The sequence below is a fragment of the Noviherbaspirillum saxi genome (assembly GCF_003591035.1).
Lineage (GTDB): Bacteria > Pseudomonadota > Gammaproteobacteria > Burkholderiales > Burkholderiaceae_D > Noviherbaspirillum > Noviherbaspirillum saxi.
Genome location: NZ_QYUO01000001.1, coordinates 2,973,405 through 3,204,090 on the forward strand (window position 1 = coordinate 2,973,405; position 230,686 = coordinate 3,204,090).

The 230,686-nt window shown below is 57.2% G+C and carries 218 protein-coding genes, 6 tRNA genes, 6 rRNA genes, 1 pseudogene and 1 riboswitch (1 of these 232 running past the window's edge); of the genes and pseudogenes, 83 read left to right on the forward strand and 148 right to left on the reverse strand.

From position 1 onward, the window contains the following. A protein-coding gene (locus tag D3871_RS14005) for an LPS-assembly protein LptD (protein WP_233575610.1) crosses the window boundary here: on the reverse strand, positions 1-706 show its beginning. It extends 1,430 nt beyond the left edge of the window; the window shows 706 of its 2,136 coding nt (coding positions 1-706); the start codon lies at positions 704-706; its stop codon lies off the left edge, out of view. Positions 707-864: 158 nt separating this feature from the next. On the opposite strand from D3871_RS14005, the gene D3871_RS14010 reads away from it, so the two are divergent. The 5 genes from D3871_RS14010 to D3871_RS14030 all read left to right on the forward strand — a co-directional run bounded on the left by D3871_RS14010 (position 865) and on the right by D3871_RS14030 (position 6,278). Further along, complete coding sequence (locus D3871_RS14010) at positions 865-1,890, forward strand: aminoglycoside phosphotransferase family protein (protein WP_119769451.1); 1,026 nt, start codon at positions 865-867, stop codon at positions 1,888-1,890. A gap of 8 nt (positions 1,891-1,898) precedes the next feature. Continuing rightward, positions 1,899-2,594 carry an N-acetylmuramate alpha-1-phosphate uridylyltransferase MurU gene (gene murU, locus D3871_RS14015; protein ID WP_119769452.1) on the forward strand — a complete coding sequence of 232 codons (696 nt, stop codon included), beginning with the start codon at positions 1,899-1,901 and terminating at the stop codon, positions 2,592-2,594. 35 nt (positions 2,595-2,629) lie between these two features. After that, positions 2,630-3,961, forward strand: a complete 1,332-nt coding sequence (locus D3871_RS14020) for an aminopeptidase P N-terminal domain-containing protein (RefSeq protein WP_119769453.1) — start codon at positions 2,630-2,632, stop codon at positions 3,959-3,961. Positions 3,962-3,974: 13 nt separating this feature from the next. Next, complete coding sequence (locus D3871_RS14025; RefSeq protein WP_119769454.1) at positions 3,975-5,114, forward strand: UbiH/UbiF/VisC/COQ6 family ubiquinone biosynthesis hydroxylase; 1,140 nt, start codon at positions 3,975-3,977, stop codon at positions 5,112-5,114. 78 nt (positions 5,115-5,192) lie between these two features. Beyond that, positions 5,193-6,278 (forward strand): IS630 family transposase, encoded by a 1,086-nt coding sequence (locus tag D3871_RS14030; RefSeq protein WP_119769455.1) that lies wholly within the window; start codon positions 5,193-5,195, stop codon positions 6,276-6,278. 605 nt (positions 6,279-6,883) lie between these two features. On the opposite strand, the gene pntB is transcribed toward D3871_RS14030, so the two are convergent. The 3 genes from pntB to D3871_RS14045 all read right to left on the reverse strand — a co-directional run bounded on the left by pntB (position 6,884) and on the right by D3871_RS14045 (position 10,351). Beyond that, complete coding sequence (gene pntB, locus D3871_RS14035; RefSeq protein WP_119769456.1) at positions 6,884-8,308, reverse strand: Re/Si-specific NAD(P)(+) transhydrogenase subunit beta; 1,425 nt, start codon at positions 8,306-8,308, stop codon at positions 6,884-6,886. A 12-nt stretch (positions 8,309-8,320) separates the two neighbouring features. Next, positions 8,321-9,913: a Re/Si-specific NAD(P)(+) transhydrogenase subunit alpha gene (locus tag D3871_RS14040; RefSeq protein WP_119769457.1), complete on the reverse strand. Its 1,593-nt coding sequence runs from the start codon at positions 9,911-9,913 to the stop codon at positions 8,321-8,323. Between the two features lie 177 nt (positions 9,914-10,090). Beyond that, a complete protein-coding gene (locus D3871_RS14045) occupies positions 10,091-10,351 on the reverse strand; it encodes a hypothetical protein (protein ID WP_119769458.1) in 261 nt (86 codons plus the stop codon). Between the two features lie 8 nt (positions 10,352-10,359). Here D3871_RS14045 and D3871_RS14050 point away from each other — a divergent pair, with 8 nt between their 5' ends. Continuing rightward, positions 10,360-10,845: an NUDIX hydrolase gene (locus tag D3871_RS14050; protein ID WP_119769459.1), complete on the forward strand. Its 486-nt coding sequence runs from the start codon at positions 10,360-10,362 to the stop codon at positions 10,843-10,845. After that, the gene (gene mnmA / locus D3871_RS14055) at positions 10,838-11,941 is read left to right on the forward strand and encodes a tRNA 2-thiouridine(34) synthase MnmA (protein WP_119769460.1); all 1,104 of its coding nucleotides are present in this window, start codon (positions 10,838-10,840) and stop codon (positions 11,939-11,941) included. The genes D3871_RS14050 and mnmA overlap by 8 nt, the downstream gene beginning before the upstream one ends. Positions 11,942-12,085: 144 nt before the next feature. Here the strand turns inward: mnmA and D3871_RS14065 are convergent, their stop codons facing one another. Beyond that, positions 12,086-12,523, reverse strand: a complete 438-nt coding sequence (locus D3871_RS14065; RefSeq protein ID WP_119769461.1) for a YciI family protein — start codon at positions 12,521-12,523, stop codon at positions 12,086-12,088. Between the two features lie 371 nt (positions 12,524-12,894). On the opposite strand from D3871_RS14065, the gene hemP reads away from it, so the two are divergent. From hemP to bfr, 4 genes are all read left to right on the forward strand, one after another. After that, entirely contained in the window at positions 12,895-13,086 is a 192-nt protein-coding gene (hemP, locus tag D3871_RS14070; RefSeq protein ID WP_199724774.1) for a hemin uptake protein HemP, read from the forward strand. A gap of 113 nt (positions 13,087-13,199) precedes the next feature. Further along, positions 13,200-13,514 (forward strand): hypothetical protein, encoded by a 315-nt coding sequence (locus D3871_RS14075; protein ID WP_119769463.1) that lies wholly within the window; start codon positions 13,200-13,202, stop codon positions 13,512-13,514. 45 nt (positions 13,515-13,559) lie between these two features. Continuing rightward, positions 13,560-13,775, forward strand: coding sequence for a (2Fe-2S)-binding protein (locus D3871_RS14080; RefSeq protein ID WP_119769464.1), 216 nt, complete (start codon positions 13,560-13,562; stop codon positions 13,773-13,775). Between the two features lie 455 nt (positions 13,776-14,230). After that, complete coding sequence (gene bfr / locus D3871_RS14085; RefSeq protein ID WP_119770078.1) at positions 14,231-14,701, forward strand: bacterioferritin; 471 nt, start codon at positions 14,231-14,233, stop codon at positions 14,699-14,701. A 174-nt stretch (positions 14,702-14,875) separates the two neighbouring features. On the opposite strand, the gene D3871_RS14090 is transcribed toward bfr, so the two are convergent. Further along, on the reverse strand, positions 14,876-15,484 hold the full coding sequence (locus D3871_RS14090; RefSeq protein WP_119769465.1) for a glutathione S-transferase family protein: 609 nt from the start codon (positions 15,482-15,484) through the stop codon (positions 14,876-14,878). Positions 15,485-15,682: 198 nt separating this feature from the next. On the opposite strand from D3871_RS14090, the gene purB reads away from it, so the two are divergent. The 7 genes from purB to D3871_RS14125 all read left to right on the forward strand — a co-directional run bounded on the left by purB (position 15,683) and on the right by D3871_RS14125 (position 20,937). Beyond that, positions 15,683-17,050 (forward strand): adenylosuccinate lyase, encoded by a 1,368-nt coding sequence (gene purB / locus D3871_RS14095; RefSeq protein ID WP_119770079.1) that lies wholly within the window; start codon positions 15,683-15,685, stop codon positions 17,048-17,050. A 261-nt stretch (positions 17,051-17,311) separates the two neighbouring features. Next, positions 17,312-17,836 (forward strand): cytochrome b, encoded by a 525-nt coding sequence (locus D3871_RS14100; protein ID WP_119769466.1) that lies wholly within the window; start codon positions 17,312-17,314, stop codon positions 17,834-17,836. Between the two features lie 35 nt (positions 17,837-17,871). Further along, a complete protein-coding gene (locus D3871_RS14105; RefSeq protein WP_119769467.1) occupies positions 17,872-18,435 on the forward strand; it encodes a YceI family protein in 564 nt (187 codons plus the stop codon). 28 nt (positions 18,436-18,463) lie between these two features. Beyond that, positions 18,464-19,030 carry a YceI family protein gene (locus tag D3871_RS14110; RefSeq protein WP_119769468.1) on the forward strand — a complete coding sequence of 189 codons (567 nt, stop codon included), beginning with the start codon at positions 18,464-18,466 and terminating at the stop codon, positions 19,028-19,030. Positions 19,031-19,104: 74 nt separating this feature from the next. Beyond that, positions 19,105-19,566, forward strand: coding sequence for a MarR family winged helix-turn-helix transcriptional regulator (locus D3871_RS14115; protein WP_119769469.1), 462 nt, complete (start codon positions 19,105-19,107; stop codon positions 19,564-19,566). A 58-nt stretch (positions 19,567-19,624) separates the two neighbouring features. Beyond that, complete coding sequence (locus D3871_RS14120) at positions 19,625-20,077, forward strand: c-type cytochrome (protein WP_119769470.1); 453 nt, start codon at positions 19,625-19,627, stop codon at positions 20,075-20,077. 203 nt (positions 20,078-20,280) lie between these two features. Continuing rightward, positions 20,281-20,937 (forward strand): lysozyme inhibitor LprI family protein, encoded by a 657-nt coding sequence (locus tag D3871_RS14125; protein WP_119769471.1) that lies wholly within the window; start codon positions 20,281-20,283, stop codon positions 20,935-20,937. 3 nt (positions 20,938-20,940) lie between these two features. Here D3871_RS14125 and D3871_RS14130 read toward each other — a convergent pair whose 3' ends face one another. The 6 genes from D3871_RS14130 to queA all read right to left on the reverse strand — a co-directional run bounded on the left by D3871_RS14130 (position 20,941) and on the right by queA (position 27,752). After that, positions 20,941-21,618, reverse strand: coding sequence for a cytochrome b/b6 domain-containing protein (locus D3871_RS14130; RefSeq protein WP_119769472.1), 678 nt, complete (start codon positions 21,616-21,618; stop codon positions 20,941-20,943). Positions 21,619-22,158: 540 nt separating this feature from the next. Then, on the reverse strand, positions 22,159-23,103 hold the full coding sequence (gene secF, locus D3871_RS14135) for a protein translocase subunit SecF (protein ID WP_119769473.1): 945 nt from the start codon (positions 23,101-23,103) through the stop codon (positions 22,159-22,161). A gap of 108 nt (positions 23,104-23,211) precedes the next feature. Further along, a complete protein-coding gene (secD, locus tag D3871_RS14140) occupies positions 23,212-25,071 on the reverse strand; it encodes a protein translocase subunit SecD (RefSeq protein WP_119769474.1) in 1,860 nt (619 codons plus the stop codon). A gap of 87 nt (positions 25,072-25,158) precedes the next feature. Further along, positions 25,159-25,425 carry a preprotein translocase subunit YajC gene (gene yajC, locus D3871_RS14145; protein ID WP_233575670.1) on the reverse strand — a complete coding sequence of 89 codons (267 nt, stop codon included), beginning with the start codon at positions 25,423-25,425 and terminating at the stop codon, positions 25,159-25,161. Between the two features lie 184 nt (positions 25,426-25,609). Beyond that, positions 25,610-26,734 (reverse strand): tRNA guanosine(34) transglycosylase Tgt, encoded by a 1,125-nt coding sequence (gene tgt / locus D3871_RS14150; RefSeq protein WP_119769476.1) that lies wholly within the window; start codon positions 26,732-26,734, stop codon positions 25,610-25,612. Between the two features lies 1 nt (position 26,735). Next, positions 26,736-27,752, reverse strand: a complete 1,017-nt coding sequence (gene queA / locus D3871_RS14155; protein ID WP_119769477.1) for a tRNA preQ1(34) S-adenosylmethionine ribosyltransferase-isomerase QueA — start codon at positions 27,750-27,752, stop codon at positions 26,736-26,738. A gap of 185 nt (positions 27,753-27,937) precedes the next feature. On the opposite strand from queA, the gene recG reads away from it, so the two are divergent. Both recG and D3871_RS14165 read left to right on the forward strand, forming a co-directional pair. Beyond that, positions 27,938-30,019: an ATP-dependent DNA helicase RecG gene (recG, locus tag D3871_RS14160; protein ID WP_119769478.1), complete on the forward strand. Its 2,082-nt coding sequence runs from the start codon at positions 27,938-27,940 to the stop codon at positions 30,017-30,019. A 132-nt stretch (positions 30,020-30,151) separates the two neighbouring features. After that, on the forward strand, positions 30,152-31,099 hold the full coding sequence (locus tag D3871_RS14165) for a hydrogen peroxide-inducible genes activator (RefSeq protein ID WP_119769479.1): 948 nt from the start codon (positions 30,152-30,154) through the stop codon (positions 31,097-31,099). Positions 31,100-31,291: 192 nt separating this feature from the next. Here D3871_RS14165 and D3871_RS14170 read toward each other — a convergent pair whose 3' ends face one another. From D3871_RS14170 to ugpB, 4 genes are all read right to left on the reverse strand, one after another. After that, positions 31,292-32,368 carry a sn-glycerol-3-phosphate import ATP-binding protein UgpC gene (locus D3871_RS14170; protein ID WP_119769480.1) on the reverse strand — a complete coding sequence of 359 codons (1,077 nt, stop codon included), beginning with the start codon at positions 32,366-32,368 and terminating at the stop codon, positions 31,292-31,294. A 65-nt stretch (positions 32,369-32,433) separates the two neighbouring features. Continuing rightward, entirely contained in the window at positions 32,434-33,285 is an 852-nt protein-coding gene (gene ugpE / locus D3871_RS14175; protein ID WP_119769481.1) for a sn-glycerol-3-phosphate ABC transporter permease UgpE, read from the reverse strand. A 93-nt stretch (positions 33,286-33,378) separates the two neighbouring features. Continuing rightward, complete coding sequence (ugpA, locus tag D3871_RS14180) at positions 33,379-34,263, reverse strand: sn-glycerol-3-phosphate ABC transporter permease UgpA (protein ID WP_119769482.1); 885 nt, start codon at positions 34,261-34,263, stop codon at positions 33,379-33,381. A gap of 176 nt (positions 34,264-34,439) precedes the next feature. Continuing rightward, complete coding sequence (gene ugpB, locus D3871_RS14185) at positions 34,440-35,750, reverse strand: sn-glycerol-3-phosphate ABC transporter substrate-binding protein UgpB (RefSeq protein WP_119769483.1); 1,311 nt, start codon at positions 35,748-35,750, stop codon at positions 34,440-34,442. A gap of 196 nt (positions 35,751-35,946) precedes the next feature. On the opposite strand from ugpB, the gene ubiA reads away from it, so the two are divergent. Together ubiA and D3871_RS14195 are read left to right on the forward strand one after the other, a co-directional pair. Next, on the forward strand, positions 35,947-36,801 hold the full coding sequence (gene ubiA / locus D3871_RS14190; RefSeq protein ID WP_119769484.1) for a 4-hydroxybenzoate octaprenyltransferase: 855 nt from the start codon (positions 35,947-35,949) through the stop codon (positions 36,799-36,801). Positions 36,802-36,892: 91 nt separating this feature from the next. Next, positions 36,893-37,210 (forward strand): ElaB/YgaM/YqjD family protein, encoded by a 318-nt coding sequence (locus D3871_RS14195; protein ID WP_119769485.1) that lies wholly within the window; start codon positions 36,893-36,895, stop codon positions 37,208-37,210. A gap of 134 nt (positions 37,211-37,344) precedes the next feature. Here D3871_RS14195 and proC read toward each other — a convergent pair whose 3' ends face one another. Together proC and D3871_RS14205 are read right to left on the reverse strand one after the other, a co-directional pair. Beyond that, entirely contained in the window at positions 37,345-38,169 is an 825-nt protein-coding gene (gene proC / locus D3871_RS14200; RefSeq protein ID WP_119769486.1) for a pyrroline-5-carboxylate reductase, read from the reverse strand. Further along, the gene (locus D3871_RS14205) at positions 38,159-38,863 is read right to left on the reverse strand and encodes a YggS family pyridoxal phosphate-dependent enzyme (protein WP_119770080.1); all 705 of its coding nucleotides are present in this window, start codon (positions 38,861-38,863) and stop codon (positions 38,159-38,161) included. Before D3871_RS14205 ends, proC begins: the two co-directional genes overlap by 11 nt. A 74-nt stretch (positions 38,864-38,937) precedes the next feature. On the opposite strand from D3871_RS14205, the gene D3871_RS14210 reads away from it, so the two are divergent. The 5 genes from D3871_RS14210 (at position 38,938) to D3871_RS14230 (ending at position 43,922) form a co-directional block, all read left to right on the forward strand. Further along, complete coding sequence (locus D3871_RS14210; protein ID WP_119769487.1) at positions 38,938-39,981, forward strand: type IV pilus twitching motility protein PilT; 1,044 nt, start codon at positions 38,938-38,940, stop codon at positions 39,979-39,981. Positions 39,982-40,006: 25 nt separating this feature from the next. Continuing rightward, positions 40,007-41,143 carry a PilT/PilU family type 4a pilus ATPase gene (locus D3871_RS14215; RefSeq protein ID WP_119769488.1) on the forward strand — a complete coding sequence of 379 codons (1,137 nt, stop codon included), beginning with the start codon at positions 40,007-40,009 and terminating at the stop codon, positions 41,141-41,143. Next, complete coding sequence (locus D3871_RS14220) at positions 41,143-41,625, forward strand: glutathione peroxidase (RefSeq protein ID WP_119769489.1); 483 nt, start codon at positions 41,143-41,145, stop codon at positions 41,623-41,625. The genes D3871_RS14215 and D3871_RS14220 overlap by 1 nt, the downstream gene beginning before the upstream one ends. Positions 41,626-42,011: 386 nt before the next feature. Then, positions 42,012-43,370, forward strand: coding sequence for an esterase/lipase family protein (locus D3871_RS14225; protein WP_233575611.1), 1,359 nt, complete (start codon positions 42,012-42,014; stop codon positions 43,368-43,370). Between the two features lie 15 nt (positions 43,371-43,385). Next, the gene (locus D3871_RS14230) at positions 43,386-43,922 is read left to right on the forward strand and encodes a lipase secretion chaperone (protein WP_233575612.1); all 537 of its coding nucleotides are present in this window, start codon (positions 43,386-43,388) and stop codon (positions 43,920-43,922) included. 50 nt (positions 43,923-43,972) lie between these two features. Here the strand turns inward: D3871_RS14230 and D3871_RS14235 are convergent, their stop codons facing one another. The 8 genes from D3871_RS14235 to D3871_RS14270 form a co-directional block, all read right to left on the reverse strand. Then, the gene (locus D3871_RS14235; RefSeq protein WP_119769491.1) at positions 43,973-44,698 is read right to left on the reverse strand and encodes an LrgB family protein; all 726 of its coding nucleotides are present in this window, start codon (positions 44,696-44,698) and stop codon (positions 43,973-43,975) included. Beyond that, positions 44,695-45,132 carry a CidA/LrgA family protein gene (locus tag D3871_RS14240; protein WP_338016840.1) on the reverse strand — a complete coding sequence of 146 codons (438 nt, stop codon included), beginning with the start codon at positions 45,130-45,132 and terminating at the stop codon, positions 44,695-44,697. The genes D3871_RS14235 and D3871_RS14240 overlap by 4 nt, the downstream gene beginning before the upstream one ends. 184 nt (positions 45,133-45,316) lie before the next feature. After that, the gene (locus tag D3871_RS14245; RefSeq protein WP_119769492.1) at positions 45,317-45,745 is read right to left on the reverse strand and encodes a VOC family protein; all 429 of its coding nucleotides are present in this window, start codon (positions 45,743-45,745) and stop codon (positions 45,317-45,319) included. 40 nt (positions 45,746-45,785) lie between these two features. Continuing rightward, complete coding sequence (glcF, locus tag D3871_RS14250) at positions 45,786-47,018, reverse strand: glycolate oxidase subunit GlcF (protein ID WP_119769493.1); 1,233 nt, start codon at positions 47,016-47,018, stop codon at positions 45,786-45,788. Between the two features lie 2 nt (positions 47,019-47,020). After that, on the reverse strand, positions 47,021-48,088 hold the full coding sequence (glcE, locus tag D3871_RS14255; protein WP_119769494.1) for a glycolate oxidase subunit GlcE: 1,068 nt from the start codon (positions 48,086-48,088) through the stop codon (positions 47,021-47,023). Positions 48,089-48,096: 8 nt separating this feature from the next. Beyond that, positions 48,097-49,584, reverse strand: coding sequence for an FAD-linked oxidase C-terminal domain-containing protein (locus D3871_RS14260; protein WP_119769495.1), 1,488 nt, complete (start codon positions 49,582-49,584; stop codon positions 48,097-48,099). A gap of 153 nt (positions 49,585-49,737) precedes the next feature. Next, entirely contained in the window at positions 49,738-50,628 is an 891-nt protein-coding gene (locus D3871_RS14265) for a LysR substrate-binding domain-containing protein (protein ID WP_119769496.1), read from the reverse strand. 40 nt (positions 50,629-50,668) lie between these two features. After that, positions 50,669-52,078: an FAD-binding oxidoreductase gene (locus D3871_RS14270; protein WP_119769497.1), complete on the reverse strand. Its 1,410-nt coding sequence runs from the start codon at positions 52,076-52,078 to the stop codon at positions 50,669-50,671. 133 nt (positions 52,079-52,211) lie between these two features. Here D3871_RS14270 and D3871_RS14275 point away from each other — a divergent pair, with 133 nt between their 5' ends. After that, a complete protein-coding gene (locus D3871_RS14275; protein WP_119770083.1) occupies positions 52,212-52,769 on the forward strand; it encodes a cob(I)yrinic acid a,c-diamide adenosyltransferase in 558 nt (185 codons plus the stop codon). Between the two features lie 399 nt (positions 52,770-53,168). Here D3871_RS14275 and dxs read toward each other — a convergent pair whose 3' ends face one another. Genes dxs through D3871_RS14290 form a run of 3 tightly spaced genes read right to left on the reverse strand, consistent with a single transcriptional unit; the run spans position 53,169 to position 56,204 of the window. Beyond that, positions 53,169-55,037, reverse strand: a complete 1,869-nt coding sequence (gene dxs, locus D3871_RS14280; protein ID WP_119769498.1) for a 1-deoxy-D-xylulose-5-phosphate synthase — start codon at positions 55,035-55,037, stop codon at positions 53,169-53,171. Between the two features lies 1 nt (position 55,038). Beyond that, entirely contained in the window at positions 55,039-55,914 is an 876-nt protein-coding gene (locus tag D3871_RS14285; protein WP_420799646.1) for a polyprenyl synthetase family protein, read from the reverse strand. A gap of 29 nt (positions 55,915-55,943) precedes the next feature. Further along, on the reverse strand, positions 55,944-56,204 hold the full coding sequence (locus D3871_RS14290; RefSeq protein ID WP_119769500.1) for an exodeoxyribonuclease VII small subunit: 261 nt from the start codon (positions 56,202-56,204) through the stop codon (positions 55,944-55,946). Between the two features lie 403 nt (positions 56,205-56,607). On the opposite strand from D3871_RS14290, the gene D3871_RS14295 reads away from it, so the two are divergent. From D3871_RS14295 to D3871_RS14305, 3 genes are all read left to right on the forward strand, one after another. Beyond that, entirely contained in the window at positions 56,608-57,717 is a 1,110-nt protein-coding gene (locus D3871_RS14295; RefSeq protein WP_119769501.1) for an aromatic ring-hydroxylating oxygenase subunit alpha, read from the forward strand. A 192-nt stretch (positions 57,718-57,909) separates the two neighbouring features. Then, positions 57,910-58,845, forward strand: coding sequence for a DMT family transporter (locus tag D3871_RS14300; protein ID WP_119769502.1), 936 nt, complete (start codon positions 57,910-57,912; stop codon positions 58,843-58,845). Positions 58,846-58,856: 11 nt separating this feature from the next. Continuing rightward, entirely contained in the window at positions 58,857-59,711 is an 855-nt protein-coding gene (locus D3871_RS14305) for a sulfurtransferase (protein WP_119769503.1), read from the forward strand. Positions 59,712-59,822: 111 nt separating this feature from the next. Here the strand turns inward: D3871_RS14305 and D3871_RS14310 are convergent, their stop codons facing one another. Continuing rightward, positions 59,823-60,506, reverse strand: coding sequence for a ZIP family metal transporter (locus tag D3871_RS14310; RefSeq protein ID WP_233575613.1), 684 nt, complete (start codon positions 60,504-60,506; stop codon positions 59,823-59,825). Here D3871_RS14310 and D3871_RS31365 point away from each other — a divergent pair. Beyond that, positions 60,493-60,621 carry a hypothetical protein gene (locus D3871_RS31365; RefSeq protein WP_274381750.1) on the forward strand — a complete coding sequence of 43 codons (129 nt, stop codon included), beginning with the start codon at positions 60,493-60,495 and terminating at the stop codon, positions 60,619-60,621. The genes D3871_RS14310 and D3871_RS31365 overlap by 14 nt on opposite strands. 153 nt (positions 60,622-60,774) lie before the next feature. On the opposite strand, the gene D3871_RS14315 is transcribed toward D3871_RS31365, so the two are convergent. Next, entirely contained in the window at positions 60,775-61,659 is an 885-nt protein-coding gene (locus tag D3871_RS14315) for a dienelactone hydrolase family protein (RefSeq protein WP_119769505.1), read from the reverse strand. Between the two features lie 131 nt (positions 61,660-61,790). Next, positions 61,791-64,544: a DNA polymerase I gene (polA, locus tag D3871_RS14320; RefSeq protein WP_119769506.1), complete on the reverse strand. Its 2,754-nt coding sequence runs from the start codon at positions 64,542-64,544 to the stop codon at positions 61,791-61,793. On the opposite strand from polA, the gene D3871_RS14325 reads away from it, so the two are divergent. The 5 genes from D3871_RS14325 (at position 64,545) to D3871_RS14345 (ending at position 68,068) form a co-directional block, all read left to right on the forward strand. After that, positions 64,545-65,282: an LOG family protein gene (locus tag D3871_RS14325; protein WP_119769507.1), complete on the forward strand. Its 738-nt coding sequence runs from the start codon at positions 64,545-64,547 to the stop codon at positions 65,280-65,282. It begins immediately after the preceding gene. 152 nt (positions 65,283-65,434) lie between these two features. Beyond that, a complete protein-coding gene (locus tag D3871_RS14330; RefSeq protein WP_158597940.1) occupies positions 65,435-65,821 on the forward strand; it encodes a DUF2782 domain-containing protein in 387 nt (128 codons plus the stop codon). A 41-nt stretch (positions 65,822-65,862) separates the two neighbouring features. Then, entirely contained in the window at positions 65,863-66,819 is a 957-nt protein-coding gene (locus tag D3871_RS14335; RefSeq protein WP_119769509.1) for a homoserine kinase, read from the forward strand. 2 nt (positions 66,820-66,821) lie between these two features. Next, positions 66,822-67,604, forward strand: coding sequence for a BPSS1780 family membrane protein (locus D3871_RS14340; RefSeq protein WP_119769510.1), 783 nt, complete (start codon positions 66,822-66,824; stop codon positions 67,602-67,604). A gap of 197 nt (positions 67,605-67,801) precedes the next feature. Further along, a complete protein-coding gene (locus tag D3871_RS14345) occupies positions 67,802-68,068 on the forward strand; it encodes a hypothetical protein (protein WP_338016841.1) in 267 nt (88 codons plus the stop codon). 17 nt (positions 68,069-68,085) lie between these two features. Here the strand turns inward: D3871_RS14345 and D3871_RS14350 are convergent, their stop codons facing one another. From D3871_RS14350 to thiC, 7 genes are all read right to left on the reverse strand, one after another. Beyond that, positions 68,086-70,359 (reverse strand): UvrD-helicase domain-containing protein, encoded by a 2,274-nt coding sequence (locus tag D3871_RS14350; protein ID WP_119769511.1) that lies wholly within the window; start codon positions 70,357-70,359, stop codon positions 68,086-68,088. A 107-nt stretch (positions 70,360-70,466) separates the two neighbouring features. Beyond that, the gene (thiE, locus tag D3871_RS14355; RefSeq protein WP_119769512.1) at positions 70,467-71,075 is read right to left on the reverse strand and encodes a thiamine phosphate synthase; all 609 of its coding nucleotides are present in this window, start codon (positions 71,073-71,075) and stop codon (positions 70,467-70,469) included. After that, a complete protein-coding gene (gene thiD / locus D3871_RS14360) occupies positions 71,072-71,860 on the reverse strand; it encodes a bifunctional hydroxymethylpyrimidine kinase/phosphomethylpyrimidine kinase (RefSeq protein WP_119769513.1) in 789 nt (262 codons plus the stop codon). The genes thiE and thiD overlap by 4 nt, the downstream gene beginning before the upstream one ends. Next, positions 71,860-72,666: a thiazole synthase gene (locus tag D3871_RS14365; protein WP_119769514.1), complete on the reverse strand. Its 807-nt coding sequence runs from the start codon at positions 72,664-72,666 to the stop codon at positions 71,860-71,862. The genes thiD and D3871_RS14365 overlap by 1 nt, the downstream gene beginning before the upstream one ends. Before the next feature lie 95 nt (positions 72,667-72,761). After that, positions 72,762-73,145, reverse strand: a complete 384-nt coding sequence (locus D3871_RS14370) for an endonuclease domain-containing protein (protein WP_119769515.1) — start codon at positions 73,143-73,145, stop codon at positions 72,762-72,764. A 100-nt stretch (positions 73,146-73,245) separates the two neighbouring features. Then, the gene (gene thiS, locus D3871_RS14375) at positions 73,246-73,446 is read right to left on the reverse strand and encodes a sulfur carrier protein ThiS (protein WP_119769516.1); all 201 of its coding nucleotides are present in this window, start codon (positions 73,444-73,446) and stop codon (positions 73,246-73,248) included. Between the two features lie 5 nt (positions 73,447-73,451). Continuing rightward, entirely contained in the window at positions 73,452-75,365 is a 1,914-nt protein-coding gene (gene thiC / locus D3871_RS14380; RefSeq protein ID WP_119769517.1) for a phosphomethylpyrimidine synthase ThiC, read from the reverse strand. Positions 75,366-75,414: 49 nt separating this feature from the next. Then, a riboswitch (TPP riboswitch) is annotated at positions 75,415-75,532 on the reverse strand. 97 nt (positions 75,533-75,629) lie between these two features. Between thiC and D3871_RS14385 the strand changes: the two genes are divergently transcribed. Together D3871_RS14385 and D3871_RS14390 are read left to right on the forward strand one after the other, a co-directional pair. Then, on the forward strand, positions 75,630-78,443 hold the full coding sequence (locus D3871_RS14385; protein ID WP_119769518.1) for a valine--tRNA ligase: 2,814 nt from the start codon (positions 75,630-75,632) through the stop codon (positions 78,441-78,443). Positions 78,444-78,523: 80 nt separating this feature from the next. Next, positions 78,524-78,973, forward strand: a complete 450-nt coding sequence (locus D3871_RS14390) for a DUF2147 domain-containing protein (RefSeq protein ID WP_233575615.1) — start codon at positions 78,524-78,526, stop codon at positions 78,971-78,973. A gap of 97 nt (positions 78,974-79,070) precedes the next feature. Here the strand turns inward: D3871_RS14390 and D3871_RS14395 are convergent, their stop codons facing one another. The 3 genes from D3871_RS14395 to ruvA form a co-directional block, all read right to left on the reverse strand. Continuing rightward, a complete protein-coding gene (locus tag D3871_RS14395; RefSeq protein ID WP_119769520.1) occupies positions 79,071-79,901 on the reverse strand; it encodes a 2-keto-4-pentenoate hydratase in 831 nt (276 codons plus the stop codon). Positions 79,902-80,185: 284 nt separating this feature from the next. Then, positions 80,186-81,250, reverse strand: a complete 1,065-nt coding sequence (ruvB, locus tag D3871_RS14400) for a Holliday junction branch migration DNA helicase RuvB (RefSeq protein WP_119769521.1) — start codon at positions 81,248-81,250, stop codon at positions 80,186-80,188. A 35-nt stretch (positions 81,251-81,285) separates the two neighbouring features. After that, positions 81,286-81,864 (reverse strand): Holliday junction branch migration protein RuvA, encoded by a 579-nt coding sequence (ruvA, locus tag D3871_RS14405; RefSeq protein WP_119769522.1) that lies wholly within the window; start codon positions 81,862-81,864, stop codon positions 81,286-81,288. 115 nt (positions 81,865-81,979) lie between these two features. Here ruvA and D3871_RS14410 point away from each other — a divergent pair, with 115 nt between their 5' ends. Continuing rightward, positions 81,980-82,546 carry a hypothetical protein gene (locus D3871_RS14410; RefSeq protein ID WP_147376821.1) on the forward strand — a complete coding sequence of 189 codons (567 nt, stop codon included), beginning with the start codon at positions 81,980-81,982 and terminating at the stop codon, positions 82,544-82,546. 9 nt (positions 82,547-82,555) lie between these two features. Here D3871_RS14410 and ruvC read toward each other — a convergent pair whose 3' ends face one another. The 9 genes from ruvC to tyrS all read right to left on the reverse strand — a co-directional run bounded on the left by ruvC (position 82,556) and on the right by tyrS (position 89,590). Then, entirely contained in the window at positions 82,556-83,098 is a 543-nt protein-coding gene (ruvC, locus tag D3871_RS14415) for a crossover junction endodeoxyribonuclease RuvC (RefSeq protein ID WP_119769524.1), read from the reverse strand. Positions 83,099-83,214: 116 nt separating this feature from the next. Continuing rightward, on the reverse strand, positions 83,215-83,394 hold the full coding sequence (locus tag D3871_RS29840) for a hypothetical protein (protein ID WP_147376822.1): 180 nt from the start codon (positions 83,392-83,394) through the stop codon (positions 83,215-83,217). 132 nt (positions 83,395-83,526) lie between these two features. Continuing rightward, positions 83,527-85,092: a bifunctional phosphoribosylaminoimidazolecarboxamide formyltransferase/IMP cyclohydrolase gene (gene purH, locus D3871_RS14420; protein WP_119770084.1), complete on the reverse strand. Its 1,566-nt coding sequence runs from the start codon at positions 85,090-85,092 to the stop codon at positions 83,527-83,529. 89 nt (positions 85,093-85,181) lie between these two features. Next, positions 85,182-85,415 carry a Fis family transcriptional regulator gene (locus D3871_RS14425; protein ID WP_119769525.1) on the reverse strand — a complete coding sequence of 78 codons (234 nt, stop codon included), beginning with the start codon at positions 85,413-85,415 and terminating at the stop codon, positions 85,182-85,184. Positions 85,416-85,444: 29 nt separating this feature from the next. Next, positions 85,445-86,461 (reverse strand): tRNA dihydrouridine synthase DusB, encoded by a 1,017-nt coding sequence (gene dusB / locus D3871_RS14430; protein WP_119770085.1) that lies wholly within the window; start codon positions 86,459-86,461, stop codon positions 85,445-85,447. A gap of 100 nt (positions 86,462-86,561) precedes the next feature. Beyond that, positions 86,562-87,215, reverse strand: a complete 654-nt coding sequence (locus D3871_RS14435; protein WP_119769526.1) for a histidine phosphatase family protein — start codon at positions 87,213-87,215, stop codon at positions 86,562-86,564. Positions 87,216-87,230: 15 nt separating this feature from the next. Beyond that, the gene (locus D3871_RS14440; RefSeq protein WP_119769527.1) at positions 87,231-87,872 is read right to left on the reverse strand and encodes a YbhB/YbcL family Raf kinase inhibitor-like protein; all 642 of its coding nucleotides are present in this window, start codon (positions 87,870-87,872) and stop codon (positions 87,231-87,233) included. 79 nt (positions 87,873-87,951) lie between these two features. Beyond that, entirely contained in the window at positions 87,952-88,407 is a 456-nt protein-coding gene (dtd, locus tag D3871_RS14445; RefSeq protein WP_119769528.1) for a D-aminoacyl-tRNA deacylase, read from the reverse strand. Between the two features lie 4 nt (positions 88,408-88,411). Then, positions 88,412-89,590 carry a tyrosine--tRNA ligase gene (gene tyrS / locus D3871_RS14450; RefSeq protein WP_420799647.1) on the reverse strand — a complete coding sequence of 393 codons (1,179 nt, stop codon included), beginning with the start codon at positions 89,588-89,590 and terminating at the stop codon, positions 88,412-88,414. A 326-nt stretch (positions 89,591-89,916) separates the two neighbouring features. On the opposite strand from tyrS, the gene D3871_RS14455 reads away from it, so the two are divergent. Together D3871_RS14455 and D3871_RS14460 are read left to right on the forward strand one after the other, a co-directional pair. Then, entirely contained in the window at positions 89,917-91,284 is a 1,368-nt protein-coding gene (locus D3871_RS14455; protein WP_119770086.1) for a M23 family metallopeptidase, read from the forward strand. Positions 91,285-91,353: 69 nt separating this feature from the next. Further along, complete coding sequence (locus D3871_RS14460; protein ID WP_119769530.1) at positions 91,354-92,484, forward strand: anhydro-N-acetylmuramic acid kinase; 1,131 nt, start codon at positions 91,354-91,356, stop codon at positions 92,482-92,484. Positions 92,485-92,665: 181 nt separating this feature from the next. Here the strand turns inward: D3871_RS14460 and rrf (D3871_RS14465) are convergent. The 11 genes from rrf (D3871_RS14465) to rplM all read right to left on the reverse strand — a co-directional run bounded on the left by rrf (D3871_RS14465) (position 92,666) and on the right by rplM (position 102,053). Further along, positions 92,666-92,778: ribosomal RNA gene (rrf, locus tag D3871_RS14465) — 5S ribosomal RNA — on the reverse strand. 156 nt (positions 92,779-92,934) lie between these two features. Beyond that, positions 92,935-95,812 (reverse strand): 23S ribosomal RNA (locus D3871_RS14470). 296 nt (positions 95,813-96,108) lie between these two features. Further along, a tRNA-Ala gene (locus D3871_RS14475) sits at positions 96,109-96,184 on the reverse strand. 10 nt (positions 96,185-96,194) lie between these two features. Continuing rightward, positions 96,195-96,271, reverse strand: a tRNA-Ile gene (locus D3871_RS14480). Positions 96,272-96,400: 129 nt separating this feature from the next. Continuing rightward, positions 96,401-97,931 (reverse strand): 16S ribosomal RNA (locus D3871_RS14485). Together the 16S, 23S and 5S rRNA genes with 2 tRNA genes alongside form the textbook arrangement of a ribosomal RNA operon. Before the next feature lie 489 nt (positions 97,932-98,420). Continuing rightward, a complete protein-coding gene (gene erpA / locus D3871_RS14490; protein ID WP_119769531.1) occupies positions 98,421-98,771 on the reverse strand; it encodes an iron-sulfur cluster insertion protein ErpA in 351 nt (116 codons plus the stop codon). A 56-nt stretch (positions 98,772-98,827) separates the two neighbouring features. Next, positions 98,828-99,217 carry a bactofilin family protein gene (locus tag D3871_RS14495; protein ID WP_119769532.1) on the reverse strand — a complete coding sequence of 130 codons (390 nt, stop codon included), beginning with the start codon at positions 99,215-99,217 and terminating at the stop codon, positions 98,828-98,830. Between the two features lie 13 nt (positions 99,218-99,230). Then, complete coding sequence (locus D3871_RS14500; RefSeq protein WP_119769533.1) at positions 99,231-99,932, reverse strand: DUF6776 family protein; 702 nt, start codon at positions 99,930-99,932, stop codon at positions 99,231-99,233. A 72-nt stretch (positions 99,933-100,004) separates the two neighbouring features. Then, a complete protein-coding gene (gene argC, locus D3871_RS14505) occupies positions 100,005-101,048 on the reverse strand; it encodes an N-acetyl-gamma-glutamyl-phosphate reductase (RefSeq protein ID WP_119769534.1) in 1,044 nt (347 codons plus the stop codon). A 174-nt stretch (positions 101,049-101,222) separates the two neighbouring features. After that, positions 101,223-101,615 carry a 30S ribosomal protein S9 gene (gene rpsI / locus D3871_RS14510; protein ID WP_119769535.1) on the reverse strand — a complete coding sequence of 131 codons (393 nt, stop codon included), beginning with the start codon at positions 101,613-101,615 and terminating at the stop codon, positions 101,223-101,225. Between the two features lie 9 nt (positions 101,616-101,624). Beyond that, positions 101,625-102,053 carry a 50S ribosomal protein L13 gene (gene rplM, locus D3871_RS14515; RefSeq protein ID WP_119769536.1) on the reverse strand — a complete coding sequence of 143 codons (429 nt, stop codon included), beginning with the start codon at positions 102,051-102,053 and terminating at the stop codon, positions 101,625-101,627. 499 nt (positions 102,054-102,552) lie between these two features. On the opposite strand from rplM, the gene D3871_RS14520 reads away from it, so the two are divergent. Then, entirely contained in the window at positions 102,553-102,996 is a 444-nt protein-coding gene (locus D3871_RS14520; protein WP_119769537.1) for an OsmC family protein, read from the forward strand. A gap of 91 nt (positions 102,997-103,087) precedes the next feature. On the opposite strand, the gene coq7 is transcribed toward D3871_RS14520, so the two are convergent. Then, a complete protein-coding gene (gene coq7, locus D3871_RS14525) occupies positions 103,088-103,714 on the reverse strand; it encodes a 2-polyprenyl-3-methyl-6-methoxy-1,4-benzoquinone monooxygenase (protein WP_119769538.1) in 627 nt (208 codons plus the stop codon). Positions 103,715-104,134: 420 nt separating this feature from the next. On the opposite strand from coq7, the gene D3871_RS14530 reads away from it, so the two are divergent. After that, positions 104,135-105,139, forward strand: coding sequence for a porin (locus D3871_RS14530; RefSeq protein WP_119769539.1), 1,005 nt, complete (start codon positions 104,135-104,137; stop codon positions 105,137-105,139). Between the two features lie 423 nt (positions 105,140-105,562). After that, positions 105,563-106,585: a porin gene (locus tag D3871_RS14535; RefSeq protein ID WP_119769540.1), complete on the forward strand. Its 1,023-nt coding sequence runs from the start codon at positions 105,563-105,565 to the stop codon at positions 106,583-106,585. A gap of 197 nt (positions 106,586-106,782) precedes the next feature. Here the strand turns inward: D3871_RS14535 and D3871_RS14540 are convergent, their stop codons facing one another. The 11 genes from D3871_RS14540 to D3871_RS14585 all read right to left on the reverse strand — a co-directional run bounded on the left by D3871_RS14540 (position 106,783) and on the right by D3871_RS14585 (position 117,853). Continuing rightward, complete coding sequence (locus D3871_RS14540) at positions 106,783-107,592, reverse strand: DUF3025 domain-containing protein (RefSeq protein WP_119769541.1); 810 nt, start codon at positions 107,590-107,592, stop codon at positions 106,783-106,785. A 60-nt stretch (positions 107,593-107,652) separates the two neighbouring features. Next, positions 107,653-108,711: a dihydroorotase gene (gene pyrC / locus D3871_RS14545; protein WP_119769542.1), complete on the reverse strand. Its 1,059-nt coding sequence runs from the start codon at positions 108,709-108,711 to the stop codon at positions 107,653-107,655. Between the two features lie 132 nt (positions 108,712-108,843). Next, positions 108,844-109,569 (reverse strand): amino acid ABC transporter ATP-binding protein, encoded by a 726-nt coding sequence (locus D3871_RS14550; RefSeq protein ID WP_119769543.1) that lies wholly within the window; start codon positions 109,567-109,569, stop codon positions 108,844-108,846. 85 nt (positions 109,570-109,654) lie between these two features. Beyond that, on the reverse strand, positions 109,655-110,344 hold the full coding sequence (locus tag D3871_RS14555; protein ID WP_119769544.1) for an amino acid ABC transporter permease: 690 nt from the start codon (positions 110,342-110,344) through the stop codon (positions 109,655-109,657). 2 nt (positions 110,345-110,346) lie between these two features. Beyond that, entirely contained in the window at positions 110,347-111,090 is a 744-nt protein-coding gene (locus tag D3871_RS14560; RefSeq protein WP_119769545.1) for an amino acid ABC transporter permease, read from the reverse strand. Positions 111,091-111,248: 158 nt separating this feature from the next. Then, positions 111,249-112,154, reverse strand: coding sequence for a transporter substrate-binding domain-containing protein (locus tag D3871_RS14565; RefSeq protein WP_119769546.1), 906 nt, complete (start codon positions 112,152-112,154; stop codon positions 111,249-111,251). Positions 112,155-112,409: 255 nt separating this feature from the next. After that, positions 112,410-113,051 (reverse strand): amino acid ABC transporter substrate-binding protein, encoded by a 642-nt coding sequence (locus tag D3871_RS14570; protein WP_233575616.1) that lies wholly within the window; start codon positions 113,049-113,051, stop codon positions 112,410-112,412. Positions 113,052-113,182: 131 nt separating this feature from the next. After that, on the reverse strand, positions 113,183-114,469 hold the full coding sequence (locus D3871_RS14575) for a Glu/Leu/Phe/Val family dehydrogenase (RefSeq protein ID WP_119769547.1): 1,287 nt from the start codon (positions 114,467-114,469) through the stop codon (positions 113,183-113,185). Between the two features lie 155 nt (positions 114,470-114,624). Next, positions 114,625-115,596 (reverse strand): LysR family transcriptional regulator, encoded by a 972-nt coding sequence (locus D3871_RS14580; protein ID WP_119769548.1) that lies wholly within the window; start codon positions 115,594-115,596, stop codon positions 114,625-114,627. A 9-nt stretch (positions 115,597-115,605) separates the two neighbouring features. Next, complete coding sequence (locus D3871_RS30235; RefSeq protein WP_158597941.1) at positions 115,606-115,746, reverse strand: hypothetical protein; 141 nt, start codon at positions 115,744-115,746, stop codon at positions 115,606-115,608. 247 nt (positions 115,747-115,993) lie between these two features. Then, on the reverse strand, positions 115,994-117,853 hold the full coding sequence (locus D3871_RS14585) for an ABCB family ABC transporter ATP-binding protein/permease (RefSeq protein WP_119769549.1): 1,860 nt from the start codon (positions 117,851-117,853) through the stop codon (positions 115,994-115,996). Between the two features lie 94 nt (positions 117,854-117,947). On the opposite strand from D3871_RS14585, the gene D3871_RS14590 reads away from it, so the two are divergent. Continuing rightward, a complete protein-coding gene (locus D3871_RS14590; protein ID WP_119769550.1) occupies positions 117,948-118,355 on the forward strand; it encodes an acyl-CoA thioesterase in 408 nt (135 codons plus the stop codon). An 82-nt stretch (positions 118,356-118,437) separates the two neighbouring features. Next, positions 118,438-120,024, forward strand: coding sequence for an alkaline phosphatase D family protein (locus D3871_RS14595; protein ID WP_119769551.1), 1,587 nt, complete (start codon positions 118,438-118,440; stop codon positions 120,022-120,024). A 61-nt stretch (positions 120,025-120,085) separates the two neighbouring features. Here D3871_RS14595 and D3871_RS14600 read toward each other — a convergent pair whose 3' ends face one another. From D3871_RS14600 to D3871_RS14610, 3 genes are all read right to left on the reverse strand, one after another. Beyond that, a complete protein-coding gene (locus tag D3871_RS14600) occupies positions 120,086-121,768 on the reverse strand; it encodes a long-chain fatty acid--CoA ligase (protein WP_119769552.1) in 1,683 nt (560 codons plus the stop codon). Positions 121,769-122,063: 295 nt separating this feature from the next. Further along, positions 122,064-123,155: an aminopeptidase gene (locus D3871_RS14605; RefSeq protein ID WP_420799648.1), complete on the reverse strand. Its 1,092-nt coding sequence runs from the start codon at positions 123,153-123,155 to the stop codon at positions 122,064-122,066. 2 nt (positions 123,156-123,157) lie between these two features. Further along, positions 123,158-125,230 (reverse strand): molybdopterin-containing oxidoreductase family protein, encoded by a 2,073-nt coding sequence (locus D3871_RS14610; RefSeq protein ID WP_119769553.1) that lies wholly within the window; start codon positions 125,228-125,230, stop codon positions 123,158-123,160. Between the two features lie 250 nt (positions 125,231-125,480). On the opposite strand from D3871_RS14610, the gene D3871_RS14615 reads away from it, so the two are divergent. Further along, a complete protein-coding gene (locus D3871_RS14615; RefSeq protein ID WP_119769554.1) occupies positions 125,481-126,680 on the forward strand; it encodes a M20 aminoacylase family protein in 1,200 nt (399 codons plus the stop codon). Continuing rightward, on the forward strand, positions 126,680-127,717 hold the full coding sequence (locus D3871_RS14620; protein ID WP_119769555.1) for a DUF2891 domain-containing protein: 1,038 nt from the start codon (positions 126,680-126,682) through the stop codon (positions 127,715-127,717). The genes D3871_RS14615 and D3871_RS14620 overlap by 1 nt, the downstream gene beginning before the upstream one ends. On the opposite strand, the gene D3871_RS14625 is transcribed toward D3871_RS14620, so the two are convergent. The 4 genes from D3871_RS14625 to D3871_RS14640 all read right to left on the reverse strand — a co-directional run bounded on the left by D3871_RS14625 (position 127,694) and on the right by D3871_RS14640 (position 132,404). Then, positions 127,694-128,521: a DUF3047 domain-containing protein gene (locus D3871_RS14625; protein ID WP_119769556.1), complete on the reverse strand. Its 828-nt coding sequence runs from the start codon at positions 128,519-128,521 to the stop codon at positions 127,694-127,696. The two genes, D3871_RS14620 and D3871_RS14625, sit on opposite strands and share 24 nt — an antisense overlap. Positions 128,522-128,574: 53 nt before the next feature. Then, positions 128,575-130,383: an ABC transporter ATP-binding protein/permease gene (locus tag D3871_RS14630; protein ID WP_119769557.1), complete on the reverse strand. Its 1,809-nt coding sequence runs from the start codon at positions 130,381-130,383 to the stop codon at positions 128,575-128,577. Positions 130,384-130,481: 98 nt separating this feature from the next. Then, positions 130,482-131,474, reverse strand: coding sequence for a tripartite tricarboxylate transporter substrate binding protein (locus tag D3871_RS14635; protein WP_119769558.1), 993 nt, complete (start codon positions 131,472-131,474; stop codon positions 130,482-130,484). Between the two features lie 18 nt (positions 131,475-131,492). After that, on the reverse strand, positions 131,493-132,404 hold the full coding sequence (locus D3871_RS14640; protein ID WP_274381737.1) for an NAD(P)-dependent oxidoreductase: 912 nt from the start codon (positions 132,402-132,404) through the stop codon (positions 131,493-131,495). Positions 132,405-132,472: 68 nt separating this feature from the next. Here D3871_RS14640 and D3871_RS14645 point away from each other — a divergent pair, with 68 nt between their 5' ends. Together D3871_RS14645 and D3871_RS14650 are read left to right on the forward strand one after the other, a co-directional pair. After that, complete coding sequence (locus D3871_RS14645; protein WP_119770089.1) at positions 132,473-133,363, forward strand: SMP-30/gluconolactonase/LRE family protein; 891 nt, start codon at positions 132,473-132,475, stop codon at positions 133,361-133,363. A 186-nt stretch (positions 133,364-133,549) separates the two neighbouring features. Then, positions 133,550-134,098 (forward strand): acyloxyacyl hydrolase, encoded by a 549-nt coding sequence (locus D3871_RS14650; RefSeq protein ID WP_338016842.1) that lies wholly within the window; start codon positions 133,550-133,552, stop codon positions 134,096-134,098. Positions 134,099-134,444: 346 nt separating this feature from the next. Here the strand turns inward: D3871_RS14650 and rrf (D3871_RS14655) are convergent. The 5 genes from rrf (D3871_RS14655) to D3871_RS14675 form a co-directional block, all read right to left on the reverse strand. Further along, positions 134,445-134,557, reverse strand: a 5S ribosomal RNA gene (rrf, locus tag D3871_RS14655). 156 nt (positions 134,558-134,713) lie between these two features. After that, positions 134,714-137,590 (reverse strand): 23S ribosomal RNA (locus D3871_RS14660). Between the two features lie 296 nt (positions 137,591-137,886). Then, positions 137,887-137,962, reverse strand: a tRNA-Ala gene (locus tag D3871_RS14665). Positions 137,963-137,972: 10 nt separating this feature from the next. Further along, positions 137,973-138,049: transfer RNA gene (locus D3871_RS14670), tRNA-Ile, on the reverse strand. Positions 138,050-138,178: 129 nt separating this feature from the next. Further along, a 16S ribosomal RNA gene (locus tag D3871_RS14675) occupies positions 138,179-139,709 on the reverse strand. Positions 139,710-140,478: 769 nt separating this feature from the next. On the opposite strand from D3871_RS14675, the gene D3871_RS29845 reads away from it, so the two are divergent. Next, the gene (locus D3871_RS29845) at positions 140,479-140,844 is read left to right on the forward strand and encodes a hemerythrin family protein (RefSeq protein WP_147376823.1); all 366 of its coding nucleotides are present in this window, start codon (positions 140,479-140,481) and stop codon (positions 140,842-140,844) included. 77 nt (positions 140,845-140,921) lie between these two features. Here D3871_RS29845 and mltA read toward each other — a convergent pair whose 3' ends face one another. Continuing rightward, positions 140,922-142,130: a murein transglycosylase A gene (gene mltA / locus D3871_RS14685; protein ID WP_119769561.1), complete on the reverse strand. Its 1,209-nt coding sequence runs from the start codon at positions 142,128-142,130 to the stop codon at positions 140,922-140,924. Positions 142,131-142,144: 14 nt separating this feature from the next. On the opposite strand from mltA, the gene D3871_RS30495 reads away from it, so the two are divergent. Further along, entirely contained in the window at positions 142,145-142,285 is a 141-nt protein-coding gene (locus D3871_RS30495) for a hypothetical protein (protein ID WP_199724775.1), read from the forward strand. Between the two features lies 1 nt (position 142,286). On the opposite strand, the gene apaG is transcribed toward D3871_RS30495, so the two are convergent. Beyond that, positions 142,287-142,661 carry a Co2+/Mg2+ efflux protein ApaG gene (gene apaG / locus D3871_RS14690; protein ID WP_119769562.1) on the reverse strand — a complete coding sequence of 125 codons (375 nt, stop codon included), beginning with the start codon at positions 142,659-142,661 and terminating at the stop codon, positions 142,287-142,289. 161 nt (positions 142,662-142,822) lie between these two features. On the opposite strand from apaG, the gene rpe reads away from it, so the two are divergent. The 6 genes from rpe (at position 142,823) to trpC (ending at position 148,386) form a co-directional block, all read left to right on the forward strand. After that, positions 142,823-143,488 (forward strand): ribulose-phosphate 3-epimerase, encoded by a 666-nt coding sequence (gene rpe, locus D3871_RS14695; RefSeq protein ID WP_119769563.1) that lies wholly within the window; start codon positions 142,823-142,825, stop codon positions 143,486-143,488. Next, positions 143,485-144,177, forward strand: coding sequence for a phosphoglycolate phosphatase (locus D3871_RS14700; protein ID WP_119769564.1), 693 nt, complete (start codon positions 143,485-143,487; stop codon positions 144,175-144,177). Before rpe ends, D3871_RS14700 begins: the two co-directional genes overlap by 4 nt. A gap of 211 nt (positions 144,178-144,388) precedes the next feature. Continuing rightward, complete coding sequence (trpE, locus tag D3871_RS14705) at positions 144,389-145,885, forward strand: anthranilate synthase component I (RefSeq protein ID WP_119769565.1); 1,497 nt, start codon at positions 144,389-144,391, stop codon at positions 145,883-145,885. 1 nt (position 145,886) lies between these two features. Continuing rightward, a complete protein-coding gene (locus D3871_RS14710; RefSeq protein WP_119769566.1) occupies positions 145,887-146,450 on the forward strand; it encodes an anthranilate synthase component II in 564 nt (187 codons plus the stop codon). Positions 146,451-146,514: 64 nt separating this feature from the next. Next, positions 146,515-147,549 (forward strand): anthranilate phosphoribosyltransferase, encoded by a 1,035-nt coding sequence (trpD, locus tag D3871_RS14715; RefSeq protein ID WP_119769567.1) that lies wholly within the window; start codon positions 146,515-146,517, stop codon positions 147,547-147,549. Between the two features lie 36 nt (positions 147,550-147,585). Next, positions 147,586-148,386 (forward strand): indole-3-glycerol phosphate synthase TrpC, encoded by an 801-nt coding sequence (trpC, locus tag D3871_RS14720; RefSeq protein WP_119769568.1) that lies wholly within the window; start codon positions 147,586-147,588, stop codon positions 148,384-148,386. 5 nt (positions 148,387-148,391) lie between these two features. Here trpC and D3871_RS14725 read toward each other — a convergent pair whose 3' ends face one another. From D3871_RS14725 to D3871_RS14755, 7 genes are all read right to left on the reverse strand, one after another. Then, positions 148,392-148,868: a hypothetical protein gene (locus D3871_RS14725; RefSeq protein WP_119769569.1), complete on the reverse strand. Its 477-nt coding sequence runs from the start codon at positions 148,866-148,868 to the stop codon at positions 148,392-148,394. A gap of 291 nt (positions 148,869-149,159) precedes the next feature. Further along, positions 149,160-150,953, reverse strand: a complete 1,794-nt coding sequence (locus D3871_RS14730; RefSeq protein WP_119769570.1) for a M61 family metallopeptidase — start codon at positions 150,951-150,953, stop codon at positions 149,160-149,162. An 18-nt stretch (positions 150,954-150,971) separates the two neighbouring features. Then, positions 150,972-151,430, reverse strand: coding sequence for a DUF3429 domain-containing protein (locus tag D3871_RS14735; RefSeq protein ID WP_119769571.1), 459 nt, complete (start codon positions 151,428-151,430; stop codon positions 150,972-150,974). 100 nt (positions 151,431-151,530) lie between these two features. Next, a complete protein-coding gene (locus tag D3871_RS14740) occupies positions 151,531-152,154 on the reverse strand; it encodes a nucleotidyltransferase family protein (RefSeq protein WP_233575617.1) in 624 nt (207 codons plus the stop codon). Further along, positions 152,141-153,130: an acrylyl-CoA reductase (NADPH) gene (gene acuI / locus D3871_RS14745; RefSeq protein WP_119769572.1), complete on the reverse strand. Its 990-nt coding sequence runs from the start codon at positions 153,128-153,130 to the stop codon at positions 152,141-152,143. The genes D3871_RS14740 and acuI overlap by 14 nt, the downstream gene beginning before the upstream one ends. A gap of 118 nt (positions 153,131-153,248) precedes the next feature. Beyond that, positions 153,249-153,971, reverse strand: coding sequence for a DsbC family protein (locus tag D3871_RS14750; protein ID WP_119769573.1), 723 nt, complete (start codon positions 153,969-153,971; stop codon positions 153,249-153,251). A gap of 49 nt (positions 153,972-154,020) precedes the next feature. Then, a complete protein-coding gene (locus tag D3871_RS14755) occupies positions 154,021-155,214 on the reverse strand; it encodes an FAD-dependent monooxygenase (RefSeq protein WP_119770091.1) in 1,194 nt (397 codons plus the stop codon). 133 nt (positions 155,215-155,347) lie between these two features. On the opposite strand from D3871_RS14755, the gene D3871_RS14760 reads away from it, so the two are divergent. The 11 genes from D3871_RS14760 to D3871_RS30240 all read left to right on the forward strand — a co-directional run bounded on the left by D3871_RS14760 (position 155,348) and on the right by D3871_RS30240 (position 166,152). Next, a tRNA-Phe gene (locus D3871_RS14760) sits at positions 155,348-155,423 on the forward strand. A 571-nt stretch (positions 155,424-155,994) separates the two neighbouring features. Beyond that, positions 155,995-157,383, forward strand: a complete 1,389-nt coding sequence (locus D3871_RS14770) for an amidase (RefSeq protein ID WP_233575671.1) — start codon at positions 155,995-155,997, stop codon at positions 157,381-157,383. 120 nt (positions 157,384-157,503) lie between these two features. Next, positions 157,504-158,202, forward strand: coding sequence for a response regulator transcription factor (locus D3871_RS14775; protein ID WP_119769576.1), 699 nt, complete (start codon positions 157,504-157,506; stop codon positions 158,200-158,202). 121 nt (positions 158,203-158,323) lie between these two features. Further along, positions 158,324-159,613: a glutamyl-tRNA reductase gene (gene hemA, locus D3871_RS14780; protein WP_119769577.1), complete on the forward strand. Its 1,290-nt coding sequence runs from the start codon at positions 158,324-158,326 to the stop codon at positions 159,611-159,613. Positions 159,614-159,706: 93 nt separating this feature from the next. Continuing rightward, complete coding sequence (gene prfA / locus D3871_RS14785; protein ID WP_119769578.1) at positions 159,707-160,789, forward strand: peptide chain release factor 1; 1,083 nt, start codon at positions 159,707-159,709, stop codon at positions 160,787-160,789. Between the two features lie 100 nt (positions 160,790-160,889). Further along, positions 160,890-161,366, forward strand: coding sequence for a disulfide bond formation protein B (locus D3871_RS14790; RefSeq protein ID WP_119769579.1), 477 nt, complete (start codon positions 160,890-160,892; stop codon positions 161,364-161,366). A gap of 26 nt (positions 161,367-161,392) precedes the next feature. Then, the gene (gene prmC, locus D3871_RS14795; protein ID WP_119769580.1) at positions 161,393-162,253 is read left to right on the forward strand and encodes a peptide chain release factor N(5)-glutamine methyltransferase; all 861 of its coding nucleotides are present in this window, start codon (positions 161,393-161,395) and stop codon (positions 162,251-162,253) included. A gap of 125 nt (positions 162,254-162,378) precedes the next feature. Beyond that, positions 162,379-164,724, forward strand: a complete 2,346-nt coding sequence (locus D3871_RS14800; protein WP_119769581.1) for a Tex family protein — start codon at positions 162,379-162,381, stop codon at positions 164,722-164,724. Positions 164,725-165,057: 333 nt separating this feature from the next. Then, positions 165,058-165,369, forward strand: a complete 312-nt coding sequence (grxD, locus tag D3871_RS14805; protein WP_119769582.1) for a Grx4 family monothiol glutaredoxin — start codon at positions 165,058-165,060, stop codon at positions 165,367-165,369. A 34-nt stretch (positions 165,370-165,403) separates the two neighbouring features. Then, positions 165,404-165,985 (forward strand): UbiX family flavin prenyltransferase, encoded by a 582-nt coding sequence (locus tag D3871_RS14810; protein WP_119769583.1) that lies wholly within the window; start codon positions 165,404-165,406, stop codon positions 165,983-165,985. Between the two features lie 2 nt (positions 165,986-165,987). Then, a complete protein-coding gene (locus tag D3871_RS30240; RefSeq protein ID WP_158597942.1) occupies positions 165,988-166,152 on the forward strand; it encodes a hypothetical protein in 165 nt (54 codons plus the stop codon). Here the strand turns inward: D3871_RS30240 and D3871_RS14815 are convergent. From D3871_RS14815 to petA, 6 genes are all read right to left on the reverse strand, one after another. After that, a tRNA-Thr gene (locus D3871_RS14815) sits at positions 166,118-166,193 on the reverse strand. The two genes, D3871_RS30240 and D3871_RS14815, sit on opposite strands and share 35 nt — an antisense overlap. A gap of 26 nt (positions 166,194-166,219) precedes the next feature. Then, a complete protein-coding gene (locus D3871_RS14820; protein ID WP_119769584.1) occupies positions 166,220-166,708 on the reverse strand; it encodes a ClpXP protease specificity-enhancing factor in 489 nt (162 codons plus the stop codon). A gap of 76 nt (positions 166,709-166,784) precedes the next feature. Further along, complete coding sequence (locus tag D3871_RS14825; RefSeq protein ID WP_119769585.1) at positions 166,785-167,396, reverse strand: glutathione S-transferase N-terminal domain-containing protein; 612 nt, start codon at positions 167,394-167,396, stop codon at positions 166,785-166,787. A gap of 89 nt (positions 167,397-167,485) precedes the next feature. Next, the gene (locus D3871_RS14830) at positions 167,486-168,250 is read right to left on the reverse strand and encodes a cytochrome c1 (RefSeq protein ID WP_119769586.1); all 765 of its coding nucleotides are present in this window, start codon (positions 168,248-168,250) and stop codon (positions 167,486-167,488) included. Between the two features lie 24 nt (positions 168,251-168,274). After that, a complete protein-coding gene (locus D3871_RS14835; RefSeq protein WP_119769587.1) occupies positions 168,275-169,678 on the reverse strand; it encodes a cytochrome b in 1,404 nt (467 codons plus the stop codon). Between the two features lie 2 nt (positions 169,679-169,680). Next, the gene (gene petA, locus D3871_RS14840) at positions 169,681-170,289 is read right to left on the reverse strand and encodes a ubiquinol-cytochrome c reductase iron-sulfur subunit (protein ID WP_119769588.1); all 609 of its coding nucleotides are present in this window, start codon (positions 170,287-170,289) and stop codon (positions 169,681-169,683) included. Positions 170,290-170,536: 247 nt separating this feature from the next. Here petA and mscL point away from each other — a divergent pair, with 247 nt between their 5' ends. Further along, positions 170,537-170,956: a large conductance mechanosensitive channel protein MscL gene (gene mscL / locus D3871_RS14845; RefSeq protein WP_119769589.1), complete on the forward strand. Its 420-nt coding sequence runs from the start codon at positions 170,537-170,539 to the stop codon at positions 170,954-170,956. A gap of 17 nt (positions 170,957-170,973) precedes the next feature. Here the strand turns inward: mscL and D3871_RS14850 are convergent, their stop codons facing one another. After that, the gene (locus D3871_RS14850; RefSeq protein ID WP_233575618.1) at positions 170,974-171,672 is read right to left on the reverse strand and encodes a response regulator; all 699 of its coding nucleotides are present in this window, start codon (positions 171,670-171,672) and stop codon (positions 170,974-170,976) included. 74 nt (positions 171,673-171,746) lie between these two features. Beyond that, positions 171,747-172,514 (reverse strand): Nif3-like dinuclear metal center hexameric protein, encoded by a 768-nt coding sequence (locus D3871_RS14855; RefSeq protein ID WP_119769591.1) that lies wholly within the window; start codon positions 172,512-172,514, stop codon positions 171,747-171,749. A gap of 12 nt (positions 172,515-172,526) precedes the next feature. On the opposite strand from D3871_RS14855, the gene D3871_RS14860 reads away from it, so the two are divergent. Both D3871_RS14860 and D3871_RS14865 read left to right on the forward strand, forming a co-directional pair. Further along, positions 172,527-173,693: a S1C family serine protease gene (locus tag D3871_RS14860; protein WP_119769592.1), complete on the forward strand. Its 1,167-nt coding sequence runs from the start codon at positions 172,527-172,529 to the stop codon at positions 173,691-173,693. Positions 173,694-173,720: 27 nt separating this feature from the next. Continuing rightward, positions 173,721-174,392 (forward strand): DUF2461 domain-containing protein, encoded by a 672-nt coding sequence (locus tag D3871_RS14865; protein WP_119769593.1) that lies wholly within the window; start codon positions 173,721-173,723, stop codon positions 174,390-174,392. Between the two features lie 45 nt (positions 174,393-174,437). On the opposite strand, the gene tatC is transcribed toward D3871_RS14865, so the two are convergent. From tatC to D3871_RS15030, 34 genes are all read right to left on the reverse strand, one after another. Further along, positions 174,438-175,196: a twin-arginine translocase subunit TatC gene (tatC, locus tag D3871_RS14870; protein WP_119769594.1), complete on the reverse strand. Its 759-nt coding sequence runs from the start codon at positions 175,194-175,196 to the stop codon at positions 174,438-174,440. 124 nt (positions 175,197-175,320) lie between these two features. Then, positions 175,321-175,803: a Sec-independent protein translocase protein TatB gene (gene tatB / locus D3871_RS14875; RefSeq protein WP_119769595.1), complete on the reverse strand. Its 483-nt coding sequence runs from the start codon at positions 175,801-175,803 to the stop codon at positions 175,321-175,323. 72 nt (positions 175,804-175,875) lie between these two features. Then, positions 175,876-176,082, reverse strand: a complete 207-nt coding sequence (gene tatA, locus D3871_RS14880) for a Sec-independent protein translocase subunit TatA (protein ID WP_119769596.1) — start codon at positions 176,080-176,082, stop codon at positions 175,876-175,878. 59 nt (positions 176,083-176,141) lie between these two features. Continuing rightward, the gene (locus D3871_RS14885) at positions 176,142-176,510 is read right to left on the reverse strand and encodes a histidine triad nucleotide-binding protein (protein ID WP_119769597.1); all 369 of its coding nucleotides are present in this window, start codon (positions 176,508-176,510) and stop codon (positions 176,142-176,144) included. 39 nt (positions 176,511-176,549) lie between these two features. Further along, positions 176,550-176,885 (reverse strand): phosphoribosyl-ATP diphosphatase, encoded by a 336-nt coding sequence (locus D3871_RS14890; protein WP_119770092.1) that lies wholly within the window; start codon positions 176,883-176,885, stop codon positions 176,550-176,552. Positions 176,886-176,978: 93 nt separating this feature from the next. Continuing rightward, on the reverse strand, positions 176,979-177,383 hold the full coding sequence (gene hisI / locus D3871_RS14895; RefSeq protein WP_119769598.1) for a phosphoribosyl-AMP cyclohydrolase: 405 nt from the start codon (positions 177,381-177,383) through the stop codon (positions 176,979-176,981). Beyond that, positions 177,380-178,144, reverse strand: coding sequence for an imidazole glycerol phosphate synthase subunit HisF (gene hisF / locus D3871_RS14900; RefSeq protein WP_119769599.1), 765 nt, complete (start codon positions 178,142-178,144; stop codon positions 177,380-177,382). The genes hisI and hisF overlap by 4 nt, the downstream gene beginning before the upstream one ends. 2 nt (positions 178,145-178,146) lie before the next feature. Beyond that, positions 178,147-178,935, reverse strand: coding sequence for a 1-(5-phosphoribosyl)-5-[(5-phosphoribosylamino)methylideneamino]imidazole-4-carboxamide isomerase (hisA, locus tag D3871_RS14905; protein ID WP_119769600.1), 789 nt, complete (start codon positions 178,933-178,935; stop codon positions 178,147-178,149). Positions 178,936-179,003: 68 nt separating this feature from the next. Then, positions 179,004-179,642: an imidazole glycerol phosphate synthase subunit HisH gene (gene hisH / locus D3871_RS14910; protein ID WP_119769601.1), complete on the reverse strand. Its 639-nt coding sequence runs from the start codon at positions 179,640-179,642 to the stop codon at positions 179,004-179,006. A gap of 30 nt (positions 179,643-179,672) precedes the next feature. Then, the gene (gene hisB, locus D3871_RS14915) at positions 179,673-180,269 is read right to left on the reverse strand and encodes an imidazoleglycerol-phosphate dehydratase HisB (RefSeq protein ID WP_119769602.1); all 597 of its coding nucleotides are present in this window, start codon (positions 180,267-180,269) and stop codon (positions 179,673-179,675) included. Between the two features lie 19 nt (positions 180,270-180,288). Beyond that, complete coding sequence (gene hisC / locus D3871_RS14920; protein ID WP_119769604.1) at positions 180,289-181,377, reverse strand: histidinol-phosphate transaminase; 1,089 nt, start codon at positions 181,375-181,377, stop codon at positions 180,289-180,291. Positions 181,378-181,386: 9 nt separating this feature from the next. Next, entirely contained in the window at positions 181,387-182,157 is a 771-nt protein-coding gene (locus D3871_RS14925) for a DNA-methyltransferase (protein ID WP_119769606.1), read from the reverse strand. Positions 182,158-182,203: 46 nt separating this feature from the next. Next, complete coding sequence (gene hisD, locus D3871_RS14930; RefSeq protein WP_119770093.1) at positions 182,204-183,517, reverse strand: histidinol dehydrogenase; 1,314 nt, start codon at positions 183,515-183,517, stop codon at positions 182,204-182,206. A gap of 5 nt (positions 183,518-183,522) precedes the next feature. Continuing rightward, entirely contained in the window at positions 183,523-184,173 is a 651-nt protein-coding gene (gene hisG / locus D3871_RS30500; protein WP_199724776.1) for an ATP phosphoribosyltransferase, read from the reverse strand. Then, positions 184,174-185,424: a UDP-N-acetylglucosamine 1-carboxyvinyltransferase gene (murA, locus tag D3871_RS14935; protein WP_199724777.1), complete on the reverse strand. Its 1,251-nt coding sequence runs from the start codon at positions 185,422-185,424 to the stop codon at positions 184,174-184,176. It abuts the gene before it with no gap. After that, positions 185,424-185,660 carry a BolA family protein gene (locus D3871_RS14940; RefSeq protein WP_119769607.1) on the reverse strand — a complete coding sequence of 79 codons (237 nt, stop codon included), beginning with the start codon at positions 185,658-185,660 and terminating at the stop codon, positions 185,424-185,426. Before D3871_RS14940 ends, murA begins: the two co-directional genes overlap by 1 nt. Positions 185,661-185,723: 63 nt before the next feature. Continuing rightward, on the reverse strand, positions 185,724-186,479 hold the full coding sequence (locus D3871_RS14945) for an ABC transporter permease (protein ID WP_119769609.1): 756 nt from the start codon (positions 186,477-186,479) through the stop codon (positions 185,724-185,726). Continuing rightward, positions 186,479-187,390: an ABC transporter ATP-binding protein gene (locus tag D3871_RS14950; RefSeq protein WP_119769610.1), complete on the reverse strand. Its 912-nt coding sequence runs from the start codon at positions 187,388-187,390 to the stop codon at positions 186,479-186,481. Before D3871_RS14950 ends, D3871_RS14945 begins: the two co-directional genes overlap by 1 nt. A gap of 128 nt (positions 187,391-187,518) precedes the next feature. Then, positions 187,519-187,815 (reverse strand): STAS domain-containing protein, encoded by a 297-nt coding sequence (locus D3871_RS14955; protein WP_119769611.1) that lies wholly within the window; start codon positions 187,813-187,815, stop codon positions 187,519-187,521. Positions 187,816-187,819: 4 nt separating this feature from the next. Then, the gene (locus D3871_RS14960) at positions 187,820-188,467 is read right to left on the reverse strand and encodes an MlaC/ttg2D family ABC transporter substrate-binding protein (RefSeq protein ID WP_119769613.1); all 648 of its coding nucleotides are present in this window, start codon (positions 188,465-188,467) and stop codon (positions 187,820-187,822) included. Positions 188,468-188,554: 87 nt separating this feature from the next. After that, positions 188,555-189,397, reverse strand: a complete 843-nt coding sequence (locus D3871_RS14965) for an MlaA family lipoprotein (RefSeq protein WP_119769614.1) — start codon at positions 189,395-189,397, stop codon at positions 188,555-188,557. Continuing rightward, positions 189,397-189,870, reverse strand: coding sequence for an outer membrane lipid asymmetry maintenance protein MlaD (mlaD, locus tag D3871_RS14970; RefSeq protein ID WP_119769615.1), 474 nt, complete (start codon positions 189,868-189,870; stop codon positions 189,397-189,399). The genes D3871_RS14965 and mlaD overlap by 1 nt, the downstream gene beginning before the upstream one ends. 113 nt (positions 189,871-189,983) lie before the next feature. Continuing rightward, positions 189,984-190,763 carry a lipid asymmetry maintenance ABC transporter permease subunit MlaE gene (gene mlaE, locus D3871_RS14975; RefSeq protein ID WP_119769616.1) on the reverse strand — a complete coding sequence of 260 codons (780 nt, stop codon included), beginning with the start codon at positions 190,761-190,763 and terminating at the stop codon, positions 189,984-189,986. Next, positions 190,760-191,563 carry an ABC transporter ATP-binding protein gene (locus D3871_RS14980; RefSeq protein WP_119769617.1) on the reverse strand — a complete coding sequence of 268 codons (804 nt, stop codon included), beginning with the start codon at positions 191,561-191,563 and terminating at the stop codon, positions 190,760-190,762. Before D3871_RS14980 ends, mlaE begins: the two co-directional genes overlap by 4 nt. 142 nt (positions 191,564-191,705) lie before the next feature. Further along, on the reverse strand, positions 191,706-193,169 hold the full coding sequence (locus D3871_RS14985; RefSeq protein ID WP_119769619.1) for a glutamate synthase subunit beta: 1,464 nt from the start codon (positions 193,167-193,169) through the stop codon (positions 191,706-191,708). 183 nt (positions 193,170-193,352) lie between these two features. Further along, positions 193,353-198,032, reverse strand: a complete 4,680-nt coding sequence (locus D3871_RS14990; RefSeq protein ID WP_119769620.1) for a glutamate synthase-related protein — start codon at positions 198,030-198,032, stop codon at positions 193,353-193,355. 371 nt (positions 198,033-198,403) lie between these two features. After that, positions 198,404-199,132: a transposase gene (locus D3871_RS14995; protein WP_119769622.1), complete on the reverse strand. Its 729-nt coding sequence runs from the start codon at positions 199,130-199,132 to the stop codon at positions 198,404-198,406. A gap of 44 nt (positions 199,133-199,176) precedes the next feature. Continuing rightward, positions 199,177-199,464 carry a hypothetical protein gene (locus D3871_RS15000; protein ID WP_147376824.1) on the reverse strand — a complete coding sequence of 96 codons (288 nt, stop codon included), beginning with the start codon at positions 199,462-199,464 and terminating at the stop codon, positions 199,177-199,179. Positions 199,465-199,527: 63 nt separating this feature from the next. Further along, a complete protein-coding gene (locus D3871_RS15005; RefSeq protein ID WP_119769625.1) occupies positions 199,528-200,361 on the reverse strand; it encodes a metallophosphoesterase family protein in 834 nt (277 codons plus the stop codon). After that, a complete protein-coding gene (locus D3871_RS15010; RefSeq protein WP_119769626.1) occupies positions 200,358-201,329 on the reverse strand; it encodes a diacylglycerol/lipid kinase family protein in 972 nt (323 codons plus the stop codon). Before D3871_RS15010 ends, D3871_RS15005 begins: the two co-directional genes overlap by 4 nt. A 121-nt stretch (positions 201,330-201,450) precedes the next feature. Further along, complete coding sequence (locus tag D3871_RS15015; protein ID WP_233575619.1) at positions 201,451-202,917, reverse strand: HDOD domain-containing protein; 1,467 nt, start codon at positions 202,915-202,917, stop codon at positions 201,451-201,453. Between the two features lie 65 nt (positions 202,918-202,982). Then, positions 202,983-204,701: a putative bifunctional diguanylate cyclase/phosphodiesterase gene (locus D3871_RS15020; protein ID WP_119769629.1), complete on the reverse strand. Its 1,719-nt coding sequence runs from the start codon at positions 204,699-204,701 to the stop codon at positions 202,983-202,985. A 236-nt stretch (positions 204,702-204,937) separates the two neighbouring features. Continuing rightward, the gene (gene ssb / locus D3871_RS15025) at positions 204,938-205,447 is read right to left on the reverse strand and encodes a single-stranded DNA-binding protein (RefSeq protein ID WP_119769631.1); all 510 of its coding nucleotides are present in this window, start codon (positions 205,445-205,447) and stop codon (positions 204,938-204,940) included. 72 nt (positions 205,448-205,519) lie between these two features. Continuing rightward, entirely contained in the window at positions 205,520-206,713 is a 1,194-nt protein-coding gene (locus D3871_RS15030) for an MFS transporter (RefSeq protein WP_119769632.1), read from the reverse strand. A gap of 146 nt (positions 206,714-206,859) precedes the next feature. On the opposite strand from D3871_RS15030, the gene uvrA reads away from it, so the two are divergent. Both uvrA and D3871_RS15040 read left to right on the forward strand, forming a co-directional pair. Continuing rightward, entirely contained in the window at positions 206,860-209,712 is a 2,853-nt protein-coding gene (gene uvrA, locus D3871_RS15035; RefSeq protein ID WP_119769633.1) for an excinuclease ABC subunit UvrA, read from the forward strand. Positions 209,713-209,734: 22 nt separating this feature from the next. After that, positions 209,735-210,013, forward strand: a complete 279-nt coding sequence (locus D3871_RS15040; protein ID WP_119769634.1) for an acylphosphatase — start codon at positions 209,735-209,737, stop codon at positions 210,011-210,013. A 19-nt stretch (positions 210,014-210,032) separates the two neighbouring features. Here the strand turns inward: D3871_RS15040 and D3871_RS15045 are convergent, their stop codons facing one another. The 3 genes from D3871_RS15045 to D3871_RS15055 all read right to left on the reverse strand — a co-directional run bounded on the left by D3871_RS15045 (position 210,033) and on the right by D3871_RS15055 (position 213,999). Continuing rightward, a complete protein-coding gene (locus D3871_RS15045; RefSeq protein ID WP_119769635.1) occupies positions 210,033-210,941 on the reverse strand; it encodes an AEC family transporter in 909 nt (302 codons plus the stop codon). Positions 210,942-211,041: 100 nt separating this feature from the next. Next, positions 211,042-211,929, reverse strand: a complete 888-nt coding sequence (locus D3871_RS15050) for an alpha/beta hydrolase (RefSeq protein WP_119769637.1) — start codon at positions 211,927-211,929, stop codon at positions 211,042-211,044. Positions 211,930-212,013: 84 nt separating this feature from the next. Next, positions 212,014-213,999 (reverse strand): monovalent cation:proton antiporter family protein, encoded by a 1,986-nt coding sequence (locus D3871_RS15055; RefSeq protein WP_119769639.1) that lies wholly within the window; start codon positions 213,997-213,999, stop codon positions 212,014-212,016. A gap of 236 nt (positions 214,000-214,235) precedes the next feature. Between D3871_RS15055 and D3871_RS15060 the strand changes: the two genes are divergently transcribed. The 8 genes from D3871_RS15060 to D3871_RS15095 all read left to right on the forward strand — a co-directional run bounded on the left by D3871_RS15060 (position 214,236) and on the right by D3871_RS15095 (position 220,880). Next, positions 214,236-215,264 (forward strand): KpsF/GutQ family sugar-phosphate isomerase, encoded by a 1,029-nt coding sequence (locus D3871_RS15060; RefSeq protein ID WP_119770094.1) that lies wholly within the window; start codon positions 214,236-214,238, stop codon positions 215,262-215,264. Beyond that, positions 215,264-215,791 carry a KdsC family phosphatase gene (locus D3871_RS15065; protein ID WP_119769641.1) on the forward strand — a complete coding sequence of 176 codons (528 nt, stop codon included), beginning with the start codon at positions 215,264-215,266 and terminating at the stop codon, positions 215,789-215,791. Before D3871_RS15060 ends, D3871_RS15065 begins: the two co-directional genes overlap by 1 nt. Then, positions 215,788-216,369 carry an LPS export ABC transporter periplasmic protein LptC gene (gene lptC / locus D3871_RS15070; protein ID WP_119769643.1) on the forward strand — a complete coding sequence of 194 codons (582 nt, stop codon included), beginning with the start codon at positions 215,788-215,790 and terminating at the stop codon, positions 216,367-216,369. The genes D3871_RS15065 and lptC overlap by 4 nt, the downstream gene beginning before the upstream one ends. Before the next feature lie 36 nt (positions 216,370-216,405). After that, positions 216,406-216,954 (forward strand): lipopolysaccharide transport periplasmic protein LptA, encoded by a 549-nt coding sequence (lptA, locus tag D3871_RS15075; RefSeq protein ID WP_119769645.1) that lies wholly within the window; start codon positions 216,406-216,408, stop codon positions 216,952-216,954. A gap of 1 nt (position 216,955) precedes the next feature. Further along, positions 216,956-217,696, forward strand: coding sequence for an LPS export ABC transporter ATP-binding protein (lptB, locus tag D3871_RS15080; protein ID WP_119769646.1), 741 nt, complete (start codon positions 216,956-216,958; stop codon positions 217,694-217,696). Positions 217,697-217,713: 17 nt separating this feature from the next. Beyond that, positions 217,714-219,195 carry an RNA polymerase factor sigma-54 gene (locus D3871_RS15085; RefSeq protein ID WP_119769648.1) on the forward strand — a complete coding sequence of 494 codons (1,482 nt, stop codon included), beginning with the start codon at positions 217,714-217,716 and terminating at the stop codon, positions 219,193-219,195. A gap of 99 nt (positions 219,196-219,294) precedes the next feature. After that, positions 219,295-219,642 (forward strand): ribosome hibernation-promoting factor, HPF/YfiA family, encoded by a 348-nt coding sequence (gene hpf / locus D3871_RS15090; protein ID WP_119769649.1) that lies wholly within the window; start codon positions 219,295-219,297, stop codon positions 219,640-219,642. A gap of 152 nt (positions 219,643-219,794) precedes the next feature. Further along, complete coding sequence (locus D3871_RS15095) at positions 219,795-220,880, forward strand: enoyl-CoA hydratase/isomerase family protein (protein ID WP_119769651.1); 1,086 nt, start codon at positions 219,795-219,797, stop codon at positions 220,878-220,880. A 48-nt stretch (positions 220,881-220,928) separates the two neighbouring features. Here D3871_RS15095 and D3871_RS15100 read toward each other — a convergent pair whose 3' ends face one another. From D3871_RS15100 to D3871_RS15135, 8 genes and pseudogenes are all read right to left on the reverse strand, one after another. Continuing rightward, complete coding sequence (locus D3871_RS15100; RefSeq protein ID WP_119769653.1) at positions 220,929-222,068, reverse strand: deoxyguanosinetriphosphate triphosphohydrolase; 1,140 nt, start codon at positions 222,066-222,068, stop codon at positions 220,929-220,931. Further along, positions 222,065-223,730, reverse strand: a pseudogene (gene aroKB / locus D3871_RS15105) (bifunctional shikimate kinase/3-dehydroquinate synthase AroKB). Before aroKB ends, D3871_RS15100 begins: the two are co-directional and overlap by 4 nt. 48 nt (positions 223,731-223,778) lie before the next feature. Next, complete coding sequence (locus tag D3871_RS15110) at positions 223,779-225,323, reverse strand: Ig-like domain-containing protein (RefSeq protein ID WP_119769655.1); 1,545 nt, start codon at positions 225,321-225,323, stop codon at positions 223,779-223,781. Positions 225,324-225,369: 46 nt separating this feature from the next. Beyond that, positions 225,370-227,538, reverse strand: a complete 2,169-nt coding sequence (locus D3871_RS15115) for a type IV pilus secretin PilQ (protein ID WP_119769657.1) — start codon at positions 227,536-227,538, stop codon at positions 225,370-225,372. Further along, positions 227,535-228,077 (reverse strand): pilus assembly protein PilP, encoded by a 543-nt coding sequence (locus tag D3871_RS15120; RefSeq protein WP_119769659.1) that lies wholly within the window; start codon positions 228,075-228,077, stop codon positions 227,535-227,537. Before D3871_RS15120 ends, D3871_RS15115 begins: the two co-directional genes overlap by 4 nt. Further along, positions 228,074-228,736 (reverse strand): type IV pilus inner membrane component PilO, encoded by a 663-nt coding sequence (locus D3871_RS15125; RefSeq protein ID WP_119769661.1) that lies wholly within the window; start codon positions 228,734-228,736, stop codon positions 228,074-228,076. Before D3871_RS15125 ends, D3871_RS15120 begins: the two co-directional genes overlap by 4 nt. A 15-nt stretch (positions 228,737-228,751) precedes the next feature. Then, positions 228,752-229,381: a PilN domain-containing protein gene (locus tag D3871_RS15130; protein WP_119769663.1), complete on the reverse strand. Its 630-nt coding sequence runs from the start codon at positions 229,379-229,381 to the stop codon at positions 228,752-228,754. Next, complete coding sequence (locus D3871_RS15135; RefSeq protein WP_119769664.1) at positions 229,381-230,460, reverse strand: pilus assembly protein PilM; 1,080 nt, start codon at positions 230,458-230,460, stop codon at positions 229,381-229,383. Before D3871_RS15135 ends, D3871_RS15130 begins: the two co-directional genes overlap by 1 nt. Positions 230,461-230,686: the final 226 nt, after the last annotated feature.

Below are 230,686 nucleotides of genomic sequence, written 5' to 3' on the forward strand. Positions count from 1 at the left end.
GTCCGCGCCGCGCATAGAGCTTCGGATACAGCGTCAGGTCGCGGTTGGGCGCGATATTAAAATAGTAAGGCACCGTGACTTCGAGGCCGCCCCTGTTGGTGGTGCCTATGGTCGGCGGCAATACGCCGGTCTTGCGCGCCTCCGACAGCGGGAACGACATCGCCGGTGCGGCCAGGATAGGCAGGCCCTTGAAGTAGACCACGGTCTTGTGCGCATAGCCTTCCTCGCGGCCGGCATCGAGATTGAGCTTGCTGGACTTGAGGTACCAGTCGGGGTCCGGTCCTTCGCAGGTACTGTAGGTACCGTCGGTCACGGTGGCGCGGTCTTCGCCCTCGAAATCGATGCGCTCGGCCGCACCCTGCGCATTGTTGCGCTCGAGCCGGTAGGTCGGATGCAGCACATAGCCTTCCTGGGCTTCCAGGCGCAGGCGCAATTCATCGCCGGTATAGGTATCGCCGAAACGGCGCATCCTGATATTGCCCGAGGCTTCGACCTCGTCTTCCACGATACGATAGGTCGCCTTGTCCGCATTCACCGTGGTTGGGCCGCGGATGATTTCAACATCACGCTCCAGAATCACTTCCCGGTCCGGGCGGCCGCTCATTTTTTCGGCACTGACCGTTGCCGGTCCGTCCTTGTCCTCGGCCTTCTGGCGCGGCGCGGACGCCTGCGCGCTCGCCAGCGAAGGCGCGATAGCGACCGTCATGGCGGCGGCCATCAAGCGGAGCAATAGTTGTGATGGAGGAAATGCGGAGAACCGGATCATGAAAAGAAGGGGTCGGCTGGCGCTTTTTTGGAATGAATCCCTTATTATATGGGAACTCCCATCCGTCAACGGATTGTCTCTACTCCCCAGGTTGTTTCATGTCTGTAAATATCGCGTCCGATCTCCGTCTCCAAGAAGCAAAACAATGGCTTGCAACACTGCCTGAAATCAAGGCCCAGCCCGAATCGATCAGGCCGGCATCGTCCGATGCCAGCTTCCGCCGCTATTTCCGCGTCGATGCGCCTGACAACGCGACCTATATCCTGATGGATGCCCCGCCGCAGCAGGAAGACGTGCGGCCCTTCATCCATGTGGCGGAACTGTTCGGCCAGTCCGGCGCTTCGGTGCCGCATATCGTTGCGCAAGATATCGAGCGCGGCTACCTGCTGCTGAGCGATCTGGGCTCGACCACTTACCTGCACCAGCTCAATCACGATACCGCGCACAAGCTTTACCTCGATGCGATCGATTCGCTGATCCTGATCCAGACGCAAAGCAAACCGGGCGAGTTGCCGGAATACGACCGCGCGTTGTTGCATCGCGAACTGATGCTATTTCCGGATTGGTATATCGGCAAGCATCTCGGCATCACGATGACGAGCCAGCAGACTGAAACCCTGAACAAGGTGTTCGACGTCCTGCTGGCCAATAATCTGGCTCAGCCCCAGGTATACGTGCACCGCGATTATCATTCGCGCAACCTGATGGTGACTTCGCAGGGCAATCCCGGCATCCTGGATTTTCAGGATGCGGTATACGGCCCCATTACCTACGACCTGGTGTCGCTGCTGCGCGACGCCTATATCCAGTGGGATGAAGAAATGGTGCTTGACTGGACGATCCGCTACTGGGAACGCGCCAGGCGCGCCGGTCTGCCGGTCACTCCCGACATCGACGCCTTTTATCGCGACTTCGAATTCATGGGCTTGCAGCGCCACCTGAAGGTACTGGGTATTTTTGCACGCCTCTATCACCGCGACGGCAAAGACGCCTACCTAAAGGATTTACCGCTGGTCATGGAATACACGCGCAAGGCGGCCGGCCGCTACAACAATCTGGCGCCGCTGATCAGGCTGCTCGACGAACTGGAAGAAAAAGGTCCGTCAGTGGGCTTCACGTTTTAAGGGATGCGATGAAAGCAATGATCTTTGCGGCAGGGCGCGGCGAACGGATGCGTCCGCTGACCGATACCTGTCCCAAACCGCTGCTGACGGTGCGTGGCCGCCCGCTTATCCTTTGGCACATCCTCAACCTGGTACGCGCCGATATCAAGGATATCGTGATCAACCATGCGCACCTCGGGGACATGATCGAAGAAGCGCTGGGCGACGGCAGCAAGTACGGCGCCCGCATCAGTTACTCGGCCGAAGGCACGGCGCTCGAAACCGCGGGCGGCGTCGCCAAGGCACGGCATCTGCTGGGCGAAGAACCTTTTGTCGCGGTTGCGGCCGATGTCTATTGTCCGCATTTCGATTTCGAGCAGGTCAAGGAAGCCTTGCAGGACAATGACATGTGGGGCAATCCACACCCAGCCGACAAGCGCGACGTCGCCTGGCTGTATCTGGTCAAGAATCCGGCCCACCATTTGAAGGGCGATTTCGCGCTGAACAGTTTTTCGATTGCCAATGAAGGCGATCCGCGTTTTACCTTCTCGGGTATCGGCGTCTATCGCACCGAAATCTTCGACTCGGTGCAGGCGGGACAGTCGGCTCCGATCGCACCGATCCTGCGCGAGTATGCGGCGCGCGGGCAGGTCGGCGGCGAAGTCTATCGCGGCGACTGGACCGATGTCGGCACACCGGAACGGCTTGCGCAGCTAAACGGCTAAACAAACACGGCAGTACACGGCAAAAGGAATCGCAGATGAAATCATACGCAGCACGGCGCGCCGCTCTGATGGCGCAGATGCAAGCCAAGGGCGGCGGCGTCGCCATCATCCCGACCGCGCATGAAGTCATGCGCAACCGCGACGCCGATTATCCGTACCGGCACGACAGCTACTTTTATTACCTGTCCGGATTCACCGAACCCGAAGCCGTGATTGTCCTGGTGGCGGGCAAGGTCAACCAAACCATCCTGTTTTGCCGTGAAAAGAACCTGGAGCGCGAAATCTGGGACGGTTACCGCTATGGCCCGGAAGCGGCACGCGAAGCATTCGGCTTCGACGCCGCCTATCCGGTTGCCGCGCTCGACAGCGAAATGCCGAAACTGATGGCCGATGCGCCGGCGCTGTTCTATGCCCTCGGCAGCGACAGCAAGCTCGATATGCAGATGCAGAACTGGCTGCAGACGGTGCGCATGCAAGGCCGTGCCGGCGTCGCGGCGCCGTCCGCCGTGCACGATGTGCATGTGCTGCTCGATGAAATGCGCCTGTTCAAGGATGCCGAGGAAATCGCCACCATGAAGCGCGCCGCCGCCATTTCGTCCGATGCGCATCGCCGCGCGATGCAGATGTCCCGGCCCGGTTTGCGTGAATACCATCTGGAAGCGGAATTGCTGCATGAATTCCGCCGCAACGGCTCGCAGTTTCCCGCCTACGGCTCGATCGTCGCCACTGGCGCCAATACCTGCGTGCTGCATTACCGTGCCAGCGATGCCGAACTCAAGGATGGCGACCTGGTATTGATCGACGCCGGCTGCGAACTCGACAGCTATGCGTCCGACATTACCCGCACATTCCCTGCCAACGGCAAATTCAGCGGGCCGCAAAAAGAGTTGTATGAAATCGTGGTTGCTTCGCAGGCCGCTGCCGTGGCGGAAACCCGTCCCGGCAAGCGCTTCGTCGACGGTCACGACGCGGCGGTGCGCGTGCTTGCGCAAGGCATGCTGGATACCGGGCTGCTCGACAAGAACAAGGTTGGCTCACTGGAAGACGTGATCGAGAAAGGCGCTTACCGCCAGTTCTACATGCACCGTACCGGCCACTGGCTGGGCATGGATGTACATGATGTGGGCGAATATCGCGAAGTTGCGGCCCTCGACGGCGAAAAGCCATGGCGCAAGCTGCAACCGGGCATGGTGCTCACAATAGAACCCGGCATTTACGTTCGCCCTGAACCCGGCGTCCCGGAGCAATACTGGAATATCGGCATCCGCATCGAGGACGATGCACTGGTAACCGAGAATGGTTGCGAACTCCTTACCGATGCCGCGCCGAAAACGGTCGCCGACATCGAAGCTGTCATGAAACGATGAAGCGGCGTCGGTGATGGCCACGACCGATTACGACATTGCAATCTGCGGCGCCGGTCCGGTCGGACTGGCGCTGGCCTTGCTGCTGGCGCAGCGCGGGATGGCTGCGGCAGGCATCGCGCTGATCGATGCCAAAACACCGGAGCAGGCCGCGCAAGACCCTCGTTCCATTGCTCTTTCGTATGGCAGCCGCCAGGTGCTGGAGCAGATCGGCAGCTGGCCCATCGCGGCCGATGAAATACATGACATTCATGTGTCGCGCCGGGGGCATTTCGGCCGCACGCTGATCCAGCGTGATGAATATCGGCTGCCGGCTCTCGGCTATGTCGCGCGCTACGGTGCGCTGGTGTCGGCACTCGCCGCAGAGGCGCGGCAGGCTGCCATTACCATGCTGCGCCCTGTGCAGATCGATAGCTTTACCGAACATGTGGACCGGGTTGAATTGCAGTTTGCCGACGACAAACGCATCAGCGCGCAAATCATGGTGCAGGCTGAAGGCGGCGTGTATTCCGAGCAGGCGGCCAAGGCCACGCGGCGTGATTATGAGCAGACGGCGATCATTGCCCATGTCACTGCAAGCGTTCCCGTTGCGCATCGCGCGTTCGAGCGTTTTACCGATCAGGGACCGCTTGCCTTGCTGCCGCAGGATGGCGGGTATGCGATGGTGTGGTGCATGCGGCCGGACACTGCCGTGCGTCTTTCCGAATTATCGGATGCCGGATTTCTCGGTGCATTGGGTGAGGCATTCGGCGGGCGAGTCGGAACGTTTACCGGGATCGGTGCACGTGCTACTTACCCGCTTGGGTTGAATGCGAATCCCTCCATCTCCGCGCGGACGATAGCGATTGGCAATGCTGCGCAGACCTTGCATCCGGTGGCGGGCCAGGGATTGAATCTGGGATTGCGGGATGCTGTCGTGCTCGCCAGGTTGCTGGCGGTGGAACTGACGGCATCGGCGCTGGAGCGGTTTGCTGCCGAGCGGCAGGCGGATCGCGGAGTGACGATACGGTTGACTGATGCGATGGCGCGGGTGTTTGCGAGTGCGCCGGAGGGGGCTGTGTCGCAGGCGCTGTTGGGGTTGGGGTTGGGGGTGATGGATACGGTGGGGCCGGTTAAGAGGGTGTTGGCGGAGCAGATGATGTTTGGAAGACGGTAGTGTCCTGAGTTAGAAGTTCGTTGAATTATTCTGCGTATCAGTTGTCCGACGCCTATTGGTTTTCATGGCGAGGACGGCATGGCAGGCAGACCGAAAGCGGAACTGGTGTTGAGCGCGGCGGAAAAAGAGCAATTGCATGCCTGGGCGAGACGGCGTAAGACGGCGCAAGCACTGGCTTTGCGTTCGCGCATCGTCCTGGAATGTGCCGGCGGAGCGGAAAACAAGGCGGTGGCGGTCAAGCTGGCGGTGACGCGCCAAACGGTATCGAAATGGCGCGCCCGCTTTGTTCACATGCGCCTGGATGGTTTGCTCGATGCCCCGCGCTCGGGAGCGCCGCGCACGATTGATGATGCGCGTGTTGATGTTGTGATCGCCAAGACGCTGGAGGAACAACCGTCGAATGCCACACACTGGAGCACGCGGGCTATGGCGCGCGAAGCGAAGCTGTCGCAAACGGCGGTCAGCCGCATCTGGCGCGCCTTCGGTTTGCAACCGCATCGTCAGGAAACGTTCAAGCTGTCCACCGACCCGCTGTTTGTCGAGAAGACCCGCGACATCGTCGGGCTTTATCTCGATCCGCCGCTCAAGGCCATGGTGCTGTGCGTTGACGAGAAGAGCCAGATTCAGGCGCTGGACCGGACCCAGCCTATCTTGCCGCTGGCACCCGGTGTTCCCGAACGGCGCACGCATGACTACCAGCGCCATGGCACGACGACCTTGTTTGCTGCACTCGACATTGCCACCGGTGAAGTCATTGGGCAACTGCATCGACGTCATCGCAGCAGCGAGTTTCTGAAATTCTTGCGTACGATCGAGGCGTCGGTGCCGAATGACCTGGACATTCATCTGGTGATGGATAACTATGGCACGCACAAGACCCCCACCATCCGCAATTGGTTCGCCCGCCACCCGCGTTTCCACGTGCATTTCACACCAACTTCGGCTTCGTGGCTCAACCAGGTCGAGCGCTGGTTCGCCACGCTGACTGAAAAACAAATTCGCCGTGGAACCCATCGTTCGACCCGTCAATTGGAGGACGCCATTCGGCATTACCTGAAACTCAATAACGCCGATCCCAAACCGTTTGTCTGGACCAAATCGGCCGACGACATCTTGGCCAGCATCGAACGCTTTTGTCTGCGAATTTCTAACTCAGGACAGTAGAGTGTGCTTGCTGGCTTTAGCTTGGTGCTTTCTTCGGTAATGCCGTGCCTTGGTTTCTCCGTAGATGCTTGCCGGGACTGGCCCCGGCGGGCCACTCACTTTTTTGCTTCGCCAAAAAAGTAAGCAAAAAAGGCGAACCCTGTATCGCCGCCCCTTCGGGGTTCCCAAAAGAGCGCAGGTTAAAACGGGAAGCGCAGAACTCGCCTTCGGCTCAGACAACTGCGCTTCTTTATCCGTTTTAACCTGCGCTCTTTTGGCGTCGCTACAAGGGAAACTGCCTGAAACCCATCCCCACCCTAGCCCTCCCCTTGAAGGGGAGGGGCAGGGTGGGGATGGTGTGGAAGCACTTCCCGCTGTGAGCAGCCGCTGGAATGCCTGTGCAATCGGATAAGAAGCGCAGTTGTCTGAGCCGCAGGCGAGTTCTGCGCTTCCCGATTGCACAGGCATTCCAGCGGGTACCCCGAAGGGGCTGCGAGCGCCGGTCGCCTTTCTTTGCTTACTTTCTTTGGCGAAGCAAAGAAAGTAAGTGGCCCGCCGGGGCCACTCCCGGCTAGCTCGTCCGAAGAACGAAAAGAACCGAATTACCGAAGAAAAGACTACAACCCTCAAGCCGCCTTCAAAGCAATCAACACCTCATCCAGCATCTTCTTCGCATCCCCAAACAACATCCGATTGTTCTCTTTATAGAACAAGGGATTATCAACCCCCGCATATCCCGAAGCCATACTCCGCTTCATCACAATCGAAGTCTTCGCCTTCCACACTTCCAGCACCGGCATACCCGCAATCGGGCTGCCCGGATCTTCCTGCGCCGCCGGGTTCACGATGTCGTTCGCACCGATCACCATCGCAACATCGGTATCGCCGAAATCATCGTTGAGTTCATCCATCTCCATCACGATGTCGTAAGGCACCTTGGCTTCGGCCAGCAGCACGTTCATATGACCAGGCATGCGCCCCGCTACCGGGTGAATACCGAAGCGCACGTTCACGCCCTTCTCGCGCAACAGCTTGGTGATTTCATACACGGTGTGCTGCGCCTGTGCGACCGCCATGCCGTAACCGGGAACGATGATCACATTCTTCGCTTCGCGCAGCAGTTCCGCCGTTTCGATGGCAACCACCGGCACCACTTCGCCCGCAGGTTGCGCCGCTTCGCCGCCAGCCGGCTTCGGTTTGCCGTTGTCGCTGCCGAAACCGCCGGCAATCACACTGATGAAATTGCGGTTCATCGCGCGGCACATGATGTACGACAGGATCGCACCGCTCGAACCGACCAGCGCGCCGGTCACGATCAGCAGGTCATTCGACAGCATGAAGCCGGTTGCCGCCGCCGCCCAGCCGGAATAGCTATTCAGCATCGAGACCACCACCGGCATGTCGGCGCCGCCGATGGCCATCACCATATGAATGCCGAACAGCAGCGCGATCACGGTCATGACGATCAGCGGCATCATCCCGGCTTCGATCGATTCGGCGCGCAGGAATTGCACACCGAACCAGATCACCAGCAGCAAGCCGGCCAGGTTGAGCAGATGGCGTCCGGGCAGCAGCAGGGGTTTGCCGCCGATACGGGCGGACAGCTTGCCGAACGCGATCAGGGAACCTGAGAACGTTATCGCGCCGATCAGGACGCCGATATAGATCTCGCCTTCATGAATCGCCTTTTCCGCACCGGAGAAATTGGCCGATGCCGCTGGATCGATGAAGCTGGCATAACCGACCAGGGTCGCAGCCAGGCCGACCAGGCTGTGCATCAGCGCGACCAGTTCCGGCATCTGTGTCATTTGCACGGTACGGGCCGCATACAGGCCGATGGCCGCGCCGATCACCATGGCGCCAATGATCCAGGGAATGCCGGCCGGTGTGACAAAAGGGCCGAAGACCGTGGCCAGCACCGCGAGCGCCATGCCGATGATGCCGTACAGATTGCCGCGTCGCGAGGATTCCGGGTTGGACAAGCCGCCCAGACTCAGGATGAACAGGATGGCCGCACCGAGATAGGCGACTGTTGTGAGACTTTCAGACATTTATCGCCCCTCTTATTTACGGAACATCGCCAGCATGCGGCGCGTGACGGCGAAGCCGCCGAACATGTTGATGGTGGTGAGCACGATGCCGATCACTGCCAGCCAGCGTATCCAGTCGCCCGGCCGCTCGGCGCCCATGGCCAGCGGCGGCGCGACCTGCACCAGCGCACCGATGGCGATGATGCTCGAAATTGCATTGGTGACGCTCATCAAGGGCGTATGCAACGCGGGTGTCACGTTCCAGACCACCATGTAGCCGACGAAGCATGCCAGCACGAACACGGTAAAGTGTCCGAGGAATGCCGCCGGCGCATAGGCGCCGATCAGCCAGAACAGCGCTGCGGCGACGCCGAACACGATGGCGATGCGGCTGCCGGAAGCGGGAGCGCCGCTGGCGCCGTGTCCATGTCCCTTCGGTGCCGGAGCGACTGCCGGCTTGGCCTGTGCGGCCTGGCCGGCGGGCGCGGCGGACAGCTTGGGCGGCGGTGGCGGCCAGGTGATATTGCCTTCCTTGATCACCGTAGTGCCGCGGATCACTTCATCGTCCATGTTGACATTGATCGTGCCGTCCTTGTTCTTGCACAGTTCTTCAGTCAGGCGCAGCAGATTGGTTGCATACAGGGTGCTCGACTGCTTGGACAGGCGGCTTGGCAGGTCGGCGTAGCCGATGATGGTCACGCCATGTCTGACCACGACGGTGCCCGGTTCGGTCAGTTCGCAATTGCCGCCCTGCTCCGATGCCAGATCGACGATCACGCTGCCCGGCTTCATGGATTGCACCATTTCGGTGGTAATCAGCTTGGGCGCCGGCTTGCCGGGAATCAGCGCGGTGGTGATGATGATGTCGACTTCCTTGGCTTGCTTGGCGAAGGTATCGCGCTGGGCTTTCTGGAAGCCTTCGCTCATGACCTTGGCGTAGCCGCCGACGCCGGAGCCTTCCTCGGTATAGTCGACAGCGACGAACTCGCCGCCCATCGACTTGACCTGATCGCCGACTTCCGGACGGGTATCGTTGGCGCGCACGATGGCGCCCAGGCCGGACGCGGCGCCGATGGCCGCCAGACCGGCCACGCCTGCGCCGATCACAAAGACTTTGGCCGGCGGTACCTTGCCCGCGGCGGTGATCTGGCCGGTGAAGAAGCGGCCGAAATGGTGAGCGGCTTCGATCACGGCGCGATAGCCGGCGATATTGGCCATGGAGCTCAATGCATCCATTTTTTGCGCGCGCGACATGCGCGGAACGCTATCCATTGCCAGCACGGTCACCTGTTTGGCGGCCAGTTGCTGCATCAGCTCAGGGTTTTGCGCCGGCCAGATGAAACTGATCAGCGTCGTGCCCGGGCGGATCAGCGCGACCTCTTCCGGACTCGGTGCGCGTACCTTGAACACGATGTTCGAGGTCGACCACAACTGGGCCGCGTCCGGTACGATGCTGGCGCCGGCGGCGGCATAGGTGTCGTCGCTGAAGTTGGCAGGATCGCCCGCACCGGACTCGACCGCAACCGAAAAGCCCAGTTTGATGAGCTTTTCGACAACGTCAGGTACGGTAGCGACGCGCTTTTCACCGGGAAAAATTTCCCGGGGTACTCCGATAATCAGAGACATGTGCTTCCCCAAGTGATGTGAATAAGTATTCTTAAGTATTCTGCGGTTCGGACAACCCGCCTTCGGCCGTCCGCCCATCCGGTACCCGCAAGCCGGCATGGGATATTTCGATTTAATAATTCTTACAGCGATCTTACACGGAATCCAAAAATTAGCACAACCGTTCTTTTTTCTCTTTTATTCGGCAATCAGCTTGTAGAGAACGATTTTTCGCAAAAAAAGGCGCATTGCTTCCGCTGTTTCGATCAGTTGAAAAAATTGAATGTACCAGCTTTTGCCACACCATTGATCACCCAATGGCAATAGTTGCGCAAAATCAAGATGGCTTCCTTTTGACGCACGATCATGCTTCACTTCAATGGCGAGATGAAACACCACGCCATGCCTCGTTGCGACGGCATGATTGGTAGCCGCAAGGTAAAATGTCGCCCTCTTCAAGGAATGTCATGTCTGAAGTCTGGAAACCCTCTGTCACTGTTGCTGCGATCGTCGAGCGCGCGGGACACTTTTTGCTGGTGGAAGAAGAAACCAGCGATGGCGTCCGTTTCAACCAGCCGGCGGGCCATCTCGATCCGAACGAATCGCTGATTCAGGCAGTCACGCGCGAGACGATGGAAGAAACCGCGCACGAATTCACGCCCACCGCCCTGGTCGGCATGTATATGTCGCGCTATGTTTCATCCCGCACGACCCAGCAGGTGACCTACTTGCGCTTTGCCTTTTGCGGCGAAGTCGGAAAAGAACATAAGCGTCCGCTGGATGTCGGCATCCTGCGCGCAGTCTGGATGACGCGCGAGGAAATGCTGGAATGCGAAAGCACCCACCGCAGTCCCCTGGTGATGCGTTGCGTCGAGGATTACCTGGCGGGCCAACGCGCTCCCTTGTCCGTCATCTATACGCATCCCAGCGTCATCGGGGAATTCCGTGGCTAAGAAACGCGTCGTCATCGGCATGTCGGGCGGCGTCGATTCGTCGGTATCGGCCTGGCTGCTGAAAGAACAAGGGTATGAAGTCATCGGCCTGTTCATGAAAAACTGGGAAGACGATGACGATTCCGAATACTGCTCGACGCGCGAGGACTGGATCGATGCCGCCAGCGTGGCCGACGTGGTCGGTGTCGATATCGAAGCGGTCAACTTTGCCGCCGAATACAAGGACCGCGTCTTTGCGGAATTCCTGCGCGAATACCAGGCTGGCCGCACGCCCAATCCGGACGTGCTGTGCAATGCGGAAATCAAGTTCAAAGCCTTCCTCGACCATGCGATGAAGCTGGGCGCGGACCTGATCGCGACCGGCCACTACGCACGCGTGCGGCAAGCGGCGAATGGCCGCTTCGAACTGCTCAAGGCGCTCGACGCCAGCAAGGACCAAAGCTATTTTCTGCACCGGCTCAATCAGGCGCAATTGTCGAAAACCCTGTTCCCGCTCGGAGAAATTCCGAAGACCGAAGTGCGCCAGATCGCGGAGCGCATCGGACTGCCGAATGCAAAGAAAAAGGATTCGACCGGTATCTGCTTCATCGGCGAACGGCCCTTCCGCGAATTTCTGAACCGCTATCTCTCGTACAAGCCGGGACCGATGATGACGCCGGACGGCACCGTCGTCGGCGAGCATGTCGGACTCAGCTTTTACACGCTGGGCCAACGTAAAGGTATAGGCCTGGGCGGCATCAAGTCGTACCAGAATGCGGAAGGCAGCAGCGATGCCTGGTATGTCGCCAAAAAGGATGTGGAGAACAATATCCTGTACGTGGTGCAAGGCCATGACCATCCGTGGCTGCTTTCGGGTGCGCTCGAATCCGCACAGGCGAGCTGGATCGCCGGCGAGCCGCCAGCTGCTGGCCAACTGGCGGCAAAGACGCGCTATCGCCAGGCCGATGTTCCCTGCATGATCGCTGCAGACAGTACGGATCGCTTTTCCCTGTCGTTCCCGACACCGCAATGGGCAGTCACGCCTGGGCAATCGGCCGTGCTGTATGACGGCCAAGTGTGCCTCGGCGGCGGCATCATCAATACGGCCGGAAATTAGCACTTCGTCGCCGGCTTTCCATGAATTTCCGGACCTGCTTCCGGATCGCGCGAAATAGTTACAATCCGCGAATTGGGAAAGATGTCGATATAAAACTGGGCCGGCTCGGAACCGCCCGAGTGAACAGGCCCGGCATCATTCGGCTTAGGGGTTCTCGGCCTCCTGCCTGGAAACCTGCATCCGCAACCGTTCTTCCTGCTCGCGTAACTCCGGCGTGAAGGCCTCGCCGAAGTCCTCTGGCTCGAAGATTTGCCGAATCTCAATGTCAGATTCCCCCAGCATCGGGTTGGGACAGCGCTTGACCCAGTCGATTGCCTCCTGCAGCGAGGCGCACTTCCAGATCCAGAATCCGGCGATCAACTCCTTGGTCTCGGCGAACGGCCCGTCGATCACCTTGCGGTCCTTTCCCGAAAAATGCACTCGTGCGCCTTTTGAACTGGGGTGCAAGCCTTCGCCAGCCTGCATGACGCCGGCGTTTACCAATTCTTCGTTGAACCGCCCCATATCGGCGAGCAGTTGTTCGCTGGGCATAACGCCCGCTTCACTGTTGCGGTCGGCCTTGACCAAAATCATGAATCGCATGTTGGACTCCTTAAGATGAGATAGCGGAACTTTCGTACTTCACCTCTACGACGATCGGGACGACGGGAAATCGACATATGCTTCGCAAAATTTGCTCCCTGATATCGCAGCCCGTCCAGTCGATTCTGCAACGTCGAGAGGCAAATAGACAATACCTTGAAAAGTTCAAAGGCCTGTTGAACCGTGGGTTCGCTTTTCCAGGAAAGCTTTGACCGTAAATCTTTGATTTTTGATGTTTTCTCGTCTCTCTTTGCCCTTACTCCTTACTTGCCTCAATAAATTATCGACAAGGCGACAAAACTGCTTGCAAACACTATGGAGTTAGTCAATAATCTAAATAAGAATTGTTCGCATTTACAAAAGGACATGAGATGGACCGACTTATGCAGCAAAAGGAAGCGACCCGTCCGGCCGCCGCGCTTGTTACCGGCGCCCATGCGCCTGTCATGCGAATCAAGAGCGAAGACCTGCTGCAGCAGCAGCGCGAAGTGGAAATCGACCACCACGGCCGGATTTACCGGTTGCGGCTGACCCAGTTGAACAAACTGATCCTGACCGCCTGACACGCGGCCGCCGCAACTTCTACCCGCCGCCAGAATGAAGCGCCAGCCATCCCACAGCGAAGACCACGCGATAGCCAGCAAGCAACGTCCCCACGTTACGAAAGGAATGTGCCATGGCTATTGACACCATCAACCCCGCCTTTTTCGAACCGGCCAGTGTGCCGTCTCAACCCGAGCTGCTGGTATCGGCAGTACTGCACCTGATGTCGCACTACACCGCGAACAATCAGGAAAGCAGTGCCTGCGCCAAGCTGGCTTCGGTCATCGAAAGGCATTTGAAGGCGCTGGCCGATCTGCCCGAGCTGGCGCCGGTATTGCGCGCCACCTGTCAGCAATTGTCGGAACAATGGGGCATGGTCGTGGAGCAAGCGATCGCGCCGCGCCAGAACCGTTTGTTCCGCCTGGTCGCGGGCAATCGTCCCAATTGATTAAATCTGTTTCCTTGTAATTCCAGTTATCACCAAGGTGCTTGAATGATTGTTTGTGTTTGCCACAATGTCTCGGAACGAAAGATTCGCCAGGCCGTCGACGAGGGCTTGACGACTATGCCGCAGCTGCGCGAAAAATTGGATGTGGGCACCTGCTGCGGCAAATGCCATTCCTGCGCCAAGACGGTGTTGCGCGAATGCCTGGAAGAGCGTGAAATGGAGGCGCAGCCGCTCGTATTCCAGGCAGCTATCGCAGCCTGAAGTTAGTGTTTGGGGCGGCGCAAGCACGGCGCCCCGTATTTCCCGCCGCAATATCGATTCCTCTTTGCACGATAAGCGGTTGTTCGACCCATGGGCCGAACAACCGCCGACTGCCTCACTGGCCGAATATGGGCCATGCGCTTCGCCCTCCAATGCGATCTGCCCTTCCTGCTTGCTGATTACAGCATCCGTTACGCTCTTGCGCCGCAATGTACCCAATCAGCAAGCAATTCCGATTCATCGTGTATGCCGGCATCGACGCGCTCCGGAATGGCTCCGGCACTAATACCAATCCCCAAGCCGCTCAGCAGTGCAGCCGCAAATCGTAGTGAAAACAATTCTCACTAACGAAATGCATGCAGGATGATGGAAAAGACAACATGGTGCGCTATCATGGATACATACCGCCGGACGACCAGACTAGTCCGTTTTACGACACTATTTCAGAGGGTTTTATGAAAGGCGATCCGAACATCATCAAGCTGCTCAATGCCCAGCTGACCAACGAACTGACAGCAGTAAACCAGTACTTCCTGCATGCGCGGATGTACCGGCATTGGGGCTTCGAAAAGATCGGCAAGAAGGAATACGAAGAGTCGATCGGCGAAATGAAGCATGCAGACAATCTGATCAACCGCATCCTGATGCTGGATGGTTTACCGAACCTGCAGGCATTGCACAAGCTGATGATCGGCGAGTCGACACCGGAAATGCTGGACTGTGACCTGAAGCTCGAACAGGCTTCTCAGAAGACCGTCAAGGATGGCATCAAGGCATGCGAAGCGGCCGGCGACTTCGTATCGCGCGAGATCCTGCGCGAGATCCTGGACGATACCGAGGAACACATCGAGTGGATAGAAACCCAGCTCGACCTGATCAACAAGGTAGGTCTGCAAAACTACCTGCAATCGCAGATGGAAGAATAAGACGCAACTATTTGACGCAACTTGCACCAAAAACAAAGGGCAGTCGAATCGATCGACTGCCCTTTTCACTTATTGCTTCGGATTTCCCAAGCTAGGGTCTTGCTTCCTAAATTCGTTGAATAAACGCGAATCGATCAATGCATGCGGCTCAATGCACCGATACGACACGTCAACTCATTGCGGAATCGTATCCTTGAACGACTGCCTTTCGGACAGCTTGTCGAACAGCTTGGCAAGATTGGGATAGTCGCCGCGCCAGTCGATCTCCGGAAAGCGGAATGCAATCCAGCCCAGCGAGCATCCAACCGCGACATCGGCCAGCGTATAGTGATTGCCGCTGCAGAATGCAGTGTCCTTGAGACCAGCCGACATCACCTTGAGGCCGGCGTGGACCTTGTCCATCTGACGCTTGATCCATTCCGGGCTTTGCTGCGCTTCCTGGCGCTGCGTGCGTTCTAGGCGCACCAGCACGGCCGCATCCAGCACGCCATCGGCCAGCGCTTCCCAGCATTTGACTTCGGCGCGTTCGCGCCCGTTGGGAGGAATCAGCTTGCAGACCGGAGTGAGCGTGTCGAGGTATTCGACGATGACGCGGGAATCGAACATCGCCCCGCCGTCTTCCATGATCAGGCAAGGCACCTTGCCGAGCGGGTTGGATTGCAGGATCTTGGTATCGGGAGCCCAGACGTTTTCGAGGATCAGCTCGTAGTCGAGCTTCTTTTCCGCCATGACAACGCGGACTTTTCTGACGTAAGGGCTGGCGGTGGAACCGATGAGTTTCATAGATGCGTATGGTATGAAGTGATGGCGATTATAACATTGAGGAAGCACACGTTATTCGCTGGCCGCGGCGTGCGGCCTGTGCCGGCGCCGCGTCTGCCGGCCTTGCGGGCGATGGTAAAATGGCGGATTGCACCCGATTGGCGCACCAGTTTCCGGCTTTTGCGCGCACTTTTACTTACCTCTTCCGTTTTTCACATCATGTCGCTTTCCGCCCTCTCCGCCCTTTCCCCGTTGGATGGCCGCTACGCCGCCAAGACCGACAAGCTGCGCCCGATCCTGTCCGAAGCAGGCTTCATGCACCATCGCGTCAAGGTAGAGATTGCATGGCTGCAGGCGCTGTCGGCCGCGGGTTTCGACGAAATCAAGCCGTTTTCGGCTGCTGCCACGGCATTGCTGGATAAACTGGCGAATGAATTCAGCGAAGCTGACGCGGAACGTATCAAGGCGATCGAGGCGGTCACCAATCATGACGTGAAGGCGGTCGAATACTGGCTCAAGGAAAAGGTCAAGGACGTGCCCGAACTGGTAGCTGCGTCGGAGTTCATCCATTTCGCCTGCACCTCGGAAGACATCAACAACACGTCGCACGGCATGATGCTGAAAGCGGCGCGCAATGACGTGCTGCTGCCTTCGCTGCGCTCGGTCATCGCGAAGCTGACCGACATCGCGCACGAGAATGCCGCATTGCCCATGCTGTCGCGCACCCACGGCCAGCCGGCCAGCCCGACTACGCTAGGCAAGGAAATCGCCAACGTGGTGGCACGCCTCAAACGCGCCGAGCAGCGCATCGCGGCGGTTGAACTGTTGGGCAAGATGAATGGCGCGGTCGGCAATTACAACGCCCACCTGTCGGCCTATCCCGCATTCGACTGGGAGTCGTTCTCCAGGAATGTGATCGAGCAGCGCCTGGGCCTCACCTACAATCCGTACACGATCCAGATTGAGCCGCACGATTACATGGCTGAATTGTTCGATGCCGTGGCGCGCGCCAATACCATTCTGCTCGACCTGAACCGCGACATCTGGGGCTATATCTCGCTGGGCTACTTCAAGCAGCGCACCAAGGCGGGCGAGATCGGTTCTTCGACCATGCCGCACAAAGTCAATCCCATCGACTTTGAAAATTCCGAGGGCAATCTCGGCCTGGCCAACGCGGTACTCAAGCACCTGTCGGAAAAACTGCCGGTCTCGCGCTGGCAGCGCGACCTGACCGACTCGACAGTGTTGCGCAATATAGGCGTGGCGTTCGGTTACACGCTGCTGGCATACGACAGCTGCCTGCGCGGGCTGAACAAGCTGGAAGTAAATCCGGCGCGCCTTGCCGACGACCTCGATGCGACTTGGGAAGTGCTGGCCGAGCCGGTGCAAACCGTGATGCGTCGCTTTGGCATCGAAAATCCCTATGAACAGTTGAAGGAACTGACCCGGGGCAAGGGCATTTCCAAGGAAGCGCTGCGCGACTTCATTACCGGTCTGGCGATACCTCAAGAAGCCAAGGATCAACTGCTGGCAATGACGCCGGCAAATTATCTTGGCATTGCGGAAAAGCTGGCCCGGGAAATTTAAACAACGCCGACCGAAAACGGCGGCCGACAGGCAAGCTCGCCAGCGATGCGAGGTGCCTGTTCACTGCGTTGCAAGACGACCGAAATCGCACCTCTTCAATTTGTCGGTCGTATCCATCCTGCCCCGTAACCGCTGCGTAAGCGTCCAGCATCGCATCTTGCCGGCATTCATTCCTTATCGACTTTATCCCTGCCGGCAAGAACTCCAATCGCTTTTATGCTACATTTAGTCCTAACTCGAACTAATTATCGTAACGCAACCATGCTCCGGTACACGCTGCCCGCCATTCTCTTGCACTGGCTGATTGCCCTTTTGATCATTTCCGCCTTTGCGCTTGGCGTCACCATGGTCGATATCCCGGGCATCACCCCGACCAAACTCAAGTATTTCTCCTGGCACAAGTGGCTGGGCATTACCGTGCTGGGCTTTGCCAGCCTGCGCCTGCTCTGGCGTCTGGGTCACAAGGCGCCGAAATACCCTGCCGTGATGCCGGACTGGCAGCGAAGCGCAGCGCATGGCTTGCATGCGCTGCTCTACGTGCTGATGTTTGCCATTCCAGTGTCTGGCTATCTATACAGCCTGGCGGCCGGCGTGCCGGTGGTTTATCTGGGCGTGCTGCCGCTGCCGGCCGTGATCGACGCCAATCCGGAATGGAAACCCATCTTCAAGCAAATCCACTACTGGTTCAACATGACGCTGCTCACCATGTTTGCGCTGCATGTGGCCGCCGCGCTCAAACATCATTTCATTGACCGGGACGGCGTGTTCAAACGCATGCTGCCCTGAACTCCCTGACCTATTCGCTCTAAAGGATATACACGATGTTCACTTCCGCGTTCCTGCGCCGCGCCGCAATGATCACTGCGATGGCATTGGCGATGCCGGCGTTAGCCGCCGCACTCAAGTCCGATCCTGCAAAAAGCAGTGTGTCGGCGGTGTTCAAACAAATGAACGTGCCGGTCGAGGCCAAGTTCAAGAAGTTCAATGCGCAGATCGATTACGACAGCGCCAAACCGGAAGCATCCAAGGCCAGCATCGATATTGACATTCCAAGCTTCGACCTTGGCGATGCGGAATTCAACAAGGAAGCGCAAAAGAAGGAATGGTTCAATGGCGCGCAATTTCCGAAAGCGAGCTTCGTTTCCAACGCGCTCAAACCTGCTGCCGGCGGCAAGCTGGATGTCGTCGGCAAACTGAGCATCAAGGGCAAGACAGCCGACGTCAGTTTTCCGATGATGATAAAGAAGGAAGGAAATACCCAGGTTTTCGAAGGTGCGCTGCCGATCAAGCGGCTCGCCTTCAACATCGGCGAAGGTGAATGGAAAGACACCAGCATGGTCGCCGATGAAGTCGTCATCAAGTTCCGTGTCGTCGCGACACAATAATCCGTCCTCATTCTCACAAGGAGCATGCATGCAACTGAAGCACATCGCGGCCGCGCTGCTGGCCATCTGCACGACCACGGCGTTTGCGCAAACCTACAATATCGAGCCGAACCATACTTACCCGAGCTTTGAAGCCGATCATCTGGGTATTTCGCTCTGGCGCGGCAAGTTTACGAAGACCAGCGGCACGGTCACGCTGGATCGTACATCCAAGAGCGGCAACGTCGATATCACGATCGATCCCAGCACCATCGACTTCGGTCATGCCAAGATGAACGAGCATGCCAAATCGAAAGACATGTTTAATGTCGCCGAACATCCGACAATCACTTACAAGGGAAAGCGCATCAAGTTCGAGGGCGACACACCGGTTGCCGTCGAAGGCGATTTGACCATGCTCGGCGTGACGAAGCCGGTTACGCTGGCGATCAACAAGTTCAAGTGCATTCCGCATCCTATGCTCAAGCGTGAAGTTTGCGGCGCCGATGCGACCGGGCAGTTCAATCGCAGCGATTTCGGCCTGAGCTATGGCGTTCCGAAGTTTGCGCCGGAAGTAAAGCTTGCGATTCAGGTCGAAGCACTCAAGGCCGACTAACTTAGACCGCATCTTTCCCAAAGCCGGCTGAGCATACGCCGGCTTTTTTATTGTGTTTTTCGAGCGGAGCCTTCATGAAAAAAGAGCGCTACCTGCGCAGCATTCGATTGCTTGCCGAATGCTTTCATGCATTCCAGCAGATATCGGATACCAATGTCCGCAGGCTGGGCCTCACGCCGCCGCAATTCGATATCATTGCCACGCTGGGCAACACGCCCGGCATGTCGTTCAAGGAATTGGGCGAAAAGACGTTGATCACCAAGGGCACCTTGACCGGGATTGTCGACCGCCTTGAAGAAAAAGGACTCGTCGTCCGCACCAGCTGCCTGGAAGACCGACGCAGCATGATTGTGCGGCTGACCGCACAGGGCGAAAACGATTTCCAGCGCTTGTTTGCCCCGCACATACAATTTTGCAAACAAGCTTTTTTAAGCTACAGTGACAACGACTTTGCCGCGCTCGACCATGAGCTGGCGAAGCTGAAACAACACCTGGATGAAGCCCTCGCCGGTATCACCCCTTGCAGCAATACGTAGCATACGCCGCCGGTTTTCCGGCGCAGCTGTCCCTGTTGACATTTCTAGAGGAGACTGTATGAAACTTGCGTTAGCCAGCATCGCCCTGACCACCCTGATTGCCGCGCCCCTGTCAGCACAAGCCCAATTCGCCAAACCGGAAGATGCCGTCAAATACCGGCAATCCGCATTTGCACTGATGGGCGCCCATACCGGGCGGGTCGGCGCAGTCGTCAAAGGTGAAAAACCATACAACAAGGCCGCGGTCGAAGCCGATGTCGCCGTCATGGAAATGATGTCCAAGCTGGCCTTTACCGCATTCCCCGCAGAGACTGATCTACCGAATTCAAAAGCGAAACCGGACATCTGGAAGGAACAGGACAAGTTCAAGGCTGCCGCCGAAAAAATGCAGGGAGAAATGGGCAAGCTCTCCGCTGCCGCAAAATCCGGTGACCTGAATGCGATCAAGACCGCATTCGGCGGCGTGGGCCAGTCGTGCAAGGCTTGCCATGACAATTACCGGAACAAGTAAGCAGCGGCTTTTACCTGCTTGATTGCTTGTAGAGTTAATGGGTGACATGCCCCTAAATTGACTCTTCACCCCAGTTGCCAATCAGTCCATTACAATCCCTTCCGAACCAAGCCTTCAGGAGGGATTATTCTTTAAAAGATGCCAATTCCGCCAAACGGCCGCCAGCAAATAAATTAAAACCAAATTCGGATCAAAGGGCAGGAATGAAAGCAGTACACCATGTCATCGGGATATCAGCGCTTTTGTTTGCAACGTCGATAGCCTGGGCGGCCAGCTTCGATTGTCATAAAGCGAGAACACCGTCAGAGAAATTGATTTGCTCCGACCCGAGCCTGTCGAAGCTGGATGAAGATTTGAACGCCGCATACAAACGGGCGCTCGAAAGCGGGCAAGACAAAACATTGATCAGACATTGGCAGCGCGAATGGCTGACCTCCTACAGTGTTACAAGCTGCACGACAGTGGTCTGTCTCAAGGAGGCTTTCAGCCTGCAGATCAAGCTTTTGAACCAGGTCGCGCTGCCTAACGCGGAGACGGCCACCTGGTCCGGCCGCTATGTCCGTTACTGGAACGGGAAGGAAGACCGTCATACCGCGTCGATTCTGCTGATCGGCTTGACGGGTGAACGTGTGTTTGCAACGGGGAGCGCCCTGTGGTTCGGGCCTAATGCGCATATCGGTCAAGTTCACACCGGTGAGATCGAAGGTGTCGGCAAGCTGCAAAACCAGCGTCTGTTAATGGACAGTATGGAAGACTGCAAAGCGAGCATGAAGAGAAAGGGAATTTTGCTCGTGGTGGACGAAGAGTCTGGCTGCGGCGGCTTGAACGTCACCTTTCTCGGCGAATACAGGAAAAAGTAATATTTAGGCACCGCGCGGCGGCAGACTGACCAGGTAGTACACGGCCAGCGCAGAGACGGCCACGATAAGTAATGCCAGCAAGCGCATGCCCCAGCCATCGTTGGCATGCGGCGCATCGAACTCGACGTGCTGATCCCCGGTCAGCATTGGTGTCACCAGATCCTGCTTCTTGCGGAAGTAATACACGGCGATGGCCAGCAAATGCATCGCAACCAGCAGGTAAAGCAGATTGGCGCTTACCTCCTTGTGGAACCAGGTAATCTGGTCCGACAAATCCTTGCTGATGAATTTGACCAGCGGCCCCTCGCTGGCAATATCGTCGTTCGCATACAGTCCGCTTATCGCCTGCGCCGCCACTACGCCGAGCATGGCAAACACCGACAGACTGCCGAGCGGATTATGGCCGATGTATTTCCCCTTCAGCGCGTCCTTTCCTCCGCGCAGGTAGCCGACAATGGTCGACGGCCCATGAAGGAAACTGACAAAGCGCGCATACCGGCTGCCGACCAGACCCCAGATAATGCGAAAGCCGACCAGGGCCAGCACTGCATAACCGGACCGAAAATGCCATTCCATTGCATTGCCACCGATCTGTTGGGTAATGATCGATACGAGAATCAGGATCGCCAGCATCCAGTGGAAAAGACGGACAGGCAAATCCCATACGCGTACTTTTTTCATGTGAGTCCTAAGCGGGTGTACAAAAATTTTTTGGCAAAGATGTAAGTCGCACGCGGGCTTGGCAGTGGAACGGGTGACTCCCTTTACCCGTCATTCGCGCGAAGGCGGGAATCCATACCGAAGTTGATTTAAGTGAGTCCCAAGTGACTCCCTATGGATTCCCGCCTTCGCGGGAATGACGATGGTTTGAGAGGAGAGGGTTCGATATTGTTCTTTCAAAAAATTTTCCCCATTTGCTTGGTTTAGAGCAGTTTCAGTCTGACTTGCCAGGCGAGGCCGAGGCGATTTGCCTGTGGAACAAGGCGCAAGTCGTGACATGCGCGACATGGCGAGCCACGGCAAGGAGGCCTCGGCGGCCCCTCGCAACGCCGTGCCGCGGGCAAAGCGTCCGGGGTCGACGGTACAGTCAGGCTGAAACTGCTCTAATAATGTGACGGATGTTCCGATGAATTGCCGGCGCAAACCCAAGCACTCTTAGCTTAGTTTAGCCGAAAAAAAAGCCGGCTTTCGAGCCGGCTTTTTTGAATTGCGGGGGGGCAGTTACACCACCGCGCCATCCGTTTCATCTTTTTCCTTGACCGGCTTGATCAAGTCTTCGCGTTTGACGCCGAGCCACATTGCCACCGCAGCGGCAACGAACACCGAGGAATAAATACCGAACAAGATGCCGATGGTCAGTGCGATTGCAAAATAATGCAGGGTCGCGCCGCCGAACAGCAGCATCGCCAACACCATCATCTGCGTCGATCCATGCGTGATGATGGTGCGGGAAATCGTGCTGGTGATCGCATGGTTCATCACATCGGCCGTCGTCATTTTTCCATAGCGGCGGTCACGGAAGGTTTCACGCACCCGGTCGAACACCACGACTGATTCATTGACCGAGTAACCCAGTACCGCCAGCACCGCCGCCAGCACGGTCAGCGAAAACTCCCACTGGAAGAATGCGAAGAAGCCAAGAATGATCACCACGTCATGCAAGTTCGCAATGATCGCCGCCACCGCGAATTTCCATTCGAAGCGGAATGCCAGATAGATCACGATGCCGATGATCACCATGCCCAGCGCCAGCAAGCCGTCATGCGTCAGTTCTTCGCCTACCTGCGGTCCGACGAATTCGACCCGGTGCAGATTGACGGCCGGGTCTTGCGCCTTCAGCGTCGCCATGACCCTTTCGCTTTGCTGGGCCGAGGTCACATCTTTGCGCGCCGGCAGGCGAATCATCACGTTTTGCGCGGTACCGAAGCTTTGTACCTGGGTATCGGTATAGCCAAGACCTTCGATCGATGTTCTGATTTTTTCCAGATCGGCCGGTTTGTTGTACACGACTTCAACCACCGTACCACCAGTAAATTCGATCGACAGATGCAATCCCTTGTACACCAGGAAAAATACCGCGGCGACAAAAGTGAGCGCCGAGATGACGTTGAAGATCAACGCATGGCGCATGAAGGGAATATCCTTGTGAATCCGGAACAACTCCATTACTTATCTTCCTTTCGCAGGTGTCCTGCTGACGGCGGCGGCTGGTTTGCCCCGCCCTCTTCAATGCATATGCCCGGGCCAACCGCCAGCGGCCGGCCCGGAGATGGATCAGGTATTCGGCTTCCAGACTTGGCCGATAGACACGCCCGACAGTTTCTTCTTGCGGCCATACCAGAGGTTGGCCACGCCGCGCGAGACGAACACCGCCGAGAAAATCGAGGTCAGGATGCCGATGCAATGCACGACCGCAAAGCCGCGGATCGCGCCCGAGCCAAAGATCAGCAGTGCCAAGCCGGCGATCATCGTGGTCACGTTGGAGTCGAGAATAGTGGCCCATGCGCGATCGAAACCGGCCGCAATCGCTGCCTGCGGCGAATTGCCGTTACGCAGTTCTTCCCGGATACGTTCATTGATCAGCACGTTGGCATCGATCGCCATACCAAGGGTAAAGGCAATCGCCGCCATGCCCGGCAAGGTCAGCGTGGCCTGCAGGGTCGACAGCACTGCGATCAGCAGCATCAGGTTAACCGCCAGCGCAAACACGCTGAAGAAGCCGAACAGGTGGTAATAGATCATCATGAAGATGGCGATCGCCGCGAAACCGTACAGGGTCGAGTTGAAACCCTTCTGGATGTTCTCGGCACCCAACTGCGGACCGATCGTGCTTTCTTCGATGATTTCCATTGGCGCTGCAAGCGAACCGGCGCGCAACAGCAGTGCCAGGTCATTGGCCGCGTCGGCGGAACCCATGCCGGTGATCTGGAAGCGGGAGCCGAGTTCATCGCGGATCGTCGCCACCGTCAGTACTTCACCCTTGTTCTTTTCAAACAGGACGATAGCCATGGACTTGCCGATCTTGCTGCGCGTCGCTTCGCGCATGCGTCGGCCGCCGTCGCCGTTCAAGTCGATACTGACAGCGGGCTGCTGGTTCTGGTCGAAGCTGGCGCCGGCGCTGGAAATGTAGTCGCCGGTGATGACAGGATCCTTGTACAGCACGACGGGTGCACCCTTGCCGATCTTGAACAGTTCGGAACCGAAAGGTATGGCAGCGGTTTCTTCAGTGCCGCGCATTACGCTTTCATCGACCATCCGCACTTCCAGCGTCGCGGTACGGCCGATGATGTCTTTTGCACGGGACACATCCTGCACGCCCGGCAATTGCACGACGATGCGGTCGGCGCCCTGGCGCTGGATCACCGGTTCCGCGACACCCAGCTCATTGACGCGCTTGGACAGCGTGCTGATATTTTGCTGGACTGCTTCTTCGGTGGTGCGCTTGAGCGCTTCGGGACGGAAAGTGCCGATCAGTTTCAGGTCGGCGCCATCGGCCGCATCCTGCAATGCCAGTTCCGACAATTGCGACACGAGCACTTCGCGCGCCCTGTCGCGGGTTTCGGCATCGCGGAACAGCACCACGATCTGGTCGCCGTTACGGCTGATGCCCGCATGCCGCACATTCTTGTCGCGCAACATGCTGCGCACGCTGGTTTGCAAACCTTGCAGGCGCTTGTTGATCACGGCCTTGGTATCGACCTGCATCAGGAAGTGCACACCGCCGCGTAAGTCGAGGCCGAGGTACATCGGCATCGCACGCAGGCTTTGCAGCCATTGCGGGGTATTGGGCAACAGGTTGAAAGCGACGATATAGGTCGGGTCGTTAGGATCGGTGTTGAGCTCCTTTTCCAGCAGGGACTTGGCGCGGAACTGCGTATCGGTATCGACGAAGCGCGCGCGCACCGAACCCTGGTTGCCGCTGAGGTCGAACAGCACGCTTTCGGGCGCCATGCCGGCCTTGCTCAATGCATCGGCTACCCGGGTCATCGTGGCCTGGTCGACCTTGACGGTGGCTTTCGCGCTGCTGACCTGGACGGCCGGCGATTCGCCGAAGAAGTTGGGCACCGAGTACAACACGCCGAACAACAGCGCGATCACGATGAGGATGTATTTCCAGAGGGGATAGCGATTCATAGCTTTCAACGTTACATGTTGAACGGGCCTGCGGACCCGTGGGAAGCGCCTGCTTGTCGAGCGAAAGAGGCGCTTGCCGGTCCGTTGTTACAGCGCCTTGATTGTGCCCTTGGGCAACAGCGTAGCAACAGCGGCTTTTTGCACGAGGATTTCGGTGCCGTTGGCGACTTCCAGCGTGACATAGGCATCGGTCACCTTGGAGACTTTGCCCAGCATGCCGCCGGCTGTGATGACTTCATCGCCCTTGGCTAGGGCTTCCATCATGGCTTTTTGCTCTTTCTGACGTTTCATTTGCGGACGAATCATCAGGAAGTACAGCACTACAAACATCAGAATGATGGGCAGGAAGCTCATCAGGCTGCTTTCGGCACCTGTGGTGGCGGCTTGTGCGTAGGCGTTGGATATGAACACGTTTTTGCTCCAGATTGTAATGGTGATCAACCCGGCATTCTAGCACCCGTCGCGGCGTTTCTTGGTGCCGCCGGAAAAGAGTCCGGGCAGCAGGAATGACAAGCGCTTGCAGCAATAACAGCAATAACTATACGCCGCGCGCCCGGTCTGCATGGAATTGCACCACGAAAGCCTGGAAGCGGTCGGCATCAATAGCGGCACGCATTTCCCGCATCAGTTGCAGGTAATAGTGCAGGTTGTGGATGGTATTGAGACGCGCGCCCAGAATCTCGCCGGCGCGATGCAAATGAAAAAGGTAGGCACGTGAAAAGTTGCGGCATGCATAACATTCGCAGCTTTCATCCAGCGGTTTTTCATCATCTTTATAGCGGGAATTCTTGATCTTCAAGTCGCCGAAACGCGTAAACAGCCAACCGTTGCGCGCATTGCGCGTCGGCATCACGCAGTCGAACATGTCGACGCCGTTGGCAACGCCGGCCACCAGGTCTTCCGGCGTGCCGACGCCCATCAGGTAATGCGGCTTGTCGGCCGGCAGGCGCGGACCCACATGTTCCAGCACGCGCATCATGTCTTCCTTGGGCTCGCCGACCGAGAGGCCGCCGATCGCAATGCCGTTGAAACCTACCTCTTCCAATCCGGCCAGCGATTCGTCGCGCAAATGTTCGAACATGCCGCCCTGGACGATGCCGAACAGCGCATTCGGGTTCTCGCCCTTGTCGAATTCATCACGCGAACGCTTGGCCCAGCGCAGCGACATGCGCATCGATGTCGCGGCTTCCTTTTCGGTGGCCGGGCGGCCATCGATTTCGTAGGGCGTGCATTCGTCAAACTGCATCACGATGTCGGAATTGAGGGCGCGCTGGATCTGCATCGAGATTTCCGGCGACAGGAACAGCCGGTCGCCATTGATCGGCGATGCGAACTTCACACCCTCTTCGGTGATCTTGCGCATCGCACCCAGCGAAAACACCTGAAAACCGCCGGAATCGGTCAGGATAGGCTTGGTCCAGCCGATGAAGCGATGCAGACCGTCGAACTTGTTGACCACATCCAGCCCAGGGCGCAGCCACAGGTGGAAGGTATTGCCGAGAATGATTTGCGCATCGATATCGTTCAGTTCCAGTGGCGACATCGCCTTGACCGAGCCATAGGTGCCGACCGGCATGAAAATCGGGGTTTCGACCACGCCATGATTGAGCGTCAGACGGCCGCGACGGGCCTTGCCGTCGGTTTTGATGAGTTTGAAGTTCATTTCAGAGTCTTGTCAGTAGCATGGCATCGCCATAGCTGAAAAAGCGGTAACGCTGCGCAATCGCATGCGCATAGGCGTCGCGAATGCGTTGGTAGCCGGCGAATGCGGACACCAGCATCAGCAACGTGGATTTGGGAAGATGGAAATTGGTCACCAGTCGATCCACGGTCTTGAACACGTAACCGGGTGTGATGAAAAGCGCGGTATCGGCGCTGCCGGCCTGCAGTTCGCCCGACTGCGACGCCGATTCCAGCGCGCGCATGCTGGTGGTGCCGACGGCCACGATGTCGCGTCCTGCCGCCTTCGTCGCGCGCACCGCCTCGACAGTCTCGGCGGGGATCGTGTACCACTCGCTATGCATTTTGTGTTCGGCCAGGTTTTCGGTGCGCACCGGCTGGAAAGTGCCGGCGCCCACATGCAGCGTCACGAACGCAAAGCGCACGCCCTTGTCGCGCAACCGGTCCAGCAAGCCCTGATCGAAATGCAAACCGGCGGTCGGCGCGGCGACCGCGCCCGGCTCCTTCGCATAGACCGTTTGATAACGCTGCTCGTCGAATTCATCGGCTGCATGCTCGATATACGGCGGCAGCGGCAGCCGGCCATGCGCTTCGATCAGGTCGAACACGTCGGCCGGGAAGGTCAGCGTGAAGAACTCGCCGGCCCGTTCGCCGACCGTGACATCGAAGGCATCGGCCAGGCGGATCCGGCTGCCGGCCTGCGGCGACTTGGACGCCCGCACCTGTGCATGCACGGTCCGGTTGTCGAGCACCCGCTCGACCAGTACCTCGACCTTGCCGCCGGTTTCCTTGATGCCGAAAAACCGCGCCTTCAGCACGCGGGTATTGTTAAACACCAGCAGGTCGCCCGGCGTGAGCAGGTCGACAATATCGGCGAAGGCGCGGTCGCGCAGCTGTTCGCCATCGACATGCAGCAGCCGCGATGCGCTACGCTCGGGCAGTGGCAATTGTGCAATCAATTCTTGCGGCAGGTCGAAATCAAAATCGGAAAGGGAATACATGCTTCAGGATCGCATAGAAAGTTGCCGCTGCGGGCGCTGCATGGCAATAGTGGCTATTGGAGCCGTCGGCCGGCGCCATTCTTAACAAGATTGCCATACAATGACAGGCGCGCTTTCAAGCGCGCGACCCGCCCGTTACGGCGAACAAAACCCGCTATTTTACCGCCTTGCCGCCCGATTTACGTATGCCCGTTTCCAAGAGCAAGCCCGCCACGACTGCCAAACCGAAAACCAAAGCCACGCTGGAAAGCAAGCTGGCCAAGCTCGGCTTGCGAAACGACATGGACCTGGTGCTGCATCTGCCGATGCGCTACGAAGACGAAACCCGGATCACGCCCATCCAGCAAGCCGGTTTCATGGGCGGCAATGTGGCCCAGGTGGAAGGCGTGGTCACCGAATGCGACATCCAGTATCGTCCGCGCCGCCAGCTGGTCGTGACGATCGCCGACGACAGCGGTCAGCTGGTGATGCGCTTTCTCAATTTTTATGGCAGCCAGGTCAAGCAGCTGGCCGTCGGCACCCGGGTACGCGCGCGCGGCGAAGTCCGGCACGGATTCTTCGGCGCGGAAGTGGTGCACCCGACCTACAAGGTCGTCGAGGAAGGCGCGCCGCTACCCACCGCGCTGACCCCGGTCTATCCGGCCGGGGAAGGCTTGTCGCAAGCCTATCTGCGCAAGGCGATCGGCAACGCGCTGACCCGTGTCGACTGGCGCGATACGCTGTCGCCGGAGCTGCTCGCCGCCCTCAAGCTGCAAGCATTCGAACCCTCGATCAAGTTGCTGCACAATCCGCCTTCCGACATCGATGAACATGCGCTGATGGAGCGCTCGCATCCGGCATGGATACGGATGAAATTCGATGAACTGCTGGCGCAGCAACTCTCGCTCAAGCGCGCGCAGGCGGCGCGGCGCGCCAAGGGCGCCAGCGCCTTGCCGGTGATCGGGGAATTGTCGAATGCCTTCCTCGCTACCCTGCCGTTCCAGCTGACCGGCGCACAGCAACGCGTGCTGGAAGAAATCCGGGCCGACCTGCGCGCATCCTATCCGATGCAGCGCTTGCTGCAAGGCGATGTCGGCAGTGGCAAGACCGTGGTCGCCGCGCTGGCCGCCGCACAGGCGATCGACAGCGGCTTTCAGGCTGCGCTGATGGCGCCGACCGAAATCCTGGCCGAGCAGCATTTCCGCAAGATCGCGATGTGGATGGAGCCTTTGGGCGTGCGCGTTGCGTGGCTGACCGGCAGCCTGAAGAAAAAGGAAAAGGAAGCTTCGCAAGCGATGATCGAGTCGGGCGAAGCGCATCTGATCATCGGCACTCATGCCTTGATCCAGGAGGGCGTCGAATTCGGCAAGCTCGGCCTGGTGATCGTCGACGAGCAGCATCGTTTCGGTGTCGGCCAGCGTCTCGCATTGCGCAACAAGGGACTGGACCCGACCACGGCCCAGACCGTGCCGCACCAGTTGATGATGTCGGCCACGCCGATTCCGCGCACGCTTGCGATGACCTATTACGCCGACCTCGAAGTCTCGGTGATCGACGAACTGCCGCCGGGCCGCACGCCCATCGTCACGCGCATCATCGATCAGAACCGACGCGATGAAGTGATCGAACGGGTGCATGCGGCCGCGCTGGAAGGACGGCAGGTCTACTGGGTATGCCCGTTGATCGAGGAGTCCGAAGCGCTGCAGCTGCAGACCGCGACCGATACCCATGCGACGCTGTCGGCTGCGCTGCCCGACCTGCGCGTGGGTCTGGTGCATGGGCGCATGAAGCCGGTTGACAAGCAGTTGGTGATGGATGCCTTCATTCGTGCCGAAGTCCATGTGCTGGTCGCCACCACCGTGATCGAAGTCGGCGTCGATGTGCCGAATGCCTCGCTGATGGTGATCGAGCATGCAGAACGCTTTGGCCTGTCGCAATTGCATCAGCTGCGCGGGCGGGTTGGCCGCGGGTCGGCTGCCAGTATTTGCCTGTTGCTGTACCAAAGCCCGCTCGGGCAAGTCGCCAAGCAGCGCCTGATGACCATGCGCGAAACCACCGATGGCTTTGAAATCGCGCGGCGCGACCTGGAAATCCGCGGGCCCGGAGAATTCCTGGGCGCCCGCCAATCCGGTCAGGCCATGCTGCGTTTCGCCGACCTGGAAACCGATCAATGGCTGGTGGAAAAAGCCCGCGATCTGGCGCAATCCCTGCTTCATCAGGATGCGGCAACAGTGGAAGCGCATCTTGCGCGCTGGTTGGGCGGCCGGGAAGAATTCCTCAAGGTATGACATAGCCGCCCGCACTTTAACGCGATGCTGCAGTTTTCTGCGTTCTCTCTATACTGATGCTATCGCAAGCACGATTGCGATTGGATTTATGACAAGGCACTTTTGTGCTGCCTTGCGCTCACGAGTACAGACATGACGCTTACCGAACTCAAATACATCGTCGCAGTCGCACGCGAAAAGCATTTCGGCCATGCGGCCGAAGCCTGCTTCGTGGCACAGCCTACCCTTTCCGTGGCCATCAAGAAACTTGAAGATGAGCTCGGCGTAACGATCTTCGAGCGCGGCGGCACCGAAATTTCCGTTACGCCGCTCGGCTCGCAAATCGTTGCCCAGGCCGAACGCGTGCTGGAACAGACCGCGGCGATCAAGGAAATCGCCAAGCAGAACAAGGATCCGCTGGCAGGTCCGCTACGGCTTGGCGTAATTTACACGATCGCACCCTATCTATTGCCTCCGCTGGTCAAGACCATGATCGAGACCGTGCCGCAAATGCCGCTGGTATTGCAGGAAAACTTTACCGCCAAGCTGATCGAATCGCTGCGGCAAGGCGAACTCGACGCCGCCATCATGGCACTGCCGTTTGCCGATCAAGGCTTGATGGTGCAAGCCCTGTATGACGAACCCTTCGTCGTCGCGCTGCCCAAGCATCATGCATGGGCGAATCGCAATGCGATCGATGCGCAGCAACTCAAAACCGAAACCATGCTGCTGCTTGGGAATGGACACTGCTTCCGCGATCAGGTGCTGGAAGTGTGTCCGGAAATGGCACGATTTTCGACCAGCGGCGACGGCATTGCGCGCACTTTCGAAGGTTCATCGCTGGAAACCATCCGCCATATGGTGGCTTCCGGCATCGGCATCACGGTATTGCCGCAAGCCTCGGTACCGGACATGCAATCGAAAGACGGCATGCTGCGCTACGTGCCCTTTTCCTCACCCGGCCCTTCGCGCCGCGTCGTGATCGCCTGGCGCAAGAGTTTTACGCGAGGAGCCGCGATTGAGGCGGTGCGGCAGGCGGTATTGTCGTGCGCATTGCACGGCGTGACGATGCTCAATGAGGCGGAAACGGCGGAAGCCTGATGTGTGGCGTGTAGCTTGTATTGCTACTTATTGCTGGTGAAACGCGCAAATGAATTTGAAATATGCGCTACGCGCTCCTTCCCCCTGCAAGGGGGAAGGAACTTTACAGTGAATCGCTTTCAGTATGTCGACTCACAGACTCATGTAATCCGTTGTTTTTCCCCTCCAAGTGGGGGGAAAACTCATAACACATTAGCCCTCAATGCGGCGCGTCGTCTCCGGATCGAACCAGTGCATCGCGCTCCCATCGAAGCCCGCTTCCACACGTTGACCGGCCTCGATCTGAACACCGGCCGGCGCGCGAATGACCAGCGTCTGGCCACCGGCCACGCCATGCACCAGCACATCGGCGCCCAGCGCCTCGACCATCTCCACCTGCATCGCAATTCCGGGCCTTCCCAGGATCAAATGCTCGGGCCGCACGCCAAGTATCGATTCGCGCGCGGACAAGCCGGACCGTGCAGCCGGCAACGCCAGCTGTATGCCATCGCCGATGGCAAGCGTCGCGCCGTCGCCGCTCACCATTCCGCGCATCAGGTTCATCGGCGGTGAACCGATGAAGCTCGCGACGAAGGTGGTGGCCGGCTTGCCGTAGACTTCCGCCGGCGTGCCGATCTGTTCGGCGCGGCCGGCATTCATCACGATCATGCGCTGGCCCAGGGTCATTGCCTCGACCTGGTCATGCGTCACGTACAGGCTGGTGGTGCCGATCGCGCGATGCATCTTTTGAATTTCCAGGCGCATCTGCACGCGCAGCTTGGCATCGAGATTGGACAGCGGTTCGTCGAACAAAAATACCGCCGGCTCGCGCACGATCGCGCGCCCCATCGCGACGCGCTGCCGCTGTCCGCCGGACAACTGGCGCGGCGTACGTTCCAGCAGCGCGCCCAGTTCGAGGATCCTGGCGGCTTTTTGCACCCGCAGATCGATATCGGCCTTGGAAAACTTCCGGATCTTCAATCCGTAGGCCATGTTTTCATACACGCTCATATGCGGGTACAGCGCATAGTTCTGGAACACCATCGCGATGTCGCGGTCCTTGGGTTCCAGGTTATTGACGACGCGGTCGCCGATCACAATATCGCCGCCGGTGATTTCTTCCAACCCGGCGACCATGCGCAACAGCGTCGATTTACCGCAACCGGAAGGACCGACCATAACGATGAATTCGCCATCGTCAATGTCGATTGAAATCCCATGGATGACGTCTATGCCCTTCGCGCCCTTGCCATAGGTCTTGGTGATTTTTTTTAAATGCACTTGTGCCATGTGTTCCCTGCTTTATCCGTCTTGTCTGTTGTATCGAGCCGGCTTCCCCACCTCGCCCGTGATTGTCATTTTTCCGAATCGACCAAGCCCTTGACGAACCATTTCTGCATCACGACCACCACCAGGCCCGGTGGCAGCATCGCGAGTATGAGCGTCGCCATCACCATGTTCCATTCGATGGCCGCATCGCCGCCGGCAATCATGGTCTTGATGCCTATGCCGATCGGATACATGCTTTGCTCGGTCGACACCAGCAACGGCCACAGGTACTGATTCCAGCCGTAGATGAACATGATGACGAACAAGGCAATCACATTAGTGCGCGACAGCGGCCACAGCACATCCTTGAAAAAACGCATCGGCCCTGCTCCGTCGATGCGCGCCGCCTCGGCCAGTTCATCCGGCACGGTAAGAAAGAATTGGCGGAACAGGAAGGTCGCGGTCGCCGACGCGATCAATGGAATCGTCAGCCCCGCATAGCTATTCAACATGCCGAAGTCGGAAATCACCTGATAGGTCGGCGTGATGCGCACTTCGACCGGCAGCATCAGCGTGACGAAAATCATCCAGAAGAATAGCGAGCGACCCGGAAAGCGGAAATACACGATCGCGAATGCAGACAGCATCGAGATTGTGATCTTGCCGATCGCGATGATCAGCGCCGACACCAGGCTTACCCACATCATGCGCGCCACCGGCGGTACCGACACATTGCCGGAAGCGCCGCTGACGATCACCGACGCATAGTTCTGGAAAAACTGGTCGCCCGGGATCAGCGATATCGGCGCCAATGCGGCCTGCTCCGGCGTCTGCGTGCTGGCGACAAAGGCAACGTAAATCGGAAAGGCGACGATGGCGACGCCAAGGATCAGCATCAGATGGCTGATCAGATCAAGGATAGGTCGACGTTCAATCATGTTTTTACGCAGTCATTTCTCACCTTCCCCTTCAAGGGGAAGGTCGGGATGGGGATGGGTTTCATGTTTTTACGCAGTCATAAAAATTCGCCATCATGAATACTGCACCTTGCGTTCCACATACTTGAACTGCAGGACCGTCAGCGTAATCACGATGACCATGAGCACCACCGATTGCGCGGCCGAGCTGCCAAGGTCCCCGCCCCTGAAACCGTCCTGAAAAACCTTGTACACCAGGATCTCGGTTTCCTTGCCGGGACCGCCGTGCGTGGTCGCCTCGATGATCGCAAAGGTGTCGAAGAAGGAATAAACGATATTGATCACCAGCAGGAAGAAGGTAGTCGGCGACAGCAGCGGAAACACGATGGTGAAAAAGCGCCTGACCGGTCCCGCGCCATCGATGGCGGCCGCTTCGATCAGCGACTTGGGAATCGCCTGCAAGCCAGCGAGGAAGAACAGGAAGTTATAGCTGATCTGCTTCCAGATCGCCGCCATCACGATCAGGATCATTGCATGCGTGCCATTGAGCAGGTTGTTCCACTCGACGCCGATATTGCGCAAGGCGTGCGCGATCACACCCAGCGTCGGGTTCATCAGGAACAGCCACAGCACACCGACCACCACCGGCGACACGGCATATGGCCAGATCAGGAAGGTCTTGTACACCGATGCGCCCTTGATGATGCGGTCGGCGAACACCGCAAGGATCAGCGACAGCGACAGGCCGAAGAACGCGACCATGATCGAAAACATCGCCGTGGTCTTGAACGACTCCAGATAATTCGCATCGTTGAACAAGTCACGGAAATTGTCGAACCAGACAAATTGCGATGTGGTGCCGAACGAGTCCTGGATCAACACGGACTGATACAGCGCCTGCGCCGCCGGCCAGAAGAAAAACAGCAGCGTGACCAGTATCTGCGGCGTGACCAGCGCATACGGCAGCCATGCCGATTTGAAGCGCGCGCGTTTTTCCATAAGTGTAGGTATTCAAGGCAAAGGAAAAGCTCCTTCCCTTTGATAGGGGAAGGCAGGAGTGAGGCGGCCCGCGTAGGGGTGGAAACGTCTTGCAATCAGAGACAGGATCGCGAACATGCTGCCCCCACCTTTTCCGCAAGCACAAAGGTGAGGGCAGCAGCGCGCGGCAACCCTGCTTACTTGTTCGCCCGCTCGAACCGCACCAGCAATTCATCGCCGCGACGCACTGCGGTATCCAGCGCTTCCTGCGCAGTCTTCTTGCCGTTCCAGACCGTTTCGAGTTCTTCATCGATGATGGTGCGGATCTGCACGAAGCTGCCGAGGCGGATGCCGCGCGACTTGGCGGTAGTCTTGACGATCATCTGCTGCACCGCGACTTCCGGGTCCGGGGATTTTTGATAGAAGCCGGATTTCTTGGTCAGCTCGTAGGCGGCATTGGTGATCGGCAGATAGCCGGTTTCCTGATGCCACTTCGCCTGCACTTCCGGCTGCGACAGGAACTTGAAGAACTTGGCGACTGCCTTGTATTCATCGGTCTTCTTGCCGCTCATGACCCACAGCGAAGCGCCGCCGATGATGGTGTTCTGCGGCGCGCCCTGCACATCGCTGTAGTAAGGCAGCGTCGACGCGGCAAATTTGAACTTGGCATTCTTGCTGATGTTGGCGTAGGCCGAGCTGGACGACGACAGCATTGCGCATTCGCCGGAATAGAACTTCGCTTCCGGCTCGTTCTTGCGACCGGCATAAGTGAAGTAGCCCTGCTTGGCCCAGTTCGCCAGGTTCTCGATATGCTTGACGTGCACCGGGCTGTTGAACTTCAAGCGCGCATCGAGGCCGCCAAAGCCATTGTTCTTAGAGGCGAACTCGATGTTATGCCAGGCGGAAAAACTTTCGAGATGCACCCAGGATTGCCAGCCGGTGGTGTAGGCGCATTTCTCGCCGTTGGCCTTGAGCTTGGCGGCGGCCGACACTACTTCCTGCCAGGTTGCGGGCGGCTTGTTCGGATCGAGGCCGGCCTTCGCGAACATGTCCTTGTTGTAGTAGAACACGGTGGTCGAGCTATTGAACGGGAAGGACACCATGTCGCCCTTGGGCGACGTGTAGTAGCCGGCGACCGCGGGCACATAGACGGAGGCGTCGAATTTTTCGCCGGCGCTCTTCATCACTTCGGTGACGGGCATGATCGCGCCTTTCGAGTACATCATCGTCGCGGTGCCGACTTCGAATACCTGCAGGATGTGCGGCGCATTGCCGGCGCGATACGCAGCGATCGCGGCAGCCATCGCTTCATCGTAGCTGCCCTTGAAGATCGGGTTGACCTTGTATTCGGACTGACTCTTGTTGAACTGATCGGCCAGGCCGGCGACACGGTCGCCCAGCGCACCGGTCATTGAATGCCACCAGGTGACTTCGGTGGCTGCATGGGCCGAAGCGGCCATCATTGCGCACAGGCTGGCGGCGGCCAGCGGCTTCCATTTAGATTGCATGTTGTCGTCTCCTAAATTTTCTATTTTATGCAGGGGATATGACCGTTGCATTACGATAACTGAAACCTTGCGTGTGGCGCTTATAATTCAATTTTGCAGTGCAATATCAGTAATAACAACGTGAATCAATGCCAAGTGTAGCCGTACGATGCGATATGCGTATTGCAATAATCAAACTCTTGCTTCTCTCTCCGTCATGAACCGCCTCGTCCTTTACGCCCGCCTGGTCCGCATCGATAAACCGATCGGTATCCTGCTTCTGCTCTGGCCTACGCTTTCGGCCTTGTGGCTGGCCTCTGGCGGCCGGCCGGACTGGACCATCGTGGTCATCTTCACGCTGGGTACTGCATTGATGCGTTCGGCCGGATGCGCGATCAATGACTATGCCGACCGCGATTTCGACAAGCATGTCAAACGCACTGCCGAGCGGCCCTTGACCAGCGGCCGGATCGCCGCATGGGAAGCGGTGATGGTCGCTGCCGTACTGGCGGTGATCTCGTTTGCGCTTATTCTGCCGCTCAATACGCTGACCAAGCAATTGTCGGTGGCGGCAGTAGTGATCGCGGCCAGCTATCCTTATTTCAAGCGCTTTTTTGCGATTCCTCAGGCCTATCTTGGCATCGCCTTCGGTTTCGGCATCCCGATGGCGTTTGCGGCAGTCCAGGAACAGGTGCCGCCCGCTGCATGGCTGCTGCTGCTGGCGAATATCTTCTGGGCAGTGGCTTACGATACCGAATACGCGATGGTGGACCGCGACGACGACCTGAAGATCGGCATCAAGACCTCGGCGATCACGTTCGGGCGATTCGATGTGGCGGCGGTCATGCTGTGCTATGCGATCAGCTTTGCGATCATCTTTGTCGTCGGCTGGCAATACGGCTTGCGCTTCTGGTTTGTCGGCGGACTGCTGGCGGCAGCCGGTTGCGCGCTCTATCACTACCAGTTGATCCGTGATCGCGATCGCATGCGCTGCTTTGCCGCGTTCCGCCACAATAACTGGCTGGGTGCGGCGATATTCGCCGGAATCGCGCTGGATTACGCCTTGCGTTAATGATCGGCGGTTTGACCCCGCGCAAAATGCGCACCTTTCCATCGCCGATACACTCCAAGCAAGACAATTCAATCATGACATGGAGGCATTTATGGAATCGAATGGACAATACGGCTCGACGCGGGACCGGCTGTTGGATGACCTGAAGCTGGTGTTGCGCGATGCCGAAGACTTGCTGCGCAGTACCGGCGAGCAAGCCGGAGAAGGCTATCAAGTGGCGCGCGCAAAGTTCGAGACCACGATGGGTATGGCAAAAGACAATCTGTCCGAAATGGAACAGCTGGTCGCGGAAAACGCACGCGCGGCGATGGAGTCCACCGATCGTTACGTGAAGGAAAATCCATGGCAGGCTGTGGGGGTCGGCGCGCTAGCCGGTTTTGTGGTCGGCCTGATTCTCGGCCGCCGCTAATCCGTACACACCCCCATCGCTAAATCGACGACCAGACTGGCCGGCTTTCACGTACCGTGCAGACTGGCGTCGTGTGTTCATATCATCTGCCTTGACGTGTACTGTCTCCAATCGCAGGCCACGTCGGCAAGAGCTTAGTCCCTCCCAAACTCTTCGCCCAATTCCTTGCCGCGTGCGGCGGCTGCCTTCAATGCCTTGCCGATTGCATCCTTGACGCCGCTGGCTTCCATGCTGGTCAGCGCCGCATAGGTGGTGCCGCCCTTTGAAGTCACGCGCTCGCGTAGCACCGAGACCGGATCGGTCGATTGTGCAGCCAGCTGTGACGCCCCCACGAAAGTTGCAATCGCCAGTTCATTGCCCTGTTCTGCCGACAGCCCCATTTCCTGCGCTGCCTGCTGCATCGCTTCGATGAAATAGAACACATAGGCGGGGCCGCTGCCGGATACCGCGGTCACCGGATCGATCAATGCCTCATCGCTCAGCCAGACTGTCGCACCGACCGCGCGCATGATCGCGTCGGCGGCTTCACGCTGCTCGGCGGACACACCGGCCAGGGCGACCATGCCGGTAATGCCTTGGCCGATCAGCGCCGGCGTATTGGGCATGGTGCGCACGATCGCGGTATGTCCGTTCATCCAGCGCGACAGGTCGACCGCACGGATGCCGGCGGCGATCGACAGGACTAGTTGCGTCGACACCTGCGGCTGCAGTTGCGCGACCACGTCCTTCATCTGTTGCGGCTTCACCGACAGCACGATGACGTCACATGCGGCAAGTTCAGGGCCGATCTGCTGCGCGCTGGTTACGCCGAACTGCTGTTGCAGGCGTTGCAGCGCATCGGCGTTCGGGTCGACCACATGAATGTTGGCGCCGTCCGTGAGCTTGCCGGCCAGGCCACCGATGAGCGCGGTGGCCATGTTGCCGCCGCCGATGAAACCGATTTTCAAGTTATTTTGCATAGTCGCGTTGTCCAAAGATTGCTGTTCCAATTCTAACGATGGTGGCGCCCTCCGCAATGGCGGCGTCGAGGTCGGATGACATGCCCATCGACAGGGTATCAAGATCCATTCCGCGCGCGCGCAAACTGTCGCGCAGTATGCGCAGCTGCCGATGCGGCTCCCGCTGCGCGTGGGAATCCGCCGCCGGTTCGGGAATTGCCATCAAGCCGCGCAGGCGAAGACGTGGAAGAGCGGCGATGCGCTGCGCGATATCGACGAGGTCGGAAGGAGACACGCCGCTCTTCGTGGCTTCGCCGCTGATATTGACTTGCAGGCAGATGTTGAGCGGGGGTAGATGCGCAGGACGCTGGTCCGATAACCGTTGCGCGATCTTTTCGCGGTCCACCGAGTGCACCCAATCGAAATGTTCGGCGATCGGTCTGGTCTTGTTGCTTTGGATAGGCCCGATGAAATGCCATTCAAGCAAGAGCTCGGGCCGCTTGGCCTTGACGGCATCCATCTTGTCCAGCGCTTCCTGCAGATAGTTTTCACCGAATGCATGCTGGCCGGCGTCGGCCGCTTCGATGACCGCATCGGCGCCGAAGGTCTTCGACACCGCCAGCAAGCGCACTTCGTCCGCATGGCGCGACACTGCACGCGCCATAGCGGCAATGCGTTCGTTGACGGCTTGCAAGTTGCGGGATATTGAGGACATAATCAGTTTGCCTGCAGCAACACCAGTATGGCGTTGCCTAATATTCATGGCTTTTCGCCAACCCAGGATTATAAATGGACATTTCCGAACTTCTCGCCTTCACCGTCAAGAATAACGCCTCCGACCTGCATCTGTCGGCCGGCCTGCCGCCGATGATCCGCGTGCATGGCGACGTACGGCGCATCAACCTGCCGCCGCTGGAGCATCGCGATGTGCATGGCATGATCTATGACATCATGAACGACGGCCAGCGCAAGGCTTACGAAGAAATTCTGGAATGCGACTTTTCGTTTGCGATTCCCGGCCTCGCGCGGTTCCGGGTCAATGCATTCAACCAGGATCGGGGCGCCGCCGCCGTGCTTCGAACGATTCCTTCCAAGGTGCTGACGCTGGAACAATTGCATGCGCCGAAGATCTTCGGCGATCTCGCGCTGAAGCCGCGCGGCCTGGTGCTGGTGACCGGCCCGACCGGTTCGGGCAAATCGACGACCCTGGCCGCGATGATCAACCACCTGAACGAAACCGAATACGCACACATCCTGACGGTCGAAGATCCTATTGAATTCGTGCACGAGTCAAAGAAATGCCTGATCAACCAGCGCGAAGTCGGGCCGCATACGATGTCGTTCAACAATGCGCTGCGTTCGGCCCTGCGCGAAGATCCGGATGCGATCCTGGTCGGCGAATTGCGCGACCTCGAAACCATACGTCTCGCACTGACCGCGGCCGAGACCGGCCACCTGGTGTTCGGCACGCTGCACACTTCATCGGCGGCAAAGACCATCGACCGTATCGTTGACGTATTCCCGGCGGAAGAAAAGGAAATGGTGCGCGCGATGCTGTCCGAATCGCTGCAGGCGGTGATTTCGCAAACCCTGCTCAAGACCAAGGATGGCAGCGGACGCGTCGCCGCGCATGAAATCATGCTGGGCACGCCGGCGATCCGCAACCTGATCCGTGAAGCGAAGATCGCGCAAATGTATTCGGCGATCCAGACCGGCAGCAACGTCGGTATGCAGACGCTGGACCAGAATCTGACCGACCTGGTGCGGCGCAATGTGATTTCCTCCGGCGCAGCCCGTGCCGCCGCGAAGATTCCGGAAAACTTCCCGGGCTAACCGATAACAATAGACAGGAAGCGACATGGAACGCGATCAGGCCACCAAATTCATGCACGACTTGCTGCGGCTCATGCTCAGCAAGAACGGCTCCGACCTTTTCATCACCGCCGAATTTCCGCCTGCGTTCAAGATCGACGGCAAGATGACACCGGTATCGAACCAGCCGCTGACGCCGACGCATACCGTCGAACTTGCGCGTGCGATCATGAACGACAAGCAGGCGGCGGAATTCGAAGCGACCAAGGAATGCAACTTCGCGATCAGCCCTGGCGGCCTTGGTCGGTTCCGGGTCTCCGCCTTCGTTCAGCAAGGCAGGGTCGGCATGGTGCTGCGTACCATCACCACCACGATTCCCAAGCTGGAAGACCTGGGTGTACCGGAAGTGTTGAAAGAAGTCGCGATGACCAAGCGCGGCCTGGTGATCATGGTGGGCGCGACCGGCTCCGGTAAATCGACCACGCTGGCCGGCATGGTGGGCTATCGCAATGAAAACAGCTATGGACACATCATCACGATCGAAGACCCGGTCGAGTATGTCCATCCGCACAAGAATTGCATCATCACCCAGCGTGAAGTCGGCGTCGATACCGCCGACTGGTTCGCGGCGCTGAAGAACACATTGCGGCAAGCGCCCGACGTGATCCTGATCGGCGAAATCCGCGACCGCGAAACCATGGATTACGCAGTGGCCTTCGCCGAAACTGGCCACCTGTGTCTGGCGACCATGCATGCCAACAGTTCGAACCAGGCGCTCGACCGTATCATCAACTTCTTCCCCGAAGAACGGCGCGCGCAATTGCTGATGGATTTGTCGCTCAACCTGAAAGCGATGGTTTCACAGCGCCTGGTACCGCTCAAGGATACCAAGGGCCGTTGCGCGGCCGTCGAAGTAATGCTGAATTCGCCATTGATATCGGACCTGATCTTCAAGGGCGATGTCCACGAGATCAAGGAAATCATGAAGAAGTCGCGCGAACTCGGCATGCAGACCTTCGACCAGGCATTGTTCGATCTTTACGAACATGGCAAGATCTCGTATGAAGACGCATTGCGCAACGCGGATTCGGTCAATGACCTGCGCCTGTCGATCAAGCTGCAGAGCAAGGATGCGAAGGGCCGCGACCTGAGCAAGGGTACCGAACATCTGGGAATTGTCTAATGACTATTTATGATTTCAGCGCAGACAGCATTGCCGGCACGCCGGTCAATCTTGGGACGTATCGCGGCAAGGTAGTGCTGATCGTCAACACGGCCAGCAAGTGCGGATTCACCCCGCAATACAAGGGACTGGAGGCGGTGTACCAGCAGTTCAAGGATAAAGGTGTCGAAGTGCTGGGCTTTCCCTGCAACCAGTTCGGCAAGCAGGAGCCAGGCTCGGCCGATGAAATCGGCGCGTTTTGCGAAAAGAATTACGGCGTGACGTTTCCGCTATTCGAGAAGATCGATGTGAATGGTGGTAACGCGCACCCGCTGTTCAAGCATTTAAAGCGTGAAGCGCCGGGCCTGTTGGGGACCGAGGTGATCAAGTGGAATTTCACCAAGTTTTTGGTGAAGAAAAATGGCACGGTGTATAAGCGCTACGCGCCGCGGACCGAGCCGAAAGAACTGATGAGCGATATCGAGAAGCTGTTGGCAGAATAGCGCAGTTTTTCCTCAACTTACAAAAGGGCGGTCATTGCACCGCCCTTTGTCTTTTTGTGCTTACTGACTAATGAAGCGACGTCTTGGTATAGCGCTTGGGCAGAACATGCCTTGCCCACAGGCAAACCAGAAATCGTCTCAAGGCGGCATCCTTCCGAGGAAAGAATGGTACGGTCCAATTCCGTTCAGTGAAATCAAATAAACCGACCAGAACCTCTTTCGCTATCAATAAGTCAATCAAAAACCTGGAATAACTGCTCTAGTTCCAATAGCTGCTTATTTCTTGCGTCGATGTTTTAATTTCTGCGTTGTTGATGTCATCAAACCAAAGGCTCCACAAGAAGAGCCTGCTACCCCACCCGCAGCACAATAAACATGGAGACAGCATGAAGAGAGCAGCTTCGATATTGCAGCGCGCAGCAAACTTCCTCAAACACGCGACCATCGCCGTATCCGCATTGGCGACCCTGCCGTCCGCATCGGCGGCAAACAACGATCCCGTAGTCCTGGTACATGGCTTCCTCGGATTCGGACCAAACGAATTGCAGGGAACAGGCATGCTCTACTGGGGCGGCTTCAACGATGTCGCGGCCCACATGCGCATCTACAACGGTTCTCATCAGGTGATGGCGGCGGCGGTGGGCCCGGTGAGCTCGAACTGGGACCGGGCGGTGGAACTCTACTACCAGATCAAGGGCGGCTGCGCCGACTATGGCGCGGCCCGCACTGCGAAATACGCGGCCTTCGGCAAAATCCAGAAACCCGCCGGCAAGTGCTGGGCGGCCGATCCGAATAACAATCCGAACAAGTATCCGCTCGCGCTATACCCGAAGTGGGATGCAAATAATCCGATCCACCTGGTCACGCACAGCCAGGGCGGCCAAACGGCGCGTACGCTGATCCAATTGCTGGAAAACGGATCGCCAGACGGCAATGAAGGCGACGGCGCGCTCTATACCGGCGGCAAGATCGGTTGGGTCAAGAGTACGACCACGATCTCGACGCCGCACGACGGTACGACCTTGGCCGATGTCATCGTCGACTATGTACCTCAGGTGTCCGAACTGATAGGCAGGTTCGTCGAGGTAGCAAACTTGGGCGGCAGTTCCAATCCGGTTTACAACTTCAAACTGGAGCAATACGGTCTGGCGCAAGGTCCGGCGGAGAATTTTCGCGACTTCCTTGATCGGGTCAAGGGCCATCCTTTCTTTTCGCTTTCCAACAAGGATGCGGCACAATGGGACCTCCGTCCCGACGGGGCACGGGAACTCAACGCCTGGGTGAAAACCTCGCCCAACGTGTACTACTACTCCATCGCCAACAAGGCGACGGAAACGGGCAGCTTCTGCTGCAATAACACTGACCGCATCATTGCGCCTTTCCAGAGCAGCCGCTATCAGTATGCGCGCAACGACATGATCTTCTTCGGAAAACCGACAGCCGGCGAGTGGGTAGTGCCTTCGATATTCAAGCGCGGCATGGGTTCATACACGCAAAGCGATCCCAGCCGCGTGATCATCGACAGCAAATGGTTCGCCAACGACGGCGTGGTTAATACGATCAGTATGAAGTCGCCCGCAGGACAACCTGTGCGCAACTATGACGGCAGTTCGGTGCGCGGCACCTGGAACTATCTTGGCCATTACGATCAGTACGACCACATGGACGTCGTCGGCTGGCTGCTGCCGAGTTGGTCTGTGTATCCGATTTACAACCACATTATGGGCATCCTGTACGACTTGTAACGGAACGCAATGACGATGAAAAAGTCTGTTGTCGCGCTCGGTGCCGCGGCCTTGTTCAGCCTCGCTTTGTTCGTCACGGCGTGGCCAGGGAAGAACGAGGATGCGACACCCAAGCTTGGCGCCGAGCCTGACATGTTTTCATTCGTAAAGCCGGGTATCGGTCCGGCACCGGATGCGAGCATGCAGGCTGCAGCGGCCCCCGCTGCGCCGCCGTCACCGCAAGCGGTCAGATCGCCCACCGTCACCGTGGAAGAATTGGTGCAGACCATGCGCACACAAGGTGCGAGCGAAGATGAAATCTACCGGATGCGTGCCGCTGCCTGGTCCCCGGAAGCGGCTGCCCGTCTCGCCGAAAGGGACCGCGCAGAAGCAACGTGGGACGCGCGCGTCGATGCCTATCGTGTCGAGAGAAACAGATTGATCAACGCCGGCGCGATTCAAACGACGTTGCAGCAGTTGCGCAACGCGCGCTTCAGCGCCGAAGAGCAAGTGCAGTTGGCAGCCTATGAATCGTCAGGCGTTCCACGGCTAATATCCCTGCCGGCGGACTGAAGCTAGATCATGTCAAAAGATGGCACGGTATACAACATGCTTCAAGGACCTTAAAACACGCCAAACAGCTTCAACATCAACGGCAATAACAATGCTGTCAACACGCCCGACAGCCCCATCGCCAAGCCGGAAAACGCTCCCATTTCTTCGCTGACCTGAAACGCACGCGCGGTACCAATGCCGTGCGAAGTCACGCCCAAGGCGAAACCGCGAATGCTGGACTCTTGAATTTTCAATAAATTGAAGACCGAGCGTGCGATCGTGGCACCCAAGATGCCGGTCAGCATGACCAGCACCGCCGTCAGCGATGGCAAGCCGCCTATTTTTTCCGACACGCCCATCGCAATCGGCATCGTCACCGCCTTGGGCGCCAGCGACAACACCGTTGCCGGCGACGCGCCCAGTGCCCATGCCACGCCCATCGCCGCAGCAATCGCAGCCGCGCCGCCGACCAATGCGCTGACGATCAGCGCAAACCAGTTACGCCTGAGCTTTTCCAGTTGCAGATAGAGCGGAATGGCCAACGCCACCGTTGCCGGCCCCAGCAGGAAATGCACGAATTGCGCGCCTTCAAAATACCTCGGATATTCGGTATCGGTGCCCACCAGCACCGCGACCAGCAGTGCCACCGCGATCGCGACCGGATTGACCAGCGGATTGAATTTCGCCCGCGCGTACAGTGCATAGGCAAGCTGGTACGCCAGCAAGGTCGCGGTCAGCCACAGCAAGGGTGAAGCGGACAGATAGACCCATACCTTGTTCAAGCCCGGCGTCATTTCTGCAATCCTTTCAACACCAGCGCGGTGACCACCAGCGATACGATTGCGCTGACGAGAAGCGCCGCCAAGATGGGCAGCCATTCCGAAGCGACCCGCTGCGCGTGCACCATGATGCCAACGCCTGCGGGAATGAACAGCAATGAAAGATGCTTGAGAAATTCGAGCGTAGTGGCAGCCAGTTTGTCGGCCATTGCAGGTCGCGCGATCAAAAAGCAGAACAGCAGCAGCATGCCAATGACAGGCCCGGGCACCGGCAGCGAAAACGCGTAGGCGAGCGTTTCGCCCACCGTTTGAAACAACAAAAGAATGGCAAAGGTATGAATCACGAGGGTCTTGGACGGATGAATAACATTCTTAGGAATGTGTACGGAATAAGTTACCGATTTGGACGCGTCCGACGGGATGCGCTGCATGGCGCGAGAAGGAGTCATAGCGAGCTATGGCGACGCCGAGCAACGCTGCAGCGCGCCCGTCAGACGTGAACCAAATCGGGAAATTATTTCGTGCACGTTCCTTAGCTTGCCTAACAAAATGCTATTGCGCAATCCTGTCTCGATCCACCACGCTGGTCGGTCGGCTAAAACGCCCCGTGAGCCGGACGGGAACTAGGGCGTGTCATGCTCCGTCTTCGGGTAACAGTTGCGGGTTATATACGACTTCCCAAAGATGCTGATCCGGGTCCTGGAAGTAACCTGCATAGCCGCCCCAGAATGTCTTACCGGCGGGCTTGACGATGGCAGCCCCAGCGGACTTGGCCTGCGCCATCACGGAATCGACTTCCGCTTCCGATGAAACATTGTGCCCGAGAGTGAACTCCGTCGCGCTGGGTGCTTGAATGGATAGCCCCGAATCATGCGCAATATTTTGACGTGAAAACAGTGCCAGCTTTAGTCCGGATTGCAGGTCAAAGAACGCTACCGCTCCATGCGCAAACTCCTGGCCGATAATGCCCTGGGTTTTCAATCCAAGGCCATCGCGGTAGAAGTGCAAGGATCGCTCAAGATCGTCAACACCGATCGTAATGACAGAAATTCTAGGTTTCATGGCGCTTTCTCCGCTGAGTATATTGCAACGCCATTGTCGCTCAGCGCCCGACCGCAAGAGCGCTGTCGATCAATTCGATCCAATGACTGACTTGCATGTCGGTGCCGGATTGCAGATGGGTCTGGCAGCCGATATTGGCGGACACGATCATGTCCGGCTTGGTGGCTTGCAGGTTTGCCAGTTTGTTATCGCGCAACTGGTAAGCCATTTCCGGCTGCAGCACCGAGTAGGTGCCGGCGGAACCGCAGCATAGATGACTATCTGCGCATAGCTGTACATCGACGCCGGCGGTGCGCAGCAATTGCTCGACCTTGCCGCGAATCTGTTGGCCATGCTGCAGGGTACAGGGCGGATGGAAAGCAACGCGCTTGCCTATCTTTCCATTCAACTTCTGTTGCAGTTCCTCCTCGAACGCCGGCAGGATTTCACTGAGGTCGCGCGTCAGGTCCGAGATGCGCTTGGCCTTTGCCGCGTATTTGTCATCATGCGCAAGCAGGTGACCATAATCCTTGACGGTCGCACCGCAGCCGGACGCGGTCATCACGATCGCTTCGGCCCCCGCTTCCACCAGCGGCCACCATGCATCGATGTTGTTGCGCATGTCATTCAAGCCGCCGTCATGATCGTTCAGGTGATAGCGGATCGCGCCGCAGCAGCCCGCCTTGGGCGCGACCAGCAATTGCACGCCGAACGCATCGAGCACGCGGGCAGTTGCCGCGTTGATATTCGGTGCCATCGCCGGTTGTACGCAGCCGTCGAGCAGCAGCATCTTGCGTGCATGCTGTGTTGTTGGCCAGACGCCAGCGTTTTGTTTCGCCGGCACCTTGTTGCGCAAGGCTTTCGGCAACAGCGGACGCACCATCTGCCCTGCCTTCATGGCCGGAGTGAACAACCATTTGCGTGGCAACGCTTCTTTCAAGGCATTGCGCATCAGACGCTGCGACAAGGGACGCGGCACTTGGTCCTCGACGATCTTGCGGCCGATGTCGACCAGCCGACCGTACTGCACGCCGGACGGACAGGTGGATTCGCAGTTGCGGCAGGTCAGGCAACGGTCCAGGTGGGTTTGCGTCTTTTGTGTTGCCGGTTTGCCTTCCAGCACCTGCTTCATCAGATAAATGCGGCCGCGCGGTCCGTCCAGCTCGTCGCCAAGCAGTTGATAGGTTGGACAAGTCGCGGTGCAAAATCCGCAATGCACGCACTTGCGCAGGATCGCGTCGGCTTCTTCGCCTTCGCGGGTGTTCTTGATGAAATCGGCTAGATTGGTCTGCATGCTTAAAACCCGGTGTACATCCGGCCCGGATTGAAAATCCCGGATGGATCGAAGGCGTTCTTGAGATGGCGATGAATCTTGGCGACAGCAGGCGCAAGCGGATGAAACACGCCTATGCCCTTGTCGCCGCCGCGAAACAGCGTTGCATGGCCACCGGCCTGTTCGGCGGCGGCGCGAATGCTATCCGCGTCGATTTCCGTGCGCAGCCAGCGCTGTGCGCCACCCCACTCGACCAGGTGCTCGCCATGCAGTGTCAGCGGCACGGCCGTCGATGGCAGCGACAGACGCCACAATGCGGTCGGACCTGTGATTGCTGCGAAATAGTCATTGTCCTGGTTACGCAAGCCTTCCCAGAACATGTCGGCCTGCGTCTCTTCCTCGCCGCCCATCTTTTGCACCGCCGACCGCAGCGCGGCTTCGGCACCGGACAGACGCACGATCAGCACGCCGCCATGCCAGGCGCTGGCTGACAATGGCAGCGGCTGGCCGCCCCAATTGTTCAGGCGCTCGATCGCCTCGGCCTTGTTCATGTCGAAGCGCAAGGTCGTTTCGGCAAACGGTTTCGGCAATACCTTGAGCGACACTTCCAGGATCAGCCCCAGCGTGCCGAGCGACCCGGCAAGCAGGCGCGACACGTCATAACCGGCGACGTTCTTCATCACTTGTCCGCCGAAGTGCAGCACTTCGCCCTTGGCATCCATCAGCACCGCGCCGAGCACGAAATCGCGCACCGCGCCGACCGCTTGCCGGCGCGGACCGGACAAGCCGGCGGCCACGATGCCGCCTATCGTCGAGGCGGCGCCATAGCGCGGCGGTTCGAACGCCAGCATCTGGTTATGCTGCGCGAGCGCGGCTTCAATTTCGGACAAGGGCGTGCCGGCCCGCGCCGTGATGACCAGTTCGGTCGGATCGTAGGCGACGATGCCCGCGTAAGCACGCGTATCGAGGATGTGACCATCAAGCGCCTGGCCGTACCAATCCTTGGTGCCGCCGCCGCGTATGCGCAAGGCGGTGCCGGCAGCCGTGGCCGAAGCAATGCTGTCGCGGAATTGCTGCAATACCTGTTCCATGAAATATCCTAAAAGCGTTCCAGCTCGGCGAACTTGAGCTGGCCACGCTTGACGTGCATCTTGCCGTATTCGGCGCAACGGTGAAGCGAGGGAATCGCCTTGTCCGGGTTGAGCAGGAAAGCGGTATCGAACGCGCGCTTGACCGAGAAAAAGGCTTCGCGCTCGGCCGGCGAAAATTGCACGCACATCGAATTGATCTTTTCAATGCCGACACCGTGTTCGCCGGTGATCGTGCCGCCAACTTCGACGCACAGTTCCAGAATGTCGGCGCCAAAGGCTTCGGCACGCTCGAATTCACCTGGCTGGTTGGCATCGAACAGGATCAGCGGATGCAGGTTGCCGTCGCCGGCATGGAATACGTTGGCGCAGCGCAGGCCATACTTGCTTTCCATTTCAGTAATGCGCACCAGCACCTGCGCCAAATGCTTGCGTGGAATCGTGCCATCCATGCAATAGTAATCGGGCGAAATGCGGCCGGCTGCGGGAAACGCATTCTTGCGACCCGACCAGAACTTGAGGCGCTCCGCCTCGTTCTGCGACACCGCGATCGCGGTCGCGCCGGACGCCTTCAAGACCTCGGTCATGCGCGCGATTTCTTCCTCGACTTCTTCCGGCATGCCATCCGATTCGCACAACAGGATGGCGGCGGCATCGGTGTCGTAACCGGCCTTGACGAAAGGCTCGACCATGCGCGACGAGGTCTTGTCCATCATTTCCAGCCCGGCCGGAATGATGCCGGCGGCAATCACGTTGGCGACCGCGTCGCCGCCTTTGACCACATCGTCGAACGAGGCCATGATCACGCGCGCCAGTTGCGGCTTCGGCACCAATTTGACCGTGACTTCGGTGACGATGCCCAGCATGCCTTCCGAGCCGATGAAGACCGCCAGCAAATCGAGGCCCGGTGCATCGAGCGCGCCGCCGCCGAGTTCGACCACGTCGCCGTCGATGGTGATCATGCGCACGCGCAGCACGTTATGCACGGTCAACCCGTATTTCAGGCAATGCACGCCGCCGGAATTTTCCGCGACGTTGCCGCCTATCGTGCACGCGATTTGCGATGACGGGTCCGGCGCGTAATACAGGCCGTGCGGCGCGGACGCTTCGGAGATCGCCAGATTGCGCACGCCGGGCTGCACGATGGCGGTCCGGGCGTAGGGATCGAGTTTGATGATCTTGTTGAATTTCGCGGTCGAGACCACTACGCCGTCGGCGATCGGCATGGCCCCGCCCGACAGGCCGGTGCCCGCGCCACGAGGCACGATGGGCACCTGGAGATCGCGGCACGTCTTGAGAATGTCGATCACCTGCGCCTCGTTCTGCGGCAGCGCCACGACCATCGGCAATTGCCGGTACGCCGACAGGCCGTCGCATTCGTAAGGCCGCGTGTCTTCTTCATTGAACAATACGCAACCGGCAGGCAGCAGCTTGTCGAGCGCGGCGACGATTTGGCGCTGGCGTTCCAGGGTAAATCGGGGTTGGGCGGGGGCGTTCATGACCGGCTCCAGAGAGTGATCCGAAAGTGTAGCGAAATATAAGATGGCTGCGTGCCGAATCCTGGCGGCGCGCCCTGAAAGCTTTGCACGCCAGCATGAATAATTTTCACCGGGCCGAGAGCGCCGCTATGCGAAGGTCCGGCGATCTGGCCTTTACAGTTTGCCGAAGGTATCCAGCAACCAGTCGATGAACACATTGACCTCCGGCCGTGCCCGCACTTGCGGCTCGTAGACGACGTAATAGGCATGCGGCGGCGTTTTCAACTGAATGTCCTTGAACAGGTGAACGACTTCGCCGCGCTCCAGCAAATCCTGTACGAAGTGCTGGCGCGTAAGCCCTACCCCATGTCCATGCCGCACCGCTTCGAGCAATAGGCCAAGGTCGTCCAGACGCAAGCCGTTCGAGGGTTCCGGCCAGTCGAGTCCGGCCACCTCGAACCACGGCTGCCAGGGCTCAAGCGCCGAGCGCAGCAGCGTCGCCTGCTTAAGGTCGGCCGGCGTGTCGAGCTTGCCGATCCGGGCAAGATAGGCGGGACTGGCGACCGCAAAGGTCGGCTCTTCGAATAATTTTTCGGTAACGGTTTCGGTGTATTTACCCGCACCGAAACGCACTTCCACATCGCTTTCCGACAGACTGAGATCGTACAGCGGGACCGACAGGAACAGTTCCAGCACGATATCAGGATGCAACGCTGCGAATTCCGACAGGCGCGGCACCAGCAGGCAGCGGGCGAACGTCGGCGGCACCGTCACCTTGATGCGCGGTTGCGCCGGTGCGGTCCGGTGCGGCAGCGGAAAATCGCTCAGCGTGCGCAGCGCCGCCTTGACCACATCGAGATAACGCCGCCCGAATTCCGACAGACTGACCGCCCTGCCATCGCGCAGGAACAGGCGCTCGCCGACAAACTCTTCCAGCAGGCGAATGCGATGCGACAGGGCCGACGGCGTGATGCATAGTTCTTCGGCGGCAAGCGCGAAGGACGCGTGGCGGGCCGCCGCCTCGAAGGCGGACAGGGCATGGACTGGAGGAAGGCGTGAGGCCATGGGCGAACTTAGCGTGTAAAAAAGGGATGGGGCGCCATGTCTACCAGCGGATGATCTTGCCCGGATTGAGGATGTTTTTCGGGTCGAAAGCGTGCTTGAGAATGCGCATGCTTTCGATCGCTTCTTCGCCGTGTTCCTGCACCAGGAAATCCATCTTGTGCAAGCCGACGCCGTGCTCGCCGGTACAGGTGCCGTCCATGGAAATGGCGCGCGCGACCATGCGTGCATTGACCGCTTCGGCTTTTGCGATATCGCCCGGGTCGTGCGGATCGACCATCATCAGCACATGGAAATTACCGTCGCCGACATGGCCGATGATGGAATAGATCATCGCGTTTTTTTCGCAGTCGGCCTTGGTATCGAGTATGCATTCGGCCAGGCGCGAGATCGGCACGCAGCAATCGGTGGAAATCGCCCGTCCGCCCGGACGCATTTGCAGCATTGCGAAATACGCATTGTGACGCGCAGTCCACAGGCGCGAGCGGTCTTCCGGGCGGGTTGCCCATTCGAAACCGATCGCACTGAATTCGGCGGCAATTTCCTGGACGATCTGCGCCTGCTCGGCCACGCCGTGTTCGCTGCCATGGAATTCGAACAGCAGCAGCGGTTTTTCCGGCAAGCCGAGCTTGTCATGCGCATTGATCGAACGCACGCTGTTTTCATCAAGGAATTCGACACGCGCGATCGGCACGCCCATCTGTATCGTGCGGATCACCGCATTGACCGCATCGGCGGTCGACGGGAACGAGCAAACTGCGGCCGACACCGCTTCCGGTTGCGGATAGATGCGTACGGTGACTTCGGTAATGATGCCGAGCGTTCCCTCGCTGCCGACAAAGATGCGCGTCAGGTCATAGCCGGCGGACGATTTCTTTGCCCGTGTGCCGGTCTTGATGATGCGGCCATCGGAAGTGACCACCGTCAACGCCAGCGTGTTTTCACGCATGGTGCCGTAGCGCACGGCATTGGTGCCCGATGCGCGCGTCGCCGCCATGCCGCCGAGCGAAGCGTCGGCGCCGGGATCGATGGGGAAAAACAGGCCGGTATCGCGGATTTCCTGATTCAGTTGCTTGCGGGTTACACCCGCCTGCACCGTGACGGTCTGGTCTTCGGCGTGTATCGCCAGCACCTGGTTCATTTGCGACAAGTCGATCGTGACGCCGCCGCTCAAGGCCAGGATATGCCCTTCGAGCGAGGTACCCGTGCCATACGGAATGACCGGCACTTCATGGCTGGCGCACAGCTTGACCGCCTGCGCGACTTCTTCGGTGGTTTGCGCAAACACGACCGCATCGGGCAGCATAGGGTCGTAGGACGATTCATCGCGGCCATGATGCTCGCGCATCGCCTGCGAGGTCGACAGACGGTCTTCGAAGATCGCTTCGAGTGCCGCCAGCAGTTCGGCCGGCAAGGGTTTCCTGAGCGCTGCCGCCTGTGCGGGATGGTTCATGCTTGTCTCCGAAGGTATGCAATTGTTTGCCTGATTTTACTCTGATGCACGCCACCCCGACATCGTCGCGCCGACGACTGCGTAACGGCCGGATTTGCCGTATGCTGGCTATTTTCAATCTACCAAGATCATCATGGGCAACCGACTTTCAAAAATCGCGACCCGCACCGGCGACAATGGCACTACGGGCCTGGGCGACGGCAGCCGTGTCGGCAAGGACAGCCTGCGCGTACACGCGATGGGCGACGTCGACGAACTCAATTCCCATATCGGCCTGCTGCTGTGCGAAGAATTACCGGCGGCGCTGCGTGAAGAGCTCGTCTCGATCCAGCACGACCTGTTCGACCTCGGCGGCGAGCTATGCATTCCCGGTTATACGCTGATCACCGAAGTGCATGTGGGACGACTGGATACGCTGCTGGAAAAATACAATGCGGACCTGCCGCCGCTGAAGGATTTCATCCTCCCCGCCGGCTCGCGCGCCGCTGCGCTGGCGCATGTCTGCCGCACCATCTGCCGACGAGCGGAACGGGCGATTGTCACGTTGGGGAATAGCGAAAAGCTCAATGACAATCCGAGGCAATACATGAATCGCTTGTCGGATTTGATGTTTGTGCTGTCGCGGGTGTTGAACCGGTTTGCTGGTGGCAGCGATGTGTTGTGGGAGAAGGAGAGGAAGCGGGAGGTGTGAGGGGGGGCAAATGTGACTCGACCGCAGCACCCCCATCCTAACCTTCCCCCTATAAGGGGGAAGGGACCGTTCAGCGGCAAGTATCAAGCAAGCACTTGGCTACCGCTGCACACAGAGGCTGTGGCATATCCCTTCTGCCGACGCCAAAAGAGTGATGCGCCAAGCGGATAAAGAAGCGCAGTTGTTTGAGCCGCAGGCGAGTTCTGCGCTTCCCGCTTGGCGCATCACTCTTTTGGGAACCCGAAGGGCGGCGGCAGTAGGGTCGCCTCGGCGGCCCCCCTTCTTTGCTTACTTTCTTTGGCGAAGCAAAGAAAGTAAGTGGCCCGCCGGGGCCAGTCCCGGCCAGCCCGTCCGAAGAACCAACAGTCCAGCATCACCGAAGAGACAAAGAACAAGGCCTCAGTTGTTCACCACCAACCGCGGCTCACCCTTACCCCCAAACCGCGTCCTCACCGAAGCCACAATCCCCTTCCCATCCAACCCGCACATCGCCAGCAACTGCCCCGCATCCCCATGATCGATAAACCGATCCGGCAATCCCAACTGCAAAATCGGCTTCACAATACCGGCCTCCGCCAGTGCCTCGGCCACCGCCGATCCGGCGCCACCCATGACAGCGCCTTCTTCAACCGTCACCAGCACCTCATGCGTCTGCGCCAACTGCTTCACCAATTCAATATCGAGCGGCTTCACGAAGCGCATATTGGCCACCGTTGCATCAAGCTCTTCGCCAGCGGCAAGACCGGGCGCGACCATCGTTCCAAACGCGAGAATCGCAATGTCCTTGCCCTGGCGCCGTATTTCACCCTTGCCCAGCGGCAGCACTGCAAGCGACTTCTCAATCGCGGCCCCGATACCAGCCCCGCGCGGATAGCGCACCGCAGCCGGTCCCGGATACTGATACGCGGTCGATAGCATCTGCCGGCATTCATTCTCGTCCGAAGCCGCCATCACCACCATGTTGGGAATGCAACGCAGATAAGCGATATCGTAGTTGCCCGCATGGGTCGCGCCATCGGCACCGACCAGTCCCGAGCGGTCGAGCGCAAATGTGACATCCAGGTTTTGCAATGCCACGTCATGAATCAACTGGTCGTAGGCGCGCTGCAGAAAGGTCGAATAGATCGCCACGACCGGCTTCAAGCCTTCGCAAGCCATGCCACCCGCGAATGTCACCGCATGCTGCTCGGCAATACCGACATCGTAATAGCGGCTGGGAAAGCGCTGTTCGAACTGCACCATGCCGGAACCTTCGCGCATGGCCGGCGTGATACCCACCAGTCGTTGATCATGCTCGGCCATGTCGCACAGCCAGTCGCCAAACACCTGGGTATAGGTCATCTTGCTCGCGGCCGCAGGCTTGATGCCTTCGTCCGGATTGAACTTGCCGGGCCCGTGATACAACACCGGATCGGCCTCGGCCAGCTTGTAACCCTGTCCTTTGCGGGTTACCACATGCAGGAATTGCGGGCCTTTCAGGTTCTTCAGGTTTTGCAGCGTCGGCACCAGCGACTCGAGGTCATGCCCATCGATAGGACCGATGTAGTTGAAACCGAATTCCTCGAACATGGTCGCAGGCACGACCATGCCTTTCGCATGTTCTTCCAACCGCTTGGCCAGTTCCAGCATGGGGCCGGGCAATACCGTCTTGCCCACGTTTTTCGCGGCGGCGTAAAACTTGCCGGACATCAGGCGGGCGAGGTAACGGTTGAGCGCGCCGACCGGTGGCGAGATCGACATGTCATTGTCGTTCAGGATGACGAGCAGATTGACGTCGTTGTAGACGCCTGCATTGTTGAGCGCCTCGAACGCCATGCCGGCCGTCATCGCGCCGTCGCCGATCACCGCGATCGCATGACGGTTTTCGCCCTTGGTCTTTGCTGCCAGGGCCATGCCCAGCGCCGCCGAGATCGAGGTTGATGAATGCGCGGTGCCGAAGGTGTCGTATTCGCTTTCGTCACGACGCGGAAAACCGGAGATGCCATTCATCTGGCGCAGCGTCTGCATGCGGTCGCGGCGGCCGGTCAGGATCTTGTGCGGATAGGTCTGGTGACCGACGTCCCAGACGATGCGATCTTCCGGCGTATTGAAAACGTAATGCAGCGCAATGGTCAGTTCGACGGTGCCGAGATTGGAAGACAGGTGTCCGCCGGTCTTTGACACCGAATCGAGCACGAAGCCGCGCAATTCGTCCGCGAGCGGCTTGAGCTGCGCGCGCGAGAGTTTTCTCAGATCTGCCGGTACGTCGATATTTTTGAGCAGGTTCATGCTAGGCTTTCCGTTGCACGATCAAGTCTGCGATTTCCCGCAAACGCCGTGCTTTTTCTCCAAACGGCATGAGCGCACGATGCGCATCATCCCGCAATTTATCTGCCAGGGCTTTCGACTCGGCGAGCCCAAGTATCGATACATACGTCGGCTTGTTATCCGCCGCATCCTTGCCGGCGGTCTTGCCAAGCGTTGCCGAATCGGCGGTGGCATCGAGCACGTCGTCCACGACCTGGAATGCAAGGCCGATCGCCACGGAATAAGCGTCGAGCGCAGCGATTTCGGCATCGGACAAGGTCTTTCCCGCCAACGCGCCAAGCAGCACCGAGGCGCGCAACAATGCTCCGGTCTTCAATTGATGCATGTGCTCCAGCTCGCCCAGCGACAATGCGAGTCCGATACTGGCAAGATCAATCGCCTGTCCGCCGCACATGCCGGCCGAACCCGACGCTTGTGCCAGCAGGCGCAGCATCGCGAGCCGGCGCGTTGCCTGGCCTTCGCCTTCTGCAACACCTTCACTCAGCACGACGAAGGCTTGCGACTGCAACGCATCCCCCACCAGCAAAGCGGTGGCCTCGTCGTATTTCACGTGCACGGTCGGCTTGCCGCGCCGCAATGCATCATCGTCCATGCACGGCATGTCGTCATGCACCAGCGAATACGCATGAATCATTTCCAGCGCCGCCGCCGCACGCTGCAAGCTTGCCGCATCGGCGTCAAACAGGTCGCCGGCGGCAAACACGAGCAGCGGGCGTACGCGCTTGCCGCCGTTGAGCACCGCGTAACGCATTGCCTCATGCAAGCGGGCCGGTACTGTCGCGTCCGATGGCAGCGATGCACCAAGCGCTTCTTCCATGGTCGACTGGACCTGTTTCATCCAATCAGCAAAACTTGCGATAGACGATGTCATTCCTCCGCCCCGGCGTCGCTGTCGGCATCAGTGACAAAGGGCTTGAGCATGTCGCCTTCGAGTACTTTTACCTGGCTATCCACCTTGTCGAGCTGGCCGCTGCAAAATTTGACCAGTTCCGACCCGCGCTTGTAGGCCGCCACAGACGCTTCCAACGGCAATTCGCCCGCTTCCATCTGGGCGACAAGCCGCTCCAGCTCGGCCATGGCATCTTCGAAGGAAGCCGGTTGTTCGGAGGGCACTGATTTCTTGGACATAGTGGATGAATCTGAAGTTTAACCCGGTATTTTAGAACAAACCACTTGATACAGTTGGATTCAAGCAATCAACATTCAGTTACTTTTGACTGCCAAAAGATGAGTTTTGTGACAAAAATCAACGACCGATAGAAATTATGCAACTTCTGCGGAGTACTGTGTTCGCATTCAAGCGGCAGTGGCTTATTCCTATCCGCTCATGAACACAGCGGAATTCTTATAAAAGACATGCAACTCCATCCTTTCATTCCCCTTCCACGTGACGGACCTCAATCAGTCGTTCAGGCAACACTCTGAGGTATAATCCTCGGTTCTGTCCAAAATTTCCGTTTCATCTTATTTGATACTGGTTTTTGCGGATTCTTTCTCTCTTAGGTTGGTGCAAATTAATTTGGGGGTGGGGATGTCCGATCTGGCTAATGTCGCCAATCTGGCGCGTTCCAACGCGCAACTTCCGGTCAACGTCTACTTCGACGACACACTGTTACAACACGAAATCACGCAGCTGTTTCAACACGGCCCGCGTTATGCCGGCCATGAATTGCAAGTCCCGAACGTCGGCGACTATGCAACGCTGGCATGGGAAAACGAAGGCCGCATGCTGGTGCGCAACGCGCATGGCATTGAATTGCTTTCCAATGTCTGCCGTCATCGGCAGGCAAAAATGTTTGATGGTCGCGGGAATGCAGCCAATATCGTCTGCCCCCTGCATCGCTGGACCTATGATCTCGAGGGCAAACTGATCGGTGCGCCGCATTTTGGCGAAACGCCGTGCCTGAACCTGTCTCGCACACCGCTGCAGAACTGGAACGGCCTGCTGTTCGAAGACAATGGCGTGAATGTCGCACAGATCATGTCCAAACTCGGCGTGACCAGGGATCTCGATTTCAGCGGCTACATGCTCGACCATGTCGAGGTGCATGACTGCGATTACAACTGGAAAACCTTCATCGAGGTGTATCTGGAGGATTACCATGTCGAGCCCTTCCATCCAGGGCTGGGCAGCTTCGTGACCTGCGACGACCTGCGCTGGGAATTTGGCGAGCACTACAGCGTGCAGACGGTGGGGGTCAATCATGCGCTATCGAAGTTCGGCACACCGAAGTACAAGAAATGGCAGGAGCAGGTGCTGCAATTCCGCAACGGTGAACCGCCGCCTTACGGCGCGATCTGGCTCACGCTGTATCCGAACATCATGGTCGAGTGGTATCCGCACGTGCTGGTGGTGTCGACCGTATGGCCGGACGGTCCGCAAAAAACCCGCAATGTCGTGGAGTTTTACTATCCGGAAGAAATCGTGCTGTTCGAGCGCGATTTCATCGCCGCCGAGCGCGACGCCTACATGGAAACCTGCATTGAAGACGATGAAATCGGCATGCGCATGGATGCCGGTCGCCGCATCCTGATGCAGCGCGGCACCAGCGAAGTGGGTCCGTACCAGTCGCCGATGGAAGACGGCATGCAGCATTTCCACGAGTGGTACCGCAGGCAGATTGCCTTGCAGGCGCGCTGACGGTCCGAGGAGCTTCTTCACGTTTCCTGCCGGTACCCAGGGCTATGCTCCGGGCACCGGCAGTACTTTGGACAGCTGCTGGATAGCTGCGAAAGGCCGCCATGGCGCCACGCCTGCTCGCCGGGAAGAATCCGCGTATCATCGAAGACCCCGCAACACCACCGCACCGGCACTTCTCTGGCGGCCTTTCCCATGCAATCACTCTGGATGCTGTTTGCCAGCTTCGTATTTTCCCTGATGGGCGTCTGCGTCAAGATGGCGTCCTCGATCTACTCCGTATCTGAAATCGTGATGTACCGCGGCTTGGTCGGGGTTTTGTTCCTCGGCTGCCTGATCGCCGTGCGCGGAGGCAGCTTCCGTACATCCCTGCCCTGGCACCATGTATGGCGCGGGATCATAGGCGTCGCGGCATTGTGGATGTGGTTCTGGTCTATCGGTCAGCTGCCGCTTGCTACCGGCATGACCTTGAACTACATGTCACCGATCTGGATCGCCGCTATTCTTTTTATCGCCGGCTGGTGGAGCGGGCAAACACGTTTCGAATGGGGGCTGGCGGCCGCCATCCTGCTTAGCTTCATCGGCGTGACCATGCTGTTGCGCCCTGCCTTCCATGCCGATCAATGGCTGGCGGGGCTGGTCGGTCTTGGCTCGGGTTTTATTTCCGCGATCGCCTATCTGCAGGTGCGTCGTCTGGGACAGCTTGGGGAGCCGGAATACCGGGTCGTGTTTTATTTTTCCCTGATGGGATTGCTGGCCGGCTTGGCAGGCGTCATCGCCAACACCATAGATGGCCGTCCCGCCGTGTGGAGTGCCCACAATGGCAAGGGAATTTTGCTGTTGCTCGCCATCGGCGTGACCGCCACGGTGGCACAAATGGCGATGACACGCGCATACCGGCTTGGCAAGACATTGGTCACGGCCAACCTGCAATACACCGGCATCGTGTTTTCAAGCGCCTGGGGCATTCTGATCTGGGGCGACGTGCCGGGCTGGCTGGGATGGTGTGGAATTGCCATCATTCTTGGCAGCGGACTGGCCGCGACCTATTACAATACGCGCAACACCGCGACTCCCGCCGCCAAGGCTACGGTCGCGCAAGCCAACGATCCGATAGCTACCGAAGTGTAGAGGAGATATGCATGCCGTATACCACGCTGATTTCTGCCAACGACCTCGCCCGGCATTACCAGGATCCGGCCTGGGTCGTTATCGATTGCCGGCATGATCTGACCAATCCGGCGGCGGGTGCCGAAGCCTACGCCGGCGGTCATATTCCCGGTGCGCGCTTTGCCAGCCTCGACACCGACCTGTCCGACAAGAGTCCGGGGTCCAACGGCAAATTCCGTGGCCGCCACCCGCTGCCTCAGCCGACGGCCTTCGTTGAAACCTTGCGGCGCTGGGGCGTCAATCATAGTTCGCAAGTTATTGCCTACGACGAGCATGGCGGCATGTTCGCAGCAAGGTTGTGGTGGATGTTGCGCTGGGTCGGCCACCAAGCGGTAGCCGTGCTCGACGGAGGTCTCCCAACATGGCTGGCACGCGGCCTGCCGCTATCGAAAGATGTCGTGACACCTGTGCGCGGCAACGTCGAACCGCATTCCTCGCTTGTCGCCACGGTGAACGTCGACGATGTGCTGGCCAACCTCAACACCCCAACCCGCATCGTAATCGACGCCCGCGCGCCTGACCGCTTCCGCGGCGAAAACGAAACCCTGGACCCGGTAGGCGGCCATATCCCCGGCGCGAAGAATCGTTTTTTTAAAGACAATTTGACGACTGACGGTCGATTCAAGTCAGCGGACGAATTGCGGTCCGATTTCTCCGCATTGCTGATATCGCCGGAAGCCAGCATCGTGCAGTGCGGATCAGGCGCGACTGCCTGCCATAATTTGCTGGCAATGGAAATTGCCGGACTTTCCGGCGCAGCGCTATATCCGGGATCCTGGAGCGAATGGTGTGCAGACCCGGGGAGACCGGTGGCCCGCGGAGAGTAATTTTTGGCGAAGCAAAAAAGAAAGTGGCCCGCCGGGGCCACTCCCGGCTAGTCGCTACGAAGAGCGGGCAGCACAGAGTCTCCGAAGAAACCTCGGAACGACGACACGCACTCAATGCGCATGATTCTGCCCCGTCAAAAACAACACAATCCCCACCCCCACCGCAATCAACACCACCTGCGGAATCGTCTCCCGCAACGTTGCCCGCCGCTGCATCTGCGGCATCAAATCGCTCACCGCGATATAGATAAATCCCGAAGAAGCAAACACCAGTACATACGGAATCCAGTCGCTCGCCCGCTCCAGCATGAAATACCCCAGCACGCCCCCCACCACCGACATCAGGCTGCACACAACGTTGTACACATAAGCACGCGTACGGGTAAATCCTGCATTGAGCAACACGATGAAGTCACCAATTTCCTGCGGAATTTCATGCGCAATGATCGCAACGCCGGTAATGATGCCCAGGCTCGGATCGGCCAGAAACGCAGCCGCGATCAGAATGCCATCGGTAAAGTTATGCAATCCATCGCCGACCAGAATCATCCATCCGGCCTTACCGGCTTCATGCGCATCATGCCCATGTTCATGCCCATGGCCATCGCCTTCGTAATGGTGCGAGTGCCGAAGAATCGCAAACTTTTCCAGCAAAAAGAAGCCAAGCAGACCGCCCAGCAGGGTTGCAAACAGCGCGTGCGTATCGGCATGCGATTCAAACGCTTCCGGCAATGCATGCAATAGCGAAGTCGCCAGCAGGATGCCGACCGAAAGGCTGACCATGCGCTCGACCATTTTCGACAGCAGCGCAAAGGAAAATATCGCCGCAGCGGTGATGCTGAGGACGCCAGCGACCGTGGTGGCCAGCAGAATGGAAAGCAGCGCGGAGTCGATGGTGTGCCTCGTTTAATATGCAACAAAGTTGCAAATTAAAGCATAGACCGGCCATTTCGGCAAACGGGAAAGTCAATTCGCTGCCTTTGGGATGCAAAAAGCCGGCATTCAGCCGGCTTTTCGATGGTTCGCTTAGCGGCGCGTGAACGCCACTTCCCGCCGACGACGCTTACGCCACGCCGTTCGCCTTGAACCAGGCAACGCAACGCTGCCAACCTTCCCTGGCATCGGCTTCCAAATAGCTTGGACGGTAATCCGCATGGAATGCGTGACCGGAATTCGGAAACACGACAAACTCCGACTTATTCTTGCCATCGGCCAGCGCGGTCTTCATCTTTTCCACTGTATCGAGCGGAATGCCGGCATCCTTGCCGCCGTATAGGCCGAGCACGGGCACCGTCAGGTTGGGCGCGATATCGACCGGGTGCGCAGGCGCCAAGGCGGTCTTGTCGCCGACCAGACGACCATACCAGGCAACGCCAGCCTTGACCTTGGGATTATGCGCGGAATACAGCCATGTAATCCGCCCGCCCCAGCAGAAACCGGTAATACCCAGCTTGTCGGTATTGCCGCCGTTTTCCTTCGCATAGGCGACGAGCGCATCGAGGTCGCCCATGACCTGTTCATCGGGCACCTTGGAGACGACTTCTTTCACGACTTCAGGGACGGTTGCATACGAAGCAGGATTGCCCTGGCGGACAAACAGGTCCGGTGCCAAAGCAAGATAACCCAGCTTGGCGAAGCGCCTTGCAACATCGGCGATATGCTCGTGCACGCCGAAAATTTCGGATACCACCAGCACCACCGGCAAGTTCGACTTGCCTTCCGGCTGTGCACGATAGACGGGAACCTTCTGGCCCTTGACCATGATGCTGACTTCGCCTGCGGTCAGGCCGGACGTGTCGGTCTTGAGCACGCTTTGCGCGGCAACCGGCATGACGGCTGCGGCAAAGCCGGTGCCTAGCGCGGTCTTGAGAAAATCGCGGCGATCGACGCCATCCGACAACGGCGTCTTGGTGACCAGGCTATCAAAATCGTCTATGAAATTTTGCACAGAACATCCTCCGGAATGATGGACTTGCTTAAGTAAGGCGCTCCCGCAAATGTTCAGGAGCGGACCATGTTTTGCTTCTTCGCTTCTTCTTTAACCGCTTGCCGGATGGCGTATCGACCGAATCGACACGGTCAGTGCGCTTCATCCCAGTTCTTGCCAACGCCGACTTCTGCGATCAGCGGCACCTTCAGCTGCGCGACGCCGCGCATCAGTTCCGGCAGCTTGTCACGAATATACGACAATTCCGCCTCGGGCACTTCGAGCACCAGTTCGTCATGCACCTGCATCACCATTTTGGCTTGCATCCGCTCGGCTTCCAGCCAGTCCTGCACCGCGATCATCGACAACTTGATCAGGTCGGCGGCAGTACCCTGCATCGGTGCATTGATCGCGGCCCGTTCCGCCGCTTGGCGGCGCGGTCCGTTTGGTGAATTGATTTCCGCCAGCCACAGCCTGCGACCGAACACGGTTTCGACAAAGCCATGCGCCTTGGCCTGGATACGCGTCTCGGCCATGTATTGCGCGACACCGGGATAGCGCTGAAAGTATTTATCGATATACATTTGCGCGGCCGAGCGCTCGATACCAAGGTTGCTCGCCAGTCCGAATGCGCTCATGCCGTAGATCAAACCGAAATTGATGACCTTGGCATAGCGGCGCTGTTCGCTGGTGACTTCGGCCGGCGTGCTGCCGAAGATTTCTGCAGCGGTCGCGCGGTGAATATCCTCGCCTTCCGAGAAGGCGCGCAGCAGGCTGGCATCGCCCGAGATATGCGCCATGATGCGCAGCTCGATCTGCGAATAATCGGCGGATACGATCACACTACCCGGCGGCGCGATGAAGGCTTCGCGGATACGCCGGCCTTCGGCGGTGCGCACCGGGATGTTCTGCAGATTCGGCTCATTCGACGCCAGACGCCCGGTAACAGCGACTGCCTGCGCATAATTGGTATGCACGCGGCCGCTGTTGGGGTCGACCATTTTCGGTAGCTTGTCGGTGTAGGTCGACTTCAGCTTGGACAGGCTGCGATAGTCGAGCAGGACCTTCGGCAATGGATAATTTTCGGCCAGCTTTTGCAATACTTCCTCGTCGGTCGACGGGGTACCCGATGGTGTTTTCTTCACTACCGGCAGTTGCAGCTTGTCGAAAAAGATTTCGCCTATCTGCTTCGGCGAATTCAGGTTGAAGGGCTGGCCGGCCAGTTCATAGGCCTGCTTTTCCATTTCCATCATGCGCGTGCCGAGTTCATGCGACTGCTTTGCCAGCAGTTCGGTGTCGATCAGCACGCCGTTGCGTTCGATCTTTTGCAAGACGATCGAAGTCGGCACTTCGATCTTTTCATAGACGAAGCGCAGTCCTTCGTGCTGCGCGACATGCGGCCACATCGCGTTATGCAATTGCAGCGTGATATCGGCATCTTCGGCTGCATATTCGGTGGCGCGCTCGATAGCGACCTGGTCAAAGCAGATTTGCGAAGCGCCCTTGCCGCACACTTCTTCGTAAGTGACAGTCTTGCGATTGAGATGGCGCAGCGCAAGACTGTCCATGTCATGGCTTTTGTGCGACTCGAATACATAGGATTGCAGCAGCGTATCGTGCGCGATCCCGCGCACGGTAATGCCGTAATTGCCGAAGATGTGGCAATCGTATTTCAGGTGCTGGCCGACCTTGGGTTTGGACGGGTCTTCCAGCCACGGCTTGAGTTTCTCAAGCACCAGCTCGCGCGACAATTGAGTGGGCGCATCCTGGTAGCGGTGCGCGAGCGGAATATATGCGGCAACGCCCGGCTGGCAGCACAGCGAAATGCCGACCAGTTGCGCCTGCATGGCGTTGAGCGAAGTGGTTTCCGTATCGAAGGAAGTCAGCGCCGCTTTATCGATCGTGTCGAGCCAGTGCGCAAGGCGCTCTTCGGTACGCACGGTTTCATAATCGCTCGTCGTGACCAGCGCCGCGGAATCGAACAATCCGCCTTGCGGATCGGCCGCTTGCGATGGCGGCGCGGTCGGCTTGCCACCGGCGGTAGGATCGCCGGTCAATTCGCGCAGCCAGGTCTTGAAACCGTAGCGCTTGAAGAATTCAATCATCGCCTCATCGTCCACCGGCATGGCGACCAGCGATTCGGGAATCGACACCATATGCTTGGCCAGGTCGCAGTCGTGCCGGATCGTGATGAGCTTGCGCCCCATCGGCAGCCAGTCGAGCGCGCGACGCAGGTTCTCGCCGACCGCGCCGCCGATATTGGCCGCCTGCGCGATGATTTCATCGAGCGAACCATGTTGCGTCAACCATTTGACCGCGGTTTTCGGACCGACCTTGTCGACGCCCGGCACGTTGTCGACGGTGTCGCCGACCAGGGTCAGGTAATCGATGATGCGCTCGGGCGGCACGCCGAATTTGGCGATCACGCCGGCACGGTCGAGCTTTTCATTGGTCATCGTATTGATTAGCGTGACATGCTCGTTGACCAGTTGCGCCATATCCTTGTCGCCGGTCGACACCACCGCTTCCAACCCATGTTCGACCGCTTGCGCGGCCAGTGTGCCGATCACGTCGTCGGCTTCCACACCGTCCACCATCAGGATGGGCCAGCCGAGTGCGCGCACCGCTTCATGGATGGGCTCGATCTGTTTTGCCAGGTCTTCGGGCATCGAGGGACGATGCGCCTTGTATTCCGGATACAAGTCGTCGCGGAAGGTCTTGCCTTTTGCATCGAATACGCAGGCCATGTATCCTGCAGCATAGTCATTGCGCAGCTTGCGCAGCATGTTGATCATGCCGTAGATCGCGCCGGTCGGCGCGCCTTCGGAATTGCGCAAGTCGGGCATGGCATGGAAGGCACGGTACAGGTAGCTAGAACCGTCCACTAACAACAGGGTTTTATTCATATGGTGTCTAAGGGAAAAAACGTGCCGCGATTGCGGCAGATCGCCGACATCAGCCGCGCCACGGAAAAGAAGGCGCGCGAGTCGTGGCATATGCTCACGATTATGGCAGAGTTTATCGAGTCGACCGAACGGCTCGCGGAGTTGCGGCCGGCAGTGTCGATCTTCGGATCGGCGCGTACCAAGACTGACGATCCGGCCTACCAGAAAGCCATCGATATCGCGCGCCGCTTGTCCGACGCGGGGCTGGCCGTCATTTCCGGCGGCGGACCGGGCATCATGGAAGCCGCCAACAAAGGAGCTTTCGAGGGCGCTTCGTCGTCGGTCGGGCTGAACATCCAGCTGCCGCGAGAACAGAAAGGGAATGAATGGCAGGATATCTCGATCAGCTTCCGTCATTTCTTCGCGCGCAAGGTCGCTTTCGTCAAATATGCGGATGCCTATGTCGTGCTGCCCGGCGGCTTCGGCACGCTTGATGAGCTGACCGAAGTGCTGACCCTGATCCAGACCGGCACCTCGCGTCGCATACCGGTGATACTGGTCGGTACCGCATTCTGGGGCGGCCTGCTGGACTGGTTTCGCACGACCCTGCTGGCCGATGGCATGATCGAAGCCAAGGACCTGGATCTGGTACAACTGATTGACGAACCGGCAAACGTGGTCGATGCCATCTTTGCATTTTATGAAGCGCGCGAAGATCTGCTCACGCCCGCCAGCAAGGAACCGGGCGCATATTTGTGACAAAGGCTGCCGAAGACCGGGGTGCGGTTTGTTAGAATGTTGCGTTGGGGCTTGAGTTTTTCGCTCTTCATCGTATTCACAACAAGATAAGCTTTGTTATGCGCACATTTTTGGTCCGGTCCCTCATGGTGGCATGCGTTGCAGCTTTTGCAATGTCGCTGACGGCAAGGGCTCAGCAACCCGTCGGCAATACGCCGCCCCCTCCCGCCCTGCAACCCCTGGACGAGGGCGAAGAGCCTGCGGTGACCATCCGCCAGCCGGACCGGCAAGGCAAGACGACGGAAAAACGTGCGCCGGGCGGCAAAGTCACCGAAATCAAGGTGACGAGCGGCGGCAGCACCTATTACCTCAAACCCAATGATTCCTCCGGCAGCGCCTTGCCCGGCGACGGCCAAGCCAGCAGCATGCGGGCTGCGCAATGGGAAGTGCTGGAATTCGACTTCAGCCGGCCACAAGAGGCAAAAGAAGTCGAAGCCGCGCAGTCCGGACAAGCCGATCTTGCGCCCGTGCCGCCCTCACCCACACCTGCGCGGAAGTAAGCGCCCAGTTTTCCCGAACCCTTTCTTTTTCGATTTCGCTCATGGCAGTCTTCACTCCGGTCAATCTGGATGACCTTACCGACTGGATGCACCAGTTCAAGCTTGGCAAGCCGCTCGCCATCAAAGGCATTGCCTCCGGCATTGAAAATTCCAACTTTTTCCTGACGACCGAGACCGGCGAATTCGTCCTGACGATTTTCGAACAACTGAGTTTTGCGCAACTGCCGTTCTATCTGCATTTGATGCGCCACCTTGCCGAGCGCGGCGTGCTGGTGCCGGTACCCATTGCCAACCAGCAGGGAGAAATCATCCATACGCTGCACGGCAAGCCGGCATCCATCGTGACCAAGCTGGAAGGCGCCTCCCAGCTTGATCCCAGGCCCGTACATTGCGCGGCAGTCGGTGCGATGCTGGCCAAAATGCATATGGCCGGCGAAGACTTCGGCATTCGCCAGCCGAATCTGCGCGGGCTGGACTGGTGGCAAGCCACCACACCGGTGGTACTGCCGTATCTGCCGGAAGACCAGCAACATCTGTTGCGCGCGGAAATCCATGCGCAGGAAGCCTTCGCCGCTTCCGCCATCTACCGGCAGTTGCCGCATGGCCCGGTCCATGCGGATCTGTTCCGCAACAATGTCATGTTTGACGGCGAACGTCTGACCGGTTTCTTCGATTTTTACTTTGCCGGCTGCGATACCTGGATCTTTGACGTGGCTGTGACGGTCAACGATTGGTGCATCGACCTTGAAACCGGTGCGCTCGACTTTGCCCGCGCACGTGCGATGCTGGATGCTTATCATGCGGTACGCCCGTTCAACGAAGCAGAAAAGCATGCCTGGAAACCGGTGCTGCAAGCCGGCGCACTGCGTTTCTGGTTGTCGCGGCTGTACGATTTCCATTTGCCGCGCGAAGCCGAAATGCTGACCCCACACGATCCGACGCATTTCGAACGCATCCTGCGCCAGCGTATCGAGAACCCGGTTCCCCAACTATATTAAGAATGGAAAAATTACCCGCAAATGCCGGTTGGCTCTGGGTGAAGGAAGGCTTTGCGCTATTCCGCAAGCAGCCCGCCGAGATGTCAACGCTGTTCCTTGCCTACATGTTCCTGATGCTTGCTTTAGGCATCGTGCCGCTGCTCGGCCAGATCCTGCCGATGGTCCTGATACCGGTGTTTTCGATGGCTTTCATGCAAGCCTGTACCCAGATCGAAAAAGGCAAGAAGGTCTATCCCAACCTGTTGCTGACCGGATTCCGCTCGCCCGCCTTTCCTTCGCTGCTCAAGCTGGGCGTACTGTATCTGGTCGCCGCCGTAGCTGCGGTCGCCGCTTCTGCATTGATCGACGGCGGCGTGTTCTGGCAAGTCATGAGCAGCGACCAGGCGCTGGACCGGGACACGATTCGCAATTCCAACATGTCATTGGCGATGCTGTTTTCAGCGGCGGTCTACACGCCGGCCGCCATGGCATTCTGGTATGCGGCGCCGTTGATTTTCTGGCAAAAAATGGGGGTCGGCAAGGCCGTGTTCTACAGCTTTTTTGCCGTCAAGCGCTCGGGCAAGGCATTTATCGTATATGGATTGTCGTGGCTGCTGATCGGCGTCCTGATGCCGGCCATGGTCAGCAGCCTGATCGCGATGCTGGTCGCCAAGGCCTTCGTTGTGATGCTGGTTCTGCTGCCCTTGTCCCTGATGCTCACGGTCATCATGTACTGCTCGTTTTACCCGACCTACACAAGCGTTTTCGGCCATCCGGAGACGACGGGAGCTGCCATACCGGAATAAGGCTTTGCGGTTAGTGTCGAGAGGCAACAAAGTAACTATACTTCCCTTGTCTCCCCGACCGGTTGCATCAGGCATCCATTCCGCAAAGGAATTCCGATGATCAAGAAGATCGGAATCCGCCGGCTCAAGCTGGGCCACGACTGGGCGGCTTCGAATGGTGCAAATTCCATTTCAATCCGCAGCATGTGCAAAGCTTCATGCGTTGCGTCGGCATTTATCCGGTGGGTACGCTGGTGCTGCTGGAATCGGGCCGTCTTGGTGTCGTGACTGAGCCGCATGAGACCAATCTGCTGGCGCCGAAGGTCAATGTGTTTTTCAGCACCAAGTCCAACACCTATATCAAGCCGATACAGGTGGATTTGTCCAAGCCGCTGGGCATGGGCGGCGGCGACAAGAGTGTCAGCCATCAGTCGCCGGAAAAGTGGCGTGTGGATCCGATGAAGTTTTTCAATCTTTCAGCGTAGCCACGATGCCGATTTCGCTATCCGCCCACCCGTTCCAGCTTCGCGATATTCAAATCCAGCAGCTTCATCCCGTGCCTGCCGAAATTGATATGCGCGCGTGAATTGGTGCCGCTGCCTTCGATATTGACGATCACGCCTTCGCCGAACTTCTGGTGCGCCACGGTTTCGCCGATGCGCCAGCCGACATCCTTGCGCACGAAGCTTTGCGCGATGGTGTTGACGCCGCTTTCGGGCGCATCATCCCATGCCGACTTCTTGTTGCCGAACCAGTGGTGCTGCAGCTTGGGCGACAGCCATTTCAGCGCGCCTTCCGGCAGTTCATCGAAAAAGCGCGACTTCATGTTGTAGCGCGTCTGGCCATGCAGCATGCGGGTCTGCGAAAAGCTCATATACAGCCGCTTCTTGGCGCGCGTGATCGCCACATACATCAGGCGCCGCTCTTCTTCCATGCCGCCTTCTTCCTTCGCGCTGTTCTCATGCGGGAACAAGCCTTCTTCCAGGCCGGTGATGAATACCGCATCGAATTCCAGGCCCTTGGCGGAATGCACGGTCATCAGCTGCAGCGCATCCTGGCCGGCCTGCGCCTGGTTGTCGCCGGCTTCCAGCGAAGCATGCGACAGGAAGGCCGACAGCGGTGACATTACCGTGGGCAGTGGCGCGTCAGCATCGATCACTTCATCGCCATTGGGCAGCGGCGTACCGGCGGTGGCCTGTGCCTTCGGCCCCAGGAAAGCCGGCGAATCGATACCGAAACCTTCTTCCGACACGAACAGCATCGCCGCACTGACCAACTGCTCCAGGTTTTCGATGCGGTCGGCGCCTTCCTTTTCGGTCTGGTAATGCGGAATCAACCCGCTCATGTCGAGCATGACCTTGACCATTTCCTGCAGCGGCAGGTTTTGCGTTTCAAAGCGCATCGCCTCGACCAGCTTGACGAAGGAACCGAGCGACGAACCCGCCTTGCCCGCAACATAAGGCACTGCCGCATACAGCGAAATGCCGTACTGGCGCGAGGCATCCTGCAGCTGCTCGATCGAGCGCGCACCGATACCGCGCGTCGGAAAATTCACCACGCGCAGGAAGGCCGAGTCGTTGTGCGGATTGTCCATCAACTGTAGGTAGGCAATCGCATGCTTGATTTCAGCACGTTCGAAAAAGCGCTGTCCGCCATACACGCGGTAGGGAATGCCGGCGGTGAACAAGGCGTGTTCGATCACGCGCGACTGCGCATTGGACCGGTACAGGATCGCAACCTCGCTGCGCAGCGCGCCCTCATTGATCAGGCTCTTGGCTTCCTCGATGATCCATTGCGCTTCCTGGATATCGCTGCTGGCTTCATAGATGCGGACCGGCTCGCCATGCCCCGCGTCGGTGCGCAGGTTTTTGCCGAGACGCTTGCTGTTGTTGGCGATCAGCGTATTGGCGGTATCGAGGATGTGGCCGTGCGAACGATAATTCTGTTCCAGCTTGATCAGGTTTTGCACGCGGAATTCGCGTTCAAAGGCAACCATGTTGCCGACATTGGCGCCGCGGAATGCATAGATGCTCTGGTCATCGTCGCCGACCGCGAATACGGCATTGTGTTCGCCGGCCATCAGCTTGAGCCAGTTGTATTGCAGGTTGTTCGTGTCCTGGAATTCGTCGACCAGGATATGGCGGAAGCGCGATTGATAATGCTCGCGCAACGGCTGGTTGCGGCTCAGCAGTTCATAACTACGCAACAAGAGTTCGGCAAAGTCGACCACACCTTCGCGCTGGCACTGATTGTCATATGCGTCGTAAAGTTCGACGAAGCGGCGATTGTATTCGTCATGCGCTTCGACATCCTTGGCGCGCAAGCCCTGGTCTTTTGCGCCATTGATGAAATACATCAGATTGCGCGGCGGGTATTTTTCATCGTCGACATTGAGCGCCTTGAGCAGGCGCTTGATCATCGATAGCTGATCGGCGGAATCGAGAATTTGAAACGTCTGGGGCAAGCCGGCGTCGCGATAGTGGGCGCGCAACAACCGATTGCACAAGCCGTGGAAGGTGCCGATCCACATGCCGCGTGTATTGATCGGCAACATTGCGGACAGGCGCGACAGCATTTCCTTCGCGGCCTTGTTGGTAAACGTCACCGCAAGAATGCCGGTTGGAGAAACCTGTCCGGTCTGCACCAGCCATGCGATACGTGTTGTCAGAACGCGGGTCTTTCCGGAGCCCGCACCGGCCAGGATCAGCGCCGGCTGCGCCGGCAAAGTGACTGCCGCAAGTTGCTCGGGATTGAGATTATGGAGAAGATTTTGCATCCACCGATTATAAGCCCGTGGCGCAACATGCTCGCGGCAATATCGGCTGCCACATGCCCGCATGGACCGGCATGTTGACAGTTTGCTTAGGCAAACTGTCAAGACTGCTATGCGAACAGACTGGCGAAACCACGCGCCGCAGTTTCGGGATCATCCACCATATATACACTGCTGATCGCAGCCACCATGTCGGTACCAAGCGCAACCAATGGAGTTGCATTTTCCCGGGTCATGCCACCAATGACGACGTTGGGCAAAGGCACTTCGGCCTTCGCCTCGGTGATGATTTCGGGCGACGTATGGAAGTCGTATTTCTTTACGCGCGAAGGATAAAAGCCGCCGAATGCCACATAGCTTGCGCCGGCGGCATGCGCCTCTTGCGCAAGCGACAGCGTGCCGTAGCATGACGCGCCGACAATCTTCGTCGGCCCGACCATCGCACGTGCCTGCGCCACTGACGCATCGGTGCCGCCGACATGAACGCCGTCGGCATCGATCTCTATGCACAGTTCCACATGGTCGTTGATGATGAAGGGGCGTGCATAACGGCGGCAGAGTTGCTGCAACGCTTGCGCCTGCTCGCGGCGCAACGCGGCCGCTGCGGTCTTGTGCCGGTATTGCACCAATGCGGCGCCGCCACGCAGCCCCGCTTCCGTTACCCGCACCAGTTCTTGTGTGTCATCCCAATCGGGTGTGACCAGATATAAACCTTTCATGCATTGTTCTCCAAAGTCGCACTGCGGTCCGGAATACGCTGACCGTCGGCGATCGCGTACGAAGATATCAGCGCATGCTGGCAATATGCCTGCGCCGATTCAAGTGCCTCGGACATCGGTTTGCCAAGCGCCAGCAAGGCCGCGATCGCCGACGCCAGCGTGCATCCGCTGCCGTGAAAATGTCCATTCAGCCTGGGCCAGGTCCAGGTGTGCTGACCGCCATGCGAATACCAGCGGTTGACGACATCGGGTTCCTGACCATGCCCGCCCTTGATCAATACGTTGGGGCACTGGAACAAAAGCTTGTCGGCCTGTGCTTCGATGCGGCGCTCTCCGCCGCACAGCACTTCGGCCTCGGGCAGGTTGGGCGTGATTATCGTCGCCAGCGGCAGTAGCATTGCCATCGCCTGCAAGGGATTGTCTTGCGACAAGGTATCGCCATGGCCGCTGGCCAGCACCGGATCAAGCACCACATGCAGATCCGGCTTGCGTTCCCTGAGCAATTTGATCGTTTCGGCGATTGCCTCGGCGTTGGCGCGGTTGCCAACGATGCCGATTTTCACCGCGGCCACGTCTATTTTTTCAATCAATACCTGTGCCTGCCGCTGCACCAGTTGCGCCGATACGGCTTGCACCTGATACACCCTGTCATTGTCCTGCACGGTAAGCGCAGTAATGACTGACAACGGGTGCGCACCCAGCGCGGCGATAGCCTGAATATCGGCCTGCACGCCGGCTCCGCTGCTGGGATCGGATCCGGCGAACACCAGCACGCTTGGTCGCATCACGTTGCCCGGCCTTCCATCGGCGACGATGGCGATGCGGCAAAACGCTTGGCGATGCGCCCGGCGAGATAGGCTTCGCGCCCCGCTTCAACCGCCAGCTTCATCGCGCGCGCCATGCGGATCGGGTCGCGCGCACCGGCGATCGCGGTATTCATCAATACGCCGTCGCAACCGAGTTCCATCGCAATCGCCGCATCGGAAGCGGTCCCGACACCGGCATCGACCAGCACCGGCACCTTGGCCTGCTCGATGATCAGCGACAGGTTCCATGGATTGAGGATGCCCATGCCGGAACCGATCAGCGACGCCAGCGGCATCACCGCGACGCAACCGATCTGTTCGAGCATCCTTGCCTGGATAGGATCGTCGCTGCAATAGACCATCACATCGAAGCCATCCTGCACCAGGGTCTCGGCAGCCTTCAGGGTTTCCGGCATGTTGGGAAACAGGGTCTTCTCGTCCCCCAAAACTTCCAGCTTGACCAGCTTGTGGCCGTTCAACAATTCCCGCGCCAGTTGCAAGGTGTAGACCGCATCCTTGGCGTTGTAGCAGCCTGCGGTATTCGGCAGGATGGTATAGCGCGAGGGCGGCACCACATCGAGCAGATTCGGCGCGCTTGGGTCTTGCCCAATGTTGACGCGCCGGATTGCCACAGTAATGATGTCGGCGCCGCTGGCTTCGGTCGCGGCACGGGTTTCTTCCAGGTCGCGGTATTTGCCGCTGCCGACCAGCAGGCGGGAGCCGTAGGTCTTGCCGGCGATGGTGAGCCCCTGATCGCTCTGAGTGATGCTGTTTTGATTGCTCATGAAATCTCCTTAATGCACTGAGTTTTTTTGCCAACTATTCAGAGAAGAATGTGATGGGCACAGTATCCTTGCCATAGCTACGCTCTCCCTCCCCTTCAAGGGCACCCGGCATAGGGGGAGGGCTGGGGTGGGGATGGGTTCAAAACATTCCAAATCATCTGAACCACTGCATCTGTTTCGGTCAACACTTCGTTATTCCAAAATCGCAAGACAGTGAATCCAGCGATAGACAACTTCGCCGAACGAATTTCGTCGTACTGATGGTTCTCCACGTGCTGAGACCCATCGACTTCAATAACAAGCTTCCGTTCCAGACAGACAAAATCCAATACGTAGGTATCGAATGGATGTTGGCGTCGAAATTTGCAGCCCAGTTGTTCTCGACGCAAACGCTGCCACAGCTTTTGTTCGGCGTCGGTCATTGTTTTTCTCAATGACTTTACGGCGGGTCTGACAAATGTGTTTGTTTGTCCTTGCATTACTTACCCCATCCCCACCCTACCCCTCCCCTTGAAAGGGAGGGAACTTCAAGGTCTTGCCAACTTGCAGTTAAAAATCGGCCTCTGAAAGTCTCACTATTCAACCACCACCAATCGCACGCACGATATCGACCCGATCGTTCGGACAAAGCAGCCGTTCAACCCACATCTGCCTCGGCACGACTTCGCGATTGATCGCCACTGCCAGCGACTTGCCAACCAAATCCAGCGAAGCAATTAATCCCTGCACGTTTTCATTGTCGGCAACCGCATGCGGCACACCGTTCAATTCAATCTCCATGGCCCTTACTGCTTGCGATAGATTTCGGCGCCGCTCTTGACGAATTCGACCGCCTTGACTTCCATGCCTTTCTTCAGCGCCTGCTCGTCCGAAATGCCCTGGCTGGCCGCATAGTCGCGCACATCCTGGGTGATCTTCATCGAGCAAAAATGCGGACCGCACATCGAACAGAAATGCGCGACTTTCGCCGAGTCCTTGGGCAAGGTCTCGTCATGGAATTCACGCGCCTTGTCCGGATCGAGACCGATGTTGAACTGGTCTTCCCAGCGGAATTCGAAACGCGCTTTCGACAACGCGTTGTCGCGGATCTGCGCGCCCGGATGCCCCTTCGCAAGATCAGCCGCATGCGCCGCCAGCTTGTAGGTGATGATGCCTTCCTTGACATCGTCCTTGTTGGGCAAGCCCAGGTGTTCCTTCGGTGTGACGTAGCACAGCATCGCGGTACCGTACCAGCCGATCATGGCCGCGCCGATGCCGGAGGTGATGTGGTCGTAGCCCGGTGCGATGTCGGTGGTCAATGGGCCGAGCGTATAGAACGGCGCTTCATGGCACTGCTCCAGCTGCAGGTCCATGTTTTCCTTGATCAGGTGCATCGGCACATGGCCGGGCCCTTCGATCATCACTTGCACATCATGCTTCCAGGCGATCTGCGTGAGTTCGCCCAGCGTCTTCAGTTCGCCCAGCTGCGCTTCGTCGTTGGCATCGTAAATCGAGCCCGGGCGCAAGCCGTCGCCCAGCGAGAACGACACGTCATAGGCTTTCATGATGGCGCAGATATCTTCGAAATGTTCGTACAGGAAGGATTCCTTGTGATGCGCGAGACACCATTTCGCCATGATCGAGCCGCCACGCGACACGATGCCGGTCATGCGCTTGGCCGTCAGCGGCACATATTGCAGCCGCACGCCGGCATGGATCGTGAAGTAGTCGACGCCCTGTTCGGCCTGCTCGATCAGCGTGTCGCGGAAGATTTCCCAGGTCAGGTCTTCGGCCTTGCCATTGACCTTTTCCAGCGCCTGGTAAATCGGCACGGTCCCGATCGGCACCGGCGAATTGCGGATGATCCATTCGCGGGTTTCATGGATGTGCTTGCCGGTCGACAGGTCCATCACGGTATCGCCGCCCCAACGGATGGCCCAGGTCATTTTTTCGACTTCTTCGCCGATCGACGAGGTGACGGCGGAGTTGCCGATATTGGCATTGATCTTGACCAGGAAATTGCGGCCGATGATCATCGGTTCGATTTCCGGGTGATTGATGTTGGCGGGAATGATGGCGCGGCCGCAGGCGATTTCGGAGCGCACGAATTCCGGCGTGATCTCGGCAGGAATCGCCGCGCCAAAGCTGTGGCCGGGATGCTGGCGCCCCATCAGGTCGGCCAGTTTCTGTCCCATCGGACCGGAGGCTTTCAGGCCCTCCAAGTACTCCTTGCGGCGCAGGTTTTCCCGGATCGCGATGTATTCCATTTCCGGCGTGATGATGCCCTGGCGCGCATAGTGCATCTGGGTCACATTCTTGCCAGCCAGCGCGCGGCGCGGCTTGCGGTGCAAATTGAAGCGCAGCTCGGCCAACTTGGGGTCGTTCAGGCGCTCGACGCCGTAGTGCGAGGTCGGGCCGGGCAATTCTTCGGTATCGTGGCGTTCGGCGATCCAGCCGGCACGCACTGCGGCCAGCCCGGAGCGGATGTCGATCTTGACCGCCGGGTCGCTGTAGGGACCGGAGGTGTCATAGACGGTGATCGGCGGGTTCTGTTCCGCGCCGAATGACGCCGGGGTATCGGACTGGCTGATTTCGCGCATCGGCACGCGGATATCGGGGCGCGAACCTTCGACATAAATCTTGCGGGAATTGGGCAGCGGCTGGATGGCGGCTTCGTCGACCGTGGCGGTGGCGGCGAGGAATGGCGGATGGGCGTTCATGTTGCTCCTTTGCTAAAACGATAAAGCGAAGGAGCGGCGGAAGAGTGGTGCGTGTTTCCGGTTGCTTCCCTTCGCTGGCATTATCCAGATCAGGTTCAAGGGTATTTCTCACCCGGCGTGCGCTTGATTCAACAATTTCAAGCGGGCCAGGACCCCTAGCATTGGTCATGTGGCATGACTTCGGCGAATTATACGCGGATCTGCGCGGATGTCAGCCATCGCGTCCTTTATAATGGTTAGTTTCGCAGAAACATAAGTTAAATCATGGAATTAGCCAAGTCTTTCGAGCCCGCCGAGATTGAGAAACACTGGCATACGGAATGGGAAAAGCGCGGATACTACACCGCGACCACCGATGCCGGTAAACCTGCATTCAGCATCCAGCTGCCGCCACCGAATGTCACCGGCACGCTGCATATGGGACATGCGTTCAACCAGACGATCATGGATGGCCTGACCCGTTACTACCGGATGCGCGACCACAATACCGCCTGGATTCCCGGTACCGACCACGCCGGCATCGCGACGCAGATCGTCGTCGAACGCCAACTCGATGCGCAAAAGATTTCACGCCACGACCTCGGCCGCGAGAAGTTCCTGGAAAAGGTGTGGGAGTGGAAAGAGCATTCCGGTTCGACCATCACCGGCCAGATGCGCCGCATGGGCGCATCCACCGACTGGAGCCGCGAATACTTCACGATGGACGAAAAAATGTCCAAGGCCGTGACCGAAGTCTTCGTACGCCTTCACCAGCAGGGGCTGATCTATCGCGGCAAGCGCCTGGTCAACTGGGACCCGAAGCTGCTCACCGCAGTGTCCGACCTCGAAGTGGTATCGGAAGAAGAAGACGGCCACATGTGGCATATCCACTATCCGCTGGCCGATGGCAACGGCCACATCACGGTCGCGACGACTCGTCCGGAAACCATGCTGGGCGACGTCGCGGTTGCGGTGGACCCGACCGACGAACGTTACACCGCGCTGGTCGGCAAGCTGCTGAAGCTGCCGCTGACCGGACGCGAAATTCCAATCATCGCCGACGAGTACGTCGACAAGGAATTCGGCACCGGCTGCGTCAAGATCACGCCGGCGCACGACTTCAACGACTATGCGGTCGGCCAGCGCCACAATCTTGAAAAGATCAGCATCCTCACGCTCGATGCGAAGATCAATGAAAACGGCCCGGCCAAATACCATGGCATGGACCGCTACGATGCGCGCAAGCAGATCGTGACCGACCTTGAGGCCGAAGGCTTGCTCGAACTGGTCAAGCCGCACAAGCTGATGGTCCCGCGCGGCGACCGCACCGGCGTCGTGATCGAGCCGATGCTGACCGACCAGTGGTTTGTCGCGATGAGCAAGCCGGCGCCGGAAGGCACGCACTTCCCCGGCAAGTCGATCGCCGAAGTCGCCCTCGAAAAGGTGTCCGGCGGCGAGATCAAGTTCGTGCCCGAGAACTGGGCCACGACCTACAATCAATGGCTCAACAATATCCAGGACTGGTGCATCTCGCGTCAGCTGTGGTGGGGCCATCAGATCCCGGCATGGTATGACGACGAAGGTAATATCTACGTCGCGCGCAACGAAGAGGAAGCGCAGGCGCAGGCTGGCGGCAAGACGCTGAAACGCGAAAGCGATGTGCTCGACACCTGGTTCTCGTCCGCGCTGGTGCCCTTCTCTTCGCTGGGCTGGCCGGAAGAAACGCCGGATTACAAAATGTTCCTGCCGTCGTCGGTGCTGGTCACCGGCTTCGACATCATCTTCTTCTGGGTTGCGCGCATGGTGATGATGACCACGCACTTCACCGGCAAGGTGCCATTCGATACCGTATACGTGCACGGCCTGGTGCGCGATGCGAGCGGCCAGAAGATGTCCAAGTCCAAGGGCAATACGCTGGACCCGATCGACCTGATCGACGGCATCGATGTCGAAGCGCTGGTTGCCAAGCGTACCACCGGCCTGATGAATCCCAAGCAGGCGGAAAGCATCGCCAAGGCGACGCGCAAGGAATTCCCGAACGGCGTTCCGGCCTTCGGTACCGATGCGCTGCGCTTCACGATGGCAAGCTATGCTTCGCTCGGCCGCAACATCAACTTCGATCTGAATCGCTGCGAAGGCTATCGCAACTTCTGCAACAAGCTGTGGAATGCAACGCGCTTTGTGCTGATGAATACCGAAGGCAAGGATTGCGGCTTCGATGGCGCATCCTGCGGCGAAGGCGGACGCGATTTTTCACAAGCCGATCGCTGGATCGTATCGCTGCTGCAGCGTACCGAAGCCGACGTGGAAAAAGGCTTTGCCGATTACCGCTTCGACAATATCGCTTCCGCGATCTACAAGTTCATCTGGGACGAATACTGCGACTGGTATCTCGAAGTCGCGAAGGTACAAATCCAGAATGGCAATGAAGCCCAGCAGCGCGCAACGCGCCGCACCTTGCTGCGTGTGCTCGAAACCGTGCTGCGCCTGTCGCATCCGGTCATTCCATTCATCACCGAACAGCTGTGGCAAAAGATTGCGCCAATGACCGACCGCCGGCTCGATGCAGCCGGCGAATCGATCATGCTGCAAGCCTACCCGCAGCCGAACGCGGAAAAGATCGATGACAAGGCGGAAACCTGGATGACGCAGCTCAAGGCCATGACGGATGCATGCCGTAATCTGCGCGGAGAAATGCAATTGTCGCCTGCACAGCGCGTCCCGCTGGTTATCGAGGCGAGCGGTGAAGAACAGGCGCATGTGCAATCCTTCGTGCCCTACCTGCAGGCATTGGCGAAGCTGTCCGATGTGCAGGTAGTCAGCACCTTGCCGGAATCGCCGGCGCCGGTCTCGGTAGTCGGTACTGCCAAGCTGATGCTGAAAGTGGAGATCGATGTCGCGGCCGAACGCGAACGCCTGTCGAAAGAGGTCGCGCGACTCGAAGGCGAGATCACCAAGGCCAACGCCAAGCTCGGCAATGAAAGCTTCGTCGCCCGTGCCCCTGCTCAAGTCGTAGCTCAGGAGAAAGAGCGTCTCGTGACCTTTGGAGCCACGCTGGAAAAACTGCGCGAGCAGTTTGAGAAACTGCAAAAAAGCTAAGAATCCCGTACGGGACACTTGGGTCTGTCGCGCTATACCAGCAGCGGCAGCCCCAACGGTACTTCAGGAGACAGGACACTATGATCAGAATAATGATTGGCTACGGCATCGCCATCGCGGCGCTTGCCGGATCTGCCGCGTGGGCGCAGGACGCGTCGCCGGTGGGCTTATGGAAAACCATTGATGACGAGACCGGCAAGCCGAAGTCGCTGGTGCGGATCACCGACAATGGCGGCGAATTGCGCGGCAGGATCGAGAAACTTTTCCCGGAAGCCGGCGCGGAACCCAATCCTAAATGCGACAAATGCGAAGATGCACGCAAAGACCAGCCGATCGTCGGCATGACCATCATCACCGGCATGAAAAAAGACGGCAACGAATACAATGGCGGCCAGATCCTCGATCCTGGCAACGGCAAGGTTTACAAAAGCAAGATGTCGCTCAACGATGGCGGCAAGAAGCTGGATGTGCGCGGCTATATCGGTGTGCCCATGCTGGGCCGGACCCAGACCTGGGTGCGCGCGGAGTAAGCAGAACCGGCAGAAACAAAACCCAAAGGGCGCCCGCATTGCAGGCGCCCTTTGGGTTTTGAACAGTTTGCTTTACGTCGTTGAATCAAATCCCGATTCAAACAAAGGAAATCGTCAATCCCGGCAGACTGACACCCGAAAACGCGGAGGTCCAGGTTTCACCCGGCTTGATCGGGCACACATCGGTCCAGGTACCGGTGGTAATGATTTCACCCGCCTCCATCGGTGCAAATTGCGGCTGCTCGCGCAGCAATTGATGCAGATGCCATAAGGCGTGCAAGGGGCTGCCGAGCACATCGCTGCCGAAGCCGGCCGATCGCAATTCGTCGCCACAGGACAGCGACAGGCTGGCATTGGCCAGTACATCGGCCAGATTGCGCCGGCTTGCCGCCGACAGCATTCTTGGCTCTCCCACGATCAGGGATCCATGCAGACCGAATGCGGCGATCGAATCGGCCATTTCAAATTTCCAGCCAGGGAAAGGGCAAATCACGATTTCGAATGCATGCGCCATCCATTCGATGCAATCGGCAAGCTCTTCCATCGTCGCGTCGGGAGCCGGTGTGGAACCAAGCTTGAATACCAGCTCCGGACCGATGCGGGGTTGCGTCGCGCCGAGCAGGCTCTGGATGCCGCGATTGTCTTCGGTAAAACGCACGGTGGCATCGAATACCGGAGTCCAGATCGGGGTGCGGATCGGCTCGCGCTCGCCATACTTGGACCATATCTTGCGATTGGTAAAGCCGATTTTTCGCCCGATTGGAGTTTCCCCTTGTGCAATACGAATGTCCATGGTGCAGCGGACGATGTCATAGCTGTCCGCAATGGAAAGGGATGATTCCGCGGACAACGGCGGCATGAGCTGCGCCCGCGCCCGCGCATCGAGCAGTTGATGCGCATAGCGGTTGGCTTGCGTGGACATGAGCATGGTGGAAAACTCGATCGGGGGATGGGGAACGGGTTGGACACCGCATCCTGTAGCTAGCCGTACAGCCTTTACGTGGCATTGCCGCAGGCATGCGCTTTTTCAAACAAAAAAGTGCGACCGTGCTTTAACAGGCCATTATAAGGTGATCTTTGCCGATTCTTTGCGCAAGACAAAAATTACCGTATTACTACGCATGTCAAAGTAGCAACCTAAGTATTAACGAGTTGATCAGACTAGCTTTGCGGCAGAAGGTTGCAGTCGGGTCGTCAGAGCCGGTACCCGGCTTAACCGGATTGCTGTTCCCACAAGTCACCGGTCGGACCTGTACGCGGGGCCGTGACACCGAAATGGGTATAGGCAGCCGGCGTAGCAATCCGCCCGCGCGGCGTACGCTGCAAGAAACCTTGCTGGATCAGGTAGGGTTCCAACACATCTTCAATGGTGTCGCGCTCTTCGCCGATCGCCGCCGCCAGGTTGTCCAGACCGACCGGGCCGCCGTTGAACTTGAACAGCACAGCTTCCAGCAGCTTGCGGTCCATGAGGTCGAAGCCGACCGCGTCCACGTCCAGCATCTTCAGCGCAGCATCGGCCATCACGCGGGTGATTTCGCCATTGCCCTTGACTTCTGCATAGTCGCGCACGCGCCGCAGCAGGCGGTTGGCAATTCGCGGCGTGCCGCGACTGCGCTTGGCGATTTCCAGCGCGCCGTCGGGGACAATGACTGCATGCAGCAGCGACGCGCTGCGGGTAACGATTTTGGCAAGTTCTTCCGGAGTATAAAACTCCAGCCGTGCGACGATGCCGAAGCGGTCGCGCAGCGGGTTGGTCAGCATGCCGGCCCGCGTGGTCGCGCCGACCAGCGTAAACGGCTGCAGGTCAAGGCGTACGGAACGTGCCGCCGGGCCTTCGCCGATCATGATATCGATCTGATAATCTTCCAGCGCCGGATACAGGATTTCTTCAACGACCGGTGAAAGCCGGTGAATTTCATCGATGAACAGGACGTCATTCGGTTCCAGGTTGGTCAGTAACGCCGCCAAGTCGCCGGCGCGCTCAAGCACCGGGCCGGATGTCTGACGCAGGTTGACCCCCATTTCTCGGGCGATGATATGGGCAAGCGTTGTCTTGCCCAAGCCGGGCGGTCCGAACAGCAGCGTGTGGTCTAGCGCTTCGCGGCGCTGGCGCGCAGCGGTGATGAAAATATCCAGCTGGGCATGAATTTTTTCCTGTCCGACATATTCGTCAAGATGCTTCGGCCGCAATGCGCGTTCGATGGCCTCTTCGTTGGAAGAAGCCGGTGTGGCGGCAATGATTCTTTGTTCGCCAAAGTTATCGGTCTGAATGCTCATCCTGGGCCTGTCGTCGGTTAGTCTTTACGGCTTCATTACGCTTTCGACAGCGCCTTCAACGCAAGCTTGATGCCTTCGGAAACGCCGGCACCCGCTGGCACCTGCTTCAAGGCCAGCATGGCTTCCTTGTCGGAATATCCCAGCGCCACAAGTGCATTGAGAATATCGGAAGTCGCATCGCTATGCGGCGCGCCACCGACCGCGCCAAGATCGGCGCCCAACTTGCCCTTGAGTTCGAGCAGCAGACGCTCGGCAGTCTTTTTGCCTATGCCCGGTATCTTGGTCAGACGTCCAGCTTCCTGCAGCGTAATTGCCTGCGACAAATCGCCCACCGACATGCCGGACAGAATGGACAGCGCGGTGCGCGCGCCAACTCCGGAAATCTTGATCAATTGCTTAAAGACATTGCGCTCTTCAACGCTGCCAAAACCATAGAGCAAATGAGCATCTTCACGTACTGCCATATGCGTGAGCAGCACGACCTTTTCGCCCATTGCGGGCAGGTTATAGAAGGTGCTCATGGGCACATCGACTTCATAGCCGACCCCGTTGCAATCGATCAGCAACTGGGGCGGATTTTTCTCAAGCAGGGTTCCGGAAAGGCGGCCTATCATAGATAACAAGTCGAAATAAAGTCAGTTGCATGATACAGGACAATTGGTCCCCATCCCAATGACGCAAAGGCGTGCTTCTTGCGTGGCAAAGCATTCCGGACAAGGATATTTCCCGATGAAAGAAACTCCAATACAGGACATGCAAGACGTAAATATTTTTCGCTTCACGCCTGAACGCAAGTCGGGGCAGTTTAGCCTGCGGCAATTATTTAAACGGCGAATGCTCCAGTTCATCCAACGTGTCGCGCATAGCAGTGTAGTGCGCACGCCTCTAGCTTGGGCGGGCACCCTGTTCGGCATCGCATGGGCATCGCCGCTCACTGCAGCCGGCTTGCTGCTGGCTTTGCCGATTGTGGTATCGCGCGGGCATGTGCAGCTGGTGCGCGGACATACGGTGGCCTTGCTGGTGCGCGGGCCGCTCGCCGATTTCATGCTGCGCCGACATCCGTTTGGCGTAATGAATGCCATGGCGATAGGCCACGTGGTGATTGCCTCGGACGAAGGTCTGTCTTCGCGCGTACTGATCCACGAACTGACCCATGTCAGGCAAGCCGCACTCTGGGGTCCGTTGTTTCCGTTTGCCTATCTTGCGTCCAGCGCCTGGGCCGCATTGCGCGGCAAGGATGCGTATTGGCATAACCGCTTTGAAGTCGCCGCGCGCAGGTCCGAGAAACGCTTCTAGGGCAAAATCCTAGCCGATCAGCCGGCCTCGCCGCACACGCAAGCCTTTCTTCGCAAGCGCCGGCGCGAGTCCGCCGAGAGTGGACAATACGTCCCCGCTGTGCGCATGGCAGATCGCGACACCCAGCGCATCAGCCGCGTCGGTACTCGGCATCCCTGACAGCAGCAGCAGGCGCTGCACCATATCCTGCACCTGCTGCTTCTGCGCCTTGCCGTGACCAACGACCGCCTGCTTGATTTGCAAGGCGGTGTATTCCGCCACCGTCAGGTCGGCATTCACCAATGCGCAAATCGCAGCGCCGCGCGCCTGGCCGAGCAGCAGTGTCGATTGCGGATTGACGTTGACGAAAACCTTTTCAATCGCGGCGCAATCGGGGGAATAGGTGCGAATGATTTCGGACACGCCGGCCAGAATAGTCTTCAGGCGTTGCGGCAGATCCGCGTCCGGGGTCTTGATGGTACCGGATGCGATATAACGGAGTTTGGTGCCCTGTTTGTCGATGACGCCAAAGCCGGTAGTACGCAAGCCTGGATCGATGCCGAGGATTTTCATTGTACCGATCGATGGCGGGCGCCACGCAAGAGGAAGTAAGACTGGGACGGTATGCTGGTCATGGTTGGTTCGCTCTAGCATTCGCGCCATAAGGTGAACGCGATTCACGTCTGATTCTAGAGCAGTTTCACCCTGACTGTACCGCCGATGCCGGACGCTTTGCCCGCGGCACGGCGTTGCGGTTCCTTGCCATGGCTCGCCATGTCGCGTCGCCGCGCCTTGTTCCACGGGCAAATCGCCTCGGCCTCGACTGGCAAGTCAGGGTGAAACTGCTCTAGCGAATCGGCAAGCGTCAACCAAACGAATTTACCTTGAACGGCAAGCGGCGCAGCGTAAGGGCAACAAAGGCGCGCGAACCTCGCACGCCTTTGTTCTCAAGACCGGACCGGGCTCGCGTTGCGAGCCGGTCCTGCATAGAGAGTTGCACATCAATGACGGAAGTGGCGCGTACCGGTGAACAGCATCACCACGCCACGCTCGTCGGCTGCATCGATCACTTCCTGGTCGCGCATGGAGCCGCCCGGATGAATCACGCATGTCGCGCCGGCATCGACCACGACATCGAGGCCGTCGCGAAATGGGAAGAAGGCGTCGGACGCGACCGCAGTGCCGGTCAGCGACAGGCCTGCATTCTGCGCTTTGATCGAGGCAATGCGCGCCGAATCGATGCGGCTCATCTGACCGGCACCGACGCCCATGGTCATGCCATTGGCGCAGAACACGATCGCATTCGATTTCACGAACTTGGCGACGCGCCAGGCAAACATCAGATCCTGCATCTGCTGCGGCGTCGGCTGTTTCTTGGTCACGACCTTGAGTTCGGCAACGGCAACGTTCTTTGCGTCAGGCGACTGCAGCAGCAGACCGCCGCCGACGCGCTTGAAGTCATAGGCATTGACGGCGTTGGCCAAGGGGATTTCCAGCAAGCGGACGTTTTGCTTGGCAGCGAATACCTGCTTTGCTTCCGCTGTAAATGCCGGCGCGATCAACACTTCGACGAATTGCTTGGCCACCGCTTCGGCTGCCTTGCCATCTAGCTCGCGGTTGAACGCAATGATGCCGCCGAACGCGGAAGTCGGGTCAGTCTGCAATGCCTTGCTGTAGGCCTCGAATGTCGACGTGCCGACCGCCACGCCGCATGGATTCGCATGCTTGATGATGACGCAGGCAGTCTCTTCGAAAGTCTTCACGCATTCCCAGGCGGCGTCGGCGTCGGCGATATTGTTGTAAGACAGTTCCTTGCCCTGCAGCTGGCGGTAATTGGCCAGCGAGCCGGTGACCGGTGCGAGGTCGCGATAGAACGCTGCCGACTGGTGCGGGTTTTCGCCGTAACGCATTTCCTGCACTTTTTCGAAATGCATGTTCAGTGTCTGCGGATAGGCACTGCGCGTCGCATGCTGCTTGTCTTCACCGAGCGCGGTCAGATAATTGGTGATCGCGCCATCGTATTGTGCGGTATGCGCAAACACTTTCTTGGCCAGCGCAAACTTGGTGTCGTAACCGACTTCGCCATTGTTCGCTTTCATTTCATCCAGCACGCGGCTGTAGTCGGCCGGGTCGCAGACCACCACCACGTCCTTGTGGTTCTTGGCCGAGGAACGCAGCATGGTAGGACCGCCGATGTCGATGTTTTCAATCGCGTCTTCCAGTGTGCACTGGTCCTTGGCCACGGTTTGCTGGAACGGATAGAGATTCACGACCACCATATCGATGGTTGGAATGCCATGCTGTTGAAGCGCGGCCACATGCTCGGGAAAATCCCGGCGCGCCAGAATGCCGCCATGGACTTTCGGGTGCAAGGTCTTGACACGACCATCAAGCATTTCCGGAAAGCCGGTGTAGTCAGCCACTTCGGTGACTTTCACGCCATTGTCGGCGAGCAGCTTTGCGGTGCCGCCAGTGGACAGGATATTGACGCCTTGTGCCGCAAGCGCCTTGGCGAAGTCGAGTACACCCGTCTTGTCGGAGACGGAAATCAATGCTTGTTTGATCATGATGGACATGCAGTAAGTGATGGATAACGTAAACGGTGGCGCTTAGGCGCCGCTTGCTTGGGCTCCTGCAAAACCGCTTACGTTATGAATCACAGCAAGCCGTGCTGTTGCAATTTCTTGCGCAGTGTATTGCGATTGATGCCGAGCATGTCGGCAGCCATGGACTGGTTGCCGTCGGCCCGCTCCATCACCACTTCCAGTATCGGCTTTTCCACCGTAAAGACCACCATTTCATAGACATTCGACGGTTGTTGCTCGCCGAGATCCTTGAAGTATTTTTCAAGGCTTTTCTTGACGACGTCCTGGATATTGTCTTTGCTCATGGGAATCTGTATTGGTGTTTTTATTCGGGTCAGGCGGCCAGCTTTTGCGCGGCAAGGCCGTATTGTAACCGTTCGCCGTATTGCAATTGCGATTCGAAAAAGCTGTCTACTGCCGCCAGCTGTTCGTCACATTCTTCCATCCGGTTCATGCGCTGGCGGAAGTCTTCACCGCCGGGCAGGTCGCGCACATACCAGCCGATATGCTTGCGTGCGGTGCGCAAACCCATGAAATCGCCATAGAACACATAGTGGGCGCGCAAATGTTCATTCATCAGCTTGCGCACTTCGGTCACCGCGGGCGCAGGCAAATACTGCCCGGTTTCCAGAAAATGGACGATCTCCCGAAAAATCCACGGCCGTCCCTGCGCGGCGCGGCCGACCATGATGGCATCGGCGCCGGTGATAGCAAGTACCTGCCTCGCCTTTTCTGGCGTAGTGATGTCGCCATTGGCAACAACCGGGATCGATACCGCAGCCTTGACGGCAGCAATAGTGTCGTATTCAGCGTTGCCGCTATAGCCATCGGCACGCGTGCGGCCATGCAGGGTAAGCATCGCGATGCCGGCTGCTTCCGCCATCCGTGCAATCGACAACGCATTCTTGTTTTGCCGATCCCAGCCGGTACGAAATTTCAGCGTGACGGGCACATCGACCGCTGCAACCACGGCGTCGAGAATGGTGCCCACGAGCTTTTCATTTTGCAGCAGCGCCGAACCGCACCAGCTATTGCAAACCTTCTTTACCGGGCAGCCCATGTTGATATCGATGATTTGCGCGCCACGATCGACATTGAATTTTGCGCTTGCGGCAAGCATGGCCGGGTCAGCGCCTGCGATCTGGACCGCCTTGGGTTCCATTTCACCGTCGTGATTGATCCGGCGCGAGGTTTTTTCGCTGGCCCACATACGCGGGTCGGACGCGGCCATTTCGGATACTGCATAGCCGGCGCCAAGCTGCTTGCATAGCTGACGGAAAGGCCGATCCGTTACTCCAGCCATGGGAGCAACGAAGACATTGTTACGGAGGAAATGAGGACCGATATTCACAGGATGGGTTTGCGCAAGCCAAACCGCTATTTTAGCCGGTTCGGCTAGTCCATCATATGCACAAAAATGCGGCAGTGCAGTTATCCGGCGCCGCCGCGCTTCATCGGGCAAGCTCGTCCAGGGCGGTGAGTTCCAGTGGCTCCAGATGGGTGACATCGCCCCAGTGTGCCAGTCCGAGTGAAATGCCGTCCCAGGTAAAGCGATTGACGCTGGCGTTGAAGATATCGAAAGTGCGCTCCTGCGCGAAATCCATCCCGTGCGCGGCACGATAGGCGCATTCAAGCACGCCGCCGTGAGATACCAAGGCAACTCTCCGATATTTGCCCGCGCTGACAATTCGTGTGATGGCGGCAATTGCACGCGTCGAGAATTCGCGCATTGTTTCGGCCACATGTACGCCCCTCGGAAAGCGGGCATCGATGTCCCGCGCCTTCCATGCCGCAAAAGCATCCGGATAGCGCTCGCTGATATCCGCGTAGAGCATGCCTTCGAACGCGCCGTAGCAGCGCTCGCGCAAGCCCGGCTCAATCTGCACACTCACGCCTCGAGGCGCGGCGATCGCCTCGGCGGTTTGCCGGGCGCGCAGCAAGTCGCTGGAAAACACAGCATCAAGCTGCTCGCCCGCCAGCGCCCGCCCGAGCGCTACCGCCTGCCTCTGCCCTTCCATGTTGAGCGGAATATCCAGATGGCCTTGCAAACGTTTTATAGCATTCCAAGCGGTCTCGCCGTGGCGGATCAAGAGAATTTCTGTCACAGGGTCTCCGTTTGCCTATCGCGCGCCGGCGACTTGCGGATTCAGGGTGTAGGTACCGACGATCTTTGCCTCGCCGAGGATATGGCCGCGCATGGCTTCACGTACTTGCTGTCCGGTGAACTTGCCGCTCGCATCCAAACGGTCGACATCAAGCGCGAACAAGGTGAATACATAGTGATGGACGATCGCATCATTCCATGGCGGGCATGGGCCGTCGTAACCGCAATAGTCGCCAGCCATATTGGGATCGCCGGCAAACCAGCCGGTATAGTCGTTGAGGCCATGACGGCCGGGACGACTCCCACCGATATCCGGACCGGGCTTGCCGCGAGCGGTGACTTCGCTGCTGTACTGCGCGGCTGCAATTGAGGCCATCGAGGGCGGCAAGTCGATCAGGGTCCAGTGAAAAAAGTCAACGCGCGGCAAATCCGCCGGCACAGTTTTTCCCTCTTGGTTGACATCGTCGCCGCGCGACGGCACATCGCGATCATGGCAGATCAGTACGAGCGATTTTGTGCCGCTTGGCAAGTCGCTCCATGCGAGATGCGGATTCCGGTTGGTCGACAGCGCGACATGCGCAGCCGGATCAATCACGCCAAAGGCAAATTCGCCGGGAATCGGTTCGCCATTCTTGAATGAATCGCTCCAGAGTTTCATATGCTCTCCTTTTGCTGGTTATAGGCAGTTGCGCGGTATCGCAGACTCAAAATCGCCTGCATCGACTGCGTATTGTCGTTCAAGTCTGCACTTGCGGTTTGACCTGCAACCAAAATGTTACCGGTCCATCGTTGGTCAAGGATACTTGCATGTGCGCACCAAAACGTCCTGTCTCCACGCATGCATGACTTTCTCTGGCACATGCAACAAAATGCTCAAACAGGCGACGCCCCTCGTCGGGTGAAGCGGCCGGCGTAAACGAAGGGCGCGTACCGGAACGGGTATCAGCGGCGAGTGTGAATTGCGGTACCAGCAGCAGGCCGCCTTGCACATCGGCGACGCTGCGATTCATCTTTCCGGCATCGTCAGCGAACACGCGATAAGCCAATAGCTTGGCCAGCAAAGCGTCGGCTTCCTTTTCGGAGTCATAGCGTTCGGCGCATACCAGTACCATCAAGCCGGCACCGATTTGACCAACCGTCGCACCATCAACCAGCACACGCGCTTCGAGCGCGCGCTGCAACAACGCAATCATCGGATCAGGAAAGCGTCACGCGCGCAAACTTGCGCTTGCCCACCTGCAAGACGAAGGTTCCTGCATCGACCTTCAAGCCTTTGTCACTCACGGCGTCGCCATCGATACGTACCCCCCCCTGCTCGACCATACGCAAGGCTTCGGACGAAGAAGGACAGAGATTGGCTTGCTTGAGCAGTTGGCCGATACCGAGCGGCGCTCCGGACAGGCTGAGCTCAGGAATATCGTCCGGGATGCCACCCTTGGCGCGGTTGTCAAAATCCAGCAACGCATCTTCCGCCGCTTTCTGTGAATGGAAGCGCGCAACGATTTCCTGCGCCAGCAGCACTTTGATATCGCGCGGATTGCGGCCTTCTTCGACTTCTTTACGGAACTGCGTGATTTCGGCAATCGAGCGGAAGGACAGCAACTCGTAGTATCGCCACATCATGGTGTCCGAAATGCTCATCAGTTTTCCGAACATGGTATTGCCGGGCTCCGTAATACCAACGTAGTTTCCCTTGGACTTGGACATTTTTTCGACGCCGTCCAGTCCTTCCAGCAAAGGCATGGTCAGGATGCACTGCGGCTCTTGTCCATAGTCCTTTTGCAGTTCGCGCCCGACCAGCAAGTTGAATTTCTGATCGGTGCCGCCAAGCTCGAGATCGGATTGCAAGGCGACTGAATCGTATCCCTGCATCAATGGATAGAGCAATTCATGCACGGAAATAGGCGTACCAGCTTTGAAACGTTTTGTAAAATCCTCACGTTCCAGGATGCGCGCCACAGTATATTTTGCGGAGAGCTGGATCATTCCGCGTGCACCCAACGGATCCGACCATTCGGAGTTGTAACGAATCTCGGTTTTTGCGGGGTCGAGCACCAGACTGGCTTGCGCGAAGTAGGTTTTCGCGTTTTCTTCGATCTGTTCGCGGGTAAGCGGCGGACGGGTGACATTGCGGCCGGATGGGTCGCCGATCATCGACGTGAAATCGCCGATGAGAAATATCACGTTGTGGCCCAAGTCTTGCAGTTGCCGCATCTTGTTCAGCACTACGGTATGCCCGAGGTGCAAATCGGGAGCAGTAGGATCAAGTCCAAGTTTGATGCGCAACGGTTTGCCGGTTTTTTCTGATCGCGCGAGCTTTTGTGCGAATTCGGATTCGATCAACAGTTCATCGACCCCGCGTTTGGCCACTGCCATGGCTTCCTGAACGGAATCCGATAAAGGCAGGGGCTGCGTTGATTTATTGTCGTTTTGCAATGTCTTGGAGGCGTCCATGTCTGAGAAAAAATAAGATTTAAGTGCGAATTAGCAATACCATGTGTTTGGTATAATCGCCGCTACTTTTCAGCCTTGTAAGTGACAATAGCAGCGGTGGAAAAAGCGGAGCTTGCAATACGATTCGTGTGGATTCGAATCAGGACAGGAAGTGCTGCCATTCGATGGAATGGCAGCAGTACGCATCCAGCTGGATTGCGCATCCCGGTGCAAGCTCTTTGGCTAAACAGCAAATTCTAACTTATTGCATGCTCCCTACAGACAAATTCCTGAGCCTGGGCTCGAGCAGCAAGCTACTTTTCGGCGCGTCGCGCAAAACCCGCATTCTATCCATGTCGGCGTTGTTCATGGCCGTCTGCGCTTTTGGTGCGGCTGGCGTAGCGCCGATGGCACCCGACGCCGCAAATCTTCCGGTTCGGTCAATCACCGAAGAACTCGCGGTCCCGAGCCTGTCCGAACAGATTGCACAGTTACAGGCTGCGGATCAAACCTTTCTGCGCGAAGAAAAAGTACGGCCAGGCGACACGTTGGCCACCCTGCTTGCCCGGCTTGGCGTACATGACGACGCCGCCGCCAACTTCATCAAATCCGACAAGATCGCATACAGCGTGCTGCAGTTGAAAGCGGGACGTCGCGTGCACGCACAAACGGACCGCGACGGACAACTGCAGCGCCTGATGACAACGCTCGTCGACAACACCGGCCAGCCTACGAAGAACATCGTGATATCGCGGGAAAGCAATGGATTTACGGCGGCCGAAGCATCGGCCAAGCTAGAACGCCGCGTCGATATGCATTCCGGGGAAATCCGCTCATCACTGTTTGCAGCAACCGACGCGGCGCAAATTCCGGACAGCGTCGCTAGCCAGATTGTGGACATGTTCTCCACCAACATCGATTTTGCTTCGGATCTGCGTAAGGGCGACCGCTTCAATGTGGTGTACGAAACCTTCTGGCAAAACGGCGAGTTTGTTCGCCCTGGCCGGGTACTCGCCGGCGAATTCGTCAACGGAAACAATAGATACCAGTCCGTATGGTTTGACGAACCGGCCAGTAAGCAGGGCGGCGGATATTATTCATTCGACGGCAAGGCCCTGAAAAAAGCGTTCCTCAAATCGCCGCTTGAATTTTCACGCGTGTCGTCCGGCTTCTCGATGCGGCAGCATCCGATCTCCGGACAATGGCGACAGCATCAAGGGGTGGATTTCGCTGCGCCGACCGGTACTCCGATCCGTGCTTCTGGCGACGGGGCCGTGGAATTCGCTGGCGTCCAAGGCGGTTACGGCAATATTGTCATTATCAAGCACTGGAATAACTATACGACCGCTTATGCACACATGAGTCGCTTTGCCAGCGGGATGCAAAAAGGCATGAAGGTGAACCAGGGTGACGTGATCGGCTACGTAGGTTCGACTGGCTGGTCGACGGGGCCACATCTACATTATGAATTCCGTGTCAACAACCAGCCACGTGATCCAATGTCGGTGGATGTCCCCAATGCTCAACCGCTGGCTGGCGCTGAATTGCAGCGCTTCCGGATGGTAGCAAGTGAAATGAGTCATCGGTTCGCATTGCTTGCTCCGAAAGACAGTGGCATCAAGCTGGCATCTAAATAATCCGGCGCTGCGACAACAACAAACCGTTCTGTGGCCTGTAGAATCGACAGGCTACTGAACGGTTTTTTTATGCCTGAATCCCAACTTATCATCGGCCTGATGTCCGGTACCAGCCTGGACGGCGTCGACGGCGTGCTCGCCGCCTTTTCATCTTCGGATAATGCGCCTGCGCACATTGATACGGTGGCGACCGCGTATCTTCCTTTCCCTCCCGTTTTGCGCAAAGAGCTAATGCGCTTGCAAGCCCCGGGAGACAATGAGATTCACCGCGAAGCGCTGGTGGCAAACCAGTTGGCGGAGCTGTATGCAGAATGCGTTGACAAGCTTTTAAGTGAGACAAGTGTCGATCCAACGCAAGTGCGCGCGGTGGGTGTTCATGGGCAAACAATACGACATCGGCCGGAACTAGGATATACACGACAAACCAATAATCCCGCGTTGATCGCTGAGCTGTGTGGTGTCGATGTGATTGCCGACTTTCGTAGTCGGGACATTGCGGCAGGGGGCCAAGGCGCTCCGCTGGTCCCGGCATTCCATCAGGCGGTTTTTGGCAACAGCGATACGGTGCGCGTGATTGCCAACATTGGCGGGATAAGCAACATTAGTGTATTAGGGTGCGACGGAGATATATTAGGCTTTGATACCGGCCCCGGAAATGTGCTGATGGATGCCTGGGTCGCAGAACATAGAGGTGTCGCCTATGATGCCAATGGTCTATGGGCATCAGGAGGCAACGTTGTATATGCCCTTCTCGCAGATATGCAGGCCGAACCCTACTTAGCCGTTGCGCCGCCAAAAAGCACCGGCCGCGACTTGTTTCATCGTGCCTGGTTGGCACAAAAGCTAGCCGGTTTTCCAAATCTCAATGCACAGGATGTGCAAGCGACCCTTGCTACGTTTACCGCGACGACTTTGGCCGACGCAATCGCACAAAACGCCCGCAATGCATTAGAGGTATATGTGTGTGGAGGCGGGGCCTATAACGCGCATTTGATGCAATTGTTACAGCAGGCACTGGGGGAGCGAAATCATCCCGGACTTGTACATTCAACCGACATATTGGGGGTTTCGCCGAACCATGTCGAGGCGTTGGCTTTTGCCTGGCTAGCCTACCGCCACATTAATCGGGAAGCAGGAAATCTCTCAGCGGTGACTGGAGCGAAGGGCTCACGCGTCCTTGGGGCGCTTTATCCGAAGTAATATGAATAATACTCTTGCGGTATAAGAGGATGGCGGCATTCTTTTCGGCCCTTTTTTGAACGCCGTTTTTCGCATTGCGTCGGGATGAGGCGAGCAGCGAGGGAGCGGTGGTGCTTGGTGCGTGGGCCGCACAAAGTAAAACGCCCCCGGCGGTTGGGCTGGAGGCGTTTTGGGGGTACGAGCCTGACGATGACCTACTTTCACACTGGTTGCAGCACTATCATCGGCGCGAAGTCGTTTCACGGTCCTGTTCGGGATGGGAAGGGGTGGGACCGACTCGCTATGGTCATCAGGCATAACTGGTAGTGTTGCTTGCAGGATCGTTATTGCTAATCCGTCAAACAACGCAATCTGGGAAGAAGTAGTGCGCAGGGGTTCTGCGCTTATTTTGGCGGGCGTGATGTCCAATCGGGCATACGCTTCATACTTGTGTATAACTACCAAGGTTATAGGGACAAGCCGCACGGGCAATTAGTACTGGTTAGCTTAACGCATTACTGCGCTTCCACACCCAGCCTATCAACGTCCTGGTCTCGAACGACCCTTTAGCAGGCTCAAGGCCTGGGGAAGTCTCATCTTGAGGCAAGTTTCCCGCTTAGATGCTTTCAGCGGTTATCTCTTCCGAACTTAGCTACCCGGCAATGCCACTGGCGTGACAACCGGTACACCAGAGGTTCGTCCACTCCGGTCCTCTCGTACTAGGAGCAGCCCCCCTCAAACTTCCAACGCCCACGGCAGATAGGGACCAAACTGTCTCACGACGTTTTAAACCCAGCTCACGTACCACTTTAAATGGCGAACAGCCATACCCTTGGGACCGGCTACAGCCCCAGGATGTGATGAGCCGACATCGAGGTGCCAAACTCCCCCGTCGATATGAACTCTTGGGAGGAATCAGCCTGTTATCCCCAGAGTACCTTTTATCCGTTGAGCGATGGCCCTTCCATACAGAACCACCGGATCACTATGTCCTACTTTCGTACCTGCTCGACTTGTCAGTCTCGCAGTTAAGCACGCTTATGCCATTGCACTATTAGCACGATGTCCGACCGTACCTAGCGTACCTTCGAACTCCTCCGTTACACTTTGGGAGGAGACCGCCCCAGTCAAACTGCCTACCATGCACTGTCCCCGATCCGGATAACGGACCAAGGTTAGAACCTCAAACAAACCAGGGTGGTATTTCAAGGTTGGCTCCACGGCAACTGGCGTCACCGCTTCATAGCCTCCCACCTATCCTACACAGATTGGTTCAAAGTCCAATGCAAAGCTACAGTAAAGGTTCATGGGGTCTTTCCGTCTAGCCGCGGGTAGATTGCATCATCACAAACATTTCAACTTCGCTGAGTCTCGGGAGGAGACAGTGTGGCCATCGTTACGCCATTCGTGCAGGTCGGAACTTACCCGACAAGGAATTTCGCTACCTTAGGACCGTTATAGTTACGGCCGCCGTTTACTGGGACTTCAATCAAGAGCTTGCACCCCATCATTTAATCTTCCAGCACCGGGCAGGCGTCACACCCTATACGTCCACTTTCGTGTTTGCAGAGTGCTGTGTTTTTATTAAACAGTCGCAGCCACCAGTTTATTGCAACCCCTTCATCCTCAGGCCGCAGGGCCTTCAAACTACCAGGGCGTACCTTATCCCGAAGTTACGGTACCAATTTGCCGAGTTCCTTCTCCCGAGTTCTCTCAAGCGCCTTAGAATACTCATCTCGCCCACCTGTGTCGGTTTGCGGTACGGTCTCGTTAGACTGAAGCTTAGAGGCTTTTCTTGGAACCACTTCCGATTGCTTCGCGGCACAAGGCCACTCGTCGCACACCCTTGAATTGCGCGCCCGGATTTGCCTAGGCGCCTTCTTCGATGCACAAACCGGGACATCCAACACCCGGACAACCTTCCGCGATCCGTCCCCCCATCGCATCTAACGACGGTGCAGGAATATTAACCTGCTTCCCATCAGCTACGCATCTCTGCCTCGCCTTAGGGGCCGACTCACCCTGCTCCGATGAACGTTGAACAGGAAACCTTGGGCTTACGGCGTGCGGGCCTTTCACCCGCATTATCGCTACTCATGTCAGCATTCGCACTTCTGATACCTCCAGCATCCTTTACAAGACACCTTCGCAGGCTTACAGAACGCTCTCCTACCATCTGCATTACTGCAGATCCGCAGCTTCGGTGACTGGCTTAGCCCCGTTACATCTTCCGCGCAGGACGACTCGATCAGTGAGCTATTACGCTTTCTTTAAAGGATGGCTGCTTCTAAGCCAACCTCCTGACTGTTTTAGCCTTCCCACTTCGTTTTCCACTTAGCCAATCTTGGGGACCTTAGCTGGCGGTCTGGGTTGTTTCCCTCTTGACGCCGGACGTTAGCACCCGACGTCTGTCTCCCAAGCTCGCACTCACCGGTATTCGGAGTTTGCAATGGTTTGGTAAGTCGCGATGACCCCCTAGCCATAACAGTGCTCTACCCCCGGTGGTGATACTTGAGGCACTACCTAAATAGTTTTCGGAGAGAACCAGCTATTTCCAAGTTTGTTTAGCCTTTCACCCCTACCCACAGCTCATCCCCTAACTTTTCAACGTTAGTGGGTTCGGACCTCCAGTACCTGTTACGGCACCTTCATCCTGGCCATGAGTAGATCACTTGGTTTCGGGTCTACACCCAGCGACTGAAATCGCCCTGTTCGGACTCGCTTTCGCTACGCCTTCCCTATTCGGTTAAGCTTGCCACTGAATGTAAGTCGCTGACCCATTATACAAAAGGTACGCAGTCACCCCTTGCGAGGCTCCTACTGTTTGTATGCACACGGTTTCAGGATCTATTTCACTCCCCTTCCGGGGTTCTTTTCGCCTTTCCCTCACGGTACTGGTTCACTATCGGTCGATATCGAGTATTTAGCCTTGGAGGATGGTCCCCCCATGTTCAGACAAGGTTTCACGTGCCCCGCCCTACTTGTCGCAAGCCTAGTTCCACAATACCGATTTCGCATACGGGGCTATCACCCTCTGTGGCCGGAGTTTCCAATCCGTTTTGCTATCGCTACTGCTAAATCTTGCAGGCTGTTCCCATTTCGCTCGCCACTACTTTGGGAATCTCGGTTGATTTCTTTTCCTGCAGCTACTTAGATGTTTCAGTTCGCCGCGTTCGCTTCACACACCTATGTATTCAGTGAGTGATGACCCAAAGGGCCGGGTTTCCCCATTCGGAAATCTGCGGATCAATGCGTGTTTGCTCGCTCCCCGCAGCTTATCGCAAGCTACTACGTCCTTCATCGCCTGATATCGCCAAGGCATCCACCATGTGCACTTATTCGCTTGTCCCTATAACGTTGGCTTCTGTCGCCAGAATCCCGTTATAAAGTATGAGTTTGAATATGCCGTAGTCCAGACTACTCGCGTGTTACCACGAGAACTCTTTCCTACCTATGATTGATACAATCACAACCCACCAGTATCTCCCAACGCGCTCATCACGAACGCATCAGTCCATACTGATAAATTCTTTACTACTTCTTCCAGATTGTTAAAGAACAAAAACAGCCAATGATCTCAAAAGATCAAACCTAAATCGCCCGCGCCCCACGGCGCCCCGACTTAGGTTTGATGTCTCAAAGAAGTGGTGGAGGTTGACGGGATCGAACCGACGACCCCCTGCTTGCAAAGCAGGTGCTCTCCCAGCTGAGCTAAACCCCCGAAACTTTGATGGTGGGTCTGGTTGGGCTCGAACCAACGACCCCCGCGTTATCAACACGGTGCTCTAACCAACTGAGCTACAGACCCGTTCGGATCAGTACCTAGCCAAACCCCCGGCAGACTGTATTGCGTGCCGACTGCCGACTTACACTGTTCTTGCTGTCTCTACCAACATACCGATAAGTGTGAACGCTTGACGCGATGGCTTTACTCTAGAAAGGAGGTGATCCAGCCGCACCTTCCGATACGGCTACCTTGTTACGACTTCACCCCAGTCACGAATCCTACCGTGGTAAGCGCCCTCCTTGCGGTTAGGCTACCTACTTCTGGTAAAACCCGCTCCCATGGTGTGACGGGCGGTGTGTACAAGACCCGGGAACGTATTCACCGCGACATGCTGATCCGCGATTACTAGCGATTCCAACTTCATGCAGTCGAGTTGCAGACTACAATCCGGACTACGATACACTTTCTGGGATTAGCTCCCCCTCGCGGGTTGGCAGCCCTCTGTATGTACCATTGTATGACGTGTGAAGCCCTACCCATAAGGGCCATGAGGACTTGACGTCATCCCCACCTTCCTCCGGTTTGTCACCGGCAGTCTCATTAGAGTGCCCTTTCGTAGCAACTAATGACAAGGGTTGCGCTCGTTGCGGGACTTAACCCAACATCTCACGACACGAGCTGACGACAGCCATGCAGCACCTGTGCGCCGGTTCTCTTTCGAGCACTCCCAGATCTCTCCAGGATTCCGACCATGTCAAGGGTAGGTAAGGTTTTTCGCGTTGCATCGAATTAATCCACATCATCCACCGCTTGTGCGGGTCCCCGTCAATTCCTTTGAGTTTTAATCTTGCGACCGTACTCCCCAGGCGGTCAACTTCACGCGTTAGCTGCGTTACCAAGGAAATTAATCCCCGACAACTAGTTGACATCGTTTAGGGCGTGGACTACCAGGGTATCTAATCCTGTTTGCTCCCCACGCTTTCGTGCATGAGCGTCAGTGTTATCCCAGGGGGCTGCCTTCGCCATCGGTATTCCTCCACATATCTACGCATTTCACTGCTACACGTGGAATTCTACCCCCCTCTGACACACTCTAGCCGTGCAGTCACAAATGCCATTCCCAGGTTAAGCCCGGGGATTTCACATCTGTCTTGCACAACCGCCTGCGCACGCTTTACGCCCAGTAATTCCGATTAACGCTCGCACCCTACGTATTACCGCGGCTGCTGGCACGTAGTTAGCCGGTGCTTATTCTTCAGGTACCGTCATTAGCCCAGGATATTCACCCAGACCGTTTCTTCCCTGACAAAAGAGCTTTACAACCCGAAGGCCTTCTTCACTCACGCGGCATTGCTGGATCAGGGTTGCCCCCATTGTCCAAAATTCCCCACTGCTGCCTCCCGTAGGAGTCTGGGCCGTGTCTCAGTCCCAGTGTGGCTGGTCGTCCTCTCAGACCAGCTACTGATCGTCGCCTTGGTAGGCTTTTACCCTACCAACTAGCTAATCAGATATCGGCCGCTCCACGAGCATGAGGCCTTGCGGTCCCCCACTTTCATCCTTAGATCGTATGCGGTATTAGCTAATCTTTCGACTAGTTATCCCCCACTCTAGGGCACGTTCCGATACATTACTCACCCGTTCGCCACTCGCCGCCAGGATTGCTCCCGCGCTGCCGTTCGACTTGCATGTGTAAGGCATGCCGCCAGCGTTCAATCTGAGCCAGGATCAAACTCTTCAGTTCAATCTCTGTTTGTGCCATTGCTGGCAACCTCCGAAGAGGCGTCGCCCACTCAAAATACTGACAAGTAACATCTTGCGATGCTTACCTATATTTCTTCGTGAGCACTTGATACTTGTGTAATGCCAATGGCCGAAACCATCAGCTCCACCCCACCAAGCGCCCACACTTATCGGCTGTTAGTTGTTAAAGATCACCTGCTCGCGCCAGATTCACATCTGTCGCAACGCCGTCAAATCGTTGTGTTTGTCAGCAGCAGAGAAACGAGATTATGCAGCATGCTCCGGAAATCGTCAACCACCTGACTCGATTTATCTGCAACGTTCTACTTGAGCAATAGCGCCGCTGGATGATTTAATTTGACCGCCTCGAAAAGCAATATGCTCCGGCACATGCAAGCTGAAAAAATTCAAGCAGGCTTATAGCCGGAGCATAAAGAGAAAAAGCGCAGGGCTGGCCTGCGCTTTTGCTTTTTGAATATGCTGCAAATGTTTATGCGGAGAACGAAGAGCCGCATCCGCAAGTCGTTGTCGCATTCGGGTTCTTGATTACGAACTGCGCCCCTTCCAGATCATCTTTATAATCAATTTCGGCGCCGACTAAATATTGGTAGCTCATCGAATCGATCAACAACTGGACGCCATTCTTTGCCATAGTTGTGTCGTCTTCGTTGACGATTTCATCAAAGGTAAATCCGTACTGAAAACCGGAGCAGCCGCCGCCCTGCACGAATACTCGGAGTTTAAGATCAGGATTACCCTCTTCCTCAATCAACTGAGCAACTTTCGCAGCTGCACTGTCGGTAAAAAGGATAGGGGCGGGCATTTCGGCAACGGCATTCATGTGAGGGCTCCTGCTAAAGCAAAGGTCAATGCTTGATTATAGACGCTTGAGAAAATTCACGTATTTGACAAAGCAAGCTTGAGGACGGGTTCGCTAACCTGATCATGTGTCAGCTTACCAGACACCAAGGCACCGCCATGCATTTCCAGAGCCTTGTAATACACATCTCCTGTTATGCGAGCACGAGGCTGTAATTCAAGCAGTTCCGAAGAATGCACCGGTCCTATGATTTCCCCGTTAACAACGAGATGCGCGACCCGAACCTCACCTTCGACTTTTGCATGTTCGGAAATGACCAGCATACTCGGCTCGTCACCATCTGCTATAACATTGCCCTTGACGTGACCATCAATGCGCAACCCGCCTTGAAAATGCACATCACCATGGATATTAGTTGAAATTCCGATCAGGCTGTCGATCGTGCCTTTTGTCTTGCGGCCTAACATGTTCAGTCTCCTTTTACAAACTTGCTGACTGTTGCGCCCGAATTTGACCTTTCTCGAGCACTCGCGCCTGGACCTGCTTGGTCGTAGCACCTTCTGGCAAAGTAAGGACGCCTTCCACACGCTGATAATACCGAAAGCTCAGCTTAAACTTTTCCTGTTCTGCCGGGCTGATATCCGGGAAAGTCATCATAACACTCTTGCCACTCTGCAAAATAGGCACAATCAATTGGAGATTCCCGGCAAACAACTGATCTCCCTTGCCGCCTTGCATGATGAGCAAACGATAACGCACCTGATTCGGCGCGACTTGATCAATCTTCAATCGACGAATGGTTATGCCTTGGGGACCGGTAGCATTTGGCAACAAACTCTCAAAAAACGCGAGGTCTTCTTTTAATCTGACGTTTTCTGACTCAACTATTTTTAGCTGCGCAGCAAGTTGTTTTTGTGCCGATCGCTCTATATTGAGCTGGCTTTCAGCAGCATTTGCAGTTGCCGAAAATTGATCGCGTTCAATAGTGAGCGCTTCCACACGCTCCTTGTACTTGGCTACCTGTGCGCGGGCGTTTTCCGGATCAAACCCGGGCAAGCCGCGTCCGGTATCATAAGTCCACATCGCTGCAGCACCTATGACGCCGACCACAATAACGAAGAGTGCGCGTAACGGCCACGGCAGTTCTCGCCGGATCGTCAGTTTGGGCGACGAGGTCAGCATACGCCGACGCCATAGTCGATATTTTGCAGCGCCGAATGGGGAACTGGTTTGGGTCATGCGACAGTTAATTACTTACGGCAATACGGGGATGTGCATCAATCCTGCACCTTCTTCAATGCCGAACATGATATTCATGCATTGCACTCCCTGACCTGCAGCCCCCTTAACCAAATTGTCTTCCACTACCAAGATCACGAGCAAGTCACCTCCGTCGGGCTGGTGAACGGCAATGCGAAGCTTGTTCGAAGCCCGCACCGACCGGGTTTCAGGATGACTACCCGGCGGCATTACGTCAACGAATCGTTCGCCTTTGAAGTGGTTTTCGTACAACGCTTGAAAGTCTGTATTTCGAGCCTCAGGCAAGATCGTTGCATATAAGGTGGAATGGATGCCACGAATCATCGGCACCAGATGCGGTACAAACGTCAGTCCAATCTTTCTACCTGCGATTGCCTGCAATCCTTGCGTTGTTTCGGGCAGATGACGATGCCCCTTTACACCGTATGCCTTGAAGTTGTCCGCAGCCTCCGCTAACAAAGTATGGACTTCAGCCTTGCGCCCAGCCCCGGAAACACCGGACTTGCAATCAGCAATCAGCATTGCCTCATTGACCAACGGTTTTTCCTTGGCAAGCAACGGCGCATAACCAAGCTGCATTGAAGTCGGGTAACAACCTGGCAATCCGATGATGCGAGCGTTTTTGATCGCTTCCCGGTTCACTTCTGGCAAACCATAGACGGCTTCTTCCAAGATATCCGGGCAGGAGTGTGGCATGCCGTACCACTTCTCAAAAACTGCGGTGTCCTTGATACGAAAGTCAGCGGCCAAATCGATTACCTTAACCCCTGCGGCAAGCAGCTCACGTGCCTGCGCCATTGCGACTCCGTGTGGCGTGGCAAAAAACACTACATCGCATTCGGTCAATTTCGCTTTGTCGGGCGAAGAAAATGCGAGGGAGACATGACCTCGCAATGAAGGATACATGTCTGCAACCAGCATCCCGTCTTCCTTGCGAGACGTTATCGCAGTGAGCTGCACTTCTGGATGGGCGGCCAGCAGGCGTAGCAGTTCAACGCCCGTATATCCTGTACCTCCGACGATGCCAACTTTGATCATGTTCTTTCCTTGCTGAAGAATTGAGTGCGATTTTGAAATTTTAACAGTGCATCGCCAAGTACTTACCTGCCCTGCCGTTAAGGCGTATTCAAAATACCCATATCGACTGCAGCACAAAAGCAAAAAGCCGCCAGGCGCATACCTGACGGCTTTTCGATACTCTGAAAACGCAGATTAGCGCTTGGAGAACTGTTTTGCGCGACGTGCTTTGCGCAGACCAACTTTCTTACGCTCGACTTCACGTGCATCACGAGTGACGAAACCGGCTTTTGCCAGATCGCTCTTCAGGCCCGCATCATAGTCAATCAGCGCACGAGTAATGCCATGACGAACAGCACCTGCCTGGCCGGATTCACCGCCGCCATGCACGTTGACCATGATGTCGAAACGCTCGACATTGCCAGTCAGTTCCAGCGGTTGACGGATGACCATCAGACCAGTTTCGCGCGAAAAGTATTCCGCTGCCGGCTTGCCGTTGACAACGATATTACCGCTGCCAGACTTGATAAAAACACGAGCCACTGCACTCTTGCGACGGCCGGTTCCGTAGTTGTAGTTACCGATCATGTCCGTTCCTTAGATTTCGAGTGCTTTTGGTTGCTGGGCAGCGTGCGGATGTGTGCCATTGGCATACACTTTCAGCTTCTTGATCATCGCGTAGCCAAGCGGGCCTTTAGGCAACATGCCCTTGACAGCCTTCTCCAGCGCACGACCCGGAAAACGCTGTTGCATTTTCAGGAAATTGGTTTCATAGATACCGCCCGGATATGTCGAGTGGCGATAATAGATCTTGTCGAGAGCCTTGTTGCCGGTCACGCGCAGTTTGTCTGCGTTGATGACAACAATGAAATCGCCCGTGTCGACGTGCGGGGTGAACTCAGGTTTGTGCTTGCCGCGCAGTCGGAGTGCCACTTCGCTGGCAACACGTCCGAGGACTTTGTCCGTTGCGTCAATCACGAACCACTCGCGCTTTACCTCATGGGCTTTAGCGGAAAAGGTCTTCATGATGATGTCCTAAATAAATTAACTCGCTCAAATGGTGGTTCCACACTTGCTTCATGCGGACTCTGCCTTGTTATCTTTTCCTGAGCGAACGGAAAGCCTGAAAGTATAGCCTTTTCAAAGACTTGGCGTCAAATCGATATTGAGCAGAATATGAAAAAAAGCCCGAAACAAATGTTTCGGGCTTAATCCACACCAAAGGAGGAGGTGGAGGAGACAATCGATCGGCCGCAGGGTAAATATATCTTAACGACCAGCAAGGAAAGTATAGCCAAATGCATTGTGCATTGCAAGAAAGCGTCCTTAAATTTCGGGTCTAGACGCCAAACATTAGAAAAAACCCTTATGAATCATAACCTTGGAAATTTCATATTGTGAGCACATGCGTCACATTGCGATGCCCTGACGGCCGCAAAATAGAAGGCGTCACCTTGCTCAGCTAATCCAATAAGTACTTTGAAAGAAGCTAAAATATTTGTTTTACTTTTTTGCGAGACGACGAATGGAATGCACGGTGCGTTGGATGGGACCCTCGGGGATGACTTTTCTAACAGAGACAGGATCCGGACACGTCATCGCGATGGATGGTGCCCCTGAAGGCGGCGGACGGAATCTTGCGCCTCGTCCAATGGAAGTAGTGCTTGCAGGGACCGGGGGGTGTACGGCCTATGATGTTGTGCTGATACTTCGCAAAAGCCAGCAAGACGTGCGAGGGTGCGACGTGACATTGAAGTCAGAACGAGCCGAAAAGGATCCCAAAGTATTCACCAAGATCCATTTCCACTTTACCGTTCGCGGCCGCAATCTGAAACCCAATATCGTCGAAAGAGCGATCAAGCTTTCACATGAAAAATACTGCTCAGCCTCCATCATGTTGGAAAAAACTGCCGAAATAACCCATTCCTTCGAAATCATCGACGATTTGGTCGACGCAGTAGCGCCATAACGAAAAGGTGAAACTGCGCTAACTTGTGAGAGGCGCGACGATACTGTGGCTGGAAGCCAATTTGCCAACACGCGTCCTCTTTGGTTATTGGTTATACATGGTAAGCAGTCGTTGTCATTACCTTTGCCATTGTTCGCATGGCGCCGCGCACAGGGGCTGGCATCACGGTAGCGCCCAGCTCTTGCGCCTTTGCCCCATGCGCCACTTCGTCAATCCGCATCTGATCGACGATTGCACGTGATTTCAAGTCCTGCTCTGGCAATGTGCGGAGATGTTCAACAAGGTGCGCCTCGACCTGCCGCTCTGTCTCGACAACGAATCCAAGGCTACGTGCGTCTCCTAGCTGAGCCGCAATGACTCCAATGGCATACGATCCGGCGTACCAGAGCGGGTTCAGAAGACTTGTTTGCGAACCCAATTCCCGCAAGCGCTCAGAGGTCCACGCTAGGTGGTCTTCTTCTTCGCGGCCAGCTTGCCTGAATTGTTCCCTAAGCGCTTCACTCTTGGCAAAGCGGCTTTGCGAATCATATAACGCCTGCGCGCACACTTCGCCCACATGATTAACCCTCATGAGCCCTGCACTATGGCGCCGCTCGGCGTTGTCAAGCAAATTGTCTTCGAGTCGTAATGCCGGATTTTGGCGTGATGAGGTAGCCACTCCGGCGACCGTCCTTAACATTTTGTCAAATCCAGTTATCCAATGATCGATATCTATCATCACCGCTCCATGTGCTTTTAAAAATTGTTACTGAAACAAATAAATGAAATCTCTAACTGGCGGAGCTCTCATCTAACTTTTTGTCGACTTGAATGGCTCGTTAAATTTTCACAAAGCACGTCAAAATTTACTTCTAAGCAAGTCCATGACCTTTCCCTGAAGATGACCAATTACCAAGTAATTGCCTATATGGAAACGGATCGGAAGTTTCTGTTGTTGAGAAGCCACATAAACCGTGGCTATTCCTCTCCGCGGCCAAATTGTCTTTGCTGAAACAGGCCACTTTTGATGAAATCACCATTAGCTTCTTGATCAGAAGGTCGGAGGTTTCGGCGGGGACGCTACCACTAGTGACCACGCTGAGGGAAATAAAAGGCAATTCAAAAAAATTTTAGCACGCCAACCCTTGGAGATTTATTAATGAAAAAGTCGCTTCTCGCACTGGCAGTTCTTGGTGCATTTGCAGGTGCAGCTCAAGCACAATCCGCTGTTACGATCTATGGCTCGTTCGATGGCGGCGTGCGCTATCGCACAAACGTGGACGCAGCTGGTAACAACAATGTGACCATGAGCTCCAATGGCACGTTTAACTCCAACCGTATTGGTTTTCGTGGCGTCGAAGATCTCGGCGGCGGTCTGAATGCCCACTTCACATTGGAAACAGGCTTCAACACTGGCACCGGCGCACTAAACAATACGGCAAACCGCCTCTTCGAGCGTACCGCTTCGGTCGGTCTGGGCGGCAGCTGGGGCAGTGTTGACCTTGGACGTCAGTACACCAACGCGTTCCAAACCATCGCTTCTTACGATCCGTTCAGCTACAAGTACCCAGGTATCGCGGATGCGGTCGCTGCAACGGCGGGCACTCGTTATGACAACGACATCAAATATGTTGGCAAATTTGGTCCGGTAACTGCACGTGCAGAATATGCTCTTGGCGAAGTAGCTGGCAACACCAGCGCAAGCTCCGCAAAGTCCATTGCGGGCACTTTCAGTTCTGGCGCATTCACTGCTGGCGCGGCTTATACCCTGCGCGAAGATGCAACCGGTACTTTTGACACAGACCACTGGACTGTTGGCGGCGCTGCTAAGTTTGGCCCTGCCCGTGTTGCAGTCGGCTACGCAAATCAAGAAGCTGACAACGCAACTCCAGTTGATGCAAAAACCCGCTGGATGTGGATTGGCGGCAACTTTGCTCTGACCCCTGCTTTTGAACTGACCGCTGCGTTCTACAAGACAAAGCTGAGCGGCTCAACTGTCGGTGACAAGGATAACTTGATGCTGGGCGCGACTTACGCACTGTCCAAGCGCACCAATCTGTACACACTGCTCGACACACAAAAGTATGATGGTGCAGCACGTGTTGCGGCGGCGGGTAACAGCCGTCAGCGTGGCATTGCAGTCGGCGTGAATCACCTGTTCTAAATATCTATTTGGAGCACTTCCGCGAACTAATCGCGGTTTATATGGAAAAGCCCACAACGTGGGCTTTTCTTTTATCTACACAATTCTTTATCGTCGGCACAGCATATTGAGGACATCCTAATACCGCGTTCTCTGCGAGAATTTGCAGTATTTGAAATGTCCCGCCTCAAAAAAACGCACCAATTCAGTGCAAATTCCTTTCTTTTTGATCATATATCGTTGTACCTCCACCACAAAAATGTGAAAACCGATGCCAAAACCGAAATTCCCTTTGTCCTGACGGCCGATATTTGATGAAATAACCATCGCGTTCTTGATTAAATAATTAAGAAGCAAAGCTTTCTGGCAGGGGCGTTTAACACTAGTGGCCTTGCCGAACGCACTACTAAAAATTTAGCTCGATAAACCTTTGGGGATTATTCAATGAAAAAATCGCTTCTCGCGCTGGCAGTCCTGGGTGCATTCGCAGGTGCAGCTTCTGCACAGACTAACGTCACCATCTACGGTGTTGCAGACGTCGGCATTCAGCGTATCGATACAGATACCACGTCCGCTCGTTGGGGCCTGGACAGCGGCATCCAGTCCGGCAGCCGTCTCGGCTTCAAGGGCAGCGAAGATCTCGGTGGCGGTCTGTCCGCAATCTTCACTCTGGAAAGCGGCTACAACATTGACACTGGTACAAGCGCACAAGGTGGCCGTCTGTTCGGTCGTCAGGCATTCGTTGGCCTGAGCGGTGGCTTCGGCGCCGTCAAGTTCGGTCGTCAATACACACCGATCTTTATCGCACACGACACGATCGACCCGTTCGGTACAGGCATCGTCGGTGATGCAAGCGGTATCTCCGCAACATTCAATCCATACGGCGTTCGTATGGACAACACCGTCAACTACTCGCTGACAGCTGGCCCGATCTCCGGTCAAGTCGCGTATGGTTTCGGTGAAGTTGCTGGTTCGACCTCCGCTAACCGTCAGATCGGCGCATCGCTTGGTTACGCAAATGGCCCGCTGACCGTTGTTGGTGCCTACCACGATCAAAACGGAGCTGGAACAACTGCGGCAAGTGTTGATGCGCGTACTGCTTTCATCGGTGGCGTATTTGACCTCCGCGCAGTGAAGTTGCATGCTGCATTTGCTGACAACCGTGCTGAAACAACCACTGGCGGCGCTACAACTCTGCGTAACCGTGACTACATGCTGGGCGTGAGCGCTCCGATCGGCGCTGGCAACGTCATGGCGTCGTATGCACGTAAGGACGATCGTCGCGCTGGCATTGCCAATGCGGATGCTGACTTCTGGGCAGTTGGTTACACCCACAACGTGTCCAAGCGTACCAACCTGTACACTTCCTACTCCATCATCAAGAACGACCCGGCTTCGACACTGGGTTCGGGCGTTGCTGGTTCGGACATCAGCTGGTTCAACGTTGGCGTTCGCCACAAGTTCTAATTGCTCGCGGACGTAAGTCTGCTGTGATTTAACTTTGCTGTATTGAAAAGGCACCTTCGGGTGCCTTTTCTGCTTTCCGACTATATGGAATGGGTTTCTCGGCAATATGCGGAAATAAAACTATAAGGGTCTCTGTTGATCTTCTAATCTTGTTATTCAGAAAGTTCAAACATGTCCATCAAGCTGCTGACCGACAATTACACAGAAGTCCGTTTCTTTGGTCGAAAAACTGCAGTGTCTGCATAAAAACCCCTGTCCTGCCCGCCCCACCATCCGGGAATGCCAAGCACTGGCAGCGGCATAAAATCAGCCGTTTTCAAATCGCCTTTGAGTGTAGCGACTGCCGCATCATCCAACCAGCGGCGGCGGTCTTCCATCGATGACGTGAAATAGGCCGGTTCGGCCACAAGAACTCGAGCATGGGCAGTAATTGCCTTGAAAGGTGTTACTAACTTTTCAATCAGCGCATGGCCGAATAACCAAGTGTCACAGTCGCTGGCAAATTGCTCCCGCCGCTCAATCCAGACTTCAGTCCAACGATGCGCTCGCAAATCCTCGACAAGACCAAGATCGCGCACAACTAACAACGCTGCATTTTCATCAAAAATAGTCGCCGCATCTCTAAGCGGCCCGCGTCGTGGCGGAGAAGTCGGCGCAACCCGTGGTAGCTCTTCCAGTGCCATTGCCTGCAGGGCATTGAGCCGAACTTTTGTCTTTGGGAAGTGAAGCCAGACTAAGGCATTGAAAAAATCGTGGAGATTGTCTCGAGTCGGCACCGCGCCGGTCTGACTGATAAACGCTTCATACGCGATATCTGGTGGCAAACTGGCTTGTGGCACAAAATGGATCGGCAAGCCGCGGTGGTTATACAGTCCAAGGTCAGCCGCCGCCGCATTTAGCGCATCACGCCAATTGTGTGCATGTATCAGCGGCTCTGCTATTGAACGCAGCGGCACAAGCCATGGACTGCCCCAGTCAATTGCCTCAAAAAGACGGACACCGGTCATGACTGTGTCCGCATGTGCGGTTCCAATTCCATTGCTTGCCTTGTTGCGATTACCAGCGCTTCAAACAAGCTTCCAGTGGATTTGCTCACCACCGTTCAGTGGAACAACAGTGGCCTCCCCCATAGGGACTTCTGCGGGCAAGGTCCAGGATTCCCGCTGCAAAGTTACGGTACCCGTATTGCGCGGAAGTTGGTAAAACGACGGGCCGTTGAAACTGGCGAACGCTTCCAGCTTATCCAATGCGCCAGCCTGCTCGAACGCTTGTGCATACAGTTCCATCGCATGCAAAGCGGTGTAGCAACCGGCACAGCCGCAGGCGTGCTCTTTCAGGCCTTTGGGATGGGGCGCGGAGTCGGTACCAAGAAAGAACTTGGTGTTTCCTGATGTCGCCGCCCGTACGAGTGCCTGACGATGCTCTTCGCGCTTAAGCACAGGCAAGCAGTAAAAATGGGGTCGGATACCGCCCTTGAAGATTTCATTGCGGTTGTACAGCAAATGATGGGCGGTAATGGTTGCGCCGATCGGTCCTTCCGCCTCGTCGACATATTGTGCCGCGTCGCGTGTCGTAATGTGTTCAAAAACGACTTTCAGCGCCGGCATGTCGTGTCGCAGCGGCTGCAGCACACGATCGATGAAAACTGCTTCGCGGTCGAACAGATCAATATCTGTATCGGTGACTTCGCCATGGACAAGAAATGGCATCCCGACCTCTTGTATGACTTCCAGCGTCTTGTAGCATTTTTTTAATGCGGTGACACCCGCGTCGGAATTAGTCGTCGCACCTGCCGGATAGAGCTTGACCGCATGGATGAACCCGCTATCTTTCGCACGGCGGATTTCGTCAGGCGGGGTATTGTCAGTCAGGTAAAGCGTCATTAGAGGCTCGAATTGCATGCCTTCTGGCAATGCCGCAAGAATTCGCTCGCGATAGGCGGCAGCCTGTGACGTAGTCGTGACCGGAGGCTTGAGATTCGGCATGACAATCGCACGCCTGAATTGGCGTGCGGTATGGGGCAGGACACTGGCCAGCGTTGCGCCATCGCGCAAGTGTAAATGCCAGTCGTCGGGGCGCGTCAGCGTGATGCTGGAAGGAGAAGAGTTAGCTTGAGAATTGGACATGTCGATTCTTTCGTGTAGGTCGCTATTTTACCTGCGGACGTCCATGAAAGAACCCGGCTCCACCAGCAAAAAGGCCGATTCCGCAGCTTGCAGAATCGGCCCATGGCGGTATTTCATGCCGGCAGGCAATAATCAGTGAATGATTTTTGCGAGGAAGTCGCGTGCGCGCTCCGAACGCGGCGCTCCGAAAAATTCTTCCTTGGTACAGTCTTCGACGATGAAGCCCTTGTCCATGAACACCACACGGTTCGCAACTTTTTTGGCGAAGCCCATTTCATGCGTCACAACCATCATGGTCATGCCTTCCTGCGCGAGACCAACCATGACATCGAGCACCTCATTGATCATCTCGGGATCGAGCGCCGACGTCGGTTCATCGAACAGCATAGCAATCGGGTCCATCGACAACGCACGCGCAATGGCCACACGCTGCTGCTGGCCGCCGGAAAGTTGGCCCGGAAACTTGTCCTTTTGTGCCAATAGGCCGACGCGATCCAGATACTTCAAGCCCTTCTGCGTTGCTTCCTCTTCGCTACGGCCAAGCACCTTTACCTGGCCGATTGTCAGATTCTGCCGGATCGAGAGATGAGGAAACAATTCAAAATTCTGGAACACCATCCCGATACGCGCACGCAGCTTGGACAGGTTTGTCTTCGGGTCGCCGACTGCAATTCCATCTACCTTGATCTGCCCCTTCTGAAACGGTTCCAGACCGTTCACCGTTTTGATCAGTGTCGACTTGCCCGAACCGGACGGACCGCAGACAACCACTACCTCTCCCTTGGACACGCTGGTCGTGCAGTCGGTAAGGACTTGAAAGCTGCCATACCATTTGCTGACATCGTTTAATTCAATCATGTTTTCTCCTGAATTCTGTTCTGAAGCATTCTGTTTTTAGCCGGCCAGCGCCCTACCCGTGATCACACGGGCAGCTCGCCAGCAGTTATCGAATAATCGCGACCTTCTGCTGCAGACGCTTGACCAACAGGGACAAGCTGAAACACAGCACAAAGTAGACAACCGCGACGAACAGGTACATCTCAACCAGACGTCCGTCGCGCTGGGCGACTTTCGAAGCAGCACCAACGAAATCGGTAATCGACAATACATACACCAGCGAGACATCCTGGAACAGGACGATCGTTTGTGTCAGCAATACCGGAATCATGTTACGGAAAGCCTGCGGCAAGACGATGTTGCCCATGGTTTGCCAGTAATTCATCCCGAGCGCTTGCCCCGCCCACACCTGTCCGCGCGGGATCGACTGGATACCCGCCCGCATGATTTCGCAGTAATAAGCAGCTTCAAACAAAATGAAGGTGATCAACGAGGACGTGAATGCGCCCACCTTGATCGGTTCATTGGCACCGATGATCCAGGCGCCGATATAAGGAACCAGAAAGTAAAACCAGAAAATGACGAGCACCAATGGAACCGAGCGGATCAGATTCACATAGGTGGTCGCCACCGTCGAAATAAGCTTGTTGCTCGACAAGCGCATCATCGCAAGCAGGGTACCGATGACAATGCCGCCAACCATTGCCAGCCCGGTCAATTCCAGCGTGAATGCCATCCCGGTCTGGAACAGGTAGACCCAGCTGCGTTCGATGACGTCGAAATCAAAGTTGATCATGCTTACTTTCCTCCCGTTCCGGAAGTAATGTAGCCAGGCACCGCCACCTTCTTTTCAATGAAGCGCATCAGGTTGACGACGACGATATTGACCAGAATGTAAATGATGGTGGCGGCAGTGAAGGCTTCGAATACCTGAAAGGAAAACTCCTGCATCGAGCGCGCTCTGGCAGTCAATTCCATCAAACCAATCGTGAGCGCCACTGCGCTGTTCTTGATGATATTTAGAAATTCACTGGTGAGCGGCGGGATAACAATGCGAAACGCCATCGGCAGCAACACATAGCGATACGTTTGCGGCAAGGTCAGACCAAGCGCAGTACCCGCCATTTTTTGGCCGCGCGGCAGAGCATTGATGCCCGCGGATACCTGCACCGCGACGCGCGATGAGGTAAAAAAGCCAAGGCAGATCACTGCAGTAACGAACGGTGCGTTCGGCAATTGTTTAAGCCAGTCGCCTATCGCTGTCGGCACCAGTTCCGGCATGACGAAAAACCACAGGAACATTTGCACCAGCAGAGGTATGTTGCGGAACAGCTCGACATAACCATTGGCCAGGCGCACTGCCCACTTGTGCGGCATCGTGCGGATGGTCCCGATGATGGCGCCAAGGATGAGCGCCATGACCCATGCGATCAGCGCGGTTGCCAGTGTCCAGTACAAACCCGCCAACAGCGTGTCCATGTAGGTGCCGATGGCGTCGGGAGATCGCTCCCAGAAAATGCCCCAGTTCCAGTTGTAATTCATATCATGCCCTCGTTTCTTGCTGAAGTCTGTTTGTTTGCCTGCATCCGAGAATGCCGCGGCGTGGCGCGTGACTGTCTAACGTCGCCGTTTCATTGAAATCAGTTCACTACAAAAAACGGGAGGCGCCTGCCCCCCGTTTTGTCCTATGCCGTTACCGCTTATTTGTAAGCGGCCGGGTCACCGGAATCAGTTGGACTCGCAATGACTTTTTTCAGCTGATCATTCATCGGCCAGTTCAGATTGACACCCTTGGGTGGGATCGGCGACTGGAACCATTTTGCATAGATGCGGTTGATGTCGCCGGACTTGAATACCGCGACAATCGCATCGTCCACCACTTTCTTGAATGCCGGATCGTCGCGACGCATCATGATGCCGTAGGGCTCGAGCTCAAGCGCGTCCTTGGTGATCGAGTAATCGGCGGGCGACTTGGAATTCGCCGCCAGCGATGCCAGCAGAATATCGTCCATCAGGAAGGCAACTGCACGGCCGGTCTCAACCATCAGGAAAGCCTCGGCATGATCCTTGGCCGACAAGATGTTCAAGCCCAGATTCCTTTCGGTATTGAGACCGGTGATCTGACGCATCGACGTTGTACCGGCAGTCGACACCAGGGTCTTGCCCTTCAGGTCGTTAAGCGAACTGACGTTCGCCGACTTCTTTGCCAGGAGACGGTTACCCGATACGAAGGTAGTCGGGGCAAATGCAACCTGCTTCTGACGCTCGATATTGTTGGTGGTCGAACCGCACTCAAGGTCAATGGTGCCGTTGGCCATCAGCGGGATACGCGTTGCCGAAGTAACCGGATTCAACTTGACGTTCAGCTGGGTCAGGCCAAGATGCTTTTGCAGCGCCGTGACGGCCTTCAGGCACAGGTCGATCGAATAGCCTTGGTACGACTGCTTGTCGTCGAGGTAGGAGAACGGAATCGAAGAGTCCCGAACACCCAGTGTAATGGAGCCCGAATCCTTGATCTTTTTCAGTGTGCCGCTCTCTTGAGCTTGCGCGGCTCCTGCGATGACCCCTGCGCCGATCAGGACAGCGATCAATTTTGCTAGTTTCATTTTATCTCCTGGAAAAAAAGTAGCAAGTTAGTGTACCAAAAGCTATCTTTATTAAGCATGATTTCTGTTCGATTTAAGGCGGATAGATAGCTCTATTTCCTTGTAATCGAACATGTTCTTGTTTTTGCTGTTGCGCAATACGTACTTTTACGGATCAGCTCCTTAGGAATAAGGCTTCATCAACCGTCCCTTAGTCGCCCACCTTGTCGGTCGGAAAACGGAAGGTATCCCTCAGTAAATGCCCCATAGGCATGTTCATGTTGATTCCTTTGGGCGGGATCGCGGTTTTAAACCATTTGCCATAGAGCTTAAGGATTTCGCCATCGTGGATGATTCGGCATGATCGCGACCTTCGATAAGCTTAAGACTGAGGGCGCGCACCTTGTCGCGCTCAATCAACAGCTTGACGATAGTCGTGCCCTTGGTCGTCACGACCTGTTTGTCGCGCAGATCCGAGCAGTTGGCGATCCCCGAATCAGTACGCACGACCATCCGTGCAGCCGCGAAAAAGTGGGGAATGGTGAAGGCTACCTGCTTGCGCCGTTCGGCATTATTGGTGGTGGATCCGCATTCGAGGTCGGCCTTGCCATCCATGATGGCCGGGATGCGGGTACTTGGTGTGACTGCGAGGTAATCGACGTTCAGCCGGTCCAGTTTCAGTTCGCGGCGAACCGCATCTGCGATTTTGACGCAGAGATCAACCGCATAGCCGATTAGCTTCTTGCCGGCGTCATAATAAGAAAACGGAACCGACGCTTCGCGGTGCGCGATGGTGATGGTGCGGCTATCCCGGATTTTTGCCAGAGTATCGGCAGCGGAGGCCGAAGTGGCGGGCAGACAGCATGAAGCCGCCAAGCAAACGCTGAGAATACGCTTAGCCGTAGTGGCGTGGTGCATAAGGTCTCCATCTCATGCTGCAGGGACAGCATAACGGCGGTAATCGGAATTGCAGATCTACCGCCGCGCCCTGTCTGTGCAGCCACCGGTACATTGCCGGCAGCTTGCCTGTGATCAGTGCATCCGATGTATCAGGGGTAAAGCCCTCGCATTTCCCGTGCCTGCAATACGCGGGTACAAGCAACGATGAACGCGGCGGTTCGCAAGGATACTTTCTTTTCGTCCGCGAGTTGCCATACTGACGTAAAAGCCTCACGCATGATGCGTGTCAGGCGCTGGTTGATTTCATCTTCGGTCCAGAAGAAACTGGAAAAATCCTGCACCCACTCGAAGTAGCTGACGGTCACGCCGCCGGCATTGGCGATGACATCCGGAACGATCAACACGCCTTTGTCATGCAAAATGTCGTCGGCTGCCGGTGTCGTGGGGCCATTGGCGCCTTCCAGAATGATTTTTGCGCGAATCTTTGCGGCATTGGCTTCGGTGATCTGTTGCTCGAGCGCGGCGGGAATCAGAATGTCGCAATCGACTTCCCAGAAACGGCTGCGGTCGCTCACGATATCGGCGCCGCCGAAGCCGGCGACACTGCCGTGCTGGGTAACATGCGCCTGCAGCGCCGTCACGTCAATTCCACTGTCTCGCACCACGGTGGTGACGTGGTCTTGCACCGCAACGATCTTAGCGCCGGCTTCGACAAAAAGCCGGGCAGCAATGCCGCCGACGTTACCGAACCCTTGTACGGCCACGCGCGCACCCTTGATCTCCAGTCCGCGTCGGGCGGCCGCTTCGCAGCCTACGACATAGACGCCACGCCCCGTCGCTTCATGCCGGCCCAGGCTGCCGCCGAGCGAGATGGGTTTGCCGGTCACCACGCCGGACGCGGTGCTCCCCTGGTTCATGGAATAGGTATCCATCATCCAGGCCATGATTTGCTCATTGGTGTTGACGTCGGGCGCCGGAATATCCTTGTTCGGGCCGATGATGATATTGATTTCGCTGGTATAGCGGCGGGTGAGCCGCTGCAGTTCGCCCATCGACAAGGTCTTCGGATCGACCCGGACGCCGCCCTTGGCACCGCCGTACGGCACATTGACCGCGGCATTCTTGACCGTCATCCAGGCCGACAGCGCCATCACCTCGGACAGCGTGACATCCTGGTGGAAGCGAACCCCGCCCTTGCCTGGGCCGCGCGAGGTATTGTGCTGCACGCGATAGCCTTCAAAGTGGGCGATGCTGCCGTCGTCGCGTTCGATCGGCACGTCGACGATGAGGATACGTTTCGGCCGTTTCAGGGTTTCGACCCAGCGGGCCAGCGTCCCGAGGTGCGGAGTAACGCGGTCGATCTGTTCGAGATAGACGCCCCAGGGGCCGATCTCGCGCTGTGTCAGATAGGAAGGGACTTCATGTTGAATGGACATGGTGCGGTTGCTCCTTGTAAGTTCAGTCGGCCGCCATCACGGTGGCACTCGATACAGGAAGGGATGCTAGTGCAACGCATTGCACCAAATCCAATGCTTTGTAAGCATGTAACTATGCATGAAATGCATAACTATGTCTTACCGCGAAAAATCAGTCACACGGCTTTTTTCGCTGCCTTGCCCGACTTGCGCGGTCGTCCGGCAACCTCGCCTCGTTCGACCAGATATTCCCAAAGCCGCGACACGATCGGCTTGCCCGGGCGCTGAGACGAAGGTCGTTCACGGTAGAGGCGAATCTCCATGCTGAGTTCCCAGTCAGCTTGTCCAGCATCGGCGCGCGCGAGCTGTTTTTGCTTCACTTCGCGCGGCACTGCCGACTCGGGCAGAAAAGCGATGCCATGGCCTTCGAGCGCCATCATCTTCAAACCTTCCGCCATATCGGTTTCGTAGCGCTTTTCCAGATGCAGCGGCCGCTTGGCATCGGCGAGTATCAGGTCGACCATGCGGCCAAGATAAGCATTGCTGGTATAGGACAGAAACGGTAGCGGCGCTTTTGCACTGCCTGGCAACAGCAATTCGGGCACACCTGCTTTGTTGCAACGGGCGTAAGCGCGCAATGCTTCATTGCCGAGCGTAAGCATGTCATAGCGGCTGGCATCGAGCTGGACCGGCTGACGCGGGTGGTGATAACACAGCAGCAGATCGCAGCCGCCTTCCACCATGGTCAACACCGCATCGTGTACGTTGAGGGCGATCAGGCGCGAGTTCAGCGTGCCAAATCCATCTTTCAGCTCCGTCATCCATTTCGGCATGAAGGTCAGCGACAAGGTGTGTGGCACCGCAAAATCGACTGTAGTGTGTGCTGTTGGGCGTTTTCCGCGCATTAGCGCACGCGCGCTATTGATCTGACCGAGCATTTCCAGCGCCTGCTCGTAAAACACTTCGCCCGCCGGGGTCAGTCGCGTCGGATAAGAAGTGCGGTCAATCAGGTCGGCGCCCAGCCATGCTTCCAGCGATTGAATGCGACGCGAGAACGCTGGCTGCGTCACATGGCGCAACTCAGCCGAGCGGCTGAAGCTGCGTGTTTCCGCCAACGAAATGAAATCTTCCAGCCATTTGGTTTCCATGGCGCTATGTTAGAGCAGTTTCACCCTGACTGTGCCGCCGATGCCGGACGCTTTGCCCGCGGCACGGCGTTGCGGCTCCTTGCCATGGCTCGCCATGTCGCGTCGCCGCGCCTTGTTCCACGAGCAAATCGCCTCGGCCTCGACTGGCAAGTCAGGGTGAAACTGCTCTAGGAGTCTGCGCGGCAGAAGGCGTCGAAGCGAAATGGGTGGGAAAAGATCCCAGTTTGATCCCGCTTTCGAGGACTGTAGCCGTAGCTACAGCCGGAGAAACGGGGTCGAAGTGGGACTTTTCTCCGCCCATTGCAGCCGACGCATTTCTGCCGCGCAGACTCCTAGTCGCCTTCCCGCCGCGAAGCAAAGTGCCGCCTCAGGCAGGCGCCAAGGCCGGTTTCTTCATCTACGCCACGATGGATTCTGCGTCGCGATCGTCGGCACGCGGGGAGGAAACAGGCACCTCTTGGCGCGCCTGCTGACGTTCCCACATCTGCGCGTATGCACCGTTTTGCGCCAACAGCTGCCCATGTGTACCGCGCTCGATGATGCGCCCATGGTCAAGCACCAGGATTTGCGAAGCATCGGCAATCGTCGATAAGCGATGCGCGATGACAAGGGTGGTGCGATCCTTGGCGATCTCTTTCAATTGCGCCTGGATCGCCTGTTCGGCACGAGAATCGAGCGCCGAAGTCGCTTCATCGAAAATCAGGATCGCGGGATTTTTCAGCAGGGTGCGCGCAATTGCGACACGCTGCTTTTCTCCGCCCGACAACTTGAGACCGCGTTCGCCCACCATGCTGCCGTAGCCGTCAGGCAGGCTTTCGATAAAGTCATGAATATAGGCCGCCTTCGCCGCCGCCACGATTTCTTCACGCGTAGCGTCCGGCTTGCCATAGGCGATGTTGTATTCGATCGTGTCATTGAACAGCACTGTGTCCTGCGGCACGATCCCGATCGACTTGCGCAGCGAAGTTTGCGTCACATTGCGTAAATCCTGTCCATCGATGGTGATGCTTCCGGCATTGATGTCATAGAAACGGAACAGCAGGCGCGACAGCGTCGACTTGCCGGAACCGCTATGACCGACGACCGCAGTCGTGGTACCGGCGGCGATCGTAAAGTCGACATCAAACAGGATCTGGCGTTTTGCCTCGTAGCTGAAGTCGACATGGGCGAACTTCACTTCCGCACCTTTCACTGCAAGTGGCTGTGCATTCGGGACGTCGGCCACTTCGCGATGCTGGTCGAGCAACTTGAACAAGCGCTCCATATCGGCCAGGCTTTGTTTGATCTCGCGATAGATGACGCCGAGAAAGTTAAGTGGAATATACAACTGGATCATGAATGCGTTGACCAGCACCAGATCACCCAGCGTCATGGTTCCGTCGATGACGCCCTGCGTTGCCCGCCAAAGAATCAGCGTGACCGCGGTCGCAATAATGAGGGATTGCCCGGTATTGAGGATAGAGAGCGATGTCTGCGATTTAACCGCGGCCGTTTCCCAGTTCTGCATGCTGTGGTCGTAGCGTCGCGCTTCATAATCTTCATTGCCGAAATACTTGACGGTCTCGTAATTGATCAGGGAATCGATTGCGCGCGTATTCGCCTTCGAATCCAGATCATTCATCGTACGGCGGAAATTGGTGCGCCACTCGGTAACCGCCACGGTGAAACCGATATAGACAAGCAAGGCCACGATCGTGATGCCGGCAAACCAGATGTCGTAATGCAGCACGAGATAACCGATCACCAAGGTAATTTCAACCAGCGTCGGCAGGATGCTGTACAGCGTGTACGACACCAGCGAAGAAATGCCGCGCGATCCGCGTTCGATGTCGCGCGTCATCCCGCCGGTCTGGCGGTTCAGATGGAAGCGCAGCGACAATGAGTGCAAATGACGGAATACCTGCAGCGCAATGGTACGGACTGCACTCTGGGTGACCTTGGCAAATACGAATTCGCGCAGTTCGGTGAACATCGTCGTGCACAGGCGCAAGGCGCCATAGGCGACCAGAATGCCCACAGGCAGCACCAGCAAGGCCTTCGGGTTGTCCGGGCTGATCGTCATGTGATCGATCAAGGCCTTCAGCACCAGCGGCACGCCGACATTGGCCACCTTGGCGCCGACCAGAAAAGTCAGCGCCAGCAACACCCGCCACTTGTAAGCCCACAAATACGGAAGCAGGGTCTTGAGCGTTGCCCAGTCGTTGCGTGTACCTTGATTGGCGGGAGGTTCGGAAGAAGAAACTGGGTGACGTCGCATGAAAATTGGTCTTTGGAATGGTTTATGCTGTGGCTTTAACGATTGTAGCCCAGCGCCTGTCGTCTAACAGGTGAGGTAAAAAAGGAGAACCGCAATGACAAACAAACACCAGACCACTCTTCCCGAAGGAAAAGTTCCACAATTGCGGGTGATGCCGATGCCGGCCGATGCCAATGTGCATGGCGACGTCTTCGGCGGCTGGATCATGGCACAGGTCGACATCGCCGGCTCGCTGCCGGCGGTACGGCGCTCCAACGGACGCGTGGCAACGATTGCTGTCAATTCCTTTGTCTTCAAGCAGCCGGTGTTCGTCGGCGATCTGTTGTCTTTCTACGCAGACATTGTCAAGGTCGGCACCACCTCGATCACCATCAATGTCGAAGTCTATGCCGAGCGCAATCGGCTGCAAGTCGAAACCGTCAAGGTGACCGAAGCGACACTGACGTACGTGGCAACAGATGAAAAGCGCCAACGACGCCAGATCCCGCCTGTCGCCGAATAAACCACATCCGGTCCTCGACGCCCACCCTGCGGAGAGTGCTTGCTGCAAGGGCTTGGGTGTCCGACCTTTCCGCTAATTCAACATGCGAACCGACCGCCGACTCTTCCTTGCCCGCTGTATGCGGCTGACCTATCTCGCCGCGCTCTCGGCATCCTTTCCCGGCTTGGCGCTGGGCCGCACGGCATCGTACCCATTTACGCTGGGCGTTGCTTCCGGTTCCCCGCGTTCCAGGAGTGTGGTGCTGTGGACACGTATCTTGCCCGACCCGCTCAATGCCTCGTCATCGGGTTCGCAACCGTTTGCGGTGCAGTGGGAAATAGCAGAAGACGAGGCATTCAAGCGAATTGCAGCGAAGGGTACGGCAATCGCTTTGCCCGAACTCGCACATAGCGTACACGTCGATGCAAGCGGTTTGCATCCTGGTCAATGGTATTGGTACCGTTTCATGCTGGGCGACGCCGTCAGCCCGACCGGCCGTACACGTACGGCGCCAGCCGCCGATGCAACGCCATCTTCGCTGCGGCTGGCGGTCGCTTCCTGCCAGCACTGGGAATTTGGCACCTATGCAGCACACCAGCACATCGCCACTGAGGCGCCGGATCTTGTCGCTTTTTTGGGCGATTACATTTACGAATGGGGCCAGTACGACCTGGTTCACCCTGCAGCGCCGCGCAAGCGCGTCAATGAAAGCCTGACCTTGGCGGATTACCGCGCGCGGTATGCGCAATACAAGTCCGACCCGCAGTTGCAGGCGTCACACCAGGCCGCGCCATGGCTCGTAACCTGGGACGATCATGAAGTAGCCAACGACTATGGCAAGGATCGTGACGAAAGACTGGATGCCAACTTCCTCGCGCGCCGCGCTGCAGCGTATCAGGCTTTCTATGAACACATGCCGGTGCGCCTGCCGGCTTTGCCCGACGGGCCGCAAGCGTTTGCCCATATGCGCATCTATGACCGGTTCGACTGGGGACGGCTCGCACGCTTTCATGTGCTTGATGACCGCCAGTACCGCTCGTATCAAGCCTGCCCACCACCAGGACGTGGCGGATCTACCTCGGTCTCGGCTGCCTGCAGTGAACGCAACGAGGCAACACGTACACTGCTCGGCGACGAGCAGGAAAAATGGTTATCGGAAGGCCTTGGATCGTCCCGTGCGCAATGGAACTTTATTGCGCAGCAGACGCTGATGGCGCAGTGTTCTCACGCACCCATTGGAAATGAAGGGGACGGCCGTTTCTGGAATGACGGTTGGGACGGCTATCCTGCGGCACGGTCGCGATTATTCCGCGAACTGATGAAGCATGATGTGGGCAATCCGGTCGTGCTGTCCGGTGACGTGCATACTTTTTATGCGGCCGAATTGCGGCCGGATTTCAACCGCCCTGTTTCCACGGACAATCCGGTCGTCGCGACTGAATTCTGCGGCACGTCCATCACATCGAATTCGCGCCCGCAATCTCGAGTCGACCAATACCTCGCACATAATCCGCATATCAAATACGGTCGTAGCGACATGCGCGGCTACATGTTGCTGGAACTGCAGCCCGGCCAGCTGTCGATGCGCTTCCAAGGCTTGGCAGACGTACGACAGGCAAGATCTCCGGTATCGACGATTGCCCGTTTCATCGTAGAGGATGGTAAGCCGGGACTGGTCAAAACAGGATAATGCTGACGAAAAAAAACCGCCTGCGAACCAGGCGGTTTTTTTGTTTGCGGAAGCTGATTGCTTACGCGGCTTTCTTTTCGTCGCGCAGTTCGCGGCGCAGAATCTTGCCGACATTGGTCTTCGGCAGTTCATCGCGGAACTCGATGTACTTCGGCTTCTTGTAGGCAGTGAACTGTTCCTTGCAGTAGTTCATCAATTCGTCGACGGTCAGCGATGGATCCTTGCGTACCACGAAGAGTTTGACCGCTTCGCCGGAATTCGCATCTGGCACGCCGACGCATGCACATTCCAGCACGCCCGGATGCGCAGCCACGACGCCTTCGATCTCATTCGGATAAACATTGAAGCCCGACACCAGAATCATGTCTTTCTTGCGATCGACGATCTTCACGAAACCGCGTTCGTCCATCACGCCGACGTCGCCCGACTTGAAGAAGCCATCCGGCGTCATGACCTTTGCCGTCTCATCCGGACGGTTCCAGTATCCAGCCATGACTTGCGGACCGCGAATCGATATTTCTCCAGGCTGGCCCAGCGGAACTGGCTGGCCGGCATCGTCAAGAATGGTGATTTCGGTACTCGGGATCGGCAGGCCGATGCTGCCCGAAAACTCGGTTGCAGTAGCCGGATTGCAAGTCGCCGTCGGCGCGGTTTCGGACAAACCATAACCTTCGACAATCGGGCAACCGGTGACTTTCAGCCATTTGTCGGCAACCGCCTGTTGCACGGCCATGCCGCCACCGTTGCAAATCTTCAGGCTGGAAAAATCGAGCTTGGCAAATTCGGGGTTGTTCAGCAAGCCGTTGTACAGCGTATTGACAGCCGGCAGCAGGTTGAACCGGTGCTTGCCCAGTTCCTTGATAAAGCCGGGAATGTCGCGCGGGTTGGGAATGAGAATATTCATCGCGCCCCAACGGGTTCCCATCAGCATGCAGGCCGTCAATGCAAAGATATGGTAAAGCGGCAACGCGCACACGATGGTCAGAGGATCGATCTTCGGTTCCTGGTTGAGCGCCGGCTGAGCCCATGCATCGTTTTGCAGGACATTCGCAATCACGCAACGGTGCGTGAGCGTCGCGCCTTTCGATACGCCAGTCGTGCCGCCTGTATACTGCAAGAAGGCCAGGTCATCGTGGTTGAGTTCGACTGGCTTGAGCGTCATGCGCGCACCATCCGAGAGGACTTGCTTGAAGCGGATGGCATTGGGCAAGGAGAACGCGGGCACCATTTTCTTTACGTTGCGTACAACGAAGTTGACCAGCATGCCTTTGGCGGCGCCCAGCATTTCGCCCATGCTTGCGACCACCACATGCTTGACCTTGGTCCTGCCGATGACCTGCTCGAGCGTGGTCGCGAAGTTTTCCAAAATGATGATCGCTTCGGCGCCGGAATCATTAAGCTGATGTTCGAGTTCGCGCGGTGTATAAAGCGGATTCACATTGACCACGCAATAGCCGGCGCGCAGCACGCCGGCAATCGCGACCGGATACTGCAAGACATTCGGCATCATGATGGCTACGCGCGCGCCCTTCTTCAAACCACGTGCCTGCAACCACGCGCCCACCATCTTCGACATCCCGTCGAGTTCGCCATAGGTCATGAACTTATCCATGCATACATAGGCATTGCGAGATGCGAATTTACGGAATGACTCCTCGAGCAGATGTACCAGCGAGCGATATTGGGTCGGATCGATTTCTGCGGGTACGCCCGGGGGATAGGATTTCAGCCAAAGCTTTTCCATTGTCTGCCTCTTACATTGGTGGGATTGGTTATGCGGCCATAAATAAAAGAACGACCGATTCTTTTTTTGTTAGCGTAGATGCTATCGGGCGGCGTCCACACTTGCAAGTCTTTTACGCGACATCAGAATAATCCTTCTAGCGAATTTATGTTTTTGCGGCGCAGCAATATCGCATAGGTGACAATTGCGGCACAGGGCTGCGACGCGCATAAAAAAAGCGGTCATCAAGACCGCTTTTTATTTTGTGATGAGACGTAGACCTGTCGTGTCGACCAAGCGATCTGAATCGTTCGCTTCAACGCATGTCGTTGCCCAGCGTATTCCCGGCGGTGACCGACGTCGATTCACCCAGGCCGGCAAGTTGACGATGACGTTCATCCTTATTCAGGGTAGACAGGGAACGCACGGCAGCATAAAACTTGCCAAGGTCCTTTTGCTTCGCAAGCATGGCGCGAAAGCCCGGTACGAAATCATGGTAAGTGGCAATCGCCGACAGATGCGCATTTGACAGCGGTTCCGCGAACCAGCGATCATAACCGCTGTAGCCGCCCCAGTTCTCTTTCAGCACCAGGTATTCATCCTTGAGCGCCTGAAAGATGGCAGCCTTTTCCTTGCGCTTGTCGTCATCGCTGACATCCCGTTCATAGTTGGCCGTTAACGCCTTGCGCTGCTTGAGCAGCAGCGCCAGAAAATCGCGCTTGCGTTCCTTGTACGCGCCATAGGCCTTGCGGGTCTTTTCGTCGCCATGCAGTTCCATCCAGCGTTCAACACCTGCTTCTTCGACCGCAACGGCAAAGGACTCGTTGAATTTGGAATCACCCGGCACGTACACCACTTGATGCGCCAGTTCGTGAAAGACCAGGCGCGCCAGCTCGCCGTCCGGATACTGGATGAAAGTCGACAGCACCGGATCCTTGAACCAGCCCAGCGTCGAATAAGCAGGCACGCCGGACACTTCGACGTCATACTTTTCCGCCCGCAGTTCGGCCGCATAGGCTTGCGCCTCACCCTTGCTGTAGTAGCCGCGATAATTGACGCAGCCAGCCACCGGGAAACACCATTGCAAGGGCTTGAGCGACAGCTCAGGGGTGGCGACCACATTCCACATCACATAAGGTCGCTTGAGGTCGGCGTAAGTGGTGTAGCTGTCATTGTCGGGCAAGCCAAGTTCGCGGGCAGCGAATGCACGGATTTCCTTTACCCGCGTCAAGCGACTCTTCAATTTTCCTTCAGTGCCGGGACTGGAAATCCATTCATCGATCGGTCGCGCCTCCGACAGCAGCGAGAATTGCCCGTGTGCCGCCTGCACGAAATATCCGATCTGCGCGCAACCGCCAACCAAGACTGCGATCCCGCAGCATACCAATGCCCGCCACTTCATCTTCATTTCTAAGCTTTCTCCACCTGCACCAGCACGTCATAAAACGTTGGCGCGTTACCCATGTCGGCAAGACGCTGGCTGGTCACCTCATTGGCATTCTTGCCATCGGTGGCAAACTTCTTCCACCAGATGGACAAACCAACCACCAGTCCCTTGCGCGCCTTGTCGGTCACGCGCGCCGTCGCGACGAACGATCCGCGGTCATTGAAGATCCGCACTTGATTACCTGCTTCGATCCCGCGCTCGGCGGCATCGACCGGATGAATATCAAGATGCGGCGTGCCTTCCGTGTCACGCAGACTCTTCACATTGACGAAAGTGCTGTTAAGAAAGTTCCGTGCCGGAGGAGAAATCATTCCAAGTGGATAGCGTTTCGCCAACTCGGGATTACTGGCAACAGATTCATAGGGAGGAATATATGTAGGCAAAGGATCAAGTCCATCAGCCTGCATGCGTGCGCAATAGAATTCGCATTTGCCGGATGGCGTAGGAAAACCGCCATGGGCAAACGGTGCATCCGGTGCGTTCAGCTTTTGCCAGCCGCGTTGCTTGAGCGCGTCCCAATCAAAGTGGATTGCGCGCACATCGTTTCGATTGAAGGCTTGGGCAGCGATTTCATCATCGCTTTCGCGGAAACATGGATCATTGAAATCCATGCGCGCTGCGAGCAAACGAAAGATTTCCGTATTCGGCTTTGCTTCGCCCAGCGGGGCAATCGCGGCATTGTTAGCCATCATGTACAAATGGCCATAGGTTGCATGGATGTCCACATGTTCCAGTTGCGTCGTTGCCGGCAGAACGATGTCGGCATAATCGGCGGTGTCGGTCTGAAAATGTTCGAGCACGACGGTAAACAAATCCTCGCGCGCGAAACCCTGTGCAACTTTAGGAGACTCGGGAGCGACTGCGACAGGATTGGAATTGTAGACGATGAGCGCTTCTATCTTCGGCCCGAATTGCTCCGACGCGTCGTGCAGCAATTCATCACCTATCGTGCTCATGTTGATGGTGCGCGTCGGCTTCTGCATCAAATCCGGCCGCTGCAGTGCGGCGTTGTTCTTGGGGAAGGTATCCGAACTGGATAATTGCACGCCGCCTGCCGCATGGCGCCACGCACCGACCAGCGCCGGCAGACAGCAGATGTTTCGTACCGCCATGCCGCCGCCACGCACGCGTTGCAGGCCGTAGTTAACACGAATGGCAACCGCATCGCCCTGCGTTGCGCACATGCCATAGTCGCGCGCCAGCTGTTCGACTTCTGCAACCGTGATGCCGCAGGTTTCGGCAGTGCGCTGCGGCGTCCATTCCTGCAAGCGCTCTTGTAACGCGTCGAAGCCCAGGGTGTACTGTGCGATATAGTCGTCATCGAGCAGATTGTCCCTGACCAAGACATGCATCATTCCGAGTGCCAGTGCGGCGTCGGTACCGGGCAACAATGCAATGTGCTGATGGCATTTCTCTGCGGTCAATGAGCGGTAGGGATCGATTGCAATCAGCTTGGCGCCGCGTCGCTTTGCTTCTTGTGCACGCATCCAGAAATGCAGGTTGGAAGCGATCGGATTGCCACCCCAGATCAGGATCAGTTTGGCATTTTGAAATTGTTCGATATCGGTACCGATACGCGCACCAAGCGTGTACTTATAGCCTGCGCCACCCGCCGAAGCGCAGATTGTGCGGTCGAGCAGAGAGGCGCCCAGCCTGTTGAAGAACCGTGCGGCCATCGATTCGCCTTGCACCAGACCCATGGTGCCGGCGTAGCTGTAAGGCACGATGGCTTGCGGATCGCGGCGCGCGATGTCTTTCAATTTTCCGGCAATGGTATCGAGCGCTTCATCCCAGCTGACACGCTCGAAACGGCCTTCTCCCTTGCGCCCAACGCGCTTCATCGGATGCAGCAAGCGGTCCTTGTGATAAGTACGTTCGGTATAGCGGGACACCTTGGTACAGAGCACCCCTGCCGTGGTCGGATGATCGGGATCACCGCGTACTTGTGTTGCTACGCCGTCGTCCACGGTCACCAGCATGGCACAGGTATCGGGGCAGTCATGGGGACAGGTGGCGCGTACTATTGATATCGTCATAATTCTTTCCATAGTCGATCGCCCGGTTCTTATGGAAGACCGGGCGCTTCGTCGGATATTTTCTGGGATGCAGAAAATATTCGGTTAAAAATAGCTGATTAAGCATTGCGCAAAAGGCAGCTAAGTTCCCGCAGTCGATTGCGTAATCGATAGAATAACCTGTAAGCGATAGGCGTAATATACCGAGATTGGGCCCTACCCGCATGCTGTGCGGCAACGCTGCCGGCAGTGGACATCAATGGAGAACACCATGAAGCTGATCGATCCGATCGTCGATTTTCAAGCTGAACTGCAACAAATCCGGCGGGATATCCACGCCCATCCGGAACTGTGTTTTGAAGAGCAACGAACAGCAGACCTCGTCGCGCAGAAATTGACGGACTGGGGCATACCTGTGATCCGCGGCCTGGGTATTACGGGCGTAGTTGGCATCATCAGGAACGGCTCAGGCAAGTGCGCGATCGGTTTGCGCGCGGACATGGATGCATTGCCGGTCCAGGAAATCAACACCTTTGCTCATGCCTCCAGGCATCAGGGCAAGATGCACGCATGCGGGCATGACGGACATGTCGCAATGCTGCTGGGGGCCGCGCATTATTTGTCCAAACACCGGAATTTCGATGGCACCGTCTATGTCATTTTCCAACCCGCCGAGGAAGGCGGTGGTGGCGCAAAGCGCATGATGGACGACGGCTTGTTTGAACAGTATCCGATGGACGCCGTATTCGGCATGCATAACTGGCCAGGCGTCCCGGTCGGCACCTTCGGCGTGACGGCCGGGCCGATGATGGCGTCCTCGAATGAATTCGAAGTCGTTATCAAAGGCAAGGGAGCACACGCCGCGCAACCGCACAAAGGCATCGATCCTATCATGGTCGCCGTCCAGATTGCGCAGAGCTGGCAAACCATCGTTACGCGCAACCGCAATCCGCTGGATGCCGGCGTCTTGTCCATTACGCAAATCCATGCAGGCAGCGCAACCAATATCATTCCGGATGAGGCGACGCTGATCGGGACGGTACGCACCTTCAGCACCGAAGTGCTCGACCTGATCGAAGAAAGGATGCGCAACATTGCTCAACACACCGCTGCCGCATTCGATGCAACAGTCGACTTCCGTTTTCATCGCAACTACCCGCCGCTAATCAATCACGCCAAGGAAACGGCTTTTGCCGTCGAGGTGATGAAATCCATCGTTGGCGAAGAGCGGATCGATGCGCAGGTAGAACCCACGATGGGTGCGGAAGATTTTGCCTTCATGTTGCAGGAAAAACCGGGCTGCTATGTATTTATCGGCAACGGTGAAGGCGAACATCGCAGCGCCGGCCACGGCTTGGGTCCGTGCAATCTGCACAATCCAAGCTATGACTTCAACGATGAGCTGCTTCCGTTAGGAGCGACATTCTGGGTACGCCTGGCGGAATCGTATTTGCCGGTGCCGCGCGACTGATGCAGTCAACCGGCGCACCGATAACAGGCAACGAAACGGTGGGCACGCATGCATCCGCCTTTGCGCGTATTGCGCTGGACAACATTGCACGGGAATATCCGCACAAGCTTGATCATCTGGTCAGCAAAGACGGCGACTTGCGGTTACCGCGCGCATTGCATCCGGTGTTTTACGGCAGTTATGACTGGCATTCGTCGGTACACATGCACTGGCTGCTGGCTTCATTGCTGCGGCGGGTGCCGGATATCGCGGAAGCGGAGCGCATCGCAGAATCCTTTGATCGCCATTTCACACGCGCAAATGTCGCCGCCGAAATCGACTATCTGCAGCACCCCGAACACCGTTCGTTTGAACGCACCTACGGTTGGGCATGGCTGTTGAAGCTGCAAGCCGAACTGAGGATGCTGGCGTTGCGCAATACGCGAGCCCAGGCCTGGTCCGATGCCTTGCAGCCGCTGGCCGACCTGCTCGTTGAGCGTTACCTGCATTATCTGCCCCTGGCCAATTATCCAATCCGTGCCGGCACGCATGCCAACAGTGCATTCGGGCTGCTGCTTGCGCTGGACTATGCGGAGCAAGTTCAGCACCTGGCGCTGCGCAAGCTGATTATCGGCAAGGCAAACAGCTGGTTCGGACGTGACCGACGCTATCCTGCCGGGTATGAACCGGGCGGCGAGGATTTTCTATCCGGCGGATTGCTGGAAGCCGCGTTGATGCGGCGTGTGGGGGACAGCTGCAGTTATGCGGATTGGTGGGAAGTGTTTTGTCCCTCGCAGCAGGATCTGCTGGTCTGGCTGACGCCGGTTGCGGTCAGCGACCGCAGCGATCCCCGTCTGGCCCATCTGGATGGACTGAACCTATCGCGCGCATGGTGCTGGAAAATGCTTGCCGGCGAATTACCGCAGCACCTGCGACAACCTGCAGCCGAGGCAGTCACCGCACATCTGCAGGCGTCGCTGCCACAAGCCATCGGCGGCCATTACGTTGGCACCCATTGGCTGGCAAGTTTTGCCTTACTCGCTCTGGCCGACGACTAGCGACTCTGTACCGGTACCATCGGCCGCGGCACGGATGGCGCGCTTGCGCAACAGGCGGATATCGCCATACCAGGCTTCCACTGTCTCGCCGGTATTGTCGGTGTCGGTCAGTACGCCGACACCGATCAGTTTTCCTGGTTTCTCGCCAAATGCCTTTTCATAATCCTCGACGATATTGCGCGCAAAGCTGCGCCATTCGCCAATGCCGCGTGTTCCCTGGGCTGCGACCATCATCTTGATGCGGCTGCTATGGGTACTGCGAATGACCGTGCCGATCGGCGCCTTGTTTTCCCAGATATACATCAGCGTTGCATAGGGAAAGTCATAGCCGGTGACGACCTTTGCCGTCTCGAACAAAATCTGGTCGGCGAATGGTAACGAGTCCTTGTCGCCATCAAAACCAAGGATGATGCGCACCGGCGAGTCTTCTGTAGCCCGTTGCGTGTTGTCGGCGGCCTGTACCAGGTCGGTTATTTTCCATTGCCATTCCAGCCATGGCTGCTGCATCGGATCGATGGCAACCTGCTGCATCAATCCAGAAGAAGCGCTTTCCGCGCGCGCATGCAGCACAGTACGGTTTTCCTTGCTCACCAGTTGATATTGCGTCTGTTTCTTGGTGCGCAGGATCACCAGCGGCTCCCACCCGGCAGGCAATGCGCCGGCGGGACTTGCGGAGAAAACGGATAAGCTTGTATCCCGAATTGGCTGCGTCGCTGTCGTCTCGGATGGCTTCACGGGCTGCTGCGCGCAGCCGGCAAGGCCAGCCAGCAACGTCACTGCAAGCGGTACAAAGAATCGGTTCATGGACTGGCTAGGTTTGACGTGCCTAAGCATGCTGCGGCAGCACAATGGTGTTTTCATGAATTGCCTGTTTTGGATGGCAGGATTGTATAGCGTTGCTGCTGCGTAGCGCGCGCTAACGCCGCTGCATCTTCGGCAGCATGAACAAACTGCCAACGTATCTGATGGTATTTCGCAACGGCCTCACGATGTGCAATGCTGACCACGCTGGCATTAGGCAAGTCTTTCAGCAGTAAGTCATACAGCTGTTCTTCGGTTTGCGGATCGAGCGCACTGGTGGCTTCATCCAAAAACAATATCTGCGGCTTCGCCAACAGCGCGCGCACGAAAGCGAGTCGCTGTTGCTCACCGGGCGACAAGCGCTGACTCCAGTTGTCGGGCTCATCGAGGCGCTCCAAAAGATGGGGCAGCTTGCACGCTTCAAGGTAATGCAGGATCGCGCGCTCCTTATACGCGTTTTCCGCCGCCGGATAGGCGATTGCGGCACGCAACGTACCGATCGGCAGGTATCCTTTCTGCGGCAGGAACAACAGGCGAGCATCGTTTGGCACTTCAATGCTGCCGCGACCATAAGGCCAGATACCGGCGATCGCGCGAAACAGCGTCGACTTGCCACAGCCTGAACGCCCAGTCACGAGAATGCGCTGACTGGGGCGGATCTCTGCGCTCAGCGGTTCTGTTAGTACTGTGCCGTCGGGCAGGTGCAGCGTGACGCGATCGAGCAGAATTGCACCGACGTTATTGCGCTCGACGGTGATGCCAGAAACATGGGTGCGGGCGGCCACGACTGCGGCGTGAAATCCGGCAAGCCGGTTCACGCTGGCTTTCCAGCTTGCCAGCGAGCTGAAGGCATTGATGAACCAGGACAGGGACTCCTGCACATGGCCGAATGCCGAACTGATCTGCATGAGGCCACCGAGCGTGATTGCGCCGGAAAAATAACGCGGTGCACCGACCAGGAATGGAAAGATCACCGCGAACTGGGCATAGAAAGTCGATGTGGCATTGAGCCGTTTGGTGGTACGCATAATAGTCCACCAGTTTTCCCAGATACGTTGGAAGCGGGTACCGAGTTGCTGCTTTTCCTGGATCTCGCCGCGATACAGCGCGACGGCTTCGGCATGCTCCCGAATCCGTATCAAACCAAAGCGAAAATCGGCTTCATACCGCTGCTGATTGAAATTCTGGTCCACCAATGGGCGCCCGATCCAGAATACGATCAGGGATCCGACACCTGCGTACGCGATGGCGAACCAGACCATGTAGCCGGGAATCGTCCATTGCTGTCCGCTCAACATGAATGAGAGTGGGCCGCTGACCGACCATAAGATGCCGACAAAAGAGGCAAGCGAAACGACACTGGATAACAGGCCGAGCGATAAGGTAAGGGAGCCGTTTGTCAGGAATTGCAGATCTTCTGCAATACGCTGGTCTGGATTGTCGGCCAAACGGGTTTGTTCAAGTCGGTAATACGCTTGATTTTCCAGCCACTCGTCCATGTATTGCCGTGTCATCCATGCGCGCCAGCGGATTTCCAGCGCTTGCATCAGGTAGATCCGGTAAATCGCGACCGCGATATAAATGAATGCGAGATAGGAAAAGCGCCACAATTGGGATCGAAACGCGGCAAAGTCCTTATTCTCGAGTGCATTGTAAAAATCTCGGTTCCATGCATTGAACTGCACATCGAGATACACCATGCCTAATGCCAGCGCGATCACAGTAAAAAGCAGGCCGCGCGCTTTCCACTTTTCATCCGAGCTCCAGTAAGGGCGAATGAATTGCCATACGGCGTGCCAGTTGGTGCGTGTGGTGTTAGTGATGGAGGTGGACGATGCGGACGGGATGGGAAGCGCTGCTGTCATGGGAGGCGGTCAAGGCCAATACGGCTGTTATGTCGAGCGGCGACACCTTACCGTGCCGCCGCTTCGCTTTGTTGTAAGTTGCTTGTCGTGCGGAAGCTTCAATCGACCTTGGCGCCGGAAACCTTGACTACTTTTGCCCATTTCTGGCTTTCAGCCTGCATGTGTGCGGCAAACTGTTCAGGCGTATTTCCGACCGGATCAGCGCCTTGGGACACCAGTTTTTCGTTGACTGCGGGAGCGGCCAGCGATTTCGCGATTTCCTGCTGCAGTTTCTTCACTATGTCAGGCGGCGTACCGGCGGGCGCCAGTATGCCGAACCAGGAACTGGCTTCGAAGCCGGCAAGATCGCCGCCCGTCTCGGCAATGGGCGGTACTTCCGGCAAGGCTGGAGACGGCTTGCTGCTCGTCAGCCCCAGCGCGCGCAGTCGTCCAGCCTTGATATAGGGCAGTGCGGAAGGCAAGTTATCGAACATAAGATCGGCTTGTCCGCCTAACAAGTCGGTAATTGCAGGCGCTGAGCCGCGATAGGGAATATGAACCATGAAGGTTTTGGTCTGTGTCTTGAACAGTTCACCGGCCAAGTGAATCGACGTACCGTTGCCGCTCGACGCCATGTTGAGCCTGCCGGGATTGGCTTTGACATAAGCGACAAAGCTTTTCACGTCGGTGATCTTGTTTTTGTCGGCCAGTGCCGCATTCAGCACAAGAACATTCGGAACCGAAGCAACGACGGTGACCGGCGCAAAATCTTTTACCGGATCGTAAGGCAGCTTGGTATACAACGATTGATTGATGCTGTGCGTGCCCACGGTGCCCATCAGTAGCGTATAGCCGTCGGCAGGTGATTTGGCGACGATTTCGGAACCGATGTTGCCGCCCGCCCCGGGGCGATTGTCGACAATGACTTGCTGGCCGAGTGCCTTGCTCAACTCCGCGCCGACGGCGCGCGCAAGGATATCGGTGGTACCTCCAGGTGGAAACGGAACAACCAGCTTGATTGATTTGGCAGGATAGCTTTGCGCGCTTGCACCGCCGGCGGCGGCAAGCGTGATGGAAGCAGCAACTAAGGCCAATAGGGCTTTCAACTTCATGACGTCTCCTCTTTGTTATCAGGGTAGTTGATCCGGCCCGTCGCCAACCCGCTTGCCCGGATTCATGCGTTCCAGCGCAATCAGGGCTGCCGACTGATCGGCGTTTGGTACGACATCGAGAATCGTGCGATACAACTCGGTAAGCAGTTCCGCCAGTGGTAGGCGCACGCCGCCGGAAGCGGCGGCGATCAAGACGTTTTCCAAGTCTTTGGTCTGGCTCTTTACCTGCCCACCGGGCAAGAAATTACGTTCCAGCATGCGCTGTCCATGCACATCGAGAATACGGCTTTCCGCAAACCCGCCGCGGATCGCGGTTCTTACCGCCGCCGGATCGGCTCCGCCTGCCTGCGCCAGCATGAGTGCTTCGGCCACGATGCCCAGCGTACCGCCGACAATCAGTTGATTACAAAGCTTGGCAATCTGCCCGCAGCCTGCAGGCCCTACGCGCGTGGGGCGGCCAAGAAGTTTGAGGATGGGCTCGGCCCGGGTGAAATCGCTTTCACTGCCACCGGCCATGATGGCCAAGGTACCGGCTTCGGCACCAAGAACGCCGCCTGAGACCGGCGCATCCATGAAATTGACATTACGTGCGGCCAGCCTTGCGTGGAATTCCTGCGCTTCGGATTGCCGGGTAGAACTCATGTCGATAACAAGGGTGCCCGGTCGCAGCGCCGCTTCCGCTTGCGCTATGACGTCACGCACGATGGCCCCAGCCTCCAGCATCGTGATGACGACGTGTGCGTCACGGACGGCGTCCGCGGGGGTATCTGCGATATGGGCATTGAGGGTAGCCAAAGGCGCGGCCTTTGCCCTTGTGCGATTCCATACGGTGACGGAAAGGCCTGCCTGCAGCAGGCGTGTGGCCATAGGTTTGCCCATCAAGCCTATGCCGAGAACGGCGATGTTTTGTGCGGGCGCGGAACTGCTCACGTTCGTCTCCTCTAGTGATTCCAAATCATTGCATAATGGTGCACCATCATCTCAAAAAAGCAACTTCCATGTCGACGAATGAAATACGTCCCGTGCTGGATACCCCGATGTTGCTGGGAGAAACACCTCTCTGGCATCCCGAGGAGTCGGCGTTGTTCTGGATCGATATTGCAGGGAAATCGGTACACCGTTTTCGTCCTGCAGATGGCACACATCAACACTGGAACCTGCCGGCAGAGCCTGGCTGCATTGCCTATATCGAAGTTGGGAAACTACTGGTGGCCATGCGGTCGGGTCTCGCGGAATTGGATACCACGACCGGTACGTTGATACATCTTTCGGATCCGCCTTACGACCCGTCGAAAGTGCGCTTCAACGACGGCCGCTGCGATGCGCGTGGTCGATTGTGGGCGGGGACGCTCTTCGATTCGCGTGAACGCCCAGGTGGCAGCTTGTTCTGCGTTGAGCAGGGAAACGTGCGTGATATTGGCAAGCCGGTTACCGTATCGAACGGCGTCGCATTTAGTTGCGATGGCCGTACGCTTTACCATACGGATACGACCGCTCACCGGATCATGGCATATGAGTTCAACGTGGAGACAGGGGAAGTTGGCGGCGCACGGCTGTTCAAGCAATTTTCGGCGGACAAAGGAGCGCAATATGGTGGCCGGCCGGACGGTGCCGCTGTGGATAGCGAAAATGCCTATTGGTGCGCAATGTATGAAGGCGGACGTGTATTACGCATTTCGCCCGACGGAGAAATACTTCGAGAAATAACCTTGCCGGTACGCTGTCCCACGATGGTAGCGTTCGGCGGTGAGGACATGAAGTCCTTGTACATTACGACGGTGCGGCATAACCGTTCGGCCGATGAACTCGTGCGCCATCCTTTATCCGGGCATGTTTTGACGATGCATGTAGACGTTCCCGGTCGGCTTGAATTTGCTTACCGGCTTTAACGGAAGTGAAGGCGTTTTCGACATGTCCGTAAATTGATGCCGGCAGATAAGAGCGCAAGCTGATACGGATTGCAGGAAGAAATTCGGTTAGTTCGAATCGTGACGAATCAACATCTGCGAGAATATTGTCGGCATTCGTTCTGATGAATTGCTAATACACCGGGCGTCCGTTATTGGAGATTAGAATTGATAAAGAATAAAAACGTCGTTAAAGCACTCGTTTTAGCAGCAGGCTTTTGGGGAATGCAATCAGCTACACATGCCGTCGACAGCGCTTCATTGGAAATTGGATCGGGTAATAAAACGCAACTGGCGCGCGTAGGCCTTCAATGGAAATGGGATAGCAAGTGGTGGCAATCGAACGGTACGCACATTGGCGGACATTGGGATTTGACGCTGTCGCAATGGCGCGCTGATAGATTTCACAATATTCCGGGAAACTCGCAGAACCTTATTGATATCGGATTTACTCCGGTTTTTCGCCTGCAGAACGACAACCTCAAAGGATGGTATCTGGAAGGTGGTATCGGTGCTCATTATCTCAGCAAAGTTTATGACAATAACGATCGTCAGTTTTCAACGAAATTTCAATTCGGCGATCACCTCGGGGTGGGATATGTATTTTTGAATAACTTGGACGTCGGCCTGAAAATACAGCACTTTTCAAACGGTAGTTTTAAACAGCCGAATGACGGTACAAATTTTGCGGTGCTTCGCGCCAGTTACGCATTCTGAGGTATTGGTCATGCAAGTAGGCATGCGAACAGCGCCAATCGTGTTCAACGTCAACGATGTCGTTGGCTGAGTAGCGAGAAGAAAAAGCAAGAATTGTGATTGTCATTACCGCAGTTCGTCGGAAGGTGCGTTAATTTTTCCGCATATTTGGCATTGGCTGGGTCGATAGCGCGGCCCGGTGGGGCGCTTTGCTGTCAGTGAAGGGACCGGAGTTGGCGCTACCGGATCGAGGTCCCTGCGGGGCGAAATGGGTAGGGCTGGGCCGAGGCTAACGCAATCGGACAAAGCGGCCGCGCAAAGTAAAACGCCCCCGGCGGTTAAGCTGGAGGCGTTTTGGGGGGTACGAGCCTGACGATGACCTACTTTCACACTGGTTGCAGCACTATCATCGGCGCGAAGTCGTTTCACGGTCCTGTTCGGGATGGGAAGGGGTGGGACCGACTCGCTATGGTCATCAGGCATAACTGGTAGTGTTGCTTGCAGGATCGTTATTGCTAATCCGTCAAACAACGCAATCTGGGAAGAAGTAGTGCGCAGGGGTTCTGCGCTTATTTTGGCGGGCGTGATGTCCAATCGGGCATACGCTTCATACTTGTGTATAACTACCAAGGTTATAGGGACAAGCCGCACGGGCAATTAGTACTGGTTAGCTTAACGCATTACTGCGCTTCCACACCCAGCCTATCAACGTCCTGGTCTCGAACGACCCTTTAGCAGGCTCAAGGCCTGGGGAAGTCTCATCTTGAGGCAAGTTTCCCGCTTAGATGCTTTCAGCGGTTATCTCTTCCGAACTTAGCTACCCGGCAATGCCACTGGCGTGACAACCGGTACACCAGAGGTTCGTCCACTCCGGTCCTCTCGTACTAGGAGCAGCCCCCCTCAAACTTCCAACGCCCACGGCAGATAGGGACCAAACTGTCTCACGACGTTTTAAACCCAGCTCACGTACCACTTTAAATGGCGAACAGCCATACCCTTGGGACCGGCTACAGCCCCAGGATGTGATGAGCCGACATCGAGGTGCCAAACTCCCCCGTCGATATGAACTCTTGGGAGGAATCAGCCTGTTATCCCCAGAGTACCTTTTATCCGTTGAGCGATGGCCCTTCCATACAGAACCACCGGATCACTATGTCCTACTTTCGTACCTGCTCGACTTGTCAGTCTCGCAGTTAAGCACGCTTATGCCATTGCACTATTAGCACGATGTCCGACCGTACCTAGCGTACCTTCGAACTCCTCCGTTACACTTTGGGAGGAGACCGCCCCAGTCAAACTGCCTACCATGCACTGTCCCCGATCCGGATAACGGACCAAGGTTAGAACCTCAAACAAACCAGGGTGGTATTTCAAGGTTGGCTCCACGGCAACTGGCGTCACCGCTTCATAGCCTCCCACCTATCCTACACAGATTGGTTCAAAGTCCAATGCAAAGCTACAGTAAAGGTTCATGGGGTCTTTCCGTCTAGCCGCGGGTAGATTGCATCATCACAAACATTTCAACTTCGCTGAGTCTCGGGAGGAGACAGTGTGGCCATCGTTACGCCATTCGTGCAGGTCGGAACTTACCCGACAAGGAATTTCGCTACCTTAGGACCGTTATAGTTACGGCCGCCGTTTACTGGGACTTCAATCAAGAGCTTGCACCCCATCATTTAATCTTCCAGCACCGGGCAGGCGTCACACCCTATACGTCCACTTTCGTGTTTGCAGAGTGCTGTGTTTTTATTAAACAGTCGCAGCCACCAGTTTATTGCAACCCCTTCATCCTCAGGCCGCAGGGCCTTCAAACTACCAGGGCGTACCTTATCCCGAAGTTACGGTACCAATTTGCCGAGTTCCTTCTCCCGAGTTCTCTCAAGCGCCTTAGAATACTCATCTCGCCCACCTGTGTCGGTTTGCGGTACGGTCTCGTTAGACTGAAGCTTAGAGGCTTTTCTTGGAACCACTTCCGATTGCTTCGCGGCACAAGGCCACTCGTCGCACACCCTTGAATTGCGCGCCCGGATTTGCCTAGGCGCCTTCTTCGATGCACAAACCGGGACATCCAACACCCGGACAACCTTCCGCGATCCGTCCCCCCATCGCATCTAACGACGGTGCAGGAATATTAACCTGCTTCCCATCAGCTACGCATCTCTGCCTCGCCTTAGGGGCCGACTCACCCTGCTCCGATGAACGTTGAACAGGAAACCTTGGGCTTACGGCGTGCGGGCCTTTCACCCGCATTATCGCTACTCATGTCAGCATTCGCACTTCTGATACCTCCAGCATCCTTTACAAGACACCTTCGCAGGCTTACAGAACGCTCTCCTACCATCTGCATTACTGCAGATCCGCAGCTTCGGTGACTGGCTTAGCCCCGTTACATCTTCCGCGCAGGACGACTCGATCAGTGAGCTATTACGCTTTCTTTAAAGGATGGCTGCTTCTAAGCCAACCTCCTGACTGTTTTAGCCTTCCCACTTCGTTTTCCACTTAGCCAATCTTGGGGACCTTAGCTGGCGGTCTGGGTTGTTTCCCTCTTGACGCCGGACGTTAGCACCCGACGTCTGTCTCCCAAGCTCGCACTCACCGGTATTCGGAGTTTGCAATGGTTTGGTAAGTCGCGATGACCCCCTAGCCATAACAGTGCTCTACCCCCGGTGGTGATACTTGAGGCACTACCTAAATAGTTTTCGGAGAGAACCAGCTATTTCCAAGTTTGTTTAGCCTTTCACCCCTACCCACAGCTCATCCCCTAACTTTTCAACGTTAGTGGGTTCGGACCTCCAGTACCTGTTACGGCACCTTCATCCTGGCCATGAGTAGATCACTTGGTTTCGGGTCTACACCCAGCGACTGAAACGCCCTGTTCGGACTCGCTTTCGCTACGCCTTCCCTATTCGGTTAAGCTTGCCACTGAATGTAAGTCGCTGACCCATTATACAAAAGGTACGCAGTCACCCCTTGCGAGGCTCCTACTGTTTGTATGCACACGGTTTCAGGATCTATTTCACTCCCCTTCCGGGGTTCTTTTCGCCTTTCCCTCACGGTACTGGTTCACTATCGGTCGATATCGAGTATTTAGCCTTGGAGGATGGTCCCCCCATGTTCAGACAAGGTTTCACGTGCCCCGCCCTACTTGTCGCAAGCCTAGTTCCACAATACCGATTTCGCATACGGGGCTATCACCCTCTGTGGCCGGAGTTTCCAATCCGTTTTGCTATCGCTACTGCTAAATCTTGCAGGCTGTTCCCATTTCGCTCGCCACTACTTTGGGAATCTCGGTTGATTTCTTTTCCTGCAGCTACTTAGATGTTTCAGTTCGCCGCGTTCGCTTCACACACCTATGTATTCAGTGAGTGATGACCCAAAGGGCCGGGTTTCCCCATTCGGAAATCTGCGGATCAATGCGTGTTTGCTCGCTCCCCGCAGCTTATCGCAAGCTACTACGTCCTTCATCGCCTGATATCGCCAAGGCATCCACCATGTGCACTTATTCGCTTGTCCCTATAACGTTGGCTTCTGTCGCCAGAATCCCGTTATAAAGTATGAGTTTGAATATGCCGTAGTCCAGACTACTCGCGTGTCACCACGAGAACTCTTTCCTACCTATGATTGATACAATCACAACCCACCAGTATCTCCCAACGCGCTCATCACAAACGCATCAGTCCATACTGATAAATTCTTTACTACTTCTTCCAGATTGTTAAAGAACAAAAACAGCCAATGATCTCAAAAGATCAAACCTAAATCGCCCGCGCCCCACGGCGCCCCGACTTAGGTTTGATGTCTCAAAGAAGTGGTGGAGGTTGACGGGATCGAACCGACGACCCCCTGCTTGCAAAGCAGGTGCTCTCCCAGCTGAGCTAAACCCCCGAAACTTTGATGGTGGGTCTGGTTGGGCTCGAACCAACGACCCCCGCGTTATCAACACGGTGCTCTAACCAACTGAGCTACAGACCCGTTCGGATCAGTACCTAGCCAAACCCCCGGCAGACTGTATTGCGTGCCGACTGCCGACTTACACTGTTCTTGCTGTCTCTACCAACATACCGATAAGTGTGAACGCTTGACGCGATGGCTTTACTCTAGAAAGGAGGTGATCCAGCCGCACCTTCCGATACGGCTACCTTGTTACGACTTCACCCCAGTCACGAATCCTACCGTGGTAAGCGCCCTCCTTGCGGTTAGGCTACCTACTTCTGGTAAAACCCGCTCCCATGGTGTGACGGGCGGTGTGTACAAGACCCGGGAACGTATTCACCGCGACATGCTGATCCGCGATTACTAGCGATTCCAACTTCATGCAGTCGAGTTGCAGACTACAATCCGGACTACGATACACTTTCTGGGATTAGCTCCCCCTCGCGGGTTGGCAGCCCTCTGTATGTACCATTGTATGACGTGTGAAGCCCTACCCATAAGGGCCATGAGGACTTGACGTCATCCCCACCTTCCTCCGGTTTGTCACCGGCAGTCTCATTAGAGTGCCCTTTCGTAGCAACTAATGACAAGGGTTGCGCTCGTTGCGGGACTTAACCCAACATCTCACGACACGAGCTGACGACAGCCATGCAGCACCTGTGCGCCGGTTCTCTTTCGAGCACTCCCAGATCTCTCCAGGATTCCGACCATGTCAAGGGTAGGTAAGGTTTTTCGCGTTGCATCGAATTAATCCACATCATCCACCGCTTGTGCGGGTCCCCGTCAATTCCTTTGAGTTTTAATCTTGCGACCGTACTCCCCAGGCGGTCAACTTCACGCGTTAGCTGCGTTACCAAGGAAATTAATCCCCGACAACTAGTTGACATCGTTTAGGGCGTGGACTACCAGGGTATCTAATCCTGTTTGCTCCCCACGCTTTCGTGCATGAGCGTCAGTGTTATCCCAGGGGGCTGCCTTCGCCATCGGTATTCCTCCACATATCTACGCATTTCACTGCTACACGTGGAATTCTACCCCCCTCTGACACACTCTAGCCGTGCAGTCACAAATGCCATTCCCAGGTTAAGCCCGGGGATTTCACATCTGTCTTGCACAACCGCCTGCGCACGCTTTACGCCCAGTAATTCCGATTAACGCTCGCACCCTACGTATTACCGCGGCTGCTGGCACGTAGTTAGCCGGTGCTTATTCTTCAGGTACCGTCATTAGCCCAGGATATTCACCCAGACCGTTTCTTCCCTGACAAAAGAGCTTTACAACCCGAAGGCCTTCTTCACTCACGCGGCATTGCTGGATCAGGGTTGCCCCCATTGTCCAAAATTCCCCACTGCTGCCTCCCGTAGGAGTCTGGGCCGTGTCTCAGTCCCAGTGTGGCTGGTCGTCCTCTCAGACCAGCTACTGATCGTCGCCTTGGTAGGCCTTTACCCTACCAACTAGCTAATCAGATATCGGCCGCTCCACGAGCATGAGGCCTTGCGGTCCCCCACTTTCATCCTTAGATCGTATGCGGTATTAGCTAATCTTTCGACTAGTTATCCCCCACTCTAGGGCACGTTCCGATACATTACTCACCCGTTCGCCACTCGCCGCCAGGGTTGCCCCCGCGCTGCCGTTCGACTTGCATGTGTAAGGCATGCCGCCAGCGTTCAATCTGAGCCAGGATCAAACTCTTCAGTTCAATCTCTGTTTGTGCCATTGCTGGCAACCTCCGAAGAGGCGTCGCCCACTCAAAATACTGACAAGTAACATCTTGCGATGCTTACCTATATTTCTTCGTGAGCACTTGATACTTGTGTAATGCCAATGGCCGAAACCATCAACCCCACCCCACCAAGCGCCCACACTTATCGGCTGTTAGTTGTTAAAGATCACCTGCTCGCCACAGATTCGCATCTGTCGCAACGCCGTCAAATCGTTGTGTTTGTCAGCAGCAGAGAAACGAGATTATGAAACACTTTCTGTTTTGCGTCAAGCCTTTTTACTTCCAACTTTTCGCATAACCGCTTCTTTTTACAAGGCTTTTCAGACTTCAAATCCGCTCGGAATCGTTTTGTTCGCGAGCAGCAAAGAGGCGAGATTATGGTTGATTTTGCTGGGCCGGTCAAGGAAATTCATTGCCCAATTTTTTAAGATAAGAGCAGAATGGGTTGAGCGAGATCAAAGTCCGTGAGGGGGCTGGAAGTATCATTTCAAAGATCGCCGGTCGCTAATATCCGCCGACCAAATCTAACTACGCGGGTGCTCGTATTATCTTGCCGACTTGGCCTTTGAAGATTACGGGCAAAAAGTTTAGCCGAGGCAATACTTGCTTCCTGATGCCGTCTTCGCAGCTCAAGCAGGATGATGCCACCCGCAATGTCTTCGGCCGATCTTGACGTTCACGTATCAAAGGCAGGGTTTTCTGCCTCCTCATATTCTCCCTGCCATGCATTTTCGGAGCGCCCGACATGGATTATTTGCATCACGATCTCTTTGAAGCCCTGGAACAGTTGAGCGCTGTAGAAGATAGCGAGTTTGTCAGTGAATACGCTCGGATTGTCCATCGACTTGAGCGTGTTTTTAGGGCGGAAGAAGATTGGATGGATGAAACAAATTGCGTCGCAGCGCTTGCGCATCAGGAACAGCATGCACGAGCGCTAAGCGTTTTGCATCAGGCTCATGCACGTATTATGGCGGGCGACATCACATTTGGCCGCGATCTCGTTATGAACGCCTTACCGCAGTGGCTGGCTTTTCATAGCGCAACCATGGACTTGGCTCTTTCTTTGTCAATTCAAGAAAAGAACAAGAAGGAAGCGGCTAGCCAACAATAACTCCTCACGTTGAGCGGACAGTGTGCGACGCGGCAAATATGACATCTCATGCGTTGTACATGATTGTATCCACTCCTTTATTTCGCTGCGAGCGGCCTCGCCAATTTCGGCAACAACACCCACATCGCTCCCCGCTGTTTCATTTTGCCGGCCTTGTTCCCAGCTTCAGTACCGAATCCCCAGAAAAAATCGGCACGCACGTTTCCTTTGATAGCTCCGCCGGTGTCCTGTGCAATTGTCAGCCGCTGCATGGAAATATCGGTGCTTGGTTGTGTCGTGGAAAGAAATACTGGGGCACCAAGCGGAACAATTTGCGGATCGACAGCAATCGAACGTTGTGGCGTTAGCGGGACACCTAGTGCACCCTTCGGACCTTTCGCCGCGTCAAGCAACTTTTCTTCGTTAAAGAAAACATAACTTGGATTTGCGTTCAACAGCTCCTGTTGGCGCGCAGGATTGGCGGCGTACCAAGCTTTAATGCTTTGTGCTGAGGCTTGATCCAGGGTCAACTCGCCCTTGTCGACGAGATAGCGTCCTATCGATTTGTAAGGATGTCCATTCTGGTCGGCATAAGCGACACGCACGATTTCCTTGCTATCGGCGAGCTGAACACGCCCCGAACCTTGCACTTGAAGAAAAAAAGCCTCGATCGGATCATCGACCCACAATAATTCCTTACCGTTCAACGTGCCGGACTGAAGCATTTCACCGCGCGACAAATAGGGAACGACTTTGTTGCCAACGACGCGTCCACGCAAGCGCATCCCTTTGAGTTCCGGATACACACCACTCATGTCGATTGTCAACATATCATCCGGACTACGATGCAACGGCGTCTGAAAAGGGCCGCCGCGCTTGCGGGCACCGCGCAACATTGGCTCGTAATAGCCGGTTACCAGGCCACTATCGGTGCCATCCGCGTTGAAGGCCTGATAAGGAACGAAGAAGGCTTCAAAGAATGTGCGGATCGCCGGCTCGCTTGCAGCATTCACATCGCGCGCGATCGTGCAAGGCTCCTTCCAGTCAGCGCGCTTTATCAGCACATCGCATGAAGCCATGAACGCTGGCCAAGCCTCGCGTAACTTGTCCTTGTCCCAGCCCGGCACGGCCGCAAACGTTGTCGGACGCAAAACTTCTTTGGGCGCGTCTACCTGTTTGGGAGGTGTTGCCGGCTGCGTTACCACCGGCGGTTTTGCAGTCTGCTGCGGGGGTACAGTAGTACATGCGGATATTGCAAGAGCAACTGCGATGGCAGATGCGAGTAAACTTGGGCGTATGACTGACATGAAGGAACAGAAAAATGTGGCTATTAATGCTTGAAGCGGGCGTTGCACTCTTCCTGCTTGTGTTTATTGTCTGGTGGACGATGTTCCATGGCCGCGAGCCGGACAAGGCTCCACCGCCCGAGCACACAGGTCGCAAAGACGATGTGCAACAGTAAATTAGTGCAGCGTGCGTGGCAATGACAAGATGAATTCAGGGATGGCCGTTTCAAATTTTTCGCCATCTTCTGCAACACAGAAATACGTACCTTTCATGGATCCCTGTGGCGTAGCGAGCGCTGTGCCGCTGGTGTATTCAAACTGCGCACCGGGTGCGAGCAGTGGTTGGTGACCGACGACGCCAAGCCCCTTCACTTCCTCGACCCGGTTGTTGCCATCGACAATGATCCAATGCCGCGAGATCAGCTGCGCAGGTAGCTCACCGGTATTCTTGATCGTGATCGTATAGGCAAAGACATAATTCGAGCGATCAGGATCGGATTGCTCGGCAAGATATTGCGTGCGTACGGACACGGTAAATTCATAGGCGGCCATGGAAGTCCTTGTTGTTCTTGTCAGTCAGTCAGCATGTCACTGCACGTGGCAGCATCCGGCTCATTGCACACCAATTCGGTCAACAATGCAACACGTCGGGTTCGGATGAGCAGGTAAAATAGCGCATTCTTTATAGCGCATCCTCTTGAAACCTGCTTGCCATGGCCAACTATCGCATCGCCCCCAGTATCCTGTCCGCCGATTTTGCCCGTCTGGGCGAAGAAGTCCGTAACGTCGTTACAGCTGGTGCCGACATCATTCATTTCGATGTAATGGACAACCATTACGTACCCAATCTGACAATCGGCCCACTGGTTTGCGAAGCGATCCGACCGCATGTCCAGGTGCCGATCGACGTGCATCTGATGGTCAAGCCGGTTGACCGCATCATTCCCGATTTTGCCAAAGCGGGCGCGAATATCATCACCTTCCATCCGGAAGCATCCGTGCACATCGACCGTTCATTGCAACTGATTCGCGATCATGGCTGCAAGGCCGGCCTGGTCTTCAATCCTGCAACACCGCTGCATTACCTCGACCACGTCATGGACAGGCTGGACATGATTCTCATCATGTCGGTCAATCCCGGATTCGGTGGCCAGTCATTCATTCCGGAAGCACTGTCAAAGATTGCTGCGGTTCGGCGACGCATCGATGACTCCGGCCGGGACATCATGCTCGAAGTGGATGGCGGGATCAAGATCGAGAATATTGCCGAGGCAGCGCGCGCCGGCGCGGACACCTTCGTGGCGGGTTCGGCAATCTTCGGCAAGCCGGATTACAAGACCGTGATCGACGCGATGCGTGGTCAGCTGGCGCAAGTATGAACGCACCGGAAAGGCTGTCCTGGCACGGCATTCGCGCCGCCATCATCGACCTCGACGGCACGATGATCCATACCGCGCCGGACTTTCATGTGGCGGTCAATCGCATGCGGGCCGATCTCGCGCTCGGTCCGCTCCACATCGACACGATCACGCATTTCGTCGGCAAAGGAACGGAAAACCTGATGCGGCGCGTGCTGGCTGTCGACTACGGACCAGAGGATGTAGAGCTGCATTTTCCGGTCGCGCTGGCATCGTATCAAAGGCATTATCTGTCTATCAACGGCGACTATTCGACCCTTTACCCGGGCGTGCGCGAAGGCTTGCAAGCGCTCCAGGCAAAAGGTTTGCGATTGGCATGCGTGACCAACAAGCCCATTGCTTTCGCCCTGCCATTGCTGGACAAAACAGGTTTGCGCCCGTTCTTTGAAATCGTCTATGGCGGGGATTCTCTGCCTCGCAAAAAACCGGATCCCCTTCCCTTGCTTACCGTATGCAGGGACTTCTCGCTGGCGCCCGGACAGGTGGTGGCGATCGGCGACTCGTCCAATGACGCGGAAGCGGCGCGCGCTGCCGGATGTCGGGTACTGAACGTGCCTTACGGGTACAACCATGGCGAATCTATACATCACGTCGATTCCGATGGTATAGTTCCAACGCTGCTGGACGCAGCACAACTTATTTCTGCATAAACAACGCATCCATAATGTTTCTCGGCAAAAAACGTAACGTAACCTCACCGGGCCTGTTTGAGGCCTGGCTGTGGCGACGCTGGCAATCCTGGTCCAACTGACCCCGATCGCCGCTGGCCGCTCATGTCTTGAGCTTGCAAGGCCGGCAACGTTTTTGCACTATCACCCCCGCTATAGGACTCTCGTTCTACAATAGCGCCCGGAGAGAAACATGACTGAACTCGAATTCAAATCGCTGGCCACGCAAGGCTACAACCGTATTCCGCTGATTGCCGAAGCTTTTGCGGACCTCGAAACTCCCCTGACCCTGTACCTGAAACTGGCGCAGCCTCAGAATGCCGGCCGCAATACCTTCCTGCTCGAATCGGTTGTCGGCGGCGAGCGGTTCGGACGCTATTCCTTCATCGGTCTGCCCGCATCCACATTGATGCGCAGCTATGGCACCAGGACGGAAGTGGTCAAGGATGGCAAGGTCATCGAAACCCACGAAGGCAATCCGCTCGAATTCATTACCGAGTTCCAGGCGCGCTACAAGGCTGCGATCCGTCCCGGCATGCCGCGCTTTTGTGGCGGCCTCGCTGGTTACTTCGGTTACGACACCGTACGCCATATCGAAAAGCGGCTCGCCAATTCGACGCCCAAAGACGACCTCGGGCTGCCGGACATCCAGTTGCTTGTCACGGAAGAACTGGCCGTCATCGACAACCTGTCGGGCAAACTCTACCTGATCGTGTATGCCGATCCGACCCAATCGGAAGCCTATTCGAAGGCGCGCCAGCGACTGAAGGATTTGCGCGCAATGCTGCGCCGCGCGGTCGATGCGCCGGTAACCTCTGCATCGGTGCGCACCGATACCGTGCGCGACTTCGACAAGGCCGATTACATCCGCGCAGTCGAACAGGCCAAGGAATACATCATGGCCGGCGATTTGATGCAGGTGCAGGTCGGTCAAAGACTCAAGAAATCCTACGTCGATTCGCCGCTATCGCTGTATCGCGCACTGCGTTCGCTGAATCCTTCGCCGTATATGTATTTCTACAATTTCGGCGACATGCAGATTGTCGGCGCGTCGCCGGAAATTCTGGTGCGTAACGAACAGACCAATGACAGCAAGCGCAAGGTGACGATACGCCCGCTCGCAGGCACCCGCCCGCGCGGCGCGACACCGGACAAGGATGCCCAGCTTGCCAAGGAATTGCTGGCCGACCCGAAAGAGATCGCCGAGCATGTCATGCTGATCGATCTCGCACGTAACGATATCGGCCGGATTGCCGAGACCGGCAGCGTGCAGGTGACCGACAAGCTGGTGATCGAAAAGTATTCGCATGTGCAGCACATCGTGTCGAATGTCGAAGGTATCCTGAAGCCCGACTTGTCCAATCTCGACGTGCTCAAGGCCACCTTCCCCGCCGGCACACTGTCCGGTGCGCCGAAGGTGCGCGCGATGGAAATCATCGATGAACTCGAGCCAACCAAGCGCGGCATCTACGGCGGCGCCTGCGGCTATCTGTCCTTTGGCGGAGAAATGGACTTGGCGATCGCGATTCGCACCGGTGTCATCAAGGACGGTACCCTGTATGTGCAAGCTGCTGCCGGCGTGGTCGCCGACTCGATTCCCGAGATGGAATGGCAGGAAACCGAAAACAAGGCGCGCGCCGTATTGCGCGCGGCCGAGCAGGTACAAGACGGACTGGATGGGGAGCTCTGACATGCTGCTGATGATCGATAACTACGACTCCTTCACCTTCAATCTGGTCCAGTACTTCGGCGAGCTTGGTGAAGACGTGCGCACTTTCCGCAACGATGAGATCACGCTGGATCAGATCGCAGCCATGAAGCCGGACCGTATCTGCATTTCTCCTGGCCCTTGCACGCCGAACGAAGCGGGAGTATCGGTAGCGGTCTTGAAGGAATTCGCGGGCAAGCTGCCTATCCTCGGCGTATGCCTGGGGCATCAGGGAATCGGCGCGGCCTTTGGCGGCAAGGTGATCCGCGCGAAACAAGTCATGCATGGCAAGACTTCGGTGATTCATCATACCGGCGTCGGCGTATTCAAGGATTTGCCCAATCCGTACACGGTGATCCGCTACCACTCGCTTGCGATCGAACGCGAATCGCTGCCCGACTGCCTCGAAGTCACCGCGTGGACCGACGATGGCGAGATCATGGGTGTGCGGCACAAGGAATTCGACATCGAAGGCGTGCAGTTTCATCCGGAATCCATTCTGTCCGAGCACGGTCATGCGTTGCTGAAGAACTTCCTGACCAGATAAATGCGATCAATCCCTGTTCCGGAAGGTAGAGGGATTAAGACAAACAATTCTTGAAGAGGCTGCCATGCCGATCACCCCGCAAGAAGCGCTATTACGCTGCATTGAGCATCGCGAAATATTCCATGATGAAATGCTGTCGCTATTCCGCAAGATCATGGGTGGCGAAATGTCGCCCGTGATGATTGCGGCGCTGACCATGGGATTGCGCGTCAAGAAGGAAACAATCGGTGAAATCGCCGCGGCGGCCCAGGTCATGCGTGAATTCGCCACCAAGGTCCCAACCAGGAATACCGAAAACCTGCTGGACATCGTCGGCACCGGTGGCGACGGTGCACATACCTTCAATATTTCCACTGCATCGATGTTTGTCGCTGCTGCTGCGGGCGCACGTGTTGCCAAACATGGCGGCCGCAGCGTGTCGTCCTCATCCGGCAGCGCGGACGTACTGGAAGCTTTGGGCGCCAACATCAATCTGAAACCCGAGCAGGTTGCGCAATGCATCGAGGAAACCGGCATCGGCTTCATGTTCGCGCCCAACCACCATGCGGCGATGAAGCATGCAGCACCGGTACGCAAGGAACTCGGCGTACGCACGATTTTTAATATTCTTGGACCGCTGACCAACCCGGCCGGCGCGCCCAATATCCTGATGGGCGTGTTCCATCCGGATCTGGTTGGCATCCAGGTGCGCGTGCTGCAGCGGCTGGGCGCACAGCATGCGCTAGTGGTCTGGGGTCGTGACAATATGGATGAAGTTTCGCTCGGTGCCGGCACGATGGTCGGCGAACTGGTCAATGGCGAAATTCGCGAATACGAAATCCATCCGGAAGACTTTGGCCTGCAGATGGTGGCAAGCCGCAACCTGAAAGTCTCGGGTGCGGACGAGTCCAAGCAAAAAATTCTCGAAGCGCTCGACAATACACCGGGCCCGGTACGCGACATTGTGGTGCTGAATGCGGGTACGGCGCTGTATGCTGCCGGCATCGTACCGGCGATCGGCGACGGCTTGATGAAAGCGCGCGAAGTCTTGGCGTCCGGCGCTGCCCGCAGCAAGCTGCAGCAATTCATTCAGGTTACGCAACAGCTCGGCGCGGCGTAAGCCCCCGATCGCGTCCACTACAGGCTCATCAAGAACATGTCCGATATCCTCAATAAAATCCTAGACGTCAAAGCGGATGAAGTCGCCGCCGCGAAGAAATACCGCGACTTGGCCAGTCTGCGGCGCGAGGTGGAAAACGATACCGAAGCAAGGCAAACCCTGCGCGGATTCGAAGCCAGTCTACGTGCGAAAGTCGCTGCAGGACATCCAGCCATCATCGCAGAAGTAAAGAAGGCTTCGCCTTCCAAAGGCGTCTTGCGCGCCAATTTTCGTCCAGCTGAAATTGCAGCAAGCTATGCCGACCATGGCGCCGCTTGTCTGTCCGTATTGACCGATGTGCAGTTCTTCCAGGGCGCGCCGGAGTATCTGAAACAGGCACGCGCCGCCTGCGCCATTCCGGTGCTGCGCAAGGATTTCATGATCGATCTGTACCAGGTGTATGAAGCACGCTCCTGGGGCGCGGACTGCATCTTGCTGATCGTTTCCGCGCTCGACCATGGGTTGATGGCGGAACTGGAAGCCTGTGCGCATGAACTCGGCATGAGCGTACTGGTTGAAGTGCATGACGGCGATGAATTGGATGCCGCGCTGCGCCTGAAAACCAGGCTGGTCGGTATTAACAACCGCAACCTGCGCACCTTCGAAACGTCTCTGCAGACGACCCTCAAGCTTCTACCGCGCATTCCGCCCGAAAAACTGGTCGTGACCGAATCCGGCATCCTCAAGCCGGACGATGTGAAACTGATGCGCGACGCCGACGTTCATACCTTCCTGGTCGGTGAGGCATTCATGCGCGCTGAAAATCCGGGCGTGGAATTGCAACGCCTGTTTTTCTGAGCGTACTAGCGCCGACGTTCGATCAGCGCCCGCGCGACTAGCCCCAATGCGAGCATTGCATAAATGCCTGTCAGCGAAGTATTCGATAGTCGCTTTTCATACCCAGGAGTAAAGCGTCTCGGCACCAGATAGTAATCGGTGACGTAGGCGCCCGCAGTGACCACTGCCGCCCCCACCAGTGGTCGCAACGGAGAACTGCTGCGATCTCCTGCCTGTGGGGCAAACCACTTTTCATAGATTGATGCCCAGAACACGGTTGCCGCGTGATTCAGCAAAAATCCGGTCACGGTGTATTTGAGCGAAGGCTTGTCTTGCCATGCCGCCTTTTCGCCCCAAACCACATGGCTGGTGGCATTCAGCGGAGCGGCATAGGAAGCTGTTTCCCGCTTGCCGGCAAGTGATGCCGCCAGCGCCGTAGTGACGCCGGCAACCGTGCCGGAAATCAGGGAGCGGCCAATTACGCTGTTGGTTTGCACATTCATGTTTTCTCCTCGCATCATCAATGCACTTTTACCTGGCTTGTCGCTTTGCACCAGATGGGAAGAATGCCGTTGCACTCTGCCACCTTTCCGAAACGCATCTGCGATTGCGCATCTCGTGTTCTCGTTCGCTGCCGGTAAAAACCTCACGCATTTGTACAGCGTACAAGAATAGAACACAGAAAAAGTCTATAAAGTGCTTTTCTAGGCCAAAGTCAGAAAGGGAATGGCAAATTGCATGCCATCGAAGACGCGCGTATGCCGTCTGGCAGCATGCGGAGCGCCAACAAACCGTCAGGCTATTGCTGTCGACAACCAGCGTGCACGCTTGCGTGCCAGCGATGCAGTCTTCTCCTGCACCTCTAATACAAACTGCGGTGCCTCACCTTGAGCCAATATGACATTGAAAGTCATCAACTCATCGCGCCGGAATGCATGAACTGCAACAGTGTCGCCCGCACGATAACGCGATAGCAAGGCATCAAGGTTGGTAGCGGATACGCGCAAACCATTGATCGCCACCAGCAAGTCACCAGCGGATAAACCGGCCTGATGTCCCGCCTCGCCCTCATAGACATTGGCCAGCTTGCAATCGTTACCGTCGCGGGTGGTGCGCACACCCAGGCCCGGCTTCGCAGCCTTTCGATTGTCCGTGACAGTGATGCCGTATGGCGCCATCAACTTTCCGAAGGGAATATCCTCGGTGCCGCGCACGTAGCGATCAAAGAATTTTTTCAGCTTCAGGCCGGTGACTTCCTCGAATAAGGACTCGGCTTCCGCCTCGGCGATACCCTGTCCCAGCGATGCGAAATCCCGTCCGTAACGCAGCCACAAGGCGCGCATCACATCGTCCAGGGATTTCCTGCCATTCGTCTGCTCGCGTATCGTCAGGTCGAGGGCCAATCCAACCAGCGAGCCTTTCTGGTAATAGCTGACGATGGCATTCGGCGCGTTTTCATCCTGGCGATAATATTTGACCCAGGCATCGAAACTCGATTCAGCCACGCTTTGCTTGGTGCGGCCGCTTCCGCGCAATACGCTATTGATGGTTTTCGCCAGCGTCTTGAAATACTGTTCTTCATCCATCAGGCCGCTACGCACCAGCATCAGGTCGTCGTAATAGCTGGTGAAACCTTCGAACAGCCAGAGCAGCGAAGTGTAGCCTTCGGTACGCAGATCGTAGGGCGCAAAGACCGCGGGCTTGATACGCTTGACGTTCCAGGTGTGGAAGTATTCATGGCTGCATAGCCCAAGGTAGGTGCGATAGCCGTCACTACTTTCGCGCTGCCCTTTTACCGGAAGGTCGGCGCGCGAACAGATCAGCGCCGTCGAAGCGCGATGTTCCAGACCGCCATATCCATCACCGACCGCCATCGTCATGAAGACGTAGCGCTCCATCGGCGCGCGTCGCGTCTTCGGTTCGAACAATGCGATTTGCGCTTCGCATACCTTCTTGAGGTCAGCGCACAGCCGTGCCATGTCGAGGTTGGGCACACGTCCCGTGACGACGATCTCGTGCGGCACGCCATGCGCCTTGAAGGTCGCACGCTCGAAGGTGCCAAGCTCGACCGGATGATCGATCAATTCGTCGTAATCGCCCGCTATGTACGTACCGAAACCATAGCGCCGCGCCTTCAGCTCGGGCAAGGCGGTCGCCACTCGCCATGACTTGTATTCATCGCCCTCCGGCCGCCGGATATCAACCACATGCGGCAGATTTTCCTGTCCTTGCACGCACAGGAATACGCTAGTGCCATTGAAGAAACCGTGCGTCTGGTCGAGATGCGCGGCACGCACCGACAAATCCCATGCATAGACTTCATAAGTCAATACGAGCCGCCCGACGCAAGGCGCGGCCAGCCAGCTATGCTTGTCGGTCTTCGTCAATGCAACCGGGCCCGCCTTCGATTCGGCGCGAATGCGCACGATGTTGCGTGCAAATTCGCGAATCATGTAACTGCCGGGAATCCATGCCGGCAGCCAGACCACCTGGCCTTCGGGTGCGGGGCGATCGACCGTCAAGCTCACTTCGAATAAATGCGCGGCCGGATCTTTGGGAGCGATGATGTAGTTGATGGCATTTTTCATTCGATTCTTATCCTTTGTTTAGCCCCGCACATTTGCGGCGATGACGGAAAGCATCAAGGCGGCTATCACAATGCAGGTTAGCTTCAGTCGCAAGGGCACAAACCAGTCGGGCATTCCGTACCAGACGGACAAGCGCTTATCGGCTTGATAGGCGGCGATAAACCCGAGCATCAGTACCGCAAAGCCGAAACCGCCCATCAAGGTCGACGACCAGGCAATCAGTGCCGGCGAAATACTCCAGACTAAGCCCTTGCGCGTTTGTTCCATGGTCAGGTCGGGCGATACCATCACCGCGCCCCAGTGAATACCGCCGAGGAAAGAGAGTATCGCGATGCCATAAGCCAGCTGTCCTCGGATGAAATCACCCAGCCAGTCCGGATGGGCAACCCAGCATCCCAGCATGAGCAGGACGAAAGGAATAAGACCGGCATAGCCAAGGAGATGGGCCACGCGCTTGTTGACGAAATGGGTGTTCATGCAGGGTCGGTGTTGGCCGTCGAATTGTCAGACTTGTAGTGTACCGGCAATGCAAGAGCGTGTTCCATCCGGCCGCCTTGCGCCATGGCGGCAATCGCGTTCAGACACCGTTCCGTATGGATGCATCGAGATCTTCCAAGGTATCGATATCGCGCACTATGCCGGGGTCGGACGTCTCGATCTCGATGACCGGATGCCTCTGCAGCAGGCGCCGTGCCCCTTCATCGCCGCGCAGGGAAAGCAGCTCATCCAAATGAATACGCGAGAACGCAACGGGATTGCCGCGCCTTCCGTTTTGAGTGGGTACCGCGATGCCGGCGCCGGCGTCGAGCGTAGCGGCCAGTGCCTGAATAGTTGCCGGCTGCACGAAGGGCATGTCGGCCAACGCAATTACCCAGCCGGCGGATTCCCTGGTCTCCGACAACGCATGCACCAGCGAGACCGCCATGCCTTGTACAGCAGCTTCGCATAGGGTGACATCGCATCCTGCATCTTTCAATTGTGTAGCGAGCTGGATATTGTCCGCACGGACCACGGCCGTTACCGACGGCATTGCGGCAAGCAGATGCCTGGCTGCCGCAACGGCCACCGTCGTCCCATCGGCAAGGACTTGCTGCAACTTGTCCTTTTCGCCGCTTGGATCGAAACGTCTGCCGCTTCCGGCGGCCAGCAGAATGCCGATCGTTCGCATCGATGCCGGGGTTTTGGTATCAGGCGTTGACATTGACCACCAGACGTCCGCGCACCTTGCCCTGAATGATGTCTTGAGCCTTGATCATGGCATCGGCCAGCGAAATTTCCGACGTGATCTGTTCGAGTTTCGATGCAGGCAAGTCGGTCGCAAGGCGGTTCCATGCCGCAATCCGCTTTTCCCTTGGTGCCATGACGCTATCGATACCGATCAGCCGGACGCCGCGCAAAATGAACGGCGCGACAGACCCGGGCAGGTCAAGACCTTGGGCCAGACCGCATGCCGCCACTGCGCCGCCATAGCGTATTTGAGCGATCGAATTGACCAGCGTATGCGAACCGACCGAATCGACGACGCCGGCCCAGCGCTCTTTCTGCAAGGGTTTTCCTGGCGCGGACAGTTCAGCGCGATCGATGACATCGGCGGCACCCAGTGCCTTCAGATAATCGGCCTCGGCTGCCTTTCCGGTCGACGCGATGACGCGATAGCCCCAGCCGGAAAGAATCGCGATTGCCACGCTGCCGACGCCGCCCGACGCACCCGTCACCAGTATCTCTCCGCTATTCTTGTCGATACCCTGCTCCTGCAATGCGATCGCGCACAGCATCGCGGTGTAGCCGGCGGTTCCAATTGCCATGGCATTGCGTGCCGAAATTGCAGCCGGTCTTGGAATCAGCCAGTCTCCTTTCAGTCTCGCACGCTGCGCAAGGCATCCCATGTGCACTTCGCCCACACCCCAGCCATTCAAGATGAATGCATCGCCGGCTTTCCATTCGGGATGCGAAGAAGACAATATCTCGCCGGCCCCATCGATGCCGGGCACCATCGGCCATTTGCGCACGACCGGTGATTTGCCGGTGATCGCCAAGCCATCCTTGAAATTGATGGTCGAATAATCGATGCGTACCGTGACATCGCCATCAGTCGGCAATTGCGCATCGTCGAGCTGCGTCAGCTTGGCAGCGGTGGTGCCGTCATCGTTCTTGTCGAGAAGAATTGCATTGAACATGGCTTGTCTCCGTTTTTGGTCGATTGATTATAGTTCCAGACCAAAAAGCTTGTTTTGCATGAAAAATGGCGCGGTCCCTTGCGGGAACGCGCCATTTTTGATTGCAGTTTGGAGCCGCTTACTTGATCGATGCGAGTTTGCCTTCCAGTGCCTTGGCATCGACCGCGCCAGGAATGCGCGTGCCATCGGCAAAGAACACGGTGGGCGTGCCAGTCACCTTCAGCTTCTGTCCCAACGCAAACACCTTGTCATGCGGCGCCGTGCAATTGGCTGGTGCGGCGGGTGCGGCCTTGCCGTTTAACATCCACTCATCCCACGCCTTGACACGGTCCGACGAACACCAGATGTTGCGGGACTTGGTGACGGAATCCTCGGACAGGATGTTGTACATGAAGGTATAGACTGTCACGTTATCCATCTCGTTGAGCGTCTGGCGGAAGCGCTTGCAATAACCGCAATTCGGATCTTCGAATACGGCGATTACACGCTTGCCGTTACCCTTGACCATCTTCATTGCAGAATCCAGCGGCAAATCGGAGAACTTGATCTTGTTGATTTCATCGACCCGCGCCTTGGTGTAATCCTGCATGGTCTTGGTATCGACCACGCGACCGATGAACAGATAGTCGCCCTTGGCATCGCTATAGAAGATATCGCCGCCGATCCGGACTTCGTACAGTCCGCCATACGGAGTCTTGGTGACGGAATCGACTTTGGCCCCGTCGCCCAGCCGCGGTTCGAGCGCCTTCTTGATCGCCTGCTCCGGCCCGGTCTGGGCAAGCGCTGCACCGGCAGCAAGGCTAAGCAGCGCAGCGGCTGCGAGTCTGGTCAATTTGATCATGTTCTCCGGTTCCAATCCTTCGTAATTGCTTGATGATGCTTGATGTGTCCTAAGTTCGCTTTCCCATTGCATGGGAAATCAACGCCCGTTTTATGACCGGCAACTTGTTGACCAGGTTCAATCCTATATTACGCGCAATTCTGACCGGCTCGAAGTCCGTGGCGAACAAGCGCTCTAGACTATCGGTTGCAAACTGCATAAGAAAGATATCTTCCTTGCGCAGACGTGCATAGCGTCCCAGCAGCCTTTCGTCGCCGCAATCGCGATGGGCCTCGCGCTCGACCATCGTTTTTACGAGCGTTGCGACATCTGCAAAACCGAGGTTCATACCATGTCCGGCAAGAGGATGGATGACATGGGCTGCATCCCCCACCAGAGCGACGCGCGGTGCGGTGATCGCATGCGGCCGCATCAGGCTGAGAGGAAAGGCCTTGACGACTTCCGGTTGCACCGGGTGCAGCGCACCAAGCTGATGTCCAGAGATCTGGGCCACGCGTTCCGCCAGTTGTGCAGGCGAACCCGCCAGCAGCGACTGTGCAAGCGTGTCTGGCGCCGACCATACCAGCGATACGCGCTGTCCCGGCAAAGGCAGCAAAGCAACAATGCCTTCAGCGGATGTGAACCATTGATAGGCGGCACCCTGATGCGGTTTTTCACACTCGAAATTGGTGACGATCGCCCGCTGGCCGTATGATCGGTAGTCAAGCCCGATATCACATTGTCCACGCACCCATGATTGCGCCCCGTCCGCGCCGACCACCAGCGAAGCGACAAGCGTGTCGCCATTATCGAGGTCGATCTGCGCAGCCGGGCCGACGGTTTGCAGCCTGTTTGCCCGCGCCGCGACGATCCGCAGATTCGGGGCAAACTTCAGCGCGGCATCGAGCGCGCCATTGAGATTGCTATCCTCGACAATCCAGGCCAGCGCCCCGGTACGCGCGCCAAAGGCATCAAAATTCAGGTTGCCCGCCTGCGGGCCGTCGCCCTTGACGATCATCGCATCGACCGGCGTCACGCGAGCGGCATCGAGCGCACTCCACACCTTCAAGGATGCCAGCAACTCATGCGCGACATGATTAAGCGCATACACGCGCACATCCCAACTGCCTTCATGCACGGTGGATTGACTGGAGCCCGGCGGCACCAGCAAGGTAACGCTCAGGCCGGCCTGGGCGAAACCGAGCGCGGCAGCCTTGCCGATTGCGCCATTACCGACGACACAGATATTGCTCTGAATTTGCATAAAGCTAAGCTTGGTAGGAAACATGGCGGCGCATCTCTGACCACCGTCGATGAGGCATTATAGCCTTTGCGCAGATCACCGTTTTCACAAAGGCTTTGCAATTTCCAATAGCTTTGTTATACTTGCGCGCCTTGGCCTGGTAGCTCAGTCGGTAGAGCAGAGGATTGAAAATCCTTGTGTCGGTGGTTCGATTCCGCCCCGGGCCACCAAGAAAAATCAAGGGCTTACAGCGATTTCGTTGTAAGCCCTTTTGTTTTTGTGGAATTCCCGCATAAGCACGACAAAAGGTTTGGCAGTCCGGCAACTGCAACCATTCAAAATCCGCCCCCCTGAGTTTCGTCCTCTTATTGTCCTGAGCCTTCATTGCACTTTGCAAATGCTGTGCGTTTTGATGGGCATGGCGCATCACTGCCACAACCGCTTTTGACTCTAGAAATAATCAGCCATCTTTTTTCAAATTCTTTTTCAACGAAGAAGCTTGAGATTCAAAACAATATTTCCTTAAGACGAGAACATCATTGATTTGGCAAAGTGCTCAGGCCCTTTGCACTCTATTGGTGCTTCCCGGACTTCGGCCCTTGGGCCTGTCGCTTTCCATGGCTGTCAACCTGATAATGACTACCGGTATTGCCGGCGTGACGATGAGGTCGACGATACAATGGGCCGTATGGATGGCTCTGGCAATGTTGACGTCGCTGGCATCGGTGACGGCGGTCCCGCAACTGGCCTTGTGGCTCCCGCAACAATTGGGGTACTAAAGTGACGCAAAACATTTGCCATATGAGCGCGATGGATATGGCGCACGAGATTCGCTCCGGCCATCTTTCGGCACGCGAAGTGATGCAAGCGCATCTGGACCGCATAGAGAACGTCAACCCCAAGGTCAATGCGATCGTGACGCTGCATGCCGAACAGGCAATGGCGGCAGCGGACGCAGCCGATGAGGCACAGGCGCGCGGCGCGCAGCTCGGGCCGCTGCATGGGCTGCCGGTCGCGCACAAGGACCTGCTGCTGACCAAGGGGATGCGCACCACCTTCGGATCAAAAGTTCATGAGCGCCTGGTTCCAAATGTGAACGCGCTGATCGTGGAACGCCAGCAACGGGCCGGCGCGATCAGCATAGGCAAGACCAATACGCCTGAATTCGGCGCCGGGTCGCAGACCTTCAACGCCGTATTCGGCGCTACGCGCAATCCCTACGATTTGTCAAAAACCTGTGGCGGATCGAGCGGCGGGTCGGCGGTGGCTCTGGCAACCGGCATGGTCGCGCTGGCCGACGGGACCGATATGGGCGGCTCGCTGCGCTGCCCGGCAAACTTTTGCAATGTCGTCGGGCTGCGGCCATCGGTCGGGCGCGTACCCCAGGTACCGGCACTCGACGGCTGGGACAGTTTATCGGTGAGCGGCCCCATGGCGCGCAATGTCGAAGACCTTGCGCTTCATCTCTCCGTGATGGCTGGACCTGACTTGCGCGACCCGCTTGCAATCGCCGAAGACGGTGCGCGCTTTCGCGCTCCGCTCGCCCGCGATTTCAAGGGAGTACGCGTTGCATGGAGTCCAGACATGGGAGGGCTTCTCGTAGACAAGCGGGTGCTGCGCGCCCTTGAATCAAAACGGCAAGTGTTTGCAGACCTCGGCTGCGTGGTCGAAGAAGCCTGCCCTGATTTTCGCGATGCGCATGAAGTGTTCATGGCCTTGCGCGCCTATGCATTTGAATCGGGACTTGGGGCGGTCATGGACCATCATCCCGGCGTACTGAAAGAGACGATCGTTTGGAATATCGAAGAAGGGCGCAAGCTCAGCGCATCCCAGCTTGCTCGCGCCAACCACCTGCGCACCGGGCTATTCCAGCGCATGCATCGATTCATGCAAAACTATGACTTCATTGTCCTGCCGGTAAACCAGGTGCCGCCATTCCCGATCGAGCAAGCCTACGTCACTGAAATCGAAGGTGTGCAAATGGAAAGCTATATCGAATGGATGCGCTCCTGCTATCTGATTACTGCGACCATGCATCCAGCCATTTCTCTGCCCTGCGCCTTTACTGACGAAGGATTACCCGTCGGCATGCAGATTGTCGGCCGCCATCAGGGCGAATTCGAATTGCTGCAAATTGCGCATGCCGTTGAACAGAGGACAGGCATATTGGGCAGACATCCTGCCCTCTAGTCACCGTGGTGCTGCAGACGAAAGCAGGCGTTGTATCGCAAGACGCTGGTATTGCCGGCAAGCCTTACAATGCCTCCTCACTAATGAATTGCGTGGAAGCACGCTGCAACAATTGTCCTTATGTCTACCGAGCGCATCGCCATCTTCGCACATGACCATAGCGCACCCGAAGCAATACAGGAGATAAGCGATGCGCTATCCAGCGCTGGCTATGCCTGCGTAACGTCGTCATATCGAGATGCCGTCGCAACCGCACAACCGGATCATGTTGACCTGTGGATATGCGACTGGCCGGGAGATGATCCGATAGCGGACATATTGATTAGAACACGGCAAACCGACACTTGGCGCCCCGTGCTTGCCGTCATCGAACGCGGACAAACCGACGACGCGCTGGCAGCCCTCAATGCAGGCGCCGATGACTACATAGTCCGGCCGCTGCGGCGCACGGAGCTCGTGCTGCGTATCAACGCCTTGCTCGGCCATGCTTATCCGGAGCGAAAGTCTGTCGATGAAGCACTGCAGTACGGTCCATTTCGGTTTCATACAAACAAGACCTTGGTCACTCGCGATCGCATGTCGGTGGAATTGACGCAAAAAGAATTTGAACTGGCCCTTTTGTTTTTCAGAAATCTCGATCGGCCATTGTCCCGCGCCTTTATCCAGGAAACGGTCTGGTCGCGCGAACCCGACATACCGTCGCGCACCATGGATACACATATCTCACGCATTCGCAGCAAGCTCGGCCTGCGCCCCGAGAACGGTTTTCGGCTTGCACCCGTCTATAGCTATGGATATCGGCTCGAGCAAACGCCTTGACCTGCGGTGATCCGGCAAAGATCCGCCGGCCGACCGCTTTGATACCTTTTTGGTAACACGGTATGCGCCGATGCAACAGGCTATAATACGAACTCGGAATTCCCTCGAAGTCAACACTGCAATGCAGCTTCTCGCCGTTGGTCTTAACCACACTACTGCGCCGGTATCCCTGCGCGAAAAGGTAGCTTTTCCGGCTGACCAGATTGGTCAGGCGGTAGCGGCTGCACGGTCGTGGTTCGGGCGCGGTACTGCCATTGGCGCCACTGACGAAGCGGCCATTCTTTCCACCTGTAATCGCACCGAGCTGTACGCCGCCAGCGATATCCCCGGCGGCGTCGATGCCGCCATTGATGCGACCGCGCGTTTCCTTGCCGAATACCACAAGCTGCCTTACGCAGAACTGCGGCCGTTTCTGTACACGCTGCCGCAAGACAACGCGGTACGGCACGCATTTCGCGTCGCATCGGGCCTTGATTCCATGGTCCTCGGCGAAGCGCAGATCCTCGGCCAGATGAAGGATGCGGTCCGCCTGGCCGATGCAGCGGGTGGATTGGGCACTTATCTGCACCAGATGTTCCAGCGCACCTTTGCCGTGGCAAAGGAAGTGCGCACGACCACCGAAATCGGCGCGCACAGCGTGTCGATGGCGGCAGCAGCAGTACGCTTGTCGCAACGCATTTTCGACAAGGTGTCGGAGCAGAATGTGCTGTTCATCGGCGCCGGAGAAATGATTGAATTGTGCGCGACGCATTTCGCAGCGCAGAATCCAAAATCGCTGACGATTGCAAACCGGACGCTGGAACGTGGCGAAGTGCTCGCCCATCGATTCAACGGCCGTGCAATCCGCCTCGGCGATCTGGCAGACCAGCTTGCGCAGTTTGACATCGTGGTATCCAGTACCGCATCGTCGCTGCCTATCATCGGCCTCGGCATGGTCGAGCGCGCGATCAAGGCGCGCCGGCACAAGCCGATGTTCATGGTGGATCTAGCCGTGCCGCGCGATATCGAATCAGAAATCGGACGCCTCGACGACGTCTTTCTCTACACCGTCGATGATCTCGGCTCGGCCGTACAGACCGGCATGGAAAATCGCCAGGCCGCTGTTGCCCAGGCGGAGGCCATCATTGAAAACCGGGTCCAAGCCTTCATGCACTGGATCGACAGCCGCGCGGTCGTACCACTGATCCGTGAATTGCACGACACCAGTGAAGCCTTGCGCCTGGCCGAACTCGAACGCGCAAAAAAACTGCTCGCCAAAGGCGAAGACATCGATGCGGTGCTTGAAGCCTTGTCCAAGGGATTGACCGCAAAATTCCTGCATGGTCCGCAACAGGCTTTGCACAACGCTCAAGGCGATGAACGCGCACGGCTGGCCGCGCTGCTGCCGCAACTGTTCCGCACCAAGCGCTAGCGACGCTCCGACTTTGCCGGAATCGCGCAGATTCCAGCCTCCGTAGCGCCGCGGCATGCGGCCGCGTCATTGTCCGATTGCTCACTGAATTCTATGAAACCTTCAATGCTTACCAAACTCGACCAGCTCACCGAGCGGCTGGAAGAGGTCAATAACCTGCTGATGCAGGAAGGCGTTACTGCCGACATGGAACAGTACCGCAAGCTGACGCGCGAGCATGCGGAGCTGGGACCGCTGGTCATGCTGTACAACGACTATGTTCAAGCCGGCGCCGATATCCAGACCGCGCAGGAAATGATGGCCGACCCGGACATGCGCGACCTCGCACAGGAAGAGATTACTTCCGGCAAGGCACGCATCGAGCAGTTCGAAATCGATTTGCAAAAGATGTTGCTGCCGAAGGATGCGAATGACGAGCGCAACATTTACCTCGAAATCCGGGCGGGCACCGGCGGCGATGAAGCGGCCCTGTTCGCCGGCGACTTGCTGCGCATGTACACACGCTACGCTGAACGCAATCGCTGGCAGGTGGAAATGGTGTCAGAGTCGCCTTCGGAAATCGGCGGTTACAAGGAAGTCATCGTGCGCGTGGTTGGCTACGGCGCGTATTCGCGGCTGAAGTTCGAGTCCGGCGGCCATCGCGTGCAGCGGGTGCCGGCCACCGAAACCCAGGGCCGCATTCATACCTCCGCCTGCACGATCGCGGTCATGCCGGAAGCCGACGAAGTGAGCGACGTCGATATCAATCCGGCCGATATCCGGATCGATACTTTCCGTGCCTCCGGCGCCGGCGGCCAGCACATCAACAAGACCGACTCGGCAATCCGCATCACGCATTTCCCGACCGGGATCGTGGTGGAATGCCAGGACGATCGCAGCCAGCACAAGAACAAGGCATCGGCATTGAAGGTATTGGCCGCGCGCATCAAGGATGTGCAGCTGCGAGAGCAGCAAGCCAAGGAAGCGGCGACGCGCAAATCGCTGATCGGTTCCGGGGACCGCAGCGAGCGCATTCGCACGTACAACTATCCCCAGGGCCGGATGACCGACCATCGCATCAACCTGACGCTGTACAAGCTGGATTTCATCATGGATGGCGATCTGGAAGATTTGACGGGGGCATTGATGGCCGAGCATCAGGCGGAGTTGCTGGCGGCTTTGGGCGACGACGCATAATAATAGCCATCCCCAAATAACCGATTGGAAACAGTTGCACTTTGGAACCATATGGCGAGGTGTTAGTCACATGGCATTAACCACTCATACAAAAGCAACAATGAAAACTTCAAAGTCCCTTTTGCTGGCTGTCGGCATTCTCTGTTTTGCGCTGGTCGGTTTTGCACTGTATCTGCAGCATGTAAAAGAAATGCTGCCCTGCCCCTTATGCGTACTGCAGCGCTATGCATTCGTCGCTGTCGGCTTGCTATGCCTTGTTTTTGCCGCACTGCCCGCGGCGGCTGCGCGCGTGGGAGCGGGGCTTGCTGCGCTGGCCGCGCTGGTCGGCGGCGGTATCGCGGGATGGCATCTGTGGGTGAAAGCGCATCCTAACGTTTCCTGCGGCATCGATCCGCTTGAGACTTCGCTCAACAAGATTTTTACCGCCGAGCTGATGCCTTTTCTGTTCAAGGCCGACGGCCTGTGCGCCACCGAATACGCGCCGATCATCGGCCTCTCGATACCGCAATGGTCGCTGATCTGGTTTGGCATCTTTGCGCTGTTGCTCGCCCGTGCGGCCTTGCGTCGAAGCCGCTAGGTTTGCCTTTTCACGCAAACACGATCATGCAACATACACCGGACGTCCAACCACAGACGTATGCCATACCGGCCGGTTGTACGATCAGCACAATCCTGCGCAATCCGCCTGTCAACGCGGTCGATGCGCGCATTCTGATTGCCCATGGCCTAGGCTTCTCACGCGTGCAGCTCATCACGCAATCCGAGCTCTCTCTTGATAGCGAACAGGCCGCGCGGTTGACGGCTTTGTTCAGACGTCGCATCGACGGCGAACCGATCGCCTATATTGTCGGCGAGCGTGAATTTTTTGGCCTTGCCCTGTACACCACGCCGGAAGTGCTGATTCCTCGTCCCGAAACGGAATTGCTTGTTGAGCTGGCACTCGAACGGCTGCCACAGCATGGGCGTGTTCTGGATATGGGTACGGGATCGGGCGCCATCGCGATCGCCATCGCGCATGCGCGGCCGGACGCGCAGGTCATCGCGATCGATGCCAGTTCGTCCGCCCTGGACATCGCACGTCGCAACAGCTTGCGACACAACGCGCGGGTGTTATTGAAGCAAAGCGACTGGTACGCCGCGTTAGCCGAGTGCAAATTCGATCTGATCGTATCCAATCCGCCATATATCGTCGCGAATGACCCGCACCTGTCGCAGGGCGATCTGCGTTTTGAACCGGTCGATGCGCTGACCGATCATGCGGATGGCTTGTCGGCGCTCAGAAGCATTGTCGCTGGCGCCCCGCCCTATTTGGCGGACGGCGGCTGGCTGCTGATGGAACATGGCTACGACCAGGCCGACGCAGTACGCAATCTGCTGGCCGCGAGCTTTCAACAGGTCCAAAGCTGGAAAGATCTGGCAGGTATCGAGCGGGTCAGCGGCGGCATGCTCTCCATTGCAAAGTAAATGCCCGATTGCCATGCCATACCGGCAAGCGATTACGCCGCCGTCTTTTTTCGGCCTGTCAAGACTGGCGCATTCGCATAATTTGCGTATCATCATCCGCTTGATTTTCTTCCTGTTGAATTCTCATGCTGCCTTCGATTGAACAACGTCTCGCGGTTGAACTCGTCGCCAAACCGGCTCAAGTCGCCGCCGCCATTGCATTGCTGGATGAGGGTGCGACCGTCCCCTTCATTGCGCGCTATCGCAAGGAGGCGACCGGTGGGCTGGACGACATCCAGTTACGCCTGCTGGAAGAGCGTCTGCGCTATCTGCGCGAACTGGAAGACCGGCGCGCGGCAATCATTGCGTCGATCCAGGAACAGGGAAAGATGACGCCGGAATTGCTCGATGCCATCACGCATGCGGAAGACAAGACCCGGCTCGAAGACCTTTACCTGCCATACAAACCGAAGCGTCGCACCAAGGCACAGATCGCGGCGGAAGCCGGCCTGACCGAACTGGCAGATGCCTTGCTCGCCAACCCAACGCTGAACCCGGAAGAAGAAGCGGCCAAGTTCCTGAAACCAGCCTTCACGACCGACAATGGCGACAATCCCGGCGTGGCCGATACCAAGGCGGCACTTGATGGCGCGCGCCAGATTCTGATGGAACGCTTTGCCGAGGATGCGACGCTGTTGCAGGCCTTGCGCGAATATCTGACCGACCATGGCATCGTCGAGTCGAAAGTGGTCGAGGGCAAGGAAGATGCAGGCGCCAAGTTTGCAGATTACTTCGACTATTCGGAAACGATCAGTACGATTCCATCGCACCGCGCGCTGGCGCTGTTTCGCGGCCGGCGTGAAGAAATCCTGAATGTGTCGCTGCGGCTGGACACGGAAGAAGAGAAGCCGAAATGGGATGCGCCGCACAACCCGTGCGAAGGCCGCATTGCGGTGCGTTTCGGCATCAGCAATCAGGGCCGTCCCGCCGACAAGTGGCTGGCCGACACCGTGCGCTGGACCTGGCGCGTCAAGGTATTCATGCACCTTGAAACAGAGCTGATGACCGGCTTGCGCGAGCGCGCCGAAATCGAAGCGATCAATGTGTTTGCCCGCAATCTGAAGGACCTGCTGCTGGCGGCACCGGCCGGTCCGCGCGCAACCATGGGCCTGGACCCGGGGCTGCGTACCGGCGTGAAAGTCGCCGTGGTGGATGCGACCGGCAAGGTGGTCGATACGACCACCATTTATCCGCATCAGCCGCGCAATGATTGGGACGGCTCCTTGCATACCTTGGCGCTGCTTGCGCAAAAACACAATGTTGCGCTGATCTCGATCGGCAACGGCACCGCCTCGCGCGAGACCGACAAGCTGGCCCAGGATTTGATCAAGCAACATCCGGAACTCAAGCTGACGAAGATCGTTGTGTCGGAAGCAGGCGCGTCGGTTTATTCCGCATCCGAGTTTGCCTCGCGCGAACTGCCGGAACTGGATGTATCCCTGCGCGGCGCCGTATCGATTGCCCGGCGCCTGCAGGATCCGCTCGCTGAATTGGTGAAAATCGATCCGAAATCCATTGGTGTCGGACAGTATCAGCACGACGTCGGTCAAACCCAGCTTGCACGCTCACTGGATGCGGTTGTCGAGGATTGCGTGAATGCGGTTGGTGTCGATGTCAACACTGCTTCGGCGCCCTTGCTGGCACGGGTGTCGGGCTTGAATGCGAGCGTCGCTCAGAGCATCGTGACTTACCGCGACATGAAGGGCATGTTCACCTCCCGCGCCGCGCTGCGTTCAGTGCCGCGGCTGGGGGAAAAGACCTTTGAGCAAGCCGCGGGTTTTCTGCGCATCATGAACGGCGACAATCCGCTCGATGCATCGGCGGTGCATCCCGAATCCTACCCGGTCGTGGAAAAAATTCTTGCCGATATCAAAAAGGATGTGAAAGGCGTGATCGGCGACAGCAAGCTGCTCAAGTCGATCAGCGCGGCCAAGTATGCGGATGAAAAATTCGGCGTACCGACCATTACCGATATCCTGAAGGAACTGGAAAAACCGGGCCGCGACCCGCGTCCGGAATTCACTACCGCAACCTTCAAGGACGGCGTGGAAGATATCAAGGACCTCCGCCCGGACATGATTCTCGAAGGTGTGGTGACGAACGTTGCGGCATTTGGCGCATTCGTCGATATCGGCGTGCATCAGGATGGCCTGGTGCATATTTCGGCATTGTCCAATACCTTCGTGCGCGACCCGCATACCGTGGTCAAGGCGGGTCAGGTGGTGAAGGTCAAAGTCCTTGAAGTCGATGAAAAGCGTCGTCGCATCGCGCTGACCATGCGCTTGTCCGATGCACCTCAGCCGGCCGGTGCCCGCCCCGAGCAGCGCGGCGACCGCAATGATGCGAAACGCCTGTCGCAGCATCAGCAGCGTGCGCAACCTGTCTCAACAAACAATGCGATGGCGGCCGCTTTTGCGAAACTGAAGTCGTGAGGATCGGCGTCCGGCGTTTTTCGGTGTGCCGGGACGCTGAACGTTAGAGCAGATTTCGTATCAGTGCACGGGCGCTGCGGGCCGCTTTGCCGCGCATGGCCGCGTTGTTCGTCGTTTGTGTGGCTCGCCACACGGCACTCCTCGCGCCTTGCCCTGCCCCCCCAAATCAACCCGCGTCTCCCATACACCGACACGAAATCTGCTCTAGGTGCAGGAAACCTGCCCGGGTTTTCTCGGCGTCGGCTTTCCATGCCCGGCAGATCGCTTTGCCGTCACCCTGAGCCAGTGTTTTTCATATAATGGTGAACATCTTTCCACTTTCGAGGTTACACCATGAGCGACATACAATCCTGGATCAAAGAGACCGTGACACAAAACCCTGTCGTGCTGTTCATGAAGGGGACGGCGCAATTCCCGCAGTGCGGCTTTTCCGGACGCGCCATTCAAATCCTGAAAACCTGCGGCGTCGACAACATCGTCACGATCAACGTGCTCGAAGACGCAGATGTGCGTCAAGGCATCAAGGAATTCTCCAACTGGCCCACTATCCCACAGCTGTATGTCAAGGGCGAATTCATCGGTGGCTCCGACATCATGACAGAGATGTACGAATCCGGTGAACTGCAGACCCTGCTGAAGGCTTGAGGCGCTCGTGTCCGCAAAGACGGCACAATCCACAATGCCGGTGAGACGGATCATCATTGCGATCACCGGCGCTACCGGCGCCATCTATGGCGTACGCCTGCTTCAGGTACTACGCGAAATACCGGGCATCGAACTGCACTTGATGGTCTCCGACGCAGGTGTGTTGAATCTGCATCAGGAACTCGGCATGGGACGCAAGGAAGTCGAAGCGCTTGCCCATGTCGTGCATCATATTCGTGATGTGGGAGCGGCAATCGCAAGCGGGTCATTTCAATCCGACGGAATGATCATCGCACCTTGCTCGATGAAAACCCTGGCTGCCGTAGCGCACGGTCTGTCGGACAATCTGATCAGCCGTGCTGCTGACGTGGTACTCAAGGAGCGCCGGCGGCTGATTCTGATGGTACGCGAGACACCGTTCAATCTAGCTCACCTGCGCAACATGACCGCCGTGACGGAAATGGGCGGGATTATCTTTCCTCCCCTTCCCGGCTTTTACCATCGCCCGCAAAGCATTACTGAAATGGTCGATCATACAGTCGGTCGCGTGCTGGACCTGTTTGCCATTCCGCATACACTGACGCCGCGCTGGAACGGCATGAAGCAAGACGACTGACATTGATCTTCGCCATCCGACTGGCGCCCCTGATGGCTTGCCGCATGGCGATAACTCTTGTGTGCGTGCCGCAGCAAAAACACATGCCACAAAAGGAAAAACCCGTAATCATTTCTGATTACGGGTTTTTATTGGTGCCGGCTGCCGGATTCGAACTGGCCACCTGATGATTACAAGTCAACTGCTCTACCAAATGAGCTAAGCCGGCGAAAACTTGAAGACAACAATTATACGCTATTTGATCCGAGTCAGGGTAGGTCTTCCACCTTTTTTTGGTGGATCGTTGTCATCCTGGGGATTCGTACCTTCTGCTGGACGAGGTGCTGCTTCTTCGACCGAGGGAACCGCAGAAAGTGCCGGTGACTTTGCCGCCTCTTCTTCGCCCGCTCCCTCCTCGCCACGTGCTGGCAGATTGGTTACTTCGAATGCCATGCCTTGACCGTTTTCGCGTGCATAGATCGCAACGACATTATCGACAGGAATGGAAATCTCTCGCGATACACCGCCGAAGCGTGCATGGAAACTAACGAAATCATTGTCCATTTTCAGCCCGCTTGTAGCAGTAAAGCTGATGTTCAAGACAATCTCGCCATTCTTCACGAATTCGCGCGGCACGAGCGTGTTCGCATCGACCGCGGCAGCCAGATAAGGAGTATAGCCATTGTCGGTGCACCATTCGTAAATGGCACGCAACAAATAGGGCTTTGTAGAAATTTCAGACATGATTTCCTGAACTCAATGCATGCAAGCCTACAGAAGCGTGAGCAACCTGTTCGGCTGCAGGCATGTACAGAGATACTTAGCGACGCATTACTTTTTCGGACGGCGTCAATGCTTCAATATAGGCCGGACGAGAGAAAATGCGTTCTGCATATTTCATCAGAGGGGCAGCCGTCTTCGATAGTTCGATACCGTAGTGATCCAGACGCCAGAGCAAGGGCGCAACAGCGACGTCCAGCATCGAGAATTCATCACCCAGCATGTACTTGTTCTTCAGGAACAACGGCGCCAGTGTTGTAAGACGGTCTCGGATTTCCGCGCGCGCTTTTTCGTGGACCTTTTCGGAGCCCTTGGACTTGTCGTTTTCGAGCGTATGCACGTGAACAAACAATTCCTTTTCGAAATTGAACAGCATCAGCCTTGCACGGGCACGCATCAGCGGATCCGCCGGCATCAGTTGCGGATGCGGAAAGCGCTCGTCAATGTATTCGTTGATGATGTTGGATTCGTACAGAATCAGATCGCGTTCAACCAGAATCGGCACTTGTCCGTAAGGATTCATGACCGAGATATCTTCCGGCTTGTTGAACAGGTCGACATCGCGAATCTCGAAGTCCATGCCTTTTTCAAACAGTACGAGACGGCAGCGTTGGGAAAACGGGCAGGTAGTGCCTGAATAGAGAACCATCATGTTGTAGTTCCTTAGAAACAAAAGGGTGAGACGTCGTACGGCTCACCCTGGAATAAGAACCTGCAATCCTTTCGGATGCAGGCGAAAGATTACTTGACTTCTTTCCAGTACGACGCGTTGAGGCGCCATGCCAGCAGGAGGAAGACGCCGAGGAACAAGAGAACAATTACGCCCAGACGCTTACGGGTGTTCTGTGCCGGCTCGCCCATCCACTCCAGGTAGGAAACCAGGTCCGCCGTTGCATTATCGAAGTCGAGCGCCGTCATCGTGCCCGGCTTGACTTGTTCGAAGCCGCTGAACTTAGGCACGACCTTGCTTGCATCGTGCGGATCTTTCTCGTCGACGAACTTGACGTTACGCACACCCTGAAGTTCCCACATGGCGTGCGGCATGCCGACGTTGGGGAATACCAGGTTGTTCCAGCCGGTCGGACGGGTATCGTCCTTGTAGAAGGTGCGCAAATAGGTGTACAGCCAATCAGCACCGGAACCTTCACCAGAAGCCTTCGCCCTGGCAATCACCGACAGATCCGGCGGCACTGCACCGAACCAGGTCTTCGCGTCCTTGGGCGACAGCGAGACCGTCATCAGGTCGCCAACTTTTTCAGAAGTAAACAGCAGATTGTTCTGGATCTGCTCTTCTGTCAGGCCGATGTCCTTCAGACGGTTGTAACGCATAGCCGATGCCGAATGGCAATTCAGGCAGTAATTGACGAACAGCTTTGCGCCATTCTGCAGCGACGACAAGTCGCGTGTCCTGTCCGGCGCCTGGTCCAGAGGAAAGGTCGCCTCGCTGGCCAGCGTCAATGCGGGCGCCAGAGCCAAGACCGCAATCAGTTTTTTCAACAATTTCATGGTTCTTATTTCCCTTTTTGCGGCTTAGTGGGGCTGGAACGTAATACGATCAGGCACCGGGCTAAAGCGGCCCATTGTGCTCCACCATGGCATCAGCAAGAAGAAGCCGAAGTAGATGAACGTGCAGATCTGCGCAACCAGGGTGCCCACCGGTGTCGGAGCCTGCACACCGAGATAGCCGAGCGCAAGGAAAGCAATGCCGAATACCAGGTAGACATAGCCGTGCCATGTTGGACGGTAACGAATCGATTTCGCCGGTGAATGATCGAACCATGGCAGACCCGCGAGGATCACCACCGATGCGCCCATCAGCACGACGCCCCAGAACTTTGCGTCGAATACGAACATTGCAATCACGATGACCGCGCCGATGACTGCAATCGCAGTCTTGATGGCGCCGGAAAGACGCGTCTTCAGCAGCACCAGCGCGACATAGGCAATCACACCGGCGATCAATGCGTACATGAATTGCGAAGTCGTCGCACGCAGGATTGAATAGAAAGGTGTGAAATACCAGACCGGCGCAATGTGCGGCGGTGTCTTCAGCGGATCAGCCGGAATGAAGTTGTTGTACTCAAGGAAGTAACCGCCCATTTCCGGTGCGAAGAACACCACTGCCGTGAAGACGATCAGGAAGATGGCGGAAGCGAGGATGTCATGCACGGTGTAATACGGGTGGAAAGGAATGCCGTCCAGCGGCACGCCGTTCGCATCCTTGTTCTTCTTGATCTCGACGCCGTCCGGATTGTTGGAACCGACTTCGTGCAATGCCACGATATGGCCGACCACGAGGCCGATCAGCACCAGCGGAATTGCGATCACGTGGAACGAGAAGAAGCGGTTCAGCGTTGCATCGGACACCACGTAGTCACCGCGGATCCAGAGCGACAGATCAGGACCGATGAAAGGAATCGCGCCAAACAGGTTGACGATCACCTGCGCGCCCCAATAGGACATCTGGCCCCATGGAAGCAGGTAGCCGAAGAAAGCCTCGGCCATCAGGCACAGGAATATGCCGACGCCGAACAGCCACAGCAACTCGCGCGGCTTGCGATAAGAACCGTACAGCAGGGCTTTCGTCATGTGCAGATAGACCACGACGAAGAAGGCCGAAGCGCCCGTCGAGTGCATGTAACGCACCAGCCAGCCCCAAGGCACATCGCGCATGATGTACTCGACGGAAGCGAACGCAAGGTTGGCATCCGGCTTGTAGTGCATGACGAGGAAAATACCGGTGACGATCTGGATGACCAGGACCAGCAGGGCGAGCGAACCGAATGCGTACCAGAAGTTGAAGTTCTTCGGCGCATAGTATTCGGAGATATGGGCTTTCCAGGTCGACGACAGCGGGAAGCGTTCATCGATCCATGCCAACGCCTTGCCGGACGCCAGAACCGGCGTGCCGGTCGGTTTTTGTTGTGTCGCCATGATTATGCTTCGCCTTTCTCGTCTTTACCGATCACGAGTTTGGTATCGCCGACAAACATGTGCGGCGGCACTTGCAGGTTGTCCGGCGCGGGAACGTTCTTGTAGACGCGGCCCGCGAGGTCGAATGTAGAGCCATGGCAAGGGCAAAGGAAGCCGCCTTGCCAGTCGTCGGGCAGCGAAGGCTGCGGACCTGCTTGCAGCTTTGTCGTCGGCGAGCAGCCGAGATGCGAACAGATACCGACCGCAACCAGAATTTCCGGTTTGCGCGAACGGTATTCATTGCGGGCGTATTCGGGGGTTAATTCTTCGGGATTGCGTTCCGACTTGGGATCGGCAACCTGGCCATCGGTCTTCTTCAGCGATGCAACCATTTCCGGCGAACGCTTCAGGATCCACACCGGCTTGCCGCGCCATTCGACCGTCTTCAGTTCACCAAGTGCTAGGTCGGCAATATCCACTTCTACCGGAGCGCCGGCGGCCTTAGCCCGCTCGGAAGGCTGGAAGGTGGACACAAAGGCCCCCGCCGTGGCCAGCCCAGCCACACCGCCCGCCGCACATGTCGCGACAAGCAAGCCACGTCGACCAGAGTCGACCTGCTTTTCGTTACTCATACCAACCCCAATCTTTGTAAATGCAAAATCTGTACGAAACTTCTAGCAACCTTAGATTATAACGGACGCCGAATCCGATTTAAAGGGAATAGCTTTTGCATTGCGCCATTTCGAGGAACTTTTTTCTCGCGATCCTGCAGTATCAAAACTGCTGCTTCGGCATTCCGGAGTTTTCTGGAAGAATGTTGAAAACCCGTAGCGAGGCAAACTCGCATTATGTTTTTTATAACAACTTCAAAGGACCATCATGGGAATGATGCAGGAATTCAAAGCGTTTGCAATCAAGGGGAATGTGATCGATCTGGCTATCGGCGTCATCATCGGCAGCGCGTTCGGCAAGATCGTCGATTCATTGGTGCAGGATGTGATCATGCCGGTGGTGGGGCGTATCTTCGGCGGACTCGATTTCTCCAATTATTATTTGCCGCTCGACGGGCAAGGCATGACCATGACGCTGGCGGAAGCGAAAAAGGTCGGGCCGGTGCTGGCCTATGGCAGTTTCATCACGATCCTGCTCAACTTCATCCTCCTTGCCTTCATCATTTTCCAGATGGTCCGCCTTGTGAACAAGGCCAGGCGCAAGGAGTCGGAGGTCGCACCGGCACCTGCAGTGACACCCGAAGATATCGTTCTTCTGCGCGAAATCCGCGATTCGCTGAAAAGATAGGCTGCTTATTGCCGCGCTTATTTCCGCAAGCGCGGCTGACCCAACTGCAACAGGCCGCGACGGTGGGCTTCAAAGACGGCCTCGCCGCGCGAATGCACGGCGAGCTTGCCGTAGATGTTTTTGATATGCGTCTGCACGGTGCCGACCGACACCGATAAAAGCTTGGCAACTTCGCCGTAGCTGTCGCCCTGTGCAATCAGATCAAGAATCGCCGATTCGCGCTTGGTCAGGCTGGCCGAGGCCTCCTGCTCCGCGGCGATCGCCGGTTTCTTCACATCGCGTACCTTGGCCAGCACCATGCGCGCAATCGCCGGACTCATTGGCGCACCACCTGAACGCAGGTCGAGTACGGCCCGCGCGATATCTGTCTTGCCCGCCGTCTTGAGGACGTATCCCGATGCGCCAGCCTCGATGCAAGCAAGTACATTGGCTTCGTCGCTGGACATCGTGACCACCATGATATCGGCACCCGGATGCCGGTTTGCACATGCGTGAATGATTTCCAGCCCTGAGCCGTCGGGCAATCCGAGATCCGTCATCAGCACATCCGGCGCACTGGTCTCGAGCCAGGACAGTGCCGGTTTGACACTGTCGAAGGCTGCAAGCAATTTCAGCTGCGGCTCCGATTCGATTGCCAGGCACAATGCTTTTCGCGTTACCGCGTCGTCTTCGACGATCAATACGCCGATCGCGTCGCGCGATGTTTCTTCGACCATAATTCTTTCCTCACCTGCCGTAATCATACCCTTAACTTAACCAGGGGAAATGACCGACTATCGGTTTATCCGATTCAAACGGGATTATCGATATCAATGAAGCTGTGTTCAATGCCGAAGTGATCGGCGAGATGGGTGCCCAGCGCCTGAATTCCATACCGCTCGGTCGCGTGGTGACCGCATGCCAGATAGGCAACTCCGCTTTCGCGCGCCAGATGCACGGTGGGCTCGGAAACTTCGCCACTTAGATACACACTCGCCCCGGCAGTGATGGCATTGTCCAGCATGCCGTGTGCTGCCCCGGTGCACCATGCAATACGCCCCAGGCTTTGATTCGGATCCCCGATCAACAGAGGCGTGCGTCCGAGTCTTGCCTCCACTTCGCGCGCGAGGTCGCCGACGGTTTTCAGATGTGACTCCTGCGCATGGCCAAGCCAGCCGATATCATCGTCTCCAAACCGGCCATCTGCGGTCAGTCCAAGACGCATTGCCAGTTGTATGTTGTTGCCGAGCTCGCGGTGCATATCGAGCGGCAAGTGATACCCGAACAGATTGATATCTTGGGTTAACAGCAGCTTCAGGCGCTTGTGCTTGGGGCCAATGACCCGTGCATCCTCGCCGCGCCAGAAGTAGCCGTGATGCACGATGATCGCATCTGCATTGCGAGCGGCGGCGGCTTCAAGCAGGGCAAGGCTGGCGGTGACGCCCGATACCAGCCGGTGTATTTCCTGACATCCTTCAACCTGTAACCCGTTTGGGCAATAGTCGCGAAACCGGTTAATATCGAGCGTTTGCTCCAGATATTTTGCGAGCTCGTCCCTGTTTACTGATCCACGCTTCATTCTCACCTTCCTATGCGACGCCTCTGGTTATTGTTTGCGCAAACCGTCACTGTCGGTTTGGCTATCTGGTTCATTGTAGCGAGCCTGAAGCCCGAGTGGGCAGGCACGCTGCTCGGCGCAAGTCGCAACGCAAGAATTGCAGCGACCTCGGTGCCGATTCTGGAAGCGCCGTCCAATACGCCTGCCATACAAGGTTCTTACCGCGATGCGGCCAGGCTCGCGATGCCGGCCGTCGTCAATATCTTTACCACCAAAGGCACGGGGCAGCCAAAGACCCCGTTCACGGAAGACCCGCTGTTTCGCCGCTTCTTTGGCGACCAGCCGGACGATCGCCAGTTCAGTCTCGGCTCGGGTGTCGTGATCAGCCCGGAAGGCTATGTCCTCACCAATAATCATGTGATCGAAACGGCCGACGAGATTGAGGTCGCGCTCGCCGATGGACGCAAGGCCGTGGCCAAGATCGTCGGAACGGATCCTGAAACCGACCTGGCGGTCGTGAAAATCGATTTGCAAAACCTGCCGGCGATTACGCTGGGCAATGCCGATCTGGCCAAGGTCGGCGATGTGGTGCTGGCCATTGGGAACCCTTTCGGCGTCGGTCAGACCGTCACCATGGGCATCATTTCCGCACTTGGGCGAAACCACCTCGGCATCAACACGTTTGAAAACTTTATCCAGACCGATGCGGCGATCAATCCCGGCAACTCGGGAGGTGCGCTGATCGATGCGAACGGCAATCTGCTGGGTATCAATACTGCGATTTATTCGCGCAGCGGCGGCTCGCTCGGAATCGGTTTTGCGATTCCAGTGACCACCGTCAAGGATGTGATGGAATCGATCATTGCCACCGGACAAAAAGTGCGCGGCTGGATCGGCGTCGAACCGCAAGACATTACGCCGGAACTGGCCGAAAGTTTCAACCTCACGCGCAAGTCAGGTGCGATCATCGCGGGCGTCTTGAAAGGCGGTCCAGCCGACAAGGCAGGTATCCGCCCGGGTGACATTCTCGTGGCGATCGAAGGCAAGCCGATCACTGACACTACCGACATGCTCAATCTGATCGCACAGCTTACGCCGGGCAACAAGGCGAAAATGACGGTATTGCGCAAAACGCAGGAATCCACCATCGATGTGGTCGTCGGCAAACGTCCGAAGCCGCGGCGCGAAGAACAGGAATAAATAATCCATTCGGGAGTCTTGCAGCTCATGCATACACGCGATCTCATTCAATACCTGGGCGAACTGGCCGAGAACAACAACCGCGCCTGGTTTGTGATGAACAAACCGCGCTATGACATTTTGCGTGCCGAGTTTCTGGAACTGGTCACTGGGCTGATCCCGCAGATTGTCAAATTCGATCCGGCAGTGGCCGGCTGCAACCCCAAGAAGGCATTGTTCCGGATTAATCGCGACATGCGCTTCTCGAAAGACAAGAGCCCCTACAAGACAACGTTTTCCGCTGCAATCACTGCAAGCGGCCTGAAAAAACCGAGCCAGGGCGGAGGTCCCGCTTACTACTTTCATATCGATGCACAGGGCACGCTATTGGTAGCCGGCGGCGAATACATGCCGCCAGCCGAGCGCTTGCGCATGATCCGGCAACATGTCGTCGACGACGCTGCTGGCTTTACCAAGGTATTGCGCAATAAGCGCCTGAAGGAAAGCTATGACGATCTGCAGGATGAAGGCAAGCTGGTGCGCCCGCCAAAAGGCTTCGACGCCGATGCGCCGCACATCGAATACGTGAAGCACAAGAGCTTTATCGTCTGGAAAGAGACCAGCCTGAAGAAAAAGATTCCAGCCGATCTGGGCAAGGAATTGGCCGCTGGCTTCAAGGATGCCTATCCGTTGGTAGCCTGGTTGAGGGAAGCGAAATAAAGCTTACGCCGAGACAATCCAGTTCACGGCATTCACCCGGCGCACCTATACCGCTTCTTCCGGCGCTTGGGTCGCCCGCGCAAACATGGGTGCAATAATCAGCCCGACTTCATACAACAAGCAAAGCGGAATCGCCAGCAAGAGTTGACTCATGACGTCGGGCGGCGTCACGACGGCAGCAATCACGAAAGCACCGACAATCACGTAGGGTCTGATTTCTTTTAACTTTTCTACCGTCACCAAGCCCATCCGCACCAGCACGATCACGACAATAGGCACCTCGAAGGTCAGACCAAAGGCAATGAACATCGTCATCACGAAACCGAAATAGCTTTCGATATCCGGCGCTACCGAAATCGATGCAGGCGCAAATTCGTTGATGAACTTGAAGATTACGCCGAATACGAAGAAATAACAGAATGCGACACCGACGATGAACAGGACCGACGACGAAATCACGAGCGGTGCGATCAGCTTCTTTTCATGGGTGTACAAGCCGGGAGCAATGAAGGCCCAAGCCTGATACAGCACGACAGGAAGCGCAATCAGGAAAGCCACCAGCAAGGTGACCTTGACCGGAATCAGGAAAGGACTGATGACACCGGTCGCAATCATTTTGCTGCCCTCCGGCAGCGCCAGCATCATCGGCATGGCTAGCCAATCGTAGATGGTGCCAGCCCAAGGCATCAGGCAAAGGAAAACGATGATGATGGCAATCGATGCCTTCATCACGCGATTGCGCAGTTCTACCAAATGCGAAATGAAGGTATCGCCGGCAGCGTTGGAATTTTGGTCGTCGCTCATACGGAAGTGTTGCCGATACCGATTGTTGCAGTCGTTTTTAGCCGAAAGGCGGCTTGCGGTTGTCCGGCCATGGTGTCAACACATGAGCTTGCGCCGGAAAAAATGATGTGCATTGACGCCTGCTTCAGGAATGAAATGAACCGGCGCTCTTGCCAGCGGCTGGGCGAAATTTGGCCACCCTTGCCGCGCCGGAAATCACGCGGGTACGATGGCCGTTCTGCTTCTTGTACCAGGACGGGATTGCCGATGTGCGCGCCAGTTTCTTCCTGCGGAAGTCTTTGGCCTTTACATTGATCTGGTCAGGTGTTGGCGGATCTTGCAAAGGATTGGACAGGGCTTCCTGCACTTCGGTTTGCAATTCCGCGACATTCTGCGCAATGGTCTGCTCGACGCTGCTCGCCGCCTCCTGCATGTCCTTTTGCATCTTGCGCAGCTCTTCGAGTTCGATCTCGCGGCTGACTTCCGACTTCACGTCGTTGATGTAACGCTGCGCGCGGCCGAATAGCGTTCCGGCCATGCGCGCAACCTTGGGCAGGCGCTCGGGGCCGATAACGACCAGCGCCACGACACTGATCAGTGCAATTTTGGTGAGACCGAGATCAATCATGATTGGACGGGTACAGGAGGGACGCGTGCAGGGCTAAACGCGCTGCACGTTGTTTCCTTGCCTGGACCGCTATCAGCTTTTCTTTTCCTTGGCATCGACGTCGATCGTCGATTTGTCGGCAGCGGTTGCTGTCTTGTCTTCGTCACCCTTGACGCCGTCCTTGAAGCCCTTGACTGCCTTGCCGAGATCGGAGCCGACATTGCCAAGCTTCTTGGTGCCAAAGATCAACATGACAACCACCAGCACGATCAGCCAGTGCCAGATGCTAAATGAACCCATTACTTTCTCCTAAGTGGACGCATGCGTCCCTGAATCAACTATTGCCGGCAAGATTCCGGTTATCGCAGGCCGCGCCAGGGACGGGGTCCGCCGATCACATGCAGATGAAGATGGTACACCTCTTGCCCGCCATCCGGTCCGGTATTGAACAGCGTCTTGAATCCTCCGCTGCCCACTCCTTCCGCCTCTGCATAACCACAGCCCTGTTCCTGCGCCAGCTTCGGCGCCAGCAACATCATTTTACTCAACAAAGCGCCATGGCTTTCGTTGCAGTCCGCCAGTGTAGCAATATGTTGTTTCGGGACAATTAAAAAATGCACGGGCGCAGCAGGATTGGTGTCATTAAACGCAATGACATCGTCGTCCTCGTAGACAGCTTTCGTCGGAATCTGTTTCGCGGCAATCTTGCAGAAGATGCAGTCTGTCATGGAATGTCCTGAAGAAATACGGCGTTGATAAAGATAGGGCTATTGGCGACTGGCTTTTTCTTCGATGCCCGAAAGGCCTTCGCGCCGGGCCAGTTCATCGAGCACATCTTGCGGCGTCAGGTCGAACTGAGCAAGCATCACCATCGAGTGAAACCAGAGGTCGGCGCATTCATACAGCACCTTGGATTTGTCGCCGCTGACGCGCGCGTCTTTTGCCGCCATCACGGTTTCCGTGGCCTCTTCGCCTATCTTTTTGAGAATCGCATCGTCGCCTTTGGCGAACAGACGCGCGACATAGGATTTGTCGGGATCGCCGCCATTGGCAAGCTTGCGCGATTCGATCACGGCGGCAAGGCGTTTCAGGGTTTCACTCATCGGCTGGGGCGGCGCCTGCCTGATCGGCCAGCGCCTGCTTTCTAAGATCATGTCACGGCACGCTCGCTGGCGTCGCCGCGCAAATGGGTTGGGTTATTTGTAAATACTTTCAGGGTCTTTCAGCACCGGGTCGACGGCTTGCCAGTCACCGCTTTTCATATCGCCTTCAAACTGCTGGAAAAAGCAGGAATGACGGCCGGTATGGCAGGCAATACGGCCTAGCTGTTCAACCTTGAGCAAGACCACATCTTCATCACAGTCGAGACGGATTTCATGCACCTTCTGGATATGCCCCGATTCCTCGCCCTTGTGCCACAGCTTTTTGCGGGAGCGGCTCCAGTACACGGCTTCGCCAAGTTCGACTGTCTTGGCCAGCGCATCGCGGTTCATCCAGGCAAACATCAGTACATCATTGCTGCCGACTTCCTGCGCGATCACAGGCACGAGACCATGCTCGTCCCACTTTACCTTGTTCAGCCATTTTGCGCCGGCGCTCATGCGATCCTCATCGGAATGCCTTGACCGGACATGAATTGCTTGGCTTCCTGCACGGTATGCTGGCCATAGTGGAAAATGCTGGCAGCCAGTACCGCATCGGCCTTGCCCAGCTTGATGCCGTCGGCCAGATCTTGCAAGCCGCCGACGCCACCGGAGGCAATCACCGGGATCGAGACCGCATCGGAGACCGCGCGCGTCAGATCAAGGTCGAAACCGCTCTTGGTGCCGTCGCGATCCATGCTGGTCAGCAAGACTTCGCCGACGCCCAGGCCTTCCATCTTTTTCGCCCACTGGACCACGTCAAGGCCGGTCGCCTTGCGTCCGCCATGCGAAAACACCTCCCAGCGGCCTTCGGCATTGCGCTTGGCATCGATGGCGACCACGATGCATTGCGACCCGAATTTGTGGGCGGCGTCCGCCACCATCTGCGGATTCGCGATCGCGGTGCTGTTGATGCTGATCTTGTCCGCGCCGGCGTTGAGCAAACGCCGCACATCGTCGACGGTGCGCACGCCGCCGCCGACTGTCAGCGGAATGAAGACCTGCGAAGCGACGGCTTCGATGATATGCAGGATCAGGTCGCGGCCATCGGAGGTGGCAGTGATGTCGAGGAAGGTCAGTTCATCTGCACCCTGCTCGTCATAACGGCGCGCGATTTCGACCGGATCTCCGGCATCGCGCAGCTCAAGGAAATTGACGCCCTTGACGACGCGGCCAGCGGTCACGTCAAGACAGGGGATGATGCGTTTTGCGAGGGACATGCTTACTCTTCTTCCGCTTCTTCTTCCAGGCCGCTCAGTTCATCAGCGCGCTCCTGCGCGGAACGCAGATCGAGCGTACCTTCATAAATCGAACGGCCGCAGATCACGCCTTCGATGCCTTCGTCCTGTACCACGCACAGTGCTTCGACGTCCTTGACGTTATGCACACCGCCGGAAGCGATCACGGGAATGGTCATGCTTTGCGCCAGCTTCACGGTCGCTTCGATATTGACGCCGCCCATCATGCCGTCGCGGCCGATATCGGTGTAGACGATCGCTTCGCAGCCGTAGTCTTCAAACTTCTTTGCCAGGTCGATCACTTCGTGGCCCGACAGTTTGCTCCAACCATCGGTCGCAACCTTGCCATCCTTGGCGTCGAGGCCGACGATGATCTGGCCGGGAAAGGCGCTGCAGGCATCATGCAGAAAACCGGGATTCTTGACCGCCGCCGTGCCGATGATGATGTAGGACAGACCGTCATCCAGGTAACGCTCGATGGTATCGAGGTCGCGAATCCCGCCGCCGAGCTGGATAGGAATTTCATCGGTGTCGTTGTCGATCGCGAACTCGCGCACGACCTGGATGATGGATTTGACCGCGGCTTCATTCTTTGGCTTGCCGGCAAACGCACCGTTCAGGTCGACCAGATGCAGACGTCGCGCGCCTTGTTCCAGCCAATGCCGCGCCATCTGGGCGGGATCCTGGGAAAACACGGTGGCTTGTTCCATATCGCCCTGTTTCAGGCGCACGCAATGACCGTCCTTGAGGTCGATAGCAGGTATGAGCAGCATGGCTACATTCGAGGTGGAGTGAGGTTAATGAAATTTCCCGCAATGCAAACGACGACTTCTCACTGGAGTCAGGGATTCCAGTGCACGAAATTTTTATACAGTTGCAAACCGGCTGCGGCACTTTTTTCCGGGTGAAATTGCGTCGCGAAAATATTGTCCTTGGCTACCGCACATGCAAACGGTGCACCATATACGGTTTCACCGGCAGTATGCGCAGGATTTTCCGGCAATGCGTAATAACTGTGCACAAAATAGAAGTAACTGTTATCGGCAATGCCATTCCACAGCGGATGGGACAGCGCTTGCCTTACCCGGTTCCAGCCCATCTGCGGCACCTTGAAGCGCGAACCATCTTCCTGCAATTGCCCGTCCAGCCTGAACCGTACCACCTTGCCGGGAATCAGGCCAATGCCTGGCGTATTGCCTTCTTCGCTGATATCGAACAGCAACTGTTCACCGACGCACACGCCGAGCAGCGGCTTGCTGCGCGAGGATTCGATGACGGCTTCCTGCAAACCGGATTCGCGCAGGCAGCGCATGCAGTCGGGCATTGCGCCCTGTCCCGGCAGCACGAGGCGGTCGGCGGACTTGATATCGGCGAGTTCACCGGAAATGCGGACATCGGCTTCCGGAGCGACATGACGCAGCGCCTGCGCTACCGAGCGCAGATTGCCCATGCCGTAATCCACTACAACTATCTTGTTCATGGTTGAAATGTCAGTCAACGCGTTGCGTTGTTACAGGCTGCCCTTGGTCGAGGGAATCGTTCCCGCTGCACGCGGGTCCAGTTCGATGGCCATCCGCAGTGCGCGGCCAAATGCCTTGAACACGGTTTCGCATTGATGATGCGCATTCTGGCCGCGCAGGTTATCGATATGCAGCGTGATCAGTGCATGGTTGACAAAGCCCTGGAAAAACTCGTGCGTGAGGTCGACATCGAAGCCGCCGATCATCGCGCGCGTAAAGGGCACATTGAATTCGATACCCGGACGCCCGGAAAAGTCGATCACGACACGCGACAGCGCTTCGTCCAGCGGCACATAGGCATGACCGTAGCGACGGATGCCCTTCTTGTCGCCGACTGCCTTTGCAAAGGCCTGCCCGAGGGTGATGCCGACATCTTCGACGGTATGGTGCGCATCGATGTGCAAGTCGCCCTTGGCTTCGATATCGAGGTCGATCAATCCATGGCGCGCGATCTGGTCGAGCATATGGTCGAGAAAAGGAACGCCGGTATTCAGCTTTTGCTGGCCGGTGCCATCGATGTTGATCACGACGCGGATTTGCGTCTCGTTGGTATTGCGAGTGACCTCAGCAACGCGGGGCGTGGACATGTTAAATGGGTACTAAAGATTATGAAGCGAGGGATGCCATCACGGCATCCAGCAGTATCCGGTTTTCTTCCGGGGTGCTGACGGTGATCCGCAAGCAGTTTTCCAGCAATGGATGCATTTTACCGACATTTTTGACCAAAACCTTACGGTCTAACAGGGCAGTAAATACCTCATTGCTATTAATTTTTTCGGTTTTTACCCGAATCAGCAGGAAATTGGCTGCCGACGGGAAAACTTCGACGCCCGACAGCGCGGCCAACGCCGCCGCCAAGCGGGTTCTCTCTTCGCGCAGCGACGTTGCCTGAGCGTCTAGCACATCGACATGCTCAAGCAGGAATTCTGCCGCGGCCTGGGTCAGCACATTGATATTATAGGGCGGCCTGACCTTGTCGAATTCGGTGAGCAAGTCCTCGCTTGCCGACATGTAGCCCAGGCGAATACCGGCCAATCCAAGCTTGGATACCGTGCGCATGACGACCAGGTTGGCAAATTCCGGCAGGCGCGACATAAACGTTGCCTGCGCAAACGGCTGATAGGCTTCATCCACGACAACCAGGCCGGTGTCACCTACTGCGCGCAGGATTGCCACCATGTCATCTTCATCGAACAGGTTGCCGGTCGGATTATTCGGATACGCAAGGTAAGTGATCGCTGGCTTGTGCTGTGCAATTGCGGCAAGCATCGCGTCCCGGTCCAGCGACAGATCGGCCTTGAGCGGCACGCCGACGAATTCCAGTCCGGCGAATTTGGCCGACATCGCATACATCACAAAACCGGGCGTCGGCGCCAGCACCTTGGCGCCGGGTTTGGCGCAGGCAACCGAGAGCAACGTGATCAATTCATCGGAGCCATTGCCGAGCACGACATCGTAACCGGCCGGAACGCCCAGCTGCGCCCGGATCTTTTCCTTCAATGCGGAGTAGGATGGCACCGGATAGCGGTTCATCGCGACATCAGCCAGCCGGCGGCCGAGCTCAACGCGCAGCGGCTCGGGCAAGGTGTACGGATTTTCCATCGCATCGAGCTTGACGAAGCCGGTCGCGTCCGGCACATGATAGGCGGCAAGCGCGCGGACGTCAGGGCGGATGATGTTTTCGATCAGGGACATGGCGGGTTCTCAGGCAGCGGCCGGCTTGTCGAGCTCGGCGAGGCGGTTTTCAATCAATTCACAGTAATCGGGGTTCAGCTCGAAGCCGACAAAATGCCGGTTGCAACGCTTGGCTGCCACCGCGGTGGTGCCGCTGCCCATGAACGGGTCGAGCACCACGCCACCCGGCGGACAGGACGCCTTGAGCATGCGCTCGACGATTTCCAGCGGCTTCTGGGTCGGATGGTCGGCGCGCTCGCGGTGTTCGCGGTGCAGGCGCGACACGCTCCAGACGTCCTTGGGGTTATAGCCCATTTCCAGCCATTTGGCACCGACGAAAATCGAGCGCGACCGCGCCTTCTTGGTTTCCGCATCATAAGGAATGCGCACCGCATCCAGATCAAAATAATAGTCCCGGGCTTTCGCGAAAAAGCCGACGGTATCATGCACCGAAGAAAAGCGCCGCGTACTGCCTCCCATCGACGGCACCCGGCGATCCCAGATGATTTCGTTAATCATTGTCATGCGTTTTTTCAGCATCACAAAGATTTCGGGCGAATAGCGCCAGGTCAGGAAGATGTACAGGCTGCCGCTGGCCTTGAGCTTGGGCAGCGCCGCATCGATCCATTGCTCGGTCCATTGCAGATAGGCATCAGCATCCAGTTTGTCGGAATCGTTGCCGTAATCCTTGCCGAGGCCATACGGCGGGTCGGCGATCAGCAGGTCGACGCTGGCGTCGGGAATACGCGCCAGGCCCGCGATCGCGTTTTCGCAATAGATGCGGTCAAGCCAGGACGTCACCTTGCCGCCTTCCGCAGGCCGGCCATCGGGTAAAAAAAGACTGATGTCATTTCAGCCGCAATTCCGCAGAAGCTGCATGCGCCTGCAAGCCTTCGCCGTATGCGAGTTCGGCAGCCACCTTGCCAAGCGTCTGCGCGCCGGCTTCACTGACGTAAATGATGCTGGAGCGCTTTTGAAAATCGTAAACCCCGAGCGGCGACGAAAAGCGCGCGGTGCGTGAAGTCGGCAGCACATGGTTGGGCCCCGCGCAATAATCGCCCAGCGACTCGGAGGAAAAGCGTCCCAGGAACATCGCGCCGGCGTGCCGTATCCGGTCCGCCCATTGCTGCGGGTCGTCGGCGGAAATTTCGAGGTGCTCGGCGGCGATCAGGTTAGCGATGTCGCAGGCTTCTTGCATATCACGCACCTTGACCAGCGCGCCGCGGTTGGTCAGCGAGGTGCGAATCACTTCCTTGCGCGGCATCGTGTCCAGCAGCTTGTTGATGCTGGCTTCGACCCTGGCGATATACGCGTCGTCCGGGCATACCAGGATCGATTGCGCCAGTTCGTCATGCTCGGCTTGCGAAAACAGGTCCATCGCGACCCAATCCGGATCGGTGCTGCCATCGCACAGCACGAGAATTTCGGAAGGCCCGGCAATCATGTCGATGCCGACGATACCGAATACGCGGCGCTTGGCAGCAGCCACATACGCATTGCCCGGACCGACGATCTTGTCGACTTGGGGAACGCTTGCGGTGCCGTAGGCCAGAGCGCCGACTGCCTGCGCGCCGCCGATCGTAAATACGCGATCGACGCCGGCGATCGACGCCGCGCCAAGCACGAGTTCGTTTTTCACGCCGTTCGGCGTCGGCACCACCATGATGATTTCTTGCACGCCGGCGACCTTGGCCGGGATGGCGTTCATCAGCACCGATGAAGGATAGGCCGCCTTGCCGCCTGGAACATAAATCCCGACGCGGTCGAGCGGCGTCACCTTTTGTCCGAGCACCGTGCCGTCGGCTTCGGTGTAGCGAAACCCGTCGCCGCCGGTTTCCTGCTTTTGCCGCTCGTGATATGCGCGCACCCGGTCCGCAGCGGTTTGCAACGCGGCGCGGCGCGCCGGTGCCAGGCCGTCGAGGGCGGCTTGCAATTCTTCCTTGCCGATCTCCAGGCTGCCGATGGTCTGCGCATCGAGCTTGTCGAAGCGATTGGTATATTCCAGCACGGCTGCATCGCCCCGCGCCTTGACGTCGGCCAGGATCTGGGCGGCGGCGCGATCGATCGCTTCGTCTTCGCTGGCTTCGAATGCGAGCACTGCCGACAGGCGTGTCTTGAAATCGGCGGCGGTGGAATCGAGTTTGCGGATCTGGATAGTCATGTTGGTCATGCCGGCTGCGACGCTTTTTCGAAAGCGTCGAGTATCGGCTGCAGGCGTTCGCGTTTGAGTTTCAATGCGGCCTGGTTCACCACCAGCCGCGACGAGATATCCAGAATGTGTTCGACTTCCACCAGATTGTTGGCCCGCAGCGTGCTGCCGGTACTGACCAGATCGACGATCGCATCGGACAGGCCGACCAGCGGGCCGAGTTCCATCGAACCATACAGCTTGATCAGGTCGACGTGCACGCCCTTGGCGGCGAAGTGCTCGCGCGCGCAGTTGACGTACTTGGTCACCACGCGCAGGCGTGCGCCCTGCCGAACCGCGCTCGCATAGTCGAAGCCCGCCGGCACCGCGACCGACAGGCGGCATTTGGCGATATTGAGGTCGATAGGCTGGTACAAGCCTTCACCGCCATGCTCGAGCAGCACATCCTTGCCGGCCACGCCGAAATCCGCCGCGCCATACTGCACATAAGTCGGCACGTCGGACGCGCGGACGATGATGACGCGCACATCCGGATCATTGGTCGGCAGAATCAGCTTGCGCGACTTTTCCGGATCTTCGGTGACGGTAATGCCTGCTGCTGCCAGCAATGGCAGAGTTTCTTCAAAAATGCGGCCCTTGGACAAGGCAAGGGTCAGTTGCTGGCTCATTTATTTGACTCGCTGAATGTTGGCGCCGACGGCCGAGAGCTTGACTTCCATGCGGTCATAGCCGCGATCAAGATGGTAGATGCGATCGACCAGTGTTTCACCCTGCGCCGCGAGCGCGGCAATCACCAGCGATGCCGATGCGCGCAGGTCGGTCGCCATGACCGGCGCGCCCACCAGCTTGTCGACGCCTTGCATAATCGCGGTGTGGCCATCGATTTCGATCGAGGCGCCGAGGCGATTCAATTCCTGTACGTGCATGAAGCGGTTTTCGAAAATCGTTTCCGTCACGCGACTGCTGCCTTCGGCAATGCAATTGAGCGCCATGAATTGCGCCTGCATGTCGGTGGGAAAGCCCGGATATTCGATGGTGCGGAAGCTGATCGCCTTGGGACGTGCCGACATCTGCACGCGAATCCAGTCGGGACCGCTGGTCAGGATGGCGCCGGCCTCGCGCAGCTTGTCGAGCGCAACTTCAAGGATATCGCTGCGCGTCTTGCGCAGGGTCACGTCACCGCCCGCTGCGGCCACCGCGCACAGGAAGGTACCAGTTTCAATGCGGTCGGCAATCACTTCGTGCGACGCGCCATGCAGCTTGTCGACACCTTGGATCACCAGGCGATCGCTACCGATGCCTTCAATCCTGGCACCCATTGCCACCAGCAGGTTGGCAAGATCGGTGACTTCCGGCTCGCGCGCGGCATTTTCAAGCACGGTCTCACCTTCTGCCAGCGTGGCCGCCATCAACAGATTCTCGGTACCGGTCACGGTAATCATGTCGGTGACGATGCGCGCGCCTTTCAACTTCTTGGCTCGCGCATGGATGTAACCGGCTTCGATCGTGATGTCGGCGCCCATCGCCTGCAGACCCTTGATGTGCTGGTCAACCGGACGCGATCCGATCGCGCAACCGCCGGGCAGGGATACCTTTGCTTCGCCGAAGCGCGCCAGCAGCGGACCCAGCACCAGGATAGACGCGCGCATGGTTTTCACCAGTTCGTAGGGCGCTTCGCAGCTGGTGATGGCGGCGCCGTTCAATGTCATGCGATCGCCTTCCTGCTCGACGCGCAAGCCCATCTGCTTGAGCAGTTTGAGCATAGTGTTGACGTCTTGCAGATGCGGCACATTCGACAACTGAACCGTATCGCCACTGAGCAAGCCTGCACACAGGATGGGCAGCGCGGCATTCTTGGCGCCCGAAATGGTGATGTCGCCGGACAGGCGATTGCCGCCGGTGATGAGCAGTTTGTCCATTATGTCTGGAATTCTTCCGGAGTAAGGGTCTTCATCGACAGCGCATGGATTTCTTCCCGCATGCGGTCGCCGAGCGCGGCGTACACGAGTTGATGGCGCTGGATCAGCCGTTTGCCGGCGAAGGCGCTGGACACGATGACGGCATTGAAATGCTGGCCGTCACCTTCCACTTCGAGGTGGGTGCAGTCGAGTCCGGCGGCGATGTAGCTTTTGACAAGCTCGGGTGTGGGTAGCATGGTCTAACCTTTATTGACCTTTTCGGTCGTCATCGCGTCACAAGCCTGGCGGTCATCCAGGATTTAGTGGCGCAGCTTGTATCCATTCTTCAGCATCCGGATCGCGAATCCCGACAACACGAGGAAAAACACGCCGACGATGGCAAAACTGGCAAACGGATTCACATCGGACTGACCGAAAAAGCCGTAACGGAAGCCGTCAATCATATAAAAAAACGGATTGAAGTGCGACACCGTTTGCCAGAAGGCCGGCAGCGAATGGATGGAATAAAACACGCCGGACAAAAAGGTGGCCGGCATGATCAGGAAATTCTGGAACGCTGCGAGCTGATCGAATTTTTCCGCCCAGATACCAGCGATCAAGCCCATGGTGCCCAGAATCGCGGCACCAAGCAGGGCGAAGATGGCAATCCACCACGGCGCGAAAAAACTCAGCTCGGCGAACCAGGCGGTGATCAGGAACACTCCGGCGCCCACCGCAAGTCCGCGCACCACGGAAGCCAGCACATACGCGGCAAACAAATCCCAGTGCGACAAGGGCGGCAGCAGCACGAACACCAGGTTGCCGGTGATCTTGGACTGGATCAGTGACGATGAACTATTGGCAAAGGAATTCTGCAGCACGCTCATCATCACCAGGCCGGGCACCAGAAAGGCGGTGTAGCGCACATTCGGATACACCTGCACATGCTCTTCCAGCACATGACCGAAGATCAGCAGATAAAGCATCGCGGTCAAGATGGGCGCGGTGATCGTCTGTGTCGCCACTTTCCAGAAGCGCAGTACTTCCTTGTAGAACAGGGTCTGGAAGCCGGTCATTATTTTTCACCTTCCATGATCTGGATGAAGACGTCTTCCAGATCGGCTTGCTGCAGGTGCATGTCATCGATGACCGCCCCTGCCTCGCGTAGCGTGGCGAGAATGGGTTCGACATCGGTATATTCGTTGACGCGCAAGGTGTATTTGCGGCCGGACACGAGTTCGTCGGGATGCGACACCAATGGCTTCAGGCCATCCGGCAAGGCGCCACGCGCCAGATGCACGATGAGCTGCGAACCGGAAATGCGCTTGAGCAGCGCGGAAGTCGAATCGAGCGCGACGACCTTGCCGGCTTTGAGCATCGCGATGCGATTGCAAAGCGCCTGCGCCTCTTCCAGGTAATGAGTGGTCAAGACGATGGTATGCCCTTCGCGGTTGAGACGGGAAATGAATTTCCACAGCGTCTGGCGCAGTTCGACATCGACCCCGGCGGTGGGTTCGTCCAGCACGATGACCGGCGGCTTGTGAACCAGTGCCTGTGCGACCAGCACGCGGCGCTTCATGCCGCCCGACAAGGCGCGGGTGTTGGTATCGGCCTTGTTGGTCAGATCGAGGTTGGCCATGACTTCGTCGATCCAGTCATCGTTGCGTTTCAGCCCGAAGTAACCGGATTGCATGCGCAGGGTTTCGCGCACGGTGAAGAATGGGTCGAATACCAGCTCCTGCGGCACCACGCCCAGGCGCTTGCGCGCTTCGCGGTAGTCGCTGACGACATCGTGTCCATCTATCGATACGGTGCCGGAATCCGCGCGGTTCAAGCCCGCGATGATGGAAATCAGTGTGGTCTTGCCGGCGCCGTTCGGCCCAAGTAAACCAAAGAATTCACCCGGTTCGACGGAAAGCGAGACGCCGCCAAGCGCCTGCAGCGACTTGTAGCGTTTTTCGACATTAACGATTTGCAAAGCAGCCATGGCGGCTTGGTCATTTTAGAGAGGAGGGGCCGGTCCGCTCGCCTGACGGGCGGGACCTTTGGCGGAACCCTTGATTATATTGGATTTCCGGTCAGGAAGCCGGAACGCGGCGGGTCGGAACGGCAGCGTCAATGATGCAGCAGATCGCTGCGTGGGGCGGCGGCCGCCGCGATCACGAGAAGTTCATCGACGCCATACAGCGTGATCAGGCTTTGCAGGTTGGCGGAAGGATTGCGAAAGAGGAGCTTCTTGCCGGTGCGTTGCGCTGCACGTTGCCAGGCAAGCATGGTGGCAACGGCGCCGGAATCGACCACGCTCAGATCGGCAAGGTCGATTTCGGTCTGGCCGTCGGCAATGGCGCGCAAACCAGCTTCGAGTGCGGTTTGCGCGTTATTGACGGTCAGCGTGACTGCGGGACGATACATGTGGTCAGGACTTGACTGTCTTGGCCGCGCTTGCTGCCAGTCGCTTGTTCTTGTCGGACAGGGTCTTGATCAGGCCATCGATACCGCCCTTGCCGATTTCGGCGGCAAAATTACCCTTGTAGGTTTCCACCAGCCATGCGCCAAGGACATTGACGTCATAAATCTTCCAACCGCTCGGCAGCTTTTCCAGGCGATAGTTCAGCTGGATAGGATCGCCACCGCGCGGTTGCACGACCTGAGTCCGGACTTCCACTTCAGTATCGGTTGCGTCGCCGCGCATTGGCTTGAATTCCAGTTTCTGGTCCTTGACCTGGGAAATAGCGCCCGAGTAGGTATAAATCAGCAGCGTGCGGAATTCAGTGGTGAGCTGCTTTTGCTGCTCTGGTGTCGCTTCACGCCAGAAGCGACCGGCCGCAAGCGCGGTCATGCGCTGAAAATCCACGTGGGGCAGAACCTTGGCTTCCACCAGTTCAAGCACCTTCTTCTGGTTGCCGGCCTGGATATCCTTGTCGCTCTTGGCGATATCGAGAACTTCCTGGCTGATGCGCTTTACGAGCGCATCAGGCGCTTCCTGAGCGGATGCGGTCGGTACAAATGCCAGCGCGCCGACGGCGAGACTGGCAAGGGCAAATAATTTCTTGAGCAGTTTCATAAGATCCTGAATGAGATGAACAGCGCTGCAAGGGCAGCGCGTATTGAAAAACGCGTGACGGTGCCGATTGGTCTACCGCCGGGGAAATTATTGTTTTGCTTCCGTGACCAGGGTAGTTGCCACCGTATCATTTTGTTCCAGTTTGACAACCGGCTTTTCGGCTGGTTCCGGCATGGCGGCACCCTTGTCGTTGATCGCCGGCAAGTCCTCGGCAGCGGTCGGACCAACATCGTGTTCATAGGTGGACGATGGCACCTCGCCATCGAACACCTTGCTCTGGCGACGCTGCATATAGGCGTCCCTTATGAAGACATAGCGATCCAGCGCCGCTTCTTCAACCAGATTGGAGGCGTCGAGCACGCTGGACCGCAAGTCGATAACCCGAATGGTGGATCCAACATTGCGCACATGCACCGGGGCTTTGTAATGCCAAGGGTCACCCTTGAAGTCGAGCGGAGTTGCAAAAGTGTCACGCACGGTAGATGAACCGAGGATAGGCAGTACCAGGTATGGGCCGGATGCAACGCCCCATTTGCCTAATGTTTGCCCAAAGTCTTCCTTGTGCTTGACCAGGCCTGCTTCGCTACCGATATCAAGCACGCCGCCGAAACCCATTGTCGTGTTGACCGCCACGCGCATCACGTCGGACAAGCCATCGGCAATTTTGCCTTGGAGGAAATTGTTAACACCAGTCCATACATCGCCAAGATTGCCAAAAAAATTGTTGATGCCGATTTGCACGAATTGTGGCAACAGCGTGCTATACACTTCGGCCGCCGGCTTTATTGCGGCTTGATCGACAGTATCGTTAAACGTGAACATTGCCCGATTGAAGTCTTCAAACGGATCCTTGGGATTGGTTGTCGCACAACCAGTAAGCAGCAACGCCGCAGCAAGTATACTGATTTTTATTTTCAGGGCGGACCTCATTACTTGTCGCCATCCTTTCCTTCTGCAGCTTTGCTGTAAAGAAACTGACTGATCAGATTTTCCAGTACGACTGCAGATTGTGTCATTTTGATACGATCGCCGGCAGCCAGATTATTGGTGTCGCCGCCGGCCTCAAGGCCGATATATTGTTCACCCAGTAATCCGGCGGTCAGAATCTTCGCCGAGGTGTCCTTGGGAAATTTGTAAGTGTTTTCCAGGTCAAGGGTGACAATCGCCTGAAAACTTTTGTCATCAAAGCGGATGTCGGCCACGCGACCGACCACGACGCCGGCACTCTTAACCGGCGCGCGCGGCTTGAGGCCACCGATATTGTCGAACTTCGTGGTGACGGCATAGGTCTGCGCAAACGAAAGCGAACTCATGTTTCCGGCTTTGAGAGCCAGAAATACCAGTGCCGCTGCGCCTAACAAGACGAACATGCCGACCCACAGGTCTAATGATTTACGTTGCATGAAGCTTACTCTAACTATATGTCGTGAAACCTGTAGCGGGGTTTCATACCGTGAAAGGTTATATATTTACTAGGTGACCACCGGATGACGATGGTTCCTTCTGCAGCAACTGTTCAATTGAACATGAGGGCCGTCAACAGAAAGTCCAGCCACAAGACTGTCAGTGATGCGATGACGACTGTGCGTGTTGTCGCTCGGGCAACGCCTTCCGGTGTCGGTTGCGCTTCGTAACCCTGGAACAATGCTATGAACGTTACCGCAAATCCGAACACCACGCTTTTGATCACACCGTTGGCGATGTCTTTCCATACATCGACGCCGGCCTGCATCTGCGACCAGAATGCGCCTTCATCGACGCCGATCAACTGAACGCCGACGATGTAGCCGCCGAGGATGCCGACCGCACTGAAAATCGCGGCCAATACCGGCATGGCGATCACACCTGCCCAAAAACGCGGCGCGATCACCCGCTGCATGGGATTGACCGCCATCATTTCCATCGCCGACAATTGCTCGCCAGCCTTCATCAAACCGATTTCCGCCGTCAGCGAAGTCCCTGCGCGCCCGGCAAACAACAAGGCGGTGACCACGGGACCGAGTTCGCGTGTCAGCGACAGGGCTACCAGCAAGCCCAGGGCCTGCTCGGAGCCGTAGCGATTCAAAGTGTAATACCCTTGCAGCCCAAGCACAAAGCCGACGAACAGGCCCGACACGGCAATAATCACCAGCGAATAATTGCCAATGAAATGAATCTGGTCGGTGACCAGCCGAGGTCGCCGCAGCATGCCGCCGGACGCGCCAAGCACGGCAAGAAATGAGCGTGCAGCAAAGCCAACATTGCTGACCGATTCACGCACCCGGCGCCCGAGCCCCGCAATCAGGTCGACTATCATTGCGGCTGCCCCAGCTGCAAATCCTCTGCGAGCGAACGGCCTGCATAATGGAATGGCACCGGACCATCGGCTTCCGCATGCACGAACTGCTTTACGTAGAGATCGTCCGAAGCCTGCATCTGCGCCGGCGTCCCGTGTGCAACGATTTTCCCTTGCGACAGAAAATACACATAGTCGGCAATGAGGAAGGTTTCATGCACATCATGCGACACGACGATCGAAGTCGAGCCCAGTGCATTATTTAACCGCCGAATCAGGTTCGCCGTCACTCCCATGGAAATGGGATCGAGGCCGGCAAATGGTTCGTCGTACATGATCAATTGCGGATCCAGCGCGACGGCACGCGCCAGTGCGACCCGGCGCGCCATGCCGCCGGATATTTCCGATGGCTTCAACTGCGCCGCGTTGCGCAATCCGACTGCATGCAATTTCATCAGTACCAGGTCGCGGATCAGCTCTTCCGGCAGGCGCGTATGCTCGCGCAGCGGGAAAGCGACATTTTCAAATACCGAGAGATCGGTAAACAGCGCACCATGCTGAAACAACATGCCCATCTTGCGCCGCAATGCATAAAGCGCATCGGTCTTGCGTGGATTGACAGCTTCGCCGTCAACGGTAACAGTACCCCGTTGCTGGGCAATTTGCCCACCGATCAGGCGCAGGATCGTGGTTTTCCCGGAGCCGGAGCCGCCCATGACCGCGACGACCTTCCCGCGCGGGAAATCCATCTGGAGTCCCGACAGGATAGGACGGGGGCCATAGGAGAAATGCAGGTCACGGATTTCGACAAGGTTAGGCACAACACGAACTTTTTACGCAAAGACGAGATTGTAGTGCAGAAAGTGCAATCGCACTTTTGAACTAACCCAAGAGTCAGATAAAAAGCCACAAAAAAACCCGCCAAATCTTTCGATCAGGCGGGCTTTTTGCAATAAATATAGCTTATCGGGGCAGAACCGATGATCCCATCAGGTATTCATCGACCGCTTTTGCGCACTGACGGCCTTCACGGATCGCCCAGACCACGAGCGACTGGCCGCGACGCATGTCGCCGGCGGCAAATACCTTGTCCACCGAGGTCTTGTAGCAGCCGTCGCCGTCGGTTGTCGCCTTGGCATTGCCACGCGCATCCTTGTCGACGCCGAACGCATCCAGCACCTGCTGCACCGGTGATACAAAGCCCATGGCCAGCAATACCAGGTCGGCCTTCAGTTCGAATTCGGAATTCGGCACTTCCTGCATCTTGCCGTCCTTCCATTCGACGCGGGCAGCGATCAGTTTTTCGACCTTGCCATTCTTGCCTTCGAGACGCTTGGTGGCGACTGCCCAGTCGCGGTCGCAACCTTCTTCGTGCGAAGACGAGGTGCGCAGCTTGGTCGGCCAGTATGGCCAGACCAGCGGCTTGTTCTCTTCTTCCGGCGGTTGCGGCAGCAGTTCGAATTGCACCACCGATGCGGCGCCGTGACGATTGGATGTGCCGACGCAGTCGGAACCAGTATCGCCGCCGCCGATCACGATGACGTTCTTGCCGGTCGCCATGATCTGGTCTTTCAGCTTGTCGCCGGCATTGACCTTGTTTTGCAGCGGCAGGAATTCCATTGCATAGTGCACGCCCTTCAGTTCGCGGCCGGGAACCGGCAGGTCGCGCGGGGTTTCCGCGCCGCCGGCGATGACGATCGCGTCGAAATCTTTCTTCAACTGTTCAGTCGAGACAGTTTCCTTGGCCCAGTTATAGACATTGGATGGGAAATCCTTGCCAACGAAAACGCTGGTGCGGAACGTCACGCCTTCGGCCTTCATCTGTTCGACACGGCGGTCGATATGCGACTTTTCCATCTTGAAGTCGGGGATGCCGTAACGCAGCAGGCCACCAACACGGTCATTCTTTTCAAACACGGTGACGTCATGCCCGACGCGCGCCAGTTGCTGAGCCGCTGCAAGGCCGGCAGGACCGGAACCAACGACGGCGATTTTCTTGCCGGTTTTGGAAGTCGGGAGCTGCGGACGAACCCAGCCGTTTTCCCAACCCTTGTCGATGATGAAGTGCTCGATCGACTTGATGCCGACCGGGTCGCTGTTGATGCCGAGCGTACAGGCGGCTTCGCACGGCGCCGGGCAGATGCGACCGGTGAACTCGGGGAAGTTGTTGGTGGAATGCAGGTTGTCCAGCGCTTCCTTGTAATTGCCGTGGTAAACCAGGTCGTTCCAGTCCGGAATGATGTTGTTGACCGGGCAGCCGTTATTGCAGAAAGGGATGCCGCAATCCATGCAGCGCGCGCCCTGCACCTTGGCATCGGCGTCGCTCAGATGGACGGTGAATTCCTTGTAATGCTTCTTGCGCGAGGTCGGTGCTTCGCTTGCTTCCTGCAAGCGTTGGAATTCCAGAAAGCCGGTTACTTTTCCCATGATGTTCCTTGAGTATTTTTTCTATCGCTGCTCGGTTCCCCTCCCCCATGCAGGGGGAGGGTTAGGGTGGGGGTAGTGAGCTTGATTTGACGATAACGCCTGTTCAACCTGCATAGCCTACGCGGCCCGCCCCATCCTAACCTTCCCCGTATCAGGGGGAAGGAGCTGGCCAGTCGTTGATGTTTACGCTGCGATCTTTTCTTTTGCCTGAGCCGCCGCATGCAGTTCGCCGAGAGCACGCTTGTACTCGGTCGGGAAGACCTTCACGAACTTGTTGCGGGCATTGGCCCAGTCGTCGAGCAGGTTGCGCGCACGCGTGCTGCCGGTGTACTTGAAGTGACGCTCGATCAAGCCCTTGAGGATCGCCTCGTCGGCCTGGCCTTCGCCGCCGCGTACGGTTGCATGCCAAATCGCACGGTCGATCTTCGCTTCCTGGTCGGCAGCGGACAGCACCGGATCCAGCGTCACCATCGACATGTTGCACTTCTTGGCGAAGTCGCCGTCCGGGTCGTACACGTAAGCGATACCGCCGGACATACCCGCCGCGAAATTGCGGCCGGTGGCGCCGAGCACGACGACGGTGCCGCCGGTCATGTATTCGCAGCCGTGGTCGCCAGAGCCTTCGACGACAGTGATCGCGCCGGAATTACGCACCGCGAAACGCTCGCCTGCGACGCCGTTGAAGAACGCTTCACCGGAAATCGCGCCGTACAGCACGGTATTGCCGACGATGATGTTGTCGACCGCCCAGCCGCGGAACTCGGTGTTCGGACGCACGATGATGCGGCCGCCCGACAAGCCCTTGCCGACATAGTCGTTGCCTTCGCCGACCAGATCCAGCGTGATGCCGTGCGCGAGGAAAGCGCCGGCCGACTGGCCTGCGGTGCCTTGCAGCTGGATGTGGATGGTGTCATCCGGCAGACCTTCATGGCCGTATTTCTTCGCGACTTCGCCCGACAGCATGGTGCCGACCGTGCGGTTGCGGTTCTTGACCGGCGAGATGAAGGACACCTTTTCACCCTTGTCGATCGCAGCCTTCGCTTGTGCGATCAGCTTGTGATCGAGTGCGTTTTCCAGACCGTGATCCTGCTCTTCGACCTGGTAGCGCGGCTCGGATGCCGGAACGTCAGGCTGATAGAAGATCTTGCTGAAATCCAGGCCCTTGGCTTTCCAGTGGGCGATCGCCTTCGACTTGTCGAGCAGATCGGAACGGCCGATCAGTTCGTCGAAAGACCGCACGCCAAGCTGGGCCATGATCTGACGCGCTTCTTCGGCGACGAAGAAGAAGTAGTTCACGACATGCTCGGGTTTGCCCTGGAACTTGGCGCGCAGCACCGGATCCTGGGTCGCAACGCCAACCGGGCAAGTATTCAGATGGCACTTGCGCATCATGATGCAGCCTTCGACCACCAGCGGTGCGGTCGCGAAACCGACTTCGTCGGCGCCCAGCATTGCGGCGATGACGACGTCACGGCCGGTCTTGATCTGACCGTCGGTCTGCACACGGATACGGCTGCGCAGGCGGTTCAATACCAGGGTCTGCTGGGTTTCCGCCAAGCCGAGTTCCCATGGCGAACCCGCATGCTTGACCGATGACAGCGGCGATGCACCGGTACCGCCGTCGTGGCCGGCGATCACGACGTGATCGGCCTTGGCTTTGGCGACGCCTGCGGCGACCGTGCCGACACCGACTTCGGATACCAGCTTGACCGAGATCGATGCCTTCGGATTCGCATTCTTCAGATCGTGAATCAGCTGTGCCAGATCTTCGATCGAATAGATGTCGTGGTGCGGCGGCGGCGAAATCAGGCCGACACCCGGCACCGAGAAACGCAGCTTGGCAATGTACTCGGACACTTTATGGCCGGGCAGCTGACCGCCCTCGCCCGGCTTCGCGCCTTGAGCCATCTTGATCTGGATCTGGTCGGCCGAAGTCAGGTACTCGGTGGTCACGCCGAAACGGCCCGATGCTACCTGCTTGATCTTCGAACGCAGCGAGTCGCCGGCCAGAAGTGGCAGGTCGACTTCGACGCGGTCCTTGCCGATCACGGAAGCGAGCGTTTCGCCCTTCTTGATCGGGATGCCTTTCAATTCCTGACGATAGCGGTTCTCGTCTTCGCCGCCTTCACCGGTATTCGACTTGCCGCCGATGCGGTTCATTGCGATTGCCAGTGTGGCGTGCGCTTCGGTCGAGATCGAACCGAGCGACATCGCGCCGGTGGCGAAACGCTTGACGATGTCCTTGGCCGATTCGACTTCGTCGATCGCGATCGCTTTGGACGGGTCGATCTTGAACTCGAACAGGCCGCGCAAGGTCATGTGGCGCTTGGATTGATCGTTGATGATCTGCGCGTATTCCTTGTAGGTGTTGAAGTTGTTCGAGCGGGTCGAATGCTGCAGTTTGGCGATCGCGTCCGGCGTCCACATGTGGTCTTCGCCACGCACGCGGAATGCGTACTCGCCGCCGGCGTCGAGTGCGTTCGCCAGCACCGGATCGTCGGAAAACGCCAGCTTGTGCAGACGCAGCGCTTCTTCCGCGACTTCGAACACGCCGATACCTTCGACGTTGGATGCGGTGCCCTTGAAGTACTTGTCAACCAACGCCTTGTTGAGGCCGATGGCTTCGAAGATCTGCGCGCCGCAGTAGGACATGTAGGTCGAAATGCCCATCTTGGACATGACCTTCATCAGGCCCTTGCCGACTGCCTTCTGGAAGTTGTAGATTGCCTTTTCCGGCGACAGCGTGCCCGGCAGGCCGTTCGCCATTTCAGACAATGTATCCATCGCGAGGTAGGGATGGATGGCTTCCGCGCCATAGCCGGCGAGCAGCGCGAAGTGGTGAGTTTCGCGTGCGGAACCGGTCTCGACCACGAGGCCGGTCGAAGTGCGCAAGCCCTTGCTCACCAGATGCAGGTGGATCGCGGATGTTGCGAGCAATGCCGGGATCGCGACCTGGTCGGCGTCGACCTTGCGGTCCGACACGATCAGGATGTTGTGGCCGGACTTGACCGCATCGACCGCTTTCGCGCACAGCGACGCGATACGCGCTTCAATGCCTTCCTTGCCCCAGGCTTTCGGATAGCAAATGTTCAGTTCATGCGACTTGAACTTGCCGCCGGTATGCTTGCTGATGTTGCGCAGCTTGGCGATATCCGCATAGTCGAGGATAGGCTGCGCCACTTCAAGGCGCATCGGCGGGTTGATGTTGTTGGTGTCAAGCAGGTTCGGACGCGGGCCGATGAAGGACACCAGCGACATCACCATCGCTTCGCGGATCGGGTCGATCGGCGGGTTGGTCACCTGGGCGAACAACTGCTTGAAGTAGTTGTACAGCGGCTTGCTCTTGTTGGACATGACGGCCAGCGGCGAGTCATTGCCCATGGAACCGACTGCCTCTTCACCGGCGCTGGCCATCGGCGCCATCAGGAACTTCAGGTCTTCCTGGGTATAGCCGAACACTTGCTGGCGATCCAGCAACGGGATGTCGGACCTGACTTCTGCCGGCTCGGCGTCGAGCTCGTCCAGCTTGATGCGGACGGAATCGATCCATTGCTTGTACGGCTTGGCGTTGGCGTAGGTGTCCTTCAGTTCCTTGTCATCGATGATACGGCCGGCATCGAGGTCAATCAGGAACATCTTGCCCGGCTGCAGACGCCATTTCTTGATGATCTTGGATTCCGGAATCGGCAGCACGCCGGATTCCGATGCCATCACGACGAAATCGTCATCGGTCTGGATATAACGCGCGGGACGCAGGCCGTTGCGGTCCAGCGTGCCGCCGATATGACGGCCGTCGGTGAATGCCATGGCGGCGGGGCCGTCCCACGGCTCCATCATCGCGGCATGGTATTCATAGAAGGCGCGACGGTTGTCGTCCATCAGCGTATGGTTTTCCCAGGCTTCCGGGATCATCATCATCATTGCCTGGGCCAGCGGATAGCCTGCCATCAGCAGCAGTTCGAGCGCATTGTCGAAGCAGGCGGTGTCGGACTGGCCTTCATAGATCAGCGGGAACAACTTTTGCAGATCGTCGCCGAGAACGGCCGACTTCATCACGCCTTCGCGTGCGCGCATCCAGTTGAAGTTGCCCTTGACGGTGTTGATTTCGCCGTTGTGGGCGATCAGGCGGTACGGGTGAGCCAGCGGCCACTCGGGGAAGGTATTGGTAGAGAAGCGCTGGTGCACCAGGGCCAGCGCGGACACGCAACGCGCATCCTGCAGGTCCTTGTAATACACGCCGACCTGGTCGGCCAGCAGCAAGCCCTTGTACACGACGGTACGGGCCGACATCGATGGCACGAAGAATTCCTTGCCGTGCAACAGGTTCAATGCCTGGATCGCATGGCCGGAAGATTTGCGGATTACGTACAGTTTGCGCTCCAGCGCATCGGTCACCATGATGTCCGGGCCGCGGCCGATAAAGATCTGGCGGATCACCGGTTCCTTGTCGCGCACGGTCGGCGACATCGGCATCTCGATGTCGATGGGCACGTCGCGCCAGCCGAGGACGACCTGGCCTTCAGCTTGCACCGCACGCTCGATTTCCTGTTCGCAGGCGATGCGGGAAGCGTTTTCCTTGGGCAAGAACACCATGCCGACGCCATATTCGCCGGGCGGCGGCAGATTCACGCCCTGCTTCGTCATTTCTTCGCGGTAATACTGGTCAGGGATCTGGATCAAAATGCCCGCGCCATCGCCCATCAGCTTGTCGGCGCCGACTGCGCCCCGATGGTCCAGATTTTTCAGGATCAGCAAGCCTTGTTCGATGATGGAATGGCTTTTCTTGCCTTTGATGTGGGCGATGAAACCGACGCCACAGGCGTCATGTTCATTGGAAGGATCGTAAAGACCTTGCGCGTGCATAAGCTTTCTCCGCAACTTTTGATGTATCGAAGCTGAAGGATAGTGCAGCGCAATACTTTGTTCAATCGAAATAATTTAGGGTCAGAGTAACTTTTGTATTTGAGCTTCGTTTGCACCAAAATAAATAGGGACAGAGTGTTTTTCCGGGCATTTTAGCTCGATGGCATAGCAAATTAGATAAGCTTAGGCGCCGCGCAGGAATAAGTTGTGCAATTTGACGGACGTCGCGGGATGCGCTGCAAGGGGCCCGCCGAGGGGCGGGAGGAGGAGTCATAGCGAGCTATGGCGACGACGAGCAACGCCGCAGCGCGCCGGGGGCGCCGAGCCCGCTACGGCCAGCAGAATTGTGCAAGTTATTCCTGCGCGGTGCCTTAATGCTGAATTAGCTTGTCCCGCTGATGATCAGGACTTGCCGCAGTCTTGAGTGGCCGCCCGCGTCGCGCCGGTGTCACCCGCCGGTTTGTCTGCTTGGCCAGCATATTCTTGAATTGCTCCGAACCCAGTGGCCAGCCCTTTTGGGTCGCCTCGCGGAAGGCGGCAATCTCGGTTTCGCTTAAGCCATGGTTGATGAAGTTGCGATAAGCCGCTTCGCGATCGAAAGGCGTATTTCCCAACGCCCAGAACAGGCGGTGGTCATGGATGACGGGATCGGAGCGCATTCCGACATGGTGGGCAAGGCTGGACCATGGATATTCGTCCGCCGAGGCCACCAGGCCGGCACGTGCAGGATTGAGTTCGATATAGCGGCTGCATTGCAGAAAGTACTGGTCGGAATCGATGATCGTGGCTTTGTAGCGGCTTTGCCACAAGGTGCCGACGCGCTGATACTTTGCATTGAAATAAGGGACATAGTGCCGCCCTACCCATTGCATCATGCGCGCCAGGCCCGTTGTATCCGATGGCGACACTAGCAGATGCAAGTGATTCGGCATCAGCACATAAGCATGGACGGCGACCTGGAACTGTTTTGCCGCTTCCCTAAGCCAGCCGAGGAATGCCGCGTAATCGGCATCGTCGCGGAAAATGGCTTGCCGGTCGATACCACTCTGAAGGATGTGATGAGGCTGATGCGGAACAACGAGTCGCGGAAGTCGGGCCATAGCGTGCAATCGGACCGCCATCTGGTTTGGCGGATGATGCGATTCTATCGCAGGCCTGTCGCCGGGATGGCCGGCTGATGCTGCTGCTTCGTTAAATATGTGCGTTCGCTGCGTTGCGCCAAGGTGTGTCGGGACGACTGAAGTTGATCACCCCAGCGCTGTCGGATTTTCCATTCGCCGCTGCGGCCTTGTTGTTCACATAAATGCTGCTGCGAATCTTGGCTGCGGATGGCAATCGCTTGGACGAAAACCGGATTACCGAAATACCGGCGCTCCGAAGGCATGAAGCATTCCATGCACAGATCGACAACTAATTTTCCATTTGTTAACATTGTTTATCCAAGCAGGTAAATTAGCCGTCGTTCCGGCAGGAAGTATTGTTATTTAATAAATAACTACTCTAGCGATTGCTGATGCCAACCGTTTGCACTCCGAAAAAAGCTGCTCTCCGGTTCTGCAATGAATTCCGCTACTGCGGCATCGAGCCGCCATATCGCAATCGAAACCGATGCAGGGTCGGTATTACCTGATGACGTAATGACGTTGAAGGAATTTGGCGCCGCCGGGCGGGTGCGATGCGACACCGCAGTTCCAGCCCCGCAGAGGATGAAATGACGCGGCACTGCCGGAAACGCCGCATGTGTCGTGGTCACCAGCGGTACATGGACATGGCCGCTCAAGACGATATCGATCCGATGGCGTGCAAACGCCTGGGCGGCATCGCCTGCACCGATGAGAATTTCATGGAGGTCTTCCGGCCATGCGGTATGCAGCGGCTGGTGCGCGCATGCGATGCGCAAAGGCTCGGTATCGGATGCGGGAATCTGGCTTGCCAATGCCGAGAGCTGCGAGATATCGAGTCTGCCGCGGGTATGGCGCAAGGGAGTGGTGCTGTCCAGGGCAAGAATTACCATATCGCTGCCGGCCCATATCTGATGTGATTTTCCAAACGCTTCGCAATAATTGCGATAAGGCCATGCTGTCCGTGCGAAGACATTAAAAAGCGGAATATCGTGATTTCCCGGAATCACAAGTACTGCCGGAGCACTGAGCGTATCAAGAAACTGACGTGCACTTTGAAACTCATGCTTGCGGGCACGTTGGGTGACATCACCAGACACAATCACGACATCGGGTTGCAAGCGTTGAAGCGCCTTGCGCAATGCCTCGACGACAAACGGAATCTCAGTGCCAAAATGGGTATCGGAAAGGTGGGCAATAATACTCATTCGCCTTCCTTTGCGATGACGCCATTCGTCTGCGGCACGATGACTCCTAGCGCATGCCGTGCCACGCGGAACGATAAGGGAGTCGCGCAACGCACGATTTCGCCATCGACCACCACATCGACATGCCGCCTGCGCGTTTCGGTATCGAATGCATCCGTGCAAAAGGTTTCCAAATGCGGATCGCTCGCCAGATTACGAAACGCGCCGCGCAGCAAGAGCCGCAGCATGTCAAGACGTCCGGTGGGCCGCAACACGAATACGGCTAGCCTGTCTTCCGGCGTCGCGCCGGCAAGGTCGGTATCGAGCTTGGAAAGCTGCAGCAGATTATTGGCGACGAATACCATCGAAGTTTTTCGCAGCAGCGATTCATTGCCTATCTGCAGCTGCACGCCGAATGGGCGCACCCCGCTCAGCAATGAAAACAGTGCTGACAGCACAGCTACCACCCGGAAACGCCCGAAGCGCGCCTTGTCTTCTTCGCGGTTGCGTATGAGCTTGCTGTACAGGCCGAAGCTGGCATTGTTTAAAAACAGTTTGCCGTTCACATAGCCGACGGACACTTGTGCAATATCCCCTGCCAGCAGCAGTTTTGCCGCCGCGTCCGGATCTTCCGGAATCCCAAGATCACGCGCGAAATAATTGAAGGTCCCAGCGGGGATGATTCCAAGCGGAACCCGATATTCACAACAGAGCGATGCGATCGTATTGACAGTGCCGTCACCACCGGCAGCAACGACAATCCCACCCGTCTGACTGGCGTTGAGCACCGCTTTGCGGCCGACTTCAAGTAGCTTTTGGCCAGAGGCCACCTCGACGATCGTGCATGGATAGTCAAGTGCAGACAACGCCTGTTCGATCCGGCTACGCGTCATTTGCGCAGCGGTTCCGCCGGCGCCAGCATTCAGAATAACGGTGATGGAAGTGTGTTGCAGCGTAACTACGGCTTGCTGAGATAGCGGTCCAGTCATTGCAATCGGTGTCCGCCGGCTGGCTTACAGGGATAAGAATGGCGTTAGCTTGCTTTCAATCCTCTCGCCGCGCATTGATTACCGTCATGGATATCCGCGGGCCGATTGCCGCATTCCGATATCAGAGAATCTTGCGCGCCCAGGCCGGCTCCGGTTGCCGGCGCTGCTCAAGTGCATGCATGACCAGGGTCCGCAATTCGTTCAAGGGCGCGATTTCAGCCTGTTCGATCTTGCTGGGTGGCTTGGTCATATCCCAGTCGCCATAAATGAAACCGACCGGACGTCGATTGACGGTCAGCGGCAGCACCATGAAACTGCGCACGGTCGGCAACGCATCCTTCCACCAGCGCGGCACCTTGCTGATAAATGCGGCGTCCTGCGCATTCTCGACAAAGATCATTTTGTCGTTCGCCAGTGCCGCATGAAACACATCCGGCTGGTAGGCATCGCCGAACACCAGGCGTGGCAGCAACTCTTGCACACCGTCGCCAAAACACATGTTGGCGGCGTATTGCGATTGCTCCTGATTACGCAGAAACGCAATCGTGCGGCTAAAGCTCAGGCCCTGATAAACGGTTTCCAGAGCCATCGTCATGACCTGGCCGGAACTGGTCGACTGCAATGCGTCGCGCATGTCCGCCACCCCGCGCGCCAGACGCGCCGCCGCGTCGGCCGGCTTGCCGACGATCGGTGCCGCCGGCTCCTTGTGTTCCGTATTGCTTCGTCGCTGCGTACGAACGACGACGGAATCTTCGGACGCAGCCGTTTTTTGCGCATTCTCCAGCGCAAGCAGCATCTGTCCGGATTCAAGACCCAACATATCGGCGTAGTCACTGGTCAGATCGGCCAGTATTTCTTCTATATCTCCGTTGTCGGAAGTCAGTGCATCGGCACAGCGCGATGATACGGTCGCAATCGCAGCAAGCCAGTCCTTATGGTCCAGCGGCTCTCCGATCGGCTTGGGCGGCATGTCTTGCAGGGTATCCACTACTGCAGCAGGCAAGCCCCAATGCTGAGCCGCGTGCCGGCCGATATCGTCGAACCGCAATCCGAGAATTTCGCGTGCCGCTTCATTCTCATCGGCCCCAGTGCGAACGCTATACTCCTGCACCAGGTGCCAGCGATCCGACAGATAGAAAGTCGCCATCATGCGGCCGAGCGAATGCAGCATCGAGCAGACCACGGCTTCTTCCGCATCGCGTGTATTCGCGGACGACGCCATCTGTCGCGCGATGTGCCCTGCCAGCACCGACTTTTCCATCTCGACGCGTGCATTTGCCGATTCGGACGAAGCGGCGGACAAGCCGTCGACCAGCTTCAATCCGAGCGCAAGATGGCCGATCGCCTCGGTGCCCAGCACGATGACGGCTTTGGAAACGGTATTGATACCCTGCCCGAACACCGAATACATCGCGCTATTGGCCAAACGCAATACCTTTTGCGTAAGCGCCGGATCCTGCAGCACGGTGCGGGTCATATTGAACTCGCGATCGTCATCGCCGCGCATGGCGCCGATGATGGCGCTGACCACCTTGGAAAAACCGGGCAGATCGCCGCGCTGGCGCACGCGCGACCAAAGCAGTTCCATGGTTTTTTCCGCACTGACCGGGCCGGTATTTGAAAAGGCATGCATGCAGTCGGTCTCGCTCTACTCTATTGTGCAGCGGTTAGCGCAGGACTTGCCTGCTCGGCCTTGAGCAAGGCAATGATTTCATCGGGCACCAGGGGACGCCCTGTGTGGTATCCCTGGATCAGGCCGCAGCCGTGCGCGGCGAGAAAATCGAGCTGTTCCTGGTTTTCGACGCCTTCGGCAACGGTGTTCAGATTCAGATGGCTGGCAAGGCTGAGCACGACATTGCAAATGGCCACGTCCTTGACAGAGCTGGGCAAATCCTTGATGAATGCGCGATCGATCTTGAGCGTGGCGATCGGGAAGCGTTTGAGGTAGGCGAGCGATGAATATCCGGTTCCAAAGTCGTCAATCGCGATGCGCACATTACGCGATGTCATCGCGGTCAGCAGGGCTTCGGCATGCTCCGGGTCGGACATCAGGATTCCTTCGGTAATTTCGAGCAGCAGCTGCTCACCGCTCAATCCGGAAAGCTGCATCGCCTCGTCCATGATGTCGAGGAATTGATCGTTGCGGAACTGGCGCGGACTGACGTTGACCGACACATACAATGGCCGCCGCGCGACTTCTTCGAAGCGCCTGATCTGCACGCATGCCGCCTTCAGCGCCCATGCGCCCAGCAGGTTGATCAAGCCATTGCTTTCCGCCATCGGGATGAACTGGGCCGGCGACACCAAACCTTGTCCCGGACGACTCCAGCGCATCAAGGCTTCGAAGCCCATGATCTGACGGCTGCGCGCATCGACGATGGGCTGGTAATGCAGCAGGAATTCGCCATCGCGCACGGCCTGGAACATCGCCGCTTCCATCGACACATCGTGTTCCGGCTGCGTGAATTTCTCGTGGTTATAAACCACGCAGCGCGCCTTGCCGGTTTCCTTGGCACGGTACATCGCGGTGTCGGCATGGGCCAGTAATTTGACTTCACTATCGCCGTGCTCGGGAAAGACGGCTGCGCCGATCGAGGTGCCGACGTACAGCGTGTGCCCCTGGATCTCGAACGGCAGCTGCATTGTTGAAATCATGCGGCGTCCAATGATCTGGATTTCTGCCTCGGAGACCGCGCCGGGCAGGACCGCGACAAATTCGTCGCCACCGACACGCGCCAGCGTATCGACATCGCGCAGTGTCTCGGACAGTCTCATTGCGGCAACGCGCAGCAAGGCGTCGCCAACAGGATGGCCCAGCGCATCGTTGACCTTCTTGAAACCGTCCAGATCCAGCGCGACAACGGAAAAGCCGCGGCCAGTGCGGCGCGACTGTGCGATCGCCATGCGGATCCGGTCCGACAGCAGCGAACGATTGGGTAAACCGGTCAACGCATCATGCGTAGCCATGTGGCGCAATCGTTCTTCTGTGGCTTGCTGGCCGGAGATGTCGCGGCCGACGGCCAGCAATTCCTGCTCTCCCGGTCCAGCTTCATAGGCCATGACTTGCAGCTCGATCCACAGCGCGTTACCCAGGGTCTTGATGCGCACATTGGTCTTGCTGGGCTGGCTGGAACCCGCCGCTTGTGCAATCACGGCATCGATGGCCGGGCGGTCGACAGCAAGCACGAAAGCGTTCAAGACCTGCCCTACCAGTTTTTCACCGGGACAGATAAGTTCGGTCGCGCGCCTGCTTGCGTAAATGATGGTCCCGTGTACGCTTAACCGGAATACCGCATCGCCGGCAGCCTCCATGAGGCTGTCCAACTGCGTTTTTGCAGTAGTTTCAGTCCGGTCTTGACGAGTGGAAAACATTGTCAGAAGCTTATCTCAGATAAAGGCTCGGCTGTGGGCAAGGTTTTTCGGCCGACAAAGCCGCCGCTCCGCCAGCGACTTCAGGCATCTTAGCAAATTGTAGTAGGGAAATTAACGCTTGATCCAAATGTTAGAGAAGAAAATGCAGAAAAAGAATCAAAGCCATGATTTTTCAACAAAAAAGCCCCGAGGTCAGACTTCGGGGCTTTCTTTATTTGCGAGGTTTGCGGCAAAAATCAGAACGGGATATCGTCATCCATGTCGCTGAAGTTCGGCGCCGGGCGCGATGCGCCGCGCGCGGCTCCGCCGCCGCCTGCGCCCGCGCCTGCACCGGCGGAACTCTGGCGCGGCGCCGGGGCGCTGCTGCCGTAATCGTCATCCATCGGTGCGCCGGCACCGCCGCCCATTCCCTGGCGGCTTCCCAGCATCTGCATCGTGTCGGCGATGATTTCAGTCGTATAGCGCTCCACGCCATCCTTGTCGGTCCATTTGCGTGTTTGCAAACGGCCTTCGACATAAATCTGCGAGCCTTTTTTCAGGTACTGGCCGGCGATTTCCGCGAGCTTGCGGTAAAACGTGATCCGGTGCCATTCGGTGAGTTCCTTCTTTTCGCCGGAGTTCTTGTCTTTCCAGCTTTCGGTGGTCGCAACCGCAATATTGGTGACGGCGTCGCCGTTCGGCATGTAACGCGTTTCCGGATCGCGTCCCAGATTGCCGACGATGATGACCTTGTTGACCGATGCCATAAATTTCTCCTCAAGCTGACTCAATAGTGATCGTGGTGCCACAACGGCGATGCGCAGGCGGTGCTTGGCGCATCAGGCTGCCGCGACAGCCGCCGCCCTCCGCGGCAGGTTCTTCATGCTGGTGGCAATTATAAGCCAGACAACTGTCAGCGCCGCGCCAAGTACGAACACGGAAGACGGTCCGGCATGCTGCTTCAACCATCCGCCGAGCGCGCCGCCGCAAAACAGTCCGAGCGCCTGCAGCGTGTTGTATACGCCAAGCGCCGATCCCTTGGCCGCCGGCGGCGCGATGCGCGACACCAGAGACGGCTGACAGGCTTCAAGGATATTGAACGAAACGAAGAAGGCAAGCAAGAGCAAGACCAGTACCGACCAGTGCATCGCCGGCTGCGCCATGAACAGCCACAGGCCAAGCTGGACCAGGAGCATCAGGGCAATGGCACCGACGAACACCTGTTTCATCATGCCGCGCCGTTCGCCGGCAAACACTGGCGGCAGCATCAGGGCGAACGAGGCAAGCACCACCGGCAGGTAGACTTTCCAGTGGGCGGCAATCGGCAAGCCGGCGTAATCGACCAGTGCGGCGGGCACGACGACAAACATGGCCATCTGCGTCACATGCAGCGCGAATACGCCGTAATTGAGCCGCATCAGTTCGCCGTTGGCGAGTATCCGTGAGAACGGTACGCGTTCCACGATTTTTAACTTCGGGGCCGGCGGAACGATATAGATCACGATGCCGATCGCGAGCACCGACAGGATGCCGGTCAACGCAAACAGTCCGCCCATGCCGATCAAGTCATACATGACCGGGGCGGCGATCAGTGAAACGGCAAACGTCAGGCCAATCGATCCGCCCACCATCGCCATCGCCTTGGTGCGATGCTCATCCCGCGTCGTATCGGCGATGAAGGCGGTCACGGCAGCCGAAATCGCGCCTGCCCCCTGGATTGCACGACCGACAATGACCCATGCCAGCGTGGTCGAGGCAGCAGCGATAAACGAGCCAATCGCAAACAAGACCAGCCCGATGATGATGATGCGCTTGCGTCCGTATTTATCGGATGCCGCGCCAAACGGAATCTGGCCGAAAGACTGGGTCAGGCCGTAAATACCCATTGCCACTCCGACCATGGTCGCGCTGTCACCGCCCGGCAGGGTTTTGGCATGCACCGCAAAGACGGGCAGGATCAGGAACATGCCCAGCATGCGCAACGCGAAAATCGACGCCAATGACAGACTGGCACGAATTTCGTTAGAGGACATGCGGGTGCCGAGATCATCGGCGGAAGTGGTGGCTGATATGGTGCTCACGGCGGGGGATCCAGAGGATACGGCGGACTTTAAAACCCGTTATAGTATCAGGTTGACCCGTACAAAGCGCCGAAATGGCCGCACGTTGAAAGCAGTTCATGGAAGAAATAAGAATTCGCGGTGCCCGCACCCACAACCTGAAGAACATCAATCTCGAATTACCCCGCAATCAGCTGATTGTGATCACCGGCCTGTCCGGATCGGGTAAATCCTCGCTGGCGTTCGACACGCTGTATGCGGAAGGCCAGCGCCGCTACGTGGAATCGCTGTCGGCGTATGCGCGCCAATTCCTGCAGCTGATGGAAAAGCCCGATGTCGACTTGATCGAAGGCTTGTCGCCGGCAATCTCGATCGAGCAGAAAGCGACTTCGCACAATCCCCGTTCGACGGTCGGTACCGTGACTGAAATCCACGATTACCTGCGCCTGCTGTACGCGCGAGTCGGCACACCTTATTGCCCTGACCACCCGGAAAATGCGTTGGCCGCGCAATCGGTGTCGCAAATGGTCGATGCGGTTCTCGCCATGCCGGAAGACACCAAGCTGATGATCCTGGCGCCGGTCGTGGCCAATCGCAAGGGCGAGCATGTCGATCTGTTTGAAGCGATGCAGGCACAGGGCTTCGTGCGCTTTCGTATCCAGAGCGGCACCCATACCGCCAGGATCTATGAAATCGACGACCTGCCGAAGCTGAAAAAAACCGAAAAGCACACCATCGACGTCGTGATCGACCGCATCAAGGTCAAGGCCGATGTCAAGCAGCGTCTGGCAGAAAGCTTCGAAACCGCGTTGCGCCTGGCCGAAGGCCGGGCGATTGCGCTGGAAATGGATAGCGGCAAGGAGCACCTGTATTCGAACAAGTTCGCCTGCAACACCTGCGGCTATTCGCTGCAGGAACTGGAGCCGCGCCTGTTCTCGTTCAATAATCCGATGGGCGCCTGCCCGGAATGCGACGGCTTGGGCCACATCGAATTCTTCGACCCCAAGCGCATCGTCGCCTTCCCCAACCTGTCGCTGGCCAGCGGCGCGGTAAAAGGCTGGGACCGGCGCAACCAGTTCTACTTCCAGATGCTGTCGAATCTGGCCGAGCACTATAACTTCGACGTCGACACGCCCTTCGAGAAATTGGCCGACTCGGCGCAGCAGGTTGTGCTGTACGGCTCGGGCCGGCAGACAGTGCCATTTACCTATGTGAACGAACGCGGCCGCGCGGTGGTGCGCGAGCATACGTTTGAAGGCGTGGTCAACAACCTGCAGCGCCGCTATCGCGAAACCGATTCGATGGCGGTCAAGGAAGAACTGGCAAAGTTCATCAACCAGAAGCAATGCCCGACCTGCGACGGCGCACGCTTGCGCGTCGAAGCGCGCTATGTCAAGGTCGGCAACGGCAAGCAGGAACGGTCGATCTATGAAATCGCATCGACGCCCTTGCGCGAAACGCTGGAGTTCTTTGAAAAACTCAAGCTGACCGGCGCGAAAAAGGAAATCGCCGACCGTATCATCAAGGAAATCGTGTCGCGCCTGAAGTTTCTCAACAATGTGGGCCTCGACTACCTGTCGCTGGAGCGCAGCGCCGATACGCTGTCCGGCGGCGAAGCGCAGCGCATCCGGCTGGCGTCGCAGATCGGCTCCGGCCTGACCGGCGTGATGTATGTGCTGGACGAGCCGTCGATCGGCCTGCATCAGCGCGACAATGACCGGTTGATTGCCACGCTCAAGCACTTGCGCGATATCGGCAACAGCGTGCTGGTGGTCGAACACGACGAAGATGCGATCCGCTGCGCCGACTATGTGGTCGACATGGGGATCGGCGCCGGCGTGCATGGCGGTGAAGTGATCGCGCGCGGCCCGCTGCAGGACATCCTCAAGAGCAAGAAGTCGCTGACCGCGAAATACCTCAATGGCACACTGGCGATCAACGTGCCGAAGAAGCGCACTGCCGCAGATCCCGAACGTCAGTTGATGATCACCGGCGCGTCCGGCAACAATCTCCGGAACGTTTCGCTGGAGTTGCCGGTCGGTCTGCTTACCTGCGTGACCGGCGTCTCGGGTTCAGGAAAATCGACGCTGATCAACGACACCCTGCATCACGCGGCCGCGCGTCATTTGTATGGCTCGCAGGCAGAGCCGTCGCCGTACGAGTCGATTTCCGGCCTCGAGCATTTCGACAAGGTGATCGCGGTCGACCAGGCGCCGATCGGGCGCACACCGCGCTCCAACCCGGCGACCTATACCGGCGTGTTCACGCCTATCCGCGATCTGTTCTCCACCGTGCCGATGGCCAAGGAGCGCGGCTACTCGGCCGGGCGCTTTTCATTCAACGTCAAGGGCGGACGCTGCGAAGCCTGCCAGGGCGATGGCGTACTGAAGGTCGAAATGCACTTCCTGCCCGACGTGTATGTGCCTTGCGATGTCTGCCACGGCAAGCGCTACAACCGCGAAACGCTGGAAGTGCATTACAAGGGCAAGAGCATCCATGAAGTGCTGGAGATGACGGTCGAGGAAGCACATGAATTCTTCAAGCCGGTCCCGGTCGTCGCACGCAAGCTGCAGACGCTGCTCGATGTCGGCCTTGGCTATATACGCCTCGGACAGAGCGCGACCACGCTGTCGGGCGGCGAAGCGCAACGCGTGAAGCTGTCGCTGGAACTGTCCAAACGCGATACCGGCCGCACGCTGTATATCCTGGACGAACCGACCACCGGTCTGCATTTCCACGACATCGATCTGCTGCTGAAAGTGATTCACCGTCTGCGCGATCAGGGCAACACAGTGGTGATCATCGAACACAATCTGGACGTGATCAAGACTGCCGACTGGATCGTGGATCTGGGACCGGAAGGCGGCGCCGGCGGCGGGCAGATCATTGCCAGCGGCACGCCAGAAGTTGTAGCGAAAACGGCGGCCAGCTTTACCGGCAAGTATCTGGCACCGATGCTGAAAAAGAAATAACGCGATTGCGGCGGAGACGGACATGGCGATACATTTGCGGATCAGCGGCGTGGTACAGGGAGTCGGATATCGCGCCTCGTTCGAGGCGCAAGCGCGTCGCCTGCATTTGGCCGGCTGGGTCCGCAATCGCGTCGATGGCTCGGTCGAAGCGATGGTCGACGGCCCGACCGAAGCCATCGATCGGATCATCGCATGGTCGCGGCGTGGTCCGTCGCAGGCGCACGTTAGCGGCGTACAGGTAACGGCTGCGGAAGACGCCGCATTGATACCGGGACGCTTTGACGTGTTGCCGACCGCTTGAAATATAGGCCGGCTCCGCATCAAGCCGGCAAACCCATCCATAGTCCGACCGGCACGAATGCCAGTGCCGCCAGATTCCCCAGTAAAACGATGGACGCCACCTTGTCCGGCTCCTGCTTGTACTGCTCGGCCACCATGAAGCAGAATACCGCCGGCGGCAGCGATGCGAACAGATACATCTGACCGCGCTGCATCGGGTCGAGCTGCATGACCTGATCGAGCAGCCAGGCAACGACCAGTCCGCCCAGCGGGCAGACAATCGCGCCGACCAATCCGATATGCCAGCTTTTGAAGTTGACATCGAGCATGCGTACACCCAGTGCGAACAACATGATCGGGATACAGGCGTCGCCCAGCATTTTCAGCGCCTGCATCAGCGGTGTCGGCAAGGCGATGCGGAAGATGGCAAAGATCATGCCGACTGCCATCGCCAGCATCATTGGACTGACCAGGAATTTCCAGAACGGAGTGTGATAACTGCGGCCGCTTTCGATGATCTTGATCCCGACCGAAAAGTAGATCAGATTGCATGCCATGAAGAGTGCGACAGCGGCCGGCAGCCCCGATGTGCCGAAGGCCAGCACGGCAAGCGGCAAACCCATGTTGCCGCAATTGTTGTACATCATCGGAGGAACGAAGCTGCGCACATCGTAGCCCAGCAGGCGCGCCACCGGCCATGCAATCAATCCGGAGCCGAGCGAAATCAGCACTCCGGCGAGTATCAGCATGCCGCTGTTCGCAAGGTCGAAATCCTTCGCGGCCAGCGCGGTAAACACGAGCAGCGGACACAAGACATCCATGCTGACCCGGTTGACCGACCCCATGTCGGATCTGACGCGTTCACCCCGAAGCCGCGCATATCCATAGCCGACAGCGATGATGATAAAGACCGGCAAGATGATGCCAAGGATGCGCTCGAACACTTGCATGGGAAATCTTTCAATGAGCTATCCCGGCATTTTAACGAGAGTTCGTCGTTCGCGTTTTCCTGTAGGCAAGTCGCCATACCTTGTCAGCAAGCAGTGCGATTCATCGCTTGACTGCTATGCCCTTATCGTTGCTCACAACGAATTGCTCGATCCGGTCGAGTGTCGGCGCAAGCAGGCGCAAGGGGCGCGACAAGCTAGCCAGCAGTGTGACATGACCGGTCTTGTCGAAATACTCTTCAGTGACATCGATTCCCGCCGCACGCAGTGTGCGCGCCATGCCGCCTGTATTGCGCTCCGGATTGACCACATCGTCTTTGCCCGGCGCTATCAGCAAGGCCGGCGACGCGGACGCCGTCACATGCCTGACCGGTTGTGAATCCGGCGGCGTATTCGGGTGAAAAAATACCGGCTTTACCGCCGGATTCTCGATCGGCAGGAAATCATAAGGACCGGCAAGGCCTATCCAGCCGTGCAACGCCGAAGGGGTCAGTTTGTGGATAGCCAGCAATCGGTGGTCAAGCGCCACCATGGCGGCGTTGTAGGCGCCTGCACTATGCCCCATGACATACACACGTTGCGGATCACCACCGTAGCGGGCGCTTTCCCGTATCGCCCAGGCAACCGCGGCGGCACAGTCTTCCAGGAAGGCTGGATAGCGTACTTCCGGATAAAGCCGGTAATCGGCGATGACGGCAACCATCCCGCGCGAAGCCAGCGCCTCGCCGACAAATTCATATTCGCTGCGGTTGCCGCTGTTCCAGCTGCCGCCGTAAAAAAACACCACGACCGGCGCTGGCTTCGCGGCATCGCGCGGCGCATAGATGTCAAGACGCTGCCGCTCATGCTCGCCGTAGGCGAGATCGCCGGCTTTTCGATAGGAATGACTGGGCGTCAGCGCATTGAGCGTCTGGAGCGGACTGCAGGCGGCCACAGCGCCCGCCAGCAGAACGACGGCAACGCTAAGGTAAAGCAGTTTTGAGAGAGTCATGGAAAATGGCAGCTGGCATGTTCGGGAGTCTTGTCACGTGTATATACGTGCCGATATCCGGATACGGATGCATCCCGCACTCGCCTACTTCAGCAAACGCTCTTCTGCCCGTGCCACGCCATCGGTGGTTCCGCGCAGCACCACAATGTCCCCGGCCTGCAATATGGTGTCCGGCTTGACCTCGATGCGGCTCTTGCCGCGCCGTATGATCGTGACTTCCGCGCCGACTTCGGCCAGTCGGGACGCGCTGAGCGCCTTGCCAATCGCTTTCGCGCCGTCGGTCAGCGTGACCGAATGCAGGCGCACATGCAAATGTTCGTCATCGTCGGGCGCATCGCTGGCGCCATGGAAATAGCCGCGCAGCGAAGCGTACCGCTCGTCGCGCGCAGCCTGCACCCGGTGCACGACGCGGCGCAGCGGCACGCCCAGCATGACGAGCGCATGCGAAGCCAGCATCAGACTGCCTTCGATTGCTTCTGGCACCACTTCCGCCGCGCCGGCTTCACGCAGTTTGTCAAGATCGCTATCATCGTGGCTGCGCACGATGACCGGCAGCTCGGGTGCCAGTTCATGCGCGAAATGCAATACCTTCAGTGCCGATGGCGTGCTGGCATAAGTCACGACCAGGGCCGCGGCGCGGTGGATGCCGGCAGCTACCAAGCTTTCGCGTCGGGACGCATCGCCATAAGACACATTGGCGCCGGCGGCCTGCGCCTCACGCACGCGGTCCGGATCCAGGTCTAGCGCATGGTAGGCAATGCCTTCTTCTTCCAGCAATTTGGCAAGGCTTTGACCGCTGCGGCCGAAACCGGCGATCAATACATGCTTTTGCGTCGTCATGGTGCGCGTCGCAATCTGGGTCAGCGCCAGCGACTGCATCATCCATTCATTGGCCGACAGTTTCATCACGATGGCATCGGACTTGGCGATGATGAAAGGTGCGGTCAGCATCGACAACACCATGGACGCCAGAATCAACTGGATGATCAGCGGGTCCATCAACTGCAGGCCGCCTGCCTGGTTCAGCAGCACGAAGCCGAATTCGCCGGCTTGCGCCAGCCCGAGGCCGGTTCGCAGGGAAACTCCGGTAGAGGCTCCGGTCAATTTCGCCAGCGCCGCGATCAAGGCGAACTTGAGCATTACCGGGCCGGTCAGCAGCAGCAAGACCAGCCACCAGTTTTCCAGCACCAGCTTGATATTGAGCAGCATGCCGACGGTGATGAAAAAAAGGCCGAGCAATACATCGCGAAACGGCTTGATGTCTTCTTCCACCTGGTGCTTGTATTCGGTCTCGGAGATCAGCATGCCGGCGACGAATGCACCCAGCGCCAGCGACAGGCCGGCTTTTTCGGTAATCCAGGCAGCACCGAGCGTGATGAACAACAGGTTCAGCATGAACAGTTCCTGCGAGCGCCGCTTAACGACGATACGGAACCAGCCGCGCATCAGCTGTTGGCCGATCACCAGCAGCAGTACCAGCACGATGCCGGCTTTTAGCATCGCCAGCATCAGCGTCGCCATCAGGTCGTTGGAATCGCGGGCCAGTGCCGGAACCAGGATCAGCAAAGGAACGACCGCCAGATCCTGAAACAGCAGGATGCCGAAAATCTGCCGTCCGTGCTCGCTTTCCAGCTCCAGCCTTTCAGTCAGCATCTTGGACACGATGGCGGTAGATGACATGGCGAGCGCCCCGCCCAATGCGAATGCCGCGCGCCAATCGATATTGATCACTTGCGGCAACCAGCGGCTCATTACCCACCCGAACACCATGGTCGCGCCAATCGTGAGCAGCACTTGCGCCATGCCTAGCCCGAATACGGTGCGCCGCATCGACGACAGCTTGGGCAGCGAAAATTCCAGTCCGATCGAAAACATCAGGAACACCACGCCGAATTCCGCCAGCGTATGGGTCGTCGTGTTTTCACTGGCCAGGCCCCAGCCGTGCGGACCGATCACGATGCCGACCATCAGATAGCCCAGCATCGGCGGCAAATGCAGCATGCGGAAAGCAACGACTCCCAGCACCGCGGCGCTGAGCAGGATGAGCGTCAGTTCTAGAGCTGAAAACATTCTGTATTTAATTGCGTTCCAAGTTGAGCGCCAGTGTGTATTGTTTCGGCTCCATGAAAGCGAGCGTTTTCCCCTAGCGGGTCTTGTCACCCGGCCAACAAGGGTCGGCCCGGCTTAGTGGCTCGACAGGGCAAAACAACACGCCTGTAGAAGAATCAATTTGAGCATCATCAAAACCCAATTTTTTGTTTGGACTGGCAGATTTTTTGCTTTCCCAATTCGTTTATACTTCGGGCATGAGTGTACCTGATGCAAAAACTTTGCCGAAAGCTTTTGATGCGAAAAGTGCAGCCCGCGCGCTGGCACTCGCGCAAGAGACCTTGCAGATCGAAGCCGATGCCCTGCTGGCACTAAAAAACCGGCTCGCACAACAAGTCGAAGGCCCTTTCAGCGAGGCTGTGCGCCTGTTGCTGCAATGCACAGGCCGTGTAGTCGTGTCCGGCATCGGCAAATCCGGCCATATTGCCCGCAAGATTGCCGCCACGCTGGCATCGACCGGTACGCCGGCGCTCTTCGTCCATGCCGCCGAAGCCCTGCATGGCGATCTCGGCATGATTACCGAACACGACGCCGTCATCGCGATCTCTTACTCGGGCGAAGCTGCCGAATTCATCGCAATCATTCCCATCATCAAACGCATGGGCGCCAAGCTGATTGCCATTACCGGCAATGATGAATCGCGCCTGGCCCAGCTCGCCGACGTGCATTTGAATGTGCGGGTCGACAAGGAAGCCTGTCCGCTGAACCTGGCGCCAACGGCCAGTACGACCGCCACCCTTGCACTGGGCGATGCGCTGGCCGTTGCCCTGCTCGATGCCCGCGGTTTCCGTGAAGAAGACTTTGCCCGCTCTCATCCGGGCGGTGCGCTTGGCCGTCGCCTGCTGACCCATGTGCGCGATGTGATGCGCAGTGGCGACGCGGTGCCGGCAGTACGCGCGGATGTGCGCCTGCCATCGGCCTTGCTTGAAATCACCAAGAAGGGCATGGCGATGACTGCTGTGGTCGATGACCAGGGCCGCGCGATCGGTATCTTCACCGACGGCGATTTGCGGCGATTGATAGAAACCGCGCAAGACTTCGGCAAACTGGCGATGGCCGATGTGATGCATGCCAATCCGCGTACGGTTCATCCTGACCAACTCGCGGTCGAAGCCGTCGAAATCATGGAAACTTTCCGCATCAATCAACTGCTGGTAGCGGATGCGGACGGCATTCTGGTCGGCGCTCTGCATATTCATGACTTGACGCGTGCGAAGGTGATCTGATGCAAGATGACACAGTGACACGTGCGGCGCGCGTCCGCCTGATGATATTCGATGTCGACGGCATCTTGACCGATGGCAGCCTGTACTATGGCGCCGATGGTGAATTGATCAAGACTTTCAATGTGCTCGATGGTCATGGCATCAAGCTGCTGCAACAGTCGGGCGTTGCAACCGCGATCATCAGTGCGCGCAAATCGGCACTGGTGGCGCGACGCGCCGCCGACCTCGGCATTCAGCATCTGTTCCAGGGGGTGCACGACAAGCGCGCGGCATTCGAGCAACTGCTCGCGCAAACTGGCCATGCCAAGGAAGCATGCGGCTTCATCGGCGACGACGTCATCGATCTTCCCATCCTGCTGCGCGTCGGTTTTGCCGCGAGCGTACCGAATGCCCATCCCGAAGTACAGTCGCGCGTGCATTTCGTGACGCGCGCGCAAGGCGGACACGGTGCCGCGCGGGAACTATGTGATTTCATCCTGCGCGCGCAGGGAAATTACGAGGCGGCGCTGGCGCCGTATCTGGCATGAATGGCCGTCGCTTCCGACTGATTGCCATCCTGGCGCCGTTGGTTGCATTGGCGCTGGGAAGTTTCTGGCTATTTGAAGTGATGCGACGCGCCAGCGATGAAGTAATTCCCACACCGGAACGCAAAGAACCCGATTTTTACGTGGAAAAATTCAGCTACGTGAAAATGACAAAAAGCGGCAAGGCACAATACCATTTTTCCGGAACAAGAATGACGCACAATCCGCAGGACGATTCTTACGATATCGAACTGCCTGTGGTCAAGAACCTCCGCGGGGCGAACGGTCCGATGACGCTGCGCGCCAAGCGTGCGACAGTCAACAGCGACAATAGTCAGATTCATATGTACGAGAACGTGCGCATGGACCGGCCGGCCACTGCCGACAGCGAGGCGATGCGGCTTTTGTCCGATTACCTGTTGGTGCTGCCGGACGACGACGTCGTCAAGAGTGACAAGCCGGTAGAGATTCACCTCGGTCAGTCGGTACTTACCGGCACCGGCATGTTTGCAAACAACGCGACGCGTGAACTTCGCCTGGCGGGCAATGTTCATGGCACTTATCAAGCTCCTCAGCGCTAATTCGTTATAACGTATGCTTCTCTTCCGGGATTTTTGATGAAACGTTTTTTTTGGATGCTGTTGCTGCTGGGTGCGACTGCCACAGGCAGCGTACAAGCGGAAAAAGCGGATTCCGAGAAGCCGACCAACGTTGAGGCCGATCAAATGGCCTATGACGACGTCAAGCAGATCAATACCTTTACGGGCAATGTCGTGCTGACCCGTGGCACCTTGGTCATGCGTGCGCACAAGCTGGTCGTATCGCAGGACCCGGCCGGATATCAGTATGCGACGCTGACCGCGGCGCCTGGCGGCCTGGCGACATTCCGGCAGAAGCGCGATGCCGGGCCCGATCAATGGGTAGAAGGGCAGGCTGAGCGTATCGAATACAACGGCAAGACGGAAATGGTGAAGCTGTTTTCAAAAGCGAAGATGCGGCGACTGGAAGGAAAGAAGCCAACCGATGAAGTCGAAGGCGAGTTCATTTCCTACGACAGCCGCGCCGAGTTCTTCACGGTCAACAATACACCATCGGGCGAAACCAAGCCTGGCGGCGGGCGTATCAAGGCGATCATACAGCCGCGCAATGACGCAAAGGACAAGTAGCATGGCAAGCACATTGGTCGTTCGCGGCTTGCAAAAGAGTTACGGCACTCGACAGGTTGTGCACGACGTGTCGCTGCAGGTGGAAAGTGGTGAAGTGGTCGGATTGCTGGGCCCGAACGGGGCCGGCAAGACCACGTCGTTTTACATGATCGTCGGCTTGGTGCCATCGGATTCCGGCGAGATCGACCTCGACGGCGTCGCGATATCGCGCATGCCGATTCATCGTCGTGCGACACTTGGATTGTCTTACCTGCCGCAGGAAGCGTCAGTATTTCGCAAGCTGACGGTGGAAGACAATATCCGCGCAGTACTGGAATTACAGCGGGTCAATGACAAGCCGCTGCCTAAAGCGGAAATCGACAAGCGCCTCGGAAGATTGCTGGCCGAGCTGCAGATCGAACGGCTGCGCGAAAACCAGGCGCTGTCGCTATCCGGCGGCGAACGGCGCCGGGTCGAGATCGCGCGTGCATTGGCGACCAATCCGCGCTTCGTGCTGCTGGATGAACCATTTGCCGGCGTCGACCCGATCGCGGTGATTGAAATCCAGCGCATCGTGCGCTTTCTCAAGGAGCGCGGTATCGGTGTGCTGATCACCGACCATAACGTGCGCGAAACGCTGGGCATTTGCGATCGCGCCTATATCATTAACCAGGGGTCGGTATTGGCAAGCGGCCGACCTGACGACATTATTGCCAATGAATCCGTGCGCCGGGTCTATCTCGGCGAGCACTTCCGGATGTAAGGAAGAAGCAGACAGGCATGAAACAGACACTCCAACTTCGCGTATCGCAACATCTCGCGCTGACCCCGCAACTGCAACAGTCTATCCGTCTGCTGCAGTTGTCGACGCTCGAGCTGCATCAGGAGCTGGAACAGATCCTTTCCGACAATCCCATGCTGGAACGCGTCGACGATCCGCTCGATCATTCAGTGCGATTGCTGGCAGATGGTGCGATCAACACGCCGCCGGCCAGCAACACTTCTGAAGCGCCGGTCCAGGAATCGTCTTCGACCACGCGCGAAGAAGGAGAAGGTAATTTTGAGGGCGGCGAAGGCGGCGAGAATGCGACAGCCTCCGACAACGACTGGAGTTTCGACGATGTCGCCCGCACCTCAAAAGCGCCGGAAGACGACGATGCGCGTCCTCAGCTCGAAGCGCATGAAACCACGCTGCGCGAACACCTGCTCGAGCAGATGCGGCTGACGGTGCGCGAACCACGCGATCGCGCACTGGTGGAATTGATCATCGATGCGCTCAATGACAACGGCTATCTGGATGAACCGCTGGAAGAAATTCATGCGCGTCTTCCGGAAGAGCTCGACATCGACATCGACGACCTCAATGTCGCGCTAAAACTATTGCAAAGTTTCGAGCCGGCCGGTGTCGGCGCGCGCAATGCGTCCGAGTGCCTGTCGATTCAAATCCGCCGCTTTCCGAAAGTACCGATGGTGACGCGGCGGCGTGCGCTCGATATCGTGGAAAAGCATCTGTCGTTGTTCGCCCAGCGCGATTTCAATAAGCTGAAAAAAGCGCTCGATTGCGACGATGAAGATCTGCGCGAAGCACAATACGTAATCAAGCAATGCAATCCGCACCCAGGTGCGCTATATGCGTCCGATGCATCAGATTATGTTGTGCCGGACGTGATTGTGAAAAAAACCAAGAACGGCTGGCAAGTCATGCTCAATCACGATGTCATGCCCCGACTGCGCGTCAATGCGCTCTATGCGAATATCCTCAAGCAGAGCAAAGGTGAGGGATCACTCTCTTCACAATTGCAGGAAGCGAAATGGCTGATCAAGAACATGCGTCAGCGTTTCGATACCATCCTGCGTGTTGCACAGGCAATTGTCGATCGGCAGAGGAATTTTTTCTCGCACGGGGCAGTTGCAATGCGCCCCCTTGTCTTGCGTGAAATTGCTGATACACTTGGTTTACACGAGAGCACTATCTCTCGGGTAACAACTCAAAAATACATGCTCACTCCCCATGGCATGTTCGAGTTGAAGTATTTCTTCGGTAGCCACGTCGCCACGGAAGCAGGGGGAGAAGCTTCATCGACGGCGATACGGGCCCTGATCAAACAATTGATAGGAGCAGAAGACCCCAAGAATCCTTTTTCAGATAGCAAAATAGCGGATATGTTGGGGGAACAGGGCATGGTCGTGGCACGACGTACTGTCGCAAAATACCGTGAAGCCCTGAAAATTCCTCCAGTCAATCTGCGCAAATCCTTGTAGTCTTTGTTGTAGTGATGTTGCTGTGTTCCAGCGTAGCCGGTCTACGCATTCCGGGGCACGTTTGCGAACCTCCAGCGACGCCATCCATAGGAGCGCTGTATGAATCTCATAATCAGTGGACATCATCTCGATTTGACACCTGCCATTCGCGAATACGTGCAAAACAAGCTGGACAGGATTATTCGCCATTTCGATCATGTCATTGATATTGCAGTCATCCTCGGGGTTGAAAAGCCCTCTGAAAAAGATAAGCGGCAAAGAGCCGAAGTCAATCTGCGCTTGAGGGGGAATGTCATACATGTGGAAAGCTTTGCCAAAGACCTGTACGCGGCGATCGATACGCTGATCGACAAGCTGGACCGCCAGGTAATCAAGTACAAGACCAAGATGCAGGATCATCAGTGCGAAGCGCACAAACGCATGCCGGAAGCACCGACAGCCGCGTAAATCGTGATCCACGCCGGGCAAACCGGCATCGCAATGAAGGGCGCCATGGGCGCCCTTTTTTGTTGGCGGTATCTTGAATGTCGGCGCCGCGACCGACGCCGCAATCGCATAGCCGATAGAATATGGCGTTTCGAATCCATACTCGCCTCTCCATGACCGAATTCGTCCGCACCGCGATCCATCACCATCTTGGCGTCATCACACTGGACCGTCCGAAGGCGCTCAACTCGCTATCGCTGGCCATGGTGCGCTCCATCACGCAGGCCCTGCTTGCATGGCGCAACGATCCGGCGATACGTGCCGTGCTCATTCACAGCAGCAGCGAAAGGGCATTCTGTGCCGGCGGCGACATCCGCTTCTTCCACGATGCAGGCAGCGCCACGCCACGCGGGGACAGCGCCTTGCTGGAAGACTTTTTTACCGAAGAATATGCGCTGAACCACCTGATCCATTTCTATCCGAAACCGTACATTGCGATCATGGATGGCATCGTCATGGGCGGCGGTATGGGGGTGGCACAGGGCGGTGAATCGAACCGGCTGCGCATCGTTACCGAGCGTACCAAGATGGCGATGCCGGAAGTGAATATCGGACTGTTTCCCGATGTCGGCGGCAGCTACTTCCTTTCGCGCGCACCCGGGCAGCTGGGTACCTATCTCGGCGTGACCGGCGAAGTGATCGGCGCGGCAGATGCGCTGTATGCGGGGCTGGCCGATGTATTTGTTCCTGCGTCGGAGCTGGCCACGCTGCTGGGCTTGCTGGCGACAGCGACCGATGTACGCGCTGCCGCGGCCGAGTTCGCTGCACCGTTCAAGACCCAGATCGATCCGGCTGCCAGCAAGCTTGCGGCACAACATGCATCGATCGACCGCCATTTCGCACATGACAGCGTAAGCACCATTACCGCCTCGCTCGCGGACGATGGCGACGCGTTTGCACAGAATACGCTTGCAGTCATGCAGAAGCGCTCTCCTCTGATGATGTGCGTGACCTTGTCGCAGCTGCGGCAGGGAGCGGCGATGAGCGTGGCCGATTGCCTGCGGATGGAACGCACGATGGTGCGCCGCAGCTTTGAAAGCGGGGAGGTGCTGGAAGGCATCCGCTCGGTGGTCATCGACAAGGACAATACGCCGAACTGGAATCCACCGTCGCTGGAAGCGGTTGATGATGCAATGATTGCACGATTTTTCGAACCGGCGTGGCCAGCATATGCGCATCCGCTACGCGACCTTGCCTGATAGAGATCCGATCTACGCTGAGCAGTGTATGCAGCGTCTGCGAGGCATTCAGATTTCGCCGACGGTGAACAAGCGGCGGTGCTCGCGCATCGCATAGCGGTCGGTCATGCCGGCAATATAGTCGGACACCTTGCGCGCCCGTGCCTGCTGACTGCCGCGTTCGGTTACCTGGTAGTCGGGAGGAAGCAGGCGCGGCTCCGCCATGAATGCGTCGAATAGTTCGCGCACGATGCGGCGTGCCTTGCTGGTCATGCGATTGACCTGATAGTGATGGTAGAGATTGGTGCGCAGAAAGCGTTTGAGCAGCACGGCTTCCTGCTGCATCGCGTCTGAAAAATTGATCAGGGGAGGCACATTGCGCACATCGTCCAGTGTCCTTATCCCTGCATCACCAATTCTGGCCTTCGATGCCTCGGTCAGATCGACGATCAGCGCGTTGATCATTCGCCGTATCGTTTCATGGATCGCGCGCCGGCCGCCGATGCCGGGATAAACCACTTCCACTTCGCGCCGGTGCCGGGCGTAAAAATCGACTTCATCGAGCTGCGCGGTGGTGATGAGGCCCGAGCGCAGTCCATCGTCGATGTCGTGATTATTGTAGGCAATTTCATCGGCCAGATTCGCAAGCTGAGCTTCCAGCGTCGGCTGTTTCTTGTCGATGAAACGCTGGCCGATGTCACCGAGCTTGCGCGCATTGGACATCGAACAATGCTTGAGCACGCCTTCCCGTGTTTCGAACATCAGATTGAGTCCATTGAAAGCGCCATAATGCTCTTCCAGTTCATCGACCACCCGCAAGCTTTGCAGGTTATGTTCGAAGCCGCCAAAATCCTGCATGCATTCATTGAGTGCTTCCTGCCCCGCATGGCCGAAAGGCGTATGGCCGAGGTCATGGGCAAGCGAAATCGCTTCGACCAGGTCTTCGTTCAGATGCAGGTTACGCGCGATCGAACGCGCGATCTGGGCGACTTCGATGCTATGGGTAAGGCGGGTGCGAAACAGGTCGCCTTCATGGTTGACGAATACCTGGGTCTTGTATTCCAGCCGCCGGAATGCGGTCGAATGGATGATACGGTCGCGATCGCGCTGGAATTCGGTGCGCGACGCCGGGGCCGGTTCGCTGAAACGCCGCCCTCGCGATGCCTCTGATCGAGCGGCATAAGGTGCGAGGTGGGCTTCGTAATTCATTGTCTGACGCAGGCTTTCAGGGTGGCGAGAAGCGCATCCTGCGGCACCGGCATGATGACCGAAGTACCGAGCGGCTTGAGCAGGATGAACTTGATCTGGCCGCCTTCGTTTTTCTTGTCGACCTCCATCAGTTCGAGCCAGCGCTCGGTGCCGAGATCCGGCGCAACGACCGGCAGGCCGGCAGCCTGTACCAAGGCGGCAATCCGCTCGCGCGTCGTGGCATCGATGAAGCCAAGGCGGTGCGACAGGTCGGCCGCCATGACCATGCCGCAACCGACCGCTTCGCCATGCAGCCATTGGCCATAGCCGAGTCCCGCTTCGATCGCATGGCCGAACGTATGGCCGAAATTGAGAATGGCGCGCAATCCGCCTTCACGCTCATCCTGGCGCACCACGTCGGCCTTGATTTCACAGGACCGCTGGATTGCGTACGCGAGCGCGGTGGCATCCTTGGCGACCAGGCCAGTGATGTTTGCCTCGATCCAGTCGAAAAACGATGGATCGATGATGGCGCCATGCTTGATCACCTCAGCCAGTCCGGCCGACAATTCGCGCGCCGGCAAGGTATTCAGCGTTCCGGTATCGGCGATCACGGCTTGCGGCTGGTAAAAAGCGCCGATCATGTTCTTGCCGAGCGGGTGGTTGATTCCCGTCTTGCCCCCGACGGAAGAATCGACCTGTGACAACAGGGTGGTCGGAATCTGAATGAAAGGCACACCGCGCATATAGGACGCCGCCGCAAATCCGGTCAGGTCGCCGATGACGCCACCGCCCAATGCAATCAGCGTGGTCTTGCGATCGCATTTTTCGGCCAGCAGGACATCGAACACACGCATCAGGCTGGCCCAGTTCTTTTCTTCCTCACCGTCGGGCAGGACGATGGTGGTGACCAGTTTTTCGGCACCGCCCAGGTTTTTGACGAGTTGGTCGAGATACAAGGGCGCGACCACCGTATTGGTCACGATCGCCACCCGCTTGCCGGGAACGTGGCGGATGATCAGGCTGGCATCGGACAGGAGTGCCTGTCCGATGGAAATCGGATAACTGCGGTCACCCAGGTCGACCTGCAGGGTAATCGGTGAAGCTTGCTGCGTCATGATAAAAATTTTAAGTGGATGGGTCCGGCTGGTCGTCGTCCGCATTGGCTTGCTCAGCCAGTTCCAGCTGGGCGATGACTGTTTGTACAAGCGATTGTACGTTAGGACGCCCGGTTTCCACCACGAAGTGCGCGAGTTCAAGGTATATCGGCTCGCGCTCGCGCGCCAGCTGCTCGATTTTTGCCCGCGGATCGGCGGTCTGCAGCAGCGGCCTGTTCTTGTCGTGGCTGGTGCGCTGGAGAATGCTGTTGACGCTGGCGCGCAGGTAAATGACGGTGCCGCGGCTTTTCAGGTATTCGCGGTTTTCAGGCTTGAGCACGGCCCCGCCGCCGGTCGCGAGCACGATGTCGTCCAGCGCGGTCAGGTCGCGTATGACTTCCGATTCGCGATGGCGAAAGCTGGCCTCGCCCTCGATTTCAAAGATCAAAGGAATAGAGGCGCCGGTACGCGCCTCTATCTCATGGTCCGAATCGATGAACCGTTTGTTCAGCCGCTTTGCAAGGGCGCGGCCGACTGTTGTCTTGCCTGCGCCCATCAGGCCAATGAGAAAAATGTTTCCTGACATATTTAATCGGCGTCTGCTCTTAGCAGCAAGACGCCGGCTTTTCTTGACTTATTGCACTCTAAAGATAAAAGAGGCAGGTACAGGCAGGGCCGATCCCAGTGGCGCCTTTACAGTCAAGTCAAACGATCCTGTTTTTGTCGTCGTGCCTGTAACCGCACAATTGGTTGGTGTCACCTTGACATCATGCAGGGAACCACCTTGGCCGCCAACAAGAGGCCTGCCGTCATACGCCACTGATGCCGGCGATACCGTCACTGTAACATCAGCGGTATTCGCTGCGGAAACCACAGTTCCTTCAGGCAGGGGATTATTGCGATCGTCCGTCGCTTCCACCCTCAAGGTGACCGGCGTGCAGCTCGTACCGAAATTATGGGCAATCGGTCCGTTGACCGACGATTGCACACCAATCGGGGAGACTACCCTGATGTTGGGGAAGGAACCGCTCATGAAGAAGCTGCGGCTAGCCGACAAGGTGCTGGTGGCATTGGTCGCCGTGGCTGTTACGGTAACGACACCGCTGGCAGGCCTCGGATTCTGACTACGCCAGGTAACACTGCACTCGCCCTTGACAGTAAGGCAACGAGCGCCGCCCTCACCGACTATCGCACCGCCATCCGTCGTAAAGACAACCTGGGTTCCATCAGCCACCGCGCCGCCATTTGCATCGGCAAGCAATGCAATAACCTTGTTAGTGACATTGTCAACGTTCATGCCCTCAACATAGAACTTTTCGGCTGACAGCGAGAATGCGGTTTGCACTGCTTGTCCTGTAGTGACGGTAATCGTATCCGAAATCGTGCTGATCGAAGTTCCTTGCACAGCCGCAACGACAGTGACCGTTGTCGGTTGCGATCCCGCGTTAACCGCAACCGTGATGTTGCCGTTCGTGTCGGTCGTACCTGTGGAAGAAGCGAGAGTGACAGAAGTTGTCGTCGGCGTTGAAAACGTGACCGGAACATTCGGTACGCCGCTGCCAGAGCTATCCACAACACGGAAAGTAAGCAACGCAACTTCTGTGCGGCCATTACCGCCTGCACCCTTGATGACAATCGACTTGTCATTGGGAATAGCGGTCGCGAAGCTGATGGCAATTGGCGTGGCCGTGGGAGCGGCGCCAATTGAAAACGCTGTTTTAGCAGTGACCTCGGCCGTGCCGACAGTGGCCTTTGCAGTCACATTCGTTGCTCCGCTACCCTTTCCAGCAGATTTCACGCTGACTTGTGCAACGCCGTTATCATCGGTCAGTGCAGTGCCAGACGACGGCGACAGCACAGCCAGATCGCCATCCAGCGTAAAGGCCACCACCGTATTTTTTACCGCTACGCCGGTAGCGTTCGTCACAGTGGCCTTAACGATAAGCGAATTAGAACCGGTCACCGACGTGCTCGCAGCACCGGAGGCATCAGCTAGTGCCAAGACAATCTTACCGGCAGTCGTCGTCGAACCGTTCCCTCCGGATGTGCCGCCATTGCCAATACCCGTAGTGCCCGGCGAACCGCCGCCGCCGCCGCAAGCGACCAGCAATGTGGTGCAAAGCGCATACATCATCAGCGCAATGTACTTGTTGAAAAACTTGCTCAATGTCGATCCCATATTCTTCCCTGTGCTGTTTTTTTTGATGACTAACCTGCTTTGTTGATTATCGCGCCGAGATGCGTTCCGCAACCACCTTGGGAGTGATGAAAATGAGCAGCTCGGTCTTGTCGCTTGTACGTGTAGTGCTCTTGAACAAATTGCCAACGACCGGAATATCGCCGAACAACGGCACCTTGGTGTCCGCATTCCGCTCCACTTGCTGGAAAATACCGCCCAGCACCACGGTGCCGCCGTTTTCCACCAGAACTTGTGTCTTGACGTGCTTGGTATCGATCGCAAAACCGGAGCGTGTCTCGACTCCAACGCTATCCTTGTTGACGTCCACATCGAGGATGATGTTTCCATCCGGCGTAATCTGCGGCGTGACTTCGAGCTTCAGGTTCGCCTTGCGGAAGGCGATCGACGTGGCGCCGCTGGAAGTGGCGACCTGGTAAGGTAGTTCCGTGCCCTGCTCGATCAATGCCTTGAGCTGGTCGGCAGTTACAACGCGCGGGCTGGAAATGATCTTGCCCTTGCCATCCGCTTCGAGCGCCGACAGTTCGAGGTTGAGGAAGCGGTTTGCCGCTGCAGAGAACAGGCTGATTGCAAGACTGCCCGGATTGACCCCGTTGATACCGGCTGCCGGCAGATTAATGAATTGCGTATTCGGGATATAGCTTTGTTCAGTCAAGACAGCCTGTCCGGTCTGCTCACCGACTCCCAGGTAATTACCAGTCAGCGTGGCACGTGTGCTGCCCGCCACCTGGTAGCCCGGATCGCCGCCGCGTATGCCGCGCAGATCGGAAAAGCCGAGCTTGGCGCCGAGATTGCGGCTGAACTTGTCGTCCGCTTCGACGATTCGCGCTTCGATCAATACCTGTTTGGATGCCACGTCGGTTTTTTGCACCAACTTGCGAATTTCCTCCAGCTTGGATGGAATATCGGTGACGAACAGTTGATTAGTGCGCGGATCGATCACCGCGCTGCCGCGTTTGGACAAAATGGTTTTCTTGTCACTGCCGCCGGCGTTGTCGATACCGAATACCTGCTTGAACGATTCCGCCTTCTGGTAGTTGAGCTGGTAGGTCTCGGTTTTCAGGGGCTCGAGATCGGCAATCTGGGCTTTCTGCTCCAGTTCGAGTTTCTCCTTGGTCAGCAGTTCGTCTTTCGGTGCAATCCACAGGACCGAGCCATTCTTGCGCATGTCCAGACCCTTTGCCTGCATCACGATGTCGAGAGCCTGATCCCAGGGCACGTCTTTCAGGCGCAGGGTCAGATTGCCGCTGACGGTGTCGCTGGTAATGATATTCAGGCCGGTAAAGTCGGCGATCACTTGCAGCACCGCACGCACTTCGACGTTCTGGAAGTTCAGCGACAGGCGCTCGCCGCGATAACCCTGCGTTCCCTGCACCAGCTTGTTGGGATCTTCCTTGATCGGCTTTACTTCAACCACGAGTTGCGTGTCGCTTTGGTAGGCGCTGTGTTCCCACAGACCTTTCGGCTCGATCACCATGCGCACGTTTTCGCCTTGCGGCGCCGTGGTCACGGTCTGTACCGGCGTGCCGAAGTCGGCAACATCAAGCCTGCGCCGCAATACTTCGGGAAGCGTGGCCTTTTGAAAATCGACGACGATATTCTGGCCTTGCTGCCGCACATCGACACCAACCTGGTTACCAGGGAGGTCGATCACGATGCGGCCTTCGCCGCCAGCGCCGCGACGGAAATCGATGTCTTTCAACGCCTGCTTTCCGTTTGCCGCAGCGCGCGCTACCGGTGCGCCCGAAGCATCGACCGCGGTCGCCACGCCCCCCGATCCTTCGATCGTGACGATAACCGTTTTGCCTTCGACCGTAGTTGCGTAGTTCAGCGGGCGCAACAGGTTAAAGACCAGTCGCGAACGTTCGCCTGCCTGCACCACGGCCACATTGCGCACGTCTCCCATGCCGATATCCTGGGTCGACTTTCCCATCGCGTTCGCGGTTCCCGCAAAATCCAGGGCGATGCGCGATGGGCTGGTAATTGAAAAGCCGATGGGCGGTTTGGTGACCGGATTCTTCAGCGTCACCTTGATGATGACATTTGCCCCCTGCTGATTCGCATTGATCGATTCGATCGCATTTTCCTGTGCAAACGCCAGACCGACATGCAGGGAGACGATCAGCAACGCACACTGCCTGAGTGTAGTGCGAGCAATTGCGCCAAGGCCTTTATGGGATGATTTAGCAGCATTCATTTCTTATTCTCCTGCAACTCTAACTTGGCTTTACGCTCGGTCCACTCTCCGGCCGCGTCGCGCACGATTTCCTTCAACTCTACTTCGGCATCGGTGACTTTCGTGATCATGCCGAAATTCTGACCGATGTAATTGCCGACCTTGACCTGGAACACTGATTTTTCGGCTTGCAGCAGCGCGTAGTTCAAGCCTGGCTTTTCGAGTGTGCCGACCATCTTGATGGCATCCAGCGGATAACTTTCCAGTGGTTCGCGACGACGGTCGAGATCGGGTTTGATGGCGCTATCGGTGTTGACTTTGAGCTTGGCGAGCGCGGCCGACAGCTTTGCGGGGCTGTACGGGTCCGGTTCATTCTTGCCGCCATAGACAAACGGACTGAACTTCTTGGGCTCGGACAGTTTTTGCACGGTGACGGGCGTTTGCTTGCGCACTTCGTCCATCCATTGTTTGACTTCCTGCAATCCGCCATCGCCGCAACCGGATAAACCGGCCAGCACGCAGAGCGCAGCAGTACCTCGCATGGTGCGAATCCGGATCATTTCTTCGCCCCCTTCTTGGCCTTTTCAGCGGCAGCCTTGCGCTGCGCATCCACTTCTTCACGATCCAGGTAGCGGAAGGTCTTGGCAACCGCTTCCAGCGTCAATACGCCGTCTTTGCCGGCGTTCAAGCTCATGCTATTGAGAGTCACGATGCGAGGCAGGTTGGCGATGTCGCTGGTAAACGCTCCGACATCGTGGTAATTGCCGGTGACCTTGATATCGATCGGCAACTCGGCGTAATAATCCTTCACCAGGACCTGTCCCGGCTTGAACAACTCGAACTGCAAGCCACGGCCGAGGCCTGCCTGGTTGATGTCGGACAGCAGCGCATCCATTTCAGCCTTGCTGGGCAATTGCTTTTCGAGCGTGGCGACGTATTCGCCGACCTGTTCTTTTTGCTTGCGCAGGCTGTCGAGGTTGATCGCCTGCTGCACCTTGGTCTTGTAGGCTTCGCGCAGGGTCACTTCTTCCTGTTCGCCCCGTTCGAGTTCCTCGAGCTGCCCGCTCAGGTAAAGAAACCATCCGACCACCACCACACCGACCAGCGCTCCGAGTCCACACATCAGACGCGGAATGAGTGGCCATTGGCCCGGATGCCGCCCGTTCAGGCCGCGAAACTGCCCCGCGACCGTATCTCCGATTTGCTTAAAATCTGCCATCGTGCATCCTTCCTGTCAGGGCTTTTTCGAGGCCGCATTAGCCGATACGTTGCGGACGTTGCCCGGCGCAGCAGCGGGTTCCTTGTCGCGCGGGCGCTTGATCCCCACATTGACGGTGAAGTCGTACACTTTCTTTGCATCCTTGCCTTGACCAAGATTGGTGAGCCGGATCTCGATCAGGTCAGGCCGCTCCAGCCAGGGAGAATTGTTGCCGAGGTTGCGCAACAGTTCCGACACCCGCTCGTTCGAGTGGGCATATCCGCTAATGGCGACACGCTGGTTATCCTGTTTGAAACCGCGCAGGTAAATCCCTTCCGGAACCTGCTTGACCAGTTCGTCCATCAGGTAAACCGGCTGATTACGATCGCTCTGCAAGTCTTCCACCGCCTGCTGCCTTGCCTTCAAAGCCTCGATTTCCTGCTTCAGCGTAAGGATTTCCTTGATCTGCGTATCGAGCTTCGCGTTTTCCGCCTTGATGAACTCATTGCGTTGCGTTTGATTGGCGATTTGCGCTGCAATTACGCCGCCGATGCCCAGCACAATGGCGAATCCGGCAATGGCCGACAGCGCCAGCAACTGCAAGAAAGCCGCCTTGCGCTGTTTGCGTTTTTCCTCGCGGTGAGGAAGGAGGTTAATACGAATCATCAGTCAAACCTCCGCATGGCGAGTCCGCAAGCCACCAGATACGACGGCGCTTCGGCTCGGAGCTGTTTTTCGCGCACGTTCGACGCGAGCTGCATTCCCTTGAACGGGCTGACCACCGTACTTGATATCTTGGTACGCTCGGCGACGAGTTCGACCAGGCCAGGGATGATGGAGCAGCCGCCGGCGAGGAAAATCTGGTCGATATGGGTATACGGGGTCGAAGTAAAGAAAAACTGGATCGCACGGGTCACTTCAAGCGCCGCGTTTTCCATGAAAGGCTGCAGCAATTCACGCTCGAAACCTTCAGGCAGCTCGTTCGCCCGTTTCTTCGCTTCGGCTTCTTCGAATGACAGCCCATAGGCGCGCACAATATCTTGAGTAAGCTGGTTGCCGCCGAAAGGTTGCTCGCGTTCGTAGATGGTTTGCCCATCCTGCAATACGGAAACATGGGTGACCTGTGCGCCGATCTGGAATAGTCCGACAATCTGTCCCTGACCGCCTTTCGGCAATTGCGCAGTGATGCGGTCAAGCGCGGCACGGGCCGCATAGGATTCGATATCCATCACCATTGGCTTGAGTCCGGCCGCTTCGGCTACCGCGACGCGGTCTTCGACCTTTTCCTTGCGGGTGGCGGCAATCAGGACATCGACATCGTCCGGCGCGTTTTCAGCGGGGCCGATGACATCGAAGTCGAGACTGACCTCATCCAGCGCGAACGGAATATACTGATTTGCCTCGCTCTCGACCTGCACTTCGAGTTGGTCTTCCGACAGGCCGGCGGGTAAAATGATTTTCTTGGTAATGACAGCTGCGGGCGGCATGCCAAGCGCAACATGCTTTGCGCGCGTACCGCTCTTTTTCCAGACGCGCCTTACCGCTTCGGAAACCTGTTCTATGTTTTCAATGTTGCCGTCGACAACAGCACCCCGTGGAAGCGGCTCGCTGGCAAAGCGTTCGAGGCGGAACTCGTTTTTGCCCAGATCGGACAATTCAACGAGCTTGACTCCCGATGTGCTGATATCCAGGCCGATCAACGGTGGATTCTTCTTGCCGAGCAACGGTCCGAGATCTATGGCCAAGAGTGGTACTCCCCGAAAATGTGGTTTATTGCGTGAACGCACCACTTATTTGTATGTCGAAATCAGCGGACCTGCGGCGATAGGCCCAAAAAAGTGTTTAAAAACCAGTATTTAGGTGATAAATATCCAACGTTACGTTAAATCGTAGCAATAAGCTTGAACCGGTGTAAAGTAATTTCCTAGAGGAAATTTGTAACTTCGTTGCCAATTGCCCACGGCGTATAAA

Excerpts from the sequence above, each read along its gene's own strand:
- secF (WP_119769473.1), bottom strand. The coding sequence starts at position 23,103 with ATGGAGTTGTTCCGGATTCACAAGGATATTCCCTTCATGCGCCATGCG.
- D3871_RS15065 (WP_119769641.1), top strand. The coding sequence starts at position 215,264 with ATGCAAGATGACACAGTGACACGTGCGGCGCGCGTCCGCCTGATGATA.
- tatA (WP_119769596.1), bottom strand. The coding sequence starts at position 176,082 with ATGGGTTCATTTAGCATCTGGCACTGGCTGATCGTGCTGGTGGTTGTC.
- ubiA (WP_119769484.1), top strand. The coding sequence starts at position 35,947 with ATGAACCGCCTCGTCCTTTACGCCCGCCTGGTCCGCATCGATAAACCG.
- thiC (WP_119769517.1), bottom strand. The coding sequence starts at position 75,365 with ATGAACGCCCATCCGCCATTCCTCGCCGCCACCGCCACGGTCGACGAA.
- D3871_RS14110 (WP_119769468.1), top strand. The coding sequence starts at position 18,464 with ATGCAACTGAAGCACATCGCGGCCGCGCTGCTGGCCATCTGCACGACC.
- D3871_RS29845 (WP_147376823.1), top strand. The coding sequence starts at position 140,479 with ATGGATTATTTGCATCACGATCTCTTTGAAGCCCTGGAACAGTTGAGC.
- trpD (WP_119769567.1), top strand. The coding sequence starts at position 146,515 with ATGCCGATCACCCCGCAAGAAGCGCTATTACGCTGCATTGAGCATCGC.
- D3871_RS14625 (WP_119769556.1), bottom strand. The coding sequence starts at position 128,521 with ATGAACCGATTCTTTGTACCGCTTGCAGTGACGTTGCTGGCTGGCCTT.
- D3871_RS14800 (WP_119769581.1), top strand. The coding sequence starts at position 162,379 with ATGCTGCCTTCGATTGAACAACGTCTCGCGGTTGAACTCGTCGCCAAA.
- D3871_RS14050 (WP_119769459.1), top strand. The coding sequence starts at position 10,360 with ATGTCTGAAGTCTGGAAACCCTCTGTCACTGTTGCTGCGATCGTCGAG.
- D3871_RS14610 (WP_119769553.1), bottom strand. The coding sequence starts at position 125,230 with ATGACGATATCAATAGTACGCGCCACCTGTCCCCATGACTGCCCCGAT.
- bfr (WP_119770078.1), top strand. The coding sequence starts at position 14,231 with ATGAAAGGCGATCCGAACATCATCAAGCTGCTCAATGCCCAGCTGACC.
- hisI (WP_119769598.1), bottom strand. The coding sequence starts at position 177,383 with ATGAGCGCCGGCGCAAAATGGCTGAACAAGGTAAAGTGGGACGAGCAT.
- D3871_RS14365 (WP_119769514.1), bottom strand. The coding sequence starts at position 72,666 with ATGAGCAATCAAAACAGCATCACTCAGAGCGATCAGGGGCTCACCATC.
- D3871_RS14950 (WP_119769610.1), bottom strand. The coding sequence starts at position 187,390 with ATGGCTGCTTTGCAAATCGTTAATGTCGAAAAACGCTACAAGTCGCTG.
- D3871_RS14075 (WP_119769463.1), top strand. The coding sequence starts at position 13,200 with ATGGCTATTGACACCATCAACCCCGCCTTTTTCGAACCGGCCAGTGTG.
- D3871_RS14425 (WP_119769525.1), bottom strand. The coding sequence starts at position 85,415 with ATGAGCAAAGACAATATCCAGGACGTCGTCAAGAAAAGCCTTGAAAAA.
- D3871_RS15050 (WP_119769637.1), bottom strand. The coding sequence starts at position 211,929 with ATGACTCTCTCAAAACTGCTTTACCTTAGCGTTGCCGTCGTTCTGCTG.
- D3871_RS14205 (WP_119770080.1), bottom strand. The coding sequence starts at position 38,863 with ATGTCCTCAATATCCCGCAACTTGCAAGCCGTCAACGAACGCATTGCC.
- D3871_RS14965 (WP_119769614.1), bottom strand. The coding sequence starts at position 189,397 with ATGAGGTCCGCCCTGAAAATAAAAATCAGTATACTTGCTGCGGCGTTG.
- D3871_RS14580 (WP_119769548.1), bottom strand. The coding sequence starts at position 115,596 with ATGGAAACCAAATGGCTGGAAGATTTCATTTCGTTGGCGGAAACACGC.
- D3871_RS14810 (WP_119769583.1), top strand. The coding sequence starts at position 165,404 with ATGCCGGTGAGACGGATCATCATTGCGATCACCGGCGCTACCGGCGCC.
- tatB (WP_119769595.1), bottom strand. The coding sequence starts at position 175,803 with ATGATTGATCTCGGTCTCACCAAAATTGCACTGATCAGTGTCGTGGCG.
- D3871_RS14770 (WP_233575671.1), top strand. The coding sequence starts at position 155,995 with ATGAGCGCGATGGATATGGCGCACGAGATTCGCTCCGGCCATCTTTCG.
- tyrS (WP_420799647.1), bottom strand. The coding sequence starts at position 89,590 with ATGGCAGTGGCCAAACGCGGGGTCGATGAACTGTTGATCGAATCCGAA.
- D3871_RS14080 (WP_119769464.1), top strand. The coding sequence starts at position 13,560 with ATGATTGTTTGTGTTTGCCACAATGTCTCGGAACGAAAGATTCGCCAG.
- thiE (WP_119769512.1), bottom strand. The coding sequence starts at position 71,075 with ATGAAAGGTTTATATCTGGTCACACCCGATTGGGATGACACACAAGAA.
- thiD (WP_119769513.1), bottom strand. The coding sequence starts at position 71,860 with ATGCGACCAAGCGTGCTGGTGTTCGCCGGATCCGATCCCAGCAGCGGA.
- D3871_RS15110 (WP_119769655.1), bottom strand. The coding sequence starts at position 225,323 with ATGGGATCGACATTGAGCAAGTTTTTCAACAAGTACATTGCGCTGATG.
- D3871_RS14065 (WP_119769461.1), bottom strand. The coding sequence starts at position 12,523 with ATGCGATTCATGATTTTGGTCAAGGCCGACCGCAACAGTGAAGCGGGC.
- D3871_RS14830 (WP_119769586.1), bottom strand. The coding sequence starts at position 168,250 with ATGAAATTGTTGAAAAAACTGATTGCGGTCTTGGCTCTGGCGCCCGCA.
- ssb (WP_119769631.1), bottom strand. The coding sequence starts at position 205,447 with ATGGCATCGGTCAACAAGGTCATCATCGTCGGCAATCTGGGACGCGAT.
- D3871_RS14995 (WP_119769622.1), bottom strand. The coding sequence starts at position 199,132 with ATGGCCCGACTTCCGCGACTCGTTGTTCCGCATCAGCCTCATCACATC.
- D3871_RS14595 (WP_119769551.1), top strand. The coding sequence starts at position 118,438 with ATGCGAACCGACCGCCGACTCTTCCTTGCCCGCTGTATGCGGCTGACC.
- D3871_RS14235 (WP_119769491.1), bottom strand. The coding sequence starts at position 44,698 with ATGACGCCGGGCTTGAACAAGGTATGGGTCTATCTGTCCGCTTCACCC.
- D3871_RS14330 (WP_158597940.1), top strand. The coding sequence starts at position 65,435 with ATGTCGCTGACGGCAAGGGCTCAGCAACCCGTCGGCAATACGCCGCCC.
- D3871_RS14020 (WP_119769453.1), top strand. The coding sequence starts at position 2,630 with ATGAAATCATACGCAGCACGGCGCGCCGCTCTGATGGCGCAGATGCAA.
- lptC (WP_119769643.1), top strand. The coding sequence starts at position 215,788 with ATGAATGGCCGTCGCTTCCGACTGATTGCCATCCTGGCGCCGTTGGTT.
- D3871_RS30495 (WP_199724775.1), top strand. The coding sequence starts at position 142,145 with ATGTGGCTATTAATGCTTGAAGCGGGCGTTGCACTCTTCCTGCTTGTG.
- lptB (WP_119769646.1), top strand. The coding sequence starts at position 216,956 with ATGGCAAGCACATTGGTCGTTCGCGGCTTGCAAAAGAGTTACGGCACT.
- D3871_RS14615 (WP_119769554.1), top strand. The coding sequence starts at position 125,481 with ATGAAGCTGATCGATCCGATCGTCGATTTTCAAGCTGAACTGCAACAA.
- erpA (WP_119769531.1), bottom strand. The coding sequence starts at position 98,771 with ATGAATGCCGTTGCCGAAATGCCCGCCCCTATCCTTTTTACCGACAGT.
- D3871_RS14630 (WP_119769557.1), bottom strand. The coding sequence starts at position 130,383 with ATGACAGCAGCGCTTCCCATCCCGTCCGCATCGTCCACCTCCATCACT.
- D3871_RS14550 (WP_119769543.1), bottom strand. The coding sequence starts at position 109,569 with ATGATTGAATTAAACGATGTCAGCAAATGGTATGGCAGCTTTCAAGTC.
- D3871_RS14300 (WP_119769502.1), top strand. The coding sequence starts at position 57,910 with ATGCAATCACTCTGGATGCTGTTTGCCAGCTTCGTATTTTCCCTGATG.
- rpsI (WP_119769535.1), bottom strand. The coding sequence starts at position 101,615 with ATGATCGGTAACTACAACTACGGAACCGGCCGTCGCAAGAGTGCAGTG.
- D3871_RS14575 (WP_119769547.1), bottom strand. The coding sequence starts at position 114,469 with ATGTCCATTCAACATGAAGTCCCTTCCTATCTGACACAGCGCGAGATC.
- ruvA (WP_119769522.1), bottom strand. The coding sequence starts at position 81,864 with ATGATAGGCCGCCTTTCCGGAACCCTGCTTGAGAAAAATCCGCCCCAG.
- D3871_RS14260 (WP_119769495.1), bottom strand. The coding sequence starts at position 49,584 with ATGAACGCCCCCGCCCAACCCCGATTTACCCTGGAACGCCAGCGCCAA.
- D3871_RS14960 (WP_119769613.1), bottom strand. The coding sequence starts at position 188,467 with ATGAAACTGCTCAAGAAATTATTTGCCCTTGCCAGTCTCGCCGTCGGC.
- D3871_RS14620 (WP_119769555.1), top strand. The coding sequence starts at position 126,680 with ATGCAGTCAACCGGCGCACCGATAACAGGCAACGAAACGGTGGGCACG.
- D3871_RS14560 (WP_119769545.1), bottom strand. The coding sequence starts at position 111,090 with ATGAATTACAACTGGAACTGGGGCATTTTCTGGGAGCGATCTCCCGAC.
- D3871_RS15010 (WP_119769626.1), bottom strand. The coding sequence starts at position 201,329 with ATGACTGGACCGCTATCTCAGCAAGCCGTAGTTACGCTGCAACACACT.
- D3871_RS14440 (WP_119769527.1), bottom strand. The coding sequence starts at position 87,872 with ATGAAACTCTGGAGCGATTCATTCAAGAATGGCGAACCGATTCCCGGC.
- mlaD (WP_119769615.1), bottom strand. The coding sequence starts at position 189,870 with ATGCAACGTAAATCATTAGACCTGTGGGTCGGCATGTTCGTCTTGTTA.
- D3871_RS14305 (WP_119769503.1), top strand. The coding sequence starts at position 58,857 with ATGCCGTATACCACGCTGATTTCTGCCAACGACCTCGCCCGGCATTAC.
- D3871_RS15040 (WP_119769634.1), top strand. The coding sequence starts at position 209,735 with ATGGCGATACATTTGCGGATCAGCGGCGTGGTACAGGGAGTCGGATAT.
- hisG (WP_199724776.1), bottom strand. The coding sequence starts at position 184,173 with ATGAGCCAGCAACTGACCCTTGCCTTGTCCAAGGGCCGCATTTTTGAA.
- petA (WP_119769588.1), bottom strand. The coding sequence starts at position 170,289 with ATGAGTAACGAAAAGCAGGTCGACTCTGGTCGACGTGGCTTGCTTGTC.
- uvrA (WP_119769633.1), top strand. The coding sequence starts at position 206,860 with ATGGAAGAAATAAGAATTCGCGGTGCCCGCACCCACAACCTGAAGAAC.
- mscL (WP_119769589.1), top strand. The coding sequence starts at position 170,537 with ATGGGAATGATGCAGGAATTCAAAGCGTTTGCAATCAAGGGGAATGTG.
- D3871_RS14565 (WP_119769546.1), bottom strand. The coding sequence starts at position 112,154 with ATGAAACTAGCAAAATTGATCGCTGTCCTGATCGGCGCAGGGGTCATC.
- D3871_RS14100 (WP_119769466.1), top strand. The coding sequence starts at position 17,312 with ATGCTCCGGTACACGCTGCCCGCCATTCTCTTGCACTGGCTGATTGCC.
- D3871_RS14540 (WP_119769541.1), bottom strand. The coding sequence starts at position 107,592 with ATGACCGGTGTCCGTCTTTTTGAGGCAATTGACTGGGGCAGTCCATGG.
- D3871_RS14195 (WP_119769485.1), top strand. The coding sequence starts at position 36,893 with ATGGAATCGAATGGACAATACGGCTCGACGCGGGACCGGCTGTTGGAT.
- ruvB (WP_119769521.1), bottom strand. The coding sequence starts at position 81,250 with ATGAGCATTCAGACCGATAACTTTGGCGAACAAAGAATCATTGCCGCC.
- D3871_RS14230 (WP_233575612.1), top strand. The coding sequence starts at position 43,386 with ATGAAAAAGTCTGTTGTCGCGCTCGGTGCCGCGGCCTTGTTCAGCCTC.
- D3871_RS14340 (WP_119769510.1), top strand. The coding sequence starts at position 66,822 with ATGGAAAAATTACCCGCAAATGCCGGTTGGCTCTGGGTGAAGGAAGGC.
- D3871_RS15045 (WP_119769635.1), bottom strand. The coding sequence starts at position 210,941 with ATGCAAGTGTTCGAGCGCATCCTTGGCATCATCTTGCCGGTCTTTATC.
- D3871_RS14645 (WP_119770089.1), top strand. The coding sequence starts at position 132,473 with ATGTCGACGAATGAAATACGTCCCGTGCTGGATACCCCGATGTTGCTG.
- D3871_RS14460 (WP_119769530.1), top strand. The coding sequence starts at position 91,354 with ATGCCTGAATCCCAACTTATCATCGGCCTGATGTCCGGTACCAGCCTG.
- hisD (WP_119770093.1), bottom strand. The coding sequence starts at position 183,517 with ATGACTATCCAGATCCGCAAACTCGATTCCACCGCCGCCGATTTCAAG.
- pyrC (WP_119769542.1), bottom strand. The coding sequence starts at position 108,711 with ATGTCCAATTCTCAAGCTAACTCTTCTCCTTCCAGCATCACGCTGACG.
- hemP (WP_199724774.1), top strand. The coding sequence starts at position 12,895 with ATGGACCGACTTATGCAGCAAAAGGAAGCGACCCGTCCGGCCGCCGCG.
- D3871_RS15085 (WP_119769648.1), top strand. The coding sequence starts at position 217,714 with ATGAAACAGACACTCCAACTTCGCGTATCGCAACATCTCGCGCTGACC.
- D3871_RS14585 (WP_119769549.1), bottom strand. The coding sequence starts at position 117,853 with ATGCGACGTCACCCAGTTTCTTCTTCCGAACCTCCCGCCAATCAAGGT.
- D3871_RS14790 (WP_119769579.1), top strand. The coding sequence starts at position 160,890 with ATGAAAACTTCAAAGTCCCTTTTGCTGGCTGTCGGCATTCTCTGTTTT.
- trpC (WP_119769568.1), top strand. The coding sequence starts at position 147,586 with ATGTCCGATATCCTCAATAAAATCCTAGACGTCAAAGCGGATGAAGTC.
- D3871_RS14310 (WP_233575613.1), bottom strand. The coding sequence starts at position 60,506 with ATGGTCGAGCGCATGGTCAGCCTTTCGGTCGGCATCCTGCTGGCGACT.
- murU (WP_119769452.1), top strand. The coding sequence starts at position 1,899 with ATGAAAGCAATGATCTTTGCGGCAGGGCGCGGCGAACGGATGCGTCCG.
- D3871_RS14495 (WP_119769532.1), bottom strand. The coding sequence starts at position 99,217 with ATGTTAGGCCGCAAGACAAAAGGCACGATCGACAGCCTGATCGGAATT.
- D3871_RS14275 (WP_119770083.1), top strand. The coding sequence starts at position 52,212 with ATGGGCAACCGACTTTCAAAAATCGCGACCCGCACCGGCGACAATGGC.
- D3871_RS14105 (WP_119769467.1), top strand. The coding sequence starts at position 17,872 with ATGTTCACTTCCGCGTTCCTGCGCCGCGCCGCAATGATCACTGCGATG.
- D3871_RS14170 (WP_119769480.1), bottom strand. The coding sequence starts at position 32,368 with ATGGCACAAGTGCATTTAAAAAAAATCACCAAGACCTATGGCAAGGGC.
- mltA (WP_119769561.1), bottom strand. The coding sequence starts at position 142,130 with ATGTCAGTCATACGCCCAAGTTTACTCGCATCTGCCATCGCAGTTGCT.
- hemA (WP_119769577.1), top strand. The coding sequence starts at position 158,324 with ATGCAGCTTCTCGCCGTTGGTCTTAACCACACTACTGCGCCGGTATCC.
- D3871_RS14285 (WP_420799646.1), bottom strand. The coding sequence starts at position 55,914 with ATGAAACAGGTCCAGTCGACCATGGAAGAAGCGCTTGGTGCATCGCTG.
- D3871_RS14165 (WP_119769479.1), top strand. The coding sequence starts at position 30,152 with ATGACGCTTACCGAACTCAAATACATCGTCGCAGTCGCACGCGAAAAG.
- D3871_RS14010 (WP_119769451.1), top strand. The coding sequence starts at position 865 with ATGTCTGTAAATATCGCGTCCGATCTCCGTCTCCAAGAAGCAAAACAA.
- D3871_RS14370 (WP_119769515.1), bottom strand. The coding sequence starts at position 73,145 with ATGCAAGGACAAACAAACACATTTGTCAGACCCGCCGTAAAGTCATTG.
- hisC (WP_119769604.1), bottom strand. The coding sequence starts at position 181,377 with ATGTCCCTGATCGAAAACATCATCCGCCCTGACGTCCGCGCGCTTGCC.
- tgt (WP_119769476.1), bottom strand. The coding sequence starts at position 26,734 with ATGAACTTCAAACTCATCAAAACCGACGGCAAGGCCCGTCGCGGCCGT.
- mlaE (WP_119769616.1), bottom strand. The coding sequence starts at position 190,763 with ATGATAGTCGACCTGATTGCGGGGCTCGGGCGCCGGGTGCGTGAATCG.
- D3871_RS14855 (WP_119769591.1), bottom strand. The coding sequence starts at position 172,514 with ATGAAGCGTGGATCAGTAAACAGGGACGAGCTCGCAAAATATCTGGAG.
- D3871_RS14395 (WP_119769520.1), bottom strand. The coding sequence starts at position 79,901 with ATGCTCATGTCCACGCAAGCCAACCGCTATGCGCATCAACTGCTCGAT.
- D3871_RS14270 (WP_119769497.1), bottom strand. The coding sequence starts at position 52,078 with ATGAACCATCCCGCACAGGCGGCAGCGCTCAGGAAACCCTTGCCGGCC.
- D3871_RS14410 (WP_147376821.1), top strand. The coding sequence starts at position 81,980 with ATGAAAGAAACTCCAATACAGGACATGCAAGACGTAAATATTTTTCGC.
- D3871_RS14600 (WP_119769552.1), bottom strand. The coding sequence starts at position 121,768 with ATGGAAAAGCTTTGGCTGAAATCCTATCCCCCGGGCGTACCCGCAGAA.
- D3871_RS14750 (WP_119769573.1), bottom strand. The coding sequence starts at position 153,971 with ATGATCAAATTGACCAGACTCGCAGCCGCTGCGCTGCTTAGCCTTGCT.
- D3871_RS14725 (WP_119769569.1), bottom strand. The coding sequence starts at position 148,868 with ATGAATGTGCAAACCAACAGCGTAATTGGCCGCTCCCTGATTTCCGGC.
- thiS (WP_119769516.1), bottom strand. The coding sequence starts at position 73,446 with ATGGAGATTGAATTGAACGGTGTGCCGCATGCGGTTGCCGACAATGAA.
- D3871_RS14210 (WP_119769487.1), top strand. The coding sequence starts at position 38,938 with ATGGACATTTCCGAACTTCTCGCCTTCACCGTCAAGAATAACGCCTCC.
- D3871_RS15060 (WP_119770094.1), top strand. The coding sequence starts at position 214,236 with ATGAGTGTACCTGATGCAAAAACTTTGCCGAAAGCTTTTGATGCGAAA.
- D3871_RS15120 (WP_119769659.1), bottom strand. The coding sequence starts at position 228,077 with ATGATCCGGATTCGCACCATGCGAGGTACTGCTGCGCTCTGCGTGCTG.
- D3871_RS14265 (WP_119769496.1), bottom strand. The coding sequence starts at position 50,628 with ATGGCCTCACGCCTTCCTCCAGTCCATGCCCTGTCCGCCTTCGAGGCG.
- D3871_RS14755 (WP_119770091.1), bottom strand. The coding sequence starts at position 155,214 with ATGCAAATTCAGAGCAATATCTGTGTCGTCGGTAATGGCGCAATCGGC.
- D3871_RS14590 (WP_119769550.1), top strand. The coding sequence starts at position 117,948 with ATGACAAACAAACACCAGACCACTCTTCCCGAAGGAAAAGTTCCACAA.
- D3871_RS14295 (WP_119769501.1), top strand. The coding sequence starts at position 56,608 with ATGTCCGATCTGGCTAATGTCGCCAATCTGGCGCGTTCCAACGCGCAA.
- yajC (WP_233575670.1), bottom strand. The coding sequence starts at position 25,425 with ATGAGCTTCCTGCCCATCATTCTGATGTTTGTAGTGCTGTACTTCCTG.
- D3871_RS14885 (WP_119769597.1), bottom strand. The coding sequence starts at position 176,510 with ATGACAGACTGCATCTTCTGCAAGATTGCCGCGAAACAGATTCCGACG.
- D3871_RS14120 (WP_119769470.1), top strand. The coding sequence starts at position 19,625 with ATGAAACTTGCGTTAGCCAGCATCGCCCTGACCACCCTGATTGCCGCG.
- D3871_RS14090 (WP_119769465.1), bottom strand. The coding sequence starts at position 15,484 with ATGAAACTCATCGGTTCCACCGCCAGCCCTTACGTCAGAAAAGTCCGC.
- D3871_RS14500 (WP_119769533.1), bottom strand. The coding sequence starts at position 99,932 with ATGCTGACCTCGTCGCCCAAACTGACGATCCGGCGAGAACTGCCGTGG.
- prmC (WP_119769580.1), top strand. The coding sequence starts at position 161,393 with ATGCAACATACACCGGACGTCCAACCACAGACGTATGCCATACCGGCC.
- hisF (WP_119769599.1), bottom strand. The coding sequence starts at position 178,144 with ATGTCCCTCGCAAAACGCATCATCCCCTGTCTTGACGTGACCGCTGGC.
- D3871_RS14345 (WP_338016841.1), top strand. The coding sequence starts at position 67,802 with ATGCGTTGCGTCGGCATTTATCCGGTGGGTACGCTGGTGCTGCTGGAA.
- hisH (WP_119769601.1), bottom strand. The coding sequence starts at position 179,642 with ATGAACAAGATAGTTGTAGTGGATTACGGCATGGGCAATCTGCGCTCG.
- murA (WP_199724777.1), bottom strand. The coding sequence starts at position 185,424 with ATGGACAAACTGCTCATCACCGGCGGCAATCGCCTGTCCGGCGACATC.
- D3871_RS14865 (WP_119769593.1), top strand. The coding sequence starts at position 173,721 with ATGCATACACGCGATCTCATTCAATACCTGGGCGAACTGGCCGAGAAC.
- D3871_RS14775 (WP_119769576.1), top strand. The coding sequence starts at position 157,504 with ATGTCTACCGAGCGCATCGCCATCTTCGCACATGACCATAGCGCACCC.
- D3871_RS14220 (WP_119769489.1), top strand. The coding sequence starts at position 41,143 with ATGACTATTTATGATTTCAGCGCAGACAGCATTGCCGGCACGCCGGTC.
- D3871_RS14835 (WP_119769587.1), bottom strand. The coding sequence starts at position 169,678 with ATGGCGACACAACAAAAACCGACCGGCACGCCGGTTCTGGCGTCCGGC.
- D3871_RS15015 (WP_233575619.1), bottom strand. The coding sequence starts at position 202,917 with ATGGAACTGCTTTGGTCGCGCGTGCGCCAGCGCGGCGATCTGCCCGGT.
- D3871_RS14860 (WP_119769592.1), top strand. The coding sequence starts at position 172,527 with ATGCGACGCCTCTGGTTATTGTTTGCGCAAACCGTCACTGTCGGTTTG.
- D3871_RS14215 (WP_119769488.1), top strand. The coding sequence starts at position 40,007 with ATGGAACGCGATCAGGCCACCAAATTCATGCACGACTTGCTGCGGCTC.
- D3871_RS15130 (WP_119769663.1), bottom strand. The coding sequence starts at position 229,381 with ATGATTCGTATTAACCTCCTTCCTCACCGCGAGGAAAAACGCAAACAG.
- pntB (WP_119769456.1), bottom strand. The coding sequence starts at position 8,308 with ATGTCTGAAAGTCTCACAACAGTCGCCTATCTCGGTGCGGCCATCCTG.
- D3871_RS15030 (WP_119769632.1), bottom strand. The coding sequence starts at position 206,713 with ATGTCCTCTAACGAAATTCGTGCCAGTCTGTCATTGGCGTCGATTTTC.
- acuI (WP_119769572.1), bottom strand. The coding sequence starts at position 153,130 with ATGTTCAATGCAATTCTTCTCGACAAGAACGATGACGGCACCACCGCT.
- D3871_RS14710 (WP_119769566.1), top strand. The coding sequence starts at position 145,887 with ATGCTGCTGATGATCGATAACTACGACTCCTTCACCTTCAATCTGGTC.
- hisB (WP_119769602.1), bottom strand. The coding sequence starts at position 180,269 with ATGTCCACGCCCCGCGTTGCTGAGGTCACTCGCAATACCAACGAGACG.
- D3871_RS15100 (WP_119769653.1), bottom strand. The coding sequence starts at position 222,068 with ATGAATTACGAAGCCCACCTCGCACCTTATGCCGCTCGATCAGAGGCA.
- grxD (WP_119769582.1), top strand. The coding sequence starts at position 165,058 with ATGAGCGACATACAATCCTGGATCAAAGAGACCGTGACACAAAACCCT.
- glcE (WP_119769494.1), bottom strand. The coding sequence starts at position 48,088 with ATGGAACAGGTATTGCAGCAATTCCGCGACAGCATTGCTTCGGCCACG.
- D3871_RS14605 (WP_420799648.1), bottom strand. The coding sequence starts at position 123,155 with ATGAAGATGAAGTGGCGGGCATTGGTATGCTGCGGGATCGCAGTCTTG.
- D3871_RS14335 (WP_119769509.1), top strand. The coding sequence starts at position 65,863 with ATGGCAGTCTTCACTCCGGTCAATCTGGATGACCTTACCGACTGGATG.
- D3871_RS14530 (WP_119769539.1), top strand. The coding sequence starts at position 104,135 with ATGAAAAAGTCGCTTCTCGCACTGGCAGTTCTTGGTGCATTTGCAGGT.
- D3871_RS14570 (WP_233575616.1), bottom strand. The coding sequence starts at position 113,051 with ATGCACCACGCCACTACGGCTAAGCGTATTCTCAGCGTTTGCTTGGCG.
- D3871_RS14040 (WP_119769457.1), bottom strand. The coding sequence starts at position 9,913 with ATGTCTCTGATTATCGGAGTACCCCGGGAAATTTTTCCCGGTGAAAAG.
- rplM (WP_119769536.1), bottom strand. The coding sequence starts at position 102,053 with ATGAAGACCTTTTCCGCTAAAGCCCATGAGGTAAAGCGCGAGTGGTTC.
- D3871_RS14030 (WP_119769455.1), top strand. The coding sequence starts at position 5,193 with ATGGCAGGCAGACCGAAAGCGGAACTGGTGTTGAGCGCGGCGGAAAAA.
- proC (WP_119769486.1), bottom strand. The coding sequence starts at position 38,169 with ATGCAAAATAACTTGAAAATCGGTTTCATCGGCGGCGGCAACATGGCC.
- D3871_RS14130 (WP_119769472.1), bottom strand. The coding sequence starts at position 21,618 with ATGAAAAAAGTACGCGTATGGGATTTGCCTGTCCGTCTTTTCCACTGG.
- D3871_RS14940 (WP_119769607.1), bottom strand. The coding sequence starts at position 185,660 with ATGCTACCCACACCCGAGCTTGTCAAAAGCTACATCGCCGCCGGACTC.
- D3871_RS14385 (WP_119769518.1), top strand. The coding sequence starts at position 75,630 with ATGGAATTAGCCAAGTCTTTCGAGCCCGCCGAGATTGAGAAACACTGG.
- hisA (WP_119769600.1), bottom strand. The coding sequence starts at position 178,935 with ATGCTGCTCATACCTGCTATCGACCTCAAGGACGGTCATTGCGTGCGC.
- D3871_RS14635 (WP_119769558.1), bottom strand. The coding sequence starts at position 131,474 with ATGAAGTTGAAAGCCCTATTGGCCTTAGTTGCTGCTTCCATCACGCTT.
- polA (WP_119769506.1), bottom strand. The coding sequence starts at position 64,544 with ATGAATAAAACCCTGTTGTTAGTGGACGGTTCTAGCTACCTGTACCGT.
- ugpA (WP_119769482.1), bottom strand. The coding sequence starts at position 34,263 with ATGGAAAAACGCGCGCGCTTCAAATCGGCATGGCTGCCGTATGCGCTG.
- D3871_RS14730 (WP_119769570.1), bottom strand. The coding sequence starts at position 150,953 with ATGAAAAATGCCATCAACTACATCATCGCTCCCAAAGATCCGGCCGCG.
- hpf (WP_119769649.1), top strand. The coding sequence starts at position 219,295 with ATGAATCTCATAATCAGTGGACATCATCTCGATTTGACACCTGCCATT.
- D3871_RS14225 (WP_233575611.1), top strand. The coding sequence starts at position 42,012 with ATGAAGAGAGCAGCTTCGATATTGCAGCGCGCAGCAAACTTCCTCAAA.
- D3871_RS14890 (WP_119770092.1), bottom strand. The coding sequence starts at position 176,885 with ATGAGTGAAACCCTGAAACGCCTTGCCGCCGTGATCGAATCGCGCAAG.
- tatC (WP_119769594.1), bottom strand. The coding sequence starts at position 175,196 with ATGAGCGACGACCAAAATTCCAACGCTGCCGGCGATACCTTCATTTCG.
- D3871_RS14820 (WP_119769584.1), bottom strand. The coding sequence starts at position 166,708 with ATGTCTGAAATTTCTACAAAGCCCTATTTGTTGCGTGCCATTTACGAA.
- D3871_RS14455 (WP_119770086.1), top strand. The coding sequence starts at position 89,917 with ATGCTCCCTACAGACAAATTCCTGAGCCTGGGCTCGAGCAGCAAGCTA.
- lptA (WP_119769645.1), top strand. The coding sequence starts at position 216,406 with ATGAAACGTTTTTTTTGGATGCTGTTGCTGCTGGGTGCGACTGCCACA.
- D3871_RS15005 (WP_119769625.1), bottom strand. The coding sequence starts at position 200,361 with ATGAGTATTATTGCCCACCTTTCCGATACCCATTTTGGCACTGAGATT.
- secD (WP_119769474.1), bottom strand. The coding sequence starts at position 25,071 with ATGAATCGCTATCCCCTCTGGAAATACATCCTCATCGTGATCGCGCTG.
- apaG (WP_119769562.1), bottom strand. The coding sequence starts at position 142,661 with ATGGCCGCCTATGAATTTACCGTGTCCGTACGCACGCAATATCTTGCC.
- recG (WP_119769478.1), top strand. The coding sequence starts at position 27,938 with ATGCCCGTTTCCAAGAGCAAGCCCGCCACGACTGCCAAACCGAAAACC.
- D3871_RS14990 (WP_119769620.1), bottom strand. The coding sequence starts at position 198,032 with ATGCACGCGCAAGGTCTTTACGATCCTTCCAATGAACATGACGCCTGT.
- prfA (WP_119769578.1), top strand. The coding sequence starts at position 159,707 with ATGAAACCTTCAATGCTTACCAAACTCGACCAGCTCACCGAGCGGCTG.
- ugpB (WP_119769483.1), bottom strand. The coding sequence starts at position 35,750 with ATGCAATCTAAATGGAAGCCGCTGGCCGCCGCCAGCCTGTGCGCAATG.
- D3871_RS14290 (WP_119769500.1), bottom strand. The coding sequence starts at position 56,204 with ATGTCCAAGAAATCAGTGCCCTCCGAACAACCGGCTTCCTTCGAAGAT.
- D3871_RS14350 (WP_119769511.1), bottom strand. The coding sequence starts at position 70,359 with ATGCAAAATCTTCTCCATAATCTCAATCCCGAGCAACTTGCGGCAGTC.
- glcF (WP_119769493.1), bottom strand. The coding sequence starts at position 47,018 with ATGCAGACCAATCTAGCCGATTTCATCAAGAACACCCGCGAAGGCGAA.
- D3871_RS14325 (WP_119769507.1), top strand. The coding sequence starts at position 64,545 with ATGGTGTCTAAGGGAAAAAACGTGCCGCGATTGCGGCAGATCGCCGAC.
- dxs (WP_119769498.1), bottom strand. The coding sequence starts at position 55,037 with ATGAACCTGCTCAAAAATATCGACGTACCGGCAGATCTGAGAAAACTC.
- D3871_RS15020 (WP_119769629.1), bottom strand. The coding sequence starts at position 204,701 with ATGTTTTCCACTCGTCAAGACCGGACTGAAACTACTGCAAAAACGCAG.
- D3871_RS14390 (WP_233575615.1), top strand. The coding sequence starts at position 78,524 with ATGATCAGAATAATGATTGGCTACGGCATCGCCATCGCGGCGCTTGCC.
- D3871_RS14735 (WP_119769571.1), bottom strand. The coding sequence starts at position 151,430 with ATGAACACCCATTTCGTCAACAAGCGCGTGGCCCATCTCCTTGGCTAT.
- D3871_RS15115 (WP_119769657.1), bottom strand. The coding sequence starts at position 227,538 with ATGAATGCTGCTAAATCATCCCATAAAGGCCTTGGCGCAATTGCTCGC.
- D3871_RS14955 (WP_119769611.1), bottom strand. The coding sequence starts at position 187,815 with ATGTATCGTCCCGCAGTCACGCTGACCGTCAATAACGCGCAAACCGCA.
- D3871_RS14115 (WP_119769469.1), top strand. The coding sequence starts at position 19,105 with ATGAAAAAAGAGCGCTACCTGCGCAGCATTCGATTGCTTGCCGAATGC.
- rpe (WP_119769563.1), top strand. The coding sequence starts at position 142,823 with ATGGCCAACTATCGCATCGCCCCCAGTATCCTGTCCGCCGATTTTGCC.
- D3871_RS14520 (WP_119769537.1), top strand. The coding sequence starts at position 102,553 with ATGGAATGCACGGTGCGTTGGATGGGACCCTCGGGGATGACTTTTCTA.
- purB (WP_119770079.1), top strand. The coding sequence starts at position 15,683 with ATGTCGCTTTCCGCCCTCTCCGCCCTTTCCCCGTTGGATGGCCGCTAC.
- D3871_RS14700 (WP_119769564.1), top strand. The coding sequence starts at position 143,485 with ATGAACGCACCGGAAAGGCTGTCCTGGCACGGCATTCGCGCCGCCATC.
- purH (WP_119770084.1), bottom strand. The coding sequence starts at position 85,092 with ATGATCAAACAAGCATTGATTTCCGTCTCCGACAAGACGGGTGTACTC.
- D3871_RS31365 (WP_274381750.1), top strand. The coding sequence starts at position 60,493 with ATGCGCTCGACCATTTTCGACAGCAGCGCAAAGGAAAATATCGCCGCA.
- queA (WP_119769477.1), bottom strand. The coding sequence starts at position 27,752 with ATGTATTCCCTTTCCGATTTTGATTTCGACCTGCCGCAAGAATTGATT.
- D3871_RS14025 (WP_119769454.1), top strand. The coding sequence starts at position 3,975 with ATGGCCACGACCGATTACGACATTGCAATCTGCGGCGCCGGTCCGGTC.
- D3871_RS15125 (WP_119769661.1), bottom strand. The coding sequence starts at position 228,736 with ATGGCAGATTTTAAGCAAATCGGAGATACGGTCGCGGGGCAGTTTCGC.
- D3871_RS15000 (WP_147376824.1), bottom strand. The coding sequence starts at position 199,464 with ATGTTAACAAATGGAAAATTAGTTGTCGATCTGTGCATGGAATGCTTC.
- trpE (WP_119769565.1), top strand. The coding sequence starts at position 144,389 with ATGACTGAACTCGAATTCAAATCGCTGGCCACGCAAGGCTACAACCGT.
- coq7 (WP_119769538.1), bottom strand. The coding sequence starts at position 103,714 with ATGATAGATATCGATCATTGGATAACTGGATTTGACAAAATGTTAAGG.
- D3871_RS14535 (WP_119769540.1), top strand. The coding sequence starts at position 105,563 with ATGAAAAAATCGCTTCTCGCGCTGGCAGTCCTGGGTGCATTCGCAGGT.
- D3871_RS14125 (WP_119769471.1), top strand. The coding sequence starts at position 20,281 with ATGAAAGCAGTACACCATGTCATCGGGATATCAGCGCTTTTGTTTGCA.
- D3871_RS14555 (WP_119769544.1), bottom strand. The coding sequence starts at position 110,344 with ATGATCAACTTTGATTTCGACGTCATCGAACGCAGCTGGGTCTACCTG.
- D3871_RS14245 (WP_119769492.1), bottom strand. The coding sequence starts at position 45,745 with ATGAAACCTAGAATTTCTGTCATTACGATCGGTGTTGACGATCTTGAG.
- D3871_RS14825 (WP_119769585.1), bottom strand. The coding sequence starts at position 167,396 with ATGATGGTTCTCTATTCAGGCACTACCTGCCCGTTTTCCCAACGCTGC.
- ruvC (WP_119769524.1), bottom strand. The coding sequence starts at position 83,098 with ATGAAAATCCTCGGCATCGATCCAGGCTTGCGTACTACCGGCTTTGGC.
- dtd (WP_119769528.1), bottom strand. The coding sequence starts at position 88,407 with ATGATTGCGTTGTTGCAGCGCGCGCTCGAAGCGCGTGTGCTGGTTGAT.
- D3871_RS14240 (WP_338016840.1), bottom strand. The coding sequence starts at position 45,132 with ATGACTCCTTCTCGCGCCATGCAGCGCATCCCGTCGGACGCGTCCAAA.
- D3871_RS14850 (WP_233575618.1), bottom strand. The coding sequence starts at position 171,672 with ATGGTCGAAGAAACATCGCGCGACGCGATCGGCGTATTGATCGTCGAA.
- D3871_RS14945 (WP_119769609.1), bottom strand. The coding sequence starts at position 186,479 with ATGACCGGCTTCCAGACCCTGTTCTACAAGGAAGTACTGCGCTTCTGG.
- D3871_RS15095 (WP_119769651.1), top strand. The coding sequence starts at position 219,795 with ATGACCGAATTCGTCCGCACCGCGATCCATCACCATCTTGGCGTCATC.
- argC (WP_119769534.1), bottom strand. The coding sequence starts at position 101,048 with ATGATCAAAGTTGGCATCGTCGGAGGTACAGGATATACGGGCGTTGAA.
- D3871_RS15055 (WP_119769639.1), bottom strand. The coding sequence starts at position 213,999 with ATGTTTTCAGCTCTAGAACTGACGCTCATCCTGCTCAGCGCCGCGGTG.
- D3871_RS14985 (WP_119769619.1), bottom strand. The coding sequence starts at position 193,169 with ATGGGAAAAGTAACCGGCTTTCTGGAATTCCAACGCTTGCAGGAAGCA.
- ugpE (WP_119769481.1), bottom strand. The coding sequence starts at position 33,285 with ATGATTGAACGTCGACCTATCCTTGATCTGATCAGCCATCTGATGCTG.
- D3871_RS14740 (WP_233575617.1), bottom strand. The coding sequence starts at position 152,154 with ATGTCAACGCCTGATACCAAAACCCCGGCATCGATGCGAACGATCGGC.